161 protein-coding genes and 2 pseudogenes are annotated in these 196,725 nt (G+C 72.3%); 89 read left to right on the top strand and 74 right to left on the bottom strand.

Annotated features, from left to right (window positions below; all coding sequences use genetic code 11):
• Positions 1 to 368: 368 nt before the first annotated feature.
• Complete coding sequence (locus ACFXKZ_RS28460) at positions 369 to 1,802, bottom strand: PLP-dependent aminotransferase family protein (protein ID WP_380003881.1); 1,434 nt, start codon at positions 1,800 to 1,802, stop codon at positions 369 to 371.
• Between the two features lie 698 nt (positions 1,803 to 2,500).
• Between ACFXKZ_RS28460 and ACFXKZ_RS28455 the strand changes: the two genes are divergently transcribed.
• The 4 genes from ACFXKZ_RS28455 (at position 2,501) to ACFXKZ_RS28440 (ending at position 8,155) form a co-directional block, all read left to right on the top strand.
• The gene (locus tag ACFXKZ_RS28455; protein WP_380003880.1) at positions 2,501 to 4,036 is read left to right on the top strand and encodes a DUF885 family protein; all 1,536 of its coding nucleotides are present in this window, start codon (positions 2,501 to 2,503) and stop codon (positions 4,034 to 4,036) included.
• 169 nt (positions 4,037 to 4,205) lie between these two features.
• Positions 4,206 to 5,486, top strand: a complete 1,281-nt coding sequence (locus ACFXKZ_RS28450) for an LCP family protein (protein WP_380003879.1) — start codon at positions 4,206 to 4,208, stop codon at positions 5,484 to 5,486.
• 201 nt (positions 5,487 to 5,687) lie between these two features.
• Positions 5,688 to 7,430, top strand: coding sequence for a cytochrome bc complex cytochrome b subunit (locus ACFXKZ_RS28445; RefSeq protein WP_380003878.1), 1,743 nt, complete (start codon positions 5,688 to 5,690; stop codon positions 7,428 to 7,430).
• 86 nt (positions 7,431 to 7,516) lie between these two features.
• Positions 7,517 to 8,155: a hemerythrin domain-containing protein gene (locus ACFXKZ_RS28440; protein ID WP_380003877.1), complete on the top strand. Its 639-nt coding sequence runs from the start codon at positions 7,517 to 7,519 to the stop codon at positions 8,153 to 8,155.
• A 401-nt stretch (positions 8,156 to 8,556) separates the two neighbouring features.
• Here ACFXKZ_RS28440 and ACFXKZ_RS28435 read toward each other — a convergent pair whose 3' ends face one another.
• Positions 8,557 to 9,369 carry a LysR family substrate-binding domain-containing protein gene (locus tag ACFXKZ_RS28435; RefSeq protein ID WP_380003876.1) on the bottom strand — a complete coding sequence of 271 codons (813 nt, stop codon included), beginning with the start codon at positions 9,367 to 9,369 and terminating at the stop codon, positions 8,557 to 8,559.
• Between the two features lie 58 nt (positions 9,370 to 9,427).
• On the opposite strand from ACFXKZ_RS28435, the gene ACFXKZ_RS28430 reads away from it, so the two are divergent.
• The gene (locus ACFXKZ_RS28430; RefSeq protein ID WP_380003875.1) at positions 9,428 to 9,865 is read left to right on the top strand and encodes a DUF5997 family protein; all 438 of its coding nucleotides are present in this window, start codon (positions 9,428 to 9,430) and stop codon (positions 9,863 to 9,865) included.
• Positions 9,866 to 9,945: 80 nt separating this feature from the next.
• Here the strand turns inward: ACFXKZ_RS28430 and ACFXKZ_RS28425 are convergent.
• The 3 genes and pseudogenes from ACFXKZ_RS28425 to ACFXKZ_RS28415 form a co-directional block, all read right to left on the bottom strand.
• Positions 9,946 to 10,357, bottom strand: a pseudogene (locus tag ACFXKZ_RS28425) (TolB family protein); the annotation flags it as partial.
• A gap of 110 nt (positions 10,358 to 10,467) precedes the next feature.
• A complete protein-coding gene (locus ACFXKZ_RS28420) occupies positions 10,468 to 11,400 on the bottom strand; it encodes an alkaline phosphatase family protein (RefSeq protein WP_380003874.1) in 933 nt (310 codons plus the stop codon).
• 294 nt (positions 11,401 to 11,694) lie between these two features.
• Entirely contained in the window at positions 11,695 to 12,516 is an 822-nt protein-coding gene (locus ACFXKZ_RS28415; protein ID WP_380003873.1) for a phosphatase, read from the bottom strand.
• 366 nt (positions 12,517 to 12,882) lie between these two features.
• Between ACFXKZ_RS28415 and ACFXKZ_RS28410 the strand changes: the two genes are divergently transcribed.
• The 3 genes from ACFXKZ_RS28410 (at position 12,883) to ACFXKZ_RS28400 (ending at position 16,107) form a co-directional block, all read left to right on the top strand.
• Positions 12,883 to 13,050 carry an SflA family class IV lanthipeptide gene (locus ACFXKZ_RS28410; protein WP_380003872.1) on the top strand — a complete coding sequence of 56 codons (168 nt, stop codon included), beginning with the start codon at positions 12,883 to 12,885 and terminating at the stop codon, positions 13,048 to 13,050.
• 198 nt (positions 13,051 to 13,248) lie between these two features.
• Positions 13,249 to 15,837 (top strand): class IV lanthionine synthetase LanL, encoded by a 2,589-nt coding sequence (lanL, locus tag ACFXKZ_RS28405; protein ID WP_380003871.1) that lies wholly within the window; start codon positions 13,249 to 13,251, stop codon positions 15,835 to 15,837.
• 114 nt (positions 15,838 to 15,951) lie between these two features.
• Positions 15,952 to 16,107, top strand: a complete 156-nt coding sequence (locus ACFXKZ_RS28400; RefSeq protein ID WP_380003869.1) for a hypothetical protein — start codon at positions 15,952 to 15,954, stop codon at positions 16,105 to 16,107.
• A 30-nt stretch (positions 16,108 to 16,137) separates the two neighbouring features.
• Here the strand turns inward: ACFXKZ_RS28400 and ACFXKZ_RS28395 are convergent, their stop codons facing one another.
• From ACFXKZ_RS28395 to ACFXKZ_RS28380, 4 genes are all read right to left on the bottom strand, one after another.
• Positions 16,138 to 16,593 carry a hypothetical protein gene (locus ACFXKZ_RS28395; protein WP_380003868.1) on the bottom strand — a complete coding sequence of 152 codons (456 nt, stop codon included), beginning with the start codon at positions 16,591 to 16,593 and terminating at the stop codon, positions 16,138 to 16,140.
• Between the two features lie 104 nt (positions 16,594 to 16,697).
• Complete coding sequence (locus ACFXKZ_RS28390; protein WP_380003867.1) at positions 16,698 to 17,111, bottom strand: DUF4440 domain-containing protein; 414 nt, start codon at positions 17,109 to 17,111, stop codon at positions 16,698 to 16,700.
• Between the two features lie 135 nt (positions 17,112 to 17,246).
• Positions 17,247 to 17,924 carry a response regulator gene (locus tag ACFXKZ_RS28385; protein ID WP_380003866.1) on the bottom strand — a complete coding sequence of 226 codons (678 nt, stop codon included), beginning with the start codon at positions 17,922 to 17,924 and terminating at the stop codon, positions 17,247 to 17,249.
• A complete protein-coding gene (locus ACFXKZ_RS28380; RefSeq protein WP_380003865.1) occupies positions 17,921 to 19,288 on the bottom strand; it encodes a histidine kinase in 1,368 nt (455 codons plus the stop codon). The genes ACFXKZ_RS28385 and ACFXKZ_RS28380 overlap by 4 nt, the downstream gene beginning before the upstream one ends.
• Before the next feature lie 210 nt (positions 19,289 to 19,498).
• Here ACFXKZ_RS28380 and ACFXKZ_RS28375 point away from each other — a divergent pair, with 210 nt between their 5' ends.
• Entirely contained in the window at positions 19,499 to 20,239 is a 741-nt protein-coding gene (locus ACFXKZ_RS28375; RefSeq protein WP_380003864.1) for a rhomboid-like protein, read from the top strand.
• Positions 20,240 to 20,271: 32 nt separating this feature from the next.
• Here ACFXKZ_RS28375 and ACFXKZ_RS28370 read toward each other — a convergent pair whose 3' ends face one another.
• From ACFXKZ_RS28370 to ACFXKZ_RS28360, 3 genes are read right to left on the bottom strand one after another with little or no spacing between them, the layout of a single operon-like run.
• Positions 20,272 to 21,369 (bottom strand): XdhC family protein, encoded by a 1,098-nt coding sequence (locus ACFXKZ_RS28370; protein ID WP_380003863.1) that lies wholly within the window; start codon positions 21,367 to 21,369, stop codon positions 20,272 to 20,274.
• A 6-nt stretch (positions 21,370 to 21,375) separates the two neighbouring features.
• Positions 21,376 to 22,545 (bottom strand): VWA domain-containing protein, encoded by a 1,170-nt coding sequence (locus ACFXKZ_RS28365; protein ID WP_380003862.1) that lies wholly within the window; start codon positions 22,543 to 22,545, stop codon positions 21,376 to 21,378.
• 1 nt (position 22,546) lies between these two features.
• Entirely contained in the window at positions 22,547 to 23,449 is a 903-nt protein-coding gene (locus tag ACFXKZ_RS28360; RefSeq protein WP_380003861.1) for an AAA family ATPase, read from the bottom strand.
• Positions 23,450 to 23,749: 300 nt separating this feature from the next.
• Between ACFXKZ_RS28360 and ACFXKZ_RS28355 the strand changes: the two genes are divergently transcribed.
• On the top strand, positions 23,750 to 25,039 hold the full coding sequence (locus ACFXKZ_RS28355) for a sensor histidine kinase (RefSeq protein ID WP_380003860.1): 1,290 nt from the start codon (positions 23,750 to 23,752) through the stop codon (positions 25,037 to 25,039).
• A gap of 36 nt (positions 25,040 to 25,075) precedes the next feature.
• Positions 25,076 to 25,753, top strand: a complete 678-nt coding sequence (locus ACFXKZ_RS28350; RefSeq protein ID WP_380003859.1) for a response regulator — start codon at positions 25,076 to 25,078, stop codon at positions 25,751 to 25,753.
• Between the two features lie 6 nt (positions 25,754 to 25,759).
• On the opposite strand, the gene ACFXKZ_RS28345 is transcribed toward ACFXKZ_RS28350, so the two are convergent.
• The 4 genes from ACFXKZ_RS28345 to ACFXKZ_RS28330 form a co-directional block, all read right to left on the bottom strand.
• The gene (locus ACFXKZ_RS28345) at positions 25,760 to 26,509 is read right to left on the bottom strand and encodes a nucleotidyl transferase AbiEii/AbiGii toxin family protein (RefSeq protein ID WP_380003858.1); all 750 of its coding nucleotides are present in this window, start codon (positions 26,507 to 26,509) and stop codon (positions 25,760 to 25,762) included.
• A gap of 120 nt (positions 26,510 to 26,629) precedes the next feature.
• Complete coding sequence (locus ACFXKZ_RS28340; RefSeq protein ID WP_380003857.1) at positions 26,630 to 28,039, bottom strand: DUF1116 domain-containing protein; 1,410 nt, start codon at positions 28,037 to 28,039, stop codon at positions 26,630 to 26,632.
• Entirely contained in the window at positions 28,036 to 29,514 is a 1,479-nt protein-coding gene (locus ACFXKZ_RS28335; RefSeq protein WP_380003856.1) for an FdrA family protein, read from the bottom strand. The genes ACFXKZ_RS28340 and ACFXKZ_RS28335 overlap by 4 nt, the downstream gene beginning before the upstream one ends.
• Positions 29,498 to 30,499, bottom strand: a complete 1,002-nt coding sequence (locus ACFXKZ_RS28330; RefSeq protein ID WP_380003855.1) for a DUF2877 domain-containing protein — start codon at positions 30,497 to 30,499, stop codon at positions 29,498 to 29,500. The genes ACFXKZ_RS28335 and ACFXKZ_RS28330 overlap by 17 nt, the downstream gene beginning before the upstream one ends.
• Positions 30,500 to 30,795: 296 nt before the next feature.
• Here ACFXKZ_RS28330 and ACFXKZ_RS28325 point away from each other — a divergent pair, with 296 nt between their 5' ends.
• From ACFXKZ_RS28325 to ACFXKZ_RS28290, 8 genes are all read left to right on the top strand, one after another.
• Positions 30,796 to 32,466, top strand: coding sequence for a PucR family transcriptional regulator (locus tag ACFXKZ_RS28325; RefSeq protein WP_380003854.1), 1,671 nt, complete (start codon positions 30,796 to 30,798; stop codon positions 32,464 to 32,466).
• Positions 32,467 to 32,725: 259 nt separating this feature from the next.
• Positions 32,726 to 34,189 carry a uracil-xanthine permease family protein gene (locus tag ACFXKZ_RS28320; RefSeq protein ID WP_126641861.1) on the top strand — a complete coding sequence of 488 codons (1,464 nt, stop codon included), beginning with the start codon at positions 32,726 to 32,728 and terminating at the stop codon, positions 34,187 to 34,189.
• Between the two features lie 46 nt (positions 34,190 to 34,235).
• Positions 34,236 to 35,153, top strand: coding sequence for an FAD binding domain-containing protein (locus ACFXKZ_RS28315; RefSeq protein ID WP_380003853.1), 918 nt, complete (start codon positions 34,236 to 34,238; stop codon positions 35,151 to 35,153).
• A complete protein-coding gene (locus ACFXKZ_RS28310; RefSeq protein WP_380003852.1) occupies positions 35,150 to 35,686 on the top strand; it encodes a (2Fe-2S)-binding protein in 537 nt (178 codons plus the stop codon). Before ACFXKZ_RS28315 ends, ACFXKZ_RS28310 begins: the two co-directional genes overlap by 4 nt.
• Positions 35,683 to 38,112 carry an aerobic carbon-monoxide dehydrogenase large subunit gene (gene cutA / locus ACFXKZ_RS28305; protein WP_380003850.1) on the top strand — a complete coding sequence of 810 codons (2,430 nt, stop codon included), beginning with the start codon at positions 35,683 to 35,685 and terminating at the stop codon, positions 38,110 to 38,112. Before ACFXKZ_RS28310 ends, cutA begins: the two co-directional genes overlap by 4 nt.
• Before the next feature lie 15 nt (positions 38,113 to 38,127).
• Positions 38,128 to 38,790 carry a carbon monoxide dehydrogenase subunit G gene (locus tag ACFXKZ_RS28300; RefSeq protein WP_380003848.1) on the top strand — a complete coding sequence of 221 codons (663 nt, stop codon included), beginning with the start codon at positions 38,128 to 38,130 and terminating at the stop codon, positions 38,788 to 38,790.
• 30 nt (positions 38,791 to 38,820) lie between these two features.
• Positions 38,821 to 39,720 (top strand): carbon-nitrogen hydrolase family protein, encoded by a 900-nt coding sequence (locus ACFXKZ_RS28295; RefSeq protein ID WP_380003847.1) that lies wholly within the window; start codon positions 38,821 to 38,823, stop codon positions 39,718 to 39,720.
• A 106-nt stretch (positions 39,721 to 39,826) separates the two neighbouring features.
• The gene (locus ACFXKZ_RS28290) at positions 39,827 to 40,444 is read left to right on the top strand and encodes a YciI family protein (protein ID WP_380003846.1); all 618 of its coding nucleotides are present in this window, start codon (positions 39,827 to 39,829) and stop codon (positions 40,442 to 40,444) included.
• Between the two features lie 12 nt (positions 40,445 to 40,456).
• On the opposite strand, the gene ACFXKZ_RS28285 is transcribed toward ACFXKZ_RS28290, so the two are convergent.
• The gene (locus ACFXKZ_RS28285) at positions 40,457 to 41,239 is read right to left on the bottom strand and encodes an isoprenyl transferase (protein ID WP_126641854.1); all 783 of its coding nucleotides are present in this window, start codon (positions 41,237 to 41,239) and stop codon (positions 40,457 to 40,459) included.
• A 334-nt stretch (positions 41,240 to 41,573) separates the two neighbouring features.
• Here ACFXKZ_RS28285 and ACFXKZ_RS28280 point away from each other — a divergent pair, with 334 nt between their 5' ends.
• Positions 41,574 to 41,780, top strand: a complete 207-nt coding sequence (locus ACFXKZ_RS28280; protein ID WP_380003845.1) for a hypothetical protein — start codon at positions 41,574 to 41,576, stop codon at positions 41,778 to 41,780.
• A 99-nt stretch (positions 41,781 to 41,879) separates the two neighbouring features.
• Here ACFXKZ_RS28280 and ACFXKZ_RS28275 read toward each other — a convergent pair whose 3' ends face one another.
• The 3 genes from ACFXKZ_RS28275 to ACFXKZ_RS28265 form a co-directional block, all read right to left on the bottom strand.
• Positions 41,880 to 42,851 (bottom strand): alpha/beta hydrolase, encoded by a 972-nt coding sequence (locus tag ACFXKZ_RS28275; RefSeq protein ID WP_380003844.1) that lies wholly within the window; start codon positions 42,849 to 42,851, stop codon positions 41,880 to 41,882.
• Positions 42,852 to 42,891: 40 nt separating this feature from the next.
• Positions 42,892 to 43,365, bottom strand: coding sequence for an aminoglycoside 6'-N-acetyltransferase (aac(6'), locus tag ACFXKZ_RS28270; protein ID WP_380003843.1), 474 nt, complete (start codon positions 43,363 to 43,365; stop codon positions 42,892 to 42,894).
• Positions 43,366 to 43,639: 274 nt separating this feature from the next.
• Positions 43,640 to 44,248, bottom strand: coding sequence for a TetR/AcrR family transcriptional regulator (locus ACFXKZ_RS28265; RefSeq protein WP_380003842.1), 609 nt, complete (start codon positions 44,246 to 44,248; stop codon positions 43,640 to 43,642).
• Between the two features lie 109 nt (positions 44,249 to 44,357).
• On the opposite strand from ACFXKZ_RS28265, the gene ACFXKZ_RS28260 reads away from it, so the two are divergent.
• Complete coding sequence (locus ACFXKZ_RS28260) at positions 44,358 to 45,059, top strand: SDR family NAD(P)-dependent oxidoreductase (RefSeq protein WP_380003841.1); 702 nt, start codon at positions 44,358 to 44,360, stop codon at positions 45,057 to 45,059.
• A 214-nt stretch (positions 45,060 to 45,273) separates the two neighbouring features.
• Here the strand turns inward: ACFXKZ_RS28260 and ACFXKZ_RS28255 are convergent, their stop codons facing one another.
• Entirely contained in the window at positions 45,274 to 47,055 is a 1,782-nt protein-coding gene (locus tag ACFXKZ_RS28255) for a PucR family transcriptional regulator (RefSeq protein WP_380003840.1), read from the bottom strand.
• 369 nt (positions 47,056 to 47,424) lie between these two features.
• Between ACFXKZ_RS28255 and dnaK the strand changes: the two genes are divergently transcribed.
• From dnaK to ACFXKZ_RS28210, 9 genes are all read left to right on the top strand, one after another.
• Positions 47,425 to 49,323 carry a molecular chaperone DnaK gene (dnaK, locus tag ACFXKZ_RS28250; protein ID WP_380003839.1) on the top strand — a complete coding sequence of 633 codons (1,899 nt, stop codon included), beginning with the start codon at positions 47,425 to 47,427 and terminating at the stop codon, positions 49,321 to 49,323.
• 8 nt (positions 49,324 to 49,331) lie between these two features.
• Positions 49,332 to 49,928 (top strand): nucleotide exchange factor GrpE, encoded by a 597-nt coding sequence (locus ACFXKZ_RS28245; RefSeq protein WP_380003837.1) that lies wholly within the window; start codon positions 49,332 to 49,334, stop codon positions 49,926 to 49,928.
• 6 nt (positions 49,929 to 49,934) lie between these two features.
• Positions 49,935 to 50,888, top strand: a complete 954-nt coding sequence (locus tag ACFXKZ_RS28240; protein ID WP_380003836.1) for a DnaJ C-terminal domain-containing protein — start codon at positions 49,935 to 49,937, stop codon at positions 50,886 to 50,888.
• Positions 50,885 to 51,292, top strand: coding sequence for a chaperone modulator CbpM (locus ACFXKZ_RS28235; protein WP_380003835.1), 408 nt, complete (start codon positions 50,885 to 50,887; stop codon positions 51,290 to 51,292). Before ACFXKZ_RS28240 ends, ACFXKZ_RS28235 begins: the two co-directional genes overlap by 4 nt.
• Positions 51,283 to 53,922, top strand: a complete 2,640-nt coding sequence (gene clpB / locus ACFXKZ_RS28230) for an ATP-dependent chaperone ClpB (protein WP_380003834.1) — start codon at positions 51,283 to 51,285, stop codon at positions 53,920 to 53,922. The genes ACFXKZ_RS28235 and clpB overlap by 10 nt, the downstream gene beginning before the upstream one ends.
• On the top strand, positions 53,919 to 54,377 hold the full coding sequence (gene trxA, locus ACFXKZ_RS28225; protein ID WP_380003833.1) for a thioredoxin: 459 nt from the start codon (positions 53,919 to 53,921) through the stop codon (positions 54,375 to 54,377). Before clpB ends, trxA begins: the two co-directional genes overlap by 4 nt.
• Positions 54,378 to 54,415: 38 nt before the next feature.
• Complete coding sequence (locus ACFXKZ_RS28220) at positions 54,416 to 54,622, top strand: UBP-type zinc finger domain-containing protein (protein WP_380003831.1); 207 nt, start codon at positions 54,416 to 54,418, stop codon at positions 54,620 to 54,622.
• A 56-nt stretch (positions 54,623 to 54,678) separates the two neighbouring features.
• Complete coding sequence (locus ACFXKZ_RS28215) at positions 54,679 to 56,433, top strand: FAD-dependent oxidoreductase (protein ID WP_380003830.1); 1,755 nt, start codon at positions 54,679 to 54,681, stop codon at positions 56,431 to 56,433.
• A 161-nt stretch (positions 56,434 to 56,594) separates the two neighbouring features.
• Positions 56,595 to 57,713, top strand: coding sequence for a hypothetical protein (locus ACFXKZ_RS28210; protein ID WP_380003829.1), 1,119 nt, complete (start codon positions 56,595 to 56,597; stop codon positions 57,711 to 57,713).
• 215 nt (positions 57,714 to 57,928) lie between these two features.
• Here the strand turns inward: ACFXKZ_RS28210 and ACFXKZ_RS28205 are convergent, their stop codons facing one another.
• Positions 57,929 to 58,744, bottom strand: coding sequence for an AraC family transcriptional regulator (locus ACFXKZ_RS28205; RefSeq protein ID WP_380003828.1), 816 nt, complete (start codon positions 58,742 to 58,744; stop codon positions 57,929 to 57,931).
• Positions 58,745 to 58,856: 112 nt separating this feature from the next.
• On the opposite strand from ACFXKZ_RS28205, the gene ACFXKZ_RS28200 reads away from it, so the two are divergent.
• Positions 58,857 to 59,561: an alpha/beta fold hydrolase gene (locus ACFXKZ_RS28200; RefSeq protein ID WP_380003827.1), complete on the top strand. Its 705-nt coding sequence runs from the start codon at positions 58,857 to 58,859 to the stop codon at positions 59,559 to 59,561.
• 45 nt (positions 59,562 to 59,606) lie between these two features.
• Here ACFXKZ_RS28200 and ACFXKZ_RS28195 read toward each other — a convergent pair whose 3' ends face one another.
• From ACFXKZ_RS28195 to ACFXKZ_RS28180, 4 genes are all read right to left on the bottom strand, one after another.
• Entirely contained in the window at positions 59,607 to 61,493 is a 1,887-nt protein-coding gene (locus ACFXKZ_RS28195; RefSeq protein WP_380003826.1) for a tetratricopeptide repeat protein, read from the bottom strand.
• On the bottom strand, positions 61,493 to 62,764 hold the full coding sequence (locus ACFXKZ_RS28190) for an AAA family ATPase (protein WP_380003825.1): 1,272 nt from the start codon (positions 62,762 to 62,764) through the stop codon (positions 61,493 to 61,495). Before ACFXKZ_RS28190 ends, ACFXKZ_RS28195 begins: the two co-directional genes overlap by 1 nt.
• A gap of 426 nt (positions 62,765 to 63,190) precedes the next feature.
• Positions 63,191 to 64,252 carry a lipase family protein gene (locus ACFXKZ_RS28185; protein WP_380003824.1) on the bottom strand — a complete coding sequence of 354 codons (1,062 nt, stop codon included), beginning with the start codon at positions 64,250 to 64,252 and terminating at the stop codon, positions 63,191 to 63,193.
• 576 nt (positions 64,253 to 64,828) lie between these two features.
• On the bottom strand, positions 64,829 to 65,374 hold the full coding sequence (locus tag ACFXKZ_RS28180; protein ID WP_380003823.1) for a MarR family winged helix-turn-helix transcriptional regulator: 546 nt from the start codon (positions 65,372 to 65,374) through the stop codon (positions 64,829 to 64,831).
• 182 nt (positions 65,375 to 65,556) lie between these two features.
• Between ACFXKZ_RS28180 and ACFXKZ_RS28175 the strand changes: the two genes are divergently transcribed.
• The 4 genes from ACFXKZ_RS28175 to ACFXKZ_RS28160 all read left to right on the top strand — a co-directional run bounded on the left by ACFXKZ_RS28175 (position 65,557) and on the right by ACFXKZ_RS28160 (position 70,770).
• Positions 65,557 to 66,807, top strand: coding sequence for an MFS transporter (locus ACFXKZ_RS28175; protein ID WP_380003822.1), 1,251 nt, complete (start codon positions 65,557 to 65,559; stop codon positions 66,805 to 66,807).
• A 387-nt stretch (positions 66,808 to 67,194) separates the two neighbouring features.
• Complete coding sequence (locus ACFXKZ_RS28170) at positions 67,195 to 68,274, top strand: prenyltransferase (RefSeq protein ID WP_380003821.1); 1,080 nt, start codon at positions 67,195 to 67,197, stop codon at positions 68,272 to 68,274.
• Positions 68,275 to 68,377: 103 nt separating this feature from the next.
• The gene (locus ACFXKZ_RS28165) at positions 68,378 to 69,691 is read left to right on the top strand and encodes an ATP-binding protein (RefSeq protein WP_380003898.1); all 1,314 of its coding nucleotides are present in this window, start codon (positions 68,378 to 68,380) and stop codon (positions 69,689 to 69,691) included.
• Positions 69,688 to 70,770 (top strand): translation initiation factor IF-2, encoded by a 1,083-nt coding sequence (locus ACFXKZ_RS28160; RefSeq protein WP_380003820.1) that lies wholly within the window; start codon positions 69,688 to 69,690, stop codon positions 70,768 to 70,770. Before ACFXKZ_RS28165 ends, ACFXKZ_RS28160 begins: the two co-directional genes overlap by 4 nt.
• Before the next feature lie 28 nt (positions 70,771 to 70,798).
• Here ACFXKZ_RS28160 and ACFXKZ_RS28155 read toward each other — a convergent pair whose 3' ends face one another.
• Positions 70,799 to 72,562 carry a gamma-glutamyltransferase family protein gene (locus ACFXKZ_RS28155; protein ID WP_380003819.1) on the bottom strand — a complete coding sequence of 588 codons (1,764 nt, stop codon included), beginning with the start codon at positions 72,560 to 72,562 and terminating at the stop codon, positions 70,799 to 70,801.
• A 352-nt stretch (positions 72,563 to 72,914) separates the two neighbouring features.
• Here ACFXKZ_RS28155 and ACFXKZ_RS28150 point away from each other — a divergent pair, with 352 nt between their 5' ends.
• Positions 72,915 to 75,059 (top strand): hydantoinase/oxoprolinase family protein, encoded by a 2,145-nt coding sequence (locus ACFXKZ_RS28150; RefSeq protein WP_380003818.1) that lies wholly within the window; start codon positions 72,915 to 72,917, stop codon positions 75,057 to 75,059.
• Between the two features lie 2 nt (positions 75,060 to 75,061).
• On the top strand, positions 75,062 to 76,942 hold the full coding sequence (locus ACFXKZ_RS28145; RefSeq protein ID WP_380003817.1) for a hydantoinase B/oxoprolinase family protein: 1,881 nt from the start codon (positions 75,062 to 75,064) through the stop codon (positions 76,940 to 76,942).
• 69 nt (positions 76,943 to 77,011) lie between these two features.
• On the opposite strand, the pseudogene ACFXKZ_RS28140 reads toward ACFXKZ_RS28145, so the two are convergent.
• Positions 77,012 to 77,869 (bottom strand): annotated as a pseudogene (locus ACFXKZ_RS28140) (RNA polymerase sigma factor); the annotation flags it as partial.
• On the bottom strand, positions 77,866 to 78,213 hold the full coding sequence (locus ACFXKZ_RS28135; RefSeq protein WP_380003816.1) for a YciI family protein: 348 nt from the start codon (positions 78,211 to 78,213) through the stop codon (positions 77,866 to 77,868). The pseudogene ACFXKZ_RS28140 and the gene ACFXKZ_RS28135, both read right to left, overlap by 4 nt.
• A gap of 170 nt (positions 78,214 to 78,383) precedes the next feature.
• Here ACFXKZ_RS28135 and ACFXKZ_RS28130 point away from each other — a divergent pair, with 170 nt between their 5' ends.
• From ACFXKZ_RS28130 to ACFXKZ_RS28120, 3 genes are all read left to right on the top strand, one after another.
• Positions 78,384 to 79,067 carry a DUF998 domain-containing protein gene (locus ACFXKZ_RS28130; protein WP_380003815.1) on the top strand — a complete coding sequence of 228 codons (684 nt, stop codon included), beginning with the start codon at positions 78,384 to 78,386 and terminating at the stop codon, positions 79,065 to 79,067.
• Between the two features lie 89 nt (positions 79,068 to 79,156).
• The gene (locus ACFXKZ_RS28125; RefSeq protein WP_380003814.1) at positions 79,157 to 79,753 is read left to right on the top strand and encodes a dihydrofolate reductase family protein; all 597 of its coding nucleotides are present in this window, start codon (positions 79,157 to 79,159) and stop codon (positions 79,751 to 79,753) included.
• 396 nt (positions 79,754 to 80,149) lie between these two features.
• Positions 80,150 to 82,954, top strand: coding sequence for a hypothetical protein (locus tag ACFXKZ_RS28120; RefSeq protein WP_380003813.1), 2,805 nt, complete (start codon positions 80,150 to 80,152; stop codon positions 82,952 to 82,954).
• 1,328 nt (positions 82,955 to 84,282) lie between these two features.
• On the opposite strand, the gene ACFXKZ_RS28115 is transcribed toward ACFXKZ_RS28120, so the two are convergent.
• The gene (locus tag ACFXKZ_RS28115; RefSeq protein ID WP_380003812.1) at positions 84,283 to 85,362 is read right to left on the bottom strand and encodes a GNAT family N-acetyltransferase; all 1,080 of its coding nucleotides are present in this window, start codon (positions 85,360 to 85,362) and stop codon (positions 84,283 to 84,285) included.
• 30 nt (positions 85,363 to 85,392) lie between these two features.
• Here ACFXKZ_RS28115 and ACFXKZ_RS28110 point away from each other — a divergent pair, with 30 nt between their 5' ends.
• From ACFXKZ_RS28110 to ACFXKZ_RS28100, 3 genes are all read left to right on the top strand, one after another.
• Positions 85,393 to 85,860 (top strand): MarR family winged helix-turn-helix transcriptional regulator, encoded by a 468-nt coding sequence (locus ACFXKZ_RS28110; RefSeq protein ID WP_380003811.1) that lies wholly within the window; start codon positions 85,393 to 85,395, stop codon positions 85,858 to 85,860.
• 157 nt (positions 85,861 to 86,017) lie between these two features.
• Complete coding sequence (locus ACFXKZ_RS28105; protein WP_380003810.1) at positions 86,018 to 86,254, top strand: hypothetical protein; 237 nt, start codon at positions 86,018 to 86,020, stop codon at positions 86,252 to 86,254.
• A 453-nt stretch (positions 86,255 to 86,707) separates the two neighbouring features.
• Positions 86,708 to 87,736, top strand: coding sequence for a helix-turn-helix transcriptional regulator (locus ACFXKZ_RS28100; RefSeq protein ID WP_380003809.1), 1,029 nt, complete (start codon positions 86,708 to 86,710; stop codon positions 87,734 to 87,736).
• Here ACFXKZ_RS28100 and ACFXKZ_RS28095 read toward each other — a convergent pair.
• From ACFXKZ_RS28095 to ACFXKZ_RS28085, 3 genes are all read right to left on the bottom strand, one after another.
• Positions 87,727 to 88,698 carry an SDR family oxidoreductase gene (locus ACFXKZ_RS28095; protein ID WP_380003808.1) on the bottom strand — a complete coding sequence of 324 codons (972 nt, stop codon included), beginning with the start codon at positions 88,696 to 88,698 and terminating at the stop codon, positions 87,727 to 87,729. The two genes, ACFXKZ_RS28100 and ACFXKZ_RS28095, sit on opposite strands and share 10 nt — an antisense overlap.
• Positions 88,699 to 88,886: 188 nt before the next feature.
• Positions 88,887 to 89,459 carry a dihydrofolate reductase family protein gene (locus tag ACFXKZ_RS28090; protein ID WP_380003807.1) on the bottom strand — a complete coding sequence of 191 codons (573 nt, stop codon included), beginning with the start codon at positions 89,457 to 89,459 and terminating at the stop codon, positions 88,887 to 88,889.
• Between the two features lie 187 nt (positions 89,460 to 89,646).
• The gene (locus tag ACFXKZ_RS28085; RefSeq protein ID WP_380003806.1) at positions 89,647 to 90,453 is read right to left on the bottom strand and encodes an alpha/beta fold hydrolase; all 807 of its coding nucleotides are present in this window, start codon (positions 90,451 to 90,453) and stop codon (positions 89,647 to 89,649) included.
• Positions 90,454 to 90,608: 155 nt separating this feature from the next.
• On the opposite strand from ACFXKZ_RS28085, the gene ACFXKZ_RS28080 reads away from it, so the two are divergent.
• Complete coding sequence (locus ACFXKZ_RS28080) at positions 90,609 to 91,313, top strand: TetR/AcrR family transcriptional regulator (protein WP_380003805.1); 705 nt, start codon at positions 90,609 to 90,611, stop codon at positions 91,311 to 91,313.
• 157 nt (positions 91,314 to 91,470) lie between these two features.
• Here the strand turns inward: ACFXKZ_RS28080 and ACFXKZ_RS28075 are convergent, their stop codons facing one another.
• The 4 genes from ACFXKZ_RS28075 to ACFXKZ_RS28060 form a co-directional block, all read right to left on the bottom strand.
• Positions 91,471 to 91,665, bottom strand: coding sequence for a DUF397 domain-containing protein (locus ACFXKZ_RS28075; RefSeq protein WP_380003803.1), 195 nt, complete (start codon positions 91,663 to 91,665; stop codon positions 91,471 to 91,473).
• Positions 91,666 to 91,668: 3 nt separating this feature from the next.
• Positions 91,669 to 92,550 carry a helix-turn-helix domain-containing protein gene (locus tag ACFXKZ_RS28070; RefSeq protein WP_380003802.1) on the bottom strand — a complete coding sequence of 294 codons (882 nt, stop codon included), beginning with the start codon at positions 92,548 to 92,550 and terminating at the stop codon, positions 91,669 to 91,671.
• 195 nt (positions 92,551 to 92,745) lie between these two features.
• Positions 92,746 to 94,047: a cytosine deaminase gene (gene codA, locus ACFXKZ_RS28065; RefSeq protein WP_380003801.1), complete on the bottom strand. Its 1,302-nt coding sequence runs from the start codon at positions 94,045 to 94,047 to the stop codon at positions 92,746 to 92,748.
• A gap of 41 nt (positions 94,048 to 94,088) precedes the next feature.
• Positions 94,089 to 95,540 carry a purine-cytosine permease family protein gene (locus ACFXKZ_RS28060; protein ID WP_380003800.1) on the bottom strand — a complete coding sequence of 484 codons (1,452 nt, stop codon included), beginning with the start codon at positions 95,538 to 95,540 and terminating at the stop codon, positions 94,089 to 94,091.
• A gap of 172 nt (positions 95,541 to 95,712) precedes the next feature.
• Between ACFXKZ_RS28060 and ACFXKZ_RS28055 the strand changes: the two genes are divergently transcribed.
• From ACFXKZ_RS28055 to ACFXKZ_RS28015, 9 genes are all read left to right on the top strand, one after another.
• Positions 95,713 to 97,659, top strand: coding sequence for a PucR family transcriptional regulator ligand-binding domain-containing protein (locus ACFXKZ_RS28055; protein ID WP_380003799.1), 1,947 nt, complete (start codon positions 95,713 to 95,715; stop codon positions 97,657 to 97,659).
• 467 nt (positions 97,660 to 98,126) lie between these two features.
• Positions 98,127 to 98,903 carry an LPXTG cell wall anchor domain-containing protein gene (locus ACFXKZ_RS28050; protein WP_380003798.1) on the top strand — a complete coding sequence of 259 codons (777 nt, stop codon included), beginning with the start codon at positions 98,127 to 98,129 and terminating at the stop codon, positions 98,901 to 98,903.
• 279 nt (positions 98,904 to 99,182) lie between these two features.
• Positions 99,183 to 100,109, top strand: coding sequence for an SDR family oxidoreductase (locus tag ACFXKZ_RS28045; RefSeq protein WP_380003797.1), 927 nt, complete (start codon positions 99,183 to 99,185; stop codon positions 100,107 to 100,109).
• A 29-nt stretch (positions 100,110 to 100,138) separates the two neighbouring features.
• Complete coding sequence (locus ACFXKZ_RS28040) at positions 100,139 to 101,404, top strand: CaiB/BaiF CoA transferase family protein (protein WP_380003796.1); 1,266 nt, start codon at positions 100,139 to 100,141, stop codon at positions 101,402 to 101,404.
• Positions 101,405 to 101,415: 11 nt separating this feature from the next.
• The gene (locus ACFXKZ_RS28035) at positions 101,416 to 102,957 is read left to right on the top strand and encodes a carboxyl transferase domain-containing protein (RefSeq protein ID WP_380003795.1); all 1,542 of its coding nucleotides are present in this window, start codon (positions 101,416 to 101,418) and stop codon (positions 102,955 to 102,957) included.
• Positions 102,958 to 103,173: 216 nt separating this feature from the next.
• Positions 103,174 to 104,202: a carbamate kinase gene (locus ACFXKZ_RS28030; RefSeq protein WP_380003794.1), complete on the top strand. Its 1,029-nt coding sequence runs from the start codon at positions 103,174 to 103,176 to the stop codon at positions 104,200 to 104,202.
• Between the two features lie 183 nt (positions 104,203 to 104,385).
• Positions 104,386 to 105,492, top strand: a complete 1,107-nt coding sequence (locus ACFXKZ_RS28025; RefSeq protein ID WP_126637145.1) for a ring-opening amidohydrolase — start codon at positions 104,386 to 104,388, stop codon at positions 105,490 to 105,492.
• Between the two features lie 224 nt (positions 105,493 to 105,716).
• Positions 105,717 to 106,565 carry an SAM-dependent methyltransferase gene (locus ACFXKZ_RS28020; RefSeq protein WP_380003793.1) on the top strand — a complete coding sequence of 283 codons (849 nt, stop codon included), beginning with the start codon at positions 105,717 to 105,719 and terminating at the stop codon, positions 106,563 to 106,565.
• Between the two features lie 87 nt (positions 106,566 to 106,652).
• Positions 106,653 to 107,594: a D-2-hydroxyacid dehydrogenase family protein gene (locus ACFXKZ_RS28015; protein ID WP_380003792.1), complete on the top strand. Its 942-nt coding sequence runs from the start codon at positions 106,653 to 106,655 to the stop codon at positions 107,592 to 107,594.
• On the opposite strand, the gene ACFXKZ_RS28010 is transcribed toward ACFXKZ_RS28015, so the two are convergent.
• The 3 genes from ACFXKZ_RS28010 to ACFXKZ_RS28000 all read right to left on the bottom strand — a co-directional run bounded on the left by ACFXKZ_RS28010 (position 107,584) and on the right by ACFXKZ_RS28000 (position 109,578).
• The gene (locus ACFXKZ_RS28010; RefSeq protein WP_380003791.1) at positions 107,584 to 108,258 is read right to left on the bottom strand and encodes a DUF2867 domain-containing protein; all 675 of its coding nucleotides are present in this window, start codon (positions 108,256 to 108,258) and stop codon (positions 107,584 to 107,586) included. The genes ACFXKZ_RS28015 and ACFXKZ_RS28010 overlap by 11 nt on opposite strands.
• Positions 108,259 to 108,557: 299 nt before the next feature.
• Positions 108,558 to 109,004 (bottom strand): hypothetical protein, encoded by a 447-nt coding sequence (locus ACFXKZ_RS28005; protein ID WP_380003789.1) that lies wholly within the window; start codon positions 109,002 to 109,004, stop codon positions 108,558 to 108,560.
• A gap of 187 nt (positions 109,005 to 109,191) precedes the next feature.
• Positions 109,192 to 109,578: an SPW repeat protein gene (locus ACFXKZ_RS28000; RefSeq protein ID WP_380003896.1), complete on the bottom strand. Its 387-nt coding sequence runs from the start codon at positions 109,576 to 109,578 to the stop codon at positions 109,192 to 109,194.
• A gap of 256 nt (positions 109,579 to 109,834) precedes the next feature.
• Between ACFXKZ_RS28000 and ACFXKZ_RS27995 the strand changes: the two genes are divergently transcribed.
• The 4 genes from ACFXKZ_RS27995 (at position 109,835) to ACFXKZ_RS27980 (ending at position 112,541) form a co-directional block, all read left to right on the top strand.
• Positions 109,835 to 110,146 (top strand): ArsR/SmtB family transcription factor, encoded by a 312-nt coding sequence (locus tag ACFXKZ_RS27995; protein WP_380003787.1) that lies wholly within the window; start codon positions 109,835 to 109,837, stop codon positions 110,144 to 110,146.
• Between the two features lie 116 nt (positions 110,147 to 110,262).
• Entirely contained in the window at positions 110,263 to 111,441 is a 1,179-nt protein-coding gene (locus tag ACFXKZ_RS27990) for an MFS transporter (RefSeq protein ID WP_380003785.1), read from the top strand.
• Between the two features lie 52 nt (positions 111,442 to 111,493).
• Positions 111,494 to 111,826: a LuxR family transcriptional regulator gene (locus ACFXKZ_RS27985; RefSeq protein ID WP_380003784.1), complete on the top strand. Its 333-nt coding sequence runs from the start codon at positions 111,494 to 111,496 to the stop codon at positions 111,824 to 111,826.
• Positions 111,827 to 111,932: 106 nt separating this feature from the next.
• Positions 111,933 to 112,541: a HutD family protein gene (locus ACFXKZ_RS27980; protein ID WP_380003783.1), complete on the top strand. Its 609-nt coding sequence runs from the start codon at positions 111,933 to 111,935 to the stop codon at positions 112,539 to 112,541.
• A 28-nt stretch (positions 112,542 to 112,569) separates the two neighbouring features.
• On the opposite strand, the gene ACFXKZ_RS27975 is transcribed toward ACFXKZ_RS27980, so the two are convergent.
• From ACFXKZ_RS27975 to ACFXKZ_RS27965, 3 genes are all read right to left on the bottom strand, one after another.
• Entirely contained in the window at positions 112,570 to 114,321 is a 1,752-nt protein-coding gene (locus ACFXKZ_RS27975) for a chitinase (RefSeq protein ID WP_380003782.1), read from the bottom strand.
• A 319-nt stretch (positions 114,322 to 114,640) separates the two neighbouring features.
• On the bottom strand, positions 114,641 to 115,438 hold the full coding sequence (locus tag ACFXKZ_RS27970; RefSeq protein WP_380003780.1) for a TIGR03084 family metal-binding protein: 798 nt from the start codon (positions 115,436 to 115,438) through the stop codon (positions 114,641 to 114,643).
• A gap of 199 nt (positions 115,439 to 115,637) precedes the next feature.
• Positions 115,638 to 116,432, bottom strand: coding sequence for a hypothetical protein (locus tag ACFXKZ_RS27965; protein WP_380003779.1), 795 nt, complete (start codon positions 116,430 to 116,432; stop codon positions 115,638 to 115,640).
• A gap of 229 nt (positions 116,433 to 116,661) precedes the next feature.
• On the opposite strand from ACFXKZ_RS27965, the gene ACFXKZ_RS27960 reads away from it, so the two are divergent.
• Positions 116,662 to 116,898, top strand: a complete 237-nt coding sequence (locus ACFXKZ_RS27960; RefSeq protein ID WP_380003778.1) for a hypothetical protein — start codon at positions 116,662 to 116,664, stop codon at positions 116,896 to 116,898.
• A 61-nt stretch (positions 116,899 to 116,959) separates the two neighbouring features.
• Here the strand turns inward: ACFXKZ_RS27960 and ACFXKZ_RS27955 are convergent, their stop codons facing one another.
• Both ACFXKZ_RS27955 and ACFXKZ_RS27950 read right to left on the bottom strand, forming a co-directional pair.
• Positions 116,960 to 118,159 carry a helix-turn-helix domain-containing protein gene (locus ACFXKZ_RS27955; RefSeq protein WP_380003777.1) on the bottom strand — a complete coding sequence of 400 codons (1,200 nt, stop codon included), beginning with the start codon at positions 118,157 to 118,159 and terminating at the stop codon, positions 116,960 to 116,962.
• 94 nt (positions 118,160 to 118,253) lie between these two features.
• Positions 118,254 to 118,421, bottom strand: coding sequence for a hypothetical protein (locus tag ACFXKZ_RS27950; protein ID WP_170222150.1), 168 nt, complete (start codon positions 118,419 to 118,421; stop codon positions 118,254 to 118,256).
• 223 nt (positions 118,422 to 118,644) lie between these two features.
• On the opposite strand from ACFXKZ_RS27950, the gene ACFXKZ_RS27945 reads away from it, so the two are divergent.
• The 6 genes from ACFXKZ_RS27945 to ACFXKZ_RS27920 all read left to right on the top strand — a co-directional run bounded on the left by ACFXKZ_RS27945 (position 118,645) and on the right by ACFXKZ_RS27920 (position 128,486).
• The gene (locus ACFXKZ_RS27945) at positions 118,645 to 119,709 is read left to right on the top strand and encodes a DUF3068 domain-containing protein (RefSeq protein ID WP_380003775.1); all 1,065 of its coding nucleotides are present in this window, start codon (positions 118,645 to 118,647) and stop codon (positions 119,707 to 119,709) included.
• Positions 119,710 to 119,955: 246 nt separating this feature from the next.
• Positions 119,956 to 121,128 (top strand): glycosyltransferase family 4 protein, encoded by a 1,173-nt coding sequence (locus ACFXKZ_RS27940; RefSeq protein ID WP_380003774.1) that lies wholly within the window; start codon positions 119,956 to 119,958, stop codon positions 121,126 to 121,128.
• A 4-nt stretch (positions 121,129 to 121,132) separates the two neighbouring features.
• Positions 121,133 to 121,858, top strand: coding sequence for a class I SAM-dependent methyltransferase (locus tag ACFXKZ_RS27935; protein ID WP_380003773.1), 726 nt, complete (start codon positions 121,133 to 121,135; stop codon positions 121,856 to 121,858).
• 87 nt (positions 121,859 to 121,945) lie between these two features.
• Entirely contained in the window at positions 121,946 to 126,364 is a 4,419-nt protein-coding gene (locus tag ACFXKZ_RS27930; RefSeq protein WP_380003772.1) for an alpha-(1->3)-arabinofuranosyltransferase family protein, read from the top strand.
• Positions 126,361 to 127,767: a condensation protein gene (locus tag ACFXKZ_RS27925; protein ID WP_380003771.1), complete on the top strand. Its 1,407-nt coding sequence runs from the start codon at positions 126,361 to 126,363 to the stop codon at positions 127,765 to 127,767. Before ACFXKZ_RS27930 ends, ACFXKZ_RS27925 begins: the two co-directional genes overlap by 4 nt.
• Entirely contained in the window at positions 127,767 to 128,486 is a 720-nt protein-coding gene (locus ACFXKZ_RS27920; RefSeq protein ID WP_380003770.1) for a class I SAM-dependent methyltransferase, read from the top strand. The genes ACFXKZ_RS27925 and ACFXKZ_RS27920 overlap by 1 nt, the downstream gene beginning before the upstream one ends.
• A 202-nt stretch (positions 128,487 to 128,688) precedes the next feature.
• On the opposite strand, the gene ACFXKZ_RS27915 is transcribed toward ACFXKZ_RS27920, so the two are convergent.
• Positions 128,689 to 129,048, bottom strand: coding sequence for a hypothetical protein (locus ACFXKZ_RS27915; RefSeq protein WP_380003769.1), 360 nt, complete (start codon positions 129,046 to 129,048; stop codon positions 128,689 to 128,691).
• A gap of 338 nt (positions 129,049 to 129,386) precedes the next feature.
• Here ACFXKZ_RS27915 and ACFXKZ_RS27910 point away from each other — a divergent pair, with 338 nt between their 5' ends.
• Together ACFXKZ_RS27910 and ACFXKZ_RS27905 are read left to right on the top strand one after the other, a co-directional pair.
• Positions 129,387 to 129,596 (top strand): Trm112 family protein, encoded by a 210-nt coding sequence (locus ACFXKZ_RS27910; protein ID WP_380003768.1) that lies wholly within the window; start codon positions 129,387 to 129,389, stop codon positions 129,594 to 129,596.
• The gene (locus tag ACFXKZ_RS27905) at positions 129,593 to 130,363 is read left to right on the top strand and encodes an FkbM family methyltransferase (RefSeq protein WP_380003767.1); all 771 of its coding nucleotides are present in this window, start codon (positions 129,593 to 129,595) and stop codon (positions 130,361 to 130,363) included. Before ACFXKZ_RS27910 ends, ACFXKZ_RS27905 begins: the two co-directional genes overlap by 4 nt.
• A gap of 12 nt (positions 130,364 to 130,375) precedes the next feature.
• Here the strand turns inward: ACFXKZ_RS27905 and ACFXKZ_RS27900 are convergent, their stop codons facing one another.
• Entirely contained in the window at positions 130,376 to 130,657 is a 282-nt protein-coding gene (locus ACFXKZ_RS27900; RefSeq protein ID WP_380003766.1) for a response regulator transcription factor, read from the bottom strand.
• Between the two features lie 61 nt (positions 130,658 to 130,718).
• Between ACFXKZ_RS27900 and ACFXKZ_RS27895 the strand changes: the two genes are divergently transcribed.
• Positions 130,719 to 131,438 (top strand): 3-hydroxybutyrate oligomer hydrolase family protein, encoded by a 720-nt coding sequence (locus ACFXKZ_RS27895; RefSeq protein WP_380003765.1) that lies wholly within the window; start codon positions 130,719 to 130,721, stop codon positions 131,436 to 131,438.
• A 125-nt stretch (positions 131,439 to 131,563) separates the two neighbouring features.
• Here ACFXKZ_RS27895 and tatA read toward each other — a convergent pair whose 3' ends face one another.
• The 4 genes from tatA to dctA form a co-directional block, all read right to left on the bottom strand.
• A complete protein-coding gene (gene tatA / locus ACFXKZ_RS27890) occupies positions 131,564 to 131,830 on the bottom strand; it encodes a Sec-independent protein translocase subunit TatA (RefSeq protein WP_380003764.1) in 267 nt (88 codons plus the stop codon).
• 116 nt (positions 131,831 to 131,946) lie between these two features.
• Positions 131,947 to 134,784: an HAD-IC family P-type ATPase gene (locus tag ACFXKZ_RS27885; RefSeq protein WP_380003763.1), complete on the bottom strand. Its 2,838-nt coding sequence runs from the start codon at positions 134,782 to 134,784 to the stop codon at positions 131,947 to 131,949.
• Positions 134,768 to 135,157 (bottom strand): metalloregulator ArsR/SmtB family transcription factor, encoded by a 390-nt coding sequence (locus tag ACFXKZ_RS27880; RefSeq protein WP_078980386.1) that lies wholly within the window; start codon positions 135,155 to 135,157, stop codon positions 134,768 to 134,770. Before ACFXKZ_RS27880 ends, ACFXKZ_RS27885 begins: the two co-directional genes overlap by 17 nt.
• 126 nt (positions 135,158 to 135,283) lie before the next feature.
• Entirely contained in the window at positions 135,284 to 136,726 is a 1,443-nt protein-coding gene (gene dctA / locus ACFXKZ_RS27875) for a C4-dicarboxylate transporter DctA (RefSeq protein WP_380003762.1), read from the bottom strand.
• Between the two features lie 253 nt (positions 136,727 to 136,979).
• Between dctA and ACFXKZ_RS27870 the strand changes: the two genes are divergently transcribed.
• A complete protein-coding gene (locus ACFXKZ_RS27870) occupies positions 136,980 to 138,611 on the top strand; it encodes an ATP-binding protein (protein ID WP_380003761.1) in 1,632 nt (543 codons plus the stop codon).
• Positions 138,608 to 139,306, top strand: a complete 699-nt coding sequence (locus ACFXKZ_RS27865) for a response regulator (RefSeq protein ID WP_380003760.1) — start codon at positions 138,608 to 138,610, stop codon at positions 139,304 to 139,306. The genes ACFXKZ_RS27870 and ACFXKZ_RS27865 overlap by 4 nt, the downstream gene beginning before the upstream one ends.
• A gap of 154 nt (positions 139,307 to 139,460) precedes the next feature.
• Here ACFXKZ_RS27865 and ACFXKZ_RS27860 read toward each other — a convergent pair whose 3' ends face one another.
• Positions 139,461 to 140,348: a polysaccharide deacetylase family protein gene (locus ACFXKZ_RS27860; protein WP_380003759.1), complete on the bottom strand. Its 888-nt coding sequence runs from the start codon at positions 140,346 to 140,348 to the stop codon at positions 139,461 to 139,463.
• Between the two features lie 507 nt (positions 140,349 to 140,855).
• On the opposite strand from ACFXKZ_RS27860, the gene ACFXKZ_RS27855 reads away from it, so the two are divergent.
• The 3 genes from ACFXKZ_RS27855 (at position 140,856) to ACFXKZ_RS27845 (ending at position 144,855) form a co-directional block, all read left to right on the top strand.
• Positions 140,856 to 141,320, top strand: coding sequence for a VOC family protein (locus ACFXKZ_RS27855; RefSeq protein ID WP_380003758.1), 465 nt, complete (start codon positions 140,856 to 140,858; stop codon positions 141,318 to 141,320).
• 86 nt (positions 141,321 to 141,406) lie between these two features.
• The gene (locus tag ACFXKZ_RS27850) at positions 141,407 to 142,012 is read left to right on the top strand and encodes a TetR family transcriptional regulator (RefSeq protein WP_380003757.1); all 606 of its coding nucleotides are present in this window, start codon (positions 141,407 to 141,409) and stop codon (positions 142,010 to 142,012) included.
• Between the two features lie 173 nt (positions 142,013 to 142,185).
• A complete protein-coding gene (locus ACFXKZ_RS27845; RefSeq protein ID WP_380003756.1) occupies positions 142,186 to 144,855 on the top strand; it encodes an AAA family ATPase in 2,670 nt (889 codons plus the stop codon).
• Between the two features lie 31 nt (positions 144,856 to 144,886).
• On the opposite strand, the gene ACFXKZ_RS27840 is transcribed toward ACFXKZ_RS27845, so the two are convergent.
• The 5 genes from ACFXKZ_RS27840 to ACFXKZ_RS27820 form a co-directional block, all read right to left on the bottom strand.
• The gene (locus ACFXKZ_RS27840; RefSeq protein WP_380003755.1) at positions 144,887 to 148,081 is read right to left on the bottom strand and encodes an acyl-CoA dehydrogenase family protein; all 3,195 of its coding nucleotides are present in this window, start codon (positions 148,079 to 148,081) and stop codon (positions 144,887 to 144,889) included.
• Positions 148,082 to 148,389: 308 nt separating this feature from the next.
• Positions 148,390 to 150,060, bottom strand: coding sequence for an MFS transporter (locus ACFXKZ_RS27835; protein WP_380003754.1), 1,671 nt, complete (start codon positions 150,058 to 150,060; stop codon positions 148,390 to 148,392).
• 173 nt (positions 150,061 to 150,233) lie between these two features.
• Positions 150,234 to 150,881 (bottom strand): GerMN domain-containing protein, encoded by a 648-nt coding sequence (locus tag ACFXKZ_RS27830; protein WP_380003753.1) that lies wholly within the window; start codon positions 150,879 to 150,881, stop codon positions 150,234 to 150,236.
• Positions 150,882 to 150,904: 23 nt separating this feature from the next.
• Complete coding sequence (locus tag ACFXKZ_RS27825) at positions 150,905 to 152,314, bottom strand: ATP-binding protein (protein ID WP_380003895.1); 1,410 nt, start codon at positions 152,312 to 152,314, stop codon at positions 150,905 to 150,907.
• A gap of 107 nt (positions 152,315 to 152,421) precedes the next feature.
• Positions 152,422 to 153,102: a response regulator gene (locus tag ACFXKZ_RS27820; RefSeq protein ID WP_380003752.1), complete on the bottom strand. Its 681-nt coding sequence runs from the start codon at positions 153,100 to 153,102 to the stop codon at positions 152,422 to 152,424.
• Positions 153,103 to 153,224: 122 nt separating this feature from the next.
• Here ACFXKZ_RS27820 and ACFXKZ_RS27815 point away from each other — a divergent pair, with 122 nt between their 5' ends.
• The 4 genes from ACFXKZ_RS27815 to ACFXKZ_RS27800 all read left to right on the top strand — a co-directional run bounded on the left by ACFXKZ_RS27815 (position 153,225) and on the right by ACFXKZ_RS27800 (position 160,778).
• On the top strand, positions 153,225 to 154,466 hold the full coding sequence (locus ACFXKZ_RS27815; protein WP_380003751.1) for a D-alanyl-D-alanine carboxypeptidase family protein: 1,242 nt from the start codon (positions 153,225 to 153,227) through the stop codon (positions 154,464 to 154,466).
• Between the two features lie 177 nt (positions 154,467 to 154,643).
• Positions 154,644 to 156,386, top strand: a complete 1,743-nt coding sequence (locus tag ACFXKZ_RS27810; RefSeq protein WP_380003750.1) for an RNA ligase family protein — start codon at positions 154,644 to 154,646, stop codon at positions 156,384 to 156,386.
• Positions 156,386 to 159,289 carry a poly(A) polymerase gene (locus ACFXKZ_RS27805; RefSeq protein WP_380003749.1) on the top strand — a complete coding sequence of 968 codons (2,904 nt, stop codon included), beginning with the start codon at positions 156,386 to 156,388 and terminating at the stop codon, positions 159,287 to 159,289. The genes ACFXKZ_RS27810 and ACFXKZ_RS27805 overlap by 1 nt, the downstream gene beginning before the upstream one ends.
• 217 nt (positions 159,290 to 159,506) lie before the next feature.
• A complete protein-coding gene (locus ACFXKZ_RS27800; RefSeq protein ID WP_380003748.1) occupies positions 159,507 to 160,778 on the top strand; it encodes a cytochrome P450 in 1,272 nt (423 codons plus the stop codon).
• Here the strand turns inward: ACFXKZ_RS27800 and ACFXKZ_RS27795 are convergent.
• The 4 genes from ACFXKZ_RS27795 to ACFXKZ_RS27780 all read right to left on the bottom strand — a co-directional run bounded on the left by ACFXKZ_RS27795 (position 160,758) and on the right by ACFXKZ_RS27780 (position 165,131).
• Entirely contained in the window at positions 160,758 to 161,573 is an 816-nt protein-coding gene (locus ACFXKZ_RS27795; protein ID WP_380003894.1) for an ABC transporter ATP-binding protein, read from the bottom strand. The genes ACFXKZ_RS27800 and ACFXKZ_RS27795 overlap by 21 nt on opposite strands.
• Positions 161,574 to 161,605: 32 nt before the next feature.
• Positions 161,606 to 162,598 (bottom strand): FecCD family ABC transporter permease, encoded by a 993-nt coding sequence (locus ACFXKZ_RS27790; RefSeq protein ID WP_380003892.1) that lies wholly within the window; start codon positions 162,596 to 162,598, stop codon positions 161,606 to 161,608.
• A gap of 150 nt (positions 162,599 to 162,748) precedes the next feature.
• On the bottom strand, positions 162,749 to 163,909 hold the full coding sequence (locus ACFXKZ_RS27785; protein ID WP_380003890.1) for an ABC transporter substrate-binding protein: 1,161 nt from the start codon (positions 163,907 to 163,909) through the stop codon (positions 162,749 to 162,751).
• A 172-nt stretch (positions 163,910 to 164,081) separates the two neighbouring features.
• Complete coding sequence (locus tag ACFXKZ_RS27780) at positions 164,082 to 165,131, bottom strand: aldo/keto reductase (RefSeq protein WP_380003747.1); 1,050 nt, start codon at positions 165,129 to 165,131, stop codon at positions 164,082 to 164,084.
• 178 nt (positions 165,132 to 165,309) lie between these two features.
• Here ACFXKZ_RS27780 and ACFXKZ_RS27775 point away from each other — a divergent pair, with 178 nt between their 5' ends.
• From ACFXKZ_RS27775 to ACFXKZ_RS27760, 4 genes are all read left to right on the top strand, one after another.
• Positions 165,310 to 165,825: a MerR family transcriptional regulator gene (locus ACFXKZ_RS27775; RefSeq protein WP_380003746.1), complete on the top strand. Its 516-nt coding sequence runs from the start codon at positions 165,310 to 165,312 to the stop codon at positions 165,823 to 165,825.
• Positions 165,826 to 165,858: 33 nt separating this feature from the next.
• Positions 165,859 to 166,488: a TetR/AcrR family transcriptional regulator gene (locus tag ACFXKZ_RS27770; RefSeq protein ID WP_380003745.1), complete on the top strand. Its 630-nt coding sequence runs from the start codon at positions 165,859 to 165,861 to the stop codon at positions 166,486 to 166,488.
• 4 nt (positions 166,489 to 166,492) lie between these two features.
• The gene (locus ACFXKZ_RS27765; protein ID WP_380003744.1) at positions 166,493 to 167,218 is read left to right on the top strand and encodes a hypothetical protein; all 726 of its coding nucleotides are present in this window, start codon (positions 166,493 to 166,495) and stop codon (positions 167,216 to 167,218) included.
• 94 nt (positions 167,219 to 167,312) lie between these two features.
• On the top strand, positions 167,313 to 167,603 hold the full coding sequence (locus tag ACFXKZ_RS27760) for a type II toxin-antitoxin system RelE/ParE family toxin (protein WP_380003743.1): 291 nt from the start codon (positions 167,313 to 167,315) through the stop codon (positions 167,601 to 167,603).
• A 78-nt stretch (positions 167,604 to 167,681) separates the two neighbouring features.
• Here ACFXKZ_RS27760 and ACFXKZ_RS27755 read toward each other — a convergent pair whose 3' ends face one another.
• From ACFXKZ_RS27755 to ACFXKZ_RS27740, 4 genes are all read right to left on the bottom strand, one after another.
• Entirely contained in the window at positions 167,682 to 168,470 is a 789-nt protein-coding gene (locus ACFXKZ_RS27755) for a class I SAM-dependent methyltransferase (RefSeq protein ID WP_380003742.1), read from the bottom strand.
• A gap of 119 nt (positions 168,471 to 168,589) precedes the next feature.
• On the bottom strand, positions 168,590 to 169,882 hold the full coding sequence (locus ACFXKZ_RS27750; protein WP_380003741.1) for an RNA polymerase sigma factor: 1,293 nt from the start codon (positions 169,880 to 169,882) through the stop codon (positions 168,590 to 168,592).
• Between the two features lie 5 nt (positions 169,883 to 169,887).
• Positions 169,888 to 170,238, bottom strand: a complete 351-nt coding sequence (locus tag ACFXKZ_RS27745; protein WP_380003740.1) for a YciI family protein — start codon at positions 170,236 to 170,238, stop codon at positions 169,888 to 169,890.
• A 134-nt stretch (positions 170,239 to 170,372) separates the two neighbouring features.
• Complete coding sequence (locus ACFXKZ_RS27740; protein ID WP_380003739.1) at positions 170,373 to 170,978, bottom strand: TetR/AcrR family transcriptional regulator; 606 nt, start codon at positions 170,976 to 170,978, stop codon at positions 170,373 to 170,375.
• A 199-nt stretch (positions 170,979 to 171,177) separates the two neighbouring features.
• Between ACFXKZ_RS27740 and ACFXKZ_RS27735 the strand changes: the two genes are divergently transcribed.
• Positions 171,178 to 171,846, top strand: coding sequence for an NUDIX domain-containing protein (locus ACFXKZ_RS27735; RefSeq protein ID WP_380003738.1), 669 nt, complete (start codon positions 171,178 to 171,180; stop codon positions 171,844 to 171,846).
• On the opposite strand, the gene ACFXKZ_RS27730 is transcribed toward ACFXKZ_RS27735, so the two are convergent.
• From ACFXKZ_RS27730 to ACFXKZ_RS27720, 3 genes are all read right to left on the bottom strand, one after another.
• A complete protein-coding gene (locus ACFXKZ_RS27730) occupies positions 171,843 to 172,760 on the bottom strand; it encodes an aminoglycoside phosphotransferase family protein (protein WP_380003737.1) in 918 nt (305 codons plus the stop codon). The genes ACFXKZ_RS27735 and ACFXKZ_RS27730 overlap by 4 nt on opposite strands.
• 147 nt (positions 172,761 to 172,907) lie before the next feature.
• Entirely contained in the window at positions 172,908 to 173,372 is a 465-nt protein-coding gene (locus ACFXKZ_RS27725; RefSeq protein WP_380003736.1) for a hypothetical protein, read from the bottom strand.
• Between the two features lie 73 nt (positions 173,373 to 173,445).
• Positions 173,446 to 174,090 carry a TetR/AcrR family transcriptional regulator gene (locus tag ACFXKZ_RS27720; protein ID WP_380003735.1) on the bottom strand — a complete coding sequence of 215 codons (645 nt, stop codon included), beginning with the start codon at positions 174,088 to 174,090 and terminating at the stop codon, positions 173,446 to 173,448.
• A 105-nt stretch (positions 174,091 to 174,195) separates the two neighbouring features.
• Here ACFXKZ_RS27720 and ACFXKZ_RS27715 point away from each other — a divergent pair, with 105 nt between their 5' ends.
• Positions 174,196 to 175,143: an NAD-dependent epimerase/dehydratase family protein gene (locus ACFXKZ_RS27715; protein ID WP_380003734.1), complete on the top strand. Its 948-nt coding sequence runs from the start codon at positions 174,196 to 174,198 to the stop codon at positions 175,141 to 175,143.
• Positions 175,144 to 175,236: 93 nt separating this feature from the next.
• Here ACFXKZ_RS27715 and ACFXKZ_RS27710 read toward each other — a convergent pair whose 3' ends face one another.
• Together ACFXKZ_RS27710 and ACFXKZ_RS27705 are read right to left on the bottom strand one after the other, a co-directional pair.
• Positions 175,237 to 175,914: a class F sortase gene (locus ACFXKZ_RS27710; RefSeq protein WP_380003733.1), complete on the bottom strand. Its 678-nt coding sequence runs from the start codon at positions 175,912 to 175,914 to the stop codon at positions 175,237 to 175,239.
• Positions 175,901 to 176,527, bottom strand: coding sequence for a hypothetical protein (locus ACFXKZ_RS27705; RefSeq protein WP_380003889.1), 627 nt, complete (start codon positions 176,525 to 176,527; stop codon positions 175,901 to 175,903). Before ACFXKZ_RS27705 ends, ACFXKZ_RS27710 begins: the two co-directional genes overlap by 14 nt.
• Before the next feature lie 874 nt (positions 176,528 to 177,401).
• Here ACFXKZ_RS27705 and ACFXKZ_RS27700 point away from each other — a divergent pair.
• The 3 genes from ACFXKZ_RS27700 (at position 177,402) to ACFXKZ_RS27690 (ending at position 183,306) form a co-directional block, all read left to right on the top strand.
• The gene (locus tag ACFXKZ_RS27700; RefSeq protein ID WP_380003732.1) at positions 177,402 to 180,167 is read left to right on the top strand and encodes a SpoIIE family protein phosphatase; all 2,766 of its coding nucleotides are present in this window, start codon (positions 177,402 to 177,404) and stop codon (positions 180,165 to 180,167) included.
• Positions 180,168 to 180,211: 44 nt separating this feature from the next.
• A complete protein-coding gene (locus tag ACFXKZ_RS27695; protein ID WP_380003731.1) occupies positions 180,212 to 182,368 on the top strand; it encodes a SpoIIE family protein phosphatase in 2,157 nt (718 codons plus the stop codon).
• A gap of 134 nt (positions 182,369 to 182,502) precedes the next feature.
• Positions 182,503 to 183,306 carry an IclR family transcriptional regulator gene (locus ACFXKZ_RS27690; protein WP_380003730.1) on the top strand — a complete coding sequence of 268 codons (804 nt, stop codon included), beginning with the start codon at positions 182,503 to 182,505 and terminating at the stop codon, positions 183,304 to 183,306.
• Positions 183,307 to 183,339: 33 nt separating this feature from the next.
• On the opposite strand, the gene ACFXKZ_RS27685 is transcribed toward ACFXKZ_RS27690, so the two are convergent.
• Together ACFXKZ_RS27685 and ACFXKZ_RS27680 are read right to left on the bottom strand one after the other, a co-directional pair.
• A complete protein-coding gene (locus ACFXKZ_RS27685) occupies positions 183,340 to 184,800 on the bottom strand; it encodes an alpha/beta hydrolase (protein WP_380003729.1) in 1,461 nt (486 codons plus the stop codon).
• A gap of 239 nt (positions 184,801 to 185,039) precedes the next feature.
• Positions 185,040 to 185,981: a winged helix-turn-helix transcriptional regulator gene (locus tag ACFXKZ_RS27680; RefSeq protein WP_380003728.1), complete on the bottom strand. Its 942-nt coding sequence runs from the start codon at positions 185,979 to 185,981 to the stop codon at positions 185,040 to 185,042.
• Positions 185,982 to 186,068: 87 nt separating this feature from the next.
• Between ACFXKZ_RS27680 and ACFXKZ_RS27675 the strand changes: the two genes are divergently transcribed.
• Positions 186,069 to 187,529, top strand: a complete 1,461-nt coding sequence (locus ACFXKZ_RS27675; protein WP_380003727.1) for an MFS transporter — start codon at positions 186,069 to 186,071, stop codon at positions 187,527 to 187,529.
• Between the two features lie 809 nt (positions 187,530 to 188,338).
• Positions 188,339 to 190,465, top strand: coding sequence for an elongation factor G (gene fusA / locus ACFXKZ_RS27670; protein WP_380003726.1), 2,127 nt, complete (start codon positions 188,339 to 188,341; stop codon positions 190,463 to 190,465).
• Positions 190,466 to 192,260: 1,795 nt separating this feature from the next.
• Here the strand turns inward: fusA and ACFXKZ_RS27665 are convergent.
• Positions 192,261 to 192,923: a response regulator gene (locus tag ACFXKZ_RS27665; RefSeq protein ID WP_380003725.1), complete on the bottom strand. Its 663-nt coding sequence runs from the start codon at positions 192,921 to 192,923 to the stop codon at positions 192,261 to 192,263.
• Positions 192,920 to 193,966, bottom strand: coding sequence for a sensor histidine kinase (locus tag ACFXKZ_RS27660; RefSeq protein ID WP_380003724.1), 1,047 nt, complete (start codon positions 193,964 to 193,966; stop codon positions 192,920 to 192,922). The genes ACFXKZ_RS27665 and ACFXKZ_RS27660 overlap by 4 nt, the downstream gene beginning before the upstream one ends.
• Before the next feature lie 156 nt (positions 193,967 to 194,122).
• Between ACFXKZ_RS27660 and ACFXKZ_RS27655 the strand changes: the two genes are divergently transcribed.
• Both ACFXKZ_RS27655 and ACFXKZ_RS27650 read left to right on the top strand, forming a co-directional pair.
• Positions 194,123 to 194,812, top strand: coding sequence for a DUF2306 domain-containing protein (locus ACFXKZ_RS27655; protein ID WP_380003723.1), 690 nt, complete (start codon positions 194,123 to 194,125; stop codon positions 194,810 to 194,812).
• Between the two features lie 86 nt (positions 194,813 to 194,898).
• The gene (locus ACFXKZ_RS27650) at positions 194,899 to 196,683 is read left to right on the top strand and encodes a histidinol-phosphatase (RefSeq protein WP_380003722.1); all 1,785 of its coding nucleotides are present in this window, start codon (positions 194,899 to 194,901) and stop codon (positions 196,681 to 196,683) included.
• Positions 196,684 to 196,725: the final 42 nt, after the last annotated feature.

The following is a 196,725-nucleotide window of genomic DNA, read 5'->3' as shown; positions in this document are numbered from 1 at the left end:
GAGCGGGGGCGGCGCGGAGCGGGGGCGGCGACCGCGCCCGTTGGGCGTCGGTCGCCGGAGTTGTGTGCTGGAGCGGGAGTTGCCGCCTCGACACCGGGACTGCGGGCCCGGCGCGAGAGTTGCCGTCCGGACACCGCAACGGCCGACCCGACACGAGAGTTGCCGTCCGATGCCGGAGTTGCTGCCCGGGGGGTTGGTTATGGGGGTCAGAGGCGTTTCGACTCGGTCCAGGCGGGAGTTGCCGCTCCGACACCGGGACTGCGGGCCGGACACGTGAGTTGCCGCTCCGACACCGCAACCGCCGGCCCGGCGTGAGAGTTGCCGTTCGGACGTCGGAGTTGTCGGCGGGTGGGGTTGGGTTGTGGGGGTCAGAGGGGGTTCGACTCGGTCCAGGCTGTGGTCAGGCGGGTGGTCACCTGGTGTAGGACCTCCGGGTCGAAGGCGAAGGGGACGCGTACGAAGGTGTCGTGGGTGCCGGTGGCGTCCATGGCGGCGCCCGGGACGACCTCGACGCCGTGGCGCAGGGCGATCTGGGCGAAGATTCGGGCGTCGGTGCCGGGTGGGAGTTCGATCCACAACACCGAACCGCCGGTCGGCGAGTGTACGCGCCACGTCGGCAACGCCTCGGCGAACAGTCGCCGCGCGGTGTCGAGTCGGGCCCGGCGCAGCGCCGCGCGCGAGGCACTCAGGGCGGGCAGTTCGGGGAGCAGCCGGGCCGCCAGTGCCTGGTCGAGCAGCGGCGTGCTCAGGTCGGACCCGGCCTTGAGCCGGGCCAGCGGTTCGATCACCGTGCGCGGCGCGCGTACCCAGCCGATCCGCAACCCGCTCCAGACCGCCTTGGACAACGACCCCACGGTGAGGATCGACCCGCCCACGGCATGGGCCGCGATCGGCGCCGGCACCTCGCCGGGAGCGGCGGCGGCCGCGTGCGCGCTGTCCTCCAGGACGGTGACCCGGTGCTCGGCGGCCAGTTCGGCGATCCGGCGGCGGCGCGAGGCGGACATCAGCACGCCGGTCGGGTTGTGGTAGGTCGGCATCACGAACAACAGCGCGGGGCGATGCTCGGCGAGCGCGCGGGCGAGCAGGTCGATCCGCAGGCCCTCCTCGTCGAGGCCGACCGCGACCAGCCGGGCGCCCGCCGCCCGGAACGTGTCGATGCAGCCCGGCCAACTCGGCGACTCGATCACCACGCACGCCCCCGGGCGCACGAACAGCCGGGTGGCGAGCACGATCGCCTGGGTCGCACCGGTGGTGACCAGGACCTGGTCCGGCCCGGTCGGCAACCCCTGCGCCGTGTGGTGCGCGGCGATCGCGGCCCGGAGCGCGGGGAGGCCGGCCGGGTGGTAGCCGGTGTCCCGGAGCAGCCCGGGCAGGTCCTCCCGAACCAGGTCCAGCAACGCCGCCGCCAGATCGGGCCCGTCGGCGTCGGCCGCGTGCCCCAGCGAGATCACCTCACCCGGCCCGGAGACCATCCGCTGCACCAGCGCCGTCGCCTGCCCACCCGGCACCCGTCCGTCCCCGGCGGCGGCCGGCACCTCGGGCCGGAGCGCCACGCTGGTTCCGCTCCCCCGCCGACTCTCCACCAGCCGGTCCGTCCGCAGCGAGTCGTACGCGGCGACCACCGTCGCCCGACTCACCGCCAGCGCCTTCGCCAACCGCCGCTCGGCCGGCAACCGCGCCCCGGCGGCCAACGCCCCGTCCGCGATCAGCCGCGCCGTGGCCCGGGCCAGCCCCCGGTAGAGCACCCCTTCCCCCACCGTCCAGTCCCCGAGCAACTCGACCAACTCCGCCGGCTCGACCACGGACCGCACCGAAGGCCCGGTCACGGGACGGCCCGCAACCACGGGCCGCACGGAGGGCGCAGAGCCGGCGGCCCGGGCGGCCCGCCCCGCGCGGACAGCGCGAACCGGCGGAGCGGACACACCGGAACGACCAGGCCGGCCGGGCGCGTCGGAGCATGCGAACCGCGCAGCCCCATCACCTCCGCCGGGCTGCGCAACGACGGACGAGGGACGCACGGGCCGAGCAGCCCCGCCGAACCGCGTGGCGGGCGCAGCGGACGCGGACCGCTCGGACCGCGTAGCGGGCGCCCCTGGCGGCGACTGCGGGAGTGGCGCGGGCGGCGGGGGCGGCGAGAGCTGCGGGGGCGCAAAGGCCGCACCGGCCGTGCGGGTTCCGCCACCCGTCCCGACTCCGGCGACCCGACCCGCTCGGCTTCGTCATTCCTGTCGGCTCCCTCGATCCCGTCAACCCCTCCAACCACCGCGCCCCGCCGACCCCTTCGACCCCCGCCGCCATCAACCCAGCGCCCCCTCGCACCCCTCGCCCCGGCCACGCCGCCCGCCCCACCACGTCCACCGGCCCGACCCGCCCGCCTCCATCGGCCCCCAGCACCCCCGCATCCGGCCCGGTCCACCTCCGTCCGCATTGGCCCGGTACGAACGCGCGTCGGGTGGCCAGGCTGGTCCGGTCACAGCAGCGCACAGTACTGGAGCAGCACATGAGTTCGGCCCGCCCCCTGGACGCCCGTCTCGCCGCGATTTGCGACGCGTCCGTGTTCGCCGCGCGGGAGAGCGCCGGTCGACACGAGTACGACGGCACCCTCCAGGACCTCTCCCCCGCCAGCGTACGCCGCGCCGTGGCCGCGCTCGGCGGACCACCCGGAACGAACGCCTACCCCGACCCCTACGACGAGGCCCTCGCTCGCGCGGCCGAGGAGGCGTTGCGGGTACGGCTGGACGAGTTGGCGCTGTACCGGACCAATCCGATCTGGCACATCGACAACCTCGACCTGTCCGGCTACGACCGCGACTACGCCCCCGCCGACGAGCGCGCGACCGCGCGACGGGCGCACCTGGCGGGCTGGCCGGACGGCGTCGACGCGGCGATCGAGGCGCTGGACCGGGTGCCCGCCCCGCTGGCCGCGGCCACCCTCCCGCTCGCCCGCGGCCTGGCGGATTTCGTCACGCCGGGCACGGACGCGGTACACGACGCCGCGCGGGCCGCCCTGGACCGCTTCGTCGACCACCTCGAACACGCCCGCCGGCACGGCCCGCCGTCGGCCGCGCTCGGCGGCGCCGCACTGGCCCGCCTGCTCGGTTCCACCGAGGCCGTCGATCTGGACCCGGACACCATGACCACCCGCGTCGACGCCGAACGCGACCGGCTGCGCACGATGCGCGACGAGGCCTGCCGTCGGCTCGACCCGCACGCCGAACCCTCCGCCACCATTGCTGCGCTCCAGGCCGACCACCCCGACACCGACCGGGTCATCCCGGAGTTCCGGGCCCTGGTCGAGGACGCCGTGGCGTGGGCCGCAGCGCACGACCTCGTCCCCGACCACGACGTCCGCGTCGAGGTGTTGCCCATGCCCGACGCGCAACGCCGCTCCCTGGCCGGCGCGACCTGGGCCGCCGCGAACGAGGCGGACGCGCCCGGCCGCTTCCACGTCAGCCTCCCGCTCCCCGGCTGGTCCACGACCGAGCGCGACCAGTGGCTGCGTACCGGCTTCAGCCGCAACCTGATGGCCAACATGGTGGTGCACGAGGTGGCCCCGGGACACCTCAGCCACGGCCGCGCCATGCGCCGCGCCGGCAGCGCGGTTCGGCGCACCGTGCTCTCCGAGGTCTTCATCGAGGGATGGGCGCACTACTGCGAGGAGATGGCCCTGGAGGAGGGCTTCCGCACCGATCCGGCGTTCGCGATCGCCGTCGCGCAGGACGCGCTGCGCCGGGTCACCCGCTTCGCCTGCGCGATCGGCCTGCACACCGGCGCGATGACGGTCGAGGACGCGGCCCACAGGTTCACCGAGGACGTGGCACTCGCCGGCCCCGCCGCCCTGCACGAGGCCCGGCGCGGCCTGTTCGACCCCACCTACGGCCGGTACACGTGGGGCAAGTTCGCCGTCCTTGACCTGCGCGAACGGGCCCGCGCCCGCTGGGGATCGGCGTTCACCCTGCCCCGCTTCCACGCCGCGATGCTGAGCCTGGGCGCACCCCCGCTCGGCCTCCTGGACGCCGCCCTCGATCGAGGCTGACCACTCGGCCGACCCCGTCCCCACCCACCCGGCGCACACCGATTCGCCCCCCGCGAACCGGAGTGCGTCGGACACCCATCCACAACAGTTGCTATATTGCGCAACTATAGAAACAAGAATCGAGGCCGATCACTTCGCCTCGACCGAACCACCGGGACGAGGCCGCGCGATGTCGGGAAGTCACAGGTCGGGCGCCAGGCCCGAGTCGGGGCCGCAACCCGGGATATCCACCGCGTCACCTCGCACCCGCCACCCCCGCCGCACCCGCAGGCGCCGCCGACTCGGCGGCATCACCCTCGCCCTCGTCGTCCTCCTGGTGGCCGGCGCCGGCTGGATCTATCTCCGGCTCAACGGCAACATCCGGACCTTCTCCGCCGACGGCGTCTCCCCCGACCGCCCCGAGGAGACCGGCGGCCGGAACGTGCTGGTGATCGGCTCCGACTCGCGCGCCGGCGGCAACGACGCGTACGGCGGCGGACAGGGCGACGTCGGCCGCTCGGACACCGCGTTCCTCCTGCACGTGTACGCCGACCGCAGACACGCGGTGGCCGTCTCGATCCCGCGCGACGCGCTCGTGGAGATACCCCCGTGCCGACTGCCCGACGGCTCCTGGACCGGACCCGAAACCAACACCATGTTCAACGCGGCCTTCTCCGTGGGCGACACCACCCGGGGCAATCCGGCCTGTACGCAGAACACCGTCGAGAAGCTGACCGGCCTGCGCGTCGACCACACCGTCGTGATCGACTTCGCCGGCTTCGCCCGGATGACCTCGGCGGTCGGCGGCGTGGACGTCTGCGTACCCACCGACGTCTACGCGGGCGACCTGAACCCCAACCTCCACGCTCGCGGCGAACTGCTGTTCGCCAAGGGCCGTCAGACCGTTTCCGGCCAAAAGGCGCTCGACTACGTACGCATCCGGCACGGCCTCGGCGACGGCTCCGACATCGGCCGCATCCGTCGCCAACAGGCGTTCGTCGCCGCGCTGATCACCCGGGTCAAGGGCAAGGGCCTCGATCCCACGACCCTGTTCCCGCTCGCCGACGCGGCCACCAAGGCGCTGACCGTCGACCCCGGGCTCGGTTCGGTACAGAAGCTGACCTCGTTCGCGATGTCCCTGCGCGACATCGACCTGCACAACACCAAGTTCGTCACGGTGCCGTGGCGTTACCAGGGCGAACGGGTCGCGATCGTCCGCCCCCGGGCAGACATCCTGTGGAGTGCGCTGCGCGCCGACCGCACCGTCGACGGCGAGGACGCGGGCGGCAAGTCCCCGGACCCCACCGTCACACTCGGCCGCACCTTCGCCACCGAACCACCCCCGACCACCAAACCCAACAAGCCCACCGAGCCCACCACCACCTCGACGCCCGCACCCCCACCGGCATCGGTCGTCGACAAGGTCCGCTCCGCCGACGACGACCCGTGCTCCAACCTCTCCTTCGGCTGAGCCCCGAGCCCCGAGCCCTGGGCCTCAACCCCCGTTTCCCACTTGCCCAACCGTCGAATCCCGCCCGCCGAGTCACACTTTCGCCCCGACCCACGTCATATAGCCGAGGACGCGCGGCCCGGACCGCTCCGGGACATCCACCCGGCTCGCACCGGCCGCCGCGCCGCGCACCGCGGATCGAGGACGAGAGGGACGTCGCGCATGAGCGCAGGGGGCATCAGCGCAGAGGGTAACGGCGCGGGCAGCGAGGGCGCGGCGAGCAGCGGCGCAGGAGGCAACGGCGCCGGGCCGCACGCCGGTTCGGCCAAGGGCGGGGAGAACACCCGACTCCCCGTCCCGGACGGCCCGGGCGTCCGGTTCGCCGACGCCATCGACAGCCGACTGGGCATTTACGGCGCGACCAAGAGACACCTGCGCAAGGTCTTTCCGGACCACTGGACGTTCATGCTCGGCGAGATCGCCCTGTACAGCTTCATCGTGCTGCTGCTGACCGGTGTCTTCCTCACGCTGTTCTTCAAGCCGAGCATGACCGAGGTCGTCTACGACGGCTCCTACGTGCCGCTCCAGGGCATCCACATGTCCCAGGCGTACGCCTCGACCCTCGACATCAGCTTCGACACGCGCGGCGGCCTGATGATCCGTCAGGTCCACCACTGGGCCGCGCTGATCTTCATCGCCGCGCTGTTCGTGCACATGTTCCGGATCTTCTTCACCGGTGCGTTCCGCAAGCCCCGGGACCTCAACTGGCTGTTCGGCTTCCTGCTGCTGGTGCTGGCCATGGTCAACGGCTTCACCGGCTACTCACTCCCCGACGACCTGCTCTCCGGCACGGGTCTGCGGATCGCCGAGGGGGTCTGTCTGGCCATCCCGCTCGTCGGTACCTACCTGCAATTCTTCCTGTTCGGCGGGGAGTTCCCGGGCGACGACATCGTGCCGCGCCTGTTCACGATCCACGTCTTGCTGATCCCGGCGATCATGGTCGGCCTGGTCACGGTGCACCTGACCCTGGTCTGGTACCAAAAGCACACCCAGTTCGTCGGCCCGGGCCGGACCGAGAAGAACGTGGTCGGCGCGCCGTTCATGCCGGTCTACGCGGCCAAGGCGGGCGGCTTCTTCTTCCTGGTCTTCGGCGTCACCGCGCTCCTGGGCGGTCTGGTGCAGATCAACCCGATCTGGTCCTACGGCCCCTACAACCCCGGCCAGATCACCGCCGGTTCGCAACCCGACTGGTACATCGGCTTCATCGAGGGCGCCCTGCGCATCATGCCCAACTGGGAGTGGAACCTCTGGGGCCACACGCTCAGCTTCAACGTGCTGATCCCGTCCCTGATCATCCCGGGCGTGTTGTTCACCTTCATCGCCGCGTACCCGTGGGTGGAGAGCTGGATCACCGGCGACAAGCGCGAACACCACATCCTGGACCGGCCGCGCAACATGCCGGTCCGCACCGGTCTGGGCGTCGGCTGGATCGTCGCCTATGGCGTGTTGTGGATCTGCGGCGGCAACGACGTGATCGCCACCCGCTTCCACCTGTCGATCAACACCATCACCTGGATCGGCCGCTTCGCGTTCCTGATCGCCCCGGTCCTCGCCTACCTGGCCACCGTACGCATCTGCAAGGGCCTCCAGCGCCGCGACCGGGACAAGGTCCTGCACGGCCGCGAGACGGGTGTGCTCAAAAAGCTCCCGCACGGCGAGTACATCGAGGTCCACGAACCGCTCGACCCCGCACTGCGGCACAGCCTCACCGCGCATGAGCAGCCCAGGCCGTACACCCTGGTCCCGGCCGTGGACGAGAACGGCGTGGCCCGCCGGGTCACCCGCTCGCAGAAGTTGCGGGTGCGGATGTCGCACTGGTACTTCGCCGAGCCGATCGCCAAGGCCACCCCCGAGGAGTTCCGGGAACTCACCGAGGGGCCCGAGCACCACCACGAACACTCCTGACCGGCGGGGGCGGCCCCTCCCGCAGGCCGCCCCCGCGCACCCTCGCCGCCCACACCGCTCACACCGCCGCCCCGAGGAGATCCGGCATGCCCTCGACCGTCCCGTCCCGTTCGCATCGCGGCCGTACCGCCGACGGTCCGCGCCCCGATCCGCTGCTCATCCACGCGGTCCACCACGCGCTGCGCCGGGACCTGGCCGACCTGGTCGAATGGGCGCGGACCTGCGTGCCGGTGGCCGGCCCCGGGTGGAACCGGTTCCGGAACTACCTCACCCTGCACCACCGCGCCGAGGACGCCACGCTGTGGCCGGTGCTGCGCGAGGCGTCCGGCCGAGGGTCTCCGTTGCACCGGCTGACGGCGGTGATGGCGGAGGAGCACCACCGGCTGGACGAACTGGTGACCACCATCGACGACTGCCTGACCGGACGGGGGCCGGCGAGCCGCACATTCGAATACGTGACGCAGTTGGACACCGCGCTCACCGCACACCTCGACTTCGAGGACGCGACCCTGCTCCCGTTGATCTCGATGCTGATCACACCCCATGAATGGGCCCACTTCGACGTGGCCCAGCGACAACCGCTCTACTTGGTCGAGGGCGCAGAGTTCCTGTCCTGGCTGGTAAAAGGCGTACCCGCCGATCGCGAACTCGCAATCCGCCACGTGTTCCCACCCGCCGTCCGCCTGACCCACCGCCTCCTGCGCCCGAAACACGTGCGTTGGTAGGGCGGAACGGACGCGGGCGAGGCGAGCGAAGCGCGTGCGCGCGGGCGCGAGTGAGGCGGGTGCGCGTGCGGTGCGGGCGCGGGCGCGGGTGAGGCGGGTGCAGGCGAGGCGGGTGCGCGTGCGGTGCGCGTGCGGTGCGGGTGCGGGCGCGGGCGCGGGTGAGGCGGGCGCAGGTGAGGCGGGTGCGGGTGAGGCGGGTGCGCGGGGTGGGTGAGGCGGGTGCGTTGCGCCGTTCAAGCACGGACGACCGACCCAAGCAGCGGCCGCGTGACTTGCGCGTTTGCCGAAAGCGGGGCCGGCCGCACCACTGCCCCGGCCCCGCCCGGCCGGCGGCGTGCGTGCGTCGGGGCGCTGGGCTGCCGCCTTTGCCCCGGGCGTTCGAGCGTGAAGGACCTGCGCGGTCAGCGGCCGCGGGGTTTGCCGCGTTTGCCGGTCTTGCCGGAGCCGGGGCCGCCGCGTGAGCCCCGGCCGGTCGCTCCGCCGCCGGCGCCGCCCGGCTTGCGGCGTGCGTCGGGGCGTTTGGCCGCCGCCTTCGCCGACTTGGGCTGTGGCGGGGTGGGCGTACGTCCGCGCGAGCTGTTCACCGTCCGGCCCCGGACGATCCCGATGAACTCCTCCATCAGCTCGGAGGGCTCACCCTCCGGCCAGGCCAGCGCGACCCGCGACTGCGGCACCTCGGCGGTTCCGGCGGCCTCGTCGACCGTCTCGCCGGCTCCGGCCAGCGGTCGATACGTCAGGTCCTTGCGGTGGTGCAGTCGGGCCAACGACTGCGGGACGATCAGCAACCCCACCCCGGCCGCCACCAGCTCGATCGCGTCCGCCGTGGTCGCCGGCCGCTCCTTGGCCGGCACGCCGGGTGGGCCGGCGGTCCAGTCGAGCGGGTCGTCCAGCGGGTGCAGCAGCACGAAGTCGGCCAGGTCCTCGACGGAGACCTCGTCGACCGCCGTCACGTCGTGGTCCTTGGGGACCACGACCACGGTGGTCTCGGTGTACATGGGGATCGTGTTCAGCCCGGTCCGATCCATCGGCAACCGCACCAGACCCGCGTCGGCGCCCCCGCTCCGCAGCGCCTCGGCCGCCTCGGCGGCGGTCACCGCGAGCAACGCCAGGGATACGTCGGGCAGCCGCTCGTTCCAGATCCGCACCCATTTGGCGGGGGTCACCCCCGGAACGTAGGCGAGCCGGAACGAAGAGGGTGTTTCCGCGCCTGTCACCACGTCAGGTTACCGGCCATGATCGGCGGCACCGCACACGGTCGCTACTCTTGACCCCATGACGTCGCACAAGACCACCCAGACGATGAAGCCCGCGACCGCGGCGAAGAAGCTGGGCGTATACCTCGAGGCCACCCCCGCCGAGTTCCGGGAAGGTGTCGTCTCCCGCGACGAACTGAACGCACTTCAGGCCGACCCGCCGGAGTGGCTGCGCGAGCTGCGCGCCGCCGGTCCGCACCCCCGGCCCGTGGTCGCGGCGAAGCTGGGCGTATCCATCGCCGGGCTCGCGCGCGGCGGGATCACCGAGGCGCTGACCACCGAGCAGATCGACGCGCTGAAGGAGGAGGGCCCGGAGTGGCTGCTCCACGAGCGCGCCGTCCAGGCCGACGTCCGCAAGGAAGCGGTCCGGATCAAGGAGAAGAACCAGGCCAGGGAGGCCAAGGAGCAGGAGCGACCCGCCACGCGCCCCGCCCCGGCCCGTCGCCCCCGCTCCTGACCGGGCCCGGCTGAGCCCGGCCCAACCCCCGACGGTCGCCCGGCCCGCCCGGGCGACCCGTTCCATCCTCGGCGGCCCCGTCAGCCCGGATACACCGGCGCCACCGCCGCCGTCGTCAACCGCCGGGGCGCCCCCGACCCGTCCGCCGGCAGCGCGTACAGATCAGCCCCCGTAGTCGCCCGGCAGCACGTAGACCACCGTATGCGGGTCCAACCACACCACCTGGTCGTCCACGCTGCGCGACTCGGCGAGCGCGGTCTCGACCATCGAGCGCAGATCGAGGGCGTACAGCCGCCAGGGCGCATCCGCCGACGCGCCCTCGACCCGCTTCTTGTAGACGACGGTGGTCCCGTCCGGCGACAACGACGGACATTCGACGTTGGTGTGCACCGAGGTCACCGTGCGCTCCCGCAGGTCGCCCCGGACCAGGTAGGTATGGCCCCCGGTGGCCATCGTGGCGTAGAAGACCCGGTCGTCGGCGAAGGTCCCCCCAGGCCACGTGCAGCGCGAAGTGGCCGTCGAGGAAGACCCGTTGCCGCCCGACCCGGTCGGTCGGCCCGGCGGGATGGCCAGGAGCACCGCGACTGTCCGCTACACACACGTCACGGGACCCAGACCCCGGTGATGTCGGTGGCGGATCCGGCCTGTCCGGCGTGCGAGGTGCCGTACATGTCCTCGATCGTGCGGAGCAGGTTGTAGTGGTTGTAGGTGGTGGCGCTCGAACTGCCCGCGACCACCTGCTGTCCGTACAGGACGGTCGCGATGCGGTTGCCGCTCAGCCGGTTGTCCTCGTCGAAGGTGACCACCAGGAGGCTGTTGTGCGTCTTGGCCCAGGTGGCGTACGCGCCGAGGTTGTTCTGCAACCAGGTGTCACCCGTGCTCACCGAGCAGTCGTGCATGTCGTTGCACAGGTTCGGGACCACGAAGGAAACCTTGGGCAGGGTGGTGTAGTTCGTCGGGAACTGCGCGAAGGTCTTCGCGGTGGAGGTCGGCACGTTGGAGAAGGCGAACCAGGGGTTGTGCTTGCGTGCGTACTGGCCGCTGGAGCACACGGTCGAACCCTGACTGGGCAACGACTCGTTGTAGCTCGCCCAGGTCGCGCCGACGGCGATCAGTTCCGAGCCGAGGTTGGGGGCGGAGCTGAAGCCGGGGGCGTAACAGCTGTCGTCCGTGATGCCCTGGGTGGAACCGGAGAACATCGCCAGGTAGTTGGGCTGGCTGGGGTGGGTCTCGGCGTAGAACTGGCTGAGGTTGGCGCCGCCGGTCTTCAGCGAGTTGATGTACGGCGCGTTGGAACTGCCGATGACCTGGCTGTAGCCGTGGTTCTCGAAGACCACGACGATGGTGTGATCGGGAGTGGGTATGCTGCCCGCCGCCCGCGCGGTGGGCGCGCCGGCGACGAAGGCCCAGGCGGCGACCAGCGCTGCGGCAAGCGCCGACGCGGCGCGGTTGCGGATGTGGGCGTGGGGATGGCTGCGGACGGGGTGCCTGCGTCGGGATATGGACCAGTCGGACACGGTTGTCTCCTGTGACATCGGAGTGAGTGGAATACCGCGTGCTCGATGGTGCATCCAGGATGCTAGGGAATCATCGGGTTCGCCCGGGAGCATCCCGAACGTGAAGTTCGCGCGAACGAACCACCGGCCGCCGGTCGCCAACCCGTCGATCGAATGTCGATCGAACGTCGATCACCGTGCGACGCACCCGGTCGGACCGGATACGCGGCGCCGGCGTGGGGCACGATGGCGGCGCGGAACACCGGCGCAGAACACGACGGCGGCCCGGGACACGATGGTGTCCCGGGCCGGTCGGTCGGCGGATCGGTGTGGTCAGCGGGCCTCGGCGGACAGGCCGGCGGCGGCCAGGAGGTAGGCGGTCATCGGGGCGTAGTCGCGGGCGTCGACGACGTGGTCGTCCAGCGGCACGGTCACCGTGACGGTTCCCTCGGCCTCGCCGAGGAACAGCGCCGGGTCGTTGCTGTCGGCGAACGCGACCGTGGGGATGCCCTGTTGCCCGGCACGCCCCGCCCAGCCGTGGTCGGCGACCACGAGATCGGGGCGGGGTCGGCCGCTCTCCGCGAGCGCGTCCAGGATCGCGCTCATCGGTTGCGGAGCGTGCGTGTGCCACAGGGTGGCCCCGCGCTCCAGGACCGCGACGCCACCGAACTGGCGGACGTCGCCCCAGGTTTCGTCGTCCCCCTCGGTGGTGCGCAGGTCGCGCGGGATGTCGATGACGGTGGCGCCGGCCGCGGTCAGCGACTCGGCGATGGCGCGGTGTACGTCGAGCAGGCCGCCGGGGTGGCCGGTGGCGACGAGGACGTGCAGTCGACGGGTGGCGGCGTCGCGCAGTACGGCGGCCATCCGGTCGAGGGCGGCCAGGGTCAGTTCGGGGTCGATGGTGTCCTGGCCGGTGCGGTGTGCGGGGTTCGGGTCCACGCCCGCGCGCTCGGCCATCACGGCGAGCACGTCCTCCTCGGTCTTCCAGCGGTCGCCCAGGTCCAGGCCGAGCCAAAAACGCAGGTTTCCGCGGACCAGTTCGGCGTAGTGCCGGAGGTTGACCTCTCGTGGGGTGGCGATCGGGCCCGCGATGCGGGTCGCGACCAGGTGCCGGAGCAACTCGTCGGGCGACGGTGGGATGTTCGGCGTCGTCATGCCGCCATTGTGCGCACACGACAACCACCCGGTGGCCGGCGCCCCCACCCCGGGGTCGGCGGCGCGGGTACGGGCCCGCCGGCGCGGTGATCGCGTCGGGGTCGGCGTCGGGTCTCCCGCCGGCCCGCGCCCCTGTCCCGGATCGGGCTCGTCGAATCCCGTTCACGCACACGAAATCGCGCCATAAGTCGGCTGATTCGTGACGTTCTCCTTTTGTTGCGCAGCGTGGAGACTATTGGCGCGGAACGGCGGCCCACCCGCCCCACCAGCACCGGAGGACACAGGTGCGGGCGGCGACCGGGGACGGCCGACGACCGCGAAGGTTCGTGTACTGATCTGCCCGCCTCTGCTGCAGGAAGGATCGAAATGAGCCCCGTGATGGTAGAGATCCGCGATGCCGGACCGCTCGACGTCGAGGTCGAGGAGGAACTGGTCGAGTTCGAGGACGAGACCAACCCGGAACGCCGGATCGAGTCGTGTCTGGCCGACCCGTGGGTGACCGCCACCACCCGCGTGGGGTGCGACTGGGCCTGATCGGCCCGTCGCCCGCCGAACACCGGATCCGGCCCGGAGCCCATCGATCCGGCCGCCCCGCACGGATCACGCATCCGCGCGGGGCGCGCGGTCCCGTACCGGGCACGCCGGCAGCGGACGACGCTCCCGAAGCGGGCGGGCGATCGTTCGGCGGACGGTGTGTTCGGAACCACCCGACCCGGACGGCAAGGAGCGGACGTGGGCAAGGCGCGGGCGGTCCCCGACGGATCCGTGCAGAACCTGAGTCGGCGTCTGGACACGCTGATCGCCGGCCACGATCGACGTCACCGGGCGGACTCGGTCTGGCTCCACCTGTTCGATCCGCGGATGCCTCCGCTGGACCACGGGTGGAAGCTGCACGTCTCGACCCGCCCCGAGGACTTCACCGAAACGCTGGACCTGCTGGTCCCGGTGCTGCTGCGGTACACCTGCCTGGCCAAGTTCGCGGCCGGCACCGCCGTGCTGGAGGAGATCAACGCGGGTGTCCGCGATCCCGCCCTCGTCGGCAAGGCGATCACCGTCTACCCGCGCGAGCGGGACGTGGCCGCGCTCGGCCGCGAACTCGCCGAGGTGCTGGCCGGTCGCGGCGGGCCGCGGGTGCTCGGCGACCGCCGGGTCCGCCCCGACGCCCCCGTCTATTACCGGTACGGGCCCTTCCGGGCGAGGGGCGGCGACGACGCGGCGCTGGTGATGACCGGCCCCGACGGGCAGCGCTTCCCGGGTCGGGCCACCGTGCGCTACCGGCAACCCCCTTGGGCCGCCGACCCGTTCGGCGCCGCCGCGCCCGCGCCGGGACGCACCGCCCGGCTGATCGGCGGGCGGTACCGGCTCACCGGCGGCATTGCCCGCTCCCCGCACGGCGACGTCTACCGCGCCCTCGACACCGCGACCGGCGACCGCGTCGTGGTCAAGCAGGCCCGGGCGTACGCCGGGGAGGACGGCGGCGGACTTGACGCCAGGGACCGCCTGCGGCACGAACGCGCGGTACTGGGCGCGCTGTCCGGTCTCGACGGCGTCCCCCGCGTGATCGACCACCTGCGGCACGGCGAGGACGAGTATCTGGTCACCACCGACTGCGGCCCCGGCGACCTGCGCCGCGACGTGCTCGCCCACGGCCCCTACCCGGGCGACGCCCGCTCCGGCCGGCGGATCTCCGAACTGGCCCGCCGACTGCTCGCGGTGCTCGACGGCATCCACGAACGCGGCGTGGTGGTGTGTGACCTCAAGCCGGGCAATGTGGTGTTGGACGCCGACGGGAACGCCCGGATCGTCGACTTCGGGATCAGCGCGCTGGACACCCGCCGCCCGGCCGGCGGCACCCCCGGCTACACCCTGACGCCCGATGCGGACGGCGGCTCGCCCGTCCCGGTCGACGACCTGTACGCGCTGGGCGCCACGCTGCACTACGCGCTGACCGGCCTGGACCCGGTGATCGTCGACCCCGATCCGGCGGTGAACCGGCATCGGACGCTCGCCTGCCTGGCCGCCGCGCTGCCCGGGGTCACCCATCGGCCGGTCCGGGCCATGGTGGCCGCGCTGCTCAGCCCGGATCCGGCCGAACGCTCCGCCTGCGCACGGCGGTTGCGGGCCGGGCGACCCGAACCGGTGCCCGGCCGCCGACTGCCGGCGCCACCCCGGGTCACCCCCACGCTCCTGGACGACGTGATCGGGCACACCGTCGCCGCCTGTGTCCGGGATGTCGCCGACTGGCCCGCCGCCTCGGGCCCGCGTCCCGGCTCGACGCTGACGCTGTACGTGGGCGCCGCCGGCGTCGGCCTCGAACTGCTGCACCACACCGACCGCCCGGACGTCGCCGGCGCCGTCGCGCGCCTCGCCCACCGCACCGCGGCCCACCCCGAACTGGGCAAACTCTCCGACACGTTGTACACCGGCCGCACCGGCGTCGACCTCTTCCTCCGGGGCGCCGCCGACCTGCCGGGCGGTGCGCCGGCCCCGAACACGCCGACCGCGGCGAGGCCCTACGACGACACCGGCGACCAGATCGGCGGCGCGGCCGGCGGCGGTACCGGGCACCTGCTGCTGGCCGCGGCGGCGCGGGCGGCGGGCGACCCGGAGCGGGCGGGCGTCCACCTGGCCGCCGCCGCGGCGTGCGCCGGCATGCTGCCGGCCCGGCACGGCGAGCCCGAACCCGACGAACTCGGGCTGCCCCCGGCCTCCTCCCGCGCGGCCTACGCCCACGGGTTCGCGCACGGCCGGGCCGGCATCGTGTACTTCCTCGACGCCTACCGACGCACCGACCCCGACGCGGGGCCGGCCGTACACGCCGCCGCCCGGGAGGGTCTGGCCGACCTCGCCGCGCGCACCCCCGACCTGCTCGCCTCGGCCGCCCTGCCCGGCGCCGCCCGGAACTTCGGGTCCTGGTGCCGCGGCATGGCCGGTATCGGTACGACGCTGATCGCCGCCGGAGCCGCGGATCGGGACCCGAAGCTGCTCGAACTCGGCCTGCGTTGCGCCCGGTTGTGCCATTCCCTCGCCCCGCGGATGAGCCTGGTGTCCCAGTGTTGCGGTCTGTCCGGCATCGGCGAACTGCTCGTGGACGCCGCCGTCGCGACCGGCGACGACGAACTGTGGCGGGCCGCCGAGGATGTGATCGGCCTGATCCTGGCCCGCAGCGGCGGCACCACCCGCCGCCCCCTGCTCCCGGACAACACCCGCGCCGCGTCGAGCCCGGCGTGGGGCACGGGCAGCGCGGGTGTGCTCTCCTTCCTCCGACGGGTGCAACAACGCGGCGGGCGGCGATTGTTGGCTCCGCCGACGGGCCCCTGAGCGGCGCGTTTGGTGGTGGCCTCCGGCTCGGGGTGGGCCCGAACCCACCCCGAAGGTGGGCGTTGGCCGGAGTGCTCGGGGGCGGCTCGGCCGGCTGGCGTCCGGGTATGCGATTTGCTCAGAGCGCACTACAACACCGAGAGTTGCGCCCGTACGCTGAGCGCACACGACGCCGACGTGCGGGTGCCCGATCTTGGCGACATCGGGCACTATCCGTCCGGGATCGGCTCGGCGCCGCGCATCCTGGCGTGGTTCGCCGACCACACGTAGCTCGGCTCGGCCGCCCCGGCGACGGCGGGTTCAGCGCCGGACCAGGGCGGCCTGCGCGGCGGACAGCAGGGCCACGCGTAGTTGCTCCAGGTCGTCGAGAGGACCGTTTCGGCGCAGCTCGGCGACGAACGCGCGGGCCGCGTCGGTCACTTCGGCCGGCCCCTCCAACTGGAGTGCGCCGAACGCCCGTTGCAACGCGGGCAGGTCGTCGTGGCCCCCGGTGTTGGTGCGGCGGGTCAGGATCACCGTCTCGGCCGCTTCGAGGAAGCGCAGGTAGGTCTGGCGGCGGACGTCCGTCAGTCGCTCCGCGCGCTGTTCGTCCAGCGTGGTGCGGACGGTCTCCAGGAGGGCATCGGCCTGCCGGTCGCCCGCGTGCCGGGCCGCGTCGGCCTGACGCATCCCGGCGCTGCGGGCGAACCAGCCGGTGATCAAGCCACCGGCGAGCGCCGACCCGGCCGCGAGCAGCGCGATTCCCCACTCACTCATGGATCACATTGTGACCGGCAGCCCCACCGGCCGCAGGCGGATTCCCCGATCCCTTGCCCGCGCCGTACCCGCATCCGGGCGCACCCGGCGGCCCCGCGTCGTGGTCACTCCACCCGGGTGCCCTGCGCGCTGACCAGCGTCCATCCGCCGCCTCGCCCGGCCGGATCGGTGACGAAGACGTGGGTGTAGCGGCTGCGCGACATGAACGCCTCCCCCTCGAAGCGGCCGGACATCCGGGTACGCCCGATCACGATCGCCGTCGCGTCGAAGAACCGCACACTCGGCTCCTCCCCGTCCGCCCCGATCGCCTCGAACTCCAGCCGCCGCGACGCGATCAGCGAAACCAGGTCGGCCTTCAAAATCACCGACCCGGCCATGACGTCCACCAGCACGAAGTCGTCGGCCAACAATGCGTCCAGCGCGTCTTTGTCCGCTCGGACCAGTGCGTCGAAGAAGGCCAGATCCGCCCCGACCACCTCGCGCCTGTCGTGCGCGCCCACACCACTCGTCTCGGCCATCGCACCCACTCCCTCGTCGCCGTCGTCCCGCATGGGATCCCGACGCTAGACGTTGACGTCGGCGTCAACGCCAATCGGGAAACCGCGCACCGCACGTCGGCCGCACCGGGCCCGACGCGCCCCAGCGCCGTGCGCTCACGCCCGAGCCGTCGCCGAACCGCCCGTCAGCCCGTTCTCGTAGGCGGCGATGACCAGTTGGGCTCGATCCCGCGCGCCGAGTTTGGTCAGCAGTCGGCTGACGTGCGTCTTGACCGTGCCGACGGCGAGGAACAACTGCGCGGCGATCTCGGCATTGGACAGGCCGGTGGCGATCAGGTACAACACCTCGCGCTCGCGGTCGGTGACACTCTCCAGGCTCGCGAGCGGTTGCCGCCGTACGGCGGGGCGGCTGACGAACTCCTCGATCAGGCGCCGTGTCACCGGCGGCGCCAACAGCGCCTCGCCGGCGGCGATCACCCGGATCGCGGTCAGCAGTTCGGCCGGACGGGTGTCCTTGAGCAGGAATCCGCTCGCGCCCGCGCGCAACGCGCCGAACGCGTACTCGTCCAGCCCGAACGTGGTCAGGATCAGCACCCGAGGCCCGTGGGGACCGCCGTCGGCCATCACCTCGCGGGTCGCCTCGATGCCGTCGAGCAACGGCATCCGCACATCCATCAACACCACGTCGGGACGGCTCTCCCGAATCAGCCGCACCGCCTCGCGCCCGTTGCCGGCCTCGCCGACCACGGTCAACTCCGGGTCGGAGTCGATCAGTACGCCGAATCCCGCGCGCACCAGGCTCTCGTCGTCGGCGACGAACACCCGAATCGTCACGCCGTCCCCATCTCCCCCGTGCCGAACGTGCCTGCGTACGCAGGCTGTTCCTCCGGCACCGGCAACCACGCCACGACCCGGAAGCCGCCCTCGGCGCGTGGTCCGACGCTCACCCGACCACCGTATAGGGCGGCCCGCTCGCGCATCCCGATCAGCCCGTGACCGGCCGGACGGTCCCACTTGCCGGCCGAACTCTCGGGATTCGCCGTGCCGTTCGGGACGGTCGCCGCTGTCGTGGCACCCGTCCCCGGCGAGTCCGCCGATCCCTTCGACGTCACCGAACGACGGGAAGCAGCCGAAACCACCGACCCCGGCTCGGCCTGCCCCGACTCCACCCGACCCACCCCGTCGTCGACGACCTCGATCCCGATCCCGGCGTCGTCGACCGACACCGTCAACCGGGCCCGGTCGGTCCCCGCGTGTTTGGCCACGTTGGTCAGCGCCTCCTGGACGATCCGATACGCCGCCCGGTCCAGCCCGTGCGGCAGTTCGTCGAGGCCACCGCTCACCGTGGCGTCGACCCGCACCCCGGCCTGGGCGCTGCGCGCGAGCAGCCCCTCCAGGTCGGCCAGCGCGCCGGGCGAATACTCCGCCGCGTCGCCGTCCCGGAGCAGCCCCACCAGTGACCGCAGTTCGACCAGCGCCGACCGGCTGACCTCCTCGATCGCCGCCAACGCGGCGGCGGCCTGGGCCGGCCGGGTGTGAATGACGTGGTTCCCGACACCGGACTGCACCGCGATGACGCTCAGGCTGTGCGCCACCACGTCGTGCAACTCGCGGGCGATGTCCAGGCGTTCCTCGGTGACCGCACGGCGCGCCCGAGCCACCTGAGCCGCCGCCCGCTCCTCCGCCTGGCGGCGCAGGCCCTCGTTGTGCGCGCGGCCTCTGGCCGCCGCCCACCCGGAGACCCACGCGGCGAACTGCACGATGACGATCTGAAAGCCGATCATCGGTCGACCCGAAAGCTCCTGCATCACCAGGCAGGACGCCAACTCGCCCAGCAGGGAACCCCCCAGTACGAGTGCCGCCACCCGCCGCGAGCGAGCCTGTGCCCCGTAGGCGACCAGGACCGCGAGCATCCACACCGCCAGGAACCACGGTGTCGCCATCAGCGGCGGCAGCAGCACGGACGTGGCGACCATCGCGGCGAGCGGCGCGAACCGGCGCAGCACGAATGCCCCCGCGAAGAGCCAGATCGTCACGAACACCACCGGCACGGGCAGGCATCCGTGCCACGTCAACGTGGAGACACCCAACGACAGGACCACGCCCAGCGCGCCGGCGATCGCCACGTCCACGGCCACGAGCAGCCGGCGACGCGGACCCTGCTTCGGGGTGTACGCCTGCGGCGTCGTCGAGTTCACGCATCGACGCTACGCGCGCGAGCAGGACGTGACTTCTGTCTCCGGGCCACCCTTCGCATCGTCCTCAGGTCGTAGCCGCGCCCCGCCATCCCCCGCGCGACAGACCCGCCGTGGTCTGTCGCCCGCCGGACGCGCCCGGGCCCGGCGAACTGCGAGGTTCGAGAGGCCGAACCCGCGCCGCCCTCCCACCGACTTCCCCATCGAGAGGAAGTGATCCCGATCGTCACGACCGAGCACCCGTACCGCGCCGAGTCCCCGGCCTCCGCGCCCGCCCGTGAGCCGACGCGGACCGCCGGCCGGCTCCGTCGCACAGTGGGCCGCCGGCCGCGCGCCCTGCTGCTGCCGATCGCCTACGTGTTGGCCGCAGGTGTGGTCACGGCCGTCCAGACCTGGGTACTCGGGCCGGAAGACCGCGCCGCGCTGGTCGACTGGGCCTCGACCAACCTCACCAACCTCCGCGGCCGACCGATCGAGTCACTGGCCGCCTCGGCTTTCGTACTCGAACCCGAGCGCTGGTCGCGCCTCGCCGTCACCGCCCTCGCCCTGACCACACTGACCGACCGCTTCGGCAACCGCCGAGCCGCCCTGATCGCAGCCACGGGACACGTGGTGGGCACGGCAATCGGCCAGAGCCTGTTGGCAATCCGCATCGCGCTCGGCCACGCCCCACCCGACCTGCGCGGTATGCCCGACGTCGGCCCGTCCTACCTGCTGATCGCGGCACTGGCGGCGGTAGCCCTGTACGGCCGACGGCCCATGGCGCGGGTGCCGGCGATCGTCATGTCGTCCGTCGAGGGCCTGTCCTGGCTCCACGGAATCACCGATGCGGACGTCACGGCCATCGGACACCTGACCGCATTCACCACCGGCGCCCTCATCGGCGGCGTCCTGGCACTCCGGAGCCGGGCCGCTCGTGGCACCGGACCATCGGCCGAACCTTTCGATGGCTGAACCCGCCCGGCGCGGGCTCAGGGGCACGGGGGTCAGCGGTGGATGCGGCCTGTGGTGAGGGACAAGGGGCGGGTGGTGCCGCCGTGGTGGGATCGGATGATCTCGGCCAGTACCGCGATGGCGGTTTCCTGGGGGGTGCGGGCGCCCAGGTCGAGGCCGATGGGGGAGTGCAGGCGCTCCAGTTCCGCCTCGGTCATCCCCGCCTCGCGCAGTCGCAGCAGTCGGTCCTCGTGGGCGCGGCGGCTGCCCATCGCGCCCACGTAGCCGACCGGCATCCGCAACGCCCGGACCAGGACCGGCACATCGAACTTCGGGTCGTGGGTGAGTACGCAGATCGCGGTGCGCGCGTCGACCCGGGTGTCCGCCAGGTAGCGGTCCGGCCAGTCCACGACCAGCTCGTCCACGCCGGGGAAGCGGTCCGCGGTGGCGAACACCGGCCGGGCGTCGCACACGGTCACCCGGAACCCGGCGAACGCGCCCGCCCGGGCCACCGCCACCGCGTAGTCGTTGGAGCCGAACACCAGCAGGCGCGGGCGCGGCACGTGCGAGCGGACGAAGACCACCTCGTCCTGCCGCACCCCCAGCGCCTGGACCGGAACCAGCCCGTCGCCGTCCGAGCCGGCCAGCGTGGTGCGGTCGGCGTCCAGCATCGCGCGTATGGAGGCCGTCCGCGGGTCGTCCCCGTCGCCCTCGTCCGGGCCGACCAGCACCCGCGTGCCGAGTCTCTCCGGCGTGGGGGTGGAGACCACCGTCGCCACCGCGATCGGGCGGCCCTCGCGCAGCGCGGCGATCAGCTCGGGGAATTCCGGGAAGCGGCTCGGGTCGACCGGCTCGACGTACACCTCCAGGGTGCCGCCGCAGGTCAGGCCCACCATCAGCGCGTCGTCGTCGCTGATCCCGTAGGCCGCGGTGCGCGGTCGGCCGTCCTCGACGACCTCCAGGGCCAGCTCGTACACCGCCCCCTCGACGCATCCGCCCGACACGCTGCCGAGTGCCACGCCGTCGGCGGAGACGGCCATCACCGCGCCGGCGTCGCGCGGCGCGCTGCGCAGCGTGGACACCACCGTGGCCAGCGCGAAGGTGCGTCCGGTCCGATACCACGCCTCGAGGTGGTCAAGCAGTTCACGCACGGCCGATCACCGGGCCCCTCGCTCGTCGACCAGCAGTGCACACAGTTCCTCCAGGGCGGCCAGGCTGTGCCCGGCGACAAAGTCGTCAACGTACGGGAGGGCCGCGGCCATACCCGCCGCAAGGGGTTGATACCCATCCCGGGCCCGGTGCGGATTGACCCAGATCACCCGATGCGCGAGCCGGTGCAGTCGGGCCATGGCCACCGCCAGCGGCTCCGGATCGCCGCGTTCCCAGCCGTCGGAGGCGATCACCACCACGGCGCCCCGGGCCACGCCCCGCCGGCCCCAGTGGGTCAGGAACGTGTGCAACTGGTCGCCGAGCCTCGTGCCGCCGCTGAAATCGGGCACCACGGCGGATGCGGCGGCCAGCGCCCGATCCGGGTCGGTGTGGCCCAGCTCGCGACTGATCCGGGTCAGCCGAGTGCCTACGGTGAACACCTCGGTGCCCCGACGCCGGCGCACCGCGGCGTGGCCGAGCCGCAACAGCGCGTCCGCGTACGGTGCCATCGAGCCGCTGACGTCCAGGAGCAGCACCAGGCGGCGCGGTCGCACCGTGCGCGCGGCCCGGTGCAGCCGGTCCAACTCGCCGGTGCGCAGCGCGGCCCGCACGGTGCGGGTGCGGTCGATCCGGCCGTGTCGGGCCGGGCGGCGGCGCCGGGTGCGGCGGGTGGGCGCGGCCGGGCGCAGCAGCGCGAGCAGTCGGCGCAGTTCGGCGCGCGCGGCCGGGTCGAGCGAGGCGATGTCGCGCCGGCGCAGGATCTCGGTCCGGTCCGCGGCGGCCACCCGCGCCTCCCCGTCCCGCTCGTCGCCCCGCGGCGGGGCGGACGCGGTGTCCGGCACACCCACCGCGCGCTCGACGTCCACGCGCGGCCGGCGGCGGCCCGGCACGGGCTGTTCGGCGCCGAAGTACGCCGCGAACGCGGCGTCGTAGCGGGCCAGTTCCTGCGGCGCCGAGCACAGCGCGAGCCGCCCGGCCCAGTAGGTGTCCTCGCGCCGATCGGCGCCCAGTTCGGCGGCGGCGGCCAGGAACACCCGTACCCGCTCGGGATCGGCCGCGACCCCGGCGGCCCGCACCGTGCGGGCGAATCCGACCAGGACCTCCATCCCGTCCCGGCGGGTCGGCGCGTTCGCCGCGGCGCGCAGCGTGGCGGCGTCCAGGGGGCTGCGCGCGCTCATCTCAGCCGCCCACCACGAGCAGCCGGTCGAACCCGGCCGCCCGTACGCTCTCCAGGTCCTCGCGGTGCTTGAGCACCGCGCCCAGGGTGCGGGCGGCGGCCTCCGGGTCCAGTTCTCGCACGCCCAGCACGAGCAGCGCGCCCGCCCAGTCCAGCGTCTCCGCGACGCCGGGCGGCTTGACCAGGTCGGCCGCGCGCAGCCTGCCCACCGCGCGCACCACGTCCTCGGCCAGCCGCGTGCTCACCTCGGGCAGCCGGCGGCGCACGATGGCCACCTCGCGGGCGTGGTCGGGGTGGTCCAGCCAGTGGTAGAGGCAGCGCCGCTTGAGCGCGTCGTGCAGTTCGCGGGTGCGGTTGGAGGTGAGCACCACCAGCGGCGGCACCGTCGCGGCGATCCGCCCCAACTCGGGCACCGTCACCGCGAAATCGGACAACACTTCGAGGAGGAACGCGTCGAACTCGTCGTCGGCCCGGTCCACCTCGTCCACGAGCAACACCGCCGGCGACGCCTCGATCGCCGCCAGCACCGGCCGCGAGATCAGATAGCGCCGGTCGTACAGCCCGGCCTCCAGCGTCGCGGCGTCGCTCTCCCCCGCCGCGCCGGCCGCCCGCAGGTGCAACATCTGGCGCGGGAAGTCCCAGTCGTAGAGCGCCTGCGAGGCGTCCAGGCCCTCGTAGCACTGGAGCCGGAACAACGGTACGGCGAACGCCTGTGCGAGGGCCCCGGCGAGTGCGGTCTTGCCCACGCCGGGCTCGCCCTCGACCAGCAGCGGGCGGCCCATCCGCAGCGCGAGAAACGCGGCGGTACCGACACCGTCCCCGGCCAGGTAGTCCACGCCGTCCAGGCGCGCGGCCACCGCGTCCGGCCCGTCGACGTCCTCGCCGCCCCACCACGCCTGCGCCACGCCCACACCTTTCGCCACACCCGTAACGCCCGGGCGGGGGGCACTCGGCGTCGCCCCGCCCGAACGATCGGTGTTCAGTACACGCTGTACCGGCCGCACTCTCGACGGCAACATGTGCCAAAGAGCGGCCCGATCCCTGTCATCCTTACCTGCCCGAATCGGGCCGTGCCGACGCGGAACCCGCCACTGCTCTCCCCGGGGCCTCCCGAGACCCCCGCCTCCGACCTACAACCAGCGCGGTATGCGCACCTGGACCGCCGGTTCGACGACACGGCGTCGACTGCGGGCTACGCTGCGCCGATGCGGGCCCGAACGGTGTGGAAGAGACTGCCCGCCGGCGTTCCTCCGCGAGCCGTGGACGTGACGCTGGCGGTCGCCGACATGGTGGTCAGCCTGTTGCTGGCGCGCGAGGACCCGACCGGGAACTGGCGGCATACCGACACATTCGGTTTCGTCCTGATCGTCCTGATCAATCTCCCCCTCCTGGTCCGCCGGCGCGCCCCCGTCGCCGTGCTGTTCGTGATGCTCGCGCTCCAGATCTGGTTCATCGCCCTGGGTTACTGGCCGGTGGTGAACTCCCTGGGTTCGCTGCTCGCGCTGTACACGGTCGCCTCGCATCGGCCCGTGCGGATCGCGGCGGTGGCGATCGCCGCCGTGGGCGCCACCTGGATCTACGCCGGCCTCGCCGCCGACGGCGGCTCGATGGTCACCGTCGTCGCGCAGATCCTGACCGTTCCGCCCGTTGTCTGCTGGTTCGGCACGGCCGCCCGTCGACTGGGCGAACGCAACGCACAGTTGGCGCTGTTGACCGCCAAGCTGGCCCGCGAACAGGAGGCGCGGGCGCGGCGCGCGGTCACCGACGAGCGGGTGCGCATCGCGCGCGAACTGCACGACGTGGTCGCCCACCACGTCTCGGTGATCTCGGTACAGGCCGGGCTGGCCGAGTATGTGATCGGCTCCGATCCGCCCACCGCCCAGGCGGCGTTGCACACCATCGGGGAGACCACCCGCGAGGCGCTGGACGAGATGCGCCGGATGTTGCTGCTGCTGCGCGCCGATCCCGAGGACATGGACGCCGTGTGCGTGCCCGGCCCGGACCGACCCGCCGCCGACGACACCATGGACCCGGCGCCCGGCCTGGCCCGCCTCGACGACGTGGTGCGCCGAATCCGGGCGGCGGGGGTGTCGGTGGACATCCGACGGGTCGGCATCGCCCGTCCGCTCTCGCCCGGCGTCGAGTTGTGCGCGTACCGGATCGTCCAGGAGGCCCTGACCAACGTGCTCAAACACGCCCGCACCGCGCGGGTGGAACTGACGGTGGAGTACGAACCCACCCGACTGCGCATAGCGGTGTGCGACGACGGCGGGGAACCCGACCCCGACGCGACCCCGCAGACCCGGAATTCGGGCAGAATCGGGGGCGCGTCCGGACACGGCCTGATCGGCATGTCCGAGCGCGCCAGGCTCTACGGCGGGACGTTCTCCGCCGAACCGCGCCCGGAAGGAGGGTTCGAGGTCGGCCTCGTCCTGCCCATCCCGGCCGAGCCCGGCACGTCGGGCGGCAAGGTCGGGGGCACGGGCGACACGTAGGTCGCCTCGGACCGACGTGACGGAAGGAACGACGGGGTGACCAAGGTACTTGTGGTGGACGACCAGGTCCTGATCCGGGCGGGTCTGGCCGCCCTGTTACGCGCGGCCCCCGGCATCGACGTGGTGGGCGAGGCGTCCGACGGGGCCGAGGCCGTGGACATGGCGGCGAAGCTGCGACCCGAACTGATCCTGATGGACATCCGGATGCCCGGGGTGAGCGGCGTGGTCGCCACGGAACGCATCCTCGCCGCCGCCGAGGGCAACCCGCCCCGGATCGTCATGCTGACCACCTTCGACCTGGACGAGTACGTCTACGCCGCCCTGCGCGCCGGCGCCTCCGGGTTCCTGCTCAAGGAGATCGGCCCGCAACGACTGCTCGCCGCGATCGACGCGGTGATGGCCGGCGACATGCTCTTCGCGCCCAGCGTCACCCGGCGACTGATCGAGACGTACGTCGCCGCCGCGCCCACCTCGCCGGACGCCGACGTGCCGCCGGCCCTGGACGCGCTGACCGGACGGGAGTTGGAGGTGCTGCGCCTGGTCGGCAAGGGCCTGGCCAACACCGAGATCGCCGGCACGCTCGTGGTCACGGAGTCCACCGTCAAGACCCACTTCAACCGGGCGCTGGCCAAGCTGAACCTGTCCAGCCGGGCGCAGGCGGTGGTGTTGGCGTACGAGACGGGGTTGGTCACACCCGGGGGCCGGCGGTCCTGAGGCGGCTCACGCGTCCTCGTCGCCTTCGGTCGCCGCCGTCGCCGGCTCGGCGAGTCGCGCGAGTTTCGCCAAGACCTCCGGGTCGAGCGCGGCGGCGATCGGGCGGCTGGCACGGGCGGACAGTTCGGCGAACCAGCCCTGGAAGTACGCACGCACCGCGTCGGCCTGCGCGGCGGTGTACCCGAGTCGGCGGAAGTCCGCGTCCTCGCGCTCGGTGACGTGCTTGAACCCGGTCAGGAAGTCCGCGGCGCGCAGTTCGGGGTCGTAGGCCAGCGCCAGTTCGAGCAGCCGCCCGGTGTCGTAGCCGGCGGAGAGCGCGAACACGTCGAAGGCGTCCCGGAGTTCGGCCCGCGACCCCAGGGTGACCACCTTCGCGGCGGCGAGGTCGTCGGGATGCAGCACGGGGACGTCGCCCACCACGACCGGCTCGTGCCGACGCGGCCCGACGTACAGGCTCACCGGGATCGCCCGCTTGGCGCCCGGCGCCCGGACGTTGAGCCGGACCCGGGTCTTGCCGGCCGCCTTGCCGTCGACGCCCACGCCGAACCCCGCCTCGGTCGACGCGGCCACGATCGCGGCCCGCGCGGCCCCGAGCCGCTTGCCGTCACGCGCGGCCAGGGCGAGGTCGACGGTGTCACCGTCCCGCTCCACGAGCCCGTGCCGCGCCAACCCCCGACTGCCGCCCAGGGCAACCCCGAAGGGCTCGCCGGCGGTCGCGGCGATGCGGATGATCTGCTCTTCGGGGGTGTGCGGCACGGTGTCGAATCCTCGCGTTTCGGGACTCACAGCGTACGCGGAGACCGGCGCGGGGGCTGCCGGGACCCGAAAGGGCCCGCCGCGCGGGAGCTTGCGTGGCGGGCCCTCTCCGGTTGCGGGTCAGGCGAGTGGTGGGGCCGCTTCCGACAGGGCCTCGATGGCCGCGGTGAAGCAGGATGCCGGAGGGGTTACCAGGCCGGCGCCGACCTGGCCGGTGCCGGCCACCTTGCCGGCGATGCCGGTGTTGATCTGGGGCAGGATGCCGGTGCGGACGACCTTGGTGACGTCGATGCCCGTGGGTGTGCCGCGGAAGTCGAGGACCGGGATCTGGTAGGCCGGGTTCTCCGCCAGCGTGATCTCGTACATCCGCCGCGTCGCGGCGAGTGCGTCGTCGACCTCGCCGCCGATGAAGCGCACGATCGCCGGCGCCGCCGCCATCGCGAAGCCGCCGATGCCGGCCGTCTCGGTGATCGCCGAGTCGCCGATGTCCGGGTTGGCGTCGTCGGGGCCGTAGGCGCCCAGGTACAGGCCGTCCGGCACCTCGGCCGGGCCGGTGTACCAGCGGTCGCCGGTGCCGGAGACCTGGATGCCGAAGTCGGTGCCGTTGCGGGCCATCGCCACCACGAGCGAGGAGCCCGGTACGTCCCGGCCCGCGTCCATGGCCAGCTTGCACGCCGGCATGTCCAGGTTCAGGAAGAAGTGGTCGTTGCCGCCGACGAAGCGGGCCGCCTCGGCGATGTCCTTGGTCGGCGCGCCGCTGTCGACCATGCTGGGCAGCAGTTCGCGCAGGAGCATGAGCGTGCCCGCGCGGTTGCGGTTGTGGCCCTCGTCGCCCATCTGGAGCATCTGCGCGATGATCGCGCGGATGTCGATCGGCTCACCCGCGCGCACCGCGGTGCGCAGCAGCGGGCCGAGCACCGCCGACATCCACTGCAGCCGCTCGATCACCTCGGGCCCGTACGCGCCGTAGCGCAGCACCTTGCCCAGGCCCTCGTTCAGCGAGCACCAGGCGCGGGTGCCGTGCGTGGTGTCCTCCAGCTCGAACATCCACATCGACGGGCTGACCACGCCCGCCATCGGCCCCACCGCGTGATGGTGGTGGCAGGAGTCCAGCTCGGCGTGCCCGTCGGCGAGGAACTTCTCCGCCGCCTCGGGGGTGTCGGCCAGGCCCTCGAAGAGCACCGCGCCGATCAGCGCGCCGCGCATCGGCCCGGACGCCCGCGCCCAGTCGATCGGCGGCCCCGCGTGCCGGAACTGACCCGCCGTCAGGCCCAGTGCCTCGCTCGCCGGCTTGACGTCGACCAGGTGCGGCGTCGACGCCAACACCCGCTCGATCGCGACCTTGTTGGCCGCGTCGCGCCGCTCGTCGGCGAGTACGCGGGCCAGCGCGTCGGAGGTGCCGGGCAGCGGCGGGCGCCAGTCGACGGCGGTCACGGGGACGGCCTGCGCGGCGAGCGCGTCGGCGAGCAGTTCGGCGCCGACCGCGACCACCGACGGGTCCTGGGTGAGAAGACGGTTGGGAGCGCTCACGCGTCGAGCCCTTCTACGATCGCCACGGCGCGCCGGGCGGCCTCGGCATTGGACAGGTGGACCTCGGCGCCGGCGTCGGCCAGCGTGCGGGCCTGGGCCTCCAGGTCCTGCGGGTCCAGGTCGGTTCCGCACAGCGAGATCAGTACGACGGGCGCGTCGGGGCCGGCCGTGCGCAACACCGCGGCCAGGTCGGCGGCCGGGTCGGCGTGTGCGCCGTGGCCGAGTACGACGTCCAGGAGCAGCACCGCGGCGGCCGGGTCGGCCAGTTCCTCGGCGAGGCGTTCCAGGCGCAGGCTCGGGTCGATCATCGGGTGCGGGCGACCCGCGGTCAGGCCGTCGTCGCCGAAGTCGATCATCAGGTGGCCGGCCGCGTGCATGTCGGCGGGCAGCGCCCACTCGGGCCGCAGCGGGATGTTGGACGCGACCGGTCCGAGCCGGTCGGCGGCGATGATCATCGCCTCGTCGCACAACGTGCCGCCGCAGAACAGCCCGCGCAGCGCGCCGGTACGCGGAGTGCGCGGCGACTCGGGCAGCCACACCCGGTCCTCGACGCCGGCGTGGCCGATCGCGGCGAGCGCCTTGGTGGCGGCGGCCGTCAGGTCGTCCCGGCCCTGCCCGAGGAAGGCCAACTGCACCGGCGTGCCCAGGGTCGCGGCATAACGCTCGACCTCGGCGGCCACCGCGTCGGCCGGCGGCTTGGACACGACCACGATCAGCTCGGTGTTCGGGTCGGCGTCCAGCATGGCCAGCGCCTGGAGCGTGGAGCGGGCGCCGACGGCCTCGCTCAGGTCGCGTCCGCCCACGCCGAGGCAGTGGCTGACCCCGCTGCCGGCCGCGTGCAGCAGGCACATGAGTTCCTGCGAGCCGGTGCCGGAGGCGGCCACGATGCCGATCGGGCCACCGCGCACGGTGTTGGCGAAGCCCAGGCCGACGCCGCCGACCAGCGCGGTGCCGCAGTCCGGGCCCATCACGAGCAGGCCGCGCTCGCGGCCCATGTCCTTGAGCCGGATCTCCTGCTCGACCGGCACGTTGTCGCTGAAGATCAGCACGTCCAGGCCCGCTTCCAGGGCGTCGACGGCCTCGGCGAAGGCGTGCGGTCCGGGGACCGAGATCAGCGCCAGGGTGGCGTCGGTGCCGGAGGCGGCGGCGGTGCGGATCGTGCGCGGCGGCACGCCGGCGGCCGCGCCGATCCCGCCGCCACCGCCGGTGGACAGCTCCAGGGACGTCTCCAGGACCGCCTTGGCACGGCTCAGCGCGTCCTCGTCCTCGGCCCGGATCGCCACGATCAGGTCGTTGGGTCCGGCGCCGTCGGGGGTTTCGAAGCCCATGCCCGCCAAGAGGCCGACGTTGAGTTCGGTCGCCATGGCGACGAGCGCCTTGGTCACCCCGTCCACCGCGGATACCGATCGGCTCACCTGCATCAGGCTGACCGAGTCTCGGTATGTTCCGCGGCGCAGCTCAAGCGCGCTGCTCACGGGCGCTCCTTCCTTCGGGGTACGGGAGTTTCGGGTACGGAAGTTTCGGGTGCGGGAGTTTCGGGTGCGGGGGTTCGGCCGGCGCGGCGCCCGTGCGCATCGCCTCGGCGCCGGCGAGCACGCCGAGGGCGAGGTCCGCGCCGGAGGTGTGACCCACCGTCAGCAGGCGGCGCAGGCACGGGAGTACGTCGGTGTCGCGGCCCATCGCGCCGATCAGGTCGATCAGTTGTGTACAGCCGTCGCCGCGGGCGGCGTGGCCGAGCAGCGCGGCGGACAGGTCGGTGGTGCGGCCCGGGGCGTGTGCGGCGACGCGGGCGCCGAGGGTGTGCGCGTGCCGGGCGCCGGCCGCGCCGGGGTCGAGGTGGCGCAGCGCGAGCAGGAAGCCGCAGAGCGCGTCGTCGCCGCTGGGGGTCAGCCCGGGCCCGAGCCCGATCAGGCGCAGCGCGGCGCCGGCGGCCCGTTCGGGGTCGGCGTACGCGTACCGGCTCAGCTCGGCCAGATCGGCCCGGGCGCCGGCGGGCAGCCCGGTGGCGGCGGTGTCCAGCGCGGCGCACAGGGTCGTCACACCGTGGGCGCGGGTACGCACGTCACCGGGCACGGGCGGACGCGGCGGCGTCCACCACCGGACCACGTCCACCCGCAGCGGCCCGAGGCCGACCGCGCCCCCGCCGATCCGCGCGTCGGCGGAACCGGCCGACACCGGAAACGGCGACCGCTCGGTCCGCGCGGCGAGCACGACGGCATTCGGCAGCCGCACGGCGTCGTGCGTACACACCGTCACGACCTCCCCGGAGTCGACATCGGCCAGGTACAGCGCGGCCGGAAACACCCCGAGCACCCGAGCGGCCCGCTCGGGCCCCGCCAACACCGCCCGCAACACCGTCGACGCCGACCCGGGCACGGACACCGGGCCCACCGACGCGGCAGCGCCCGCCGGCGTCACCGCACCCACCGGCACACGGCTCACCTCTCCCGGGTCTGCCACGGTCGTGCCTCCCGGTGCGAGCGATGCGAAGCGATGCGGTGCAGTGCGATGCGGTCCGAAGCGGCTGCCGTATACGTCGGAAACGGTACGAAGTCACCCGTGGACACGGTGTGCCCGTGACGCCGGAGGCTCGAGTGCACCGGTGGGGCGTCTTGTCCGAACCGATTTGAATCGGACCGGCTCTATGTCTGTTGTGAACGTAATCCAATGGCTATGGTCCTCGAATGGAGCAAGTTGCCAACCTTGGCGCACTTAATTCGCGTAATCTGCCAAGCCCTGGCGGAGGCCCCGGCGGGGTGCGAACCGCGAGTACCGGCACGCTCGTTCGCGGCGTCCCCGTCCGCGACGTGCTCAGCCTCTCCAGCCTGTCGGGCGCCGAACTGATGGCCGGCGAGCGCGGCCTGGACCGCGTCGTGCAGCGACTCAACGTGATGGAGGTCCCGGACATCCTGCCGTGGACCAAGCCGCACGAACTCCTCCTGACCACCGGATACCCGCTGCGCGAGACCCCGCAGTCCCTGTGCGACCTGGTCACCGCGCTCGAATCGCGCCGGCTGGCCGCGGTCGGCATCAAGCTCGGCCGCTACCTCGACGAGTTGCCCGCCGACATGCTGGCCGCCGCCGACCGGGTCGGCCTGCCCATCATCCGGCTGCCCGACGACGTCGCCTTCGACGACATCCTCAACCAGGTGCTCACCGACATCCTCAATCGGCAGGCCGCGGTGCTGGCCCGCTCCGAGGAGGCGCATCGCGCACTGGTCAGCGTCGTCCTCGCGGGCGGCGCCCTCGAAGCGATCACCGACGAACTCAGCCGCCTGCTCGGCGGCACCGTCATGGTCACCACCCCCGACGGCCGGCTCCTGGCGTCCTCCGAATCCGACAACGAGGGCGAGACGGCGCGGCAGACCGCCACCACACGCCGCGCGCTGTTCGACGCCTCCGGCCGCTTCCGCGTCGAGCGCTTCAAGCACGGCGCCGGCGCCCTGGAGGATCCCGGTACCGGCGTGGCGCTCGTACCGATCCTGGCCGGCGCCCTCGACCATGGTCGGGTGGTCCTGATCTCCGCCGGTCGTACCCTTGACGAGAGCGACATCCAGGTGCTCGAACGGGCCGCGGCCACCGCCGCCCTCGTGATCACCAAGGACCTCGCGGTCGCCGCCGTGGAGAGCAAGTATCAGGGCGACTTCATGCGCGACCTGCTGGCCGGGCGGGCGGGCGATCCCGCGCACACCGTGCGGCACTGCGCCTCACTCGGCTGGGCCATCGACCGCCCGCTGATCGTGGTGGTCGCCCAGCTGGAGCCGGGCGAGAGCCCCGACCCCGACTCCGACGATCTACGGCCCGCCCACGAGCGGTTCGCCACCGCCTGGGGCATGGTCGTGCGCGAGCGCGACTCGCGCGCGGCGGTGGTCGGCTACAGCCAGGAGGTGGTGGTCGTGATGGGTGCCTCCCAGCGCACCGCGCCCGGCGAGACGGTCCGCCAGATGGTCACCCAGGTCTCCGGCGACGGCGGCGGTGGACGCCGGTCGTTCTCCACCGGGGTCAGCCGCGTGGTCACCGACCCGGCGCTGCTCCCCGAGGCGTACGAACAGGCCCGCCGCGCGGCCAAGGTCGGCCGCCAGATGCACGGCCCGGGCGGCATCGCCGACTTCGACAGCCTGGGCGTCTACCGGCTGCTCAGCCTGGTCCCCGACTCCGCCGAACTGACCAGCTTCATGCGGGAGACCCTCGGCGAACTCGCGAGCCGCGAGGACGAGGAGACCACCGATCTGCGCACCACCCTGGAGGTGCTCCTGGACACCAACCTGAACGTGGCCGAGACGGCCCGGATCCTGCATTTCCACTACAACACGCTGCGCTATCGGATCGGCAAGCTGGAACGACTGCTCGGCGCGTTCACCACCGACTCGCATCTACGGCTCAACATCATGCTGGCGCTCCAGGTGCGCCGCATGCGCGGGCTGTAGCGCGGCGCGCACGTACGGAGAAAGCCTTGGTCGTTCATCCATACGCCGACACACGACGGCAACAAACCTTGGGTGAATTCCACAACACCACCGGGCGAGCTCTGTCACCTATCACCCAAGCCCCGGTGACGGACCCGTCCATAACCTTCCCCCAACCTCGTGGCGAGACCGGCGGACTCCACCGGATCGCGCTCACCGTGCCGGGTCGTGCGACAACGAATCGCCCTCGCACCCCCCTACGCCTGGAAGGCGGCTGAACATGGCACTCGGCTTGGGATGGAAGCTCTACGGGGACGGCAGCACCCCACCTCCGGGTGAGGTCGTACGCCCCGACGAACGGCTCTCGTGGGGTCGGACCATCGGTCTGGGAGCACAGCACATCGTCGCGATGTTCGGCGCGACATTCGTTTTCCCGGTGATCATGGGCCTGGATCCGAACCTGGCGATCATGATGTCGGGTCTGGCCACCGTGGTCTTCCTGCTCGTCGTGCAGGGGAAGATCCCCAGCTACCTCGGCACCAGCGCCGCGTTCGTCGGCGCGGTCACCACGATCCGCGCCTCCGGCGGCTCCAGCGCGACGGTCACCGGCGCGATCCTGGTCGCCGGCGCCGTACTCGCGCTCGCGGGCGTGCTGATCCACCTGCTCGGCGCCGAAGTGGTCAACAAGGCCCTGCCGCCGGTGGTCACCGGCGCCGTGGTGCTGCTGATCGGCTTCAACCTGGCCCCCGTGGTGGCCAAGACCTACTGGCCCCAGGACCAGTGGATCGCGATACTGACGATGACCGCGGTGATCGCGATGACCGTGCTGCTGCGCGGCTTCTGGTCGCGCATCGCGATCTTCCTCGGGCTCGTCTTCGGCTACGTGTTGTCGTGGCTGTTCGACAAGGGGTTCGGCCAGATCACCTCGGTGCAGCCCGGACAGCACGACGGCAAGGAGTTCGCCCACGACCGGGTCGACTTCTCCGGCGTCACCTCGGCCGACTGGTTCGGCATGCCCTCCACGCACGCCCCGGACTTCAAGACCTCGGCGATCCTGGTCGCGCTGCCCGCGGTGATCGCGCTGATCGCGGAGAACGCCGGCCACGTCAAGGCGGTCTCCGAGATGACCGGCGCCGACCTGGACGGCAGCCTGGGCAAGGCGATCACCGCCGACGGTGTCGGCACCATGATGGCCAGCGCCGTGGGCGGCTCGCCGACCACCACCTACGCCGAGAACATCGGCGTGATGGCCGCCACCCGGGTCTACTCCACGGCCGCCTACTACGTGGCCGCAGTCGTCGCCGTGCTGTTCGGCCTGTGTCCGAAGTTCGGCGCGCTGATCGCGGCCACCCCGGGCGGGGTGCTCGGCGGCATCACCGTCGTGCTCTACGGCATGATCGGCCTGCTCGGCGCCAAGATCTGGATCGAGAACAAGGTCGACTTCGCCAACCCGATCAACCTCGTCCCGGTCGCGGCCGGCGTGGTCATCGGCATCGGCGGCGTCGCGATCAAGTTCAACGACGACTTCGTCATCGAGGGCATCGCGCTCGGCACCATCGTGACCCTGGTGGTCTACCACGCCCTGCACGCCCTGGCCCCCGCGCACATGCGCGACCCCAAGGCCCCCGCCGACGTCGAACTCGAGGGCGGTACCGCGCTGTCCCTGGGCACCGTGGAGGAACACCCGCCCGGCGGCAAGCCGTTGGCCGGCAGCAGTGCCGCGCCCCCGCCGCCGCAGAGCTGACCCACCCACCCGCACCACCGCACGCACCACCTGGAGGGGACGACACGTGAAGCCGCCGGCATTCCGATATCACGCACCGACCGACCTGGCCGAGGCCCTCGACGCCCTCGCCGAGGTCGGCCACGACGGAAAGGTCCTCGCCGGCGGCCAAAGCCTGATCCCGATGCTCAACATGAGACTCGCCGCCCCGGCCCACCTGGTGGACATCAACGGGCTCAGCGAGTTGGCCTACGTCCGCACCGACCCCGGCGGCGTCGCGGTGGGCGCGCTCGCCCGGCACGCCGAGGTCGAGGCGGACGAGGCCGCACACGCGGCGGTCCCGCTGCTGCGCCAGGGCCTGCGCCTGGTCGCCCACCCGGTGATCCGCAACCGCGGCACCACCGTGGGCAGCCTTGCGCACGCCGACCCCTCCGGCGAGATGACCGCCGTACTCGCCCTGCTCGGCGGCTCGATGACGCTCGCCCGCAAGGGCTCGACCCGCACGGTCGCCGCCGAGGACTTCTTCGTCGGCCCGCTGGAGGCCGCCATCGAGGAGGGCGAACTCGCCGTCGCCGCCTACTTCCCCCGCCTGCCGGGCCGCACCGGCACCGAGTTCGTCGAGATCGCCCGCCGGCACGGCGACTACGCGATGTGCGGGGTCGCGGCGGCGGTCACCGTCGACGACGACCTGCGCATCGTCTCGGCCCGCGCCGCCTACCTCTCGCTCTCCCCCGTCCCGCTCGTGCTCGACCTCACCGACGCGCTGATCGGCCGCACCGCCGACACCGCCGTGTGGCAGGACGCGGCGACGCTGGCCGCCGGGAGCCTGGAGCCCGAGGGCGACATCCACGCCACCGCCGAATACCGCGCCCAACTGGCGGGCGTACTCACCGTCCGGGCACTGCGCACCGCCACCGAGCGCGCGGCCCTGGTCGACCCCAACGGCACCACAGGCACCACCAGCACCGAGCGGAGCGCCCGATGACCGAGACGCAGATCCCCACCGAGCAGCGGCTCGACATCCGGCTGAGCGTGAACGGCGTACTGCACACCACCACCGTCACCCCGCGCCGGCTGCTCTCCGACTGCCTGCGCCACGACCTGGGCCTTACCGGCACCCACGTCGGCTGCGAACACGGCGTCTGCGGCGCGTGTACCGTGCGCATCGACGGCAAGCCGATGCGCGCCTGCCTGATGTTCGCGGTGAGCGCCCAGGGCCACGAGATCACCACCGTCGAGGGCCTCGCCGAGCCCGACGGCACCATGCACCCCGTACAGCAGGCGTTCCGCGAGTGCCACGGCCTCCAGTGCGGCTTCTGCACCCCCGGGTTCCTCACCGTCGTCTCCGCCTTCCTGGAGGAGAACCCGACGCCCACCGAGGAGGAGGCCCGCGAGGCGGTCTCCGGCAACCTGTGCCGCTGTACCGGCTACCAGAACATCGTCAAGTCCGTGCTGCGCGCTGCCGAGATCACGGAAGAACGCAAGGGCTGCGCGCACGCCGAGGGGGACGCCCGATGACCACCAAGATGTTCGGCGCACCGGTGCAACGCACCGAGGACCTGCGCCTGTTGGTCGGCAACGGCCGCTACCTCGACGACCTGGGCGAGGGCGCCTACGAGGCCGCGTTCGTGCGCAGCCCGCACGCGCGGGCCCGGATCACCGGAATCGACGTCACCGGCGCGCTCGACGTCGACGGCCTGATCGCGATCTACACCTACGAGGACCTGGCCGGCCGGGTCGCCGAACCGCTGCCGCTGCTCATCCCGCACCCCGCGCTCACCCACGGACGCACCGCGTACCCGCTGGCCAAGGAGTTCGTCAACCACGTCGGCGAGGCCGTGGTGATGGTGGTGGCCACCGACCGCTACCTCGCCGAGGACGCGTGCGAGCGGATCACCGTCGAGTACGAGGCGCTGCCGCCGGTGGTCGGCATCGAGAACGCGTTCCGCGCGGACCGCCTCGTGCACGACGACGTGCCGGGCAACTGCGCCGCGCACCTGGTCCAGGAGGTCGGCGACGCGCCGGCCGCGATCGCCGCCGCGCCCAACCGGCTCGAACTGAAGCTGGACATCGAGCGCAGCGCGTGTATGCCGATGGAGGGCCGCGGCGTCTACGCCCGCTGGGACGCGGCCGACGAGAGCCTGCGCGTGTACACCTCGACCCAGACCTCCACGGGTGTCCGCGCCGCCGTGGCGGCCAAGTTGGACCTTCCGCTGGACCGGGTCGAGTGCGTCACCCCCGACGTGGGCGGCGGCTTCGGCGTCAAGATCGTGCACCCGTGGCCCGAGGAGATCCTGATCCCGTGGGCGGCCCGGCTGCTCGACCACGAGGTCAAGTGGACCGAGGACCGCCGCGAACACTTCATCTCCGCCGCCCACGAGCGCGGCCAACTCCAGACCGTACGGGTCGGGTTCGATGACGACGGCCGACTGCTCGGCCTGGACGTGGAGATCCTGCACGACAACGGCGCGTACACCCCGTACGGGATCATCGTCCCGATCATCACCTCGACGCAGCTGCTCGGCCCGTACAAGCCCGGCGCGTACCGGGTCGACTTCCGCAGCCTGTACACCAACACGGTGATAGTCACCCCGTATCGCGGCGCGGGCCGCCCGCAGGGCGTGTTCGCGATGGAGCGGGCGATGGACGCGATCGCCGACCACCTGGGCAAGGACCGCACCGAGGTGCGCGCGGTCAACTTCATCCAGCCCGACGAAATGCCGTACGACCACGGGCTGTTGTTCCAGGACGGCCGGCCGCTGATCTACGACTCGGGCGACTTCCCCGGCTCGCTGGAGGCGCTGAAGAAGCTGGTCGGCTGGGACGAGTTCGAGGCGTACCGGGCGCAGGCGCGCGCCGAGGGCCGCCGGGTGGGCATCGGCGTGGCGTGCTACGTCGAGGGCACCGGCGTCGGCCCGTACGAGGGCGGCCACGTCCAGGTCGAGACCACCGGCAAGGTCGTCGTCGCCACCGGCCTGACCAGCCAGGGGCAGGGCCACCAGACGGTGTTCGCGCAGATCGTCGCCGACGAGCTGGGCGTGCCGATCGAGGACGTCACCGTCACCACCGGCGACACCCGCCGATTCCCGTACGCGGTGGGTACGTTCGCCTCGCGCGCGGCGGTGATGAGCGGCAACGCCATCGCGCTGGCCGCGCGCAACGTCAAGGCCAAGGCGCTGCGGATCGCCGGCGAGGCGCTGGAGGCCGACCCGCGCGACCTGGAGATCGTGGACGGCCACGTGCGGGTCAAGGGCAGCCCCGGCGCGTCGGTCGCGCTGGGCACCGTGGCGGTGTTGTCCAACCCGCTGCGTTATGCGTTCGACGAGGCGTCCAAGGCGGCCACCCAGCTGACCGGCAAGGCCGACTTCTCCAAGCCGCCGGTCGCCGAGGACGACGAACCGGGTCTGGAGGGGCGCGACTACTACTCGCCGCCGACCGCGACGTTCGCCAACGGGATGCACGCGGTGATCGTGGAGACCGATCCCGACACCGCCGAGATCCGCATCCTGCGCTACTGCGTCGTGCACGACTGCGGGCACCTGATCAACCCGATGATCGTCGAGGGCCAGGTGCACGGCGGCGTCGCCCAGGGCGTCGGCGGCGCGCTGTACGAGCGTATGGAGTACGACGAGCACGGGCAGTTGGTGAACGCGTCGTTCATGGACTTCCTGATGCCGTACGCCAGCGAGGTCCCCAAGATCGAGATCGACCACCTGGAGACTCCTTCCCCGCTCAACCCGCTCGGCATCAAGGGCGCGGGCGAGGCGGGCGTCATCCCCGCGGCGGCGGTGTTCGCGTCCGCGATCGAGGACGCCGAGGGCTTCCCGATCACGCGGATGCCGATCCAGCCGTCCGAACTCTTCCACCTGCGCAAGCGGTTCGCCGCCGGCGAGATCCCGGCGCTGCGCCGGGGCGCCGACCATGCCGCCGGCACCCACCGTTAAGGAGCACGACCCAGCATGAAGGTCCAAGGAAACGCCATCCTGAACGCCCCTGCCGACAAGGTCTGGGCGGCGCTGAACGACCCGGCCGTGCTCACCCGCACGATCCCCGGCTGCGAGAAGCTGGAGGAGACCGGCCCCGACGCGTACCGGATGACGGTGACGATGGGCGTCGCCTCGATCAAGGGCACCTACCTGGGCAACGTGCAGCTCACCGACCAGGTACCGCCGGGCTCGTTCATGCTCAAGGCGTCCGGCTCGGGCGGTCCGGGCACGGTCAGCGCCGAGGTGAAGGTGACGCTGGAGGACATCGACGGCGGCCGGACGCGGTTGGAGTACGACGCGGAGGCCGTGGTCGGCGGCGTGATCGGCGGTGTCGGGCAGCGCATGCTGACCGGGGTCGCCAAGAAGACGGCCGGCGAGTTCTTCAAGTCGGTGGACAAGATCCTGACCGGGCAGACGCCGCCGACGGCCGCGCCGAAGGGCGGTGTGCCGGCCGCGGTCAACGGAACTCCCGTGGTGGCGACGGCGGATGGCGGCGCGGTCGCGGCTCCGGCGGGTACGTACGCGGCCCCGGCGTCCACCTTCTCCGGCGACGACTTCGCCAAGGGCGCGCTGTTCGGTGCGGCGGTGGCGCTGCTCGGCGCGATCGTCGGCGGCGTGATCGCGCGTCGGCGCTGATCCGGTTCGTTTCGGGAAGGGAGCGACAACATGCGTGCGTTCACGGCCGCGGCCGTTCAGGTCGTGCCTCGCCCGGGGCCGCTCACCGCGGCGGTGGTCGAGGCGAACATCGCCCACGCGTTGCAGTGGGTGACCCGCTGCGTCGAGTCGACCGGCGCGGAGTTGGTGGTACTGCCCGAGAGTGTGACCACCGGCTTCACCCCGGCGCTGCCCGCCGAGGAGTTGTGGGACCTGGTCGACGCCGTCCCGGGCAGGCTCACCGAGCCGTTCCAGGAGCGGGCCCGGGAGTTGGGCGTGCACCTGGTGTGGGGTACGTACGAGCGCGGCGCCGAGCGCGGCGAGGTGTACAACTCGTCGGTGCTGGCCGGTCCGGACGGGCAGGTGCTCGGCGTGTACCGCAAGACCCACCCCTTCGGTCCCGAACTGCGCTCGCGCGGTGGGTGGGTCACGCCCGGTGAGCACGTCAGCGTGGTGGAGACCGACCTCGGTCGGATCGGCATGATCATCTGCTTCGACGGCGACTACCCGGAGCTGAGCCGGATCCAGGCCGTGCAGGGCGCCGAGGTGATCTGCCGTCCGTCGGCGCTGCTGCGCTCCGCCGACCTGTGGGAACTCACCAACCGCGCGCGGGCGTACGACAACCACGTCTACGTCGTCGGCGCCAACGCCACCGGCAGCGACCCGGCGGGCGTGTTGTACTTCGGCAACTCGATGATCGTCACGCCGGGCGCCGAGGTGATCGCGCGCGGGTCCTCACACGAGGGTTGGGTCTCGGCCCGGCTCGACCCGGAGCGCGCGTTGGCGTCGCTGACCCCGGGTTCGAGCGTGCCGCAGGTGTTCGACCACCTGGCCGACCGCAACCTGGACCTGATCGCCAACTACGCGGACGACCTGGTGCGTCCGGCGAAGACGACGTTCCCGCACGGGTAGGCGGGACGGGCGGTTGCCACGAACGACCGACGGGCCGGCGGGGGTTGCTCCCCCGCCGGCCCGTCGCGCGTAGCATGCATGGCGACACCGCACGGGGGGATCCGACATGGAGTACCTGTTCTACTGTCGCGACCGGCCGGGGACTCGCGCACTGCGCGACGAACTCCTGGAAGCACACTGGGCGTTCATGGACCGCTACGCCGAGGGCATGATCGCCCGGGGGCCGACGTTCGCCGCCGACGGGCAGACGGTGACCGGCAGTGTGCACATCGTCGATCTGCCGGATGCCGACGCGGTCCGGGAGTTCGCCTACGACGAGCCGAACCACCGGGCGGGCGTGTACGAGCCGGAGGTGCTGATCCGCCGGTGGGGCAACACGCTGGGCCGGAAGATGTGGGACTTCACGGGCGGTTCGCCGGCCGGGCCGCGCTTTTTGCTCCTCGCCCATGCTCGGCCCGGCAGCACCGCGGCCCGGGACGCGCTGCACGCCGAACAGCGCCGCCATCTGCTCGACGGCGAGCACGCCGGATCACTGATCGTGTGCGGGCCGCTGCTGTCCGAGGACGGTGCGCGGTGGCTGGGCACCGCGATCCTGGCCGAACTCCCGGACCACGCGACGGCGCAGGCGCTGCTCGGGCGGAGCCCGTATGCGCGGGCCGACCTGTACGCGAGCATCGAGGCGCACAGTTGGTGCTTCGGCGGCCGGGATCAGGACGACGACTGATCGGCTCGGCCGCTATTTGCCGAAGCGGCGTTCGCGGGTGGCGTACGAGCGCAGGGCGCGCAGGAAGTCCACGTGCCGGAAGGCCGGCCAGTAGCAGTCCACCCAGTGCATCTCGGCGTAGGCGGACTGCCAGAGCAGGAAGCCGGACAACCGCTGCTCGCCGGATGTGCGGATGATGAAGTCGGTGTGGGCGGCGGTCGGCGAGTACAGGTGCCGCGAGATGTCCTCGATCTCGAACCGCTCGACCAGCTCGGCCGGGTCGCCGCCGGCCGCCATGTGCTGCTCGAACGCGCTCTTGACCGCGTCGACGATCTCCCGCCGGCCGCCGTACCCGACCGCGACGTCCACCCTGAGCCCGCCGCGCCCGGCCGTCGCGGCGGTGGCCTCCTTGAGCACCCGGGCACCGGCACCGGGCAGCATGTCCAGCGAGCCGATCACCTGGACCTCCCAGGAGCGACCCTCGGCGGTGATGTCCCGGACGGTCTCCTCGATGATCTCGATCAGCGGGCCCAGCTCCTCGGCGGGCCGGCCGAGGTTGTCGTCGGAGAGCATGAACAGGGTCACGTGCTCGATCCCGGCGGCACTGCACCAGCCCAGGAACTCGGTCACCTTCGCGCCGCCGGCGCGGTAGCCCTCCCGCACGTCGGAGTGTCCCGCCTTGCGCGCCCAGCGCCGGTTGCCGTCGAGCATGATCCCGACATTCTGCGGACGCGGCAGCCCGACCAGGGTCGAGGCCAGCCGGCGCTCGTACACCGCCTCGATCGGCCGTCGAATGAACAGCGGGAGCAGCTTCATGACCTTCTCCGTCGCATCACGTCGTGGCAGCCTCGGCGGACCCTACCAGGGGGGTTACCTCACCCGCTTCGCCAAGCGTCCCCAAAGCCGTTACCACACAGGCTACTTGGCCGGGTGCCACACCCGAGGACGCGCCCGGGGCCACTGTAGTGCATGTATCACATATAGGATCATTACGGTATATCGGCTACTCGCCATCCGGTGCCATTTCGACCGGGCGAACCACACGCCCGCCGGCCGCGGCGCGGGAACCCTTGTGTTCGGCGGGTGGGGCCGGTCGCTGCCTGGCAGGCTGGATTGCCTGCGGACGAGGGGGCACGGGTGGGCGTGGGGCGTGCGGTGGTGGTGGGGATCGGGCGCCGACCCCGGCGACATCGTCGCCATCCCCAAGGGCGGCATCAGCCGCACCTTCACCGGCGTCGACAGCGACGAACACACCGTCATCGGCGCCTTCGACTTCCACCTCGCCAGGAACTACCTCGCCCACCCACGCCTCGGCGAAATCCTCCGCGACACACCCCGGCAGCGGGGAAGGACGTAGCGGCGCCACGGAGTGCCCACATGCCGGGTGCCCGGCGGAGTCGGGCGACGACGGCGCACCCCGGCCCGTGGTCACCGAGTTCGCGGCTTCGGCGGCGCGTCACGTAAGGGTGCGGTGGAGCCAGTGGGTGCGGGTCTCGTGCGCGGCTCGGCTTATCGCCGCCTGGGGGGCGTGGGTGTCGAAGCCGTGGAAGGCGCCGGGCCAGACGTGGAGTTCGGCTCGGCCGCCGGCTCGCCAGATGGCGTCGGCGTAGGTGACGGCCTCGTCGCGGAGGGTTTCGGCGGAGCCGACGTCGAGGTAGGCCGGGGGCAGGCGGGACAGGTCGACGGCGCGGGCGGGGGCGGCGTAGGGGGAGACCTCGTGGTCGTGGGTGCGCTCGCCGAGGAGGGCCTGCCAGGCGGTTGCGTTGGAGGTGCGGTCCCAGGGATCGAGACCGGCCATCTGCCGGGCCGAGACGCTGTCGTTGCGGTGGTCGAGCATCGGGGACAGCAGGAGTTGGCCGAGCGGGGTGGGGCCGCCCCGGTCGCGGGTGAGCAGGGCGAGGGCCGCCGCGAGTCCGCCGCCGGCGCTCTTGCCGCCGACGACGACGCGGTCCGGGTCGATGCGGAGGTCGGCCGCCTGTTCGGCGACGTGGACGAGTCCGGCGTAGCAGTCCTCCACCGGTCCCGGGTGACGTGTTCCGGGCGCCAGGCGGTATTCGACGGAGACGACGGCCAGTTCGAGCCGGTGGGCCCACGCGCGCAGGAGGCGCGGGAGTACGGACCACGCGTTGCCGGAGACCATGCCGCCGCCGTGCATGTAGTACAGGAGCGGCAGCGGTCGGGCAACCCCGGCGGGGCGGGCGCTCACGAGCGTGACGTCGGGCCCGTCCGGCGGGCCCGGCACGCGCAGTTCGTCCACCTCGAAGCGTCCGCCGTCCCGCAACCGCTCGGGCGTCGGTCTGGGCCGCACGGCCGCGTCCCGGGCCTGCCGCTCCGCGAGGTTCTCCGGCGTCAGCGGCTGCGCCGACCCCCCGCCCCCCAGTTCGGGGTCGAACGGCGGCGCGGCTCGGAAGGTGCGCGTGGGGTCCATACGACGCAGTCAACCATCCGCCCGGACGGCCGCCGGCGGCTCAGGTCGGTTCGTCCGCGAGCAGGTCCATCAGCAGGCCGTCCTCCCAGTCGCCCGTGCGGTGGTCGCGCCAGTAGCGCCGCATGACCCCGACGGGCTTGAAGCCGACCTTGGTGTAGCAGCCGATAGCGGCGGCGTTGGCCGCCGCCGGGTCGATGGTCAGCCGGTGGTGGCCGCGTTCGTCCAGCAGCCACCGAGCGAGGGTGCGGACCGTGTCGGAGCCGAGCCCTTCCCCGTGCCGGCGCGCCGTCAGAAACAGGTCGATGCCCGCGTGCCGGAACTCGGGATCGGTCTCCTCGTCGAACTGCACGGCCCCGATGACCTCGCCCTCGAACACGACGGCCCACATGTCGTCGTAGTCCTGCGGCGGCGACCACCACGCCGCCACCTCGGGCTCGGCGACGATGCGATCGAGGATCGCCCGATCCGCCTCGACAACCGCCCGCAACACGACCCGATCCCCGCGCAGTTCCATGCCCGCATTCTCCCACCCGCCGGCCATGAATCCCGAACGCCGGGTCGTCACCATGGCCGACGGCGAGGGCGACGGTGGCGCTCACGCGAGCGCCTGGACGGCCTGCCCAAGCGCCGGCACCACCTGGCCGCCGCGCCCGACCCGAGCACCGAACAGGCCGTCGTGTAGCCGATCCCCGAGGTGATGCACATGGACAGCGCCGCCACCGACCGTTTCGACACCGATCGGTTCGAGGCCGGCCGCACCCGGCCCCGGTGGCGCCGGCACCCGCTGCTCAGGCCGCGGGACGTCGGGGCTTGAGCAGGTCCGTGACGAGGGTGTCGACCAGGGCGCGCGGGATGGTGGAGCCGGTCATCGCGCGGTAGACGATCGGACCGACGAGGGCGTCCATCGTGGCGTCGGCGGCCAGGGCGGGAGCGATCTCGCCGGCGGCGGTGGCACGGGTGAGCAGGTCGCGCTCGGCGGCGCGGCGGGGGTCGAGATAACGCTCGTGCAGCGAGGCGGCCGTGGCGCAGTGGTGCTGGGCCTCGGCCAGGAGCGCGAGCAGGACCCGGCCCGCCGGATCGCGGGTGACGAAGCGCGCGAAGGCCCGCAGATAACGCCGGATGTCGTCGGCCGTCGGCTGCTCCTGCGTCGGCACCGGGAAGCGCTTTTCGCTGTCCTCGACGAGTACGTCGAGCAGGATCTCGACCTTCGACGGCCACCAGCGGTAGATCGTCTGCTTGGCGACACCGGCCCGGCGGGCGATGGATTCGATGGTCAGCGCACCGAAGCCGTGCTCGACGAGCAGGTCGTCTGCGGCGTGGAGCACGGCCAGACGCGCGGCCTCGTCGCGCCGATTCCCGGAGTGCGCCCTGGGGGGCGGAGAGCTGGCGGCGGACATGGGGACACCGTACCGGGCGGCGCCGCCGCGATCCAGTCTTGACGCAACGTCTTGTCTAGACACGACGTCGCGTCTAGATTGAAGCCATCGACCCCATGAAGGAGCCAATGTGTCCGGCACCACCACGCCCCCGCGCCACGCTCTCGTCATCGGCGCCTCCCGCGGCCTGGGCCTCGTCCTCGCCGACGAACTGATTCGCCGCGACTGGCAGGTCACCGCGACCGTGCGCGCGGACGGCGACGAACTGCGCGCGATGGCCCGGCGATCGAGAGGCCGGCTGACGGTCGAGTCGTTGGAGATGACCAGCGCCGAGGACCTGGCGTCGCTGCGCAAGCACCTGGCGGGTACGCGACTCGATCTGCTCTTCGTCAACGCCGCGATCGACCGGGGCGATCTGCCGATCGACCAGGTCCCGACGGAGATGTTCACCGAGGTGATGATCACGAACGCGTTCAGCCCGCTGCGCGCCCTCGAAGCACTGCGCGAACTGGTCGCGCCGGGCGGGACGGTCGCGGTCATGTCGTCCGACCAGGGCAGCATCTCGCGCAACACCGAGGGCGGTTACGAGCTGTACAAAGCCAGCAAAGCCGCGCTCAACCAACTGATGCGCAGCTACACGACCCGTCACGCCGACGACGACCACACGAAGCTCCTCATCGACCCGGGCCACAACCGCACCAGGCTGGGCGGCTTCGACGCACCGTTGGCCCCCGAGGAGAGCATCCCGGCGGTGGTCGACGTCCTGGAGGCGCAAGCGGGCGCGCCCGGGCTCCAGTTCCTGGACCTGAATGGGGAGGTGGTGCCCTGGTAGTTCCGGGGGTCCGTACACACGAAATCCCATGATCACCTCCGTGGTCGGGCCGGAGCCCCGGCGGCGGCTCGGCAATTGTCGTATCGGTGCCGGGAGCCGGCCGCGTATTCGCGGTGCGCGTCGGCCCGGGTGAGGAGCGCCGCGAGGGCGCGGGCGGTGGCGCTGTCGTGCAGGGCGGACTCCTCCCCGCCGCCACCGCGGTTTCGGCGGGGTGTCAGCCGCGTCCGTTCAACACGATCTTCCACACTCGGGTGGCCACCTGGAGGTTGAGCCGGTCCTCGACGTTCGCGAGGTCGTTGCCGCTGATGTCACGGATGCGCTGAAGGCGGTAACGGAGCGTACTGCGGTGGATCATCAGGGACTCGGCGGTCTCGTCGTAGTTGCCGCCGCAGTCGAAGTACCACGACAGGGTTTCCACCATGGCCGTGTGGTGCCGGGAGTCGTAGTCGATGAGCTGCCCGAGCCACTCGCGCACGAACATCTCCAGCTCCCGGCGATCGTTGCCGGGTCCCAGGATCCGGTACAGGCCCAGTTGGTCGAAGAACGTCGTGCCGTAGCGTTCGCGGGAGGCGCGGCGCACCTCCAGGGCGCGCCGCGCCTCCTGGTAGCGGTGGGGGATGTCGTCCGGACAGTCGCACGGGCCGCTTACACCGATCGCCCCGGACAGTGACCCGATCTCCCGGGCGAGAGCCGTGTACAGCGCACGGGCGTGGGGCCTGTCGTCGGCGATCAGAACCACGTGGTCGGAGCGCCGGGTCAGCAGCGATCGCATGCCCACGGCGGAGGCCGCCCGCTCCACGGTCTGCGCGAAGGAATCGTCCGCAGCTTGGTCCGACCACTGCGCCACGACGACGTAGTGGCTGCGGTGTAGGTCGTGTCCCACGGCCTCGGACCGGGCGTAGGCGCTCTCCTCGTCTGTCCCTGCCAGGAGGTCGTCGACCAGCTCCCGGCGCAGCCTCAGCTCCACTTCGGCCAGGTTGCGCAGGTGCGCCAGCTCCCAGGCCAGTGACGTGGCGGCGTTTTCCAGCGCGAGCACGGTGTGTTCGTCGGCCTCGCTCTCTGTATCGACCAGAGCCAGTACGGCCAGGATCTCGCCGTGCGGGCGGACCAGAGTGATCAGCCGGTCCTCTATCCGCACGGGTCCGATCTCCCGGGCGACGGCGTGCAGCATCTCGTCCCGGCGCACGCGGTCCGGTTCCGGATAGGGGTCGGGGCGGTCGGGGCCGGTCCACGCCCTCAGCCGACCGAAGCGGTCCTCGACCAGCGCGGGGAGTCCGGTGAGTCCGTGCAGTGCGCGGGTGACGGCCTCCTCGCCGCCGCCCGAGGCGGCCACGTCGGTCATGAGCGCGTGGATGGCCCGCTGGTACCCCAGCTCGGCGACGACAGAGACCAGCTGCTGCTGGAGGGCTGTGCGTTCCTCCTCGAGCCGGTGCAGTTCCACCGCGTCCTCGCGTCGGCGGCGGTGGGCGTAGGCGACCGACAGGGCGGCGGCGGTGTGCCGGACGAGCGTGGCCAGCAGGGATCGCTCGGCCTCGCTGGGCCGGCAGTGGGACGTCACCACGAGGTAGCCGTGGAGACCCTCGGGCCCGCGAAGCCCCAGGGCCCGGCTCCAGGACCTCCCGGGTACGGTCACAGGGCCGTCTCGCCCGGCCAGCTCCCGCACTGTTCGATCGACGGCCGAGGTATGGATCTGCGCGGTCCTCGGACTGGGGACCAGGTCGCCGTTCACTCTCAGGTATCCGGCTTCGGCGCTGTATGGCCCTGCGGCGGCCGTGTGGTCCATGGCCAGGCGCAGGATCTCGCCTCCATCCCGGGCGTCGAACTGGGCGCGGGAGAGCGCGGTCAGCTCGTGGAGGGCACGGTTGGTCGAGGTGGGGGCAGGTGGGCGGCGCCCTCGCCGGGTGGCCGTGGCGTGTGGCCCACCGCCGCCCCGGGGAAGGCCGCCCTCTCGGTCGGAGTGGCGGCGATACAGGGTGTGCACTCGGCTGCCACCCATGGGATCACTCCGTTCTTCCCGAGCTTCGAGAGGGCTGGGGGTGTTCCGGACACCCGCTCCCCGACCCGGGTGTCCGAGACGTTCGGATGCCCCCTCTCATCCTCGTGGGACGACCGGGCCTGTGCATTTCCGGCTCGCCAGGGGCAGGCGTGGCGCCACTCGGCTCGCGACCCTGGGAAGCGTTCGCAATCCACCGGGCGCACCCGCAGGACGGCCGGCCGTCGGGCGTGTCGGCACACGCCCTGCGGAGCGGTCGCCGGCGTGGCCGCAGCGCGATGCGGACCGCCCGGCGGAGGTTTCATCCGTACCCGGACGAACCCGACCCGGAGAGCCGGCGCGGATCGCCGCGCCGGAAGGGAGAAGTTCCTCATGGCCAAGGCAGTGGGCATCGACCTGGGCACCACCAACTCGGTGATCGCCGTATGGGAGGGCGGCGAGCCGTCCGTCGTACCCAACAGCGAGGGCAACCGCACGACGCCGTCCGTGGTGGCCTTCACCGACACCGGCGAGCGGCTGGTGGGCCAACTGGCCCGACGGCAGGCGATCCTCAACCCCAAGGGCACCATCTACTCGGCCAAGCGGTTCATCGGCAGGCACTTCGACGAGATCTCCGACGAGGCCAAGGCGGTGGCGTACGACGTCGTCGAGGGCGACGGCGGGGCGGCGCGCTTCAAGGTGCGCGACAAGTTGTACGCGCCTGAGGAGATCAGCGCTCAGGTGCTGCGCAAACTCGCCGACGACGCCTCCAAGCAACTGGGGGAACGGGTCACGGAGGCGGTCATCACGGTGCCCGCCTACTTCAACGACGCTCAGCGCACCGCGACCAAGGACGCCGGGCGAATCGCGGGGCTGGAGGTGCTGCGGATCATCAACGAGCCGACGGCCGCCGCCCTCGCCTACGGCATGGACAAGAAGCAGCACGAGACCGTCCTCGTCTTCGACCTGGGCGGCGGCACCTTCGACGTAAGCATCCTCGACGTCGGCGACGGCGTGGTGGAGGTGCGCTCCACCGCCGGCGACAGCCACCTGGGCGGCGACGACTTCGACCGGCGTCTGGTGGATTACCTCGCGGACGACTTCCAGAAGGCGAACGGCATCGACCTGCGCAAGGATCCGCAGGCGCTGCAACGGCTGTTCGAGGCGGCGGAGAAGGCCAAGACGGAGCTCAGTTCGGTGACGCAGACGCAGGTCAGCCTGCCGTTCGTCACCGCGGACGCTTCGGGCCCCAAGCACCTCACCGACTCGGTCATGCGGTCCACGTTCGAGCAGATCACCGGCGACCTGGTGGAGCGCTGCCTGGGCCCGGTCCAGCAGGCGATGGCCGACGCCAAGGTCGGTGACAGCGACATCGACGAGGTCATCCTCGTGGGCGGCTCCACGCGTATCCCGGCGGTCCAGGCCCTGGTCCGTCGGCTGACCGGGGGCAAGGAACCCAACATGAGCGTCAACCCCGACGAGGTCGTGGCCCTGGGCGCCGCGATCCAGGCCGGGGTGCTCAAGGGCGACGTCAAGGACGTCCTGCTGCTCGACGTCACACCGTTGTCGCTGGGCGTGGAGACGCGCGGCGGAGTGATGACGAAGATCGTCGAGCGGAACACCACGATCCCGGTGCGCCGTACCGAGACGTTCTCCACCGCCGAGGACAACCAGCCGGCCGTCGATGTGGTCGTCCTTCAGGGCGAGCGCGAGCGGGCCGCCGACAACCGGGTGCTCGGCCGGTTCCAGCTCACCGACATCCGGCCGGCGCCGCGGGGCGAACCGCAGGTCGAGGTCACCTTCGACATCGACGCCAACGGCATTCTCAACGTCACGGCCCGCGACCGGGACACCGGCAAGGAACAGGGCATCACCATCACCGAGAGTTCCAACCTGGACCGCGGCGAGGTCGAACGTATGGTCCAGGAGGCCGAGCGCAACCAGGGCCAGGACCAGGCACTCCGCGAGGCCGTGGACGCCCGCAACGAACTCGACGCCGTGGCTTACCAGGTCGAAAAGCGCCTCGCCGAACTGGGCGACGCGGCGCCCGCGCACGAGAAGGCACGCGCCGAGATGCTCGTGTCCGACGCGCGGGCGGCGGTCAAGGAAGAGGCGGGCGTGGAGCGGGTGCGGCCCCTGACCTCCGAACTCCAGCAGGCGCTCGCCGGGCTGGCGGCCCATCAGGCAGCCGGGGCGGCCGGCGGCGGGTCCGACCCGGATGCCGCCCCGAGCGGTCCCACGAGCGACGGTGGCGGCGACGATGTCGTCGACGCCGAGTTCGACAAGGAGTGAGGTGCGCCATGCGCAGCCACTCCCAGGAACCGGACCGGGCCGCGTCGGATCCGGTCGAACCGGTCCCGGACGGCGCCGTGCGCTCTCCTCGCGGGGAGTTGCCGCAATCCGACTCCCCGGAAGCGGCGAACGACGAACCCGGCCCCGACGCCACCGACCCCGCACCCGCGCCCCCCGAGGACCCGATACAGGAACTGGAGGACCACCGGCGTCGCGCACTCGCCGACCTCGCCAACCTCCGCAAACGCCACGCCAGGGAACTGGAGCGGGAACGGGCGGCCGAGCGGTCCCGTACAGCGACCGCCTTTCTACCCGTCCTGGACAACCTCGAACTCGCCCTGACCCACGCCGACGCCGAACCGGGCGCGGTCGTGGAGGGCGTCCGCGCCGTACGCGATCAGGCGGTGAACGTCCTCGAACTGCTCGGCTACCCGCGGCGGGCGGAGACGGGCGTCGCCTTCGACCCGGCCCGGCACGAAGTGGTCGGCGTCGTCCAGGCCCCCGACGCCGTGCCGGGCACGGTCGTCGAAGTGCTTCGCCCGGGCTACGGGGACGGCGAACGGCAGCTCAGGCCCGCGTCCGTGATCGTCGCGAAACGGGAGTGAGCGGTCATGGCACAGGACTTCTACGAAGTGCTGGGCGTGTCCCGGACGGCGAGCCAGGACGAGATCCAGCAGGCGTATCGCAAGCTCGCCCGCAAGCACCACCCCGACGTCAACAAGGATCCGGGGGCGGAAGAACGCTTCAAGGATCTCAACGAGGCATACAGCGTCCTGTCGGATCCCAAGACCCGGGCGCGCTACGACCGCTTCGGCGAGGACTTCCGCAAGATCCCCGAGGACTTCGACGAACGAGTCGCGGCCGGCGCGGGCGGCGGCTTCCGCGCTCGCAGGACCGCGGGCGCCGATGGCCGCCGCGTCCGGTACGCCACCGGCTTCGGTGACGACTTCGCCGGGGAGGGTGTCGACATCGAGGATCTGCTCGGTTCGATCTTCGGGGCAGGCGCCGCCCCCTCCGGTGTGCCGGGAGCCGATCAGGAGGCCGAACTGCCCCTCACCGTCGAGGAGGCGTACAGGGGCGGTCGGCGCAATGTCACGCTCGCCGGTCCCACCGGGCAGCCGCGGCGGTACGAGGTCGTCGTGCCGCCGGGCGTCACCGACGGGCAGCGCATCCGGCTGACGGGCGAGGGCGGCCGGGGCGGTGGCGACGCCCCCGCGGGCGACCTGTACCTGCGGGTGCGTATCCGGCCCCATCCCCGGTTCCGGCCGGACGGCCGCGACGTGCACGTCCAAGTCCCGGTCGCCCCCTGGGAAGCGGCCCTGGGCGCGACCGTGCCGGTGCCCACTCCCGGTGGCGGCACGGCCAAGGTCACGGTGCCCGCGGGCTCGTCCAGTGGCCGGCGGCTACGGCTGCGCGGCGAGGGCATGCCGAACCCGCGCGGCGCGAACGGCGATCTGTACGCCGAACTCCGTGTCATGGTGCCGCCCACCCTCGGCGACCGGGAGCGCGAACTGTTCGAGGAACTCGCCGCCACCTCCTCGTTCGACCCCAGGAGGACACCATGAACGACCAACCTGCGGGAACGGCAGGTGCCGGCCCGGCGGACGTCGGCGACCGTTCGATACGAACGAATTCCCATGCCACCGCGTCGATGAGTGTCCGGTACGCACTCGTGCCCGTCCCCAGACTCTCCCTGCACACCGTGGCCCGTCGTTCGGGCCTCCACCCCGGGTTGGTTCGCCGGTTCGTCGCCCTCGGCTTGGTGGACGCCGAACGCGACGCCGCAGGGCACCTGGTGTTCGCCCCCGAAGCCCCGGCGGTCCTCGCCCGCATCCAGCGGCTGCGTTCCGGACTCTGCCTCAACTACGCATCCATCGGCTTGGTGCTCGACCTGCTCGACCGCATCAGCCTGCTCGAAGCCGCCCTGCGCGGGCACGGCACGAGGAGTGAACCACCCCCATGGACATGAACCGCCTCACCCAGAAGTCCCAGGAAGCCCTCCAGGAAGCCCAGACCGCGGCCGTCCGCATGGGGCAGACCGAGGTCGACGGGGAACACCTGCTGCTCGCACTCCTCGACCAAGAGGACGGTCTGATCCCGCGGTTGCTGCAACAGGCCGGCGCCGAGCCGGAAGAGCTGCGCGCGGCCGTACGCGAGGAACTCTCCCGCCGCCCGAAGGTCACCGGCCCCGGCGCAACGCCCGGCCAGGTCTTCGTCACCCAACGCCTCGCCCGCCTGCTCGATGCCGCCGAACAGGAAGCCAAACGCCTCAAGGACGAATACGTCTCCGTGGAGCACCTCCTGCTCGCCCTGGCCCAGGAGGGCTCCTCGACCACCGCCGGGCGCCTGCTCGGACGGGCCGGCATCACCACGGACTCGTTCCTCGGCGCGCTCACCCAGGTGCGCGGCAACCAGCGCGTCACCTCCGCCAACCCGGAAGTGGCCTACGAGGCACTGGAGAAGTACGGCCGCGATCTCGTCGCCGAGGCCACGGGCGGCAGGCTCGACCCGGTCATCGGCCGGGACGCCGAGATCCGCCGTGTCACCCAGATCCTCAGCCGCAAATCCAAGAACAACCCCGTCCTCATCGGCGACCCCGGTGTCGGCAAGACCGCCGTCGTCGAGGGACTCGCCCAACGCATCGTCCGCGGCGACGTGCCCGAAGGACTCCGCGACAAGATCGTGTTCGCTCTCGACATGGGCTCCCTGGTCGCCGGCGCCAAGTACCGCGGCGAGTTCGAGGAACGCCTCAAGGCGGTGCTGTCCGAGGTGAAGGCCGCCCAGGGACGCATCCTGCTCTTCGTCGACGAACTGCACACCGTCGTGGGAGCGGGCGCCGCCGAAGGGGCCATGGACGCGGGCAACATGCTCAAGCCGATGCTCGCGCGCGGCGAACTGCACATGATCGGCGCGACCACCCTCGACGAGTACCGCAAGCACATCGAGAAGGACGCCGCCCTCGAACGCCGGTTCCAGCAGATCCTGGTCGACGAGCCGAGCGTGGAGGACACCATCTCCATCCTGCGCGGACTACGCGAACGCCTGGAGGTCTTCCACGGCGTGAAGATCCAGGACACCGCGCTGGTCTCCGCGGCCACGCTCAGCCGGCGCTACATCACCGACCGGTTCCTGCCCGACAAGGCGATCGACCTTGTCGACGAGGCGTGTGCCCGGCTGCGCACCGAGATCGACTCGATGCCCGCCGAACTCGACGAGATCACCCGCCGCGTCACCCGGCTGGAGATCGAGGAGGCGGCCCTGTCCAAGGAGACCGATCCCGCCAGCGAGGCCCGCCTGGAGGAGTTGCGCAGGGAACTTGCCGATCTGCGCGGCGAGGCCGACGCCAAACACGCCCAGTGGGAGGCCGAGCGGCAGGCGATCCGCCGCGTGCAGGAACTGCGCCAGGAACTGGAGCAGGTCCGCCACGAGGCGGAGGAGGCCGAACGCGCCTACGACCTCAACCGCGCCGCCGAACTGCGCTACGGCCGTCTCCAGGATCTGGAGCGCCGGCTCTCCGCGGAGGAGGAACAACTGGCTGCCAAGCAGGGCCGGAACCGGCTGCTGCGCGAGGTCGTCACCGAGGAGGAGATCGCCGAGATCGTCGCCGCCTGGACCGGCATCCCCGTCACCCGACTCCAGGAGGGCGAACGCGAGAAGCTGCTGCGTCTGGACGAGATCCTGCGCGAGCGCGTCATCGGCCAGGACGAGGCGGTCAAGCTCGTCGCCGACGCCGTCATCCGCGCCCGCTCCGGCATTCGCGATCCGCGTCGGCCCATCGGGTCGTTCGTCTTCCTCGGCCCCACCGGCGTCGGGAAGACCGAGCTGGCCAAGACCCTCGCCGGCGCCCTGTTCGACTCCGAGGAGAACATGGTCCGCCTCGACATGAGCGAGTACCAGGAACGGCACACCGTCAGCCGGCTGATGGGGGCGCCTCCCGGATACGTCGGCTACGAGGAGGGCGGCCAGCTCACCGAGGCCGTGCGCCGCAAGCCGTACTCGGTCGTGCTGTTCGACGAGATCGAGAAGGCGCACACCGATGTCTTCAACACCCTGTTGCAGGTCCTCGACGACGGCCGCATCACCGATGCCCAGGGCCGCACCGTCGACTTTCGCAACACCGTGATCATCATGACGTCCAACATCGGCTCCGAGCATCTCCTCGACGGCGCCACCGCCGAGGGCGAGATCAAGCCGGACGCGCGCGCCCTGGTGATGGGCGAGCTGCGCGGGCATTTCCGCCCGGAGTTCCTCAACCGCGTCGACGACATCGTGCTGTTCAAGCCGCTCGGCGAGCAGCAAATCGAGCGCATCGTGGAACTGCAGTTCGACGAGCTGCGGCGGCGGCTCGCCGAACGCCGCATCACCATCGAGCTCACCGACAGCGCCCGCGAATTGATCGCCCACCAAGGCTACGACCCGGTGTATGGGGCCCGGCCGCTGCGGCGGTATATCTCCCACGAGGTCGAGACGCTGGTCGGGCGCGCCCTGCTGCGCGGAGACGTCCAGGACGGCGCGGCGGTCCGCGTCGACGCCGAGCACGGAGAGCTGATGGTGACCTACGACCAACAGGAGGAGGCCCGGGCGGAGAGAGCGACATGAACACCCACCGGACGACGACGGTGACCTGCCCCAACTGCGGGCGCGACAACCGAATTCCGGTGGCTGCCCGGGGACGTCCCAAATGCGGCCACTGCAAGCGGTTTTTGCCCTGGATCGTCGACGCGGGCGACGACGACTTCGCCGAGATCGCCGACAACGCCACCCAGCCCGTCCTCGTCGACCTCTGGGCCACGTGGTGCGGCCCCTGCCGCATGGTCAGCCCTGCCCTCGAACAGGTCGCCCGGGACCTCGCCGGACGGATCAAGCTCGTCAAGGTCGACGTCGACAAGAACCCACGGGTCAGCCTCCGCTTCGAGGTGCAGGCGGTGCCGACCCTGCTCGTCCTGGACCAAGGTGGGACGGTCGCCCGGCAGGCCGGCGCGGCACCCGCGCACGTCCTGCGCTCGTGGGTCGAGCAGGCGATAGCCGGCCGGCAAACCACCGCAGGAGAGTGAACTTGCTCGACCGGAGCCCAACACGGAAGGAGCCCCTCATGACCACAATCCCCGACCCACACCTGGCGATGGTGCGCCCGGTGACACCGCGTACCCCGCAGGGCTGTGAAGAGTGCCTCAAGGAGCACTCCCCGTGGGTGCACCTACGGCTCTGCCTCACGTGCGGGCACGTCGGCTGTTGTGACTCCTCGCCCCTCAAGCACGCCAGGCGGCACGCGGCCGGCGTCGGCCACCCCATCGTGTAGTCGTTCCAGCCGGGAGAGGACTGGCGCTGGTGCTATGTCCACGAGGCCCTGATCTGATGGGCACCGACGAGCAGGACACCGGCGCGGTCCGCGAGACACCGGACCGATACGGGGCGTTCCCGCGCCTGACACCGGAGCAGCTCCGGGACTTGGCCGCGGAAGGTGAACGCCGGCAAACGGCCGAGGGCGAGGTGCTGTATCGCGAGGGCGAGCCATTCCGAGAGTTCCTGGCGATCCTCGACGGGACCGTCGAGATCCTCCACGATCTGGGCGGGCCCGACGAGCGCACGGTGGCGGTGCACGGACCCGGCAGATTCCTGGGTGAACTCGGGCTGCTGGAAGGCCAGGCGGCGTTCGACACCGCCGTGGTGCGCGAGGCGGGCGAGATCCTGGCCGTACCGGTGGAGCGGCAGCGCACCCTGGTCGGCGGCGACCCCGTCCTCGGCGACCTGATCCTCCGCGCCTACCTGTGCCGGAGGTATCTGCTCATCGGGCTGGGCGCGGGCTTCCGGATCCTGGGGTCGTGCTATTCGCCGGACACGGTACGGCTGCGCGAGTTCGCCGCACGCAACCGGCTGCCCCACCGCTGGGTGGACCTGGAGAAGGACAAGGAGGCGGAGGCACTGCTGCGCCGGTTCGCCATCCGCCCCGAGGAGACACCGGTGGTCCTCTGGAAGGACGAGCGGGTGCTGCGCAATCCGACCAACGCCGAACTCGCCCGGCTCATCGGACTGCCCGCCCCCTCGCCGGAGGCCGAGCGATGCGACGTGATGGTGATCGGTGCCGGGCCCGCGGGACTCGCCGCCGCCGTGTACGGCGCCTCCGACGGCCTCACCATGGTCGCCGTCGACGCCGTGGCCGCCGGAGGCCAGGCCGCCACCTCGTCTCGCATCGAGAACTACCTCGGCTTCCCCTCAGGCATCTCCGGCGGCGAGCTCATCGAACGCGCGGTGCTCCAGGCCCACAAGTTCGGCGCCCGCCTCACGGTGCCGGCCCAGGTCAGCGAGCTCATCCCGCAGGACGACGGGTACACGGTCACCTTCACGGACGGGTCCCGGGTTCGGGCGGACGCGGTCGTACTCGCCTCGGGAGTGTCCTATCGCAGGCTGGACGTACCCGGCATCGACCGTCTGGAGGGCGTCAGCGTCCACCACGCCGCGACGATCCACGAGGCGAGTCTCTGCCGGGCGGATCCGGTCGCCGTGGTCGGCGGCGGGAACTCCGCCGGCCAGGCGGCGCTGTTTCTCGCGGACCACGCCTCCCGGGTCCACCTCCTCGTCCGGGCCGGCGACCTCGACGCCTCCATGTCGCGCTACCTCGTGGACCGTGTCGAACGCCACCCGAAGATCGAGGTGCTGCTTCGCACCGAAGTTCGGGGCATCACCGGGGAAGACGAACTGGAGTCCCTGATCGTGGAGAACAACGCGAGCAGTGAACGCCGGGAGCTGCGGGCCGCGGCGCTGTTCGTCTTCATCGGGGCCCGCCCACGCACGGAATGGCTCAATGGCGTGCCTGCCCTGGACGAGAAGGGCTTCGTCCTCACCGGCGCTGATGCCCGGGCGGTAGCCGACACGACCCTGTGGGCCCCGCTCGGCCGTGGTCCATTGCCCCTCGAGACAACCCTTCCCGGGGTCTTTGCCGCCGGCGACGTCAGGAGCGGCTCGGTCAAACGGGTGGCCTCGGCGACCGGCGAGGGCGCCATGGCGATCCACCTCGTGCACGAGCACCGGCAGCAGACCGGCAACCTGGTCCGCGCCGCCGGTCCCGAGGAGCATCCGCCGACGGCGGTCCGGCACGTGTCCCAGCGGTGACGCCCTCCTCGACGGCGGCGGGGGACGTGCAGGGCGTGCGGATCGTGATGAACGGAGATCGCCCGGAGGTGAAGCGGGCCCTGTGCCGGAAAGACGCGGAGATCCGGCCGTACTGCCCGTATGGGTGGGATCGCCGGGCAGCCGACGAGGAGGGTCCAGTCATGCGGGTGTCATCTCAGGGCGTAACGGTGGTGGGTCTGTTGGCGGATCCGGACGTACCAACGGAGATCGCCCGGCGCTTGGCCCAGACCCTTCCTGATCGGCTCGCCGACGAGTCCGGTCCGGGACATCGGTTCGACGTCGAGGTGGTCAGTGAACCCTTCACTGCGGGGACCGAGGACCCGTCCACCTTGATGCACCGGATCATGGATCGCGGCAGCACGGAGAACTGGGACATCGTCGTGGCCCTCACCGACCTTCCGCTGCACTCGCACGGGCGCAAGCTCGTGGTGAATCTGAGTCACGAACACGGCTTGGCACTGCTGTCTCTTCCTTCGCTGGGGGGCTTGCGGCTGCAGACGATGGCGCGGCGGGCCGTGGAAGCAGCGGTTCTCGGCCTGGCGGGTCCGCGGGCCACCGGGGCGGAAACACCTCCGCGGATTGAGCCGCTGCGGGGGCCCTTTGCCCGTCGTTTCGCTTCCATCCACCCGGGCCCGGTCGATGAGGGGGAGACCGTCGATCTTCGGTACGTCGTCAGCGGCCCACGCGGTTACCTGAGGGTGCTCTTCGGCATGGTTCGCGCCAACCGGCCGTGGCGGTTGGTGACGGGCCTGTCGAAAGCCCTGGCGGCAGCACTCGCCACGGGGGCCATCGCCACCCTGGACTCCAACATCTGGAGCCTTGCTGCGGCCCTGAGCGCGCCACGCCTCGTGTTCGCCATGGTCGGGTCCGTCGGGCTCATGATCGGCTGGCTGATCGTGGACGGGGAACTGTGGCATCGAACAGCAGAGGCCGCGCCGGAGGCGAAGCAGAGGGCGCGGCTCTACAACGCCTCCACGGTCGTGACTGTGGGTATCGGGGTGCTGGTCTGCTATGTGGGTCTGCTTGTCATCAACTTGCTGTGGGCGCTGTTCATCCTCAACGGCCGGGTATTCGCTTCCATGACACAAACCCCACTGCACGCCGCGGAGTACTGGACGTTGTCCTGGTTCGTCGCATCGGTCGCCACCGTGGGCGGCGCGCTGGGATCGGGTTTGGAGAGCGACGAGGCGATCCGGGCCGCCGCCTACTCCAAACGTGAACAGGAACGACGTCAAACGCTCCAAGACGACCAGGCGTGAAGTGAGCCGATATCGACACGAACTGCCGTGACTCCGGCGAAGCGTGACCGTCGACGAGAACGGCCGGTGCCACTGGCCCGACCATCCCAGAGGGGCCGCCTCAGTGGCGGGCTTGTGCGTGTGTGAGCGGTCCACGTCCGGCACCGGTTCACCGAAGCCGATGCGCGCGACCCGACCCACTCGGAAAGGCGCCCGCCGGATCGAACCGCGCCCCTTCACCGATCGTGTCGGCCCGTGTCGCCGGTGCGGTAGCGGCCCGGGGTGGTGCCGATGATGTGGGTGAAGGCGGTGATGAAGCCGCTGGGGTTGGCCCATCCGCACGCGTGGGCGGTTCGGGTGGTGTCGTGGCCGGCGGCGAGGAGTACGAGTGCGTGATGGATGCGCAGTTGGGTGCGCAACTCGTGGAAGGTCATGCCGAGTTCGTCGCGCAGCAGGCGGCTGAGCGTGCGCGAGCCGGCGCCGACCGCATGTCCGAGTTCGGCCAGTGTGGAGTTGTCCGCCGGGGTCTCGGACAGGATCCGCGCGAGGGATCGCAAGCGGTCGTCCCGGGGCTCCGGCAGGTGCAGTGGCTGCTCGCGCGTCTCCCGGAGTTCGTCGACGAGCACACGAAGCAGGCGGGAACGGGCGCCGCGGCCGTACGCCGCTGCCGCGGAGCCGTCGTCGTCGCGGGGCGCGGTCAGCGCGAGCAGGACCTCGCGCGCGAGGCCGGAGGCCAGGAACACGGCGGGCCGGTCCGGGATGCGCCGGGCCAGGGACGGGGCGAGGAAGACGATGCGCATGTCGGTGTCGCCGTGCGCGCGGTGCCGGTGCGGGTATCCGGCGGGCGTCCAGGCGATCCGGTCGGCCGGAACGATCGAGGTGCCCCGGTCGGTGTGCACCGTCAGGACGCCGGTGGCCGCGTACACCAGGTGCCCGCGCGAATGCGACTGCGGCGCGCTCGCTCCGCCGGACGGCCAGAGGTGGCGCCCACCGGACGGCCACACCTCCGACGTCACTTCGGCGCTTCCACGCGGTTGGCGGCGATCGGGCATGATGCGGCAGTTTATCGGTGGTCGGCCAGGGCCCGACGTGGTGATCTGGAGTGGTCCCGAGCCGCAGACGGCCCACCCGGCGATGCCGTCGCGGTCGAAGAAAGGCAAGCTCATGGCGACATTCGTCCTCGTACCCGGCGGTTGGCACGGCGCGTGGTCGTACGACCCGGTGACAACGCTCCTGGAGCGTGCCGGGCACACCGTCCACGCCCTCACGCTGACCGGCCTGCGGCCCGACGACGACGCCGCGACGGTGGCGACCGCCAACCTCGACACGCACGCCGACGACGTATTGCGCCTCCTCGATCGTGCTCACCTCACCGACGCGACACTGGTCGGCCACAGCTACGGCGGCATGGTGATCTCGGCCGCCGCCGACCGCGCCGGCGGCCGGGTCGCACGCCTCGTACACCTCGACGCCTACGTCCCGCGCGACGGCGAATCGTGCTGGTCGTCGACGAGCGACGGCTACCGACAAAAGTTCCTGGCCGGCGCCGCGACCAACGGCTACGCCGTACTCCCACCCACCGGCGGCGACCCCCGCCGCCGGCCCCACCCCCTCGCCTCGTTCACCCAGGCGATCCACCTCACCGGCGCCGTCGACCTGGTCCCCCGCCGCGAGTTCGTCTACTGCTCCGGCTGGGAAGACGGCACCCCCTTCGCCCACCTCCGCACCCGCCTACAAGCCGACCCGGCCTGGCAGGTCCACGACCTCCCGACAGCCCACAACGCCATGCGCGAGGCCCCGAAAGCCGTCGCCGAACTCCTGACGACCCCACACAGCCAAACCACGACAGCCCGGATACCCGCTTCCTGACCGCGCTCGGGAACAAGCCGTCGGCAACCTGACGGGTGAATACACCTAGGTCACGGCGGCGGCCAAGCGCGTGCGTACCGTCTCCACGAACGTGTGCGCGTCGGCGGATTCCGGGTCGGCGAGGATCGCCTCGATCGCGGAGCCGGACGCGTGCTTCGGGTCGAGCGCGCGCGCATCCGCCGCGACGGCTCGTGCCCACCGCAGCGCCTCCGGGTTGTCCTCTGTCGCCGCGATCATCAACAGACCCACGAGTCCGTACCAGAGGTTCGCCCTGTCCGACGGGGCCATGGCGTTCGACGAGTCCGCCTCGCCCAACAGAGTCAGCGCTTCGAGGTAGACCTCGCGAAGCGCGTACGGCACCCCCCAACCCCGTACCTGGTCCCGAATCAGCCGAGGCACCGTCAACCCCCGCACAGGCGCGGCGATCGCCCTCTCGAAGTCGGCGAGTGCCCGCGTCCACTTGCCCTGCATCAGACGGGCCGAGGCGAGCATCGCGTGTGTCAGCCCGTCCGCCGACGGCGGGCCCGAGGCCAACAACGTTTCGGCATCGACGAAGTTGTGGGCCCGTACGAGCAATGCGGCGCGGTGCAACCGGCCGAGGTGGGCGCCCGTGGTCGGTGTCAGGACCGCGTCCAGGAGCTGCACCGCGTCATGACTCGAGCCGGACTCGGTTGCCGCGCGCGCGAGTTCGATGAGCGGACGGCAGGGGCTCGCGGCCGCGAGCCGTGTCGCGTGTACGGCCGCGGCCACCGCCTCCGTGCGGCGCCCCGCGGTGAGCAGCGTGCGCCAATGCCAACACGAGAGGTCGAGGTGGTCCGGATGCCGGGCCGCGGCGGCCTGCGCGAGATCCAGGGCATCGGCGGCCCGGGCAAGCTTCACGGCGGCGTGGATGGCGACGAGGTACGTGTGCGGTATGTCGTCGTACCCGTCGGCAAGCAGGCCGGTGGCCAGGGCGTCCGCACCGACGTGGTCCCCGTCCTCATCGGCGATGGTCATTGCCGCTTCGCGGCCCACGCGGTGCGTCGGGTCGGCCGCCAGGATCGCGGTGACCAGTGCGCGGGCCTGCTCGCCCGCCGCCCTGGGCCACGTGTGTCCCGCCTTCTTCGCCTCCCGCCACAGGGTCTGGGCCAATCGCCCCTGCTCGGTGAGGAGTTCGCCGTCGTCCCCGGCGGCTCCCGGCACGCTGAGGCGGGGGCGCCCGACGGCGAAGCAGGCCAGTGCGTAGACATCGGCCAACTGCTCGCAGAAGCCGTTGGTCTCGATGTCTCGGATCACCCCGCGGACGGCCCTCGGTGACGGATCCAGACGCAGGCAGCTCGTCAGCAGGCCACGCGCCTCCTCGACGTTCCCGAGCCGCAGTTTGACCAGTGCCATGTCCGCCAGGTTGTCGATACTGTGCGGGGCGCAGGCAAGGGCCTCGGCCAGCGCGGCCTCCGCCTCCGACCAGCGCTTGCTCGCGCTGTATGCGCGAGCGCGGACCTGGTACCCCGTGCCGCTGTGCGGATCCAGTCGAATGGCCTCGTCGGCGGCCGTGAGCGCTTCGTCCGTGCGGCCCGGAAGCCGGGCCAGAATCCTGCCCAGCAGCGTCCACGCGTTGGCGGCATCGGGGGCGAGTTCGACGGCGCGGCGGGCGTGCGACTCGGCCTCGACCCGGCGTCGCTGATGGAAGCGGATCCACCCGAGGCGCCGATGGCCCTCCCGATCGTTGGGGTAGCGGGCGACGAGCAGGGCGGCAACCTCGGCGGCCTCGTTCGGACGGTTGTCGAGATCCAACAACCACGAAAGGTGTGACAGGCCGCCGAAGTGGTCGGGATCGGCCGCGAGAACGCGGCGCAGTACGGCCTCCGCGTCACCGTACCTGTGGATGTCGATCAGATTTCGCGCCCGCTTGACGTCCTTGCCCAGTACGTCGCCGGCCTCGCCGACCGGCATCAGAGCAGCCTTTTCTCGCGGAGATAGGCGGCCAAATCGTCGTACGCGCCCCCTTCGTTCGCGAACAGCGCGACGGACTTGGCCGCCTCGAACCAGGCGGTGACCGAGGATTTCAACTCGCCCAGAGCGGCGTCGAAATCGGGCATGCCGATGAGCCGTACCTCGCCGGTGCGGATCGAGTCGACGAGCGCCTTCTCGGCGGCCGACTCACACAGGTGCGCCAGGTCCGCTCCGGAATAGCCCTCGGTGCGCCCGGCGAGCGACGGCACATCGATCTCGCAGATCGGACGGTCTTGGAGGTGGAAGCGCAGGATCTCCTCACGGGCGGGCGAGTCCGGGGGCAGGACCAGCAGGGTGCGGTCGAAGCGACCGGGGCGGCGCAGCGCGGGATCGACATCCCACGGGCTGTTGGTGGCGCCGAGTACGAACACGCCCTCGTTTCCGGCGTCGACGGAATCCAACTCCTGGAGGAATTGGTTGACGGTGGTTCGCATGGCGCTGCTGTGCAGTTGGCTCCGACGCCTGCCCAGGGCGTCGATCTCGTCGAAGAACAGCACGCAGGGGGCGTGGCGGCGCGCGGCCACGAAGATCTCGTGCATGTTCCGCTCGGAGTTGCCGATCCACATTTCCAGCACGTCCGAGATGCCGACCGAGACGAACGACGCGCCGAGTTCGCCGGCCACCGCCCGCGCGATGAACGTCTTGCCGCAACCCGGCGGGCCGTACAGCAGGAGGCCGCCGCGCAGCGACTTGCCGTACATGCGGCGTAGTTCGGGGTTGCGCATGGGGGCGAGGAACGCGCTGTCGAGGCGGTCCTTGACGTGTTGGAGGCCGCCCACGTCGGCGAGTGTGACGGTGGGGCGCTCGGTCTCGAACGTGTCGGCGGGGCCGTGCTCGTCGTGGTTGGCGACCCGAAAGCGCTCAGGCTGCCGGGTGTCGCCCAGATCGTTCTCGGCCGCCGACCAGTCGAAGGAAGCCGTCCGCGCGTCGGCCGGGGGCGGGGACGGCTCGGGGGCGGCGGGCCGTGCGGTCTCGGCCGGCGCGGATCCCGCGGCCCGACCTACGGCCACGGCCATCAGATCACGCGCCGCGACCGAACCGGGATCCAGCTTCAGCGCCTCGGCGATCTCCATGACGGCGTCCACCGCAGCACCCCCGGCGATCAGGGCTTCCGCGAGATGCAGGCGGTATTCGGGCCGATCGGGCGCCGCCGCAACCGCTTGCCGCAGTGCCTCTATCAGCGGACTCTCGGAAGAACCTGCGACCGACATGCAATTCCCTCCGTGGACTCCGCAGGAACCTATCCGCACGGAGCGGCCCGGCACGACGCTCCCGCGCTATCCGGCCGGTCGGCGCGGCGAAATCCGCGCTCGACGTACAGCGACGCCTCGGTGACGGCGTGACGCGCCCTGATGCGCGCTACTGAGGTTTTCGTCGTGATGTCGTGGGCGGTTGAAGATCCCTGCGCTATGCCGTGGATATGCGGTATGCGCAGGGTGGCGGGTCGATTCCCAAGGAACGCGCGGCTCGGGAGCGGTTGCGGTTGGACGCCGCCGACCACGACTGGCCGACGGTCGTCCAACTGCCGAGCCCGGTAGACGACGCGGAGCGCTCCTCGACGGCGGCGCGCGGCACCGGGATGGGGGCCGACTCCTCGTCTGCGGCGGCCATCGGGCTTCCATGTCCGCCGGACCGGTTCAGGCCTGTCGGGCGAACCCGGCGAGTACCTGCGGGATGGCAAGCCGCCGCGATGCGAAGTGGTCCACCGGGCCGACGTTCACGACCCGTACGGACGCGGCGCGTTCGGTCAGGCGGCGGGCGCAGTTCTCGGTGTTCGCGAACGGGACCGTATGGTCGGCGGCGCCACCGAACAGCACGACGGGTACCGAAGGCGTCCACGAGCAGGTCGCGTCGTTGGCCCGCAGCGCGGCTGCGAGCGCGTCGTCGGGCTGCCGCAGCCGGGCCACGAACTCGGCCCGGAACAGCCCTTCCAGGGTGTCGGGGAGCCGGTCGAGCACGTCCTTGTCGGGCAGTTTGCCGGCGAACAGGCTCGTCACGTTCTCGACCTGATCCGCGCGGAAGACCTCCGCCGGGTTCCGGTACAGACCGTAGATGGGGCCCCAGGCGAGCATGAGGTAGGCCAGCGAGAGGTTGGTTTCCTTGCCCTGGTACGCGAGCGCGGCGGGCCGCATGACCCCATCGAAGTCGTAGGGGCCGGCCACCGGGGCAAGCGCGCCGAGCCGCAGGTGCGGATCCGCACCGCCGTCCAACGACCGCGCCAGTGCCATCGCCGCGTGGCCGCCCTGGGAGAACCCGGTGACCAGCACCCGTTCGTCGAGCCGGAGGTGGGCCCGATCCGCCAACCGGCGGGCGGCGCGGATCAGGTCCAGGGAGGCCGTCGCCTCCGAGGCGGCGTGCTCGTAGGGATGGAAGCCGGGGCCGCTGCCCAGGCCGAGATAGTCGGGTGCGACGGTGAAGTGGCCCGCGCTCGCGAAGTACAGCGGATAGGTCAGGTTGTCGTGCGCGTTCGACCCGCTCGGCGCGCCCGCACGCTCGACGGTGGTGCCGTGCTCGTACACGACCACCCGCTGCGCGCGGGGGGCGCCGCTGGGGATCGCAACGACGCCGCTCGCCACGGTCGGCCGTCCCTGGGGATCGATGGTGCGATAGCGGACCCGGTGGACGTCGATCGGGTGGCGGGCGTCGGTTTCGGGCAATTGCTCGGCCTTGAGCACGTCCCGCACCTCCGCGCGCGTCAACCGCTCGACGTGGTGGGACAGGAGGGTCCCGCGGCCGGTCCCGTCGCCCCCGGTCCCGTTGCCACCGGCCGCCGACGCCGCGGGAACCGCTCCCGAACACGCCAGGAGGACACCGACACACACGGCGCCCGCACCCCGGGCAACCCGCTTGTACCGCGCACCGATTCCGATACCGATTCTGATTCCGCGCGATCCGCGCCGTAAGGATTCCATGCCTCCACGGTAGGAATTCCACTTCCCTCGATCACTCCACCGAGGCCCACGAACGATCGGGGGGTAACTCCAGCACGGGCACACCGGGAGACCGGAGGGCCGGAGAGCCGGAGGGCCGAAAAGCCGTACGTCAGGGGGCGTTTCAGGGGGAGAACGTTCCGGGTGGAGGAGACGTGGGTGCCCGGGTACCCGATCGACATGCGTTCGGAACATCAGCGGGATCGGGCGCGGGAGAACCACGTGTCGAACCGACGGGTGGGGAGGGCGTGTTCTCCACACGAGGCGTTGCTCCTCGGCGTCGGCCGACGAGGCGTAGGCGGCGACGCTCACCTCCTTGCCGGCCGGCGGCGCCGGCGCGGGACCTCAGTAGTCCGGCAGCGTGCGGCCCAGCTTGCGCAGTAGGTAGGTGAGTGTGGCCTGTTCGTCGGGGGTCAGGCCGGCGAGGAGGTTCGACTCGTTGTGGAGGTGTTCGCCGACCAGGGCGTCGATCAACTCCCGGCCCCGGTCGGTGAGTCGGATCAGGCGGCCTCGGGCGTCGCCTTCGGCGGCGCGGCGGGTGACCAAGCCGGCGCGTTCGAGGCGGTCGACACGTTTGGTCACCGCGCCCGAGGTGACCATCGTCGAACCGCTCAGCTCACCGGCGTTCAGCTCGAACGGCGCACCGGAGCGGCGCAGCGTGGCCAGGACGTCGAACTCGCCCCGGCCCATGTCGTATCGGCCGAAGACCCGGAGCAGCCGCTCCTCCAACGCCCAGTGCAGGCGCGAGATCCGACCGACCACATGCATCGGGCTCGGATCGAGGTCGGGCCGCTCGCGACGCCACTGGCCGACGATGCGATCGAGGGCATCGGCGTCCTCGGGCGAAACGGGGGCGGGGACGGGGACGGGCTCGGTGGGGTCCTGGGCCATGCTTGACGATCCTTTCCACGGAAAGTAATCTGCTTTCCATGGAAAGTATCTAGGCCGTCACGCCTGGACACAAATCGGCGACCCTCGCCTCCCCACCTCCCCGACCTCCCGCCCGCCCGGGCGGCGCCCTTTTCGGCATGCCCAAAAAACCGAAACCCCCGAACCCCCACCGGAAAGCAGAAATGTCACCGAACGCACACCCCCACTCGGCTCTGCGGTCGTGGCTGGGCGTCGCGGTCATCACCGCGAGCCTGTTCACCTTCGTCACCACCGAACTCATGCCCGTCGGCCTGCTCACCCCCGTCGGCTCCAGCCTGGACATCTCGGTGGGCGTCGCCGGGCTGATGGTCACGCTGTACGGCGTCTCGGCCGGCCTCGGCGTCCCGTTCATCGTGGCCTGGACCCGCCGCGTCAACCGGCGCACGCTGCTCACCGTGCTGCTCGCGGTATTGGCGCTGGGCAACCTGGTCACCGCGATCGCGCCCAACTACCCGCTCGTACTGGCCGCACGGCTCGTCATGGGCTTCGCCAACGGCGTCTTCTGGGCCATCGGCGTGAGCATGGCCATGCGTCTGGTCCCCGAACAGCACGCGAACCGCGCGGCGGCGGTGGCGCTTTCCGGCATCTCGATCGCCACGGTGGTCGGCATCCCGCTGGGCACCTTCCTGGAGGATCTGACGAGTTGGCGGACCACGTTCCTGATCTGGAGCGGTCTGAGCGCGGTGGTCTTCCTCGCCGTCGCGGTCACCGTCCCCTCGCTGCCGTCGCAGAACGCGGTGCCGGCCCGGGAGGTCTTCGGCCTGGCGGTCAAGAACGTTCCGCTGCGGCTGGTGATGATCACCGTCGTGCTGTACGTCCTCGGGCACTTCGGGGCGTACACCTTCGTCCGGCCGTTCCTGGAGGAGAAGTCGTCGGCCACGCCGGGCTTCGTCACCGCACTGCTGATCGTGTACGGAATCGGCGGCGCGGCGGGCAACTTCGCCGCCGGGTACACCGTCGGCAAACGCCTGCACGGCACCTTTGTCGTCGCCCTCGCCGGAATCGTGGCGGCCCTCGTACTCCTGCTGACCATCGGCCGGTCGCGCACCGGCGCGATCATCGCCCTGGCCCTGTGGGGCGTGTGCTTCGGCGCGGTGAACCTGTGCCAGATCAACCTGACGCTGGCCGCCGCACCGGACACCTTCGAGGCGGCCATGTCCATCAACACCCTCGGCTACAACACGTCCATCGCCCTCGGCGCGCTGTTCGGCGGCCTGCTCACCGACCACGTGGGCGTCGCCGGCGCCGTCGGCTTCGGCGTGGCCCTGACCACGGCCGCGCTGGCCCTCACCCTCGCGACTCGCCGCACCGGCGGGCGGACCCCGTCCGACACCAATACCGATACCGATACCCCGACGACCGAAGCCGAACGGCAGGCCCTGCCCGCCCGGTAGACGGATGAACTCGACCGCACATAAGGCGCGTTCAGCGCCAAGGGGCGGGAGAAGGACGCTGATCTGTCCCGTCGACCGAACACACCGAATCGCCCTCGTAGGTCTGCCTTTTCGGGTCCGCCCGCATACCCGGGAGCAGGCGCGGGGCAACAGAGAGCGAGCCCGGCGCACGCACGGATGCCCCGGACGCGATGCGCCACGGGTTCGACGGCACCTCAACCGGAAGCGGCGGCGGCTCTCACCGGCCGGCTCGAACGTGGCTTCCGTGCGGGTGGGTTCCTCTCGTACGTTGGACGGGTCGCGCCGGGGCAGGGCACGTCGTATGCGCATGTCCCGTTGCCACAGGCGGACTTCGGCCCGGGCATGCGCACGGGTCGAGGGGGAACCGTGAACCGCACCGAGTGGATCGGCTTCGTTCGGCTGGCCCGGTTACGGTTCCTGCTCTACAATATGCTGCCCGTCGCGCTCGGCGGAGCGGTGGCGGTGCACGAGGGGCATCGGATCGACCTCGGTTGGTACGCGCTGGCCCAGGGCTTCGCGTGGGTCACCCACCTGATGACGCACTACTGCAATGAATACTTCGATCTCGACGCGGACCGCGCCAACCGCTACCACACACCCTGGACCGGCGGCAGCCGCGCCCTGGTCGACGGCCTGGTCCGGCCGATCGTCTCGCTGTCCACCGCCTTCGTACTGCTCACCGGCGCGGTGTTCGTCGCCGTCGCGATGCCAACGCTGCCCACCCGCCTGACGGCCGCCGCCGGCATCGCGCTCGCGTGGTTCTACACCGCGCCGCCGCTGCGGCTGAACTATCGCGGACTGGGCGAACTGACCGTGGCCGTCGGCCTCAACGGGATCTGGCCGATCGTGGCGGTATCGCTGCTCGCGGGTAGCGTCCCCGGGCTGATCCTGCTGATCCTGGCGCCGACCGCGCTGTTGCAGGCGGCGCGGATGATGGTGATGAACCTCGCCGACATCGAGTCCGACGCCCGGGTCGGCAAACGCACCCTGCCGGTCCTGCTCGGACCGCGCCGGGTCATCGTGATCTTCACGCTGTGTCAGGTCACGGCCTATGCGGCGCTGATCGTGTTCGCGCTTGCGGGATGGGTCCCCTGGCCGGTTTGCGCGGTGATGGCGGGCACGGCGCCGCTGTCGGTGTGGCTGGTGGGCCGGCTGCGGTCCGGTGCGCTCGCCGACCACGACCCGCGCCGGATGACGCCCGTGGTGTTCTGGGCCTCCAATCACGTCGCCCTGATCGTGTGCGCGGCGCTGGTCGGCGTACTGGCCGAGACCGCCACGGATCCGCAGGTCAACGACGGTATGGCCGGCTCGTTGAGCTTCCTGACCGCGATCCTGGCCGGCTTCCTCGTGTTGTTCGGCGTACGCCTGGTGATGGCGCTGCGTCGGCTGCGCCGGGTGGACGAAACCGTCCCGATCCCCTGCCCCGCCGAGAATGCCTCGACCTGAACCCGGTCGGAGTGGGCAGCGTCCAAGATCGTAATCTGGGCGTATGTCCGACGAGCTTTCCCCGTCGCCCGAATCCGAGGCAATGTCGCCCGAATCCGAGGCGATGCCGGATTCCCCGCTGATTCGGAGCCTGCGTTCGGCCGTCGACGCGGCGCCCCGAGATCTGCCGCTGCGCCTGCACCTGGCCCAACTGCTGCTCGACGCCGGGCACTTGGACGCCGCCGTCGGCGAGGTGGCAGTCGCGCTCAGCCAGGCGCCGGCGGACCCGGCGGCACGGGCGCTGATGGCGCGGGCGATGGGCGGCGCGGCGCCGGCGGCGGCGGAGGCACCGGCCGCCGCGGAGACCCCCGCCGCTCCCCCGCAGCCGCAGTCGCCCCGCCCGGCGGGTTTCGACTGGGCCGCCGCCGAGGAGGAGGTCGAGGGCGTCGTCCCGACGCGCTTCGTCGCGCCGCCGGCCCCGGGCACCCCCGACGCTCCCCGCGCCCCCGAGGCGCCCCTCGCCGCCGACGGCTCCGGCGACCCCGGCGGCGCGAGCGCGTGGGACGTCGAGGCCCCCGAGGGGTTGCGGCTCGCCGACGTCGGCGGCATGCAGGAGGTCAAGGACCGCTTGGAGGCCGCGTTCCTGGCCCCGATGCGCAACCCCGAACTGCGCCGGCTCTACGGCAAGAGCCTGCGCGGCGGCCTGCTCCTGTACGGGCCGCCCGGCTGCGGGAAGACGTTCATCGCCCGCGCCGTCGCCGGCGAACTGGGCGCCAACTTCATCTCGGTGTCGATCAGCGACGTGCTGGACATGTGGATCGGCAACTCCGAGCGCAACATGCACGAGGTGTTCGCCACCGCCCGCCGCAAGGCGCCGTGCGTGGTCTTCCTCGACGAGTTGGACGCGCTCGGCGCCAAGCGCAGCCGTACCCAACACGGCGGCCTGCGCAACACCGTCAACCAACTGCTCACCGAACTGGACGGCGTCGGCGACGTCAACGAGGGCGTGTTCGTACTTGCCGCGACCAACGTGCCGTGGGACGTCGACCTCGCGCTGCGCCGCCCCGGCCGGCTCGACCGCACGCTTCTCGTCCTGCCGCCCGACCGCCCGGCGCGCGAGGCGATCCTGCGCTACCACCTGAGCCAACGTCCGATCGCCTCGGTCGACCTGGGCAAGCTGGTCAAGATCACCGACGGCTTCTCCGGCGCCGACCTCGCGCACGTGTGCGAGAGCGCCGCCGAGTCCGCGCTGCTCGACTCCGCGCGAACCGGCTCGGTCCGGATGATCGGCATGGCCGACCTGCTGGCGGCGGCGAAGGCGATCCGGCCGTCCACCGAGGCCTGGTTCGCCACCGCGCGCAACGTCGCGATGTTCGCCAACGACGGCGGCACCTACGACGACCTGCTCACCTACCTGCGAAAGAACGGCAAGCTGTGACCGAGCACCCGCTCGTCGAACAGGCCCGGGCGCTGCTGACGCTCGACCGGGACGAGGAGGCGGGCGAACTGCTCGCCCGGCGGCTGGCCGAGGACCCGGACGATGTCCGTGCGTGGGTGCAACTGGCCTATGTGCACCAGGGTTTGGGGCGGGACGAGGAGGTACTGACCGCCACCGCCGCGGCGTTGGCCCTCGCGCCGGACGACTACGAGGCGCTGATCGTGCGGGCGTACGCGCTCCGCCGGTCGACGCGGCGCGAGGAGGCGGAAGCCGCCGCGCGGACCGCGATCGGGCTCGCGCCCGAGTTGTGGAACGGATACGCGGCGCTGTCCGAGGCGTTGACCGCGTGGCAGGAGCGGTGGCCGGAGGCGTTCGACGCGGCCTCGATGGCGGTGCGGTTCGGCCCGGAGGCGGTCAACGCCCACCCCGCATTGTGGAAGGCGTCCCTGCTGGTCGGCCGCAACGACGTACGCGCCCGAGCCGTGCGCGAAGTGTTGCGCCTGGACCCGCAGAACGCCTGGGCGTTGGCCGAACTCGCCGACCAGGCCGAGTACGACGCCGCCCGCGCACCCGTGATCGGCGCCGGCGCCAAGCTCACCGCCTCCGCCGACGCCGCCGCCACGGCGCTGGGCGCCGACCCGACCTCGGAGCGCTTGCGCAAGCAGATCGACGCGGCCGTGTTCCGCATGTTGCGCGGGACCCGCTGGATCGCGCTGGTCTGCCTGGTCCTGGCCGCCCTCGCGGCCCGGGTCTTCCCCACCGGCGACGACGCCACGTCGTTGCCCGCCCCGTTCGGCACCCGCGTCTGGGCGCTGACCCTGATGGCCCTGGCCTGGGCCTTCGGCGCCTGGCGCCGCTACCGCCGGTTGCGCACGGGGGTACGGCTCAGCATGTGGTCGCTGGTGCGTCGGGTCGGCTGGGCCCGCCTGGTGGTGGGGCAATCCGCGTGGATCACCACCACCGCCGTGGTGGTCGTGCTGATCCCGTGGTCCGAGCGGCTGATCCCGCAGATCCTGTTCTGGGTGGCCCTGGTGCCCACCCTCCTGACGATCCGGCTGGAACGCGCGGCCGCGCGCTGACCGGCGCCGTCGGCGCAGAGGGCCCGGGTCAGCGCCCGACCGCGTAGCCCTGTACGCCGCGTGAATCCGCCGCCGCCGACAGCACGCCCGTGCGGGGATCGCGCGCGACCGCGCACAGGCGGCCCTGGGACCACGGTTCGTCGACCGTGACCAGGTGGCCCCGCTCGCGCAGTGCGGCGACGGCCTTGTCGCCGAGACGGGATTCGACCGTGAGGCTGCCGGGGCTCATCGTGCGGGGGTGGAACGAGCCGGGGAAGCTCGCGGTGTGCCAGTTGGGGGCGTCGATCGCGGCCTGGAGGTCGAGGCCGCCGAGGGCCACGGCGAGGAAGAAGTGCAGGGACCACTGGTCCTGCTGGTCGCCGCCCGGCGTGCCGAAGGCCAGCACGGGCATGCCGTCGCGCACGGCGATCGACGGGGACAGGGTGGTCCGGGGGCGGCGGCCCGGGGTGAGCGAGTTGGGCAGGCCGGGCTCCAGCCAGGCCATCTGGAGCCGGGTGCCGAGCGGGAAGCCGAGTCCGGGTATCGCCGGGCCGGACTGGAGCCAGCCGCCGCTGGGCGTCGCGGAGACCAGGTTGCCCCAGCGGTCGGCGACGTCGAGGTGGCAGGTGTCGCCCCGGGTCGCCCCGTCGGCGCGGACGGTCGGCTCGCCGGTGCCGGGCGGCCGGGTCGACCCGGCCTCCGCCTCGCCCTGCGCCACCGGCAGGCCGGGCAGGCGCGGGACCCGGCCGCCGGGGGCGCCGGGGCGCAGCTCGTGGGATGCCCGTGCGTCGATCAGCATGCGCCGGCCGGCGTTGTACCCGCCCGCCAGCAGGTCGTCGAGCGGCACCGGCGCGGCGTCGCCGTACCAGGCCTCCCGGTCGGCCATGGCGAGCTTGGTGCCCTCGACCAGGGTGTGCACATAATCGGGGTCGTCGTAGTCGAACTCGTCGGGCAGCAGCGCAAGTTGCTGGAGGAAGACCGGGCCCTGGCTCCACGCGCCGGGCTTGTACACGGTCCAGCCCCGCCAGTCGTGGCCGGCCGGCTCCTCGTAGTGGGCGGCATATCGCACGAGGTCGTCACCCACGAGGGTGGAGGCGTGGCGCCGTCCCGAGGTGTCCATCGCGGGCTTCGCGGCGAAGTCGGCGACGGCCTCGCCGATGAAGCCCTCGCGCCAGATCCGCCGGGCCGCCTCGATCTCCGCCTCGCGGGTGCCGCCCGCGCATTCACGCAGCAGCGTGCGCCAGGTGCGGGCCAGGGCGGGGTTGCGAAAGAGCGTCCCGGTCTGCGGCGCGGGCAGGTACACCTCGGCCGAGCTGGTCCACTCGGTCTCGAACTGCTCGCGCATCCGCGCCACGGTCGCGGCGAGCAGCGGCGAGACGGGGTGTCCCGACTCGGCGTAGCCGATCGCGTACGTCAGCACCTCGGCGAGCGGCTTCGTCCCGTGGTCGCGCAGCAGCGTCAGCCACGCGTCGAAGGAGCCCGGCACGGCGGCGGCCAGCGGCCCGGTCCCGGGCACGAGGTCGAGGCCGAGGGAGCGGTAGTGCCCGATGGTGGCCCCCTGCGGCGCGGGCCCTTGGCCGCACAACACCCGGACCGCGCCGCCCACCGGAGCGAGGATGATCGGCACCTCTCCGGCCGGCCCGTTCAGGTGCGGCTGCACGACCTGGAGCACGAAGCCGGCCGCCACCGCCGCGTCGAACGCGTTGCCGCCGTCCTCCAGGACCGCCATCGCCGACTGCGACGCGAGCCAGTGGGTGGTCGACACGACCCCGAAGGTCCCCCGTACGGTCGGCCGGCTCGTCCAGTCGCTCATCGCGCCTCCTCCGCGCCGGGCGTCCCGGCCCCGCCCTGGGGCACCGCCGAGCACGATCCGGCCAGTCTCGCGAAGTCGTACGGCTACCGAAAGTGATTCGGCGGGGTTGCGCACGCTTCGGCAAACCGGGGACACACGCTTCGGTAGACGAAAACGCACGCGTCGGTAGACGGGAACCCACGCATCGGCAGACGGGATCAACCGAGAGCGATTCACCAACTGTTGCCGAGCTGCTTGGCAGATGTTGCCGATTCCGCAGGATCGCCCGGCGAGTTGAATCGCTGTCAGCAGCCGGGCGAACAGCCCTCCACGAATGTGATCGAATCACCTCCCCTCCGATTGGAGCGCGCTGATGACGCCTGCCGCAGCGGCGGGACCCCGCCGACGGATCCGAATCGGCATCGACACCGGCGGTACCTTCACCGACGTGGTCGCGCTGGACGAGGAGTCCGGCGAGCTGGTCACCACCAAGACGCCGTCCACGCCGAGCGACCCGGCCGACGGCTTCATGAACGGCATCGACAAGGTGCTGGGCCTGCTCGGATGCACCGGGGCCGACGTCACCGCCGTCGCGCACGGCACCACGGTGGCCACCAACCAGCTCCTGGAAGACAAGATCGACCGCCTCGGGTTCATCACCACCGAGGGCTACGAGTACATCCTGGAGATCGCCCGCCAGGCGGTCCCGGACGGCTACGGCAACTCCTACTTCTGGGTCAAGCCGGACCGGATCGTCCCGGTCGACCTGGTGCACACCGTGGGCGGCCGGTTCGACCACAAGGGCAACGAGGTCCGCCCGTTCGACGAGGAGGGCGCCCGCGCCGCCGCCCGTCGACTGCGCGAGCAGGGCATCCTCACCATCGGCGTCTGCTTCCTGCACTCCTACGCCAACTCGGCGCACGAGGAGCGCATGCGCGAGATCCTGCGCGAGGAGCACCCCGAGGCGATCGTGTCGATCAGCTCCGAGGTGCTGCGCGAGTACCGCGAGTACGAGCGCTCGATGACCACCCTCGTCGACGCCGCGGTCAAGCCGCGTGTGGCCCGCTACGTCGGCGGCATCCGGCAGCGCCTGGACGCGTTCACCACCGCCGGCGAGGCGCCCCGCCGCGTGCCGTTCGCGATCATGAAGTCCAACGGCGGCGTGCTCTCCGCCGAGGAGGTCGTGCACCAGCCGATCACCACCGTGCTCTCCGGCCCGGCCGCCGGCGCCCTGGGCGCCGCGCTGATCGCCGAGAAGGCCGGCTTCGACAAGGTCCTGACCTGCGACGGCGGCGGCACCTCCACCGACGTGTCGGTGGTGCTCGGCGGCGAGCCGACGCTGACCACCGAGGGCACGGTCGGGCGTTTCCCGTCCAAGATCCCGATGATCGACGTGGTCACCGTCGGCGCCGGCGGCGGCTCGATCGCCTGGATCTCCCCCGAGGGCACGCTCAAGGTCGGCCCCCGCTCGGCCGGCGCCGACCCGGGCCCGCTGTGCTACGGCAAGGGCGGCACCGAGCCGACCATCACCGACGCGCACGTCCTGCTCGGCCGCATCCCCCCGCACCTGCTCGGCGGCGAGATCCCGCTGGACGTGGACGCCGCCCGTGAGGGCCTGACCAAGATGGCCGCCGAACTGGGCATGGGCATCGAGCAGTTGGCCAACGGCATCCTGGAGATCTCGGCCTGGAACCAGGCCAACGCGCTGCGCCAGATCACCGTCAAGCGCGGCCTGGACGTCCGCGACTTCACCATGGCCACCTTCGGCGGCTCCGGCTCGCTGCTGCTGTGCCGCCTCATCGACATCCTCGGCCTCGCCGGCGTCATCGTGCCGCGCGACCCGGGCAACGTCTCCGCGTTCGGCCTGCTCACCGTCGACGTGCGCTGCGACTACGTGCAGACCGCGGTCGGCAGCCACCCCGAGCTCGATCACCCCAAGGTGGCGGGCATCTTCGACGAGTTGGCGGGCAAGGCGGGCGACGCCCTCGACAAGGAGGGCTTCGCGGCCGAGGACCACCGCTACGTGCGCACCGCGGACCTGCGCTACTTCGGCCAGGCATTCGAGGTTCGGGTCCCGGTGCCGGACGGCCCGTTCACCGCCGAACTCGCCGACACCGTCGCCGAGTCGTTCCACGCCGCGCACGAGCAGCTCTACGGGTACAACTTCCGCGGCGACGCGAGCCAGCCCGTGGAGTGGGTCAACCTGCGCGTCACCGGCGTCGGCCCGATCCGCCGCCCCGAGCTGCGCGAACTCCCGGGCCGCGAGGACGATGTCGAGCGCGCCCGCACCGGCACCCGCGCGGTCTGCTTCGTCGACCGCGACGGCTACGTGGACACCGCCGTGTACGCGCGGCCCGAACTCGCCCCGGGCGACCTGGTCGTCGGCCCGGCGATCATCGAGGAGTTCGGCTCCACCATCCCGATCCACCCGGGCTTCGCCGCCCGCGTGGACGCCTACGGCAACGTCGTGGTCACCCGCGACACCGACACCACCTCGACCGCTTCGAAGGGAGCCTGAACATGAGCGCCGGCACCACCGCCACCACCCCGCAGGACGCGCTGCACGGCGTCGACCCCGTGCTCCTGGAGATCGTCGAAGGCACCCTCGCCTCGGTCGAGATGGAGGTCGAGACCGCGATCGGGCGCACCTCGCGCTCGCCGATGATCCGCGACGCACACGACTTCCGGGCGGGCATCCACGACCGCAAGTTGCGCAAGCTCACGGGTCGTTCGTACTCCGCGCTGGTGCACCCCATCGCCCGCGACTTCCCGCTGGAGACGATGCGTCCGGGCGACGTGTTCTTCCACAACGACGTGTACGAGTCGGAGGGCGGCATCGGCCACCTGCCCGACCTGTGCGTCACCGTCCCGGTCTTCGCGGACGGCCAAGTGGTCGCGTTCGTCCAGGCGTTCGGGCACCACGACGACATCGGCGGCTGCTGCCCCGGGTCGATGCCCTCGGGCGCGACCACGGTGTACGAAGAGGGCCTGATGGTCCCGCCGATCAAGCTGTGGGACCAGGGCGTGCCGAACCAGGCCGCGCTGCGCATCATGACCCGCAACTCGCGGATGCCCGACTCGCTCGCCGCCGACCTGGACGCCGAGTGCTCGGCGTGCCTGATGGGTTCGCGCCGGCTCGGCGAACTCTTCGAGCGCTACGGCCGCGAGACCGTCGAGGCGTGCTTCGACGCCATCCTGGACAAGACCACCGAGACCTACCGCCGCGAGATCCTGTCCAAGATCCCCGACGGCGAGTACGTCTGGGAGGACTACGCCGAACACGACGGCGTGGACGAGCCGATGCTGCACACGCAGCGGATCACCCTGACCAAGACGCCCGACAAGATCCTGATCGACTTCACGGGTACGTCGAAGCAGGCCAAGGGTCCGATCAACCACTGCGGCGACTACGCGGACGGCAACTTCCTCAAGAAGTGGCTCGCCCCGATCCTGCGCAACCTCGCGGACACCCCCGAGCGGATGGCCGAACTCGACGTCAACGAGGGCGTGGTGCCGCTGATCGAGATGAAGTTCCCGGAGAAGGGCACGCTGCTCACGCCGATCTTCCCGGCGCCGACCAACGCGCGCACCTTCGTCATCCTGCGCCTGCTCGGCGTGCTCTCCGGCGTGCTGGCCAAGGCGGTCGACGGCCGGATGCCCGCCGACCAGGAGACGATCCGCTACACCGGCGTGTACGGGCACGACGCGGAGGGCCGCTCGTACCTGATGCGCGAGGTGCTCGGCGGCGGCTCGGGCGGGCGCTACTACGCGGACGGCGAGGACACGATCCACGTCGTGCCGGACTCGCGCAACCTGCCGACCGAGTTCACCGAGTCGCGCTTCCCGTTCCTGGTCGAACGCCTGGGCCTGGCGGCCGACTCGGGCGGCCCGGGCGAGTTCCGCGGCGGCCTCGGCTACGAGAAGCACATCCGGATGTTGCTCGACGCGTCGTTCATGTCGATCGCCGACCGCTCGATCCTGTCCTGCTGGGGCGTCAAGGGCGGCAAGGCCGGCCGCCCCTTCCAGGTCGTGATCGACCCGGGCGGCCCGAACGAGCGCGAGATGGAGGGCCTGGTCGACGACGAGCCGGTCAAGGCCGGCGAGGTGATCCGGATCCGCACCACGGGCGGCGGCGGCTGGGGCGATCCCCTCGACCGCAAGACCGAGTCGGTCCTGCGCGACGTCCAGTGGGGCAAGGTCTCCCGAGCGGCGGCGGCGGACGACTACGGCGTCGTCCTGACGGGCGAGGGCGACGAGTTGGCGGTCGACGAGGCGGCAACGGAAGCACTGCGCGAGTCGATCCGCACGGCCCGCCCCGAGGTCGAGCCCTTCTTCGACCGCGGCCCGGGCTACGCCCTGCTGTCGGGCGGGCAGGCATACGCGGCAGTGGACATGCTGTAGGACCTCGCCAGGCAACGACGAGCCGGCCCCGACCGTTTCGACGGTCGGGGCCGGCCACGTTGTGGCGGCTTTCCCGCGGTCCTGCAGATGCAGGGGGACGGGTTCGCCGGCGGGACCGGTGCGCGCGGCGGCACGGGACGCCTGGATCTCCATGAGCGCGACCAGGCCGTGGACTTCGGCCTCGGCGGGCATCGAGTCGGCGAGCAGTCGCCCGAGCCGCAGCGCCTCCAGGCACAGGCCGGGCCGGATCAGGTCGTCGCCCGAGGTCGCCGAGTAGCCCTCGTTGAAGATCAGGTAGAGGACCTCGATGACGGACGCGAGGCGTTCGGCCGTCTCGGGACCCGTCGGGAGTTCGAACGGCACGCGCGCTTCGGCGAGCGTGCGCTTGGCGGTCGCGATGCGGCGGGCGATCAGCGGCTCGGCCGTGAGGAAGGCCCGGGCGATCTCGGACGCGGTCAGCCCACCGAGAAGGCGCAGAGTCAGCGCGACACGCGCCTCGGTGGGCAGCACGGAGTGGCAGGAGACGAACATGAGCCGCAGCACGTCGTCCTGCTCGTCGTCCTGCACGTCGTCCTGCTCGTGGACGCCATGCCCGGCACCCGCCTCGGGGCCGGGCTCGAGGCTGCGGATGTCCGCGTCGAGACGATGTTGTTCGGCCAGCTCGTGCGCGAGCAGTTCGCCGTGTTCCGCCGCCCGCCGGTCGCGGCGGATGTGGTCGACGGCGCGGCGTTTGGCGACGGTGGTGAGCCAGGCGCCCGGGTTGTCCGGGACGCCCGACCGGGGCCACTGCTCCAAGGCCGCGACCAGTGCGTCCTGCGCCAGTTCCTCCGCCACCCCGATGTCGTGCACCATGCGGGTCAGCGCGGCGACGATGCGGGCCGATTCCGTCTTCCAGATGGAATCGACCGTGCGGTGGACATCCGTCACGGGCCGAAGACCTGCTGGATGACGCTCTCGCCGTCACCGACGATCGCGCGGAACCGGCGACCGAGTGCGACGGCCTCCTCCTTGGAGCCGACCTCGATGAGCGCGAAGCCGACGACGGCCTCCTTGGCCTCGGCGAACGGGCCGTCGGTCACGGTGACCTCACCGCCCGCCGAGACCAGGCGCACGCCGCCGGGCTCCAGTCCGCCGGTGGCCAGCAACACGCCGGCAGCGCTCAGCTCGTCGATGAAGGCGCCCATCTCGGCGAACAACTTCTCGTCGGGGGCGGTGTCGTTCGGGCCGGCCTTGGTGGTCATCAGGTAGCGCATGGTGGTCTCCGGTCTCACTCGGTCTTGTTCGATCTCGTTCGCTCCGGCTGTATTGCCGGACGCTGACACGTCGCAGAGAAGATGTGACAGGGAATCGCATTATTCCCTGTCACATCGATGGATCGACGAAGGTGCGAGCCCCACGGAAGACGTCCGAGGTGGCCGGCCCGCCCCGAAGGAGTTCCACCGTGACGACCACCGCGCCTCTCCCGCACACCACCGCCGCCAACGCCAACGCCACAGGGGTGCGGGTCGACACCCGTGCGCTGCTCGCCTGCGCGGCCGTCGCCGGTCCGCTGTGGGTAGCCGTCTCGGTCGCCCAGGCGGCCACCCGGGACGGTTTCGAGCCGACCCGGCACGCGCTCAGCCAGTTGGCCACCGGCTCCCTCGGTTGGCTGCAGATCGCGAACTTCGTGATCGCCGGCGTCCTGGCGACCGCCGGCGCGGCCGGGCTGCGGCGGGTCATGCGCGGGACGCCCGGCGGTGTCGCGGTGCCGCGGCTGGTTCGGGTGATCGGCGTCGGCATGGTCGCCGCCGGGCTGCTGACGATGGATCCGGCGGACGGCTTCCCGGTGGGCACGCCGAAGGGCGTGCCGGAATCGATGAGTTGGCACGCGTACGGACACATGGCCGCCGGGTCGGTCACCTTCATCGCGTTGATCGCCGCCGGCTACCTGCTCGGCCGACACTTCTCCCGCCTGGGCAACCGGCGCCTCGCCGTCGTCTGCCGCGTCGCCGCCACGGTGAAGCTCGCCGGCGACGCGTGGGCGATGAGCGGCGGCGAAGCCGGCGCGCTGACCATCGCCATCGGCACGAGCGCCATGTTCGCACTGCTCGCGTACGTGGCCGTGCACTACCGACGCTCCGCCTGAGCGGCACGCCTTTCGGGCGACAACCCTGCACCTGTAACCCTTCAACCCCCTTCAACCCCCTTCAACCAGCAAGAAAGCGAGACGGTTCGATGCGCATCATCATTGGTGAATTCGTCAGCCTGGACGGCGTCGGTCAGGCCCCCGGCGGCCCCGACGAGGACACCGACGGCGGGTTCGCCCACGGCGGCTGGACCCACCCCTTCTTCGACCCGCAGGTGATGGGCGGCGCCCTCGCCGAATGGGCGGCCACCACCGACGCGCTGCTCTTCGGCCGGCGCACCTGGCAGGTCATGGCCGCGGCCTGGCCCGGCCGAGCGGGCGACCCCTTCGCCGACCACATGAACTCGGTCCGAAAGTACGTCGTCACCGACACACTCGGCGACGACGACCTGACCTGGAACAACACCACCCGCATCCCCGGCGACCGGACCCTCGACCGGATCCGGGAACTGCGCGCGACCGAGGGCCGAGACCTGGTGCTGATGGGCAGCCTCACACTCGCCCGAACCCTTCTGACCGAAGGACTGGTCGACGAACTGCGCCTGATGATCATGCCGGTGCTCCTGGGCGGCGGAAAGACCCTCTTCCCAACCGACGGCGCCCTGCGCACCCTCGAACTGGTCTCGACCAAGCTCAGCACCACCGGCGTACACGTCGCCACCTACCGCCCGGCACCCGGGGCGTAACGACCGACACCCGGCCGAACCCATGGACCAAACGCGGGGGAACCACCCTGATCTCCAGGGAGGTTCCCCCGCCGTTCGTCGCCGACCACCGGCCGGCAACGGCGGGCAGGAGGGGTCTCGGGTCGAGTCCACCCCTTCCTGGGCCCGACCCCCACCCAAGCCCACACCGTCGGCAACCACGTCGCCGTCACCGGCCGGGTGGCGCCGGTGCGGCGCGGGTCGGAGCCCTTTCGGTGGCGAGGTCTTCACCAAGAAAGACGGCGACGACGAGGAACACCCCGATCACGGCACGCGTCCCGTCCTGTGTTCCACGTGGCCGTGCCCGGCTGAGGGTCCGGGACAATGGGGCCTCAGGCCGACGCTCGTCGGCGACCTGCCGGCCGGGGAAGGCGAGGCATGACCGCGCGGCGCACCGACCCCCGGCCACCCGAGGCGTGGTGGTCGGAGGAGGACCAGGAATGGGTCCTCGGCGACAAGGACGAACACGGACGTCTCACGGGCCTGATCCGCTACTGGGACGCGGACGGCCGGTTCATCTGCGAGTCCGAGCTTGTGGCCGGCCGGCCGCACGGCGTCTTTCGGCGCTACGACCACCCCGGTGGCGAGTTGTCGCAGGAGGGCCGGTACACGGACGGCCGCGTCGACGGCGTACGGCGCTTCCACCGGCCGAGCACCCCGAAGCCACAGTCGCCGGAGCCGGGGTCTGGATACGGCTCGGGCGGCCCGTGGCGGGACGCGGTGGAGTCGGTACGTGTCTACGAGTGCGTGTACGCCGACGGCGTCCTGATCGGCACCCGTCATCTCGACGGAGCCGGGGTCGAGGTCCAACCCGGCTCGGGCGAGCCCGTGCCGCCGCGCCCCGAAGGCGTGGCACCCACGGCGAGCCGGCTGCCGGGTTCGGGGGACATCGCGTGGCTGTTCATGCGGCGGCGTGGCGAGCAAGGTGAGGAGACGCTCGAAACCCGGCACTGGTGGGCCGACGGCACCCTCCAGAGCGAGTGGACCGTCGACGGCACCGACCGGCGCTATTACCGCAGTGGCGTCCTCTGGCGGGAGGCCCGTCGGGTGCCCCGCGAGGACATCCACCCCCTGCACGGCACTTTGTGCTACCACGACGTGCACGGACTGCTGCGCCGTGAGTCCGGCCACGACTTCGGGTCCGGACGCGAAGTCGAGCGGCACCGGACCTGGCACCGCACGGCCGCGGAGGCGGACGGCCGCGGCGTCACCCGCTCCGGCCCGGTCGAGGATGGCGTCGAGGTGGGCCTGTGGCAGGTCCGCGACGCCGGTGGGACACCCGTACGGGAGGTCCGGCTCGGGCGTCTGTGGGGCGACGCCGATCTGCTGGCCACCCCGTCCGCCGCCGAACTGCCGTACAGCGAGGCGAAGTTGCACGCCGTACTCGCCGAAGCCGACGCCGACGACCCGGACGGCGGCCCCACGCAGCTGGCCCGGATCCGGCTCGCCGCCCGCGAGGGCGCCGCGGCGCTCGCGCCGGTCGTCGGCGACGAGCGGCCCTGGCCCGCCGTCATGGTCGACGGTCCCTACTGGCACGAGGGCGTACCTGTCTCGCCGCTGACCCCGCAGTCGTCACTCACCGAGGTGATCCATGCCCTGCGGTGGGGAGAGCCCGCGGGCCCGACCCTGGCCCGGCTCGCCCACGACCTCTTCCGGTACGGGCACCCGCACACCGCCCTGGACGCCATCGAAGCGGCCCTCCTCCTCGGCGACGACGCCGACCGGCACCGGACACGGGCGGTCCTGCTCAGGGCCCTCGGCCGCGACGCCGATGCCGACGCCGTCGTCCCGGGACCGGACCACGTCGACCCGGCCGCCACCCGTCTGCTGCTCGCCATCCGGGCATGCCCCGCCGACAACGGCCCCCGGACGGCCTATGCGGAGCTGGTGGCCGTCTCCCACCCCGAGCACGCCCGGCTGATCAACGCCCAGTGCGGCGGCAACGCGGACGACGAGGACGCCGCCGTGGCCGCGTACGTGGCCGCGCTGCCCGAGGAGGTGCGTGACGTCCTCATCGGCGACCCGGAACGCGGGTTCGTGCGCTCGGTCACCGACATGGAAGCGGAGACCTTCCTGCGCCACCACGACGCCCTCTTTCGTGCCGCACCCGAAGACGACTGCCTTGAACTGCAGTTCGCGAGCGACCATTTCGCCGAGATCTCGCTGCTTCCCGCGCTCGGCCGCTACCGCGGCCTACGCACCTACGACACCCACCTGGACGGCGACGCCGCGGCCCGGCTGGCCCGCTCGCCGTATCTACGACAACTGGAAAGTCTCGCGCTGCCGGATTCCAACCTGGACGACGACGCCCTGACCGCCCTGCTCGCCGGCCACGGCTACCCGCGCCTGCGTGAACTGGACGTGTCCGCCTCACGTTACGACGAGCAAAAATTCACCTCGGCCGGGCTCCTGCGGCTGCCCGATGCCGTCTTCGCGCCGCATCTGGAGCGCCTCGACCTCAAGCGCAGCACCTTCGACGATCTCGACAGCGCCTTGGCAACGGTCCTACCGGCACTGCCGCGCCTCACCGACCTCACCCTCGACAGCCACCTGCTCGGCGACGGATTGCTGACCCGGCTGAGCGAGCTTCCCAACCGCTTCACCGCGCTCGACCTCGCGAGCGGCGCCTTCACTCGGGCAGGCGTCGACGCGCTGGTCAACTCCCCTGCGGCAGCCGGCCTCCGGAGTCTCGCCATGGCGATCGACGGCGACACTACCGGCGCCGCCATGCTCACCCTGGTGCGCGGGCGGCGGCTGGGCGCCCTGCGGACGCTCCGGCTGTCCGGGGGCCATCCCGACCGGCTGCCACCCGAGATCGGCCCCGCCCTCGCGGAGTCGGTGTTCACCGAATCGCTGGAAACACTGCGGCTGAACGGGGGCCGCCTCGGCCCCGACGGCACCGCCGGACTGGCAGCGGCACCGTTCCGGCGGCTGCGCCGCCTCGACCTCGGCAACTGCGGCATCGGCGACCACGGAGCGGCCGTACTGGCCCGCACGCCGATGCCGCCCACCCTGCGGTGGCTGGTGCTCGACACCAACGACATCGGCGACGCGGGCGCACTCGCCCTGGCCCGCTCACCCCACCTGACCGGACTCGAAGGACTCGAACTCCGGCACAACCGCTTCGGCGACCGCGCCACCCGGGCACTGCGCGCCCGCTTCGGCGGTGCGCTGTACAGCTGACGCGGCGGGCGGGGAGGGGCTCGGGTCGAGTCCGCCGGGGTGCCTTTGCGGGTGGGTCGGGTGTGTACGGCGGGCGTGGTGCTTTGGCCGGGAGGCCGGAACCGGCCAGAGTCGCCGGGCCGGCCGCCGCCGGCGTGCGGGGCTCCAAGACGGGGACTCCCGGCGCGAGTTGCGCTTTGCTCGGCGGAAAACCGACCAACAGTGGCGGGCAGGGAGGGGCTCGGGTCGAGTCCGCCGGGGCGCCTTCCCGAGTGGATTCGGAGTGCTTCGGGAGGGGGTGGGGGTCGAAACCGGATCGCGATGGGTGGTTCGGAGCTTTGGGTCTCGGTGACCTGCGGTTTTGTGTGGTCGGGGCGGAGAATCGGGTGTCGAGCGCCGGTTTCGTGCGTCTGGGGCTCCTCAACGGCGGTGGGAGAGACCGAAACTGCCCGGTCGAGGCGGTTTCGCGCGCTTCGGTCTCACGCAGACCGGCGAGGACGACCGAAACTGCCCAGTGGGGGCCGGTGAGGGCCGAAACCGGATCCCGAGGCACCCGAAACGGCTCCCCTTTCACTCCCACCTGCGGTTTTCTCTCACTTCGGCGCTGCGGTACCCGACGCCGTCCGGTTTCGTGAGCCTTCGTCACTCACATGCCCACCACACACCGAAACACCCCAACCCACTCGGAAAGGCCCCTGGCAAACGCAACCCGGCCCCGCACCCCTCCCCGCTGCTGCCGGCCGGTTTTCCGCCGAGCAAAACGCAACTCTCGCCGGGAGCCCCGGTCTTGGAGCCCCGCACGCCGGCGGCGGCCGGCCCGGCGACTCTGACCGGCCCCCGGTCCTCGGCAACCAAGACGCAAGCTCCGCCGAAACCACCCGACCCACCCGCAAAGGCACCCCCGCCGACTCGACCCGAGCCCCTCCCCGCCCGCCACTGTTGGTCGGTTTTCCGCCGAGCAAAGCGCAACTCTCGCCGGGAGCCCCGGTCTTGGAGCCCCGCACGCCGGCGGCGGCCGGCCCGGCGACTCTGGCCGGTTCCGGCCTCCCGGCCAAAGCACAACGCCCGCCGCCGGCATCCGGCCCGGCCGGCCTGGTTATTGGTACTCCGGTGTGGCTGTGTTGGGCTGCCTGGGGGTCTCGACGTGTCCTGCGGTGCCGGTGTGCTGCCGTTGCGCTCCTGCTGAGGTACGTCCCTTCTTCACGAAGCCGGCCTCGTCCACGGTCGGTGCCGCGCTGCCGTGTGCGTACCGCAGCGCGGGCACCGGATCGGGACTCGACCTGACCGAACCGGTTCGTGATCCGAGCCGTGACCCTGTCGAACAGCCCTCGCCCGCCTGCGGGCCCGGTCTACGCTACGGCCGGCGGGGTTATGGCCTTGGTGAGGCGGGTGGTTCCGTCGTCGCCGGTGTGTGGCTCCGACCGGTACCCCTCGCCCTGGTAGAGGGCGATGTTCTGCCGGCTGTGGACGCCGGTGTGCAGCACGAGGCGGCGGCAGCTCGGGTCGGCCGCGGCTTCGGCGGTGCGCAACAGCCAACGGCCCAGTCCCCGGCCCCGCAGGTCGGGCACGACGCCGAGCCGGCCGACGTGCCAGTCGGTGTCGACGCGTCGGGCCCGCACCATGCCCAGCAGCCGGCCGTCCCGCCACAATCCCATGGCGTGCCAGGTCGCCAGCCACTCGCCCATCTGCTCCGGCGACTCGTGCAAGGCCGGGATGTCGAGGGTGTCGTTGGCGAGAGCCTCGTCCACCCAGCAGCACCGCTGCACCACCGTGACCTCGGGAGCGTCGTCAGGGGTCAGCCGTCTCAGGTAGGAGCCCGGCAGCGGGCCGGGCGGCAGGCCGGGGCGTGCTCCTTCGCGCATCGGACGCAGGGCGTGGGCAACCCGGACCAGTTCGTCCAGGACGCCGACGGCCGCCCCGGCAAGAGTGGCACTCGGGCGGATCCGGCCGTCTTCGACGGCGTCACCGATGCGTATCGCGACCGTGCGTCCCAACGGCACCAGGCGCAGTGTGGTCACCACCTGCTTGGCGTGCTGGACCGCGCGCGTGCCCGCGGAAGTGTTCCCGTAGCTGACGAAGCCGATCGGTTTCCATGCCCACTCGCGACCGAGGTAGTCGAGCGCGTTTTTCAGAGTCGCCGGCATTCCGTAGTTGTACTCCGGGGTCACCACAATGAAGCCGTCCGCGGCGTCCACGAGCGCGCTCCATCGTCTGGTGTGTTCGTGCGCGTAGAGGCCCGACGACGGATGCTCCTCTTCGTCCAGGAAGGGCAGGTCGAGGTCGCCGATGGCCATGGGCACGAGTTCGACGTCGAGTTCCCCGGCGCGAGGCGTGATCGTCTCGATCAACCACGTGCCGACCGCCGGGCCGAGGGCGCCGGGCCGGGTGCTGCACACGAGGACGAGGACGCGCGCCGTTTTCGTTGACATGGAAACGAAAGTAACCGCTAGATTGATTACATGTCAAAGAAATCCTCGACCGAGAATGTGCGCTGGCTGAACCCGGACGAAGAGCGGGCGTGGCGGGCCTACCGGCGCATGGTGGTCGCCGTGCAGGCCGCCACGGCGCGTGACCTGGCCGCGGTCGGGCTCTCCGAGCCCGACTACGAGGTGCTCAGCACGTTGTCGGAGCGGCCCGACCACACCAGCACCCTGCGGGAACAGGCCGCCAAGATGCGGTGGTCCCGCAGCCGGCTCTCCCGGCACGCCACCAGGATGGAAGCGCGCGGCCTCCTGCAACGGGCACCCGACCCGGCGGATGGCAGAGGATGTTTCCTCATTCTCACCGCCCACGGCCTGGACACGCTCGAAAACGCCGCCCCGGCGCATGTCGCCTCGGTGCGACGCCACTTCATCGACCGGCTCCCGCCCGAGGACCTCGGCGCCCTCGAACGCATCGCCCGGAAGCTGGAGGACATCGAGGGCTGACGGCGAGCGCCGATCAGCCGCGCACCTACGACGGCGACCGGCGAGACCCGGTATCCGTCGCGACCGGCGACGAAGCCCGCGTCAGCCACTACGAGCGACGAGGAGACCCACTCCCGTCCTGACGGACCAACACCGTTGCAGGACTAGACTTCGGGGCATGATGTTCGGCACCGATCGCACCGTGGAGAGCCGGCTCGTCCGGGTGGAGCGGAAACTCGATCTGATCATGCGTCACCTCGGCATCGAGGAGGACGACTCGGAACTCGCCCAGGTCCGGGCGCTCGTGGACGAAGGCCGGACGATGGAGGCGATCAAGGTCCATCGGGAGACCACCGGCGCGAGTCTCAAAGAGGCGAAAGACGTGGTCGACGCCATCAAGGCGGGACGCCGCTGACCCCCGGTCCCGCGTCATGGACACCCGCCTCGCAAGCGGACTCGGTCCGACGCGGCGCCGGCATGGTCCGATCGACATCTCGCGGCTCCCGGCGCACGCAAGCGAGCACCGACGCTACGACGTGACCGCCCACATCGGCTCACAGCGAGCCGTTGGCCCCTGTACGACCTCGCCTGCACCATGGCGACACACCAAGGCGTCACGGCAGTAGGCGAGTTGCGGGCACATCACACCGTGGGTCGAACGGTCGGCGCGTATTGCCCCCGGTTCACGAACTCCCGGACCTGCACGTGGGACGTGAAGGCGGTACTCCGGGAGCGGTGCTCGGGTGGTCCGTGGCTCGGTGGAGCCGAGAGGCCGCCTCCTCCGACCGACCCCGCGAACGGCGGGCGCAGCGGGCCGAATCCGTCCACCGGAGGCCGTATCGGGGGCGGCTTCCACGATCATGGGGCCATGCGTGCCGCCCGCCTGATCCGTATGGCCTTGCTCGTCCAGTTGAGCCCCGGCCTGACCGCCTCCGCCATCGCCCGCGAGCTGGACGTCTCCGAGCGCACGGTGATCCGCGACGTCCAGGCGTTGCAGGAGGCCGGCATCCCCGTCAGGTCGGAGCGCGGCCGGGTGGGCGGGTACCACCTGGCGCCGGGCTATCGAACCCGACTCGCCACACTGCACCCCTCGGAGGCGGAGACGCTGTTCCTTTCCGGTCTGCCCACGGCGCTACAGGATCTGGGGTTGTCGGATGTGGCGAACAGCGCCCGCCTGAAGTTGACGGCCACCCTGCTCCCGTCGGTGCGGGCGGCGGCCGAGTCGTCGGTGCGCCGGTTCCATCTCGATGCGCCGGCCTGGTTTCGGGAGCCGTGCACGCCCGGACTGCTGCCGGAACTGGCCCGCGCCGTGTGGTCCGACCACATGGTCGAACTGGCCTATGCGCGGCCGGGCCGCGACGGCGCGCCGCCCACCACGGTGTCCCGTGTGGTCGAGCCGTACGGGCTCGTCCTCAAAGCGGGCTTTTGGTACCTCGTGGCTCGGCACCCGGCCGACGGGGCGAGCCGTGACGGGGCTTGGCGCACCTACCGCGTCGACCGCGTCACGGCACTGGCTCCCGGTGCGCCGGTACCGTTCGTGCGCGATGCCGCTTTCGACCTGGCCGCGCACTGGGCAAAACACGCGGCCGGGTTCGCCCGGACCCTGCTGCGCACGAGGGTCACGGTGCGTCTGACGGAGCAGGGTTTGCGCCGCCTGCCCGCCGTGGTCGACGAGGCCGGTGTCCAGGAGGCGTTGGCGGGCGCGAGCGAGCCGGATGCCACCGGGCTGGTGACGCTCGACGTGCCGGCGGAGTCACCGGATGTCGCCTTCGACCAGCTGAGCAGGCTCGGCGCGGACGTCGAGGTGGTGGCGCCGGCGGGACTGCGCGCCCGCTTCCGCGAGCGCGCACTCGCCCTTGCCGCGCTGTACGGGGCGGAGCCGCTGGATCAGCGGTAGTCGTCCGCCGAGGCGTCCTTCCCGCCGTGGGTCACGTCCTCGAAGTACGCCCAGGCGTCCGGCCGGCTGCCGTCCACGTCCCGGACGCCGTAGATCCCGGCGAGTTCCCCGCTGGAGGTGGACCTGCCGTTCCAGCGTTCGGCCCGGTCCGGGTCGGCGGCCAGGGCGGCGACCGTGCGGGCGAGGAAGTACGGGGACTCGGCGATCGCGAAGGCCGGTTCCCGGGCGATGGCGTCGCGCCAGTTCTCCTCGGTCACGCCGAAGTGGGCGAGCATCTGCTCCGAGCGCATGAACCCCGGCGAAACGGCGACCGCCGTGCCACCGTACTGCGCCAGTTCTTGGCCCAACCCGAAGGCGAGCCGGATGGGGGCGTTCTTGGCGAGGTCGTAGTACATGTTCTCGCGGTAGCGGCGGTTGGAGACCGCGGTGCCGTCGGTGATCTCCACGTGCAGCGGTGCGTCCGAGCGGATCAGGAGCGGCAGCACGAGCGCCGCGGTGATCACGTGTGAGCGGACACCGAGATCCAGGATGCGCAGGCCGTCGGCGAGCGGGGTCTCCCAGCTCTTCTTGCCGAAGACCGAGGCGACGAGGAGATGCTCGCCACCCCAGAGGTCGTTGACGAGGATGTCAAGCCGCCCTTGCTCCTGGTCGATCCGCCGGACGAGGGAGCGGACTTGCTCCTCGTCGAGGTGGTCGGTGGGGACGGCGGTGCCCGTGCCGCCGGCCGCGGTGACGAGTTCCGCGGTCTCCTCGATGGTCTCCGTCGCCCGGCCGACCTCGCTGGCCTGCGTGCGGGTGGTGCGTCCGGTGACATAGACGGTGGCCCCGGCCCGCCCGAGCTCGACGGCTTGGGCACGCCCGGCGCCGCGGGTGGCTCCGGCCACGAGTGCGATTCGGCCCGCGAGCGGGCGCTCCTGGGAGGCGTTTCGATCGATGTTCGGAAGCGACGTTTTTTGGCTCATGCCATTGATCGTCCACGCCAATGGCGACAGAACACGTCACCCTTTCCCGGATGTTCCGCGCGCACCGGGCCGGACCGCCCGCGGGCACGTTCGCGAGGCGATCCGGTTCGCGCGGTCGGGTGCGTTGGCGGCGCCATCGCACGTACATCGAGTCGACTGTGCCGGCGGCGGTGACCGTGGAACCTCGGTCAGTGGACGACGTCGAAGACGTTCTTCTGCACGCCGTTGGCGTATGCCTCGTGCTCGACGAGCTTCAGCTTCTGGGTGTCCTTGTCCGTGGCGCTGAACAGGCGCTTGCCCGCACCGAGCAGGAGCGGGAACACGAGCAGGTGGTAGCGGTCGATCAGGCCGGCGTCCGACAGGGCCTGGTTCAACGTGGCGCTTCCGTGCACGATGATCGGGCCGCCGTCGGTCTGCTTCAGCGCGGCGACGTCCTCGAGCGAGCGCAGGATCGTGGTCTCGCCCCAGTTCGACACCAGGTCGCCCTCGGACAACGTGGTGGAGACGACGTACTTCGGCATCACCTTGTAGTCGGCGAAGTCGGCCATGTCCGGCCACACCGCGCTGAACGCCTGGTAGCTGACCCGGCCCATCATCATCGCCGCGGCTTCCTGCTGTTCACGGCCCTTGATCTCGAAGGCCTCGGGGAGGAACTCGATGTCCTTGAAGGTCCATCCGGAGTTGCGGTAGCCGGGCTCCCCGCCCGGGGCCTCCACGACGCCGTCGAGCGAGACGAAGGCGGTGCTGATCAAAGTACGCATCGAAGATTCCCAGATGTCTCGTTGCCGTTTCCGGCGGGTTCGGTCGGTGTGCGCTCGTTTCGCGGCGCACCGGACATGATCTTGGACTGTGGATCGCGGGGAAACCCGTCTTCCCCTGTTCGAGTTATTCGGGCGCCCGGCTGTGGTCGCGCCAGTGACGCCGCGGCGCCGGGTAGCCCATGGGTGCTCAGGCGAAGAAGTCGAGGAGAACGGGCGCCAGGACAGCCGGGGCGACGTCGTGGGTCTGGCCCGGCAGGCTGAGGTAGCCGGCGGCGGGGATCGCGGCGGCGACGGCGCGGGTGGGGGCGCGGAGGATTTCGGGGCTTGCGTCACCGTCGATGGCGAGGACGGGCACGGTGATGTCCGCGAGGAGCCCGGCGGGGACCCCCGCGCCGGTGTCGATGCCCAGTGCCGCGGCGTCGTAGGCGAGGGTGGGCGCGACGGCTTCGAACGCGGGCCACATCGGGGTGGCGCGCATCTGCTCGACCGCCGGGGCCGGAGCGCCCGCATAGCGCATGAGTTCGGCGACGGCGTCGCCGTGCCGGTCCTCCACGAGCGCGGCACGGAGGTTGCGGACGTAGCCGGCGAAATCCGCGGCGCCGGCCTCGTCGGTGGTGAACGGGGGCTCGTACACGGCGACCTTGCGCACGCCGATCCCGGCGGTGGCGGCGCGCAGGGCGAGCGCGGAACCCGACGACATTCCGACGAGGTACGCCGTCCCGCCGGCCGCGGCGATGACCGCGGCGAGGTCCTCGATCTCGCGGTCGACGTCGAACGGCGCGGTGTCGCCACTGGCGCCGCGCCCGCGCCGGTCGTAGGTGAGGACCGTGTGGTGGGCGGCCAATTCCGCGGCGAGGGCGGGGCCGGGGCCGAAGGCGCGGTGGCACAGGGCACCGTCGACGAACACGACCGCCGGACCGGTTCCGGTGGAGGTGTAGGCGATGGGCGTGCCGTCCGCGGAGACGACGGGGGCGGGAGCGAGCGTGACGGTCATGACGAGCCTTTCGAGATGGGCGCGGGGCCGGTGTGCACGCGACGGACCGCTATTGTGGACAACGTCCACATGGTGCGGGCGGTCGGGACCGGCCGCCGCGGCGGATGTCAGGATCCTGCCACACACATGTGGACGCCGTCCACAATGGAGGAAGTGTGCCCGTCGACCGCCCCGAGCCCCCGTCCCGCTCGCGCAGCACCTACCGGCACGGCGATCTGCGCCGGGCGCTGATCGAGGCCGCTTTGGAACTGGCCCGCGCCGGAGGACCCGACGCGGTGGTACTGCGGGAGACCACACGCCGCGTGGGCGTCGCCCCGAACGCCGCCTACCGCCACTTCGCCGACCGCCACGCCCTCCTCGCCGCCGTCGCCCAGGCCGCCATGGCCCGACTGGCGGTCACGATGGAGACCGAGATCGACGCCGCCACCGCACACTTGGCCCAAGACGCCGACCGGCTCTCCACCGCCTACGCGCGCTTCCGCGCCGTCGGACAGGGCTACGTCGCCTTCGCCCAGGCCGAACCCGGCCTGTTCCGGATCGCGTTCACCTTCCACGCCGACATGGCCCAGGCCGAGGACGGCACCGCCGCCGGAACCGCGGGGCGCACCCCGTTCCAGATCCTCGGCGACGCCCTCGACGACCTGGTCGACGCCGGGGCACTCGACGAAACCCGCCGCCCCGGCGCCGAGTTCCTGGCCTGGTCCGCCGTCCACGGCCTCGCCGCGCTGCTCGTCGACGGCCCCCTGCGCGGCCTCCCCCCCGCCCAGGCCCGCGCGTCCACCGACGACCTCGTCGACATGATCGAACACGGCCTCCTCACACCACCGCCAACGGACGACCACCCGGGCACGCATGGGTGAATGTCCCTACGGACTGCGGAACCCGGGCGCGCGGACGGCTTCGGACGTGCCGTATCGGCGACCCCACCAAAACCACGGCAAGGCGACGCCGGGACCATGGTCTGGATCGCAGACCTCGCACGACCCGACATCCACTGACCGCAACCGGACATATGACCTAGGCGGGGAGCGGGGGCTCGGTGGTCTTCAGGGCCGTCAGGAAGGCGGTCCAGGTGGCTTCGTGGAAGAGGAAGGTGCCTTGGGTGGGCACCTTGGAGTCGCGTATGGAGATGGCGTGCGCGGGAGTGCGGGCTCCCTCGACGCAGTCGACGTCCGTGCTGTAACTGGACTTGAACCAATCGTTGGTGGTCATGGATCAGACCTCCTTAATCGCCTGATGAATCATGTTCCGGGATTCCTGGGGCCCCGGAGCCAGAGCCCGAAGTTCGCTGAACGTGTGCTCATAGCTGTCGACGATGCCATCGTCGGTGACGACCCAACCGGCGGCCAGGTTCTCCAAGTAGACGATCGGCCTCGAAAGAGACGTCCTGGCGAACCGGAAGATGGCAAAGGGACCATTCATGCCGAGGTGAAATCCCGCGCCGAACGGCATGACCTGCACTTGAACATTCCGCATGGTCGCGAGATCCGCGAGGTGTTCAAGCTGCTCGCGGGTCACGGTCGAATCGCCCGCGCGTCGGCGCAGTACCGTCTCACTCAGGATGACGAAGAGTTCCAAGGGCGCTTCCGCGCGGTGCAGCACGGCCTGCCGGGCCACTCGTGCGGCAACGCGTACTTCGATCTCTTCGGAGCTGTAACTCCTCGACGCGGTCTGGTGAATCGCCCTGGCATAGGCTTCCGTTTGAAGCAATCCCGGCACGTAGTCCGACTGGTAGGTGCGCACTACGGCTGCCGACGCCTCCAAACCCACAAAAGCGTGGATGGCCGGCCGGACTGCCGGCCGCTCCCCGATCGACGTCCATCGGTTCTGCTTCGTCTTGGTCACCGTGGCGTAGTCGATCAGCAGGGACCGCGTCTCGGCGTCCGCCTTGTAGACGTCGCACAGCATCGCCACGTCCTCCGGCTCGGCGATGACGTTGTCCCCGTATTCCAGTCGGGTCAGCTTCGACGGGCTCCACAGGAGCCTCTTCGCCACCTGGCTCGACTTCAGAGCGGCCTCACCACGCAACCGACGTAGTTCCGCCCCGAGTTGCAAACGGCACAGGGCAGGCGTGCCCAACTCGATGTCCTGGGTCATTTTCCGTTCCTCCGCACACGATTTCAGTGTCCCGGCGAACGTCCCGCCCCGGCAAGAACGTTCTGCGTCGCAGCGGGAATTACCGTGCGCGAGTGCATTTCGGCTCATCTCGGCCCGTAATCCCGCCGCCATGCTAGTGGCCGAAACTCACGCGTCGCCGCCGAATCGGTGCATTGCGTGATCATGGTGGAGGTGTCAGTGCCGCCCGAAGTCCTCCTCCTCCGCCTCCCGTCCCGGCCACGTCAGCCGCGTCGGCGCCGCCGGGGTCTCGGCCACCACTCTCCCCCGCGAGATCACGTGGCTCGGCCGCACCTGGCGGCGTAGCACGTCGAAGGGGGAATCGGCGGGCAGGAGCAGGAAGTTGGCCGGGCGGCCGATCGCGATGCCATATCGCTCGCCCAGGTCCAGGACCCCGGCGGCCCGCGTCGTGACCATCGCGAACGCCTCGTCGATTTCCGTCTGGCCGGACAGTTGCGCGGCCAGGATGCCGGCGTGGGCCACCTGGATCGGGTTGGCCGTGCCCAATGGGAACCACGGGTCCATCACGTCGTCGTGGCCGAATGCCACATTGACGCCGGCAGCCAGCATCTCCTTGACCTGGGTCAGGCCGCGGCGCTTGGGGTAGTCGTCGAAGCGGCCCTGGAGGGTCAGGTTCACCATCGGGTTGCTCACCAGGTTGATGCCCGAACGGGCCACGATCCGGCGCAACTTGCGGCTGTACGCGCCGTTGTACGAGCCCATCGCGGTGGTGTGACTGGCCGTCACCCGGGAGCCGAGGCCGCCGCGCCGGGCCAGCGTGGCGACCACCTCGACGAATCGGGACTGCTCGTCGTCGATCTCGTCGCAGTGCACGTCCACCATCAGCCCGTGCCGCTCGGCGAGTTCGAAGGCGATCGCCAACGACCGCACGCCGTCCTCGCGGGTGTCCTCGAAGTGCGGGATGGCCCCGATCACATCCACCCCGGCAGCCACGGCCCGCTCCATCAGCGCCTCCCCGCCGTCGAAGGACACGATGCCCTCCTGGGGAAACGCCACCACCTGGAGGTCGAGCACATCCCGAACCCGCTCGCGCAGTTCGATCAGCGCGTGCAGCGCGGTGAGTTCGGGGTCGGTGACGTCGCAGTGGCTGCGTACGTGCAGTACGCCGTGGGCCACCTGCCAGCGCAACACCTGTTCGGCGCGGGCCAGTACGTCCTCGCGTGTGAGCATCGCCTTGCGTTCGGACCAGCGTTCGATGCCTTCCCACAACGTGCCGGAGGTGTTCCAGCGGGGTTGGCCGGCGGTCAGGGCCGTGTCGAGGTGGATGTGCGGCTCGACGTACGGCGGCGTGGCCAGCGCGCCGGCGGCGTCCACGACCGGACCGGTCGGCGCGACGGCTCGCGTCCCGGCGGGGAGGATGTCGGTGACGATGCCGTCCGTCACCACGATGTCGACCCGGTCGACCCGGTCGGCCCGGTCGAGGAGCCGGCAGTCGGTCACGGTGAGGCTGCTCTGCATGTTCGGTCGCTCCAGGGATGGTTCGGGGATCGGAATCGGGTTCACGATCGGGCGGGTTCGGGCACCCGCTCCTGCTTGCGCTCGTGGCGACCCAGCACCAGGTAGAGCCCACCCGCGACGATCGCGCCCGCCAACCAGGACAGGTCCACGTTGCCGATCGCCCGGGCGCCCGGGCCGCGCAGCGCCTCGGGGACGCCGTACTCGAAGCACCAGGTGGCGACCATGCCGCACAGCAGCGCGACGATCGCCGACCAGCGCACGTCGGCGCGCAGGCCGCGGCGCGGCGCGGCGTACAGCGCGGCGACGTCCACGCGCTGTCGGGCGAACACGTAGAAGTGCACCAACATCACCGCGGCCCACGGCGCGACCCAGGTGACCATGCCCGCGAGCCAGGTGTCCAGGGTGTGCGCCAGGCTCGCCCGGAAGACCAGGAGCAGCGTGAACACGGTGGCGAACGCGCCCACCAGGCAGGACAACACGCGCCGCGAGACCTTGATGTCCAGGGTCTGCGCACAGAGCGAACAGCTGTACAGATTCAGGATGTTGGTGGCGATCGGCCCGTGCAGCACGAGCAGCAGCACGGGGATGGCGAGCGGGCCGAACGAGTCGACGATCAGTTGCCCCGGGTCGGCCTTGGCGTTCACCGTGGCCAGTGACGCGCCGAGCACGCCGAGCCAGACCACGGGGACGAACTGGCCCAGCACGCTGGCCGCGTACAGCTTGCGGCGGGAGGTGGTGCGCGGCACGAAGCGGGAGTAGTCGGAGGCGTAGGCGAACCACGTGATGCCCCAGCCGACGCCGATCGCGGTCATCACCGTGCTCATCGCCGACCAGCGGTCGCCGCCGCTCAACGTGCTCGCGTGGCCCCAGTCGATGTCGAGCCGGGTCCAGGCCACCGCGGTCATCGCGGCCAGCACGACCAGGGTGGCGGGTACGGTCCAGCGCTCGAAGCCGGCGATGGCGGCGAAGCCGGATGCGGCGATCGCGATCTGGACGGCCATCACCACCAGGACGACCACGACCTTGGTGCCATTGCCGCCCTCGTAGCCGACGCTGTCGAGGAGGGCCATCACGAGGTCGAGCACGATCCAGGTGTTGATCGCGCACCACCCGGCGGAGATCACGCCCTGGACGGCGGCGGGCAGGTAGGCGCCGCGCCGACCGAACGCGGCCCGGGCCAGCACCATCTGGGTCACGCCGGTGCGCTGGCCCATCAGTACGAACAGGCCGAAGACGCCCATGCCGATCAGGTTGCCGACGATCAGGACCAGTACGGTGTCGACCAGTCCCAGGCCGAGCACGATGCCGAGGGCGCCCAGGACCCAGTTGATCGGCGCGATGTTGGCGCCGGCCCAGATCCAGAACTGGTGCGCGGGCGTCGAGTCGCGGGCCTCGTCGGGTACCGGTTCGAGGGACTGGGTGTGGTCGACCTGGATGTGGTCGACCGCGCGCTCGGGGCGAGCGGGTTGCGCGGGGTGGTCGAGGGTTGCCACGGAGACCTCCGGTGGGACGGAGCGGAGCACTGCGATGGGGGACGCGGTGCGATGCGATGTGGTCTGCGGTGAGAGCTACGGTGGGGTGATCACCGAAGGTTCCTCGGCCGGGCGGGTCGTGACAACGGACACCGTGACCGCCATACTGACGGATCTTCCGGACGGAGTGTCCATGACGCTGTCCCTGCGCGCGGTCCTCGACCATCCGCTGATGCGCGGAGCCGACCCGGCGGTACCGGATCCGCACGCGGACCTGGATCGCCCGGTGCGCTGGGTGCACTCCAGCGAGATCTACGAGATCGCCCCGCTGCTGCGCGGCGACGAACTGCTGCTCACGACGGGTCTGGGCCTGGCCGGACGGGACGCGGGCGAGCGGCGACGCTATGTCACGGAGCTGGCGGCGGCGGGCGTGGCCGGGGTGGCCCTGGAGGTCGGCCGTACGTTCCGCGAGGTCCCGGACGACGTGGTTCGCGCGGCGGCGGACGCGGGGCTGCCGCTGGTCGTCCTGCGCGGCGTCGTGCCGTTCGTCGAGATCGCCGAGGCGGTCAACGCGGCCATCCTCGACTCGGCGGTGACGCGACTGCGCCACGTCAACCGCATCGTGCGAACCCTGTCCGGCGTCCTGGCGCGGGGCGCGGGCGTCGAAGAACTCACCACCACGCTGTCCACGCTCACCAACCGTCCGGTGGTCTTGGCGGCCCTCGACGGAACGCTCACCGCCTACGCGGGCACGGACGACCCGACCGCGGTCGTCAGGACCCCAACAGCCGAAGCCGGCGTCGAACTCAGGGGCGCACTGTGGGGACGCCTACTCGTGGGCCCGGCGGGCGCAGCGGACGCGGCGGACGCGGCGGACGCAGCCAATACCAACATGGCCGGCACGACGGACGCCAACCCATCGCCGGGCGCGACAGGCGCGGCCAACCACAACGCGACCGGCCCCGCGACCGGCGCAACCAGGACGGCGGGCACGGCCGGCAGCACGGACGCCACTCATATGCCGGGCGCGGCAGGCGCGGCCGACCCCAACACGGCCAACGCCACGGCCAGCGCAACCAGAACACCAGGCACGGCCCGCACGACCGACGCCAACCACATGCCGGGCGCGGCAGGCGCGGCCGGCCCCAACACGGCCAACGCCACGACCAGCACAACCAGAACACCAGGCACGGCCCGCACGACCGACGCCAACCACATCCCGGGTGCGGCGACGCCGAGCGCTGCCCCCGTCGACGGGCCCTGGTCGACCGCCGGAGCGGCGATCGCGCGGGAGGTGGCCGAGCACGCCGCACAGGTGTTCGCGCCCGCCCTGTTGCGGCTCGCCGACCGTGGTGGCTGGGTGGGCCGCGAGCGGCGGGAGCTCGTGGAAGGGCTGCTCGGCGACGCGTTGCCCCCGCGCGAGGTCGCCGCGCGCCTGACGGTGTGCGGCCTCGTCCCGGCCGGCACCGCCGTGTGGGCGACCGTCGCCCTGCGCCGGCCCGACCCGGTGCAGGCGGTGACCACCCTGTACGAGGGCCTGCGCGCGTGCGGCGGCCGCGGCCTCGTCAGCGACGGCCCCGGCGGCGCGTACGCCCTGATCGCCCTGGACCGCCCCACCCACATCGCCGAACTCGCCGACCGCCTCGGTCTGCCCGGGGCCGCCGGCCACGAGCCGACCGCCGCCCTCGGCCCGCTCGTGCGGGACGTGGCCCGGGTCGGACACAGCCTGCGCGCCGCGCGCGACACCCTGCGCCTGGCCCGCCGAGTACACCCGATCCGGCCCACCGGCGTCGCCGAAACCGTACTCGCCGACGACTGGGCCCTGGAACGCCTCCTGGACGGACTGCCCCCGGAGGAACTGGCCGACCTCGTCGAGGACCAACTCGGCCCGCTCCTGGCCGCCGACGCCACCCGCGGCACCGGTCTGGTGGACACCCTCGAGGCGTACCTGCGCTGCGGCTGCTCCAAGACCGGGACCGCCGGCGTCCTGTTCCTCCGCCGCCAATCGGTCCACCAACGCCTCGCCCTGATCGAATCCCTGCTCCACGTAAGCCCCGACGCCCCCGACCGCCAGGGCCCCCTACGCGCCGCGCTCACCGCCCGCGACCTCCTCACCACCCGAGGCCCGAACCCGACCTGAGGCGTGTCTTCAATCTCCCGCCGGGCTCCACGACGCCCGGCACCGCACCCGACCCGACACCGCGGCCGAAGTCCCGCTCCCACGACGGCGAACGGCATCGGCCGGCCGAGTCCCGTCCATTTCCGGCCACGACCGCCATCCCCATCGACGGCCCGCGACACCTTGATCACCATGAGTTCATCCCGGCTTGGGCCAACCATCCCGACTATGCCGCGATGGCGGAAATTGTTATATCCGATCCCGGTCATCAAACCGGAAATCAGCCGCCATTATGGACAGTTCGATCTTGACGGTGAACTCGCCGGAGTGGGAATCTCGGCTGCCCTCATCGAGGGTCTTTTTCGGTCCTGGGGGGGACGAAGCGGTCTTCGGGCGAGCGCAGCGAACCGTCTCGGTGGCGATTCTCGTTTCGGGTGACGCGAGTGATCCTCCGGGATGCGATTCACTCCTGCCCAAGAGGTATCTCCATGTCTTCGTCCTCCACGCTCGCCCGCTGGGCGGCCGTATTGGCCATACCGTCACTGGCCGTGGCGGTCGGCGCGGCGCCCGCGCTCGCCTCCGGCAACACGTACACCGTGAAGCTGCACCAGCAGACGCCCGTATCCGCCACCGACCCCGGGGTCTCGCACGAGGGCGGATGCCCGACTCCGGCCGACCAGGACGGCTGGCACTTCGTACTGCCCACCAACGAGGCGACGTTCGTCACGCTGACCGTGACGTTCCAGCCGGGTGGCCAACAGGTCCTCACCACGTTCGGTCCGCCGACCGACAAGCACGCGTACGTGGCCTCGCCGGCCGGCGCCAAGCTGACCTCGGCGGTCGCCCAGGTCAAGGGCGGCAGCGTCAAGTTCTTCAACCTGTCCCACACCTGCCCGGCGAAGTCGACGCCCACCAAGCCGCCGACGACCCCGCCGACCACCACTCCGCCCACCACGCAGCCGCCCACGACGGCCCCGCCGACCACGGCGCCGCCCACCACCCAGCCCCCGACGACGGCACCGCCCACCGGTGGGACGCCGACCACGGCCCCGCCGACCGGCACCCCGTCGACGTCCGCGTCCTCGTCGCCCTCCACCTCGGCGACCGCGACCGCGACTCAGCCCGCCACCACCGGCGGCGGCGGTGGCGGCGGCTCGCTCGCCAGCACCGGCGGCGTAGCGGTGGGCGGCCTCCTCGCCACCGCCGCGGCCCTCGTCGGCGGCGGCATGATCCTCCGCAAGCGCCGCGGCAACCGCGCCTCCTGACCCGAAGCGCGACACGGGCCCACACCATCGTGTGAACCGACCCGCCGCACGTGAGGTGTCCCGCCGAGCCCAGGCCCGGCGGGACACTTCGCGTTCCGGGCATGGTGGCGCGAGAGGTCGGCCGGATCCGGGGACCCGATCGCCGGACCGGCCCGCCGGCATTCGCCGCCCACGCGCCCCCACACACCCCGGCTTCGGCACTATGTGCCCGATTCAGCGGGGCCGTGTTGGCGAGGGCGCACCGTGAAACCCCGGGCCGGTGCTGCCTAGCGTGGGGGCATGATCGTGATTACCGGGGCCGCGGGGAAGACCGGGCGGGCGTTGACCTGGGCGTTGGCCGAGCGTGGGGTGCGGGTGCGGGCGTTGGTGCGGCGGCCCGAGCAGGTCGCGGTGGCGCTCGCGGCCGGGGCGAGCGAGGCGGTGGTGGGCGACGTCACCGTGCCGGCCGACCTTGCCGAGGCGCTGGCCGGGTGCGAGGCGATCTATCACATCGCGCCGAACGTGCACCCGGACGAACCGGCCATCGGGCGCGCCGTGATCACCGCCGCCGAGCGGGCAGGCGTGAGCCGGTTCGTGTTCCATTCCGTGTTGCGGCCCCAACTGCGGGCGATGCCGCATCACGAGGCCAAGGCGCGGGTCGAGGAGGCCCTGTTCGAGTCGGGCCTCGCGGTGACCGTGCTGCAGCCCGGGCCGTACCAGCAGAACATCCTGGACGCCCGCGACGCGATCGTGCGGATCGGCGACTACGTGGTGCCCTACCGGGTGGACGCCCCGTTCGCCGCCGTCGACCTGCGCGACGTGGCCCAGGCCGCGGCGGTCGTGTTGTGCGAGGGCGGCCACGAGAACGCGGTGTACGAACTGGCCGGCCCGGAGGCGCTGACGCCCCGGCTGATGGCCTCGCACCTGGCCGCCGTACTCGACCGCCCCGTCACCGCACGCCGGATCGACCCGCGCGAGTGGTGCGAGAACGCCCGCGCCGGCGGCCTGTCCGGCTACGCCCTGGACACGCTGACCGCGATGTTCGCGTTCTACGACCGGCACGGCCTGACCGGCAATCCGCGCACCCTGGCGATGCTGCTCGGCCGGGCGCCGACCCGCTTCGAAGACTTCGCCCGACGGGTGTTCGCCCCCGACGACGCCCACTACGCCCCGGGCTTCCAACACCAAGTATTGCCAAGCGAGCGCGATTCCTTGGGCAGTAACTGACGGCGAGCAACGCCGCGTCGCCGCCTAACTTGGACGCATTCGACGCCGGACTGCGCACCGCCGCACACATGCAGAAAGGGGTGTTCGACGTGAGCGGACCGCTCTGCGATCTCGTCGTGCTCGACCTCTCCCGCGCCCTCGCCGGCCCGCACGCCGCGATGATGCTCGGCGACATGGGCGCCCGGGTGATCAAGGTGGAGAACCCCGACGGCGGCGACGACACCCGAGGCTGGGGCCCGCCGTTCGTCGGCGCCGAGGACGCCCGCGAGTCGACCTACTTCCTCTCCTGCAACCGCAACAAGGAGTCGATAGTCCTCGATCTGAAGACCGAGGATGGCCGGGCCACCCTCGCCCGGCTGATCCGGCACAGCGACGTGCTCGTGGAGAACTTTCGCACCGGCGTGCTCGACCGGCTCGGCTTCCCGATGGAGGAGCTGACCAGGCTCAACCCGCGCCTGGTGGTGTTGTCCATCACCGGCTTCGGCCACGACGGTCCGCAGGGCGGCCGGCCCGGCTACGACCAGATCGCCCAGGGCGAGGCGGGCCTGATGAGCCTGACCGGCCCCGGCCCCGAGGACCCCACCCGCATCGGCGTACCGATCGGCGACCTGCTGGCTGGGATGTACGGCGCCTACGGCGTGGTCGCCGCGCTGCACGAGCGCGAGCGCACCGGCCTGGGCCGGGTCGTGCGCACCTCGCTGCTGTCCGCGATCGTCGGCGTACACGCCTTCCAGGGCACCAACTACACCGTCGCCGGCCAGGTCGGGCGCGCGCAGGGCAACCTGCACCCCTCGCTCCAGCCGTACGGCTCCTACCGCTGCAAGGACGCGATCATCCAGGTCGCGGTGGGCAGCGAGAAGTTGTGGGCCAAGTTCGCCCCGATGGTCGGCCTCGCGGTGGACGACGCCCGGTTCGCGGTCAACGCCGACCGGGTGGTCAACCGGGCCGAACTCGCGGAGGCGATCAACGCCGCGTTCGCCGCGCGCGACGTGGACGACCTGCTGCCCGAGTTGGCCGCCGCCGGCATCCCGGCCGGCGAAGTGCGCACCATCGACCGGGTCTACGACTGGGACCAGACCAAGTCGCAGGGCCTGCTGCTCGACGTCATGCACAGCACCCTCGGCCCGATCACGCTGCCCGGCCCGCCGATCCGCCTCGACGGAGTCGACGGTACGAGCGACGACGGGCGCCGGCGGCACGACGCCCCGCCGACGCTCGGCCAGCACACGGACAGCGTGCAGGCCTGGCTCGACGCCGAGGACGCCCGCGCCCTGCACGCCGCGCGGCGCGCGTGAGGGCCGAACCGGTGGGGGCGGAAGCGGTGCCGGCCGCGCCCGCTCCCGCCGCGCCGCCCCGCCGCCCCCGCGTCGGCGCGCACGACCTCATCCGCCTCGTGCTCGACCCCGACACCTGGACGAGCTGGGACGCCCCGCCGCACCGCCCCGAGCGCCTGGACCCCGGCTACCGCGACGAGTTGCGCGCCGCCGAGGCCAAGAGCGGCGTCGACGAGTCCGTGGTCACCGGCGAGGGCCGGATCCGGGGCCGCCGGGTGGCCGTGGTGGCCTGCGAATTCGGCTTCCTGGCCGGGTCGATCGGGGTCGCCTCGTCCTCGCGCCTGGTCGCCGCGATCGAACGGGCCACCGCCGAGGGCCTGCCCCTGGTCGCCTCGCCGACCTCCGGCGGCACCCGGATGCAGGAGGGCACGGTCGCCTTCCTCCAGATGGTCCGGATCAGCGCCGCCGTCGCCGCGCACAAGAGCGCCGGCCTGCCCTACCTCGTCTACCTGCGCGGCCCGACCACCGGCGGCGTACTCGCCTCCTGGGGCTCGCTCGGCCACGTCACCGCCGCCGAACCCGGCGCGCTGATCGGCTTCCTCGGCCCGCGCGTCTACGAGGCGCTGTACGGCCGGCCGTTCCCCGAGGGTGTCCAGGTCGCGGAGAACCTGTACGCGCACGGCCTGGTCGACGCCGTCGTCGAGCCCGACCGGCTCGGCGACGTGGCCGCCCGGGTCCTGGACATCGTCACCGCGCCGCGCGAGAACCTGCCCGACGTGGCCCCGCTGCCCGTCGAGGACCTGGCCGACGTACCCGCGTGGACCTCGGTCGAACTCTCCCGCCGCCCCGAACGCCCCGGCGCGCGCGCCCTGCTCCGGCACGCGGCGAGTGCCGTGGTGCCCCTGCACGGCACCGGCCAGGGGGAGAGCGACCCCGGCCTGCTGCTCGCGCTGGCCAGGTTCGGCGGCGCGCCCTGCGTCGTGCTCGCCCAGGATCGCGCCCGCCAGTCCAGCCACGGCCCGTTCGGCCCGGCCGGCCTGCGGGTGGCCCGCCGCGGCATGCGCCTGGCCGCCGAACTCGACCTGCCGCTGGTCAGCGTCGTGGACACCGGCGGCGCGGCGCTCAGCCCGGAGGCCGAGGAGGGCGGACTGGCCGGCGAGATCGCCCGCTGCCTGGCCGAACTGGTCACCCTGCCCACGCCGACCCTGTGCCTGCTGCTGGGCCAGGGCGCGGGCGGCGGCGCGCTCGCCCTGCTGCCCGCCGACCGGGTGCTCTGCGCCCAGCACGGCTGGTTGTCCCCGCTTCCGCCCGAGGGCGCCTCGGCGCTGCGCTACCGCACGCCCACCCGCGGCGCCGAGATCGCGGCGGCGCAGGGCATCCGCTCGCTCGACCTGCTGCGCGACGGCGTGGTGGACCGGATCGTCGCGGAACGGCCCGACGCGGCCGACGAGCCGATGGCGTTCCTGGCCCGGCTCGCACAGGTCCTGGAGTACGAACTGGTCGGCCTGCTGCGCCGACCGACCGAGGAACGCCGCGCGGCGCGGCTGGAGCGATACGCCCACCTCGGCTGCTGAAACGGGCGCGCGCCCGGCGTGGACCCCCGAACCCGGGCGCGCGCCACTCGGCAATTTCTGCCAGATCGATCGGTGTTTGTAGTCAAATGACTCTCAAGCCATCGACCCGGTTCCCCACCTAGAGTCCCAATTCCCGGACGGACGACGGCCCAACGGGCCGAACCGCGACGGGTGCATCGGGACTCCCGCGTACGACAGGACAGGAGAGTTCGACACATGACAACTCCCCGCACCGCGAACGGCACCCGGAGCACGAACGGCACCGGGAGAGTGCTCATCGCCCTCGGCGGCAACGCCATGACGGGGCCGGACGGGAGCGCCACCCCCGACGCCCAGCGGGCGGCCGTCGCGGTGGCGATGGAGGCGGTGGCCGACCTGATCGTCTCCGGCGTCGACGTCGTGCTCACTCACGGCAACGGCCCCCAGGTGGGCAACCTGCTGGTCAAGAACGAGTTGACCGCGCATGTCGTACCTCCCGTGACCCTGGACTGGTGCGGCGCGCAGACGCAGGGCACCCTCGGCTTCACCGTCGTCTCCGCCCTGGAGGCCGCGCTGCGCCGCCGCGGGCGGCCGGCCCGGGTGGCGGCCGTGGTCACCCGGACCCTGGTGGACGCCGCCGACCCGGCGTTCGAGCACCCGACCAAGCCGGTCGGCCGGCATCTGCCGCAGGCCGAGGCGCAGCGCTTCGTCGCGCTCGGCCAGCACTGGGAGGACCGGGGCGCCAAGGGCTGGCGTCGGGTGGTTCCGTCGCCGGATCCGCTGGAGGTGGTCGACGCGCCGGCCATCCGCACCCTGGTCGCGGCGGGCTTCACCACGGTCGCCGCCGGTGGCGGCGGCATCCCGGTGGTGCGCGACGCGGACGGCGCCGAGCGCGGCGTGGAGGCGGTCCTGGACAAGGACCTCACCGCGGCCCTGCTCGCCGCGTCGGTCGACGCGGACGTGCTGGTGATCGCCACCGATGTACCCAACGCGATGCTCGACTACGGCACCGCGAACCAGCGCGAGCTGGGCCGGGTCACCCCTGAGGAGCTGCGCGAGCACGCCGCGGCGGGGCAGTTCGCGGGGGGCAGCATGGGGCCCAAGGTCGAGGCGGCGGTGCGCTTCGTCGAGGCGGGCGGCCGGCGCTCGGTGATCACGTCCCTGGACCGGATCACCGCCGCGGTCGCCGGCGAGGCGGGCACGGTGGTGGAGGCGAACACGGCTACGGCGGCGGCACCGGCCGTGGCGGCGGCGGACGCCGGGTAGCGTCCCGTCGGCCCGCGCGCCCCGACGCGCGGGCCTGCGACGCGGGCAACGCGTCCGGAGCGGCCAAAGCATCGGGATCGGCCACAACATCCGACGCGGCCGAAGCGGTGCAACCGGCCGCAACGGTCGCAAAATCGGTCAGTATCGGTAATTCAGCGAACTCCAATGAACGAGGTGGAACGAGTGCCCAGGCCGATCGAGGTTCACAAGGTCGCCATCGAGAGCGTCACCGACGCGTCCGGATTGGCCAAGCTGATCGACGACGGCGTGTTCGCCGCGGACGACGTGCTCGCCGTCATCGGCAAGACCGAGGGCAACGGCGGGGTCAACGACTACACCCGCATCCTGGCCGACCGCGCCTTCCGCGAGGTGCTGGTCGCCAAGGGCAAGCGTTCGGTCGAGGAGGCCGGCAAGGTACCGCTGGTCTGGTCCGGCGGCACCGACGGCGTGATCTCCCCCCACGCGACCGTCTTCGCCTACGCGCCGGAGAACCGGTACGAGCCCACCGACGAGCCGCGCGTGTCGGTCGGCGTGGCGATGAGCGAGACGATCCTGCCCGAGGACATCGGCCGGGTGCCGATGGTGGAGAAGGTCGCCGCCGGCGTGCGTGCGGCGATGGCGGTCGCGGGCATCACCGACCCGGCAGACGTGCACTACGTACAGACCAAGACCCCGCTCCTGGTCCTGGACACCATCAACGACGCCAAGTCGCGCGGGTTCGACGTGTGGACCGAGGACACCCTCAAGTCCATGGACGTCTCCAACTCGACCACCGCGCTGGGCATCGCCGTCGCGCTGGGCGAGATCGACCTGCCGACGGCCGAGCAGATCCACCGCGACCTGTCGCTGTACTCGTCGGTGGCGTCCTGCTCCTCCGGCGTGGAACTCGACTGCGCGCAGATCGTGGTGGTCGGCAACGTGCGCGGCGTCGGCGGCCCGTTCCGGGTCGGTCACGGCGTGATGAAGGACGCGCTCGACGCGGACGGCATCTGGTCGGCGATCCGCTCGGCCGGGATCGACCTGCCGGAGCGTCCGCACACCTCCGACCTCGGCGACCGCCTGGTCAACGTGTTCCTCAAGTGCGAGGCCGACCCCAGCGGCAGCGTGCGCGGCCGGCGCAACATCATGCTGGACGACTCGGACGTGCACTGGCACCGGCAGATCAAGGCCACCGTCGGCGGCGTGACCGCGGCCGTCACCGGCGACCCGGCCGTGTTCGTCTCGGTCGCCGCCGTGCACCAGGGCCCCTCGGGCGGTGGACCGGTCGCGGCCATCGTCCGGATGGACTGACGCACCCGCGCTCCCGGTACCCCACGCCGACGGCCACCGCTCCCCGTTCCGGGTGGTGGCCGTCGGCATGTCCGCCCGGCCCGCGCTGCGCGGTTCCACCCCACCGGCACCAATCCCCGCACGTGTTACGGAAGTTGCCGCTCGGTGGCGGAGGGACTCGGATAGGCTCCGTACGCCCGTAAGACGCCATGGGTGAGCGCGCGAGACATCGACGAGGAGCAGCCGTGGTCGAGCGGGAGCAGGACGAGTGGGGCTTCGACGCCCTGCCGGAGGGGGAGTCGCCCGAGGACTGGGCGCCGACCGGGATCGACGTCACCGTACCCAGCGTCGCGCGGGTCTACGACGCCATTCTGGGTGGCAAGAACAACTTCGCGGTGGACCGCAGGATCGCCGACGAGGCGCTTGCGAACCTGTCCAACGAGGGCGCCTGGCACAACCGGTACATCCTGGCCCGGGGCGTGCGCTATCTGGCGGCCCAGGGCATCGACCAGTTCGTCGACCTGGGTTCGGGCCTGCCGACCGTGCAGAACACGCACGAGGTCGCCCAGGAGGTGAACCCCGACGCCGCCGTCGTCTACGTGGACAACGATCCGATCGTGCTCGCACACGGGCGGGCGCTGCTCGCGGACAACCACCGCACCCGCGTGGTGACCGCCGACCTGCGCGATCCGGCCGACGTGCTGGCCCGCCCGGAATTGCGCGAACTCATCGACTTCACCCGCCCGGTCGGCCTGCTCCTGGTGGCCGTCCTGCACCATCTCGCCGACGACGAGGACCCGGCGGGCGTGGTCCGCGCCTACCGCGACGCACTGCCGCCGGGCAGCTACATCTTCATCACCCACTTCTGCGACTCCACGCCGGAGGGGCGCGCGCTGGAAAAGATCTTCCTGACCCAGTTGGGCAGCGGTCGTTTCCGACCCCTGGAGGAAATCGAGAGCTACTTCGACGGCCTCGAACTCGTGGACCCCGGTGTGGTCCTCCTCCCCCTCTGGCACCCGGACGAGCCGGTCACCCGCCCCCTCACCCCCGAAGGCCACCTGTCCGTGGGCGGAATCGGCCGCCTTCCGGGCTGACCCTCGAACCCACGCGGGCCACGCGGGGTGTCCGGTTGGGGCGCGTCGGGGGGTTGGGGGTTGGGGGTGGCATTAGCCTCGGGGGTCATGAAGATCGCCATTATCGACGACTATCAGGACGTGGCTCGGAAGCTGGCCGACTGGGGTTCGCTCGACGCCGAGGTGCACGTGTTCACCGAGCCGTTCGCCGATGCTGACGCGGTGGTCGCCGCGCTCGCCGGGTTCGAGGTGATCGTCGCGATGCGCGAGCGCACCCGGTTTCCGGCGGAGGTGTTGGACCGGTTGACCGGGCTGCGGCTGCTGGTGAGTACCGGGCCGGTGAACGCGGCGATCGACGTGGCGGCGGCGCGCGGGCGTGGTGTGGTGGTCTGCGGGACGGGCTATGTCGCCCATCCGACCGCCGAGCTTACCTGGGCGCTGATTCTGGCCGCCGCCCGCAATCTGCCGGTCGAGGAGCGCTCGATGCGGGCCGGCGGCTGGCAGGTGGGGCTCGGCGTCGGCCTGCGCGGCAAGGTGCTCGGCGTGCTGGGCCTGGGCCGGCTCGGCAGCGAAGTGGCCCGGATCGGCCACGCGTTCGGCATGGAGTGTGTGGCCTGGAGTCCGCATCTGACCCCGGAGCGGGCCGCGGCGCACGGCGTGACGGCGGTGACCGAGGAGACGTTGTTCGCCCGGTCCGACGTGCTGTCCATCCACCTCGTCCTCGGCTCCCGTACCCGGGGCCTGGTCGGCGCCGCCCAACTGGCCCGGATGAAGCCGACCGCGATCCTGGTCAACACCTCGCGCGGCCCCATCGTCGAGGAGTCCGCCCTCTTGGACGTGCTGCGCCGCCGGGCCATCGCCGCCGCGGCGCTGGATGTGTACGACGTCGAACCGCTGCCCGCCGACCACCCGTTGCGCACACTGGACAACGTCGTGCTCACCCCGCACATCGGCTATGTCACGCGCGAGCTGTACCAGACCTTCTACCGCGACGCGGTCGAGGACATCGCCGCCTACCTCACCGGCGACCCGATCCGGGTCATGAGGTGACGGACGCCCCAGGGCGGTCGGCGGGGCCGGCGGGCGTGGCCTGCCCGGGGACTGCGCTCGCCGCGTGCGCCTCGGCGGCGGCGAGCAGTTGCGCACGGTCGAGCCAGATGCGCTCCCACTGGCGGGTCAGCGCCGGGTAGACGATCAGGTGCCGAAACGGTGCGATGCCGGCCATGTACAGCCGGCCGAACCAGCCGTTGGGCTTGACCAGGACCGCCATCCGCAGCTCGTGGCCGCCGTCCCCGGTCGGCACCCAGCCCAGGTGCATGAGGGCGTGCGCTGTCTTGTTCCCCAGCTCGCCGACGAACTCGCGGTCGAGCCCGTACACGGGCGTGAGTGGCATGCCGCCGGAGTCGGCGGGGTCGACGGTGTCGCGGAGTTCGTCCGGCAGGCGATCACGCAGCGACACCACGCGCTCCCCGAGCCCCGCCCCGGGCCGGTCCCAGCCGAGCAGGACGCCGAGCTTCCGGCGTACCGCGAGCAGGAACCGCGTCGGCGCCGCCTGCCGGCCGCCGCTCGCCCGCATCGCCGCGAGCATTACGGGAAAGTCGTCCGGCCCGGCGCCCGGAGTGCGGTAGGACCACACGTCCTCGACTCGGAAGTCGTGGGCGAACTCGTGGAGCCGCCAAGGCTGTTCGACGTAAGCCGTGCGAGGAAGTCTCATGCCCGCTGCCACCTTTCCGGCGTCGGGACGCCCTGCGCCGCCCCCATATACGCCACCGTACACGAGCATATGAGCCACGTATACGGCGGCGTATATGGGGGCGATTCAGGGGCCGCACGACCCGGAAGCGCACGTCGGGCCGGACCAGGGCAAAAATGTGACACGGCAACAATGTGACACGGCAACGCTCAAACAGCCCGAAACAACGCGGATCGCGCGCCGAGAGCGCACCGGATCGGCCCGAGCACGCCGAAACCACCCGGGTCACACCGTCGCCGCGTGCGTCGACGCCGTATCCGTTACGGTTCGCGGCGCCGGTCGTCGCTGCCGCGACGCTCCGTGCCGTCCGTTTCGCCCGTGCCGTCGACCCGATCGGCGCCGTGCGCCCGCAGCCACCCGTGCGTACGGGCGCGCCGGCCACGACGTGCCGCGTGGGCGCCCGCCGGGCCGTCCGCGTGCCACCTCAGGTAGGCGAAGGCACCGATCAGAAGCAATGCCGGCACCGACACGGCCACCGCCACCAGGACCACCACGGGCGCACCCGTGAGGATCGCGGCGATCAGCAGTCCGATCGAGGTGCCGGACAGCAGCAGCGCCGTCCACTTCAGGATCGTCGGCCAATGCGGCGTGCCGATGCGCACGCCGATGCCGAATCGACGGTGCCGCGGAGTCGGTACGGAGGGTGGGTCGTCGAACACGCGCAGCAGTTCGACCAACTGCTCGTCGTGCGCCAGGGATTCCTCCATGCGCGCGAGTGTGCGCCGTTCCCGGCCCGAAAGCGAAGGTCCGCTCACCACATCCACCTCCCAGCCGGAGCTGCGGGGCGAGACCTGCCGGCGGGGCACGCCCGGCGATGGCCGCCGGGGCGAACCGTGCGCCGGCCGGACCCACCGGCGGCCCGGTCTCGGACTCGGATCACACAGACGGGATCACTCACAAACGGTGAATCCCGATGACACCCCTGAGCGCGAGAACCAGCGCCATCAGGCACGCCACCGCACCGACGATCACGTTGCTGGTGATGGTCCGCGTGGTGTCGAAGGAACCGCTCACGGCCCAGGGCGCGATAATCGTCCACACACCGATGCCGAACGCGGCCCAGCTCATCGCGTGCGTGCGTTCGTAGGCGGACCCGAAGGCGCCCATCATCAGCAGCGCCAGCGCCACGCCGGTGATCAGGTTGTTCGTGGTCAAAGTCGTGAAGCCGTTGAACCCGACGATCCAGGGGGAGGCCGCCAGGTACACACCGCACAGTACGCCCAACGCTTCCGCGGCCTGCGCCACGGCGCCGGTGGTGGCGCGTTCGGAACGAAGTCGCATGGTGACTATGTCGGGGTGCTGTTCAATCGATGGCACTGTCCCTGTCGGTGTCGATGTCGACGTGGACACGTCCACCACCCTCTTTCCGAGAATCGCAGTCCCTTGGTTGATAGCCCTCCCACCTGCAACTAACCCGCTCAAACCTCAATATTTACTGACATTTCGTTCGACCCGATTGACACGGCCACTACATATCGAGAAAACTGGATGCGATACCGCGCCCATCGGCGCCCGCCACCCCGGAAGGCAGCCCGCAGTGGACCCCCTGGCCGTACACAAGGCGCTCGCCAACCCGGCCCGGCTCCGGTTCATGCAGTGGCTGAAGGAACCCGCGAAGTACTTCGACGAGGACTCCTACCGGCAGCAGGGCCTGGGCTTCCACATCGGCGTCTGCGTCGGCGACATCCAGTCCCGCGCCGGCCTGGCCCAGTCGGTGGTGTCCGGCTACCTCCAGACCCTCAAGGACGCGGGCCTGCTCGAATCCGAGCGAATCGGCAAGTGGACGTACTACCGGCGCAACGAACGCACGATCGCCGAGTTCGCGGAACACGTCCGCACCGAACTCTGACCCGGACACTCCGCCCGAACACCCGCCCCGTCGCACGTACACGCACGCCCGTACGCACGTGCAAACGCATCTACATATCTCGATATGTATCACCAGCATCGAACGACAAGGCCACGATGAGAACCACCACCATCACGATCGCAACCCTCGCCCTCGGCGTATTCGGGATCATCACCACCGAGATGGGCATCGTCGGCGTGCTGCCGCAGGTGGCCGACCGGCTGCACGTCGGCACCTCGACCGCCGGCCTCCTCGTCGGCGCGTTCGCCCTGGTGATCGCGGTCTCCGGGCCGTTCATGACGCTGCTCGCGTCGCGGATCGACCGCAGGACCGTGCTGGCCTCGGCGATCCTGGTGTTCGCGATCTCCAACGCCGTGTACGCGCTCACCACCCGGTTCGACGTGATGCTCGCCTTCCGGATCCTGCCCGCCGTAGTCCATCCCGTGTTCTTCTCCGTCGCCTTGACCACCGCGGCCCGCCTGGTCCCGGCGGCGGACGCCACACGGGCCACCACCCGTGTGTTCGCCGGCGTCACCGTCGGCTTCGCCCTCGGCGTGCCGCTGACCTCCTACCTGGCCGAACACCTGTCCCTGGAGGCGGCGTTCTGGTTCGGCGCCGCGATCAACCTGCTCGCCTTCCTGGGCATCCTGCGCTTCCTGCCCACCATGCCGGTCGAGCGTCGGTTGTCGTACGGCGCCCAGGTCGGCGTGCTGCGCAGCGGCCGGATGTGGCTGAGCATCCTGTCGGTGGTCTTCGTCTTCGCAGCGATGTTCTCGGTCTACGGCTACTTCGCCGAGTATCTGGACGAGGTCACCGGCATGGACGGCTCGTGGGTCGGCGCGCTGCTGATGGTGTTCGGCCTCGTGATGATCCTCGGCAACTTCGCCTTCGGCGCGCTGCTGCGGCGCGACGCGACCCGCACCGCGCTCGCCTTTCCCGCCCTGTGCCTGGCCGTGTACGTCCTGCTCTACGCGGTCGGTCCGCACATGGCGCCGATGCTGGTGGCGATACCGATCTGGGGCCTGGTGCACTCCGGCGGGCTGATCGTGAGCCAACACTGGCTCGGGCGCGACGCGCGCGACGCCCCCGAGTTCGGGAACAGCCTGTTCATCTCCTTCTCCAACCTCGGGATCACCGCGGGCACCACGATCGGCGGCTGGCTCCTCTCCGTCACCGGTCCCCGGCAACTCGCCTGGCTCGGCGCCGGTTTCGCGCTCGCCGCGCTGGGCTGCACGGTGCTGCGCCTGAGCCTGGACCGGGTGCGGCCCGGTGTGGCGGCGCAACTTCCGGTGTGACGCGGGTGCGGTCGTTCGGGGATTTGTGAGCGCTCGTGTGCACACTGTGGCTATGGAAAAGCTCTCCTTGGAAGCCCAGGTCCGCGAACTGCTCAAGCTGGCCGCCACCGCCTCTACGGGGCGCAGCGCGCACACCGTGTACGGGGGCCACGAACATGTGTTGCGGCAGACGCTGATCGCGCTGAACGCGGGGACCTCACTGTCCGAGCACGAGAATCCCGGCGAGGCGACCCTGCTGGTGTTGCGGGGGCGGGTGCTCCTGATCGACGGCGAGACGTCGTGGGAGGGACGGACGGGCGACTTCCTGGTCGTACCGAAGTCCCGGCACAGCCTGGACGCCCTGGAGGATTCGGCGGTACTGCTCACCGTCGCCAAGCACGGGTGAGCGACGGCGTCGGGATCACGGCGCGCACATGCCCGCACGGCGGCCGGCATCATGGCGGGCCCGGCCGATCTCCGGCCGTCCCGATCCCATGGAAGCAGGCCCGTACGTGACGCCGACGCATCTCTTCGACATCGAGACGCTGCCCGTCGGCCCGTGGCGCAACGGGGGCGGCGACACGCGGGAGATCGCGTGCGAGGGGTCGGCGGGTGCGGGCGGCGACTCGGCGGACTTCGGCTGGCGGGCGAGCATCGCGACGATCGCCGCCGACGGGCCGTTCTCGCCGTTCCCGGGCGTCGACCGCACCATCACCCTCCTGGCGGGCGCGGGCGTGCGCCTGATCGCGGACGGCGGCGGTGCGCCCGGGGCCCCGCCGCTCGATCAACGGCTCGACCGCCCCGGCGTGCCGTTCGCCTTTTCCGGCGACCTGAGGCTCCGCGCCCGCCTGCTCGACGACGGCGGCGCGGTCCGGGTGCTCAACATCATGACCCGGCGCGGCCGATGGACCGCCGACGTGCGGCGCATCGACGCTCCTGTGCCGCTGCCCGCCGGGCACGCCGGTGTGCTGTACCTGCTGTCCGGGCGCGGAACGCACGGCGGCCCCGGCCCGGCGCTGCGACCGGGGCGGGGCCTGTGGTGGACGAGCGGCGCCGCCGACGAGGCGGCGCCGCTCGAACCCGGCTCGGTGGCGCTGTGGGCGGATATCCGCCCGGTGTAGCGCCCCTCGACCGTCACCTGCCCGTCGATCAGGGCATCGTGCGCAGGTGCGCCGAGATGGTGTTGGCCAGCGCGTATCCGGCGGTCGCGTCCCAGTTGACGGACCAGGTCATCGCGCCCCGAATGCCGCGCCAAGTGGTCGCGGGTCGGTAGGTGCCGCAACCGGTGCCCGACTCCAGGCAGTCCAGCGCATTGTTCACCACGCCGGGCGAGACGTATCCGCTGCCTGCCGCGCGTCCGGTGGCCGGTACGCCGAAGGCGACCTGGTCCGGGCGCAGGCCGCCCTGGAGTTGGATGCACGCCTGCGCGGTGAGGAAGTCGACTCCGCCCTGGGCGTACAACTTCTGGTCGCAGCCGAACATGGTGCCGGAGTTGTAGTACTGCATGTGGACGATGGTCAGGATGTCCTTGATGCTCAGGGCGAGTTGGAAGTAGGCGGTTTGGGTGGTCTGCATGTCCAGGGTCTGCGGGGCCATCGTGATGATCAGCGAGGTGCCGACCTGGGCCCGGATGGCGCGCAGCGCGGTGGCCATGTAGGTGGGGCTGACCCCGTTCTCCAGGTCGATGTCCACGCCGTCGAAGCCGTATTCGCGCAGCAGCGCCGTGGCGGTGCTCGCGAACATGTCGGCGGAGGCGTTGTCGCCGACCCAGACCGCGCCCAACTCGCCGCCGACGGACAGGATGACCTTCTGTCCCCGGGCGTGCATCGCGACGATGTCCGCCTTGAGGTCGGCGTTGGTGTAGCCGCCGAGCGCGGTGGACAGGCCCGGATCCACGCCGAACGTGATGGCGCCCCAGCGGCTGCGGTCGGCCTCGGCGAACGCCACCGCGACCAGGTTGTAGGACGTCGGTACGTCCCGCAGGCGCAGGTTCGTGGAGCCGTTGACGAAGTTGTGCCAGTAGCCGGTCATCACCCGTTTGGGCAGTCCGGTCGGGTCCTGGCCGGTGGGGCCGTCCGGCGCGGTGGTGGCGGTGACGGGAGCGGAACGCGCGGACGATCCGGCGCTGTTGGTCGCGGCGACGGAGAAGGTGTAGCTGGTCTGCGGGGTGAGTCCCGGGATCTCGGCGGAGGTTCCGGCGACCGTGGCCACCTTGGTGTCGGCGCGGAAGACGTCGTACGAGGTGGCGCCGGGCACCGCGGTCCAAGACAGCGAGGCGCTGCGCGCGGTGGTGCCGGCGACGGTCAGGCCCGTGGGTACGCCCGGGATCGTGGTGGATCCGCCCGGGCCGACGAGCGAGACGTCGTCGGCGTAGTAGGCGGGCTGCCCGTACCAGCCGTTCAGGTAGATCGTGACGCTGGTGGTGCGCGCGCCGGTGTGGAACGTGGTGGTGAGCTTTTGCCAGGTGGTGGCGGAGGAGGTCCAGGTGGACACGTCGGTGGTGCCGGTGCCGCTCGCGCCGAGGTAGATGTAGGCACCCTGGACCCAGGCGGATTGGGTGTAGTCGGAGTCGGGTTGCACGGCCACGGTCTGGCTGCAGCGGGCGTTGTCGCCGCCGGCCGGGGTGGCCTGGAGGGCGCCGGTTCCGGCGTGTACGGGGGTGGTGGTCGCGCGGCCGGTGCCGCCGGAACAGGTCCAGCCGGAGAGGCCGGTCTCGAAGCCGCCGTTCACCACGAGTTCGGCGGTGCCGGCGGCGGGCGCGGACGGAGCGAGGACGAGCAGGCTCGCCGCGGCCGTCGTACAGGCCGCGGCGAGGAGCGCGGCCCAGCGGCGCGGGCCGGGCCGGGCTCGACGCGAAGTCGGGGTATCGGCAAGGGCGTTGGGGGGACGTGGGGGTGCCATGGTGGTGTGCCTCCCGTACCGGCCCGGGCGGTTGTCCGCGGGCGTGGGTGTGCGTGGAGGGTGAACCCGGATCGGCGCCGCATCGCCTGATGGGACGTCAGGCTCCCTCGGTGCGGGACGTGCGCAGGCCGTCCGGGCGCACCCGGAGGTGCCGGGGTGCCTGTGTGCACGACGAGTTGACCGCCGCGACGGCGGAACTGTCAATAGGTCTGGACCAATTCGGGCCGGGCGGAAGGCGGTCGGGCGGTTGGACGCGGGGGCCGAAGGCGCGGGCGTGCGCGGCCTCGATCACCGGGGGCAGGTCGCGGACCGGACCGGATCAGTCGAATCGGCCGGGCGCACGGCCCGCTCCGGGCGGGCCGGCGTAGGACTGGGTGATGGTCAACCAGCGGATCGCCTCGGCGCCCTCGGCGCGCACCGCGAGGTCGGTCGGGTGCCGGCGGCGGGTGACCAGGAGGCAGAAGTCGAGCATGGGGCCGGTCACCCGCTCCGTGGCGTCCTCCGGGCCGTGGGTCCAGGTACCGCCCGGCTCGTCCGGGTCGATCAGTTCCACCCGGAACTCCCGCTCGGGTGGCCGCAGTCCGTGCACGCTGTAGGAGTAGTCCCGGGCCCGGACGCCGAGTCGGGCGATGTGCCGGAGTCGGGTGGTGGGGGTACGGAGCACGCCCAGCGTGTCGGCGATGTCCTGGGTGTGCGCCCAGGTCTCCATGATCCGGGCACCGGCCATCGACGCGGCGCTCATCGGCGGTCCGTACCACGGCAGTCGGGCCCCGGCCGGCAGCGCCGCCAGTAGTTCCGGGACCGCGTGCCGGCCGTCCCGCCAGCGGGCCAGGATGTCCTTCGGCGGTGCCGTCGCGCCGGCTTCCGCGCCTCGATCGACGAAACCGTCGGGGTCGGCGGCGGCCACCGCGACCGCGCCCGCGAAGGCGGTGGGATCGGTCGCGGCGAGCCGGACCTGATCGTCGGTCCAGGCCAGATGGGCGATCTGGTGCGCGATGGTCCACCCGGGCGCGGGCGTCGGCAGCGCCCACTCGGCCGCCGACAACGAGGCGACGAGCCGGTCCGACTCGGCGCCCTCCGCGCGGAGATCGTCCAGCATGGCCGCGAGATCCACCATCGATGCCGTCCTCTCGTCGCCCGCAGCGTCGCACCGCGGCGAGGTCGCGGGCAAGCACCGGGATCGGCTCACGGGGGCGGGGCTGCCCGGTGGCCCTGCCGGTGGCGGTCGCGCCGGCCGGATCGGCCGGGGTCGATAGGTCGGGCGGTGGTCGACCCGGTCGCTGCGGCGACACGGGCTCCACATGGCCGTGTCGGGGTCAGACCGTCAGGAGGATCGCGCGGGCGTCCGTGTTGAGGGTGTGGCCGCCGGGGGTGGGGGCGACCGGGACCGGCCAGTGCACGTGGCCGCAGATGGTGAGGGACGGCGGGGCGGCCCGGATGCGGGCGGCCGGCTCGGCGCGGCCCGGCTGGGTGGGCGTGGCGCCGGGCGGGCCCTCGTGCAGGATCAGCACGTCGGGGGCGGCGCCGAGGACGCGGTCGACGAGGGCGGTCTGCGTCTCCGCGGCCCGGCGGCCCGGCCGGTTCGGGTCGCCGATGATCCGGCCCACGCCGGCGAAGCGGACCCCGCCCACGTCGACGTGTGCGCCGTCGAGCAACACGACGTGCGGGCCCGCCTCGACCAGGTCCGCCGTCGACACCTCGTCGTGGTTGCCGGCCACGCCGACCACGAACGGGCAGCCGGCCGCCGCGAACGCCCACCACACGTCCCGGACCGCCCCGCTCGCGCCGCGCCGATCCGCCGCCGGCGCCGCGTACAGGTCGCCCGCCAACACCACGCCCACCCGCTCCGGCACCGGCGCCGACCCCTCCTGCGCCCACACCGTCAGGAAGTCGGCGAGCGCGACACCCAACAGCACCGGCGGCCCACCCCAGGGCGAGGGCGCGACCCCCTGGAGGTCACCGGCGACCAACACCGCGTCGCACACCGCCGGCAGTCGATCCACCCGCAACCGCCCCACCGGCAACCGCGCCGCCTCGCTCCCGCCCCCGACTCGCGCCCGGCGATACCCGACCTCGGTCACCGCCTCCACCCCACCACCCACGATCCGCATCCCCGCACGGTAGTTCCCGGGCGGGCATCGAAGGCAGGGCAACGGCCCGACTAGGCCCTGTCCGGCGGATCTTGGTGGATCGGGCCGCGTCGTCCGGTGCCGTGCATCGGCGTGCCGGAGAAGCAGCCGCATAGTGGTTCCATTCGGCTGTTTCTCCGGTGCGGCGAGGTGCGGTGCCGGGCGGCGCGGACCCGCCGAGATCCGCCGGACAGGGCCTAGGCTGCCGGACATGCGGAACAACGACGGATACGAGCCGGTTTTCCGACGCAGTCGCCTCCGGGGAGGCCGCTACGTCTACAACGTCCACAACCCCGTGGGCCGCGTCCTGACCGTGCTCGCGCTGACCGTCACCGGCGTCTTCATGCTCCTGATGGCCACCCACACCGGACCCTTCGCGGACTCCCCCACCCGGCCCGGGCCGACGCTCCCACAGAGCGGGCCGTACGCGCCGACGTCGGCCCCCTGAGCCTCCTCGGCCCCCCTGAGCCCCCGGTCCCGGCATCCCAACAATCCCCCCTCCGGTCCCCTCAGTCCCCCTCCTCTCGCAACCGCCGGGCCCGCAAAACCAGTTCCAGTTCGAAGCGGCGATCCGGCTCGTTCATCTCGTCGCCGAGCAGGTCCCGGATCTGCCGCAGCCGATAGCGGACCGTCTGGGCATGCACGCCCAACCGGGCCGCGATCTCCGGTGCGCCGCCCCGAGTTTCCAGCCACGCCAGCAGGGTTTCCTCCAGCCGACGGGCGTGCGCCGGCGAGCAGCTGTCCAGGGGGGCCAGGCAGCGGCGGGCCAGGTCCTCGATCAGCTCCTCGGGCGGAAGCAGCACCAACGCCTCGGTGTGCTCCGTACATCGGATCAGCCGCCCCTCGGGCAGGTGTCCGCGCTCCACCAGACGCAGCGCCGTACACGCCCAGTGCAGCGACTTCGCGGCGTCGGCGATCGGCACCGACGGGCCGATCGCGCCCGACCAGCCCGCCATCGCCCGCCGCACCAGTTCGGGGCGTCCGGCCGTGTCCGGGTCGGGCAGGATCATCCGGGGCCGTTCGCACTCCATGTCCAGGAGCACGTCCCGACCCACCGCCGGCGCCACCGCGTCGGGCGCTGGGCGCAACAGCACGCCCACGGCGACCTGTTCGGGCACCGTCCAGCCGATGCGGGCGGCGTGTTCGGCCAGCGCGCTCGCGGGTTCGGTGCCGTATTCGGTGAGCAGCAGTTTGATCAACCGCTTCTGCGCCCACAGCCGTTCGCCGACCTGGCGGGCCGCGGCCTCGGCATAGCCGTGTACGGACTGGGCGACCAGTCCGTCGAGGAACTCGAAGCCCGCCTCGGCGAGTTCGTACATCGCGGGCGGCGGGATCTCCACCCGCTGACCGATCTCGGCCAGCCGCCGCCAGGCCAGCCGCACGCCGAGCCGGTACATCGCCTGCAACGAGTCGAGGCTGCGCCCCTGGAGCACTTCGGCGCGGCCGAACAGCTCGAAGATCTCCAGACGTTCGTGCCGCCGATCACCGGTCGCGGCCAGGTGCTCGACGAAGTCGACGAGGGCGCGCCGGATGGCGACCAGCGCCATCGGCTCGCCCGACTCGTCCGGCACCAGCGGCACGCCGGGGTATTCGATCCGGATGTCACGCAGGATTCCCTGCGCCAGTTCGGGTACCTCGGCCATGGCCAGATCGGCGAACCGCCGCAATTGCGGCCGGGGTACGTCCCGCCAGGCAGTGCGCACCGTCACCTCGCCCCTCCCTCGCGCCGGTCGGTCGGCGCCGTCTTCGGGGTCCGCCGGCCGATGCCGGGCCGGACCCGTCTCCCGGCGTACGGGCTCGGCATCAGGGCTGCGCGGTCGGCGCCGGCGTCGGGTCGGTACGGAACGAGACCAGCGGCGAATTGGGTTGGTCGGGAGTGGAGTTCAACGCGGCGACGATCCCGAGCCCGGCACCCACGGCGAGTGCGGCGGCGAGGATCACGGTCGACCCGGCGGCGAGCAGTCTGTGCATGCTTCGACGAGCCTCTCGATCGGAGGGCACCCCGCCCATTCCCATGCACCGGCTCTATATCAGCACAGTGTGCGAGGTGTATTGACACTCCGTCAAGGGTGCGCCTACGGTTCCCGGCCTGGGACGGACCCGAGCCCGACCTGCGTCGGAACCCACGCCGGAACCGCCCAGACCCGAGACAGACGTGCACGTGCCCGAGGCCGAACGCCGTCAGGAGTGCCGGATGCGCCGCCCCACTTCGCCCCGCCCCATCTCGTCCCGCCCCTCGATCCCGTCCCTGCTCCTGCTCGGTGTGGGAGTGTTCCTGCTCGTGCTGGCCGCGATGCTGGCCTGGTACGTCGAACCACACGCCGAGCGCACCCCCGTCGACATCGACGACACCGTGGTCTTCGCCGGTAGCGGCAGCTATTTCGACACCGCCACGCTGAAACCCGTGGACGGAAAGACGATCACCGTGACCCGCCGCGTGCTCGGCGACGTGGCGGAGGCCAAACGCAGCGGCCGCGCGGTGTGGGACGTGTCGACGACCATCGACACCCCCGAGACGCTGGCCTGGGGGGACCCGCGCCGGTCCTACCAGTGGACGCTGGCGCGCTGGGTGACCGACCGTCGCACCAACGCGCCCGTGCACTGCTGCGGCGAGACACCGCGGATCGAGGGCGAGGCGTTCCTGAAGTTCCCGTTCGACCTGGAGAAGCGGCAATACCGCTGGTGGGACGAGACCTTGGGGGCGGCGATCCCGCTGGACTACCGCGGCACCACCAAGGTGCTGGGGCATCGCGGCTACCGCTTCACCGGCGCGGTGCCGGACACCCGGATCGGCGTACGCCAGGTCCCGGGCGCACTGGTCGACCTGCGCGCGCAGCCGCAGGTGCTCGCCGAGGAGTGGTACGCCAACGCGGGCATCGAACTGGTCGTGGATCAGCGCACCGGCCGGGTGATCGACGCGAAGATCGCCCCGCGCAAGACCCTGCGCGCACCCGGCGCGGCGACCGCCTCGGTGGTCCTGCTGAACAGCGACCGGATCGCCTTCACCCCGCAAACCCGGCGCCACCAGGTCGACTTGGCGAAGCGGGACGACCGCAAGCTGACCGCCATCGGGTGGATCGCTCCGCTCTCGGCGGCCGGCCTCGGGGTCGTGTTGGTGACGCTCGGGGTGGTATTCCTGGTCCGAGGCCCGCGCCGCGCGTCCGGCGGCGCCCCGGGCGACGGTACGGCCGACGACCGCGACCCCGAGGGCGACACCCGCCCGCTGCCCGAACGGCACGCGGAACCGGCACCACATTGACGGTTCGCGGCCTCACCCGGGAGCAAAATTGTCACCTCGGTGAGTAGCCGACCGGTGACGCGGTGGCGAAAACTACGAACTCACCCCGCACATCCCGCCCGTCCCGCAGAACCGGCACCGCCGTTCCCATCGCGGCGACCACGCAGCCCATCCCTCCCCCGGGATCCGGCCCGACCCCGCGCACCGAACGCTCGCTCGCTCCAGGACCGAGAACGAGACCGAGATCGAGAACGAGTTGGAGCTCAGATGCCCCAGCACGTGCCCGCGTTGCGTGCGGTGACGCCCGTATCGCCGCGCCGACCCGTCCCGCCCACCCGCTCGTCCGACCGTTCCCCGCACCCCCACCGCATCGTCTTCCTGGCTCGCCGCGACCTGGCCAACCCCGCCGCCGGCGGCTCCGAGCTGCTGGTCGACCGGCTGGCCGACGGACTCACCGCGCACGGCCACCGGGTGACCCTGATGTGCGGCGGCCCGGCCGCCGATCGGGACTACCGGGTGGTCTCGGCGGGCGGCGACACCGACCACTACCTGCGCGCCCGTCGGACCCTCGATCGCCGGATCGGCGGCTGCGACCTGCTGGTCGAGGTGTGCAACGGCATGCCGTACCTGACCCCGCTGTGGCATCGCGGCCCCACCGTGTGCCTGGTCAACCACGTGCACACCGACCAGTGGGCCATGCGCTTCCCGGGCCCCGCCGCCCGGATCGGCCGGCGCCTGGAGCGCTGGGGACTGGCCGGCACCCATCGGGGCAACCTGATCGTCGCGGTGTCCGGCTCGACCGCCGGCGCGCTGCGGGAGATCGGCGTACCGCCGGAGCACATCCGGGTGGTGCACAACGGCGTCGAGGAGCCCGCCCCGCCGGTGCCCACCTCGACCGAGCCGCTGTTCGTGGCCGTGGGCCGGCTGGTCGACTACAAACGCATCGATCTGCTGCTGCGGCTGTGGGAGCAGGTCCGGCCGGTGACGGGCGGTCGGCTGGTGATCGTCGGCGACGGTCCCGAACGGGATCGGCTGCGTGCCGTCGCCGGGCCCGGAGTGCGTTTCACCGGCTGGGTGTCCGAGGCGGAAAAGCACCGACTCCTGTGCGCGGCCTGGCTGTTGCTGCATCCCTCGCAGGTCGAGGGCTGGGGTCTGGTGGTCACCGAGGCCGCGGCGCGCGGCACACCGGCCGTCGGCTTCGACATCCCCGGGCTGCGCGACTCGATCGACGACGGCGTCACCGGCGTACTGGCGCGCGGCGAGAGCTCGTTCGCCGCCGCGTGGTGTGCGCTGGCACTGGCCCCGAGACGCCGCGAGGCGATGGCCCGCGCGGCGAGGCGACGCGCCGCCCGCTACCGATGGAGCGCCACCGTCCGGCAGTTCCGGGCGGTGGCCGCCGAGGCGGCGGCGTCGGGGACCGGACGGAGCAGCCGGTGGTGATCGTGTGAAGGACCCGTCGCTGCGCCGGTCCCTCGCGCTGTTCCGCGCCTTCCGGCACGAACAGAGCGACCCGGACGGCTGCTACGGGCTGCTCGCCCGGGACGCCGCCGACCAGATCGAGCGACACATGCGGCTGCGCGGGCGGGTGGTGGTCGATGTCGGCGGCGGCAGCGGGCACTTCACCCGCGAGTTTCGTCGGCGCGGCGCGCACGGATACCTCTTCGAGCCCGATCCCCGGGAGTTGACCGCACGCGGCACCCCGCCCGAAGGCGCGGTACTGGCCGACGGCTACCTGCTGCCGCTCGCGGACGGGACGGCCGACGTGTGCTTCTCGTCCAACGTGCTCGAACACGTCGCGGATCCGCGCACGCTGCTGAGCGAGTTGGTGCGGGTCACCCGCCCGGGCGGATTGATCTACGTGTCCTTCACCAACTGGTACTCCCCGTGGGGCGGTCACGAGTGGGCGCCGTGGCACTACATGGGCGCCGAACGCGCCCGCACCCGCTACGCGCGCCGCACCGGCCGCGCGCCCAAGCACATCCTGGGCGAGAACCTGTTCGCCGTACACGTCGGCCCCACCCTGCGGTACGTACGGGCCCGGCCCGACGTGGTGGTGGTCAGCGCCCGCTCCCGCTACTGGCCCTTCCTCGCCGGCACGGTCACCCGGATCCCCGGGCTGCGCGAGGTGATCACGTGGAACCTGCTCCTCATTCTTCGGCGGTGCCCGTGACGGCGCGGCCATCGCCCGACGCATCCGTCGGTCCCGCCGCCGGCTCCCCCGACGCCGGGTATCGCGCGCGCCCCGCAGGAGGCACCCGTGGCTGAGACGACCTTGACCCTCCCTCCGGCCCGGCCCGGTCGACCGCCCGCCGCGCCGCCGGCCGTCGAACCACCGGCCGAGCGGGCGCGGCATCGGTTGTGGGTGCCGGCGTTCTGGGTGGTCGTCCTGGTCGGGTTCCTGGCCAAGTCCCCCGGCAAGACCACGTTCGAGACCAAACTCGGCGTGGCCACCGACCCCTGGGACTTCATCGGCGACCTGGGCAGCCTGTGGCACGACCGGGCCGGCTTCGGCGGCCTCGCCGACCAGTACATCGGCTACGCCTTCCCGATCCTGCCCTACTACGCGCTCGCCGACCTGGTGCGGCTGCCCGTGTGGTTGGCCGAGCGGCTGTGGTTGTCGCTGATCGTCACCGCCGCCTTCTGGGGCGCGTTGCGGCTGGTGGAGGCGCTGCGGATCGGCACCGCGCGCAGCCGACTGCTCGGCGCGGCGGCCTACGCGTTGTGGCCGACGTTCACCATCGTGATCGGCTCCACTTCGGCCGGCGTACTGCCCGGTGCCGCGCTGCCGTGGGTGCTGCTGCCGCTGGTGTCCGACCGGCTGAGCCCTCGGCGTACGGCCGCCCGGTCCGCGGTGCTGATCCCGTTCATGGGCGGGGTCAACGCGGCCTCCACGCTGGCCGCGCTGCTCCCGGTGGGGCTGTACCTGCTCAGTCGGCCGGCCGGGCCGCGCAAGTGGCGGCTGATCGCCTGGTGGGTTCTCGGGGTGCTGCTCGCCACCGCCTGGTGGGTGATCCCGCTGATCCTGCTGGGTGTGTACGGCGAGAACTTCCTGCCGTACGTCGAACAGGCCGACACCACCACGACGACCATGTCGGCGACCGAACTGCTGCGCGGCGCGGGCAACTGGGTCGCCTATCTCGACTTCGGCGAACCGTGGTTGCCCGCCGGCCGAACCGTGGTCGCCGCCGTGGTCACCGTCGTGTGCTCCGCGTTCGCCGCCGCGCTCGGCCTGGCCGGGCTGGCCCGCCGCGACCTGCCCGAGCGGCGCTGGTTGACGCTGACGGTGCTGGTCGTGGCGGCGATCACGCTTGCCGGGTACGCCGGTTCGTTCGGTGCGCCGTTCCATGGCACGATCCGCGACTGGCTCGACGGTCCGATCCGGCCGTTCCGCAACATCTACAAGTTCCAACCCGGACTGGCCCTGGCCCTGGTGCTCGGCCTGGCCCACCTGGTCGGCACGACGAGCACCGCCGCCCGAGGCACCGTCCCATCGGCCCGACACGGGCTGCGCTCCGGTCGCCCCTACGCGCCGCTGATCGCCGCCGTGCTCGTCCTGCCCGGGCTGGCCTGGCCGTACCTCAACGGCACGATCCTTCAGCCCGGCGCCTTCAAGGAGTTGCCGCACCACTGGCACCAGACCGCCGACTGGCTCGAGCACAACTCCGCCGACAGCCGGGCCCTGGTGGTGCCCGCCACCGCGCACGGGCTGTACACGTGGGGGTCGCCGATCGACGATCCGCTCGATCCGCTCGCCGATTCCCCGTGGGCGCAGCGAGACTTCGTCCCGTTCGGCACGCCGGGGCAGCGCCGGGCGACGGACGCGATCGAGCAGGCGCTGCTCACCGGCGGTGAAGTACCGGGCCTGCGCGACTTCTTGATCCGCGCCGGACTCTACAACGTGGTGGTGCGCAACGACCTCGATCCGGACCAGATCGGCTACGTCCCGCCGAACGTGGTCGAACGCACCCTGGTCGCCTCCGGATACCACCGGGTCACCGCGTTCGGTCCGGAGATCACCGGCGGACGCATCCCGGAGGACACCCCGGTCCAGGTACAGGGCCTGTTCAGCCGCCGGCAGGCGGTGGAGATCTACGCGCCGCCCGCCGACACGCCGCGACCCGGCCGGGTCGGCACGCGCGCCGTCGCGGATACCGCGGTGCTCAGCGGCGGTTCCGAGGCACTGCTGCAACTGTCCGCCGATCCCGGCATGCGTGACCGACCCACCGTGCTCACCGGCGACGACCACCCCGGCATCGACCGGCCGGAGGTACAGGTGATCGCGGACGGACTGCGGCGCGCGGACACCCGGTTCGGGCTGGTGAACAACAACACGTCGTACACCTACACCGCAACCGAGCGGAATCCGTCCGAGAGCGCGCAGGCCGCCGGCGAAAAGCCGAAGCAGATCCTGCCGACGACCGGCACCGAGCACCAGACCACGGCGGTGTTCGCCGGCGCGAAGGCGGTGACTGCGTCCAGCAGCGGCAACTGGCTGTTCCATCTTCCGCAGTTCGACCCGGTGAACGCCTTCGACGGCGATCCGAGCACCGCCTGGACCGAGGGCAGCGCGGACGGGCCGGTCGGCCAATGGTTGCGGGTGGCCTTCACCGGGCCGATCGATCTGCCCGACACGCTGCGCCTGACGCCATTGGCAGGCAGCGCCATGCGCGCCGCGCCGACCCGGGTGCGGGTGGAGACCGCGCGGGGCTCCGAGGAGAGTTCGCTGCAACCCGACGGCACCGCGCAGATCGTCCGGGCACCGGCGGGCCGGGCGAGCTGGTTGAAGATCACCATCCTGGGCGCGCAGTCCCCACGTTCGGGCCTGTCCGGCGCCGGGTTCGCCGAGGTGTCCGTCCCCGGGGTGCAGGTCTCGCGGGTATTGCGGCTGCCCACCGACGCGGCCGGCGCCGATGCCTCGACCCGGGTCTACTCGCTGCACCGCGACGAGGATCCCGGCGGGTTGTCCCCGGTGAACGCCGAGAACGGGCTGCACCGGCGGTTCGACACCGCCGCCGACGGCACATTCACCGTCGACGTGCGCGCCGCCGGAGTCACCGGCGCCGAACTGGACCGCCTCGTGCAAAACGCGGTACCGGACAGGCCGCCGGGCATCACGGTGACCGCCGAGTCGACCGGATACACCGGCAGTCGGCTCGACGCGCGCAATCTTGTGGACGGCGACCTGACCACCGCGTGGATCGCGGGCGATCGACCCGTACTGCACCTGAACTGGGGGCAGCCCAGGTCCGTCGACCAGATCGTGCTCGGCGCGGCCGGCGGGTTGTCCGCGCGCCCCGAACGCATCGAGATCTCCACGCCGTTCGGCTCGACCACCGCCTCGGTGGACGAGAACGGCACGGCCCGGTTCCCCTCGATCTTCACCGACCGGTTGACCATCACGATCAGCAAGGTCGCGCCGCTGACCCTGCACAACCCACTCGCCGACCAGCGGCTGCAACTGCCCGTGGGATTGAGCGAGATCTACATCCCGGCACTGGCCGACCTGCGGCAGCGCCCCGCCGACCCGGGACAGACCTTCCAACTGCCATGCGGCCAGGGCCCGACGCTCAAGGTGGACAACGTGCCACACCCGACGAGCGTGTCGGGCACGGTGCGCGACCTGACGGAGCGTCGGAGTGTCCGGGTGCGACTGTGCGACGGCGACGCTCCCGGGGCCACGCTGCCCCTGCCCCGGGGCACGCATACGGTCGAGGCGGACAACCGGGGACCCGTCGAGATCACCGACGTGACCCTGACCGGCGGGCAACTGCCGCCCACGAACCGGCAGTCGGCGCGGGTGGCCACCGCCGTCGACTGGAGCGGCGACCACCGGACGGTACGCGTGGGGTCGGGCGAGGCCACCTACCTCCAGATGTACGAGAACCGCAACTCCGGCTGGAAGGCCACACTCGACGGCAAGAAGCTGCGCCCGGTCCGGATCGACGGCTGGCAGCAGGGCTGGCTGGTCCCGGCGGGCGCGGCCGGGACCGTGCGGCTCGACTACGAGCCGGGCGGGATCTACCGGGGCGGACTGATCGGCGGCGCGGTGGCCCTGGCCGCCCTGCTCGCCCTGGCGTTCGTCCGGCGGCGCAACGAACTCCCGGCCGGGGACGCTCAGTCGCGGGTCGAACCGCCCGCGCCCGGCTCGATCCTGGGCGTGGTCGCGCTGACGGCGGTGATCGTTTTGGCCGCGGGGCCGTTGGCGCTGGCGGTGCTCGCGCTCGCGGTGGTGGCGCGTCGATGGCAACACCTGCTGGTGCCGGTTGCGTTGGTGGCGATGGTCGGAGCGGGCATCGCGGCGGCGACCGGGGCGGGCGAGCCCGTCGGTGCCGGAGACGGCGCGTTCGGGCCGGCCGCGCAGATCCTGGCGCTGATCGCACTGATCGCGGCACTGGTGACGGTGGGCGAGGCGGATCGGGGCAGCGGCGACGACCCGACCCGGCGGGACCCCGCCGTCGAACCCACACACCGGAGCACCGGGCAGACGCCCGGCGACGAGGCCACCGGGGGGCCTCCCGATCGGGAGGCCGATACGGCGGAACTGCCCACCGTGGCACCGGACTCGCGGCGGGCCGAACCCGGGGAGGGCGATGACGCGAAGCCCGGGCACAAGAAGACCGACCCCGGGGCGACCCACCCCGACCAGTCCCACACCGAGGAGACCGACCAACCATGAGCGCGGTGCGCCCGGCTCGGCGCGAGCACCCGGCCGAACCGGCCTCGGCCCGGATCCCGTTCCCGGTCGTCGACGAGGTGTCCCGGCAGTGTGTACGGCCGGGCGAGGCGATCTCGGTGCACATGGAGATCCGGCTGCCCGGACAGCCGGATCCGGCCCGGCTGCGCACCGCGTTCCGGGCGGCGCTGCGCACGCACGCCCGCGCGCTGGTGCGCGAGGCACCCGCGCCCTGGTACGCACGCCGCTACGCGTGGGAACTCACCGACGCGCCGGACGTGGAGCCGATCCGCTTCCCGCCGCCCGGACCCGGCGCACTGGCCCGGGCCCGGGCGGCGGCGCTGGCCGAGGCACCGCCGCTGACCCTGGCACCGCCGATCCGGATCGAGGTGATCCGCTCGTCGCCGACCGCCGCCGGGTGTGTCCTGCTGTGCACGATCCACCACACCGCCCTGGACGGCCCCGCCTTCCTGCGCGTGCTGGCAACGACGGCGGAACTCTACGGCGGCGCCGGCAACGACCCGCCGGCCGCGCCGCCCACGACGGATCGAGCCGCCGCCGGCACGCCGACCAACGGGCCCGGCCTCGACCCCGGGAGTCCGTCGGCTCGCTCCGCCCGGGTCGCGCCGGCGCCCTCGTCCGACCCGAACCGGCGCACGGGCAACGGCGTGCTGCTCGGCGAACTCCCCCTGCACGCCCGCCCGTCCGGCGCCGACCACACCGTCAACGACCGCCTCCTGGTCGCCACGTGCCTGACCATCGCGCACTGGAACCGGCTGCACGACGCACCGCTTCGACCGATCCGGATCACCATGCCCGTGGACGACCGCCCTCGCGGCCTCGACATGCCGATCGGCAACGGCACCCGCCTGGTCGACGTCTGCTTCGGACCGCGCGAATACGCCCCGGAACACGACGGCAGGCATGACGGCGGGCACACCTCGTACCCGAGCCCCGACCACATCGCCGACCTGCTGCGCCGCACCGCCCGCCGCACCCGCGAACTCCGTGCCGCGCGCCGACCCCCGCTCGGTCGCGGCGCCGCCCTGCTGACCGCGCCGGTACTGCCCGTCGGCGTGCGCGCCGCGTTCACCCGGGCCCTGGGCCGTGCGGTCGGACCGTGGACCTCGACCACCCTGCTCAGCAACCTCGGCCGCATCCCCTACCCGCTGGACTTCGGCGACGCGGGCCGGGCAAGCGCCGTGTGGGTGTCCGCACCCACCCGGATGCCCAGGGGTCTGACCCTGACCACGACGGGCACCGCCGACCGCCTGAACGTGAGCCTGCGCTGGTCCCGAGCGCTGCTCGACGACGCGGCGGCCCGGCAGCTGTACGGCCTCCTGGACGCATACCTTGCCGCCGTCGCCGCCGCACCGAACCCGCCGCCACCCGGAAGTGGTTCGTGATGACCGCCACCCGCCCCGCCGGCCTGCGCGCGTTCTACGAGGACCCCTCCGTCCCGGTCGCCTCCGGCCCGGAACGCAGCCGCCGGCAGGCCGCCATGCTGGCCCGCGCGCTCGGCCCCGAACCGGCGCTGATCGTGGACATCGGCTGCGGCGACGGCTCGGCGGCAGCGATCGCCGGACCGCTGCTCGCCCGCCATACGCTGGTCGGCCTCGACTGGTCCCAGGACGCGCTGCGCCGCGCCGCGCCCCGGCTCGGCCATGTGGTGCGCGGCGAACTGAGCGACGGCGGGCTGCCGTTGGCCGACGGCGCGGTGGACGCGGTGATGTTCGCCGAGGTGTTGGAGCACCTGGTCGACCCCGACGCCGCGCTGGACGAGCTGCGCCGGGTGCTCAGACCGCGCGGTCACCTGATGGTGTCCACCCCGAATCTGGCCGCCTGGTACAACCGGGCGCTGCTGCTCGCGGGTGTCCAGCCGGTCTTCTCCGAGGTCAGCCTGCGCGGCATCCACGGCCGCCCGGGCACCGAGGTGGTGGGCCACCTGCGGCTGTACACCGCCCGAGCGCTTCGGGAGTTCCTGGTCGCGGCCGGCTTCGAGGTGGTCCGGGTCGCCGGCGCGCCCTTCCACGGCGTGCCCCGCCCGTTGCGCCCGCTGGACCGGATCGCCTGCGCCGCCCCCTCGCTCGCCTCGATCCTGCTCGTGCACGCGCGGCGGCGGTAGCCGTGTGGTGGGGCGTGGCCGCGGCGCTGCTCGCCAACGTGCTCTACAGCGGCGGATTCGTACTGGAGAAGCGGGCGTTGACCGGGCTGCCCGCGCTCACCGTCGGCCGCCCGCTGCGCACGATCGGGCTGCTCCTGCGCAGTGCGCCGTGGCTGGTCGGCTCGCTCGCCCTCGCCGCCGGATTCGCCGCCCAACTCGTCGTCTACCGCGCCCTGCCGCTCGCCGCCGCACAGGGCATCCTGGTCGCCGGCCTGGTGCTGCTGCTCGTGTTGTCCTCGGTGGTGCTGGGCGAGCGACCCTCCGCCCGGGAGCGCGCGGGCGTGCTTGCCGTCCTCGTCGCTCTGGCGATGGTGGTCGGCTCGCTCCGGTCCTCGGACACCGTCGGCGACCACGCCCCGGTCGGCCGACTCCTGGCCGTGTGCCTGCCGGCCCTGGTCGGGTCGGCGTGGCTGTACGCGGCGGCAGGCCGCCGGGCCCGGGATCCGGGTCGCCCGCCCGTCACCGGCGTCGAGTACGGCGTGGCGTTGGGCCTGCTGTACGGGGTGAGTTCGCTGGCGATCAAGGGCGTCTCCGGCCGGGTGGGCACGCACGACCCCGGCGGCCGGATGCTGGAACTGCTGCGCTCGCCCTACCCGTACCTGCTCGTCGGCACCGGCGCGGCCGGTTTGGTGTTGTCCCAGACCGCGCTGCAACGGTGCCGGGCGTCGTTGATCGTGCCGGTGTGCACCACGGTGTCCGCCCTGTTCACCGCCGTGCTCGGCAGTGTCGCCTTCGACGAGGCGCCGCCGCACGATCCGCCGCGGCTCGCGCTGCGCGTGGCCGGCACGGTGCTCGTCGGCGCCGTCCTGCTCGTCCTGCCCCGGCACGACCGAGTCCCCGTCCCGGAAGAGGAGTCGCCCGATGGAACCCGACAATCCGCTGCTCCGGATCCTGGCCTGTCCGCTGGACAAGGGGCCGTTGACCCTGCTGATCGCGGAGGACGCGTTGTACAACCCGAGGTTGCGCCGGCGCTATCCGATCGTGGCGGGCATCCCGCAGTTGTTGCCGTCCTCCGGCGTGCCGGTCTCCGACGACGAACACGCGCGGATCACCCGCCGGAGCGCGCCGTGACGCTCGCCGCCCGGGTCGGTCCCCGGGTGCCGCCGAAGCTGGTCACCACCGCCGTCGACGTGCTGTATCCGCGCTTCGAACCGGAGTTGCGCCGGCTCGCCGACTTCGTCCCGGCCGGCGGCACGGCCGTGGATGTGGGCGGCTGGTACGGGCCGTGGTCGCGGCGCTTGGCACGGCGCGCGGACCGGGTGGTGACCGTCGAACCGGTGCCGCACCTGGCCCGGCTGCTCGCCGAGGGCGCCCCGGCCAACATGCGGGTGGTGGCCGCCGCCGCGGGCGATCGGGCCGCGGACACCGTGTCGTTGTGGTTGCCGCCGGGCGACCGGGGCGATCGGGGTGTGTCGTCGCTGGTCCGCCGGGAGATCCACGACCGGGCGCTGGAGGTGCCCTGCGTGCGGCTCGACGACCTGGGGCTGACCGGGGTGGTCTTCGTCAAGATCGACGTGGACGGCAGCGAATCGGCGGTACTGCGCGGGGCGGAGGAGGTGTTGCGCCGCGATCATCCGGCGCTGTTCATCGAGTTGGAGACGCGCATCGGGTCACCGGCGCCCGTGCTCGACCTGCTCGCCGAACTCGACTACGCGGGCTGGGTATTGCCGGGGCGGAGCTGGTTGCCGCTGGCCGGGTTCGATCTGGCCGGGCACCAGTCCCGAACCGCGCATGTGGCGGAACGCGGGTTGTTGCGCCGGACGTTGGCCCCGTTCAGTCGCCGCTACGTCAACTCGGTGCTGTTCCTGCCGAAGTCGCGCCGGCCCGGCGACGGTTGACGCCCGCCCCCGTCACAACAGGCCGTGGTTGTGGGCGTAGATCGCCGCGTGGGTGCGGTCGCGCAGGCCGAGGCGGGACAGGATCCGGGAGATGTGGTTCTCGACCGTGCCCTCGCTGAGGTAGAGCCGGGAGGCGATCTCGCGGTTGGTCGACCCGGTGGCGATCAGCCGCAACACCGCGGTCTCCCGCTCGGTGAGCACACCGGGTCCGGAGCCGGAGCCGGAGCTGGGGCCGGGTCCGGAGCCAGAGCCGGAGCCAGAGCCGGAGCCGGAGCGCGCTTCGAGCAACGACACCACGGCATCGACCGGCCTCGGTTCCGGCTCCGCGCGGGCCAGGTTGGCCGCCAGTCGGCGGGTGATCGAGGCGTCGAGCTGGGCGACGCCCGCCCGGGCCGGCCGTACCGCGGCGGCCAGTTGCGCCGAAGGCAGGTTCTTCAACATCCTGGACACCGCGCCGGCCGCGCTGCGGGCCTATCCGCGCTACCGGGACAAGGTGCCGGGCGGGTACGAGGAGATGTTGGCCGCGGGTTACCCGAAGGGCTCCGAGCAGACCTGGGAGTTCCACTACCAGAAGTTGTGGGACTCGCTGCAACGCACGATGCGCGAGGAGATCGACCCCGACTACGACGGCGCCTGGGAGGCCGGAACGCCGTTCTGCCCGCCGAACACCGTCAAGGGGTGCGACACCGATTACGTCTACGCCAAGCGGCCGGCCGCCGTGCACGACGCGGTGGCCCGGCTGTCCCTGACCGGGAAGATCAAGCGTCCGCTGATCACCCTCCAGGGCACGCTCGACGCGCTGTTGCCGATCAGCCGCAGCGGTGACGTGTACGCGAAGATGGTCGACGACTCCGGGCGCGGCCGGATGCACCGCTACTACCGGGTCACCGGTGGGACGTACGCCGACGGGTTGTACCAGGGGCTGGAGCAGTTGGTCCGGCCGATGTCACCGTGCTTCGCGACGGCCTTCGACGCGCTGTCCGCCTGGACCACGCGGGGCACGCCCCCGCCGCCGAGCCGGACCGTTCCGGCGCCCGCGCCGGGCATCGACAAGGTCAACGGCTGCACGCTGTAGGCGGACGGTTCGGATCCCTGCGCGGCAGCGGGCACTTCACCACGGGCCACCCGTGCGGCGTCGTCGACGCGGCACGGGTGGCGTCCGGGTGTCCGCCCTGTTCGACGGGCGTCGGGTCCGGCGCCTCAGCGGACGTTCGGGTTGGCCGGCTCGCGCTCGGCGGTCGTGCGGACGGTGTCGGCGGCGCCGGGCGCGCTTCGTACCGCGCGGGCCGAGGTCTGCGCCGGCTGCGTGGTGTCGTCCTCGCGCATCGCCTTGGTCTCGCTCTTGAGAATGCGCATCGACCGGCCCAACGCCCGTGCGGTGTCCGGCAGTTTCCGGGACCCGAACAGGACGATCACCACGATCGCCAGGACCAGCAGGTGTCCGGGCTCCAACCCGTTGCGCAACATCGCCACTCGCCTACTTCCACGTCGCGGGCCCGACGCCGCGCCCGACGCCGGGCAGCCCGATGAGGACACCTTACTTGCCGCCTTGCGCAACTGTACAACTTCAGTGGTGTCGAGGGTCAGTCGCGCACCGCACGCCGCCGGTCGTAGCGCCGGCGCACCAGCGTCAGCGCCCCCGCGTACAACGCGAGCACGCCCGCGAGCACCGGGTAGTAGCCGATCGGCAGCGACGCCATGCCCAGCGCGGGGGCCACCGGGGTCAGCGGCAACAGCACGCCGATCGCGGCCAGTCCGGCGGAGGCGATCAGGATCGGCCTCGACGCCCGGCGCCCCGCGACGCCGCGTCCGGTGCGCAGGAGCAGGATCACCAGTGCCTGGGTGAGCAGGTTCTCGGTGAACCAGCCCGCGTGGAACGCCTCCTGGTCCACCTCCCCGCCGTGCCGCACCATCAGCACCAGGACGGTGAACGTGGCGAGGTCGGCGACCGCGTTGAGCAGGCCGAAGCCGGTGATGAAGCGCAGCAGGTCGCGCGGGTGCAGCGCGCCGGGGCGGCGCAGCGTGCCGGCGGCCGGGCGGTCGAACACGAACGCGGCCTGGGCGGCGTCGAAGCACAGGTTCTGCACCAGGACCTGCGCGGGGAGCATCGGCAGGAACGGCAGCAGCAGTCCGGCCATCAGCATCGCGATCACGTTGCCGAGGTTGCAGGACAGGGTGATCCGCAGATAGCCGGCGATCGTGCCGGTGCCGCGCCGACCGGCCACGATCGCCTCGTCGATGGCGCCGAGGTCCTTGGACACCAGCACCACGTCGGCCGCCTCGCGCGCCACGTCGACCGCATCCCGGGGGCAGATCCCCACGTCGCAGGCGTGCAGCGCGGGCAGGTCGTTGACCCCGTCGCCGAGGAATCCGGTGGTGTGGCCGGCGGCCCGCAGCGCGCCGACGATGCGGGCCTTGTGCGCGGGCGTACAGCGGGCGAACACGGTGTGCGCGGCGGCGAGCCGGCCCAGTTCGGCGTCGTCGAGCGCGTCGATCCGCTCGGCGGTGACCACCTCGCCGGGGTCCAGGCCCAGGTCGCGACAGACCCGGGCGGCGGTGCCGGGCAGGTCGCCGGTGAGCACCTTGACCGCGACGCCGCGATCGGCGAGGACCGCGAGCGCGTCGGCCGCGGTGTCGGCGAGCGTGTCGCGCAGGCCGACGAAGCCGATCAGGGTCAGTGCGCCCGCGTCGAGGGCGGCCTCGGGATCGGTGTCGGCGGGCCGCTCGGTCAGCGCGACCGCGAGCAGCCGCAGGCCGTCGGCGGCCAGCTCCGCGGCCAGGCGCTCCGCGTCGGCCCGGGCGGCGGCGTCCAGGGGCTGCTCCCGGCCGTCGAGCCGGACCCGTGCGCAGCGGTCGAGTACGTCGTCCACCGCGCCCTTGACCACCACGCTCAGCGGGCCCGGACGTCCCGGGCGCCGGACCACCGCGCACGAGGTGCGGCGGACGGGGTCGAACGGCGACGCGGCGAGGCCGTCGTGGTCGGCGGGGTGGTCCGGGTGGTCCGGGTGGTCCGGCAGCGCGACGAGCCCGGTCCACGGCGCGTCCGGCTCGCGCTCGGCGGTCTCCACCTCCCGTGCGCCGGCTTCCTCGTACCCGGTCAGGACCGCCTCGTCCAGCGCGTCCGGCACCGGCGGATCGGCCAGGTGCAGCGTCCACCAGCTGTTCAGCGCGGCCCAGTGCAACACGTCGGGGTCGGCCCGGCCGGCCGGGTCCACGTGGCAGTCCAGAATCGGCTGATCCCGGGTGAGGGTGCCGGTCTTGTCGGTACACAGCACGTCCATCGCACCGAGGTCGTGCAACGCGGGCAGCCGCTTGACGATCACCTCGTGCTCGCGGGCGAGCAGACGCGAGCCGCGGGCGAGCGTGGTGGTCACGATCACCGGCAACATCTCGGGGGTCAGCCCGACCGCCACCGCCACCGCGAACGGCAGCGTCGCCAGGCCCCGCCCGCGCACCACCGAGTCGGCGAGCAGTACGAGGGCCGGGGTGACCAGCATGAAGCGGATCAGCGTCCAGGAAATCCCATGCACCGAGCGGTCGAACGCGGTCTCCCGGCGGGGTGGGGCCAGGCGCGTGCGCGGGGTACCGGGGAAGCGGACGCGGGTGCCGGCGAATCGGGTGTCGGCGCCTGTCGCGTAGACCACCGCGGTGCCGCTGCCGGCCGCCACGCTGCTGCCCTGGAAGCACAGGTGGGGCCGCGCGAACAGGTCGTCGGCGCCGGGCTCGTCCGGCGGCACGTCCACCGGGTGTTTGGCCACCGGCGCGGAGGCCCCGGTGAGCGCCGACTGGTACACCGTCAGGCCGCTCGCGCGCAGCAGCCGCAGATCGGCCGGGACCAGGTCGCCGGGGCCGAGCCGGATCACGTCGCCCGGCACCAGCTGGTCCACCGGCACCTCGCGCGGCGCCGGGTCCGCGAGCGGCGGCCCGCCCGGGTGTTCCCGGCGGCGGACGCTCGCGGTGCCGGCGACGAGTTCGCGCAGTGCGGCGGTGGCCCGCGCAGCCCGGTGCTCGCCGGTCGCGCGCAGGGCACAGCTGACCACCACCAGGACCACGATCACGCACGCGGTGGTCCAGGCGGTGACCGCGGCGGACACCAGGCCGAGGCCGAGCAGGACGGCGGTGAACGGGTCGCGGGCGCTGCGGGCGAAGCGGCGGAGCAGACCGGGCGGGCGTCGGCCGGCGACGGTGTTCTCGCCGTACCGGACCAGTCGGGCGTCGGCCTGCGCCTCCGTCAACCCGCGCGGACCGCTGCCGAGCAGGCGCAGCACTTCCAACGTGGGCGCGTCGGCGGCGGCCCGGGCCGGGTCCGGGCCGGTGACCTCACGCCGCCGGGGGCCGGGTACGCCGGCGGCCGGGTCGTCGAGGTCGGTGGCCGGGCCCGTCGTGCCGGATCCGGGTACGACCTCAGGCGCCCAGGCCACGGGACCGTCCCGGCACCGCCCCGGACTCGGTGCGTTCGGCGAGTCGTTCGATCAACCAGCGCACCATGGTCACCACATCCGGGTGGTCGACCAGGTACACCACGCGCCGACCCTCGCGCCGGGAGCGGACCAGGCCGGCCAGTTTGAGCTTGGCCAGGTGCTGGCTGACGGCGGGCAGCGCGCCGCCGACCCGCTCGGCCAGCGCGGTGACGTCGCTCTCGCCGGCGGCCAGCGCCCACACGATGTGCAGGCGCGCGGGCGAGGCCAGCAGTCCGAAGGCCGCGGCGGCCTCGGCCAACACCTCGGCCGGCGGGTCCTCGAAGTCGTGGACCGCTGAGGCCACAGTCGTACTCCCGTCCACGTGCGCGGCCATCGGGTCATCGCCGCCGCGCGGCGCCCGGGTCCCGCGAAAGAACACTCAGTCTAGGGTCGCACCGCGTCACGGAGGGGAACCCGGGGGTCGATCGCCCCGCCACGACGCGTGGGGTGGTGCCGGCGCTCAGGCGGGAGTCGGCTTCGTCGTCGACACCAGGGTCGGGGGCGACGCGGCCGGCACCTGCTCGGGTGTCGGTGCCGGTGTCGGTGCCGGCTCCGGTGGTGCGATCGGCTCGATCGGGGTGACCCCCGCCAACACCTTCCGGGCCCGTTCCCGATCCAATACGCCCTCCCACGAGGCCACCACCAGCGATGCCACGCTGTTCCCACACACGTTGGTCAGCGCCCGGCACTCGCTCATGAACCGGTCGATGCCGAACACCAGCATGATCCCCGCCACCGGCACGTGCCCGACCGTGGACAACGTCGCGGCCAGCACGACGAACCCCGAACCGGTCACCCCCGCCGCGCCCTTGGAAGTCAGCAACAGCACCGCGATCAGGCTCAGTTGTTGCCCCAGGGACAGCGGGGTGTCGGTCGCCTGGGCGACGTAGAGCGCGGCCAGGGTCAGATAGATGCAGGTCCCGTCCAGGTTGAAGGAGTAGCCACCGGGCACGGTCAACCCGGCCACCTGGCGCGGCACGCCGAGGTTCTCCATCTTCGTGATCAACCTCGGCAGCACCGACTCGCTGGAGGAGGTGCCGAGCACGACCAACAACTCGTCCTTCATATAGCGCAGCAGATGCAGGATGTTCAGCCGAATCGCCGCCAGCACCGCGCCGAGCACCACCACCACGAAAAACAGACTGGTGCCGTAGAAGATCGCCACCAGCTTGCCCAGACTGGTCAGCGTGTCGAGCCCGTACCTGCCGACGGTGAACGCCATCGCGCCGAACGCTCCCACCGGCGCCGCGTACATCACCACGCGCAACACCGCGAACAACACCCGGCCGGTCTTCTCCACCCCGACCGCCACACCCGTTGCCGCCGGGCCGACCAGCTTGATCGCGACGCCGAACAGGACCGCGAAGAAGAGCACCTGGAGCACGTCGCCCTCGGCGAAGGCACCCACCACGCTGCTCGGTACCAGGTCGGTGAGGAAGTGCCACCAGGACTGGGCCTGACCCTTGTCGATGTACCCCTGCGCGGTCGCGGAGACCTTCATCGAGCCCACGTCGGCGTGTACGCCGTCACCGGGGCGCAGCACGTTCATCACCACGAGCCCCAGGAGCAGCGCGATCGTGGTCAGCGCCTCGAAGTACACCAGCGACTTCCAGCCGATCCGGCCGGCGCCGCGCAGGTTGTCCACGCCCGCGATGCCGGTGACCACGGTGACGAAGATGATCGGCGCGATCACCATCCTGATCGCGTTGACGAACGTGTCGCCGAGTGGGCGCAGCGACTCGCCGGTGCCGGGCCAGGCGGCGCCGACCACGACACCGGCGAGGATCCCGACGAGTACCCAGACGTAGAGCAGGGTGTACCAGGGGCGGCGCGCGGGCGGCAGTGGGGTGGGTGGCGCGCCGGGCGTATCGGCGTCGTGGTCGGATGTGGTGGCCTGGGGCATCGGGGGCCTCCCGGTCGGGGACGGGTGTGGCGCCGCCGGCGGTCCGGTGCGCGCCCCGTCGGGGATCGGACACATCGGATACATCGGCATGTCGGCGCGATACGCGTCGTAGCGTGGCGTGGTCGTGGCGCCGGCCGGGACTTACGCGCATTACGCGCATGGCGAGAATTTTGCCGAATGCCACCAAAGTGGATGAAACCTCGGTAATGGACGTCTTGCCCCGGACCCGGGACGTCCGTCGATAATCTCCGGCATGGCCAACCAGAGCATCGCGCGGCAAGTCCTGCTGTGGCAGCTCGCCCTCGTCCTGCTCCTCGTCGCGACCGGCTCCGGCGTGGCGCTGCACGCCGTGCATCGGTCGGGCGCGCAGACCGCCCGGGAACGCGCGCTCGACGTGGCGCGCACCCTGGCCCGATCCCCGGGTCTGGCCGAGGCGGCCGGCTCGGCGGACCCGACCGCCCGCCTCCAGCCGACGGCCGAGACCATCCGCCGGGAGAACAAGGTCGACTTCGTGGTGGTGATGAGCGTCGAGGGCATCCGGTACACCCATCCGGACCCGACCCGGATCGGCAAGACCTTCCTCGGCCACATCGACGGCGCCGCGCACGGGCGGACCACCACGGAGACGTACACCGGCACCCTGGGCCCGTCGGTGCGGGCCGTGGTCCCGGTCCTCGGCCCCGACGGGCGGCCGGTGGCGCTGGTCTCGGTCGGCGTGACCAATCGCCGCGTCGATGCATTGGTCGGCGCGGAGATCCCGCTCGTGCTCACCGTCGCGGCCGGCGCGCTGGCCCTGGCCTGTGCGGCGAGCATGGCGGTGCACCATCGGCTGCGTCGGCAGACGCTGGGGCTCGGACCGGTCGAGCTGCGGCGGGTGTACGAGCACCACGACGCGGTGTTGCACGCGGTGCGCGAGGGGCTGGCGGTGGTGGACGCGGACGGTCGGCTGGTGTTGGCCAACGACGAGGCGGTCCGTCTGCTCGCACTGCCGGCCGACTTCGAGGGTCGGCACGTGGGCGCGCTCGACCTGGACGAGTCGCTGGCGGACACCCTCGCCGCGGGCCGCACCGTGGCGGACCAGATCCACCTGTGCGGCACTCGCGCGCTCGCGGTCAACGTCAGTCCGACCGGGCGCGACGGGCGGATGGTGGCCACCTTCCGGGACCACACCGAACTGCGGGCACTGGTGGGTGAGTTGGATCAGGTGCGCGGCTTCGCCGACGCTCTGCGCGCGTCCGCCCACGAGGCGGGCAACCGGCTGCACACGGTCGTCGCGCTGGTCGAACTGGGGCGCGGCGAGGAGGCGATCCGCTTCGCCACCGGCGAATTGGCCGCCGCCCAGGACCTGGCCGACGAACTCACCAACGCGGTGTCCGAACCGGCCCTGGCCGCACTGCTGTTCGGGAAGCACGCGCAGGCCGCCGAGCGCGGCGTGCAGTTGACCGTGACGGGTGGGCCGGCCGCCGACACGGACGCCGACCCGTTGGACGCGCTGGCCGCCCGCTTCGATCCGCGCGATCTGGTCACGGTGCTGGGGAATCTGGTCGACAACGCGATCGACGCCGCGGTGTCCGCGCCGCCGCCGCGCACGGTGCAGGTGACGGTGGGCGCCGATCCGGACGCCGACGGCGCGTTGCTGCTGCGGGTGGCGGACAGCGGGCCCGGGATCGACGAACCGCTCACCACCCGGGTGTTCGAGCGCGGCTGGAGCACCAAGGAGGCGTACGGATCGCAGGGACGCGGGCTCGGCCTGGCCCTGGTCCGTGCCACGGTGGCCCGGCACGCGGGCAGCGTGGAGGTGGCGCGCGGCCCCGACGGCGGCGCGGTGTTCACCGTCCGGCTGCCCGCCGCCGTACCGCGACCGCGATCGGAGGAGGACGCGTGATCCGCACCCTGGTGGTCGAGGACGACCCCGTACTCGCCGACGCGCACGCGGTGTTCACCGGCCGCGTCCCCGGCTTCGAGATCGCCGGCGTCACCGGCAGCGGCACCGAGGCGCTGCGGCTGTTGTCCACGCGCCGGGTCGACCTGGTCCTGCTCGACCTGTACCTCCCGGACCTGCACGGCCTCGACCTGTGCCGGAGCATGCGCGCGCAGGGCCACGAGGCCGACGTGGTCGCGGTCACCTCGGCGCGTGATCTGCGCCTGGTCCGCTCGGCGGTGTCCCTGGGCGTGGTGCAGTATTTGCTCAAACCGTTCTCGTTCGCCGCGTTCCGCGAACGCCTGGACGGCTACGCGGAATACCGACGCCGCATCGCCGAGGTCGACACCCCGGCGGCGGCGGGCGGCCAACACGCGGTCGACGGCGCCTTCGCCGCCCTACGCGGCACCTCCGATTCACCCCCGCTCCCCAAGGGCCTGGCCGCAGCCACCTTCGAAGCCATCGTGGCCCAACTCGGCACCGGCACAGCCACCTCGGCCGCCGACGTGGCCACCGCACTGGGCATCTCCCGCCCCACGGCCCGGCGCTACCTGGACCACCTGTCCGCCCGCCGCCTGGTAACCCGCGAACCCCGCTACGGCGGCGCCGGCCGCCCGGAGTACATCTACCGCTGGCACCGACCCGGCACAAACGGCTAGCCGGCCGGAGCGACGCCCACATCCCCCTACCCCCGGGCCCACACGAACCCCGCGCCGCTCGACGCCGGCCACCCGAAATCCGTTCGGGCCCGGACCGCCGGTCGGCCACGGCTCCTGGCATCGCCCGGTGGCGGCTCGCGGGGGACGTCCCGGCTCAGGGCTGTGGGGCGTCCGACAGGCGGACGAACTTGTATCCCTGCTGGAGGAGTTCGGGCACGGCCAGGCGGATCCCGGCCGCCGTGCCGCCGCGTGGGTGATTGAAGTGGCCGATCACGACCGAACCCGGGCGTACGTCGCGCAAGGCCTTGCGGACCTGTTCGGGGGTGAAGGTGGCCCCGCCGTCGGCGTTCACGTGGAAGCTCGCGAACCGCTCGCCGAGGTCGGTGACGATCCTCGCCGCCACGTCGTCGCAATACGCGGTCCCGGAGCGGAAGAACTTCGGCGGGTGGCCGAGCAGTTCGGTGAGCCTGGCCCGGTTTCCGGAGACCTCGTCGTAGACCTCGCCCGCGTCCTTGGTCCCGGGGATCCCGTACGCCGAGCGCCCGGACACGGACAGCGGCAGGTGCCGGGTGCCGTGATTGGCGATCTCGAACAGCGGATCGGCGGCCAGTTGCCGCAGTACGGCCGGATTCTCGTCGATCCACCGGGAGTTGACGAACAGCGTCGCAGGCACGGAGCGTTCGTGCAGGAAGTCGATCAGGGCCCGGTCGTATTCGCTGCCGCCCTTGCCACCACAGGCGTCGAAAGTCAGCGCGGCCACCTTGGCGTTGCCCGGCAGCCGGGACAACGACCCGGGCACCTCGAGGCCCCAGCCGGTGGGCGTCTGCTTCCCGTACCGGGCGACGATCTCCGCGCGGGTCGGACCGACGGCCGTCGGCACGGTCGCGGTAGGCCGGGGCGCATCGCCGCCGGGCGGCGCGGGCCGCCCGGCGGCGGGCGGGGGCGGAGCCGTCGTGGGCGCGGCGGTCTTCCCCGACTCCGAACACCCCGCCAGCAGCCCACCAAGCGCAGCCGCCAACACCACCCGCCGGCCCACATCCATCGCGCCGCTCCTCCACCCGACCCACCCGCGCGACGCCACCCGCCACACAGCGCTCACCCTAGAAGACCACGCCACCCAAATCGCCCCCGAACCAACCCACCTGCCCAAGCCCCAACACCCCAGACCAAGCACCCCCACCCAACCTGCCGAATCCCACAAGCACACCCAGCACGAGAATCACCGCAAACACCCGGCACCCAGCACCCCAACCGGCACACAGACGCATCCGCCCGCCTCGCCGCACGGCCGCGTGCGCGCGAACGAGACCACGCCGACCCATGCCGCATGGGTGGGCCGTCGCGCAGCCTCCGGCCACACGAGTGCCCCTCGTACCCGATCGACCACTCACCTTGCCGGGCGAACGACACCGGGCCGACCCGCACCGCGCAGGCCGGGGCCGGCCGCGTATGTGGCTTGCGCTTGGTCGGGGCGGCCGATGGGCGTTGTTGCCCGAGCGGGTGATCGTGGCGGGCGTTGGTTGTCGGAGGCGCCGGGTAGCGTGCGCGCATGGCTCCCCGTATCGACTTCACGCTCGATTGTGCCGATGCCCTGCTCCTGGCCGACTTCTGGAAGACCGCGCTCGGCTACATCGACGAGCCGCCGCCCGCCCCGTTCAAGACCCGCCTGGAGTGGATGGCCCACGTCGCGCCCGACGAGGAGATCGTCGGCGGCGTGATCACGGACGCGGCCTGGTTGTGCGACCCCGACGGGGTCGGGCCCCGGCTGGGCATCCTGACCGTTCCCGAGCCGAAGACCGTGAAGAACCGACTGCACCTGGACATCCGGGTCCCGTGGCACGCCGACGCGGCGGAGCGGTGGGCGCGCGTCCAGGCCGAGTCCGCGCGGTTGGTCGAGGCGGGCGGCCGGGTGCTGGTCGAAGACACGGGTCATCACGTGGTGATGGCCGACCCCGAGGGCAACGAGTTCTGCGTCGCGGTGGGCCCGGCCCCGGCCGCCCCCGCCCGCGACTGACCGGACACGCCGCCCGGCCCCGACGCCCGGCCGAGGCCCGGACAGTACGCTGGTCGGACGCCGAGTATCCGAGCATGAGGTGTCCGATGACGTCGTCCTCCCCCGCAGCGCCGACGGTCGGGATCCGGGAGCGCAAGAAGGCTCGGACACGCGCGGCCATCCAGGGCGCGGCGTTGCGGCTGTTCGACGAGCGGGGCTACGACGCGACCACGGTCGAGCAGATCGCCGAGGCGGCCGAGGTGGCGCCGAGTACGGTCTTCCGCTACTTCGCCACCAAGGAGGACCTGGTCCTCTCCGACGCCTACGACCCGGTGTTCCTGGAGTCGTTGCGCAGCCGGCCGGCGGAACTGCCGCCGATCCCGACACTGCGGGCGGCGCTGCGCGAGACGTTGGCCACGCTGACCCCCGACGAACTGGCCGAGGCACGGCGGCGAACCGTACTGATGTTGTCGGTGCCGACGCTGCGCGGACTGAGCTTCGCCAACTTCGTCGAGGTCATGCGCACGGTCACCGCGCTGCTCGCGGAGCGAACCGGGTACGGCGCCGACGATCCGGCGATCCGAGCGCTGACGGGCGCCGCGTTCGGCATCATGCTGGACACAATGGTGCGTTGGGCGGACGAGCCGGACCTGGATCTGATCACCACCCTCGACGACGCCCTCGCCCGCCTGGAGGCGGGCCTTCCGCTCTAGTGCGTGACTTCAAACCCCCGCCCACCGCAACTCGGCGGGCCATCGCGGGCATTCCGGGCCCGGACCTTCCCGCCACGGATGATCTCCCCTACAGTCACTACGGGTCAATGGCCGGTTACCGATGGTTGACTTGTTCCATGTGACCGGGGTTTCATGCACCGGTGGGAGAACGTGTGCAGGCCGACATTTGGGGGCGCGCGGAGGCCATGGAGTTCATCGAACGAGGTCCGGAATTCGGCAGGTTACGCACCGCGCTCAAGGAGTGCGCCGAGGCGCAGGGCGGCATCGTCCTGATCGAGGCGGGGGTCGGCTGCGGCAAGACCGAAACGTTGTCCTGGGTCGGCGAACGGGCCGGCGACATCGGCGCACTGCTGCTGACCGCGACCGGATCGCGCACCACGAGCGGGCAACCACTGGGCATGCTCCGCCAGTTCCTGGACGGCCCGGCCCTACCCGCCGAACTCGCCGCGCCGCCGGCCGAGATGCTCGACGACGGCGACGCGCCGCGCGCGGCCCGCCGGCTCACCACCGCGCTGCACGACGTCGCGCGTCGGCACCCGGTGGTGGTGTGCGTGGACGACCTCCAGCACGCCGACGCCGCGTCCGTCCAGTGCCTGCTGCACCTGGGCCGCCACTCCACCCGGGCCCGGGTCCTGGTGCTGTTCGCCCGTTCCCCGGGCCCGACGCTGCAGGACCCGCAGCTGGACACGGAGTTCCTGCGCCAACCGGGACTGCGCCGGATCCGGCTCGCCCCGCTGAGCCCGGCCGGCGTGGCCGAGCTGTCGGCCGTGGGGTTCGACCCGCCGGGGCGGGAGCATGCCCGCGAGTTCCACGAAATCACCGGCGGCAACCCGCTGTTGCTCCGCGCGCTGGTCGAGGAGTTGCGATCGGCAACCGAACGTCCCGCCACGACCCCGCTGCGGCCCGCGCCCGGCGGCCCGTACAGCCAGGCGGTACGCGCCTGCCTGCGACGCGGCGGCGGCGGCATGTGGCGGGTGGCCAAGGCGCTGGCGATCCTGGGCGCACCCGCGTCCGCCGAGGTATCGGGCGCGCTCGCCGGCACCACTCCGGTGGCCACCGCACAGGGCCTGGGCGCCCTGGCCGCCGCCGGCCTGATCGAGGAGGACCGCCTGCGCCGGGCAGCCCGAACCGCGCTGCTGGACAGCCTGGATCCGGCCGAGCAGGGCGCGCTGCACCGCCGGGCGGCCACGATCCTGCGACATGAGGGCGCCCCGGCGGCGCGGACGGCCCGGCACCTGCTCGCCGCGCGCGATGTCCCGGACCCGTGGGCGGTGGGCGTGTTGCGCGAGGGCGCCGAGGAGGCGTTGTCCCGGGACCGGGCCCGACGTGCCATCGACTACCTGGAGTTGGCCGCCGAACAGTGCCGCGACCCCTCGATTCGGGCCGAGATCCATGTGCGACTGGCCGAGATCTCCTGGCGGCTCAACCCGAGCGCCGCCGAACAGCGTTGCCTGGGCGAGCCGTTGACCGCGCTCGCGGTCGGCGACCTGCCCGAGTCGAGCATGGCCTCGGTGGCCCGACAACTGCGCGCCCACGGCCGGCTCGACGCGGCGCGCGAGGTGTTCGACCGGCTCCGCAAGCGCACCGACCCCCGAGCCGAGTGGGTCGAATACGTCGAGTCGGACGTGCCGTTCCCGTGGTCGGACGATCCCGGCCCGAGCGCGTCGGCGACCGATCCGGCCGAGCGGCTGGAGGCCGCCGAACAGCTCCTGCGCGTGTCGGGGCTGACGGACGTGACGCTGTTCCCGATCGTCACCGCCGCGCGGTTGCTGATCGCCCGCGACCGGGCGGGCGCCGCGGAGGCGCACTGCCGGGACTTCCTTGCCGAATCGATCCGGCGCGAAGCCCCCGGCTGGGTGGCGGTGTTCGCCTCCGCGTGTGCCGAAGCGGCGCTGCGTCAGGGGCGGCTGCCGGACGCGGAAGGCTACGCACGTCAGGCGATGGCGGCGATGCCCGAGCACACCGGCAGCCTGTACCTCGGCGGCCCGCTGGCCGGGCTGATCTCGGTGTACACCGCGATGGGCGACTACGAGGCCGCGGCCCGTCAGGTGAACCGGCCGGTCACCAAGGCGCTGTACTCCAGCCTGCACGGCCTCACCTACCTCCGCGCCCGGGGCCGCTTCCACCTGGCCACCGACCGGGCCCGCGCGGCGCTCGCCGACTTCCTGCACGTGGCCTGGCTGGTCCACACCTGGCGGGTCGACCAGCCGTTCCTGATCCCGTGGCGAACCGACGTCGCGGAGGCGCTGCTGCGCCTGGACGAGACCGAGCGGGCCCGGCGGTTGGTGGTCGAGCAGTTGCGGCTGTGCGGTCCCGGGGACGGCCGGGTCCGCGGCACGGCGTTGCGCCTGCGGGCGATGACGGTGGACGTCGCCGAGCGCCCGGAACTGCTCACCCAGGCGGTCGAGGCACTGCGCCGCTCCGAGGACCCCCTGGAACTGGCCCACACTCTCGAAGCCCTGGCCGAGTCGTACCGCGCCCGGGCCGAACCGGCCCGCGCCGCAACGCTCCAAAGCCGCGTCTGGCACCTCACCCGCGACTGCGGCGCCCGCCCGCGCTACCGCGCCGTCGCGCACGCGTACGCCGACCTGCTCACCGCCTCCACCGGCACCCCCACCACCGGCGACACCAACCTCAGCGAATCGGAGAAGCGTGTGGCGGCGCTCGCCGCCTGCGGGTACAGCAACCGAGGCATCTCGGAGGAACTGTTCATCACGGTCAGCACCGTCGAGCAACACCTCACCAGGGTCTACCGAAAGCTGGACATCAAGAACCGCCGAGAACTCCCGTCCCACCTGCGCACGGGCCTCCACAGAGTCTGATCGTTCGGAGTCGTCGAGGTCGCCGAACGTGTCACACACGGGCAGGTAGGCCGAGGGAGTGGGCCAGTAGGTCGTGGTGCAGGTCGTCGGTGTCGCCGGCCGGGGTGTAGGGCGGGGCGGGCCACAGTTCCGGCTCGAAGCCTCCGGCTCCCGGTGCGCCCGGGGCGCCGGCGCCCAGGACCGCTGCGGGGCCGAGAAGTTCGAGGCCGATCGGGCCGAAGTCGGCGGCCAGTTCGGCACCGAGTACCCGAGCCGCCGAGGCGTGCAGACGCGGATGCTCCGCCCGGCCGCCCGGCGCGGGTACCGCCGCGGCGGCGGCCAGGAGCCGCACGGCCTGGGTCCGCACGGCCAGTTCGGCCACCGCGGCTCGGGCCGCGGACCCACGAGCACCCGCCACGGGCCGTGTCCCGGCGCCCGCACGCAGCAGTCCGATCAGGTCCGTCAGGCGACGATGCAACGTGGCCGCGACGTCGCCGAGCAGGATCGGCTCGGCGGCGAACGTCTCGGCGACCGGCGCCCAACCACCGCCCACGGCACCGATCCTGGCCGAGTCGGATACCCGGACCTCGTCGAGCAACACGATGCACCCGCTCTCGCCTGCCGGCGAACGATGCGGTCGCAGCAGTACGCCCGGCGCGTCGGTGGGCACCAGAAAGACGGTGAGCCCGGCACGCGGCGACTCGACGTCGGCGTCGGTACGGGCCACCAGCCACATCCGGTGGGCGCGATGTGCGTCGGCCGTCCATATCCGCGCGCCGGTGAGGATCCAGTCGTCCCGCTCGCCGGCACCGGTACGGACCGCACTCGCCCGCACCGCGGCCGGATCGAAGTCGGCCTCGGACCACCGGTATCCCAACGCGATCCGAATCGTGCCCTCCCGCAACGCCGGCAACAGCCGCGCTCGCTGCTCCGCCGAGCCGTACCGGGCGATCGCCGGGCCGAACACGGTCGCGGTGGTCAGCGCGTCCAGGATCGGCAGCCGAAGCCGGCAGACCTCCTGCCGAAGCGCGAACCGCTCGGCGGGAGTTCCCCCGCCCCCACCGTGCGCCCCCGACCACCCGAGCGCAAACCACCCATGCCCGGCAGCCTCTGCCACGACCGCGGGATCATCAACGCCGTCACCATCCGGCGAGGCAACGAAACAGGCCCCGCCAACCCGCCCGAAATCGGACCGCACGACAGCCCCCCGCCCGGAAACAGCCGCAGCCGAGTCGGACGTGGGCGCAGCGGAAACGGCAACCGAGACGGGCCCAGCGCACGCAGGCATGGTGGGCGCGGGCGCGGGCGCGGCCAAGGTAGGCGAGGCGGACATCGGCGCAGCGGAGGCCGGCGTGGCCAAGCCGGGCCCGGCAGACGCAAACGCGGCGAACGTGGACACGGCGGGCGTGGACGCGCCGGACACGCCCGAGGCAGACGCAGGCACAGCCGAGACGGGGACGCCCGAGGCAGACGCGGGCGCGGCCAAGGTAGGCGAGGCGGACATCGGCGCAGCGAAGGCGGGCGTGGCCGAGACGGGCCCGGCAGACGCAGACACGGTGGACGAGGGCACGGCGGGCGTGGACGCGCCGGACACGCCCGAGGCAGACGCAGGCACGGCCGAGACGGGGGCACCCGAGGCGGACGTTGGCGCGGCCAAGGTGGGCGAGGCGGACATGGGCGCGGTGGTCACGGGCGCAGCGGAGGCACGCGTGGCCGAGACGGGCCCGGCAACCTCAGACGCGGTGGACGTGAGCGCGGCCCGTCCGTCCGAGGCAGGCGCGGAGGCGGGCTCCTCCGAGGCGGGCGCGGAGGCGGGCAACGGCGGCGGTGCTGCCGAACCCGACGAGTACGCCGCCGCGTTCGCGGCCTCCGGCCTCTGCTGCGACCCCGGCCCCGTCTCCCGTCGCGAAGTCGATTGCGGTTCCGATTCCGATTCCGATTGCGATTCCAATTCCGCCTCCGCCCCCGGCTCCCCCTCCGCTCCCGGTTCCCGCTCCGATTCCGCCCCCCGCTCCGATCCCGATCCCGTGTCCGGCACCCCCTCCGATCCCGGCCCCGCCGCCGACGCCGTCGGCCCCCACCGCCCCGATGCCACCTTGCGGCACGCCTCCCGCACGGCCTCGCCGTCCGGACCCAGCCACGGGTCCGGCAGGGCGGACGTACGAACACCTGTCCCGTGCACGGCGGCGCCCGCCGCGGTGTCGCCACCCGGGGTCTCCTCCAGCAGCCGATCCGCCGCGTCCCCGCCGGGCGCCGCGAACGCGCGCAGGCAGGCCAGGTCGGCCCGTACCCGATGGAACAACCACGGCGTCTCGTGTTCGTCGGAGCAGCCGGCCACGGCCGGCTCATGGTGTGCGCCGAACCGTACACGCGGCGCGACCCGCCGGACCTGCGCGACGGCCAACTCGGCGGCGATCGCCCAATCACCCGCGCCCTCCGCATAGCGCCGCACCGCGTCGGCGATCAACAGATCGCCCGCGCCCAGTTCCATACGATCGGCCCGCTGCCGCACCGCGGCAAACGCACCCACCGGCTCGCCGGCCCGAGTACGCACCCTGGCGTGCGCGAGCGCCGCCCCCGCCACCCGTTCCGCGGCGCCGAGCGCCCGTGCGGCCCAGCCGAGCCGCAGCACCGTCACCGCACGATCGGCCTCGGCGGCGGAGAGTTCGAGGTAGGCCAGCGCCGAGCCGAGGCGGGCCCGGGTCCACCCCGGCACCGCCAAGTCCTCGACCGGGTCGACGGCCTCGATCCGATGCAGCCCCATCTGCCCACCGCCGGGCGGCAGTTGTAGGACGTGGCTGGCCACGTCGCCCGCCTCGACCAGGCAACCGGCCCCCGGCATCCCCGGATCACCCGGCAACGCCGTCGCCACCCGGACGCCGCCGTCGCCGATCGCCGAGGCCAGCCCGACATGTTCGGCGAACAACCGTGCCGCGACGAATCCCGCCGACACGGGCAACGGACACGCGGCCCGACCGAGCACCCGGGCCAGCGTGATCGAGGCGGCGAGATCGTCCTCGCGCCCGAGGTCGAACCAGCCGTGCCCGGCGCCCATTTCCCACAGCCGATCCAGATCTCCCGTCGGCGCGGCGGCGGCTCCTCCCCAGTGCCGGGCGATCAGCCCCGCCGCGACCTCGGCGAACCCCCCGTCTCCGGCGAGGTCTTCGGCCTCGGCGGACTCCCCACCCCCCGCCAACCCTTCGGCCCCGGCAAACCCCTCGACCTCGTCCCGGCGCGACACATGCATGGCGCGGCTCCCTTCGGCGATGGCGCCGAACCGTGCGTCCGCGAACCCCTGCCGATTCGACGGGAGTTCGCGGACGGTGATCCGGTGCGTACGGTGACCCGGCGCGTACGGCGCTCCCGGATCCCCTCCGGCGGCCGACGCGACCCCCCGCGCTCCGGTCGTGGCTTGCCGGGCCGTCGCTGGGCACGACGACCCGGCGGTCAACCGGTTGGCTCGGCCAGCGTATGAACCCGACCACGACCGGGGGAACCCCTGACCCGGCCCTTACCCCGGGTCCGATCGCCCCCTACTCGACCCGGGGTCGCCAATCACCCCTCCGCGCCGACCGGTTGGGATCCCGGCGCCGAATCAACCACGCCGCGTCGCCTCCACCAGACCCCGCCACCCCGCCGCCCCGCCCCCGGCATGAACACGAGCGCGACGATCAACCCGAGCACCGCGACGCCGCCCGACACGATCAGGGCCAGATCCATCCCGTGTACGAACGCCCCCCGCACCGAGGCCGACATCGGCGCCGAGCCGACCCTGCCCGCGACCTCCGTGCCGCCGAACACCCCGGAACGGGCGGTGTGCAGGTCGGCGGCGGACAGATCCGGAACCCGCAGCCGATCCCGATACCCGGTCAGCGCCACACTGCCCAAAATCGCCGAACCGAACGGCGCACCCACCTTGTTCGCCGCCTGCAACACCGCGGCCTCCACCCCGCTGCGCCCCTCCGACACCTCCGACAGCGCGGCGGATGTCGACGTCGCCATCGCCAGCCCCATCCCCGCCCCGCTCAGCCCCATCCACAACGCGACGAACCACGTACTCGACCGCACACCCGTCTCCCCGCCCATCAACAGCCCCACCGCCATCAGCACGAACCCGACCGCCACCGCGACCTTGACCCCCAATACCCGGGACACCCGATCCGCCGGCACCGCCCCGATCACCAACCCGCCGATGATCGGCAACAACCGCGCCCCCGAACCCATCGCGTCGGTGCCCCGCACCGCCTGGAAGTACTGCGGCATCGTGAACAACACTCCGATGTTCGCGAACACCGCGATACCGATCAGCACCACACCCCACGTGTACGACCTCGACGCGAACACCCGCAGATCCAGCAGGGGTTGCCCACCGCGCCGACACCCGAGCCGATGCTCATATCGCCCGAACGCGGCGAGCAGCACCAGGCCGCCGCCGATCGACCCCCAAGCCCAAGCGTCGTCCCAGCCGTGCTCCCCCGCCCGAATCAACCCGAGGGTCACACACGCCAATCCACCGGTGGACAACAACACCCCGACCAGATCCGGCCGCGACCGACGCCCCACGGCGGCCTCCGCCGCCGTCCCCGTCCCCGTCCCCGTCCCCGTCCCCGTCCCCGTCCCCGGAACCAATACCGACACCACCGCCACACCCACCAACGCGACCGGCACGTTGATCAGGAACACCCACCCCCACCACAGATGCGTCAGCATCCACCCGCCGAGCAGCGGACCCAGGGGCAGCGCAAGGAAGTTCGCCGCCGACCACACCCCCACGGCCCGCGGCCGCTCGTCCACCGGGAACAACACCGTCAACGCCGACAACGCCATCACCACGATCCCCGCGCCGGCCACCCCGAGCACCGCACGCGCCGCGATGAACCACCCGGGCGTCATGGCGTACGCACACCCCGCCGACGACAGCGCGAACAACGACAGCGAGACGACCAACACCCGCTTGTGCCCCAGCCGATCGCCGAGCAGCCCCATCGGCAACATCGCCACCGCCAGGAACAGCAGGTACGAGGACGAGAACCACTGCAAATCCGAAGCCGTCGCCTCCAGATCCCCCGCCAACCTCGGCAGGGCCACACTCAGCACGGTGCCATCCAGCCCCACCGCCAACATGGCCAGACTCAACGCGGCCAACGCCCACCACCTGCGGCGCCCGACACCGACCGCGCCCACCGCCGCCGTCCCCGCCTCGCCCACCATTCCCGGCGCGCCCATGCGCTGCTCCCTTGTCGAGGCTCGACTCACCCTGGGAGCAGACATTCTTTTAAAAGCCGACTCCGATTTCGGAGCCTACTCCTATTATTTTCGACCCCAACAGTATCTACGCGCGTTGATTCTTGCCTCGCGTCGGCGCCGGATACCCCCGCAGCCCACCACGGCCCCTTCGATCAGTCGGCCGGCGGGACGGGCGGAAGGCGGCCGGGGGCCACCTGCTCGGCGGTCTCCGGCCCCGAGCCGGGCCGACGAGGCGGGAGCGCGCTCCCGGAGCCGCCGGAGGTACCGACGAGCGACGTCGGGCAGGCCCGGTTCTCGGCGCGCTGGACGGGGGTGATCACCGAGACCGCGCCCGAGCCGCCACCGGGGAGATTGCGGCTGCCGGCCGTCGCGGCGGTACAGATCACCTGCTCCAGCGCGGTCTCGCCGAGCGGACTCGCGCCGGCCAGCTCCACCCGGAGCGTGCCGTACTCGACCACCGTCACCCGCGCGGGGCCGACCCCCGCCGGGATCGCCGTACTCACACCCGTCAGCGTCTCCTCACGCGTCGGCCCCGCGAGCAGCAGGTCGATCGCGGCCTGCGGACTGTCGCCGCCGGACGAGGTGCGCAACTCGGGGACGACCCGGTGGGCGTCGACCATGTACACGTACACCCCACTCGGATGGTTCGCGTCGGCGGGCGGAATGATGCCGTCGGCCGGCTGACCCGCCTCGATCGCGCCGGTGGCCGGAATCCCGCAGCCGGCCCCGACCGCGAGCAACACCGCCGCCAGGAACGGCAGTCGCAGTCGGGCGTCCCCGTTCCCGTGCTTCGTCCCCATCCGCCTCCGCAGCTGCCGCACCCTCATCCGTCCTCCCGACCTTCGGTGCCGACGCGGGCATGGCGAGGCAGTTCCACCGTGAACTCCGCACCTCCGTCAGGGCGGTTCGCCGCCCGGATGAGTCCGTCGTGCAGCCGGACGTTCTCCAACGTGATCGCCATGCCCAGGCCGCTGCCGGACGAACGGGTGCGCGCCGCATCGGCCTTGAAGAAACGCTCGAAGACCCGATCCAGGGTTTCCGCGGCGAGTCCGGGACCCCGGTCGGCGACGGTGAGTACGACCCAGTCGCCGTCGTCGCGCCGCTCGGCCGCCAGCGCCACCTCCACCGGCGGCGCACCGTGGCGCAGCGCGTTGCCGACCAGGTTGGCCACCACCACGTCCAGCCGCCGCGGGTCGACCTCGGCCCGGATCCCCTCCGGCAGCCGGGTCGTCACCGCGTCCCGCCACCCCCGCGCGGCCAGGCAGCGGCGGACCGCCTCCGCCATGTCCAACTCGTCCACGTGCAGCGCGGCGGCGCGCGCGTCGAAGCGGGAGATCTCCATCAGGTCGTCGACCAGCCGGGTGAGCTTGCCGGTCTCCGAGGAGATCAGTCGCAGTGCCGCGGCCGTGTCGGGGTCCAGGTGTTCGGCCGCGGCGTCCTCGTCCAGTACGTCGGTCACCGCGGTCATCGCGGCCAGCGGGGTGCGCAGTTCGTGCGAGACGTCCGCGGCGAACGCCCGGGCCCGCGCCTCCAGTCTGCGCAGCCGCGCGTCGTGTTCCTCCAGCGCCGCCGCGGTGTGGTTGAAGTCCTGTGCCAGCTCGGCGAGTTCGTCCCCGCCCTTGACCTGGAGGCGGGTGTCCAGGCGGCCCCGGGCCAGTCGCCGGGTGGCCCGCTGTAGGGCCCGGACCGGGCGCAGCACGCCGCCCGCGACGATCAGCGCCAGGACCAGCGCGGCCAGCACCGCGGGGATGGCGCCGTTGCGTGCGGCGCGGACCAGGGCGGCCTCCTCCTCCACCTGGGTCTGCATCGGCGTCATCACGTAGACCTCCACCCCGGAGGCGGTGGTCCGGCCCGTGCCACTGAAGGCGATCGGCACACCGACCGCGAGCAGCACCCGTCCGTTGCGGCGCACCCGTTGGAAGGCGGTCGCGGTGCGCCCGGCGACGGTGCCCCGCAGTTCGGTGGGGATCTGGCTCGGCCCGAAGTCGCGAGTGGTCGTCGCCCACATGTCCCGATATCCGACCGCCACCGCCCAGTGGTCGGTGCGGGTGCGGGGGTCCACGAGTGCGGCGATCCGCTCCAGCGCGGCCTGGTCGGGCGGGTACGGCGTCAACCGCGCGACGGTCTGGACCCGGTCGCGTACCGAGTGCACCGTCGAGTCCTGGGCCCGCTGCAACATCGCGCCGCGCGCCTCACGGTAGGTCAGCGCGGCCGTCGTCAGCGCGGCGAACATGGCCACCAGCAGACAGGCCGCCGCCAGCCGCACCCGCAGGCCGCGCAGCCCGCGCAGTACGGCACGCGGCGTGGCACGCAGCCCGCGCAGCCCGCCACCGGACCCACTCACAGCGGGCCGAACCGATAGCCGAAGCCGCGCACGGTCTGGATGTATCGGGCGGGCCGCTCCGCGTCCTCGATCTTGATCCGCAGCCGTTTGACACACGCGTCCACCAGTCGGCTGTCGCCCAGGTACGGGTGTTCCCAGACCGCTTCGAGCAGTTGGCCCCGGCTGAACACCCGGCCGGGGGCGGCGGACAGCGCCAGGAGCAGCCGCAGTTCGGAGGGGGCGAGGGGGATCGGCCGGCCGCCCTTGGACACGGTCAGCGCGGTGCGGTCCAGGGTCAGGTCGCCGTGCGCCTCCCGGCGACCGGCGGGCGTGGCCGAGTCGGCGCGCCGCAGTACCGCCCGGATCCGCGCCTCCAGGACCCGGGACTGCACGGGCTTGACCACGTAGTCGTCGGCGCCGGCTTCCAGACCCACCACGATGTCCATGTCCTCGTCGCGCGCGGTCAACATGATCACCGGCAGCGTGCCGGCCCGCCGGATCCGCCGGCACACCTCGAAGCCGTCGATGCCGGGCAGCATCACGTCCAGCACGACGAGGTCGGGATCGAATTCGGCCACCCCGGCCAGCCCCTCCTCGCCGCTGTGCCGCACCTGGGCGGTGTAGCCCTGTCGGCGCAGCCCGAGGGCCAACCCCTCGGCCACGGCGGGGTCGTCTTCGATCAAGAGCACACGAACCATTGGGTCAGTATCGAACAGCCCCCCACCCCGAATCCCGCACCACCGGCCGATCGCGCGGGTTGTGACACAACGGTCTTGTTCCCGGCCGAATGCGGTCATCCGAGGTCGCCATGGTCGATCCCATGAAGCCTTACGACGTCGCCACCACGCAGGCGACCACCCCGAAAACAACGAAAGCCGCCGCCGTGCCCAGCGACACCAGGGCCCACCGAGCCGGGGACTCCGGGCCCGCCCGGGTCCCGGCCGCCGCCACCCGTGTCACCGACCACGTCGCGGGTTCGGCTCCCACGTCGGTCCCGGTCACCGCCGCCCTGGTCTCGGCCCCCGCCGCCGATCCGGCCGCCGCCGGATCCGCCGCCATCGCCCCCGCCACCGCCACCGGCCCCGGCCCCGGCCCCGGCCCCCACCGTCGCGCCTCCGCGAAGCGCCCCGCCGCTCTCGCCGGTCGACGTCGGTCGTTGCGAGGGCCGGCCGCGCTGGTCGTCGGGGCGTTGCTCGCGCTGGTCGCCGGTTGTGCGGACGATTCCGGGCCGGCCACGCGTACCGCCCCGGTGACCGCGACCGTCTCCGCCACCGACGGCGACCTCACGCTCCAACCCGATTGGCCCAAGGACGGCCAGGCGGCGCTGTCCGTGGACGGCGCCCGCACGCCCCTCACCTCCGGCACCGCCAAGCCGACGCCGACCGCGAGCGTGGCCAAGGTGATGACCGCGTACGTCTTCCTCAAAGCCAAGCCGCTCGCGGCCGGCAGCTCGGGACCGTCCTTCACCATCTCCGCCGAGGAGGCCGCCCGCTCCGCCGACCGGCTGCGTCGCTCGGAGAGCCTGACCCCGATCACGGCGGGCGAGACCTTCACCCAACGCCGGGCCCTGGAGGCGCTGATGGTGGTGTCGGCGAACAACATCGCCCACGAGATCGCCCGCTGGGTCGACGGCGGCGACGCGGCGTTCGTGGCCCGAATGAACCGCACCGCCCGCGAGTTGGGCATGACGAACACCACGTACACCGACCCCAGCGGCTACGACCCCGCCACCGTGAGCACCGCCGCCGACCAGGTCAAGCTGTTCGGCGCGGCCATGCGCGACCCGGGCTTCGCCTCGATCGCCGGCGTCCCCTCCTACACCGACTCCGCCCGAGCCACCAAGCCCAACGGGAACTCGCTCCTGGGCCGGGACGGCGTGGTAGCCGGCAAAACCGGCTTCACCACCCCCGCCGGCGCCAATCTGGTCTTCGCCGCCGAACGCCAACTCAACGGCCGCAAGCACCTGATCATCGGCGCGGTCATGTCCCAGCACCGAGGCAAGACCGCAGCCGCCGCGATCTCCGAATCCGAAAAGCTCCTCACGTCGGTCGGAAAGCCGTAAGCCGTCAGCCGTCATCCCCACGCCCCGGCGCCCCGCGCCCCGTGCCGACCGCCCCGTACCACCCACCCCCACCCGGCCGAAATTCGATGGCCCCACCCCGCCCCTCCTCCTACAGTGACCGAGGCTCCCGCAAGGCTCGGGACCGGATCGGGCCCGGAGATCAGAAGCGGAGGGGACATGCGTACGCACTATCCCCGCACCCCGCACGTCCCCTGGTCCCCGGGCGCCGGCGCCGACGACATCCGGTCGGGCGATCTGTCCGCGCTCCGCGGCCTCGAGGTCGTGGTCACCGAGAAGCTCGACGGCGAGAACACCACGCTCTACTCCGACGGGCTCCACGCGCGCTCGCTCGACTCGCAGCACCACCCCTCCCGCACCTGGGTCAAGGGACTCCAGGGCCGGATCGGCGCGCGGATCCCGGCCGGGTGGCGGGTGTGCGGGGAGAACATGTACGCACACCACTCGATCGGCTACGACACGCTGGCGAGTTGGTTCTACGGCTTCTCGGTCTGGGCCGGCGACGACTGCCTGGGCTGGGACGAGAGCACGCGTTTCCTGCGCCGTCTGGGCATACCGACCCCGCCGGTGTTGTGGCGCGGCGTGTTCGACGAACGCGCGTTGCGTGCGATCCGGCTCGACCCCGCGCGGCAGGAGGGCTTCGTCGTACGCTCCGTCGAGGGTTTCCCCCGCGCCGAGTTCGGCCGCCGGGTGGCCAAGTGGGTGCGCCGCGGCCACGTGCAGACCGACACACACTGGATGCACGCCGCCGTGATCCCCAACGGCCTCGGCCCGAACGCCGCGCTCTGGGACGTGCGTTCCGGCGCCGAGCCCGACCTCCCCGCCCTGTTCCGCCTCCTGGGTCGGGACGAACCCACCCCCACCATCGTCGAGTTGGCGGCCGACGCCTGCGCCCGCGTCGACGTCCTGGGCCGCTCCGGCGACGCGCGACTGACCGGCGTACTCGCCGCCGCCCTGCACACCGAGCCCCGCGCCGCGCTCGCCGCCGAATCGGCATCGGCGCTCGGCATGCCCGCGGCCCGCCGGATCGCCGACCTGGTCGGCCTCCAGGCCCTGCTGCGCCGCCCGTTCCCGGACGACGAACGCCCGCGCGGGCTGGCCAGGTTGGCGGTCGCCGCCGACCTGGGCGTGCTGCACGCGGTCGCCGGCGCCGTGGCAGCCGCCCGGACCGACCCCGACACCGCCCCGGCGGACGCCGCCGCGGAATACGAGCGGGTCGAGTGGTCGACCCTGCTCGCCGCCGACGCCGGCCTCAGCGACGAGGCCCCCCTGGCGCCGCTGCGGGCCCGGGCCCGCGCCGCGTTCGCCGACCTGCCGCCGGACGTGGCCGACCGCTGCTGGGCCGAACTGCGCGACGCCCACGCCAAGGGCTGGACCATGCCACCCGAGGCGACCCGCCGGCACTGGTCCGGGGACTTCCCCCGGCTGGTGCATCTGATCGGCCGCTCGGGCAGCGGCAAGAGCACCTACGCCCGCCGACTCCCCGACGTCGCCGCCCACATCGCCCTCGACGACCTGCGCGAGGCCCGCGGCGCCCGGGCCGACCAGCGGGCCAACGGCGACGTGTTGCGCGAGGGTCTGGATCGCCTCGACGCCGCGCTCGCCGCCGGGGGTACGGTGGTCTGGGACGCCACCTCGCTCACCGGCCCGCAACGGACCGCGGTGTCCGCCATCGCGCACCGCCGCAACGCGCTGACCACACACACCATCGTGCTGGTCGGCGAGGACGAGCTGACCGCTCGCAACGCCACGCGCGAACACCCGATCCCGCCGGCCGTACTCGCCGCGCAGGGACGCCGGTTCGCCCCGCCCTACCCCGGACAGGCGAGCCGGACCCGGTACATCGGTGCCGGCGGCACCGTCGACGACGTCGCCGGCTCCCTGGACGCGGAGGAGGCGTGATGCGTACCAGCGAGGAGATCTACCACCGGGTGCGCTGGGATCCCCGATTCGACCCGGCCCGCTTCGTCCTGGCGGTCAGCCGGCGCGGCGCCGAGCCGAAACGCATCGCGCTGCCCGCGTTCGTCCCCGGCGGGGACATCCCGTGGCATCGGGTGTTGCGCATCGAGGCGGACGGCGAGGTGGTGTGGGATCGGGCCGAACGTGTGGACCGGATCGACACCTGCACCGTCGGCCGCGCACACGACCCGCGCCGCCTGCGCGCACCCTTCTTCACCGCACGCGAACCGTACGCGTTCGACCCGGCCAAGGGCCGCTGGCTGCCCGTGCCCGCACCGACAATCCCGGCGACATCAACAGCCGCGCCCAATCCCGGTGCCCCCGCCCGCATCCGTGTGCTGACCTGGAACACCCTCTGGGACCGCTACGACGCCGACCGCATCGACACCGCCCGCCGCCGACCACGCCTGCTCACCGCGCTGGCGGCGGCCGACGCGGACGTGATCGCGCTCCAAGAGGTCGAACCCGACCTGATCGCGCTGCTCACCGCCGAGCCGTGGCTGCGCGCGGCGTACACGATGGACACCGATCCCGCCGGCCGGGACATCGCCGACAGCGGACTGGTCCTGCTCAGCCGACTGCCGGTGCGCGAGGCCGGACGACACGTACTGGGCCCGTTCAAGGCCGTGGCGGCGATCACCGTGGACACCGGCGCCACGCCGCTGGTCGTCGCCGTCACCCACCTGACCAGCGACCACGCCCAGGACGGGCCCGGTCGCCGCCGCGTCGAACTCGCCGCGCTCGCCGACGGGTTCGCGGGCGTACCGGACGACCTGGTCGTGGTCGGCGACTTCAACGACGGCGCCGCCGGCCCGACCGGCCCCGCCGCCGCGCTCGGGCTGACCGACGCGTGGACGCAGGTACACGGCCCCGACGACCACACGCCCACCTTCGACCCGGGCGTCAACCCGCTCGCGGCCATCGGCTCCCGCACCGGCCGCGCCGCACGCCTGGACCGAATCCTGCTCCGCACGGGCACCTGGCGCACCGAAACGGCCGTGCTCCAAGGCGACGAGGCCGACCCCGACGGCCTGTACATCTCCGACCACTTCGGTGTCCGGGCCGACCTCGTGACCGGCGCCGACACCCGCACCGCCGTCCTCGACGCGGCCCCGACGGCACGCACCGCACTGGCCTGGCTGCCCCCGAAGCACCTGTGGCCGGACCTCCAGGCCCTCCGCCGCGCCCACGACCCGCAGGTGGACCGCTGGCCGCCGCACGTCAACATCCTCTTCGGCTTCGTCCCGGAGGCCGCCTTCACCCGCGCCGCCCCGCTGCTCACCGCCGCGGCAGCGCAAGTCGCCCCATTCGTGGCACAGTTGTCCGGCGTACACACCTTCGGCCACCGCGAGGACGCCACCGTCTGGCTCGACCCGGCGGCGGCCGACGAGGACGCGTGGACGCATCTCCACCGGACCTTCGCCCGCCACTTCCCCAACTGCCACGCGCACGGCAGGCCCTACACCCCGCACCTGACCCTGGGCCGCAGCGACAACCCCCACCAGACGGCGGCCACATGCGCGGCCCACCTGAGCCCGACGTCCACCCGGGTCGACACCCTGGTCCTCCTCTCCCGCCGCGGCGACGAGCCGATGCGACCCAGGGCCGTTCTGACCCTGGGCACGGGAACCCTGAGGTGGCTACCGGAACACCCCGACCACAAAGCCGACACCCACGGGCCGTCCCTCCCCACCGACCCGGAACGGGACGCGCACGCGCGGCGGATCGCTCGCCGCATCGCGGGGGCGTTGGACGAGGGCGTGGTGTCCGTGGTCGGCTCCCGGCGGATGGCCTGCGCCGCCCCCGACGCGGACCTGGACCTCGTCCTGGCCCTGCCCGGCACGATCGACCTCGGCGAGGTGGCGGCCCGGGTCGCCACCGCCCTGCCCGAGGCCGACGGCATCCGTCCCGTGGTCGGCGCCCGCGTACCCGGACTGCGCCTGAGCGTCGGCGACATGGCCACCGACCTCGTACTGGTCGGCACCGGACGAATCCCGCCCGCCGACGCGGTGGACCGCCGCGCCGAACTCGCCGAACCGGCCGCCGTCGCGCTGAGCGCGGTCACCGACGCCGACGCGATCCTGAGCGCGGTCGGCGCGGCACACGCGAGGTTCGCCGTACTGTCCCGGCAGGTCAAAGCCTGGGCGCACGCACGCGGCCTGGACTCCGCCCCCTTCGGCGGACTCCCGGGCGTGGCCTGGTCGATACTCGCCGCCCGAACCACCATCGACGCCGCACCCGACGCCACCGAGGGCGACCTGCTCCGAGACTTCTTCGCCGGCTGGGCCGCATGGGACTGGCGCACCCCGGTAAGCCTCTCCCACCGCGGCGCCCACCCGGAACCCACCACCACCGCCCGCGCCGAAGCACCAATGTCGATCCTGACACCGAGTCACCCGGTGCGCTCCTGCACCGAACAGGTGGCCTCCGGCGGTCGCGACCTCCTGACCGACGAGCTGTACCGCGCGTGGGAGATCCTGACCGCCGCGGAGTCCGAGGGCACCGACCCGTGGTCCGAGGCAACCGAACCACCCCCGCTGCACCGCCGTCACGCGGCCTGGCTGGTCCTGACCGTACGTCCCCCCTCTCCCGACGAGTTCGCCGCGACGACCGGACGACTCCGGGGCCGCGTGCGCTCGTTGCTCAAACTCCTTGAGGAGGCCGGTATCCGGGACGCCCACGCCTGGCCCCGCCCCTTCGACGCCGGCACCCGCTACGCCATCGGCCTCGGCGCCGCCCCGCCCACCGCCGCAGACCTCGCCAAGTGCACCGACCGCTGGACCCGTTCCCTGCCGGGCGTCGCCCTCACCCACACCGACGGCGGCGCGATCCCGACCCTCACCTGATTCCCGGCCGCCCCGCTCGCCATCGCTCCCGCCGGTTTCGCACCGATTCGATGCCTTCGCACGGTTGTCATACCTCGCCGCGAGGCGTAGAAGAGAGAGGAACGCACCGCCGGGGGGATTCGGTGTGCTTGGCGAACTCCGCTTCGCGAACTCCGCTTCACCAAGTGCCACTCGGCCCGGCGGTGATCCCGGACGTTCCCCGCGAAGGGAGCCAGGCATGTCGGCAGAGCCCGTTCATCGATGCCCCGTTCTCGACCCCACCGCCCGAGCCGCACACGCCGAAGCCGCCGCGCTGCGCGCGCGGGGCCCGGCCGTGCTGATCGAACTCCCGGGCGGCGTGAAAGCCTGGGCCATCACCCGGCACAGCGTCATCCAGGCGCTGACGCTCGACCCCCGAGTCTCCCGCGACTTCCGTCGGCACTGGCCGGGACTGGCCGACGTACCCGCCGGATGGCCACTCGCGCCGGTCGCGCTCCAGCAGGGCTTCGTCAACAGATACGGCGAGGACCATCGCCGACGACGCGCCCACGTCGCCCCGTCGTTCGCGCCGCGCCGCGTGCAACGTATGCGGCCACAGGTCCAGGCGACCGCGGATCGCCTGGTCGAGGCCATCGCCGCGGTCCCGCCCGGGGAAAGCGTCGACATCCGCAGCACGTTGTCCCTGCCGCTGACCATGACGGTCATCTGCGACCTGCTGGGCGTGCCCGACACCATGCGCCGCACCCTCGGTGCCGCGATCGACGCGATCCTGGACACCGCGGCCGACGCCGCCACGGCAATCGCCTACCAGGTCGAACTCCAGGCCGGATTGAACGAGTTGCTGGACCACAAACAACGCAACCCCGGCCTCGACGTGACCACCGACCTCCTGGCCACAACACAGGACCGGACCGCCGGCGCCACCACCGGCACGACCCCACCCGTTCGTCAGGAACTGCTCGACTCACTCTTCCTGATGCTCGGCGCCGGCTACGAAACCTCGGTGAACCTGATCACCAGCGCCCTGTACGCGCTGCTCTCCCACCCCGAACACCTGGACCGGCTCCGGGCGAAGACCATCGACTGGGACGACATCATCGAGGAAACCCTGCGCCACAACGGCCCGGTCATGTTCCTCCCCATGCGCTACGCGATCGAGGACATCGACCTGGGCGAGGGAGTCACCATCCCCCGGGGCGACCCGATCATCATCGGCTTCGCCGCCGCCGGCCGGGACCCCGCCGTGCATCCGAACGCTCCCGACACCTTCGACCCCACCCGCGCCGACAAGTCCCACCTGGCCTTCGGCCACGGCCCGCACTACTGCCTGGGCGCCCACCTGGCCCGCCTGGAAGCCGAAGTGGCCCTGACCACGTTGTTCGACCGCCTGCCCCACCTGGCCCTGACCCACCCGGAGCTCCCCCCGCCCCCGGTCCCCTCCCTCCTGGTCAACGGCCCCGCCCACCTGCACATCACCCCCACGCCGGTGTCACCGGCGCAGGCCGGGTGATTCGACCGTCATCGCCGCCGGCGGGGCCGTGGTCCGGTGGTCGACGGCGATCAGGAGGTCACCCGTCAAGGGGTGGTCCAGGACGGCCGCCCTGATGCCGAAGACCTCGGCCAGCAGGGCCGGGGTCAGCACCTCCCTCGGGGTGCCCGACGCGCGGACCCGGCCCTCGTGCAGCACGTGCAGGCGGTCGCAGACCGAGGCCGCCGCGTTGAGGTCGTGCAGGGCGATCAGCGTCGTGCGGTCCTGGGCCCGGAGGAGGGTGAGGAGTTCGACCTGATGGCGTACGTCCAGGTGGTTGGTGGGTTCGTCCAGGACCAGGACATCCGGCTCCTGGGCCAACGCCCGCGCCAGCAGCACCCGTTGGCGTTCGCCGCCGGACAGGGTGGCGAACCGGCGGCCCTGGTGCTCCTCAACGCCGGTTTGCACCAGCGCGATCAGTACCGCCGCGCGGTCGGCGGCGCTGTCCCCCGCGAACGCCTTCTGGTACGGGGTACGGCCCATTGCAACCACCTCGCGCACCGTGAACTCGAAGTCGCTCTCCCGCTCCTGCGGCAGTGCCGCCACGTGCCGGGCCGCCGCGGCCGGAGTCATCGACCGCAGGTCGCGCTCGCCCAGCAGGACCCGGCCGCCCTGCGGCTTCAGGTGGCGGTAGACCGTGCGCAGCAGGGTGGACTTTCCGCTGCCGTTGGGTCCGACCAAACCGGTGATCTCCCCGGCGGCGGCGATCAGTTCGACACCGGCCAGGATGTCCCGCCCGGCCAGCACGACCCGCAGGTCCTCGACGGTGATCCGCATCGCGTCGTCGGCGGCGGCCGTCGCCTCGCCACTCATCGGGTCTCCAACCGTCGGTCGAGCAGGAGCAGCAGCACCGGTGCGCCGATCACGGCCGTGACCACACCGATCGGCAACTCCTGAGTACCGATCGCGGTTCGGGCCAGGGTGTCGACCGCGACCAGCAACACCGCGCCGAACAGCGCCGACACCGGCAACAACCGACGATGATCGCCGCCGATCAGCAACCGGCACACGTGCGGGACCATCAGCCCGACGAAGCCGATCGCCCCCGACACCGAGACCAGCACCCCGGTCAACACGCTGGTCACCGCGAACAGTTCGCGCCGCAACCGGGCCACGTCCACACCCAGCCCGGCGGCCGTCTCGTCGCCCATCAGGAGCGCGTTCAACGCGCGGGCGCGGGCTTGGAGCACGAGCAGGCCGAGCCCGACGGCGGCCGTCGGCAGCGCCAACTGCTCCCACTGGGCGCCGCTCAGACTGCCCATCAGCCAAAACAGCACGCCGCGCGTCTGCTGTTCGTCGCCCGCCTGCAGGACCAGGAAGCTGGTGAACCCGGACAGGAACTGGCCCACGCCGATCCCGGCCAACACCAGGCGCAACGGGGAGAATCCGCCGCCGCGCCGGGCCAGCACCCACACCAGCGCGAAGGCCGCCAGTGCGCCGGCGAAGGCCGAGGCGGACAGGCCCCAGCCGAGCACACCGCCCGTGCCCGCCCCGAGCACGATCACCGCGATCGCGCCCAGCGAGGCGCCGGAGGAGACGCCGAGCAGGTACGGATCGGCCAACGGATTGCGCACCAGGGCCTGCACGGCGGCGCCGACCAGGCCAAGGCCCGCGCCCACCACGGCGGCCAACAGGGCGCGTGGCAGTCGGAGTTGCCACACGATCAAGTCCCGCGTACCGGCCTGCGGCGGCTCACCCCGCAACCGCCGCCCGACCACCGACCACACCTCGCCGATCGGGATGTCCACCGACCCGAACGACACCGCCGACGTCAACGCGACGACCAGCAACACCGCCAGCACCGCAACGACCCACGCCGTACGGGCCGTACCCGCCGGACCGGCCGAATCACCCGCACGGCCGGAGCCGGCGGCATCGGCGGACCCCGGCGGAACGACACCCTCACCCGCACGACGGCGATTCCGCAGCTCGGACACCGAACGCACCCGCGCCTACCCCGCAGCCGGCGCGGAAGCGGAAGCCGAAGGGGCAGCCGTCCCGGGCCCGGCCCCGGACCCCGCCCCGGGCGCGGCCCCCGCCCCCGGCTCGACCAGATCCGGATGAATCCGGCCCGCGATCTCCCGCACCGTGCCCGCGTTCCGCACCCCCGCGATCGTCGTCCGCTCCGACCCGACCCGGACGAACTTCCCGTCCCTGACCGCCGGCAGCCCCTTCGTCGCATCGAACGTGCGCAGGAAACGTTCCGCCTCGTCGAACGCCTTCGCGTTGGCCTCCGCGCTGCCCTTGTCCCGCACGCCGAGCTGGATCCACTCCGGGTTCCTTCCGACCACGTCCTCCCAGGACACCGGCTTGAAGTCGCCGGCACAGTCGGCGAATACGTTGCGCGCGCCCGCCTGGGTGATCACCGCGTTGGCGACCTGCTTTCCGCAGACCGCGATCGGCTGCTTGGTCCCGGCGTCGAAGTCGAAGAAGAAGTACGTCGGCCGCCGATCCTGCGGCAGGCCGGCGAGCGCGCCGCGAACCGTGCCGACGGTCTGCCGCATGCCCGCGACCAGTTCCTCCGCCCGGGCCGAAGTGCCGGTGACCGCGCCGAGTTGCCGGATGTCGGCCTCGACCTCGGTCAGATCCTCCTGCGCGCCCGCACGTTTACTCGCACACGCGGTGGACTTGAGGTAGATGTGCTTGATCCCGGCCGCCGCGAACTCCTTCGGCGACGGCCCGGAGCCCATCGCCCCCATACCGCTCATGTCGGCGAAGGTGTCGATGTACAAGTCGGCGCCCGAGGCGAGCAGTTTCTCCTTGGGGATGACCATGTCGCCGAGCACCTCGACCCGTTCGGCCTGCGCGGCGAACGGTGCGGGCATGGTGCCCTTGCCCGGCGGGAAACCGGTACCCACCACACGATCGCCCGCGCCGAGCCAGAACAACATCTCCAGGCTGGACGCATTGCTCGTGACCACCTTCTTCGGCGCCGCGGTGAACGTCGTCTCGGCCCCGGCGCAGTCGGTCACCTTCACCGGGAACCCGGCCGACCCGGCGTCGCCCGACCGTGCCGCCGAGGCGGACGCCCCCGACACCACCTCGGCCGTCTTGTCGGAGTCACCGCCACACCCCGCCGCGAACAACGCCACCACGGCGGCCACGCCGCACACTTTGCTCGCCCGCACAGATTCGCTCCCCGGAAGTACCGTCAGGCGGTCCGCGAAGGCGGACCCGGGGAGTCAGTCGGGCGGGACGCCCGGGAAGTTCCCGAGGTGAGCGGGTTCGACACCGAAGAGAACCGGGGTGCGGCACCGAAGAGAGCGAGTTCGGCGCCGACACGCGTCACCCCGCCGCCCGCTCCGCCACCGCCCGCCGCCGCAGCTCACTGCGGGCCACCGCCGGATGGGTCCACGCGCCGTCCGGGTGGTAGACGTTCGTCCCCGGCGGCACGATCTCGTCGATCCGGTCCAGCGTCGCGTCGTCCAGCACCAGCGAGGCGCCCTTGATCGCCGCCATCGCCTGCTCCATGGTGCGCGGCCCGATGACGACCGAGGTCACCGCCGGGTGCGCGGTCGGGAACGCCACCGCCAGCTCCGGCAGCGTGCAGCCGATCTCCCCGGCCAGCTCGACCAGTCGCTCGACGATGTCGAGCTTGGTGACGTTCACCGGCAGGGTCGGATCGAACCGTCCGGGGTTGAGCCGGGCCCGACCCGAGGTCAGGTCGATCGGCGCGTCCTTGCGATAGCGGCCGGTGAGGAACCCGGAGGCGAGCGGACCCCAGGTCAGTACGCCCATGCCCAACCGCTCGCACACCGGGAGCAGCGACGCCTCGATGCCCCGAGCCAGGATCGAATACGGCGGCTGCTCGGTCCGGAACCGGTACAGCCCACGCCGCTCCGCCACGTGATACGCCTCGACCACGTCCTCGGCGGGGAACGTCGAGCAGCCGAAGGCCCGGATCTTGCCCTGCCGGACCAGATCGGTCAGGACGGCCAGGGTCTCCTCGATGTCGGTCGAGTCGTCGGGGCGGTGGATCTGGTAGAGGTCGATGCGATCCGTCCCGAGCCGACGCAGGCTGTCCTCGACCGCGGTCAGGATCCAACGCCGCGAGTTGCCGCCACGATTGACACCTTCGCCCATCGGAAAGTGCCCCTTGGTGGCCAGCACCACGTCGTCGCGGCGACCGCGCAGCGCCTTGCCGACGATCTCCTCGCTCTCGCCGGCCGAGTACATGTCGGCCGTGTCCACGAAGTTGATGCCCTGGTCCAGCGCGGCGTGCACGATCCGGACGCAGTCGTCGTGATCGGGGTTGCCCACCGCGCCGAACATCATCGTGCCGAGCGCCTGCACGCTGACGTGCATCCCGGTGCGGCCGAGCGGGCGGTATCGCATGGTCGTGCTCCTTGTTCCTGGGTTCCCGGCCGGGGTCCCCCGACTGCCGGTGATACCCGGTGGCGGGCACGCTCGTACGGCCCGACCCGCCCCTCGGCGGGCCGGCGCGAGGCCCGCTCCGGTGCCCGGAAATCTATGAGCTGGACCCGACTCCAGGTCAAGCCCCATCCTGAGGCACGTGACGGAGAACCCCGGGAACAACCCCACGCGCGACCGGCCGGCCGAACACCCGGGCGGCGACGCCCCGGACACCACCGGCGACCTGAGCATCGGCGAGGTCGCCGCCCGTACCGGCCTGACCATCGACACCCTGCGCTTCTACGAACGCGAGGGCATCCTGGCCAACCCGGTCCGGCGCGGCCCGGGCGGACGCCGCCGCTACGCCGAACACGACGTCGCCTGGCTGAACATGTGCATCGTCCTGCGCGGCTCCGGCATGCCCATCCCGGCCATCCGCCACTACACCGAGCTGGCCCGCGCCGGCGAGGGCACCGAACGCGAACGCCTGGCCATCCTCCGCGAGCACAAGTCCCGAATCGCCGGCCAGATCGCCCAACTGCACCAGTGCATGGACCTGATCGGCTACAAGATCGGCGTCTACGAGGACTACCTCGCCGAATCCGAATCCCACTTCGACTCCGAATCCGAATCCGAGCCGGCAGAAGCCGAAGGCAACACCGATGCTATTCTTTGACTGACCGATCAGTCATGGAAAGGCGGCGATCCCGTGGCCCGCACCACGGACCCCGAACGAGTCGCCCAGCGGCGCGAAACGATCGCCGTCGCCGCCGCCGCGCGCTTCGCGGAGCAGGGGTTCGAGGCGACCACCGTGGCCGACATCGCCCGGGCCGCCGGGATGAGCGCGGCGAGCGTCTTCTACTACTTCCCCGACAAACGCGCCGTCTTCCGGGCCGTCTTCGAACGCGACCTGCCCCTCTCGCGCACGCTGATGGACCGCCACGCCGGCGCCGCGCACCCCGCGGAAGCGATCGTCGACCTGGTCACCGACCTCGCCGCCGACGCCCGGGACCCGCACGCGGCCGGCATCCTCGTCGAACTGCTGCGCCAGGTCGACCGGGACCCCGAACTGGTCGAGGTGATCGCCCGCACTGAAGCCGTGATCCAGGAGGGCCTGGTCGGCCTGATCACCCGTGGCATCGCCGACGGCACCATCGACGCCGCACTCGACCCGGCCGAGGCGGCCGGCTGGATCCGGAACCTGGTCGACGCGGTCTACCTGGGCGCCCACCCCGACCGCGACGCGACACCGGCCCTGCGCCGCACCGTTGCCCGCTACCTGGCCCCGGAGCCGAATCCCGACCCGACGAACAACACACGAGAAAGCGAGACGAAGTAAGACCATGGACGCGACAGCGGTCGACAAACAAGCCGTCACGATCCGAATGCCCCGGCTGTGGCTGTGGCTGATCGGCGTCGGCGCCGCCCTGCTCGGCTTCGGCGCGGGATTCGGGGTGGGGCCGCTGGTACGCGCCCTGCTGGATCTGACCGGCTCGGCCCCCGCCCCGCTGCGTCTGGCCGCGCGCCTGCCGACGGTGTGGGCGGTACCGGCGCTGACCCTGCTCGGCGCCGCGATCGGCGCCTGGATGGCGGCCGTCGCACACCGGGAGAGCCCCGTGGTGACGGTGACCGCCGACCACATCGCGATCCACGTGGACGGTGCCGGCCTCCAGGTGCGTCGGGACCGGATCGACGCCGTGTTCACCGACGGCCGGGACCTGGTCGCCCTCGACGCCGCCGAGACCGAGCTGATCCGGGTCCGCGCCGGCGACCTGTCCGCCGAGCACCTGCGCGACGCCTTCACCCGCTTCGCCTATCCCTGGCGCGGTACGACCGACCCGCGCGAGGCGGACTTCACCCCCTGGGTCGACGGCACCCCCGACCTGGACGAAGCCGCGCACGCCCTGCTGCGCACCCGCAAGCGTGCCCTGACCGACAAGCACCCCGGTGCGGCGGAGCAGGCCCTGGACGATCTCCGCTCCCGAGGCCTCGCCGTCCGCGACCGCAAGGGCGTCCAGCAGTACCGCCGCCGCAGCCGTCCGCAGCGCCCCGAGGCACCCGAAGGCTGACCCGAGCCGCCACCCACCCCGCCCCGGTCTGGTCAGCGCGTCGGCCGGCGGCTACCGTCCCCTCAGGACCGGAACGCCAACGGAGGGGAGCGCCGTGAAGGCTCATCCGAGCGGCCCGTACCGCGTGGAGTACACGGAGACGGCCGCCGCCGTCCGCGACTCGCTGCCGCCCGAGCGGCGCGCGCAGCTCACCAAGGCCCTCCAGGTACTCGCCCGCGACCCGTACACCAAGGCGTCCGCCCCGATCGGCCCCGACGACGACACCCGCCAGGCGATGGTGGCACCGGCCCTGCTCATCGAGTACGGCGTCCTGCGCGGCGTCATGGTCGTCGTCGTGGTGACGGTCCTCGACGGCATGGAATTTCTCGGCGACACCGAGGACTGACCGAGGACTGACCGAGGGCCGGGCGAGGACTGACCCAGGACGGGGGGAACACCGCACCTCCACCGACCCGAAGCCGGCTCAGCGACGCGCCACCAACATCCGCGCCCGCGGCTCGTGATGCCACTCCCCCGCCACGGCCCGACGCAGGAACTCCTCGCGCAGTTCGGCCATGAACGCCTCGCCCCGGGCCAGGGTCAACGCGCGCAGCGGACCGAAGCGGGTGAACGCGTCGAAGAAGGCCGCCGCGTCCGGGTGGGACATCGGGTACACCAGGTCCACGTCCCGCTCGATGGTCGCGCCCCGCCCCGTGATCGCGGCGAGCAGGCGCCCCTCCCAGGAGCGGTCGGACGCCGGCATCCGGGCCCGGATCACCTCGCCGAGCAGCGCGAACGGGCCGGTCTCCTCGATCCCGTCCGGCCAGAAGACCACCGCGAGCCGACCGCCCGGACGCAGCGCCCCGACCCACGATGCGAGCGCGTGATCCGGCTCGGGCAACTGCTGGAGCCCGAACACCGACACGATCGCCGCACACCGGCCCGACCACCGCGCGTCCAGGGTCGAGGCGTCGCCTTCGACGACCGTGACGCCGGGCCGGCCGGCCACCCGTTCCCGAGCCAGTCGCACCATGCCCGGGGAGAGGTCGATGCCGACGATCTCCCGGTCGTCGAAGTCCTCGGTCAGCAGTTCGAGTTCGGGAAACGTGCCACAACACGGCACCAGGATCGGCCCGTCCGGCAACGACCCGACCGCGGTCACCGCCGCCCGTACCCACGGCGCGAATCGGGGCACGAAGTAGGCGTCGTACCCCTCCGCGGCCTCGTCCCAGCCCCGTGCCACCCGCGCAAGCCGCTCGGCCCGATCCTCCACGCCCGCACCCCTCGCCACGACCACCCGGGGCGATCCCCGCCCGGGACGGCCGAGCCCGACCGCGCCTCCATGATCGCGCCGGCGCCGCCGCCACCCGCCCGAGCCGCGCCGGACGAAGCTCACCCGTCCCGCGAACCGGCCTCCGCCGCCGCCAGTCCCCGCAACAAATGCGCCCGTTCCGGATCCGTGCCCACCTGCTCCAACGCCTCCCGATAGGCCACCGCCGCCTCGGCGAACCGCCCGCACCGGTACAACAGCTCCGCCCGCGCCGCCGGATACGGATGGTGCCCCCGCAATCTCGGCTCGTCCGCCAGCGCGTCCAGCAGCGCCAACCCCGCTTCCGGCCCGTCCCGCATCGCCACCGCCACCGCCCGGTTCAGCGCCACGATCGGCGACGGCGTGAGCGCGAACAACACGTCGTACAGCGCCACCACCTGCGGCCAGTCCGTCGTGGTCGGATCCGCCGCCTCGTCGTGCAGCCCGGCGATTGCGGCCTGCACCCCGTACCTCCCGGGCGGCCCACCCGTCAGCGCCACCCGGACCAGCTCCCGGCCCTCCTCGATCATCGCCCGATCCCACCGCCCCCGGTCCTGATCGGCCAACAACACCAGTGCCCCGGCTGCATCGACCCGCGCCGCGCGGCGCGCGTGGATCAGCAACATCAGCCCGAGCAGCCCGGCCGGCTCCCGTTCGGCGGGCAGCAGCCGGCGCAGGATCCGGGCCAGCCGGATCGCCTCCTCCGCGAGTTCCGACCGCTGCAACGTCGGCCCCGAACTGGCCGCGTACCCCTCGGTGAAGATCGAGTAGAGCACCTGGAGCACCCCCGGCAACCGGGCCGGCAGCTCGTCGACGCCGGGCACCCGGAACGGGATGCGGGCCTCGCGGATCTTCTTCTTCGCCCGGACGATCCGCTGGGCCATGGTCGCGGTCGGCACCAGGTACGCGCGGGCCACCTCGGGTGTGGTCAGCCCGGCCAGGCAACGCAGCGTCAGCGCCCCGCGGTCCTCGGCGGGCAGGGCGGGATGCGCGCAGGTGAAGAACAGCTGGAGGCGCTCGTCGGGCAACTCGCCGTCGGCATCGGCCGCGGGCGCCGGATCGGCCCGGTCCGCCTCCACCTGCAACACGGCCAGTCGCGCGGCGTACGTCCGGTCCCGACGCAGCCGGTCCACCGCCCGCCGCCGCGCGGTGGTCAACAACCAGGCGCCGGGGCGCGTCGGTACGCCGTCGACCGGCCAGTGCACCAGCGCGGCCTCGATCGCCTCCGAGGCGACCTCCTCGGCCAGGTCCAGATCACCGAAACGGCGCGCGAGGGAGGCAAGCAACCGGCCCCGTTCCTCGCGGAACACCGATTCCACCGAGGCGTCCACGCCCGCCCTCCCGGGTTCGTCGGGGCCGGCGGCTCGCTCGTCCATCGCGGTCAGACCGAGAAGTCGGCGATCGGCCGGACCACCATCGCGCCGCTGCGCCGCGCCCCGGGACACCGCGCGGCCCAGTCCAGCGCGACGTCCAGATCGGGCACGTCGATCACGTAGAACCCGCCCAGCACCTCCCGGGACTCCGCGAACGGCCCGTCGGTCACGATCCGCTCACCGGCCTCGCCGACCCGCACCGTGGTCGCGGTGACCAGGTCCGCCAACGACTCCCCGGACACGAAGATGCCCGCGTCCTTGACTTCCTTGTCGTAGGCCATCCACTCCTCGACGCCACACTCGGGGGCCCCGCCCTCCGCATCGACCGCACCGCTGTGGATCAGCAACATGTATTTCATGGTCCGACTCCGTTTTGTCCGATGGTGTCCCGCCCGGCAGCCCGGGCCGGCCTGCCGCACACCAAGACGACGAACGAGAGACGGCCGGATCGACACGACCGGCGAAACTTTTCTCGCCGCCCCTGGCGCGTGCGCTACCCCTCGCCCAACCCGTCGATCCACTCCAGCAGCCGCGCCCCCTGCACGACCATGATCTCCGGATCCCGGAGCGTGTTGGTCAGCAACGACATGCCCTGGTACGCGCCGACCAGGGCCATCGCCAGCTCACGCGCGTCGTCCCCGCGCCCCATCGCCCGGAACTGTTCCCCGGCCCAGTCCAGCAGCAGCCGCATGACGTCGGCGGCGAGCCGAGCCGGTTCGTCCTCGCGCTTGTCCAACTCCGACACCAGCGTGCCGAACGGACACCCGTACCGCACCGCGAGATCGCGCTCCCCCACCCAGCCCTCGACCAGGGCACGCAACCGCTCGCGCGGAGTGGGCAGTTCGGCCAGGGCCGCGATCAGTTCGCGCAGCCGCCGCTCGTGGTCGCCGACCGCGGCCTCGACGAGTTGGTCCTTGGTCCGGAAGTAGTAGTAGACGTTGCCCACCGGCACGTCGGCCTCGGCGGCGATGTCGGCCAGTGTGGTCCGCTCGACCCCCTGCCGATACACGACCTGCGCGGTCGCCGCGACCAACCGCTCCCGCTTGCCGGGCCTGCCGTCGGCCCGGCTCCGGCTCTTCTTCTGCACCGAGTCAGTCATCTCACTAACGACTATAGACAAGGCCCCCGGCAACCCCCTGCCAGCGAATGCCACCGCACGTCTCCCGAGGCCCGGCCGGCATCCTGGCACCCCGACCCGACCACCCGGACCCACCTCGCCACGCCCGGCCTCACTCCTCGCCACGCCCCGCCACGCCCCGCCTCACTCCTCTCCACCGCACGAGACGAAAGGTCACCCGATGACCGACGGCATCGACACCCCCGACCGGCGCGGTCGCACCGGCCTCGACCGCTACGGCCGCGACCTCACCCGCAACCCGAGGGTGCGGATCCACGACGTGGAGGTGTTGTCCTGCGACTGGTATGTGCTGCGCAAGACCACCTTCGACTACCGACATGCCGACGGTCACTGGAGCCGCGAGCAGCGCGAGAACTACGACCGGGGCGACGGCGCCACGATCCTGCTCTACGACGTGGAGCAGCGCACGGTGTTGCTGACCCGCCAGTTCCGGCTGCCCGCCTACGTCAACGAGCACCCGGACGGCTTCCTGATCGAGACCGCCGCCGGCCTCCTCGACGGCGACGCCCCCGAGGAGGCCATCCGCCGCGAGGCGGCCGAGGAGACCGGACACGTCGTCGGTACGCCCGAACACGTCTTCGACGTCTACATGAGCCCGGGTTCGGTCACCGAGCGGGTGCACTTCTTCGCCGCCCCGTACGGCCCCGGCACGGCCGCCGGCCTCGGCGGCGGGATCGCCGCCGAGGGCGAGGACATCGACACCCTGGAACTGCCGTTCACCGAGGCGTTGGCGATGATCCGGGACGGTCGGATCGTGGACGCCAAGACCATCATGCTGCTGCAATGGGCGGCCCTGGACGGCCCGTTCCGCCCGAAGGACACGGTCTAACGACGCAGCAGGGCCTCGGCGAGTGCGACCTGGGCCGGATCGAGGGCGGTGTTGCCGTCCTCGACGTCCCACAGCGCGTTCTGCAGGATCCGGCCGAGGGTCCAGCCGACGGCGCGTTGTCGGTCCAGGCCGACCACCTCGGTGAGTCGGTCGAAGCGGCGGTACACCGTGCGGGCCACGTCGCCCGTCGCGACGACCTCGGACAGGCGGCTGTCCAGCGCCGGCCACAGGTCGAAGCCGGGGTCGCCGGCCAGTGGTTCGGGATCGATGGCCAGCCACGGCTCGCGCTCGCCGGCCAGGACGTTGTCGTAGTGCAGGTCCCAGTGCAGCAGGCGATCGCCGGGTTCGTCGACGAGTTCGGCCACGGCCGACGCGCAGGTGCGCACGAGCCGGCGTTCGGTCGGGTCGGCCAGCGCCGCCACCGCGCGGGGGGTGTCGTCGAGCATGGCCGCGGCGATGTCGGCCAGTCGGCGCATCCCGGCGGGCGCCGGTACCGCGACCAGGCGGGCCATCAGCTCGGCGAGGGTCTGCGTGGCGACGGCGTCTTCGGGCAGCGCCGCCAACGTGCGCATCGCGTCGAGGCGTTCGAGGAGTTGGGCGTCGGTGTCCGGGTCGTGGTCGAGCAGGCGCACGATGCCGTCGCCCCGCCAGGCCCGCAGGCCGGGCACGACGCCGGCGTTGTCCTCGGCGACCTGCTGGAGCCGCAGTACGGCGGGCGTACCGTCGGCGCGGGTCACCGGGAGCACGACGGCGGCCATGCCGTGGGCGACGGGGCCGTCCGGACGCAGGGACCAGCGGTCCATGACGTCGGCGGCCAGGGTCGGCAGTGCGGCGATCCAGGCTCGACCGGCGGCGGTCCCGCCGTGCGCCGCGGCGAACGTGTCGGGGACGTCGAGGGGTGTCGACGTGGTCATTTCGGTTGTCTCCTTCGTGAGATCCGGGTTTCATGCGGGTCCGAAGGAGTCGCGGGGGTGCCCGGGGCGCGGGCAGGCGTCAACGCATGTCGTGCAGCCTATCCACCGGTCGCGGAAACCGGGTGGGAGGCCGGACGCGGAGCCGGGTCAGGCCACATCGCGCAACATGCGTCCGGCGTAGACGTCGCTCACGTGTCCGCGCAGGTGTGCCCAGACCGCGACCGAGCAGGGGAACTCGCTGTCCCCATAGGCGATGTAGATGGTTTCCTCGCGTCGGAACAGGCCGTGCTCGGCGTCCTGTGGCTCCGGCCACTCGCGGACCACGGCGGCGGCGTGCTCGGCGTCGACGCAGCGCAACGGCACCACGGCCAGGCGCTCGTACTCTCTGGGCACGGTGTGCGCGATGACCTGGACGTCGCCCATGTGCCGACCGAATGCCCGCAGGTGATCGGCGCGCGCCCAGGGGCGGTTGGACTCCCAGGTACCGCACGAGCACCTGGCGCGTGTGGCGACGAAACCGAGTGCGTGGTGGTCGCCGGGGTAGGTGGTGAACTCGATTCGGTGGCGGTCGAGGCGCACCAGCGGGTCCTGGGTGTAATTCGGCATGCTCATGAGGGTTCCCCCGAGGTGAGGTCGCGTGGTAATGGGACGAGCGTAGGCAAGCCCACCGACAACGGCGACCGGATTATTCGGCGTCGGTTCGGTGGACGTTCGGTGGACCCTCCTCCCCGGCCGGCTCGGGGTGATGGCCGCGACACGCGGCCTCCAGAGCCAGGCGCCAGCGGCGGTCGGCGCACTCCTCGTCGCCCAGCGCGCCGCGCAGTTCCAGACTGGCCAACCCGTGGACGAGGGCGCTCATGTGGGCGGCGATGTCCGCCGGGTCGGCGGGCCCGAACCGGCCGGCGTCCACACAACGGGCGACCGCGCGCAGCAGCGTGTCGTGGGTGCCGCCGATCCGGGCCAAGTCCGTCTCGTCGGGGCGAAACTCGGCGATCGGTCGGCCGAACATCAGGTCGTAGCGGTGCGGATTGGCCCGGGCCGCGGCGCGGTAGGCGTGGCCCAGGGCCAGCAGGTCGGCCTCGGGGTCGCCGTCCACCGGCACCCGGGCGAACCGCTCCTCCAGCGCCGCGAAGCCGTCCAGGAACATCGCGCGCAGCAGGCCCGCCTTGTCCTCGAAGAGGTTGTAGACGGCGGTCGTCGAGGTGCCCACCTCGTGGGCGACCCGCCGGGTGCTGAGCGCCTGTGGACCCTCGGTGGCGAGCAGTCGACCGGCGGCGTCGATCAATGCGCGACGCAGTTCGTCCCAATCGCGCGTACGTGGCCGTCCCATGTTGACAACTGTAACGCAACGCTGTTACATAACGCTGTAATCAAAGTCACCCTCGCCGTGACGGGTCGTCCGCCGCCGCGTCGAGGCCACTCTCGGGGAGCCCACATGTCCACCGCGTCCGAACTGCACGTGGTCCTCGGCGCCGGCGGCGCCGTCGGCGCCACACTCGTCGACGAACTGCACGCTCGCGGCCGGCGGATCCGGGCCGTCAACCGCAGCGGCGGGCTCACCGTGCCCGAGGGCGTCGAGGTGGTGCGCGGCGATGTCACCACGCCCGACGGCGCGACCGCCGCGTGTGCCGGGGCCGCGGTGGTGTACCACTGCGCGGCGCCGGCCTATACGGCCTGGGTGAGCGAGTTCCCGCCGCTGACCGACGCGATCCGCCGGGGCGCGGCGGCGGCCGGGGCCAAGCTGGTGTTCGCCGACAACCTCTACATGTACGGGCCGGTGAGCGGCGCGATGACGGAGGACCTGCCCTACGCCGCGGAGAACCCCAAGGGGCGGGTGCGGGCCACGATGGCACGGTCGTTGCTGGCCGCGCACGAGGCCGGCGAACTGCGGGTGGCGATCGGGCGGGCCTCCGACTACTTCGGGCCGCGCGGGGTGAACAGCACCGTGGGCGACACGGTGTTCGGCGCCGCGGTGCGGGGCAAGGTGGTGCGGTGGGTGGGCTCACCGGACCAGCCGCACTCGCTCAGTTACCTGCCCGACTTCGCCAAGGGGCTGGCGGTGCTCGGCGAGGACGCCCGGGCCGACGGCCGGGCCTGGCACGTACCCACGGCCGAACCGCTGACGGGCAAACAGTTCCTCGACCTGCTGTTCGCGGAACTGGGCCGCCCCGGCAAGTCCGCGGCGGTGAGCCACACCGCCCAGCGCCTACTCGGCCTGGTGAACCCGACGGTGCGCGCCCTGGGCGAAACCTGGTACCAACGCGACCGCCCCTTCGTCGTCGACTCCACAGGCTTCACCGACACCTTCGGCCCCCTCCCCCCGACCCCTCACGCAACGGCGATCGCCGAAACCCTGTCCTGGTTCCGCAAGGCCACCACCTGAGCCCACGACCCGCCCCCGTCCCGATCCCGCCTCACGGGGGCATGAGAGCGGGTCGGCGTGGGGCCATCGGGGCTGTCGGGGGCTACTCGGGGGCTATCGAGTGGCGGTCAAATGGGCAAAAACAACGACGTTCGCGGCGTAGCCGGTGCGTTTGTCGTAGTGGCCGCCGCAGGTGATCACGCGTAGTTCGGCGGCGTCGGTGGCGCCGTAGACGACGTCGTCCGGGAAGGCGTCCTTCGGGAAGGACCGGACCGCGTCGATGCTGAACACCGCCGTCTTGCGGTCCCGGCGCTGGACCTCGATCCGGTCGCCGACGCGCAGCAGGCCGAGCTTGAAGAACACGGCCGGGCCGGAGCGGGTGTCCGCGTGACCGACCGTGACCGCGTTGCCGCGAGCCCCCGGCGCGACTCCGTCGCGATACCAGCCGACCAGGTTCCTGTTGCCCACCGGCGGGGTGACCAGTCGGCGGTCCGGACCGGTGCCGAGCGTGCCCATCGGCGCGTTCACGCCGATCGCCGGGATCCGCATCCTGACCGGCACCGACTCCGGCAGCGGTGCGGCGTCCACCCGGCGCGGCCCGTCGGCGGGCACCCGAGCGTACGGGACGGCGGCCACGTCCGCGACGGGAGCCGGCGGCCGATCGACGCCGCCGTCCCCCGAACCGTGGTGGACCAACCACAGTCCGGCGATCAGCGCCAGCGCGGTCGCTCCGGCCGCCAGCGGGCCGGAGCGACGGGCACGGTGCGCCGACCGTGTGTCAGGACGTGCCATCGCCCGTGGCCCGGCGACGACGGACGAGGTGGATCCCGAAGCCGGCGAGGGCGGCACCGGCCACCACCGCGCCGACGGTCACCTCGCCCGCGTCGAACGTCGAGGCACCGCCGCCGCCACCGGCGTTGACGCTGCCGGCCGGACGTCCGCCAGTGCTGCCGGTCGTGGTGACGCCACCGGTCGTCCCCGGGGGACAGTCGACCTTGAAGACCTTCTGCTTGCCCGTTCCGTTCTCGCCCGCGAAGGTCCACACGAGCTTGTACTGCCCGTTGGGCAGGGTGAGGGTCCCGGTGTGCCCGGTGCCGTCGGTGAGGGTGATCGAACCCCCGAGGACGGGGCCGTCGGCCTTGGGCGGCTGCGCGGCGATCGTGTAGGTGACCTGCTGCACGGTGTCGAAGTTGAACGCCGCCAGATTGAACAGGCAGACCTTGGGCTCGTCCCGCTGGTCGGTCGGCGAGGTGGTGCTCATGTGCACCTTGACGTCACCGTTGTCCCCCGGCGCCAGAGGCAACGCGTACGCCGGGCCGGCGCCGGCGAACACGGCGGCGCCCAGCGCGATCGCCGCGACGGTCGGCCGCCGGAGACGGGTGGTCGAACTGCGTAGGGATGGCATCACGATGGGCGCTCCACGATGAGGGCGAACGACATTGGTCGCATCACCTGAAAATGGGACATTCCGACCGTGCCGCCCGCACCCACTCCCCCCACATCGACACGCCCCACCCAGCCCCGTTTTCACCCGAACAACCCAACACCCCCACAGCCACCAACCCCCCTCCCCAAACCAACCCACCCGGAGCCCAACGGGACCGGACGAGGCCCGAACGGCGCCAAGCGCGGCCGGGCCGGGGGCGGGCCGAGTGAGGGGTGGGCGAATACCGGACGGGGCTGGATGAGGCCGAGCCGAACCGGGGGCGCCCGGGCAGGAGCCGAGCGGGAAGCCGCACGGGACCGAACGGGGCCGGGCAAAGACCGAACGGCGCCAAGCGCGGCCGGACCGGGGCGAGGCAGGGCCGGGCTGGACGGAGGCCGGGCGGGGGGACCGAGTGGGGGGTGGGCGAATGCCGGACGGGGCTGGGCGAGACCGATCCGAACCGGGCGGCGGCCGGGCAGGAGCCGAGCGGGAAGCCGCACGGGGCCGAGGGACGACCGGGCGGGGCCGAATGGGACCAGGCAACCGCCGGGCAGGGCCGAGCCGGACCCGGCGGGCCGGGCGGGCCGGGTACGCCGGATAGCCCGGGCAGGCCGGGCGGGGGAAGGGGTCGGTGGGGGTGGGTGTGGCCTGGGTGGGAGTGGGCGGGAGCGGGGGCGGGTTGCTTGGGGAGTTGGAGGTTTGTTTGCTTCGGGTGCATTTGCCCGTTTGACATTGATTCCGGGCAGGCGTACTCCGAGACTAGGTGCGCGCAACCGGCGGACCGGTCGCTGCACCGGACCGGACGAGCTCGAGGTCGGGTGTTGTCGGGATTCGTGGGACGAGGGAGGCGCCGATGAGCGGAAGCGGTCCCGGGGCCGATACCGGGCCACTCTCCCTGCCCGTGATTCGGAGCGGCGCCGATCGTGACGACCACGTCGACGGGATCCTGGCCGACTGCTCCAATTGCCTGGACGCGGCGGTGCGGGCCACCGGGGCGTACGCCGGGGTGGTCTATCTGCGCTCGCCCGACCGCCGCTCGCTGGTTCTCGCCAAGGTCGCGGGCCTGGCCGTGTCCCTGCTCGGCCCGTGGAGCCGGGTCCCGGTCACGGGCGCGCTGCCCGCGCCGGAGGCGTACCGCACCGGCCGCATCGTGTTCCTGGCCGACGACGGCGACACCATGCGGCGCTTCCCGCAGCTGGCGCTCGGCATGCCGTACGCCTACGCGTCCGCCTCAGCCCCGATCCGCGGCCGCGGCAACGGCAACGGCAACGGCAACGGCAACGGCGGCGAGACGTTCGGCGTGGTCACGCTGATGTGGCCCGCCTCCCCCGGACGCGGACTGCCCGCCGCCCGAAGACGCCGACTGCGCGCGGCGGCCAAACGCCTCGGCAACGCCCTGAGCGCCCGCAGCGGACCCGGCACCGACATCGCCTACGACGGTCCGCCAACGGTGACCCTGCTGCCCACCGACACCTTCCCGCTGATCCGGGTGGGCCTGTTCGACTGGAACGTGACGACCGGCGACTTCGACGCCGACGAGGAACTGTGCGAGTTGTTCGGCATCGCCCCGGCCGACTTCGACCGCCGTGCGGCCACGCTGGCCGCCCGGGTGGTCTCCGGCGGCGGGCGCGAGTTCCGCGAAGCCGCGCATCGGGCTGTGGAGACCGGTCGGGTACTGGCCTGGCGCCTCCAGGTGGCCGGCCCCGACGGCACGCCCCGGCCGCTGGAGGTGTGGGGGCGCATCCCCGAGGACGAGACCGGCGGCCGGGCCCGGCACCTGGTCGGCGCCGTCCTGGACCTCGGCACCGGGGCCGCCGCCGCGGAGGCCGTGGAGCGGCTGCGCGACGGCGTCTTCTCGCTCGACGGCGAGGGCCGGGTCACCTACGCCAGCCGCAACCTGGCCGACCTGCTCGGGGTGCGCCTGGAGGACGTACTCGGCCGCGCCCCCTGGGACGCGCTGCCGTGGCTCGCCGACCCGGCGTACGAGGACCGCTACCGGGCCGCCATGCTCTCCCAGCAACCCGGCTCGTTCCTGGCCCGCACCCCGCGCGACCGCTGGCTGTCGTTCTCGCTCTACCCCGACCCGTACGGCCTGACCGGCAAGGTGGTCCCGGTCGCCCCGCCGCCCGGCGCGAGCGAGGCGGTGGACGAAGCCGAGGCCGCCCGCCCGACCGGAGCGCCGGAGACCGAGGCCGCCCCGCCCAGGCTCGGCGCGATCTACCACGTGCTCCAGATGGCCGGCGCGCTCACCGAGGCCGTGTCCGTCGGCGAGGTGTGCGAGGTGGTCGCCGACCAGATCCTGCCCGCGTTCGGCGGCCGGGAGCTGGCCATCTACGTGGTCCGCGACAAACGTTTCTTCCTGGCCCTGGAAAGCGGCTACCCCGAGGGCTTCCTGGACCGCTTCGAGGGCGTCCCGCTGGACGCGGCGCTGCCCGGCGTGGAGGCGCTGACCCGGGGCGTACCGATCTTCATCGAGTCGGCGGAGGAGCTGACCGCGGCGTATCCCGGGATCCCGCTGGACGAGATGTCCGCGTGGGCCTTCCTGCCGCTGATCGCCTCCGACCGGGCGGTCGGCAGCTGCATCCTCGGCTTCGACCGGCGGCACACGTTCACCCCCGAGGAGCGCTCGGTGCTCACCGCGCTGAGCGGCCTGATCGCCCAAGCCCTGGAGCGGGCCCGGCTCTACGACGCGGAATTCGCCCTCGCCCGGGGCCTGCAACACGCACTGCTCCCGCACCGGCTGCCGACGCTGCCGAACCTGGAGGTGGTGGCCCGCTACCTGCCCGGCACCCAGGGCATGGAGATCGGCGGCGACTGGTACGACGTAATCGACACCGGCCGCGCGGTCGGCCTGGTGATCGGCGACGTCGAGGGGCACAGCGTGGCCGCGGCCGGCACGATGGGCCAACTGCGGAGCGCGGTACGGGCGTTCGCCACCGGGGGGCAGCGGCCCGACGAGGTGGTGAGCTGTACCAATCGGCTGCTCGCCGATCTGGATCCCGGCCTGTTCGCCAGCTGCTGCTACATCGAACTGGACCCGGAGAGCGGTCGGGCCGAGGCGGTCCGGGCAGGGCATCCGCCGCCGCTGCTGCGCGGTGCGGACGGCCGTACCCGGGTGGTCGAACTGCCCGGCGGCCCGCTGCTCGGGGTGGACCGGGCCGCCGAATACCCGGTGACCCGAATGGCCCTGGAGCCCGGTTCGGTCCTGGCGCTGTACACCGACGGCCTCGTCGAGGAGGTGGGCGTGGACCTGGACCGGGGCATCGACCGCATGCGCGCCTCCCTCTCACACGCCGCCGACACCGCCCTCTCCGACGTGGTCGACCGCATGGTGCGCGACGCGGGCCGGCTGACCGAGCGGGCCGACGACGTGGCCGTACTGCTGACCCGCCGGCTGCGACCGATCCCGGGCATGGGCTCCGCCCCGAACGCCGGACCCGCCGCGAACGCAGGATCCCTCCCGAACGCGGGGCCCGCCCCAAACGCGGCACCCATCGCAAACGCGGGACCCGCCACGGGCACGGAACCCGTCGCGAACGCGGGGCCCGCCACGACCACGGGCCCCCTCCCGCACGACGGCCCCGCCGCCGGCACGGGACCCGTCGCCGATCTGCGCTGAGCGGCAAACGCGCGACCATGGAATGAGGAGGACAGGAGGGCTTGATGGGCACACCGCACACCGCCGGCGCCGACGACGCGGGCGACGCCTCGTCCGCCGTCCCCTGGGGCGCGGACCGGGCACTCCTCGACCATCTGCTCAACCGGGCCCCCATCGGCATGGCGGTGGTCGATCGTGACCTGCGCTGCGTGTGGATCAACGACCAGCTCGAGGAGCGGGGCGGCATCCCGCGTGACAAACGCCTGGGCCGGCGGCTCAGCGAAGTGTTGCCCGGGCTGCCGGCGGAGCACATCGAGGCGCGGATGCGCGAGGTCCTGGCGACCGGGGTGCCGCTGATCGACCACGAGTACCAGGGCCGCACCGCCGGCGATCCGGAGCACGTGCACGCCTACTCGACCTCGTTCTTCCGCCTGGAGGACGGCGAAGGTCGCGCGGCCGGGGTCTGCTACCTGGTCATCGACGTCACCGACCGATGGCGGGCCCGGCAACGGCTGGCCCTGCTGAGCGACATCGGCGCCCGGATCGGCACCACCCTGGACGTGGCGCGCACCGCCCGGGAGCTGGCCGACGTCGCCGTCCCCGACCTGGCCGACTTCGTCGCGGTGGACCTGCTCGAACCGGTGCTCCGCGGCGTCGAGCCCGAGCCCGGCCCGGTCCGCCGGGCCAACCCCGACCTGATCCGGGTCGGCCAGCGCTCGGTGCGCGAGGGCCGGCACGGCAGCCCGGACGACGACCTCGTCGAGTCGATCGCCCGGATCGGCGAACGTGCCCCCGTGGCCCGCAACTCCCCCGGCGCCCGCTGCCTGGTCGACGGCAAGGCCGTACTCGAACCGCTCCTGGACCCGGACCTGCTGCCGTGGCTCGCGGAGGACCGCGTCTCCACGGACCGCACCCGCCGGGTGGGCCTGCACTCGATGATGGTCGTACCGATCCGGGCCCGCGGCACGATCCTCGGCGTGACGCACTTCTTCCGCCGCGACACCCCCGACCCGTTCGAGAGCGACGACCTGATCCTGGCCGAGGAGTTCGTCTCCCGCGCCGCGGTGTGCATCGACAACGCGCGTCGCTTCACCCACGAACACGCCGCCGCGCTGGCCCTGCAGCGCAGCCTGCTCCCGCACGGTCTGCCGCGGCAGACCGCGGTCGAGGTGGCCAGCCGCTACCTGCCCGCAGACGACCGGGCCGGGGTCGGCGGCGACTGGTTCGACGTGATCCCGCTGTCCGGCGCGCGCGTCGCGCTCGTGGTCGGCGACGTGGCCGGGCACGGCATGCACGCGGCGGCGACCATGGGCCGGCTGCGCGCGTCCGTCCACACCCTGGCCGACCTGGACATGTCCCCCGACGAACTGCTCGCCCACCTGGACGACCTGGTCATCCGGTTCGTCGACGAGGAGGGCACCGGCGAGGGCGGCGTGGACACCACCGCTCTGGGCGCGAGCTGCCTGTACGCGGTCTACGACCCGGTGAGCCGGCTGTGCACGATGGCCCGTGCCGGGCATCCGCCGCCCGCGCTGGTCCACCCCGACGGCACGGTGGAGTTCCCGGACCTGCCCACCGGGCCGCCGCTCGGGCTGGGCGGACTGCCGTTCGAGGCGGCCGAACTGGAACTGCCCGAGGGCAGCCTGCTCGTGCTCTACACCGACGGCCTGGTCGAGGGGCGCGATCGTGACGTCGAGTCCGGGATGGACCGGCTGCGCGCCTCGCTGGCCGACCCCGACCGGCCGCTGGACGAGTTGTGCCGGTCGGTGCTCGGCATCCTGCCGCAGAACCCGCCGCAGGACGACGTGGCGCTGCTGATCGCGCGTACCCGCAAGCTGGACTCCTCGAAGGTGGTGTCCTGGGACCTCCCGGCCGACCCCGCCTTCGTCGCCGAGGCCCGCACCCTGGCGGGCCGGCAGCTCGCCGAATGGGGGCTGGACGAGATCGCCTTCACCACCGAATTGGTGGTCAGCGAACTGGTCACCAACGCCATCCGCTACGCCTCCGGGCCGATCCGGCTGCGGCTGATCCGCGACGCCACGCTGATCTGCGAGGTGTCCGACGCGACCAGCACCACGCCCCGGTTGCGGCACGCGCGGACCACCGACGAGGGCGGGCGCGGGTTGTTCCTGGTCGCCCAGTTCACCCAGCGGTGGGGCACCCGCTACACCACCGACGGCAAGACGATCTGGGCGGAACTGCTGTTGTCCGGGCCGGAGTGAGCGCGCGGCTGCGGGCGGTCGTTCTCGACCCTCGCCGCGCGGCCCGGATCGGGTGGCGGCGGCCGTCCCCGGCCCGGATCGGGTGCCGGCGGCCGTCCCCGGCCCGTGTCGGCGGCCCCTGATAGCGTTCCCGGATGCCAGGAACCACCCCCCGGGACGCCGACCACGGGTCGGGCCATCGTGGGCGCAACTCCACGGCCGACCGCGCCCTCGACATCCTGCTGCTGTTCCGCGACGACCGGCTCGCGCTGACCGCGTCGCAGGTCGCGGGGCATCTGGGGGTGGCCCGGTCCACCGCGTACCGCTATCTGCAGAGCCTGACCGCCAACGGGTTCCTGGAGGAGAACGACGGCGGTGTCGGCTTTCGGCTCGGGCCGCGGGTGCTCGACCTGGCCCGGCTGGCGCGCAAGGGGGTCGGGCTGTCCGAGCTGGCCCGCCCGGTGATGCGCGAACTGGCGCTGGCGGTCGGCCAGCCGGTGCTGCTGACCCGGCGCGCCGGCGATTCGGTGGTGTGTCTGGAGCGCGAGGAGGCGCTGCACACGTTGCGCCTGTCCTATGAGCGTGGCCAGGTGTTCCCGGTCAACGCCGGCGCCGCCGCGCTGACCCTGCTGGCGTGGGCGCCCGACGCCGACATCGAACGGGTACTGGCCCGCCCGCTGCCGCGCTTCACCGACGCGACCATCACCCACCCGGACGAACTGCGGGTGCGCCTGGCCGGGATCCGGGCCCGGGGCTACGCGGTGGCCCGCGGCGAGTTCGACCCGGACCTGCTCGGCATCGGCGCGCCCGTACATCGCGAGGACGGCGCGATCGTCGCGGCGGTCAGCATCGCCGCGCTGTCCCACCGCATCCCCGACGAGCAGGTGCCGCACTATGTGACGGCGGTCCGCGCCTCGGCGGCGGAACTGTCGGCGCGGGTGAGCCGGATGGGGTTGTAGCGGGGGCGGGCCGCCTCGGTGTGCCGCGCCCGCTCAGTCGGGTGCGCAGTGGGTGGTCGGCACGGGTGCGCGCGGGTCGATCAGGTAGTGGTCGGTGAGTGCCGCCGCGCAGCGGTTCTTGTCGTAGCTCATGTGGCCCCAGCCGGCCGCGGTGACCAGGGTCGCGCCGCGGATCCGCCGCGCCGCGTGTACGGCCCAGGACAGCGGCGTCTGCGGGTCGTGCCGATTGTTGACCAGCAGGATCGGTGCGTTGCCGGCCACGCGGTAGGGGTGCGGCGGGTTGGTCACGGGAGTGGGTCGGCCCAGGCAGTACGTCATCGCGTTCCAGGCCTGGATGTTGCGGCGCATGTGCGGCGCGAGCACCTTCGACCGCCGGTCCACGGCGGCGAGCGCGCCCGGGTCGGGGATGTCCAGGCTCCAGTCGGAGCAGAGCACGGCCTGCGAGGTGCGGTCGTCGAGGTCGGGGACGTACGGCGGGGGCGGCGCGGGCAGCGGCGGGGCGGCGTCCATGCCCGCGAGCAGGTCGGCGACCCGGTTCCGGGCGACGGTGAGCGTCTCGGCGGGATCGTGTTTCAGGTACGACATCAGGAACTGCACGCCCGACAGCAGGTTGTCCGGCCCGAGGCCGTGCGCCGGGTCGCCGGGCACGTACAGGGTGCCGGCCTGCGCGCGGGCGTAGAGCCGTTCGAACAGGGCCTCGACGTCGCGGCCGTGCAGTGCGCAATCGGTGCTGCCCGCGCACCACTTCACGAATTCGGTGAAGGAGTCCTCGGCGTCGACGGCCTCGGATTCCAGGAATTCGGCGCCGTCGATCGAGTGGTCCATGTTGCTGTCGGCCACCAGGGCGCGGAAGCGGTGCGGGAAGAGTTCGGCGTACTGCTGTGCCATCAGCGTGCCGTAGGACACGCCCCAAAAGCTCAGCCGCGCGTCGCCGAGCGCGGCCCGCAGCGCGTCGATGTCGCGGACCACGGCGAGCGTGTCGAGGTGTTCGTACAGCGGGCCGGTGCCGACCCGGCAACCGTCCGCAAGCCGGCGGTTGTCGGCGGCGAACGCGGCGAATCCGGCCGGGGTGGTGGGGTCGGCGGTGGGCCGGGGGCCGGCCTGCGGGCAGTCGAGCGCGGCGCTGCGGCCCCATCCCCGCGGATCGAAGCCGACCCGGTCGAACCGGGCGTCGATCTCCGCCGAGAAGAAGTTCTTGTAGGTGCCGACCACGTCGTCCACGCCGAGCGAGCCGGGGCCGCCGTAGTTGAGCACGAGAGAGCCGATGCGGCGGGTGGGGTCGGTCGCCTTGCGTCGGGCCACGGCCATCTCGAAGGTCGCGCCGCGCGGTTTGGTCCAGTCGACGGGCAGGGTGAGCGTGCCGCAGTCGGCGGTGGGGTCCTGGGCGCACGGTTGCCAGGCGATCGGGCCGGGAGTGCCGGCGGTGGCGAGGTCGGCCTGTGCGGGGCGGGCGGGGTCGGCGGGGCGGGCGGAGGGCGCGGCGGCGGCGAGCACGGCAACGCTTGCGCCGACGAGGACCGTCGCGAGCGCCGTCGAGCCGCGTGCACGCCCGCGCGGTGGGTACCGAAATCGTGGCCTGCGTGGCGAGTTCGCCCTCATGCGGACGCTCGCGAGGATCGTGGTCGCATGCCGCGAGACTAGGGGGATCGTTCGGCTTGTACGTCCTGCGTGGGCACTAGGCCGCAGGTGTCGGCGGTGGTTGCGGGTCCCCCCCGGGGTGGAGCCGGTGTCTCCTACCCGGCGGTGGAGGCGGGGCGGGTTCGGGCGTCGATCAGGGCCAGCGCGTCGGCGACCGAGCCGGCCGGGTCGGGGAGCGGGTACAGGACGCCGCGCACGGTGCGGGTGTCGTCGAGGAGCAGGGTGAGCCGCTTGAGGCGGTCGACGCCCGCGGCCCGGAAGGTGGGCAGGCGTAGTGCGGCGGCCAGTTCGAGGTCGGCATCGGACAGGAGCGGGAACGGGATGTTCGCGTGCGCGGCGAACGCGGCCAATTGGTCGGGGCGTTGGGTGCTGACGCCGAGCACGGTGGCGCCGCGGGCGGCGAATTCGGTGAGGCGGTCGCGGTAGGTGGCGGATTCCAGGGTGCAGCCGGGGGCGCCGGGGATTTGGTCCCAGCCGGGGGGATGCCCCTGGACGCCGGGGGCGTAGGCGCCGGGGAAGCAGTACAGGACCGTCCACGGGGTGTCGGCGATCGGGTCGACGCGCTCGGCGGGAGCGGGGGCCGTGGCGGTGGCGGTGGCGGTGGCCTCGGACGCGGCGGCGGGGCGCAGGGTGAGCGCGGGCAGTTTGGTGCCGACCAGGGCGTGCGCCTGGCGGGCCTCGGCCGAGTCGGCCTCGCCGGTGGCGGTCAGCGTGCCGTCGCCGAGGACGAACCGCGTGCCCCAGTTCTGCAGGGCGACCAGGACCGGGAGCAGGCCGCGCCCGGCGTCGGTGAGGTGGTACTCGTAGCGCGGCGGGTGCGGGTGATAGAGCCGCTTCTCCAACACGCCGTGCTCGACCAGGGCCTTGAGCCGCTGGGCCAGCACCTTGCGGCTGATCCCGACCTGTTCGTGGAGCGCGCCGAACTGGTGTACGCCCGCCGCCACATCGCGCACGAGCAGCAGGGTCCACCAGTCGCCGACGACGCCGAGCGCCTGGGTGATGGCGCAGTCGGCGTCCGCCAGATCGGTATATCGCATGTCACCTCGTCTTGCCTGCGTCGATGCGCTCACTATAGTGAGTTTCCATTGGTTACTCACTTGGTGGCTGCGGGGCAGGGGGTGCGGATGTCGGGCGAAGTGGATGCGACGGGGTTGGCGGAGGCAGGAGCAGGGGCGGGGCCGGCGCCGGGCGCGGTGGGGGCGACGGGGGGCCGGGCGGCGGGCTCGGTGGTTGCCGCGGGGGCGGGTGTGGACGCGGTGGCGGGTGCGGCGATCGGCGCGGGTGCGGCGATCGGTGCGGCTGCGGGCGGGTCGGGCGGCGGAGCGGGCGCGGTGAGCGGTGTGGCGCCGGGCGGGTCGGGTCGCGGGAGCGGGCCGGTCGGTGGGGGTGGTGCGTTCTGGCGCTACTGGGCCGCGCTGACGATCAGTCATGCCGGGGACGCGGTCACCGCTGTCGCCCTGCCGCTGATCGCGCTTCGCGGCCTGCACGCGACGAGTCTCCAGGTCAGTTTGATCACCGCCGCGCAGTACACCGCCTGGATCCTGATCGGGCTGCCCGCCGGGGTGATCGTGCAGCGCCTCCCGCTGCGCGGGACCCAGGTCGCGATGGACGTGGTGCGCGCGGTCGCGATCGCCTCCGTCCCGATCGCCTGGGCGCTGGACGTACTGATCCTGTGGCAGTTGGTGCTGGTCGCGTTCGTGGTCGGCCTGGCGAGCGTGGTGTTCGATGTGGGCAACTCGACGCTGCTGCCGTCGATCGTGAGCAAAGAGGAATTGACGTCCCGCAACAGCCTCACTTCCGGCTCGGTCGCCGCCACCCAGCTCGGCGGCCCGTCGCTGGCCGGCGTACTGGTGCAACTGTGCGGCGCGGCGAGCGGTTTGCTGGTGGACGCGGTCAGCTACCTGCTCTCCGCGGTGCTGCTGCGCACGCTGCCCCGCCCGGCCCGGCAGGCGCCCTCGGACGGCGGCCCCTCGTTGCGGGCGCGGATGGCCGAGGGCCTGCGCTACGTGCGCCGGCATCCGGCGATCCGGCCGTGCGTCGCGGCGGTGACGGCCGTGAACTTCGTCTGCGGGGCGTTGATGGCGCTCGTCCCGGCCCTGCTCGTGCGCACGTTGCACGCGCCGACCGCGCTGGTGGGCGTACTGATCGCGACCGAGGGCGTCGGCAGCCTGATCGGCGCCGCGCTGACCACGCGCCTGGTCGCCCGCTTCGGCAGCGCCCGGACGCTGATCGGGGCCGCGCTGCTGACGCCCGTCGCAGTCGGCTGCATACCGTTCGCCGGCCACGGGCTCGGGCTGCTCGCCTTCGCCGCGGCCAATGCCGCGTTCGGCGCCGCCGTCGTGATGATGAGCATCGTCACCCGCACCCACCGGCAGACCGTGACGCCGCCGGAGTTGCTGCCTCGGGTGATGGCCACCGTCCGCTTCGTGTCCTGGGGCGCGATCCCGTTCGGGGCGCTGACCGCCGGGCTGGCCGCCACGTGGCTGGGCAACCGGGGCGCGCTGGGCACGATGTTCGGTGTCGCGCTGCTGACTCCGGTGGTGTTGGGCGCGAGTCCGATCCGGCGGATGCGCGACCTGGTCTGAACCGGGCGGCAAAAATCCGGGTGACCGCGAGCGAGTTCGTGATCTACGGTGGGCGCATGGATGTCACGTTCAAGCGAATCGGTGCGCGACGCCACGCGTTCGGCACCCGACCGCGGAGCGCCCATCCGACGTCGAACCGGGAGCCGTGGAAGGGCCGTTGGCCCGATCGCTCCGGGTCGCCTCGCGGCTGAGCCGCGTTCTGCGCCGTAGCGCGTGGTCGTGTCGACGCATTGACGAGTTGTTGCGTTGTCGCGTCATCGCACGGCTGCACTTTCGCGCTGTTGCGCCGGTGTAGGTAGTTGCGTCGTCGTGTCGTTGCGTCGTTGTGTCGTGACCGGAAACGGTCCCGGCCGTAGGTGGTAGGTGGGTCGGCGACCGTCGACCCACCCGCCGACGCGCGGCCGTATCGCCGCCGCCCCGAGCCGACCCAAAGGCCGCCGCCGCGCGCCGAGTCCGATCCGTTTCGGCTCCGCCCGTCGCACGCCGATCCCCCACCGATCCGCCGATGCCGCGCCCTCGCGCCGCAGCGGTTCGGCGTACCGTCAGGCCGCCCTCCCTCGGCCTGCCCGGTGTCGTCGAACCCTGCGCGCGGTGCGCCCATGGGTCGATGGAGTGTGCCCGGTCGCAACTCGACCAGCCCCGGCGGCCGTTCGCCATCCATCCCCGGTGTGCCCACCGGTGCTCTCCGCTGCCCCGTACGTGGTGTGCGAACTCCCGTACCGAGTCGACGGATCGCCGTGTGCTGCCCGGATTCGGCACCACCCGTCCCACCCCTTCGTATAAGACATGAGAGAGGGCTTCAGGCCGTCATGACCAGAACCGCACGCCACCTCGACCTCGCCACCGTCCGCAACATCGGGATCATGGCCCACATCGACGCCGGCAAGACCACCACCACCGAGCGGATCCTGTTCTACACGGGCGTCTCGTACAAGATCGGCGAGGTGCACGACGGCGCGGCGACCACCGACTGGATGCCCCAGGAGCGCGATCGCGGCATCACCATCACCTCCGCCGCGATCTCCTGCGACTGGACGCTCGACGGCGTCGCACACCGGATCAACCTCATCGACACGCCGGGACACGTCGACTTCACCATCGAGGTCGAACGTTGCCTGCGCGTCCTCGACGGCGCGGTCACCGTGTTCGACGGCGTCGCGGGCGTCGAGCCGCAGTCCGAGACGGTGTGGCGCCAGGCCGACCGCTACCGCGTACCCCGAATCTGCTTCGTCAACAAACTCGACCGCACCGGTGCCGAGTTCCATCGCTGCGTCGAGATGATCGGCGAACGACTGGGCGCGGTGGCCATGGTCGTACAGGTGCCGATCGGCGCCGAGGCGGACTTTCGCGGGGTGGTCGACCTGGTCCGGATGCGCGCCCTGGTCTGGTCCGCGGACACCGGACTCGGCGAGGCGTACGACGACGTCGACATCCCGACCGCGTACCTCGCGGACGCCCGCCGATGGCGCGAACGGCTCCTCGAGACGGTCGCCGAGCACGACGACGCGATGATGGAGGCGTACCTGGCGGGCATCGAACCCAGCGAGGCACAACTGCACGCCGCGATCCGGCGGATCACCATCGCCTCCGGTCGCGGCGACGGTCCCACCGTCACGCCCGTCCTGTGCGGAACCGCCTTCCGGAACAAGGGTGTTCAGCCACTGCTCGACGCCGTGGCGCGCTACCTGCCGTCGCCCCTGGACGTGGGGGCGATCCAGGGCCACGCGGTCGGCGCGCCGGAGACGGCCGTCGTACGCGCGCCGTCGCCCGAACAGCCCCTCGCGGCACTGGCGTTCAAGATCGCGAGTGATCCGCATCTGGGCAGGCTGACGTTCCTGCGGCTGTACTCCGGCAGCCTGACCGCCGGCGACCAGGTACAGAACTCGATCAAGGGCCGCACCGAACGTGTGGGCAAGATCTACCGCATGCACGCCGACAAACGAGAGGAGATCGCCGCCGTGGGCGCGGGCGACATCGTCGCGGTGATGGGGCTGCGCCGGACCACCACCGGCGAAACCCTGTGCGATCCGGCACACCCGGTGGTGCTGGAGTCGATGGACTTCCCGGTCCCGGTGATCGAGGTGGCCATCGAACCCGCGTCCCGGGCCGACCAGGAGCGGCTGGGCGTCGCGATCCAACGACTGGCCGAGGAGGACCCGTCCTTCCGGGTCAAGACCGACCGGGAGAGCGGGCAGACCATCGTCTCCGGCATGGGCGAACTGCACCTGGAGGTGCTGGTCGACCGTATGCGGCTGGAGTTCGACGTGGCCGCCTCGGTGGGCCGACCGCGAGTCGCCTACCGCGAAACGGTGAGCGCGCCGGTGTCCGGACACGATTACACGTACCGCAAACAAAACGGCGGCAAGGGCCAGTTCGCCAAGGTCCGCATCGCCATCGAACCACTGGAGGGAGACGGCTACGAGTTCGTCGACAAGGTCGTCGGCGGCCGCGTCCCGAAGGAGTTCATCCCCTCGGTGGACGCGGGCTGCCGAGCGGCGATGGAACTCGGGGTCCTCGCGGGCTACCCGCTCACCGGCCTGCGGGTAACCCTGCTCGACGGCGCGTTCCACGAAATCGACTCATCCGAAACGGCCTTCCGCATCGCGGGCTCACTGGCCTTCAAGGAGGCCGCCCGCCTGGCTCGCCCAACCCTGCTCGAACCGGTGATGGCGGTGGAGGTGACCACACCCGAGGACCACTTGGGCGACGTCATCGGCAACCTCAACGCCAGACGCGGCCAGGTCGAGGCCCTGACCGACCGCTCCGGCGCAAAGGTGATCACCGCACTGGTCCCACTCGCCGAAATGTTCGGCTACGTAGGCGACCTACGCAGCCGAACCTCCGGCCGAGCAAGCTACACAATGGAGTTCCACTCCTACACAAGGGTCCCACCCCACCTGACCCCCGAAATCCCCATGGGAACAACCGCGGCATAACCCACAGCCCAAAGCCGCCAACCGAAGGCCGATAACGAAGGAGGACGGCCCCCGCCCCCACCCCCGCCCGCCACCGGGACCCCGCCCCGGGTGGCGGGCGGGGCACTGGCCGGGGGTGGGACACCGCCGGCACGGGGGACGCTCCCGGGGGGATTGGGATGCGTCCGGCGTGCGCTGTGTTCGTCGTCGCGGGCGGCTGGTGCGGGGCCGGTCCGAGTCGACGATGAGCCGCCGCCGGCGCGCGTGGTTCAGAGACCTGAGGCGCCCGACGAGCCGAGCGCGTTACTCGGCGAAAACCGGCCGGCAACGGGGGCGGGGAGGGCGCTCGGGTCGAGTACTCCGACCGACCTTCCCGAGTGGGGCGGGTGTTTCCGGCGAGCGGTGGCATGTGGGTAACGAAGGTTCACGAACCCGGATTGCGTGCGGCACCGAAGCCTCACTTCGAAGGAAAACCGCAGGTCAGCGCGAGCGGAGGCCGTTTCGAGTGCCTCGGGATCGGGTTTCGGCTCCCACTGGGCACTTTCGGTCTCCTCGACAGCCTCTGTGAGATCGCAGTGCCTGAAGCCGACTACGACTGTGCGGTTTCGGTCTCCACACCGGCATCGAGAAGGCCGGAGCACACGAAACCGGCACCCGCCACCCGACTTTCCACCCCCACCCCACAAAACCGCAGGTCACCGAAGCTCAAAGCCCACAACCACCCACCGAGATCCGGTTCCGAACCCCAACCGCCCCCCAAACGCTCCCGAAACACCCCAACCCAGGCCCCCGGCAGACTCAACCTGATCCCTCACCCACTCCGCCGCTGCCGGCCGGTTTTCGGTAAGCAATGCACCCGCCTCGCCGAAATCCCGAGTCTTGGAGCCCCGCACGCCGGCGGCGGCCCACCACCGACCCCGACCAGCCCCGCACCAGCCACCCCGCAACCCAAGGTGCAACGCGCGCCGCGAACGCCCGACCCACTCAGGAAGGTCCGTCGGAGCACTCGACCCGAGCACCCGCCCCGCCCCCGCTGCCGGCCGGTTTTCGCCGAGCAACACGCCCGTCTCGCCGGAAGCTTCGGGTCTTGGAGCCCCGCACGCCGGCGGCGGCCCACCACCGACTCTGACCAGCCCCGCACCGCCCGAAGGCGCAACGCCCGCCGAAAATGCCCGCCTCACTCGGGAACGCACGCCCGGCGGACCCGACCCGAGCGCCCACCCTGCCCGCCGCTGCTGGTCGCTTTTCCGCCGACCAACACGCGCGTCTCGTCGAAAGCCCCGAGTCTCGGAGCCCCGCACGCCGGCGGCGGCCCACCGCCGACCCCGACCAGCCCCGCACCAGCCACCCGCAACCCAAGACGCAACGCACGCCGGAAGCACCCCGCCCACTCAAAAACGCACGCCCGGCGAACCCGACCCAAGCACCCACCCCGCCCGCCGCTGCAGGCCGGTTTTCGCCGAGCAAAACGCCCGCCCCGTCGGGAACTTCGGGTCTCGGGGCCACGCACGCCGGCGGCGGCCCACCACCGACCCTGACCAGCCCCGCACCGGCCACCCCGCAGCCAAAGACGCAACGCCCGCCGGGAACACCCGACCCACTCGGGAGGGCCGGCCGGCGAACCCAACCCGAGCACCCTCCCCGCCCGCCGCTGCCGGCCGGTTTTCGGTGAGCAACGCACCCGCCCCGTCGGGAGCTTCGAGCCTCGGAGCCCCGCACGCCGGCGCCGCCGGCGGCGCCGGCCCACCCCGCGACCCCGGCCGACCCCGAATCACCCAGCCGCGCACACCCACCCACTCCCCACCGCCCCCGTCGTTCAACTCCCGGTCGGTGGGTCGCTGCGGTAGGCGAAGCCTGTGCGGTAGGACCAGACGACGGCTTGGGTGCGGTCGCGGACATCCAGTTTGGCCAGGATGTGCTTGACGTGGGTTTTCACCGTTTCCACCGATAGGTGCAGTGTGCGGGCGATTTCGGTGTTGGACTGGCCGCGGGCCATCGCGCGCAGTACGTCGGCCTCGCGGTCGGTGAGGCGGCGCGCGCGCATGTGGTCGGGGCCGATTCGCGCGGCGTGCGAGGCGAAGAGGCGGCGGGCGACCGCCGGTGAGACCACCGCGTCGCCGGCCGCGACCGCGTGGATGCCGGCGATCAGCTCCTCCGGCGTGGCCCGCTTGAGCAGGAAGCCGTCGGCGCCGGCCGCGATCGCGTCGTCGACCACCTCGTCCAGGTCGAACGTGGTGAGCACAAGGACGCGCGGCCGATCCGGCACAGCCATCAGGTCCCGGGTGGCGGAGACGCCGTCGCGAACGGGCATCCGGATGTCCATCACCACCACGTCGGGCCGATGTTCCAGCGCGGCCCGCACCGCCTCGGCGCCGTCGGCTGCCTCCCCCACCACGGTGATCCCGGGCTCTGCCCGCAGCAGCGCCTTCAATCCGCTCCGGACCAGCGCGTCGTCGTCGGCCAGCAGCACCCGGATCACGAACGCACCTGCGCCGGCAGCGTCGCCCGTACCCGAAAGCCCGCCGGCACCGGGCCGGCCTCCACCTCGCCGCCGACCGACCGGGCCCGCTCGCGCATGTTGACCAGCCCGCGCCCGGGCCGGCCCACCCGCAACTGGCTGCCCTCGTTGACCACTTCGAGCACCACGGTGTCGTCGACCTGGGCCAGTTCGACGTCGATCCGGCCGCTGTCGGTGTGTCGGAGGGCGTTGGTCAGCGCCTCCTGGACGATCCGGTGCAGCGCCTGCGCGACCGTGGCGCCCACCTGTATCTCCTCCGTGGTCAGCCGCAGTTCGCGGCCCGCGGCCCGGACCCGATCGACCAGCGCGGACAGGTCGGTGGTCGGCCGATCGGCGTGCATCACTCGGACCAGCCGATCCAGCTCCCCCAGCGCGTCGCGCCCGACGCTCTCGATGTTGCCCAGCGCCTCCCGGGCGAAGGTCGGGTCGTCGGCGAACACCCGGCGCCCGACCCCGGCCTGCATCACCATCACGTTGACCGCGTGCCCGATCGAGTCGTGCAGTTCGCGGGCCAGCTCGGTGCGCTCCTCGGCCCGGACCCGGGCGTGCTCGGCGACCGCCGCGGCTCGCCGGCTGCGCGCGGCGTCGCCCGCGACCATCGCAACCAGGAAGCACACCGTCACGTTGAACACGTCGGTGGGCCCGATCGGCGCCCGGTCGACCACGAAGTAGCCGCCCACCGCGGCGAGCATCACGGCCACGCCCGTCACCCGGGCGGTGGTCCCGCGCAGCGAGAACAAGGTGAACAGCGAGATCCACACCGGCCACTGGGTGACCGTGGTGGAATAGCCGGCCGCCGCGTTGACCACCACGAGCAACGACGTGGCGACCACCACGCCCACCGGCGCGACCCGGCGCGGGAACAGACACAGCGTGGACCCGACCGCGAGGCTCAGACCGACCACGTCCAGCCCCCGGTAGGGCGGGTCGGCGGGGGCGAGCACGGTCACCGCGACCGCGCCCGCCACGAACGCCGGCGTGAGCCAAACGTCGGAAGTGCGCATGCCCCATCCTGCACCGGCCCGCCCCACCCCGGTCCACCCCCGCGCGGCGGAGAACGATCTCCCTCGCACGAGGGAGGGGATTCCCCGCTCCGGGGGGGCGAGCGCGAACCCCTCCGCTTCCTAGCGTGGTGACATGCCGCGAAAGGACGCCCCGACATGACCACGACCACCCCGACCACCACCGCGCGCCGACCCGACCCCACCCGACGTCGCACCGTGGGCGTCTGGTGGCTCGCGCTGAGCGCTCTGGCGATCGCCGTGTTCGCCCCGCTCCCCTACCTGACCGAGTCCCTGGTCGCCCTCGCCCGCGACGACGCCGACATAGCGGGCAACTACGCGTACCGGCCGAAGTGGCAGCAGGCCTTCTTCTACACGCACATCGTGGCCGCCGGCCTCGCCCTGCTGCTGTCCCCCGTCCAGCTCGCGAGCCGAATACGGCTGCGCGCGCCCCGCCTGCACCGGGCCTGCGGCCGGCTGGTCCTGCTGTGCATCGCCGTGGGCGGGGTCGCCGGCCTGGTGCTCGCGCCGATGAACCACGCGGGCGCGGTGGGCACCGCCGGCTTCGGCATGCTCGCGGTGTTGTGGGTGGGCTGTGCCGGCTTCGGGTTGCGGGCGATCCGGCGCGGCGACCCGGCCCGGCATCGCCGCTGGATGCACCGGGCCTTCGCGTTCACCTACGCGGCGGTGACGCTGCGCCTGTGGCTGATCCTGCTGGTGCCGCTGACGGGCGACTTCGACCGTGCGTACACGTTCGTTCCCTTTCTGTGCTGGGTGCCCAACCTGATCGTGGTCGAATGGCTCCTCCACTCCCGCGCGCCCCGAAAGATCATCCCGCCCGTCATGTGATCAAGGTCTGCGCGTCGCCCGCGCGCCACCTTTGCCTCATAGCGTCTGGCCGGTATTCGCCCCTCCCCCGAGCGCAAGGAACCCACATGGCGACCGAGGACCACTCGCTTCCGGCCGATCGGCCCCTACCGCAGCTGCCCGAGTGGGCCGACCCGGAGGTGGCCGAGGACCGACTCGACGCACAGGGGGTGTCGCGCCGAGGGCTGATCGGTCGAGCCGGGCTGTTCGGGGCCGGATTCCTGGGTGCCTCGGCACTCGGGATGACCGGCGCGGGCGTGGCGGCGGCGGCCGAGTCCGACGACGCGATCCAGGCGAGTTCGCGCCCGGGCCAGGACGGCCCGCCGAGCAAGTACGTCTACCTCGTGGGCGACCACCACGTGCACACCGTCTACAGCCACGACGCCAAGTACGGCTTCGCCCAGTCGGCGGCGCAGGGGCGGCAGTTCGGCCTGGACTGGATCGTCTACACCGAGCACGCCAACTTCGGCCACGCCAACGCCGGCGGCGCGGAGCGCGAGCACACGGAGATCCTCAAGGCCCGTCAGGAAAACCCGCGGGTGCTGATCTTCCAGGGTCTGGAGTGGTACGTCCCCGCCGCCGAGCACGCCACCATCATGGTCGCGCCGGGCCGCAACGAGGTGGAGCTGCTGCGGCAGTTCGAGCTGACCTTCGACGCCAAGCTGAACAAGTTCGACGTGGGCGCGGTGGGCGACCCCAAGACCCCCGCCAACGAGGCCAAGGCGGTGGAGGCGATCCGCTGGCTCGGACAGCGCCGCCGCGAGGGCTTCGTCGAGGACGTCCTGGTGCTGGCCAACCACCCCAGCCGGCTCGGCATCGTCTCCCCGCACGAGCTGCGCGCCTGGCACGACGCCGACCCGTCGATCTTCCTCGGCTTCGAGGGCGCGCCCGGCTCGCAGGCCAACGCCGACCCGGCGTGGGTGAAGTATCGCGAGGGCCAGACGGGTCCTGGCACCTTCCAGCGCGGCGAATACCAGAACGCGCCGTCGCCGCAGAGCTGGCCTCGCTACCCGATCGAGAGCTACCGCACGTTCGGTGGCTTCGACTGGATGACCGCGACGGTCGGCGGCATGTGGGACGCGCTGCTGTCCGAGGGCCGGCTGTGGTCGGTCACCTCGAACTCGGACAACCACCGCACCATGTTCGACACCTACGCCGACGGCGACTACCCGCCCGGCAAGGGCTTCGACGACCTCGGCTCCAAGCCGCTGCCCAAGGACACCGGTGTCCCGCAGCCCGGCAGCGACTTCTGGCCGGGGCAGTTCAGCCGCACCCACGTGGGCGTGGAGCGGTTCGGCTACCGCGACGTGATGAACGGCCTGCGCGCCGGGCGCGTGTGGGTCGACCACGGCCAGCTGCTCGACGGCCTCGACGTGTGGATGGTCGCGGACAACGGCCACAGCGAACCGGTCACCCTGGGCGGCCGGTTGCCGCTGGCGGCCAACCGGGGCGCCACGCTCTACATCCGGGTCACCACCGCGAGCCGGCCCAACTACCACGGCGTGGTGCCGACCCTGGCGCACGTCGACGTGATCACCGGCACGGTCACCGGCAAGTCCCGCGACGCCGACTCCTGGCAGGCCCCCGACGCCCGGGTGACCAAGCGCATCGACGTGGCCGGCCGTACCGGCACCTACACCCTGAAGGTGCAACTGCCGCGCCGGAACAAGCCGTACTACGTCCGGCTCCGGGGCAGCGACGGCAACCGGCACGGCGTCGGCCCGTTCGGCGCGGGCGTCGACCCGGCGGGCCCGATCCAGCACCCGAACAACGACGGCGACCCGTGGCGCGACATCTGGTTCTACAGCAACCCGATCTTCGTCGACGTCAAGAGCTCGCACTGGGGGGACTGACCCGGGGTCGGCGGGGTCGACGTCCCTTGCCCGGACGTCGAC

Origin of the sequence: Embleya sp. NPDC059237, assembly GCF_042754105.1 — a bacterium.
In the GTDB taxonomy this organism is placed as follows: domain Bacteria; phylum Actinomycetota; class Actinomycetes; order Streptomycetales; family Streptomycetaceae; genus Embleya.
The sequence above is the reverse complement of the archived record's forward strand: the minus strand, read 5'-3'. Positions and strand labels throughout refer to the sequence as shown.

Coding starts and splice junctions, on each gene's coding strand:
- ACFXKZ_RS28455 (WP_380003880.1), top strand. CDS start 2,501: ATGAGTTCGGCCCGCCCCCTGGACGCCCGTCTCGCCGCGATTTGCGAC.
- ACFXKZ_RS28450 (WP_380003879.1), top strand. CDS start 4,206: ATGTCGGGAAGTCACAGGTCGGGCGCCAGGCCCGAGTCGGGGCCGCAA.
- ACFXKZ_RS28445 (WP_380003878.1), top strand. CDS start 5,688: ATGAGCGCAGGGGGCATCAGCGCAGAGGGTAACGGCGCGGGCAGCGAG.
- ACFXKZ_RS28440 (WP_380003877.1), top strand. CDS start 7,517: ATGCCCTCGACCGTCCCGTCCCGTTCGCATCGCGGCCGTACCGCCGAC.
- ACFXKZ_RS28430 (WP_380003875.1), top strand. CDS start 9,428: ATGACGTCGCACAAGACCACCCAGACGATGAAGCCCGCGACCGCGGCG.
- ACFXKZ_RS28420 (WP_380003874.1), bottom strand. CDS start 11,400: ATGTCACAGGAGACAACCGTGTCCGACTGGTCCATATCCCGACGCAGG.
- ACFXKZ_RS28415 (WP_380003873.1), bottom strand. CDS start 12,516: ATGACGACGCCGAACATCCCACCGTCGCCCGACGAGTTGCTCCGGCAC.
- ACFXKZ_RS28410 (WP_380003872.1), top strand. CDS start 12,883: ATGAGCCCCGTGATGGTAGAGATCCGCGATGCCGGACCGCTCGACGTC.
- ACFXKZ_RS28395 (WP_380003868.1), bottom strand. CDS start 16,593: ATGAGTGAGTGGGGAATCGCGCTGCTCGCGGCCGGGTCGGCGCTCGCC.
- ACFXKZ_RS28390 (WP_380003867.1), bottom strand. CDS start 17,111: ATGGCCGAGACGAGTGGTGTGGGCGCGCACGACAGGCGCGAGGTGGTC.
- ACFXKZ_RS28365 (WP_380003862.1), bottom strand. CDS start 22,545: ATGAGCGCGCGCAGCCCCCTGGACGCCGCCACGCTGCGCGCCGCGGCG.
- ACFXKZ_RS28355 (WP_380003860.1), top strand. CDS start 23,750: ATGCGGGCCCGAACGGTGTGGAAGAGACTGCCCGCCGGCGTTCCTCCG.
- ACFXKZ_RS28320 (WP_126641861.1), top strand. CDS start 32,726: ATGGCACTCGGCTTGGGATGGAAGCTCTACGGGGACGGCAGCACCCCA.
- ACFXKZ_RS28310 (WP_380003852.1), top strand. CDS start 35,150: ATGACCGAGACGCAGATCCCCACCGAGCAGCGGCTCGACATCCGGCTG.
- cutA (WP_380003850.1), top strand. CDS start 35,683: ATGACCACCAAGATGTTCGGCGCACCGGTGCAACGCACCGAGGACCTG.
- ACFXKZ_RS28300 (WP_380003848.1), top strand. CDS start 38,128: ATGAAGGTCCAAGGAAACGCCATCCTGAACGCCCCTGCCGACAAGGTC.
- ACFXKZ_RS28295 (WP_380003847.1), top strand. CDS start 38,821: ATGCGTGCGTTCACGGCCGCGGCCGTTCAGGTCGTGCCTCGCCCGGGG.
- ACFXKZ_RS28290 (WP_380003846.1), top strand. CDS start 39,827: ATGGAGTACCTGTTCTACTGTCGCGACCGGCCGGGGACTCGCGCACTG.
- ACFXKZ_RS28285 (WP_126641854.1), bottom strand. CDS start 41,239: ATGAAGCTGCTCCCGCTGTTCATTCGACGGCCGATCGAGGCGGTGTAC.
- ACFXKZ_RS28275 (WP_380003844.1), bottom strand. CDS start 42,851: ATGGACCCCACGCGCACCTTCCGAGCCGCGCCGCCGTTCGACCCCGAA.
- ACFXKZ_RS28265 (WP_380003842.1), bottom strand. CDS start 44,248: ATGTCCGCCGCCAGCTCTCCGCCCCCCAGGGCGCACTCCGGGAATCGG.
- ACFXKZ_RS28255 (WP_380003840.1), bottom strand. CDS start 47,055: ATGGGTGGCAGCCGAGTGCACACCCTGTATCGCCGCCACTCCGACCGA.
- dnaK (WP_380003839.1), top strand. CDS start 47,425: ATGGCCAAGGCAGTGGGCATCGACCTGGGCACCACCAACTCGGTGATC.
- ACFXKZ_RS28245 (WP_380003837.1), top strand. CDS start 49,332: ATGCGCAGCCACTCCCAGGAACCGGACCGGGCCGCGTCGGATCCGGTC.
- ACFXKZ_RS28240 (WP_380003836.1), top strand. CDS start 49,935: ATGGCACAGGACTTCTACGAAGTGCTGGGCGTGTCCCGGACGGCGAGC.
- ACFXKZ_RS28235 (WP_380003835.1), top strand. CDS start 50,885: ATGAACGACCAACCTGCGGGAACGGCAGGTGCCGGCCCGGCGGACGTC.
- clpB (WP_380003834.1), top strand. CDS start 51,283: ATGGACATGAACCGCCTCACCCAGAAGTCCCAGGAAGCCCTCCAGGAA.
- trxA (WP_380003833.1), top strand. CDS start 53,919: ATGAACACCCACCGGACGACGACGGTGACCTGCCCCAACTGCGGGCGC.
- ACFXKZ_RS28220 (WP_380003831.1), top strand. CDS start 54,416: ATGACCACAATCCCCGACCCACACCTGGCGATGGTGCGCCCGGTGACA.
- ACFXKZ_RS28215 (WP_380003830.1), top strand. CDS start 54,679: ATGGGCACCGACGAGCAGGACACCGGCGCGGTCCGCGAGACACCGGAC.
- ACFXKZ_RS28210 (WP_380003829.1), top strand. CDS start 56,595: ATGCGGGTGTCATCTCAGGGCGTAACGGTGGTGGGTCTGTTGGCGGAT.
- ACFXKZ_RS28205 (WP_380003828.1), bottom strand. CDS start 58,744: ATGCCCGATCGCCGCCAACCGCGTGGAAGCGCCGAAGTGACGTCGGAG.
- ACFXKZ_RS28200 (WP_380003827.1), top strand. CDS start 58,857: ATGGCGACATTCGTCCTCGTACCCGGCGGTTGGCACGGCGCGTGGTCG.
- ACFXKZ_RS28195 (WP_380003826.1), bottom strand. CDS start 61,493: ATGCCGGTCGGCGAGGCCGGCGACGTACTGGGCAAGGACGTCAAGCGG.
- ACFXKZ_RS28190 (WP_380003825.1), bottom strand. CDS start 62,764: ATGTCGGTCGCAGGTTCTTCCGAGAGTCCGCTGATAGAGGCACTGCGG.
- ACFXKZ_RS28180 (WP_380003823.1), bottom strand. CDS start 65,374: ATGGCCCAGGACCCCACCGAGCCCGTCCCCGTCCCCGCCCCCGTTTCG.
- ACFXKZ_RS28175 (WP_380003822.1), top strand. CDS start 65,557: ATGTCACCGAACGCACACCCCCACTCGGCTCTGCGGTCGTGGCTGGGC.
- ACFXKZ_RS28165 (WP_380003898.1), top strand. CDS start 68,378: ATGCCGGATTCCCCGCTGATTCGGAGCCTGCGTTCGGCCGTCGACGCG.
- ACFXKZ_RS28155 (WP_380003819.1), bottom strand. CDS start 72,562: ATGAGCGACTGGACGAGCCGGCCGACCGTACGGGGGACCTTCGGGGTC.
- ACFXKZ_RS28150 (WP_380003818.1), top strand. CDS start 72,915: ATGACGCCTGCCGCAGCGGCGGGACCCCGCCGACGGATCCGAATCGGC.
- ACFXKZ_RS28145 (WP_380003817.1), top strand. CDS start 75,062: ATGAGCGCCGGCACCACCGCCACCACCCCGCAGGACGCGCTGCACGGC.
- ACFXKZ_RS28125 (WP_380003814.1), top strand. CDS start 79,157: ATGCGCATCATCATTGGTGAATTCGTCAGCCTGGACGGCGTCGGTCAG.
- ACFXKZ_RS28120 (WP_380003813.1), top strand. CDS start 80,150: ATGACCGCGCGGCGCACCGACCCCCGGCCACCCGAGGCGTGGTGGTCG.
- ACFXKZ_RS28115 (WP_380003812.1), bottom strand. CDS start 85,362: ATGTCAACGAAAACGGCGCGCGTCCTCGTCCTCGTGTGCAGCACCCGG.
- ACFXKZ_RS28110 (WP_380003811.1), top strand. CDS start 85,393: ATGTCAAAGAAATCCTCGACCGAGAATGTGCGCTGGCTGAACCCGGAC.
- ACFXKZ_RS28105 (WP_380003810.1), top strand. CDS start 86,018: ATGATGTTCGGCACCGATCGCACCGTGGAGAGCCGGCTCGTCCGGGTG.
- ACFXKZ_RS28100 (WP_380003809.1), top strand. CDS start 86,708: ATGCGTGCCGCCCGCCTGATCCGTATGGCCTTGCTCGTCCAGTTGAGC.
- ACFXKZ_RS28095 (WP_380003808.1), bottom strand. CDS start 88,698: ATGAGCCAAAAAACGTCGCTTCCGAACATCGATCGAAACGCCTCCCAG.
- ACFXKZ_RS28090 (WP_380003807.1), bottom strand. CDS start 89,459: ATGCGTACTTTGATCAGCACCGCCTTCGTCTCGCTCGACGGCGTCGTG.
- ACFXKZ_RS28085 (WP_380003806.1), bottom strand. CDS start 90,453: ATGACCGTCACGCTCGCTCCCGCCCCCGTCGTCTCCGCGGACGGCACG.
- ACFXKZ_RS28075 (WP_380003803.1), bottom strand. CDS start 91,665: ATGACCACCAACGATTGGTTCAAGTCCAGTTACAGCACGGACGTCGAC.
- ACFXKZ_RS28070 (WP_380003802.1), bottom strand. CDS start 92,550: ATGACCCAGGACATCGAGTTGGGCACGCCTGCCCTGTGCCGTTTGCAA.
- codA (WP_380003801.1), bottom strand. CDS start 94,047: ATGCAGAGCAGCCTCACCGTGACCGACTGCCGGCTCCTCGACCGGGCC.
- ACFXKZ_RS28055 (WP_380003799.1), top strand. CDS start 95,713: ATGACGCTGTCCCTGCGCGCGGTCCTCGACCATCCGCTGATGCGCGGA.
- ACFXKZ_RS28050 (WP_380003798.1), top strand. CDS start 98,127: ATGTCTTCGTCCTCCACGCTCGCCCGCTGGGCGGCCGTATTGGCCATA.
- ACFXKZ_RS28045 (WP_380003797.1), top strand. CDS start 99,183: ATGATCGTGATTACCGGGGCCGCGGGGAAGACCGGGCGGGCGTTGACC.
- ACFXKZ_RS28030 (WP_380003794.1), top strand. CDS start 103,174: ATGACAACTCCCCGCACCGCGAACGGCACCCGGAGCACGAACGGCACC.
- ACFXKZ_RS28015 (WP_380003792.1), top strand. CDS start 106,653: ATGAAGATCGCCATTATCGACGACTATCAGGACGTGGCTCGGAAGCTG.
- ACFXKZ_RS28010 (WP_380003791.1), bottom strand. CDS start 108,258: ATGAGACTTCCTCGCACGGCTTACGTCGAACAGCCTTGGCGGCTCCAC.
- ACFXKZ_RS28005 (WP_380003789.1), bottom strand. CDS start 109,004: ATGGAGGAATCCCTGGCGCACGACGAGCAGTTGGTCGAACTGCTGCGC.
- ACFXKZ_RS28000 (WP_380003896.1), bottom strand. CDS start 109,578: ATGCGACTTCGTTCCGAACGCGCCACCACCGGCGCCGTGGCGCAGGCC.
- ACFXKZ_RS27990 (WP_380003785.1), top strand. CDS start 110,263: ATGAGAACCACCACCATCACGATCGCAACCCTCGCCCTCGGCGTATTC.
- ACFXKZ_RS27985 (WP_380003784.1), top strand. CDS start 111,494: ATGGAAAAGCTCTCCTTGGAAGCCCAGGTCCGCGAACTGCTCAAGCTG.
- ACFXKZ_RS27975 (WP_380003782.1), bottom strand. CDS start 114,321: ATGGCACCCCCACGTCCCCCCAACGCCCTTGCCGATACCCCGACTTCG.
- ACFXKZ_RS27970 (WP_380003780.1), bottom strand. CDS start 115,438: ATGGTGGATCTCGCGGCCATGCTGGACGATCTCCGCGCGGAGGGCGCC.
- ACFXKZ_RS27965 (WP_380003779.1), bottom strand. CDS start 116,432: ATGCGGATCGTGGGTGGTGGGGTGGAGGCGGTGACCGAGGTCGGGTAT.
- ACFXKZ_RS27960 (WP_380003778.1), top strand. CDS start 116,662: ATGCGGAACAACGACGGATACGAGCCGGTTTTCCGACGCAGTCGCCTC.
- ACFXKZ_RS27950 (WP_170222150.1), bottom strand. CDS start 118,421: ATGCACAGACTGCTCGCCGCCGGGTCGACCGTGATCCTCGCCGCCGCA.
- ACFXKZ_RS27945 (WP_380003775.1), top strand. CDS start 118,645: ATGCGCCGCCCCACTTCGCCCCGCCCCATCTCGTCCCGCCCCTCGATC.
- ACFXKZ_RS27940 (WP_380003774.1), top strand. CDS start 119,956: ATGCCCCAGCACGTGCCCGCGTTGCGTGCGGTGACGCCCGTATCGCCG.
- ACFXKZ_RS27925 (WP_380003771.1), top strand. CDS start 126,361: ATGAGCGCGGTGCGCCCGGCTCGGCGCGAGCACCCGGCCGAACCGGCC.
- ACFXKZ_RS27920 (WP_380003770.1), top strand. CDS start 127,767: ATGACCGCCACCCGCCCCGCCGGCCTGCGCGCGTTCTACGAGGACCCC.
- ACFXKZ_RS27910 (WP_380003768.1), top strand. CDS start 129,387: ATGGAACCCGACAATCCGCTGCTCCGGATCCTGGCCTGTCCGCTGGAC.
- tatA (WP_380003764.1), bottom strand. CDS start 131,830: ATGTTGCGCAACGGGTTGGAGCCCGGACACCTGCTGGTCCTGGCGATC.
- ACFXKZ_RS27880 (WP_078980386.1), bottom strand. CDS start 135,157: ATGGCCGCGCACGTGGACGGGAGTACGACTGTGGCCTCAGCGGTCCAC.
- dctA (WP_380003762.1), bottom strand. CDS start 136,726: ATGCCCCAGGCCACCACATCCGACCACGACGCCGATACGCCCGGCGCG.
- ACFXKZ_RS27870 (WP_380003761.1), top strand. CDS start 136,980: ATGGCCAACCAGAGCATCGCGCGGCAAGTCCTGCTGTGGCAGCTCGCC.
- ACFXKZ_RS27860 (WP_380003759.1), bottom strand. CDS start 140,348: ATGGATGTGGGCCGGCGGGTGGTGTTGGCGGCTGCGCTTGGTGGGCTG.
- ACFXKZ_RS27855 (WP_380003758.1), top strand. CDS start 140,856: ATGGCTCCCCGTATCGACTTCACGCTCGATTGTGCCGATGCCCTGCTC.
- ACFXKZ_RS27850 (WP_380003757.1), top strand. CDS start 141,407: ATGACGTCGTCCTCCCCCGCAGCGCCGACGGTCGGGATCCGGGAGCGC.
- ACFXKZ_RS27840 (WP_380003755.1), bottom strand. CDS start 148,081: ATGCATGTGTCGCGCCGGGACGAGGTCGAGGGGTTTGCCGGGGCCGAA.
- ACFXKZ_RS27835 (WP_380003754.1), bottom strand. CDS start 150,060: ATGGGCGCGCCGGGAATGGTGGGCGAGGCGGGGACGGCGGCGGTGGGC.
- ACFXKZ_RS27830 (WP_380003753.1), bottom strand. CDS start 150,881: ATGGGGACGAAGCACGGGAACGGGGACGCCCGACTGCGACTGCCGTTC.
- ACFXKZ_RS27825 (WP_380003895.1), bottom strand. CDS start 152,314: ATGTTCGCCGCGCTGACGACGGCCGCGCTGACCTACCGTGAGGCGCGC.
- ACFXKZ_RS27820 (WP_380003752.1), bottom strand. CDS start 153,102: ATGGTTCGTGTGCTCTTGATCGAAGACGACCCCGCCGTGGCCGAGGGG.
- ACFXKZ_RS27815 (WP_380003751.1), top strand. CDS start 153,225: ATGAAGCCTTACGACGTCGCCACCACGCAGGCGACCACCCCGAAAACA.
- ACFXKZ_RS27810 (WP_380003750.1), top strand. CDS start 154,644: ATGCGTACGCACTATCCCCGCACCCCGCACGTCCCCTGGTCCCCGGGC.
- ACFXKZ_RS27805 (WP_380003749.1), top strand. CDS start 156,386: ATGCGTACCAGCGAGGAGATCTACCACCGGGTGCGCTGGGATCCCCGA.
- ACFXKZ_RS27800 (WP_380003748.1), top strand. CDS start 159,507: ATGTCGGCAGAGCCCGTTCATCGATGCCCCGTTCTCGACCCCACCGCC.
- ACFXKZ_RS27795 (WP_380003894.1), bottom strand. CDS start 161,573: ATGCGGATCACCGTCGAGGACCTGCGGGTCGTGCTGGCCGGGCGGGAC.
- ACFXKZ_RS27780 (WP_380003747.1), bottom strand. CDS start 165,131: ATGCGATACCGCCCGCTCGGCCGCACCGGGATGCACGTCAGCGTGCAG.
- ACFXKZ_RS27765 (WP_380003744.1), top strand. CDS start 166,493: ATGGACGCGACAGCGGTCGACAAACAAGCCGTCACGATCCGAATGCCC.
- ACFXKZ_RS27750 (WP_380003741.1), bottom strand. CDS start 169,882: ATGGACGAGCGAGCCGCCGGCCCCGACGAACCCGGGAGGGCGGGCGTG.
- ACFXKZ_RS27745 (WP_380003740.1), bottom strand. CDS start 170,238: ATGAAATACATGTTGCTGATCCACAGCGGTGCGGTCGATGCGGAGGGC.
- ACFXKZ_RS27740 (WP_380003739.1), bottom strand. CDS start 170,978: ATGACTGACTCGGTGCAGAAGAAGAGCCGGAGCCGGGCCGACGGCAGG.
- ACFXKZ_RS27735 (WP_380003738.1), top strand. CDS start 171,178: ATGACCGACGGCATCGACACCCCCGACCGGCGCGGTCGCACCGGCCTC.
- ACFXKZ_RS27730 (WP_380003737.1), bottom strand. CDS start 172,760: ATGACCACGTCGACACCCCTCGACGTCCCCGACACGTTCGCCGCGGCG.
- ACFXKZ_RS27725 (WP_380003736.1), bottom strand. CDS start 173,372: ATGAGCATGCCGAATTACACCCAGGACCCGCTGGTGCGCCTCGACCGC.
- ACFXKZ_RS27720 (WP_380003735.1), bottom strand. CDS start 174,090: ATGGGACGGCCACGTACGCGCGATTGGGACGAACTGCGTCGCGCATTG.
- ACFXKZ_RS27715 (WP_380003734.1), top strand. CDS start 174,196: ATGTCCACCGCGTCCGAACTGCACGTGGTCCTCGGCGCCGGCGGCGCC.
- ACFXKZ_RS27710 (WP_380003733.1), bottom strand. CDS start 175,914: ATGGCACGTCCTGACACACGGTCGGCGCACCGTGCCCGTCGCTCCGGC.
- ACFXKZ_RS27705 (WP_380003889.1), bottom strand. CDS start 176,527: ATGCCATCCCTACGCAGTTCGACCACCCGTCTCCGGCGGCCGACCGTC.
- ACFXKZ_RS27700 (WP_380003732.1), top strand. CDS start 177,402: ATGAGCGGAAGCGGTCCCGGGGCCGATACCGGGCCACTCTCCCTGCCC.
- ACFXKZ_RS27695 (WP_380003731.1), top strand. CDS start 180,212: ATGGGCACACCGCACACCGCCGGCGCCGACGACGCGGGCGACGCCTCG.
- ACFXKZ_RS27690 (WP_380003730.1), top strand. CDS start 182,503: ATGCCAGGAACCACCCCCCGGGACGCCGACCACGGGTCGGGCCATCGT.
- ACFXKZ_RS27680 (WP_380003728.1), bottom strand. CDS start 185,981: ATGCGATATACCGATCTGGCGGACGCCGACTGCGCCATCACCCAGGCG.
- ACFXKZ_RS27675 (WP_380003727.1), top strand. CDS start 186,069: ATGTCGGGCGAAGTGGATGCGACGGGGTTGGCGGAGGCAGGAGCAGGG.
- fusA (WP_380003726.1), top strand. CDS start 188,339: ATGACCAGAACCGCACGCCACCTCGACCTCGCCACCGTCCGCAACATC.
- ACFXKZ_RS27660 (WP_380003724.1), bottom strand. CDS start 193,966: ATGCGCACTTCCGACGTTTGGCTCACGCCGGCGTTCGTGGCGGGCGCG.
- ACFXKZ_RS27655 (WP_380003723.1), top strand. CDS start 194,123: ATGACCACGACCACCCCGACCACCACCGCGCGCCGACCCGACCCCACC.
- ACFXKZ_RS27650 (WP_380003722.1), top strand. CDS start 194,899: ATGGCGACCGAGGACCACTCGCTTCCGGCCGATCGGCCCCTACCGCAG.